The organism is Pseudoalteromonas amylolytica, from assembly GCF_001854605.1.
Lineage (GTDB): Bacteria > Pseudomonadota > Gammaproteobacteria > Enterobacterales > Alteromonadaceae > Pseudoalteromonas > Pseudoalteromonas amylolytica.
The window spans coordinates 692,057-922,742 of the sequence record NZ_MKJU01000025.1 but is presented as its reverse complement, the minus strand read 5'-3'; the positions used below and the strand labels follow the sequence as shown (position 1 = coordinate 922,742).

Here is a 230,686-nt window from a genome sequence, read left to right as displayed (position 1 = left end):
GGTCATAGCCATAACCCACGATGACGCATACTTCCATTTGGCAGATGTACATTTAAAAATGGTAGAAGGACAACTAATGGAACACCATACCGTTGAAAATGAGGGGGCGCCCTCATGAACATAATTATTCCACCGGATATAGGCTTATTGGTACTGGGCGGAGTTTGCCTAGTAATCGTTATTTCAAACCTGTTCATGCGGGTATTAAAGCGGTACTCCCCCAAGTTACGCAAGCGCATTTTATCTTGGCGTTTTAGAGCGGGCGTTACCTTATTGATCATGCTGTTTTTGATTATTGCGTTGGTGCCTGTTGTATTTATCAAGGTCGACTCGGGTGAAGTAGGGGTGCTATGGAAACGACTTGGCGGTGGTACATACTTGGACAAAACCTTCACCGAGGGTACCGTGCTGGTGATGCCGTGGGATAAGCTGACCATATACTCCAGCCGCTTTCAAACAGCAGACAGGCAAATACATGCAATCACTAATCAAGGTTTGAAGATCACTTTAGATGTGACGGTACGGTATCGACCGGTGGTTGATCACATGCCTTATCTTCATCAACTTGTCGGCCCTGATTATGTCAACGAGATGGTGGTCCCTGAGATAAGCTCAGCTGTTCGTGTCATTGTATCTAACTACACTGCGGAAGAAGTGTATGGTGAACAGCGAATGGATGTACAAGGCCAGTTACTTGGTAAGGTACTCGAAGAGTTAAAGCTACAGGAACAAACCATACTTAAAGACGCCGCTAGTAATATGAAAGGCCATGCTTTGGTTAACTTAGATGATGTATTGATCCGCAGAGTCAATGTACCTGAAAAGGTACATAATGCGATTATCTCCAAAGTTAATCAACATTATTTACAGCAAGAATATGACATGCGATTAGAAGTGGCTCAAAAAGAGGCTAAACGTAAAGAGACTGAAGCACAGGGTATTGCTGCATTTCAAAAAACAGTGGCAGGCGGCATTTCAGAAACATATTTGAGATGGCGTGGTATTGAGGCGACCATTGAACTTGCCAAGTCTAATAACAGTAAAGTAGTGGTAATTGGCGGCGGCAAAGACGGTTTGCCACTTATCTTAAATACCGAAAATAGCTTGGGCCCTACAGCTGTGCCAACAAGCGCACATGCTACTACTCAAGCACATTCTAAAGAGGCGGAACCAAACAAAGCAAATGACGCCAGTGGACATGCCAAGACGAACTCGAAAGACAGTTTATATCGCAGTCCAACCGCCAGCGCGCATATTCCACTTGAAGAGGTGGGTGAACCGCGCTAATACGTTAATGCCACCGAGCATCATACCTCGGTGGCATCTTGCTAGGCTCACAAAGTATTTCTATATTTTTTCCTTTTTAAATCAGTGTTTTTTATATTAATTTAAAATTACAGTGAATCTTTTACTTGTTTGTGTAAGCGCTTACATGTTGCTTTTTTGTAAGTTGTCTGGCTTGTTTGTTTACAACTTTCCGTATCCGGTATGTGGTCTTAGAGAAGTGGTAAAGCTGGGCTTATGAATATAACAACAATCTGTGCTGGCAGTATGGTGAGGTTTGCTTAAGCACAAAATTACAACATGTTAAGGAACCAAAGAATGAGTAAGTATATTTCACGGAACACCCATCTAGTCGCTGTCTCTGCAGTTGCGCTCACGCTGAGTGCCGTTGCGCCTGCGTCGGCATCGGTAGGGAAGCTACTATGGGAAGATAACTTTGATTCATTTAATAACGAAATATGGAATGTTGATATTGGGGATGGTTGCGATCAAGGAATATGTGGCTGGGGTAATCAGGAGTTACAATGGTATCACTCCGATAATGTGTCAATTACTGACATTAGCGGTGAACCTGGTAATCGAGGCTTATTGATTGAAGCACGTAAAGAAAACATTGGCTCTAAGGCGTTTTCGTCGGGCAAGATCCACAGTAAAAGTAAGTTATCAGTTCAATATGGTATGGTTGAAACGCGTATGAAAGTATCAAGCGTTGATACGGGTCTGTGGCCAGCAATTTGGATGTTGGGTACCAGCACTGCATCGTGGCCTGCAAAGGGTGAGATAGATATTATGGAAATGGGGCAGTCAGAGCAGGCAAGAATTGATGCCGGCTTCCCAAATGCCGATATCGACAGCTACACAGGTTCTAACCTGATTTTCTACAGTGATGCTGCCTGTAACAGCGCTAACCCCACGTGTGCTGCAAGCGTAGCGTGGCAAACCGACAACGCACACTTGTCGACGATGCCGCTCACTGACCGCTTTGTTACTTATCGCTTGTATTGGACCGATACTACTATCCGTTTTACGGTTGAAGATCAGGGGATTGAATACGCGATGTTTGATCAGCCCTTTACCATCAGCGAAGAATCAGACGAATTTCAAGCCCCGTTCTACTTGCTCATGAACCTCGCGGTAGGGGGTAACTTTACCGATGCAAAAATGAACCATCAAGTCACAGCGCCACTGCCAGGTAAAATGGTGGTCGACTATGTACGAGTGTACGAGTACAACGGTATGGGTGAGGTTAAAGTGGGTAATAGCAGTGATTCTGAGCAGGGGACATTTGGCGTATTTACCGACTTAACGCAAACAGACAATAAGCTGACAGCAGGTGTTGACTCGGATATTTATGTTTGGAATCAAAATTCAATTTCTCAAGGCAACATTGCTCCATTTGAAGGTGAGCAGGTAATAGCGTGGGACTATAGACCCAATCAATGGTTTGGCGGTGGTATTCAAGCACGTCAGCCAAGTAACATGAGTGCCTTTGCCGAGGGTGAACTGCGTTTTAGAATTAAGATCCCGGCAAATGTCGCTTTCAAAGTCGGTATTAGTGATACCTATACCAATGAAAACTGGCTAACTTTTCCCGCTAATGAAACGAAGTACGGATTGGTTAGAAACGGTGAGTGGGCACAAGCTGTGATCCCGGTGAGTGAGCTGGCTGGGCCTTTAATCGCGCTCCAGTCACTAAAAAGTCACTTTAGTATCCTATCTGTAGATGGACAAATTCCCAAATCGCCGTTTTCTATGGCCATTGACGACATCATTTGGACTGGAGGTGGAACGAGTACAACGCTAGATAGTGACAATGATGGCGTAAGCGATGAGCTAGATCAGTGTCCAAATACAGCGCCCGATACTCAAGTAGATGCTAATGGCTGCGCTGTTGTGAGCGCCGAATATGGTATTACACAACTGAGCACCCAAAGCGTTCAGTTTTATGTTAATACCAGTGACTGGGCCGATGTGCATTATCAAATTAATGATGGTGTACAACAAAACGTACGCATGATTCAAAATTCCGGTCGTAACGAGCTGGTTATTGATGGTTTAAAGGTGGGTGATGAAGTGAGTTATTGGTTCACCTACTTAAAATCGGGCGGTGCGGTCGATACAGCGCAGCAAAGTTTTATGATTTCCCCAGCAACTTGGATGTAGTCCTTTTGTAGGCATCCTCAGGGCAGCTATCAGCGCTGCCTTTTTAACTGCTAATCACACCCTAAAATTTCAGCAACAATGTGGTTATACTTTTGTGCCTATTTACTAGTCAGGTATGTTCAGTCTATGATTAAAACTGGCACACCCCATTTATTGGCCAAAAAGTAGGAGCGCTTTGATTTAGATATGAAATATGGTTTGATATTTATACTACTTTTTGTCTGCCACTATTCGTTCTCAGAAGAAGCCTCAGTAGGGCAAACATTCGTGATAAGTTACGTAGAACATGAAGGCATTATTAAATACTATGTGCCATTGTTGGCAAGTGCCTACAAAAAGATTGGCATTGAGCCCGAATTCGAATTAATCAATGATAAAAGAGCGTTGAAATTGCTCGACCAAGGAGCAATCGACGCGGACACCGCTAAATCTTTAGAGTTTGTCGACCATTATCAAAATATCATTGTTGTCCCCACCCCAATCAGTCAAATTGACGTCGTGTTACTATGTCAAAGCAAGCTGCCTTGTGACTTATCTGTGTTAAAAGACGCTAACCGCTCATTAGGGATCATTGCAGCGGATGAGTTTTATGCCCAATTGTTAGAAGGAAGTGAGATTAGCATTTTGGAATTGACCAGCTTTGAAACACTTTTGAAAATATTTGATCAAAATAAGATTGATTATGCCATCGTTGTTTTTGATGATTACACCAAAAACACGATGCTGAAATACCATAACCGATTCTTAATTCAGCAGAAAATTGGCTATCATTTGCTTAGCAAGAAGCATCAGGGGTTAGTTGAAAAGTTAGACAAAGCAATCATACAGACCCGCGCAGAAGGTGGTTTTTTAACGGTGCAGTAATGTAGTTAGAAAATACTATGAAAACTGCTACAATGTGGCGCTTTATTGTCAGGGTAATGGTTTATGGAATGTCGTTTACATTGCGGTGCTTGTTGTATCGCGCCAAGTATTAGTTCAAGTTTTCCAAATCACCCCGATGGTAAACCTGCAGGTGAGCGTTGTAAAAACCTCACCGACGATAATCTTTGTAAATTATTTGGCAAACCAGAAAGACCCAAGGTCTGCCATGACTTTAAAGCAACCGAGTGGGTGTGTGGTAACAACTCACAAGAAGCGCTTAGCATACTTAATGAACTAGAAAGTCTTACCAACTAGAGATGTAGCCACACATCGAATTGCCACCATAATGTTAACTCACTAGTTTACCATTACGTAAGAATCCAAGCCGTTATGAAAGTTGTTACGTTTACGTAAAAGTAAATTATTTGTTTCTACCACGACGGATAAACCAGATAAATATGAACGCAATAACCAACAAGCTGAACAATAAAATAGTGGTGGTAAAGGAGATGCCTTGCTGAGGCTGTGCTGGCACTCGGTATTCAGGTTTAAAGTCAAATAATAGAGCAGGTCCGAGTGAAAACTCCTTAAGTTGACCTGTTTTTGTGCCAAATTGTGCAGAAGCAATAGTAAAATGCGCTAGACCAGATTGGTAGGTTGACTTTAATTTCACTCGGGCAATACGGCCACTGCCTTCGACCTCATTAGCCGGCGCTACTAGGCTCACAACATAAGCGGCAGTGCCTGTTCCTGCATCAGCCGAGTTATGGAGGATAAATAAGTTGTCGTTGTCAAAAAAGTTGCCATGTTCGATTTGAACGCCTTCTTTGCGTGGGTTTTGATCAATAAGCTCAAACTTGTGGGCGTCGAACTCAAGCTTTAAATCTACGCCATATAATGCTGGTAGATTATCAACCTGTATATCGATATAAAACTCGCTACCTAGCTTGACTTGCTCACTCGGTGTCACAAGATATACTTTGCCCTTTTCAGTCGCCCACGCATTCATGGCTGTTATCATTGATAGAATAAATACGATGCTTTTCATTAGAATCTCGTTATAGAAATAGAGGGCTTTTGCGCTGATGCACAGCAGCCCAAATCCAAGTTTGAAGTTATAACCCTTGAGGGCCAGATTTACCGTAGTTGCTACCCAAAATGGTTAAGTCCTGAATATTTATCTGCTCGTCGCGGTTATAATCAGCTGTTGAGACATAATTAGGGCCGTCGGCTTTTGTGCTACGGTACGCAGCTAACAGCAAGGTTAGATCTGAAATATTTATCTGTTCGTCGTTATTCGCATCTCCGCCAACCAGAGTTATTGCACCTAACTCTGTTGATAAGTCACTTTCAGCCAGTTGTAGCGTTTTTTCAGCAGGTAAAAAGCCATTAATCTCAATGCGAATAATTGCTTCGCCCGGTTTAGTGTGTGCCTCAAAACTGCCATCGGCGTTTATGTGTACAAGTACACCGTTAATATAAACACGCACACCATCATAATTGCCGTTAGTAACTAAGTGCGCGACATTTCCTGTCACTCGCAACGCTTCTTTAACCGTTATCGCATGTGTGGATGTTTTATCTAGCAATAGGGTACCTTGCTGATCAACTAACTGTGTTCTTAATGTTAGGTTGGCAGTACCTGCTTGGTCGGTGCTTAGTACAACGGTAGCAAAAGTGCCTTGATCTGTTTTAGGACTGTCAGGTGCCTTCAAGCTCCGTGCACCTAGCCACTGCCCATTGGTAAACTGGCTTGGTGGGCCAATGCTGTCATTTTCATCAATAAAGTCAGCATAGCTAGCATCGGTGATTTTTAGTGTATTGGTGTTATCCAAGGTTAGGACTGCATCGACGCCATAGAGATTTTCACCACTAACATCTATGTTCATGGTAATGCTGTCTCCTTGATACAGTTGATTGGGTAAGTTACTAAAGTCGGAGTTTAGGTCAACTGGTAGCGCATCGCCTATAAACTTTCGGATACGATAAGCGGTGTCTCTATTACCTGAACTATTGAATACTCGCCAGCTTGTTACGAAGCCATTGTTGCGGGTTTTTACTACGGATGGAGCGTGAAATACACCAGAGGTACTTTGATTCATTCTGAACTCTTCACCATCTCGAGAACCATCTAAATGAAACTTTTGAGCAAAAACACCATCACCGGACCAAGCGATCACAAACCCACTATCTGAGGTGCTGGCAACATTTGGATAGATTTGCATTCCATCAACATCTATATTGACGCGAAACTTATCAATGTTTGTCGTGCCATCACTGTTATACACCTTGGCGTATATATCAGAGGCTTCATTCCAAGTGACAACGTAATTACCATTAGCCAATGTCGCGTTATCATATAAGACTCTATCATCAGGGGTAGTTATCGAATCTAGTGGTCCTTCTTTTGACCCACCCGCGGATAAACGCTGGGTATTAACTATGTAGCCGCCGTTGCCTGCACGCCACGAGACAATAAAGCTGTCATTAGCAAACTTACGTATAATAGGATCGGTTCCCTGAAAATTTCCAGCATCTACATCTACCTGAAAAACATTGCCATCAGGTGAACCATCGGCGTTAAAATATCGTGCATATATGTGCTGAGTATCATTACTGGTTGGTTGACCTGCCCAAGCGATCATAAATCTTCCGTCGCTAAATGTTTCAACATAAGGATCATTGGCGCTGTGTTCAGAAGGCTGGCTCACTAAAAACTTGCTGCCAATACTGCTACCAGTCGCGCTAAAACGCTGTGCATAAACCCGCTCTAGACCTGATTCCTTAGAACTCCATGTGAATATGAGTGTACCATCAGCTTGTTCGACAACAGAGTACAAAGGATTAGCGGTCGATACTCTGGTCCATTGATCAATTGTTAGGACAATAGAGGTACCAGTAGCACTGCCATCTTGCTGAACCCGTTTTGCATAGATACGCAGTTCTCCGCCACCTGAATCTCCTAGGTATTCCATCCATGAAACCAATATATGTCCGTTGTTTAACGCAGTGGAAATAGGTATTGATGAAGTGTAAACCGAAAAAGTTCTATATACCGTAGCCTCATCGCCATCTGGGGTTGGGGTTGCTGCGTGTGCCATCAATGACAAAGTAACTGCTGACGTAGCTAGGATAGGGGTTAATACTGAGCACAAAATGCGTGGTAAAGTGATCATAAATAAAACATTCCTTATATTTTTTATGATTTAATTATATTGATACAAAAAGAACCGAGAATATAAGCTGTTAGCCTTGAACGTAGGGTTCATTTTGTGAATGAAAATATACCATAGAACGCCCCTTTGTCTCCATAATAAATACAGGTGGTTGAAATTAACCTGTGTTGCTTCACTACCGTAGTGGCACTGTTTTTTAATAAATATTTTGAATTACGCTGCCTTTTCGCTGTTTAAGAGGCTTAAACGCAAGTACATTGTTTAGGCAATTTTTTCGTGCCACACTGCTTGGCAGAATAAAAAACAAATAGGAAGTCGTTATGCATCAGTTAAAGGCATTGCTTTGGTGTTGCGCAGTATTGCTATGCGTGGGTGAAGCGATTGGTAGTAGGGCGTTTGCCGATGAGTCACCGATTTACAGCTCCATGGCAACAGCACAGCCGGTATGGGCTGAACATGGTATGGTGTCGAGTCAAGAAGCACTGGCCAGTCAGGTCGGTGTTGAAATACTCAAACGAGGTGGTAATGCTGTAGATGCTGCGGTTGCTGTAGGGTTTAGCTTGGCCGTAACGTTACCTAGAGCTGGCAATATCGGCGGTGGCGGATTTATGTTGGTTCATTTAGCCAAAGAGAACAAAACCATTGCTATTGATTACCGGGAGATGGCGCCAAGCTCCGCTCACAAAGACATTTTCGTAGACAAAGAAGGCAACGTTGACCCCAAACTTAGCCTTGCTCACGGTCTTGCAGTAGGCGTTCCCGGAACAGTGATGGGTATGGAGTTAGCACTCAAAAAATATGGCACCATGAAGCTCAGTCAGGTTATTCAACCAGCGATACAGCAAGCCAAAAAAGGTATCAAGGTCACGTCCAGTCTAGCCAATTCTCTTTCTCATCCATTTATAAAAGAACGTATGTTAGAGGTTCCCGCTTCAAAGGCGGTATTTTACAAGCAAGATGGTTCTAACTATCAACCAAATGAGTGGCTGGTGCAAGGTGACTTAGCGCGCTCATTGGAGCTGATTGCCAAACATGGTAGCAAAGGCTTCTACGAGGGTGAAACCGCAGAGAAAATTGTTGCAGCGGTCACAGCTGCTGGCGGTATTATGACCTTAGAAGATATGCAAAATTATAAAGCTGTGGAGCGGCAACCTGTGTCGGGTACTTATCGCGGCTATGAGGTTATTTCTATGCCTCCCCCATCATCAGGTGGGGTGCATATCATTGAGATGCTCAATATGCTTGAACTATATCCAGTGGGAGAACTTGGCCATAACAGTGCGGCCAATATCCATCTACTGGCTGAGGTTATGAAACGTGCCTATGCGGATAGAAGTGAATACTTGGGCGACCCAGATTTTGTTGACGTCCCCCTCAAAGCACTGACAGATAAAAACTACGCCAAGCATCTGAGCAAACAAATTCATGCGGACAAAGCAACGCCCAGCGCACAGATCAAGCCCGGCAAACTACTTCCCTATGAGAGTGACCAAACCACTCACTATTCGGTAGTTGATAAATGGGGGAATGCGGTCAGCAACACCTATACGCTCAATTTCAGTTATGGTTCTGGCATCGTTGCCGCTGGTACGGGGATTTTGTTGAACAACGAAATGGATGATTTTTCTGCAATGCCAGGTGTGCCCAATGGCTTTGGTTTGGTAGGGGGGGATGCCAATGCTGTGCAAGGCAACAAGCGCCCGCTAAGTTCAATGACCCCGACCATCGTAATGAAAAATGGCAAGCCTTTTATTGTCACAGGCAGCCCTGGTGGCTCTCGCATTATCACCACGACCTTACAAGTTATTAGCAATGTTATTGACCATGGGTTAAATATTGCAGAAGCGACGGCTGCACCGCGCATTCACCATCAATGGCTACCTGATGAAATTCGCATAGAAAAAAGCTTAAATGTTGATACGCGTAGGTTGTTGGAGGCTAAAGGCCATCAACTGTCAGAAAAAAGCGCCATGGGGTCAACACAAACTATCATGGTAACCGACAAGGGGTTGTTTGGAGCATCCGACCCGCGCCGAGCTGATAGCGCTGCTTTAGGATATTAAACCGTTTGGTCAGAGGGATTCGTTCTGACCCAGACTTCAATTACTTACTTTGGGGTTGGGTCAGTTAAATATGTAACTATAATGACTGCGGTGTATTGACAAAAAATGTAAGCATGTTGAATAGAACCCTTAAACTAACAACACAGCGTCTAAATATTTCCGTTTTAGAACCGCAAAGTTATGAGATGTTAGTCGCTTTTCATCTGAGCATGTGCCAGAAGTAGCGCCTGCTTGAGTTTGTTTACGGTGCTGGTTGGTGTGCTTAAGCTTGCAACCACATAAAGCTCTTGGTTGCGTACTACTTCATTGTGGCGAAAATAACTGATCTTGACTGCGGTGTGTCGATGATTTGGAATGTGAGAAGCATAGATGGTTTTTACACGCCCTTTGTCCAACATTTGCCACGCACTGTCCATATCGGTGACGAGCACTAGATTAATGCCAACAACAAATCCCATGGACTGCAATATTGTTTCTTCGTAGCTGCCTCTAATGGCAACTGTGCTATAGGCAAGTGCGTCTTTTACCGAGTTGATTTCAACATCAGTATCACGATTGGAATAAAAACTATATTCAAGGGTTGTGAACTTGTACAGCCAATTGAACAAAGGCGCTCGCTGCTGCGTTTTAGCCATTGAAAAAAGCACCACATTGGGTTGTGTGAGTGTGAGTTCATAGGCTCGTGCCCATGGAACTACCTCAATTGAGCTATCAATTTTCGCAATGTCTAACGCATTTTTAACTAACTCATAGGCAATGCCTGAGTGGGCCTGTCCATCGGTAACGATTGTGTAAGGAGGGAAATGCTCAGTGAACACACTCAGTTGCGAATTAGCGCAATAAGAAGGTGAAGAGAAACAGCACACTAAAGCAACACCGAGATACCTAAACATAACAAACTCATAGAAGAAAACATCATCAAGTGTAGTCTGATGTATTCAAGTAAGCTAATGTAAATGTGTGGCGCGAGAAAATGTAGAATAAACCAGACAAGCTGCCTGGTTTATTCTGTTGTGGTATTAGTACTGAGGTTTTGGTGGAAAGTTTTCTAATATTTCAGTAACCGTTTTATTAATTGAAGCATCTCGCTGTTCAGGCGTTTGCTTGGTACGTAATCGACCTTCTTTAGCACCGCGCCAAACGAGCTGTTTTGAAGCGTTATCGATTACGTCAATAACCAATGTACCAACATCATACTCTCTGGTTGTGGTATGCGTTTGTACACCCCAGCCCCAGTAATTCCAGCGCACGCCATAGCTGGTGCTCAGTGTGTCTGCTTCTATTTTGCGCTCAACAGATGCATGGTAATTAACTAACATATCAGCCTTATCAGCGGCAACTAAGGTAATGCCTTGGGTTGATAAGTTTTGTGTGATGGCGTTGCGCACACGCTTTTCCATCAAGTCATTGATTTGATAGTCATTAGTTGAGGATTTTAAATTAGCATCAGGTGCCCATGCAAAGGTTTTATAGTTGGCAAATTCGACCGATTTATCATAGTCCCAATCAGGTAAACTTGTACAGGCACTCAGTAGCAACAATGCCGATGTCATAAATAACTTTTTAAACATAATGATATCTCCTTGGGCCAGCCTATATTTTTGTAACTGGCCTAAACAATCTTGTCTTGTAAGATCAGACTGCTTGAGTTGTGCTATGTTCCACTTCAATCCAGTCTTTTTCATCAACCCAGTTTTGACTGCCATTTTTAACGCTACGAATAGGAACGATATAATCGCAACTAATCTGCGGTTTAACCGACGCAAAAATTGGCACAAAGCCAAAGCTTAACGCGGTTTCAATAATCGCTTTTTGGTTTTGTGGATCAATGTCGGCTGCTTCATCGATATATATGGGTATACGATAAAGCGCCTGCTCTTGATCTGACAGCAAGTAACGTATAAACAACATACCACATAACAACTTGATTGTAATACGTGTTCCGTTAGAACCCGCGGAGTCAATCTTGTCAAAATGCTCTGTTTCGCCAGCGCGATTAACCACCTCAAAGCGAATATCAAATAAATCCGTTAACGTTAGACCAGCTTTGTCACTGGCGAGCTTAATCAAATGATCTTTAGCCTCATTAAGCGCTTTTTCATCACTTGGTTGCGAAGACAAGAGATCAAAATTATCGCCTTGCTCGTAATTATCTGAAGTGCTGATGATGGTATCTATACTGTCTACAAGCATTTTACGAGGAATAATATTAATCTTGAATGACTGTAAATTTGAGATACGATGCTGGCTTATGCCACGGTTGAAGCTGTTCATTTCGCGGCGCAATCTGTCCAAATCTTCACGCAGACCTTTGATGGTTGCTGCAACCTCAGTTAAAGCCACTCGCGCTTGACGGTCTACAGCATCACGTTCATTGTCCAGGTTATGATACGCACTGATTAGTTTGGCATATTTACTGTTTTCGTCTGTTTCATTGTCAAACTTGGTAATGCCAGCGTTATAAATGTGCAAATAGGTATTACGCACGTTTACTGCAAGGTTTCTTAGCTCATTGCATTCTTTGTTGAATTGGTGAACCACCTCAGCCAAATTATCAAAATCGAGCTTCACATCGACAGGATAGGGCGCTTGTTTGCCGCTGAAGATATCCAATGTGTGATCAATACGTTCTGACTTAACCTGTCGTAAACGATCGCTTTGACGTGATAGTAAGTCTTGCTTACTTTTAATGATTGAACGTCTATCTGAAATTGACCCTGCATTACGCTGAACGTCTTGTAAATACTCATCTACTTGCTCTCGCTCCGCCGTCAGCTGTTCACGCAATAGCTCTTGTGCTTCAACCGATTGCAACATGGTTTGATATTGTTCAAAGCGTTTCAAAGCGCTTTCTAATCCCATCAACTCGTCATACAAGGCATCACGCTCTTGTTGCTTTTGCGCGACGTTTGCAGCCACTTCTCGCTGTTGTTTAAACTCAACAAGCGACTGTTGTAGAGCATCTAACTGTGCTTTGAGTTGCTCTTTATTTTCACCACTTTGCATCTGTACTGGACTGAGCTTTTTGAGCTTGATAGTCGCGCCTGGCACATTTAACTCACCACCTTTAACGTTTGCAGAGAGTTTCTCTAAAAACTCACTAAACGCCTCGTCATCGGTAATGGTGATATCCCCTTGATTTGTTGTGGCAAAAGACAGCAAATCAGGATTGAGAATACGAGAGATCTCTTCTACTTCTTTCAAAGACAGATCTTCACGCATTCGCGTAAACAGATTGAACTCGAGGTTTTTGAGTTGTAGTTTCAAGCTCTTGATCTGTTTTTGCGTTTCATTGATGCGATAGTCTAGGGTGTGAAGGCTTTGGCCTTGCGCACTGTTGATTGAAAACGACAACTGCTCATATTCTTTTTTCAACAGTTGTAAATTGGTTTTCAATGTAGCGTGATTAGTCAGCTCAAACTCTGACTTGAGGGCATGGTAATCAAGAAACCATTGCTCTATTTGCGTTTGACGGCGTTCAATGTCTCTAGATTGTTGCAAGTAAAGCTGTTGTTTTTGCTCAAAGTCATGCTTTTCTTGCTCTATATCTTCTAATTTAGCATTAAGTTCAGCCATATGTTCTTGTTGATATTGATCATACTCAACCAAGGCCACGTCAATCTTTGGCGCATACGCTGCAAGTTTACCTTTGATTGTGGCTTCGCTTTCAAGCATGGTTTCAAGTGCTGAAATAGGCTCTTGCATGGACTCAAGCGCGGCTAACTCTCTACGTGATCGATTTACTTTATCGAATGCACGTCGCCACACTTCATAAAAGTCTACCCGAGAATTTGACATATGACGTTCAAAAACTCTCAACATAAAGCGTTTTACATCGCTTGCGCCTAGCTTGTGCAGGTTTAAAATGCGGCGGAATATCTCTTTATAAATTGCTGCATCCTGAACATTGTTAAGTGGGATCATCTTAAGGTTCACGTCGCCGTCAAATGGAGTCGCACCACCTGTTAACAGCGCATTGAGCTCTTGGGCTTTAAGTTCGATTGGCTTCTTGCCTTGTGATTCAAGATGCTTGAAAAGCTTTGTATACTTTATGATGCTTTTGCCTTCGGTAAAGTTATCTAATGACAATTTGCCTGAGTAACAAAAGAACTGGTGCGCAAATCCCGCTATTTTACCAAGGCCGGCTACGCCTATCACCACATCACCATGGGGCAGGTTGGCTTCTAATAAAATATAGGATTGATCGGTTGAGAAGTAGAACTTTCTGGTTTCTTCTAAATCGTGGCCATCCCATTCGGTTAAACGTAAATCATTGATAAGCGGAAACTGCAAGGCATTGATAACGGAGCTTTTACCCGTGTTGTTTGGCGCGCAAATCGAGGCGCTTTTATCAAGCGGAATAACGCATTTTGCATAGCCTGCTGTGTTCAATAACGCTAATTTACTTAGCCCGTATAATTTACTCATACTTCATCCTCAAGGGCATCAAAACCATCTTCGTTCACTTCCATCAACGCGTCGATATAGCGATAAATGGGTGCCAAATGCATGAAACCTTGTTCAACCTCTTTGGCAAGGCCTAACCTGACCATTCTTAAATACACATCTTTACGCAAGTCTGAACCAGAGAAAATCTCTAATTGATCAAATAAATGTTTGTTCAATTGCACCAGAGTTTGCATCAATTCAAGATCTGCCACTTCGTCAAATAGCGCGCGTAATGGGTCTTTGCCCTGATTCGCGTAATGTTCGATAAGAATAAACACCGTCAGCGCGATAGCGCGCGATATCTTCCCCATATTAGGTGTGCTTTCATCACTTGCGAGATAGTAAAAACCGCGCCTATCGTGCTGTAAATCATGTCCTAAGGCGCTAAAAAGTGCTTGATAGGCTTCAATATTTTGATCAAGCTGTTGCCACAGCGTGGTGTCTTGTTCACTGATGTGATAACCGCCCACTAGCTTTTTATTGATAGCGTGCAGTTCTGTCAGTTCTGATAAATTAATCTGTGTCATGGTGTGTTTCTTGTACTGTACTGGCGTTGAACGGGTAAAGTGCAAAGGTGTGTTCATTAATAGTCACCTTGGCGCGTTCATTATCTTGTTGTAATTCAAAATCTTGGTCACTGACTAGCTTTTGATACAAAAACAGCATTTCGTCAGCGTCGAGGCTTGGGTATTGGGATGTTAAAAAGCCCAGTAAAGCTTGGCGTTTATTGCCATTGTCTGCAAATGTACGGGCGAATGCGGTGTGCACATCTTGATAATCTGGAATGTTCGGACTGTGATAGGCTGGCACATCTGTTTGGTCTGGTAACTGGTAATCGTCGTGCTCAAATTGGGCCAAGCTTGCCATATAAGCAACCATATGACGTTTTTGTCCAAGTGAAAAGCGTTGTATATCAGAGACAAATTCAGGTTGAACTGATGTCAGCATTCGATCAACGCCATTTTTGCGGATAAGCCCCAATACTTTAGCTGCTTGCCTTGTTATTAACGTGTTACGACGCAATTCTTCACGCAACGGCATCAACATATCAGCACTTTTACGCAAGCTTTCACGGCCGATTAGATGCATATCTAAAATGCGTGTGCGTAACTGTTCTAACATGCGCTTGTCGTGAGCGCCTCGTCCAAACAGCTCAATGCTGTCTATTTGGTGACTAATCTGCGATTCGATAACAGCGAAGCAGGCATGAAACTGTCCGCGAATGTCGACCATTTCTAGCATGGGTTCGATGTACTCATCAAACGCTTCAATCACAGCACGGTAACGTTTTTGCAAAGACAGGTTGCTGTTATCTGACTTTGCTTGTTCAACAATATTAAAAATAGCGCTTTCATTATGTTGAAATAATTTCACGATCTTACGAACTCGTTCATCCATAATGCGGCTAAAACGGCGTAATTCGCTAAAATCACCTTCGTCTCCGGCTTGCTGTAAGCGTGTTCCTAGGCGCTCTAAATCCTTAACTAAAACGGTAATTTCTTCGGCTAAACCTAAGTCTTCTTCTTGTAACAAAAAGCTGGCAAAATCAGCCACAGCTCGGTTGATCTCCAGTTGTGAAGACTTCGCCAATGGAATTATTATTTCTTGATTTAACAAGCGGTTAGTTTCTCTGAATATTCGCTCGCTGGTCCACTGAGGGTTTTTATTCTTTATGATGTTTTGAACATCTTTCAGGCTGAAATCGGTCATTTTAAACCGTTTAAAAAGCAGCTCTAACACACCCCAGTGTTCATTGAGGGTATTCAATACTTTTTTTGCTGGGATCATAACTTTCCAGTTTGTATCAATTTTGTGACATGCAGGGTAAATTAATTACTTCTAGCCGTAGCGCATAAATGTAGCAAATGCTATTCTTCGCGCCGACTTACACGTTACCTTCAAATTTATTTACTTTTACTTACAGGTTGTTTACGCAATATGGTTACGCCCATTATCCTTACCCTGATAGCGATTGCGTTCTTGCTTATCGTTATAGAGGATATCATCCATGTAAACAAGGCCAAAACTACCCTTTTTTTTGGTACTTTATGTTGGATTATCGCTTTTATCTCCCCAATTCATGGTCAAAGCCCAGAAACTGTACAACATCAGCTAGATCATAACATTCTTGAAATCGCCACACTATGGCTTTTCTTGATGGCTGCGATGACATTTGTGGCCTATTTAAACTCCAAAGGATTTATCCAGAACATCGTACATCGTGTCATGCCCGCACAGATAAGCGAAAGAAAGCTGATGTTTTTGGTGGGGATCTCAGCTTTTGTGTTTTCGTCGATTTCTGACAATATTACCGCCACTTTGATTTCGCTGGCAGTTGTTATGTCTTTGAAATTAGACCCTAAAAAACTTATTAAGTATGCCACTTTGATTATTTTTAGTGTCAACAGTGGCGGGGTATCACTGATCACAGGGGACGTAACCACGCTGATGATATTTTTAGCGGATAAAGTAACTATTCCTGATTTGTTGTTATTGATAGCGCCAGCCCTTGTGAGCGTAATAGCACTGGCTGCTATGCTGTCGATTGGTATGAACAATACCTTAGAGTTTCAAAAAGCGGAGCTGCGTCGCATAGAAAAAACCGACATTACAATCGCGGTTATTTTTATGACGACCATTTTTGCCACTTTATTTCTGAGCGTTCAATATCAAGTGCCACCGTTACTAACATTTTTGTTTGGTCTGTCATTGATGTTCTTGGTAGCGCAGTTCCTAATGCGAAAAAAAGATGTAAACAAAAAAATTATCGATTACATTCGAGAGATTGAATATGACACCTTGCTGTTCTTTGTTGGTGTATTGCTATTAGTTGGGGCATTAAAAGAGGTGGGTGTGCTTGCAATGTTCACAGATTTGTATGTTTACATGAGCCCTGAGTATGCCAACTATCTAATGGGACTACTCTCTGCAGCGGTTGATAACGTACCACTTACAGCCGCTTTGTTAAAAGCTGATATTACCATGACCGCGCAGCAATGGTTGATGTTTACCTATGCAACGGGTGTGGGTGGTTCAATGTTGGTGATTGGCTCTGCGGCGGGTATTATCGCGATGAGCAAAGTTAAGGCGCTAACATTTATGAGCTATTTGCGCATGTCACTGTACCTGCTGATTGCTTACAGCATTGGTTATGTTGGTGCATATCTGTCTGGCCAGTTTATTTAACGTTTTTTAGGTGTCTCGATAATAAAAACTTGACACCTAGACGGCTAAAAGATATTTTTTACAAGCCCGCTCTGTGAGTGGGCTTTTATTTTGCTGTTATTCAGGTTTAATAACGCAAAATAAACAGAAGAGGTGCGATGCTTAGGTATTTAGCGGTAGGTGACGAAAGCCTGTGACTGCTTTAGAGGGAAGTACTCGCCGAGGAAAGTTGTAGTACGTCGCTGTGACTTTTCGGTTTACGAGGCTGAATCCTCGGAACTGTCACCGTTTTAATGGTGGAGAGCTTCTGGCAAAGGTCATTTCACATACTTTTTGTACCTTCAATTGCCAAGTTCTCCTTTTTGAATTGACCCATCGAAATGCGGTCACAAGGAGATATAATGAACTCGCAGTACACAGTCGCAAAGTTTGGCGGAACCAGTGTAGCCGATTATCCAGCCATGCAACGCTGTGCAAAAATCATTAAAGATGATACACAAGTACGTGTTGTGGCAGTCAGTGCCAGTGCTGGTGTAACCAATCATCTTGTTACACTTACGCAGCAAAAAGCCGATGAGCAACAGCGTTTAGAGCTCGTGCAAGCCGTACTTGATATTCAAGATGCGATTTTAGCAGAGCTGTCGCTAGATGCTGATCTTGCACAAGGGTTTGAGCAAACCATCACGGAATTTAAAACGTTGGCGGCATTACCAGCACTCAGCGCACAACAGTGTGACGAAATGCTGAGTTTTGGAGAGCGTTTATCTTCATATCTGTTCACACAGGTGTTGAGAAATTTAGGTGTTTCAGCGCAGCGTTTTGACGTGCGAAAAGTACTTAAAACAGACAATCGCTTTGGTAAAGCAACGCCTGATATTGCTGCTACTGCGGTTGCTGCGCATAAACACTTAATGCCATTGCTTGGTGAGCATGTTTCCGTCACGCAAGGTTTTATCGGTAGTGACCAATATGGGCAAACAACAACGCTTGGCAGAGGGGGATCGGATTATAGTGCAGCCTTACTCGCAGAAGCTATAAAAGCCAAAAGTGTGCACATATGGACCGATGTAGTGGGGATATTTAGTACCGATCCGAGACTATGTAACAAGGCAACACCGATCGCCCGATTAAGCTTTGATGAAGCCGCTGAAATGGCAACGTTCGGTGCGAAAGTATTGCACCCAGCTACGATATTGCCCGCAAGTCGAAGTGGTATTTCGGTGTTTGTGGGTTCTAGTCGAGACCCTCAAGCGGGCGGTACATGGATTGAAAAAGAAAAGTCTAGTACGCCGGGCATTCGCGCTGTAACTCAGCGAAAAAACCAAATACTGTTGACCTTAAAGAGCCCTGAAATGCTACTCGCGAGCGGCTTTTTAGCGCGTATATTTACAATTTTAAGTGCATATAACATCTCTGTTGACTTAGTTACAACGTCAGAGATCAGTGTTGCGATTACGCTTGATAATGCCCAAAACGCATCGCGCCCTGAGCTGGACCAGGCGTGTTTGGAAGAACTCAGTGAGTTTTGCCAAGTAACGGTTGAAAATAATCTGACGCTTGTCGCGCTGATTGGGTCTGAAATTCAGCTAAAGCAGCATGAAATAAACCTAATGCAAGTGTTATCCGATTTCAATATACGTTTGATCTGTCACGGTGCAAGTAAACACAACTTGTGTTTTCTAGTTGAGCAACCCCATTCAGATCATGTCGTGCAATCTATTCACGCAAGGTTATTAGAGACGGCGTAAATAACTCACACTATGGCAATCATATGGTTGCCATAGCTGGTATTTGTTATTTGTCACATTGAGTAAGTATCAACGCTTTATTAATCAGACCATTAACTACTTTGACAGGGCATAATTAAAGTGCTGATCTGGACCTATTATATTCGCATTTTTTAACAACTTGAGTATAATCGGCCCCCTAAAACAATAACTAAATTAGACTTTCTATGGCTCAATTGCGAGATGGTTTTCAAAGCCGAATTGGCTTTGTACTCGCTGCGGCAGGTGCTGCGGTAGGACTAGGTAATATATGGGGATTTCCCACACAAGCGGCGAACCACGGCGGTGGGGCGTTCTTACTTGTTTACTTTATTGTTATTTTTTTGTTAGCGCTTCCCGCGCTTTACACTGAACTCTATCTTGGCCATCAGGCACAATCCAACCCTGTTAATGCACTGCGTCAAGCTTGGCAAGAAAAGGCCCCTAAAGTAGGCGCTGCGGCCGGCTATCTTGGTCTGAGTGGTGCGATTGTGATGCTTAGCTTTTACTCAATTGTTGCAGGCTGGATGCTAGCCTATTCACTAGAGCCTATTAGCAGAGCAATGGGCTTTGAACAAATAAATGCATTTTTGCAGGGCGATTCGACGGCACGCAATTTAATTTTTACACCACTGATGCTACTACTAACTGCCAGCATTATTCTCAAAGGTGTTAAATCTGGTATTGAAGCTTGGTCACGGCGCTTGATGCCAATGCTGCTGTTGTTGTTGGTTGCCTTAATTGCTTACATCGCCACTCTAGATGGGGCAGCCGAAGGGTTTAGTGCTTACCTAAAACCTGATTTTGCAAAAATTACAGACCCTGATCTGATCATTGCCGCGATGGGACAAGCGTTTTTCTCATTGTCGCTCGGGGTTGGCTGTATGATGATCTATGGTTCATACCTCAAGCCGAATGAGAACTTGCCTAAATTGACCTTTAGCGTTGCAGCGTTAGATACTGGCGTTGCATTCTTAGCTGGGTTATTAATCATTCCGGCGGTATTTGTAGCGCAACATAACGGTGTTCAAGTGTTCCAAGATGGTAAGCTAATAGGTGAGGGGCGTTTAATTTTTGCCGTGTTACCAGAGCTATTTTCAAGTATGGGGGCAATTGGTTTATGGGTGGGCCTGACGTTTTTTGTCCTGATGTCGATTGCATCACTCACATCTACCATTTCTTCAACAGAAATACCGGTTTCATTCCTTGTTGAAAATCATGGTTTGCAGCGCAAAACTGCAACTTGGTGGGTGACGGTGGTAATAATGGTGGTGGCTACAACCATAATCTTTAACTTTGACTGGCTATTTGGGTTGGTAATTACCTTGTTTACGCAGTATCAGTTACCGCTGATGGGGTTGTTTTATTTTATTACTGTAGGTTGGATGTGGAAGCGTGGTAATCAGTTACGTTCAGAAAGTAAAGGCAAGCATTATTGGTTTGCACAATATGTACGTTTTGTGTGTCCAGTCTTGATGAGTGCTGTTTTTCTTAATGTTGCGGTAAAATAAATACACATGAAAAGGCGCTAATAGCGCCTTTTTACGTTCCATAGGCCTAATCAAATTACCAGCGATTGATGTAATTAACCTTAATGGTTTTTTCATCAAAATAGCTTTGTCGCTGATGCCAACCATCTTCCAAGTCGTAGCCCTTATTGATACTTACTTGGTATAATTCATCAGGCGCACTTTGGTAGCGTAGTCGACTAAAAATCGATAGGTTGTCAGAGCGTGTATTGTGCTGAATCATGGTATTCCAAGACCACTCCTCATTAAATGAAATATTTGCCTTTAACCGTGTACTGTACATATTTTCACTTAGTACACTTTGTGCGTAGTAGTGATGGTTTCTACTGAGCTGTAGCATGACATGTTTATTAGGTTTGTAGTTTAGCTCAGCAAGCACTTCTTGCCTGTCACTGTCATAAAATTCACCTGTCGTCAGTTTAATGTTACCAAATACACTTTGGTTAGTTGAAGTTTGGTAAAATACTGACCATTGGTCGAAGTGATAATCCTTTGCTGCAAAGCCTATGCGTCGGCCCATAGCATAGCGATTTTTTAACCGCTCTGTGCGAGCGTCATACTGTATTTGAAATACCGAGGAATCCTTCATCTGTATGCGCATTGGTCGAATGGTGTACATCTTGCTGAGCCAGTTGTTGTCTACATCGTTGCGCTGAAAATAGTTGTAGTTAACTTGATAGTAGTTAATGTAGTTGCTAAGAAAGCCAGTTTTGGGGCGGTGTCTAAGGTGGGAGACCCATTCGTAATAGTTAATACCATTGCGGTTAACAAAGCCCAATGCGGGGTTAAAGTCTTCGCCTAAATAGCGATATATTGCGCTGGCATAAATTTTGTCATTCGGTAATGTAATTTGTGCGCCATAGGCTATCGTATCGTCGTCATGGTGTTGTTTTTCAGTTTCCTGATACCACGCGTAGGCTCGAATTTGTTGATCGCCAAAAATGCTATTTTCATAACGATAATCAACTCCAAATAGCCCAGAATTATCACCGCCATCTGCGCTGCCATCGGTGATAATGGCACCTACTTGATGGTGTTGGCCTAGCTGTTGTTTAACTCGCGCTACACTCAGTTGGGTCGTATCATCAACTGAGCCATCTTTTTCTTGGTTAACGCTTAATACGCCAAAGCTGGTACCGTCTACTTTGCCTGTAAACTTGGTTCCCCAATCTATATCTAATACACCACTTTGTGGTCCTTGACCGATGCGACGAGAATAAAATGGCATGCCGTTATAGTCATAGTTACTAAAATCACCAAAACTAAACACTTGGCTGTCTTGTAAAAAAAAGTCGCGTTTTTCCTCAAAAAACTGACTAAATCGCGTCATATTGATATCTACTTCATCCACATCCGTTCCCGAGAAATCGGTGTTCAACGTCAGCACGCCGGTGATATTCGGAGAGAATTTATAAAATGCATCGAGCGAAGGCGTCCACTTACTTGATTCTTGGTTGTCTTTAAAGCTTAGCCCCGTTTTGATTTCAACTCCTTTACCTTGTGTTAGGCCATGAATGTTAGTGATTTTACCAACTTGTGGTGCTGTCCAGCCCCAGTTCGAGGGGTCATTCACGTTCCAATAGATTTGTTTATAGGGTTTTGACAGTTTGTGCCTAAGTTGAAGTCCCCAGTCTGATTTACTCGGGTCAAATGAGAGTGATTGCATAGGAATGGCCATTTCAACGCTCCATCCATTTTGTGTGCGTTGGTTTTTGGCATACCAAATCGTACTCCATTGTCCAATGTACTGGGTACCATCGATAAGTCCGTCTTCTCTCACACCTGAAGGAGAAACATGAAACAGGTATGCATCACGTTTATCAAAGTTTGTATCGAGTGTAATACCGAAATAGTCTTCGTTCCAAATGTTATCGCCTTGCGTTAAGACTCGGTCTGTAATGCTCTGTTGAGGTTGTGATATTTCGGCTGCGACATAAAAGTAAGACTCATCATACGCGACCCACGCTTTGATTGGGTATAGAGGGGTGTCACCTAGATTAGGACGAAATTCAACAAACTGTTCAATGACAGCTGCGTCCCTCCATTCGCTTGCGGTGATATTGCCATTTATGATCGGTGCTTGGGTAAGTTTGGCAATCTCGATGGGAGCGCGTTGATATGTTTGGTCGGCATTTACCGATAGGCTTGATAATGCTATTGCCAAGCAAACGTAGTTTGCATATTTCATATGGTTATCCTGCAAAAAAACTTGCTGACTATGTTCTTGGCAAAAGCAGATAAAGGCATGAAAAAGCAAGGAAATCTGGTGACAAAGATGTGATGATGCACGATATTTTTCGATAACTAGTTGAAAAGTAGGGTTTGTTTTTTGTTTTGGAACAAATAAAAAATCTTAGTTGTGAACTTTAATTAACAGTAATTCGTAGTGAACACACAGAAGGTAATAATTAGATATCAGAGGGAGCACAATTATCTATGAGTAGGGCGCTTTATTGGTTTACGCAAGATCTTCGACTTACCTGTAATCAAGGTGTTGATTGGGCTACAAAGGCTCACGATGAAGTCGTGTTTGTTTATGTGATTAACCCATCATGGTTTGCGCAAAACAACTACAATCACATGGCTGTGGGAACACATCGATGGCGCTTTGTATGTGATGCCCTGAAAGATTTGAGCGAACAACTGAGAAAGTTTGGTCATCATCTGCATTTGCTAGTGGGTGAGCCGAGCGAAAAGCTCACTGAGTTTATTGAAAGTTACAATATTGAGGCCTTGGTGCTTTCGCAGCAATTCGGTATTTACGAGCAGCGCATTTTAGAGCGCATATGCCAGCGTAATGAATCGGTTACGGTAAAGCAATTTAGCCAAACCACATTGTTCAACAATGACCAAGTTGAAGAGTTAGAGATACCAATGCGGTCATTTTCTACATTTAGAAACTTCGTCGAAAAACGGCCTTTAGAAATTTTTACAAAAAATGTGTTCCAACATCCTGCGGGGTTGCAAGGGACTGCTTTTCTTTGCCCAGAACACGCCGGGCACTGTAGTGAAGTCTTATCAAAAATGAACGATAGTATTGTACCATTTGATACTAATGGTGCTGGCTTTATAACTGGCGGAGAGCACAGAGCACAGCACCATCTAAAGACGTATTTTGAATCCTATGCCCCGTCTACCTATAAAGAAACCAGAAACGAACTAGATGGCTTTAGTAAATCCACAAAATTCAGTGCGTATTTAGCCATTGGCAACCTTTCACCTAAACAGATTTGGCTCGCGATAGAGGAATATGAGCGTAATCGACATAAAAATGACTCAACTTACTGGCTTAAGTTTGAACTATTATGGCGCGAGTATTTTCAATGGTTAATCAAGGTAAAAGGCAAGTCCTTCTTTTTGTTTAACGGTGGCGGAAACAGCAAGCCGTTGACTAGCTTCTATTCTCGCAGGTTTGCAGCTTGGTGTGCAGGGCAAACGTCATTTCCTTTGGTGAATGCCTGTATGAGGCAATTAAATGAAACAGGATATATGTCAAATAGAGGGCGGCAAATAGTTGCCAGTTGTTTGGTGAATGAACTGAGCGTTGACTGGCGCTATGGGGCCGCTTACTTTCAACAGCAATTGATTGACTATGATGTTGCATCCAATTGGGGGAATTGGCAGTACATCGCGGGCGTTGGCGTAGACCCTCGTGGTGGTCGCCATTTCAACATTCCAAAACAGGCGCAGTTATATGACCCTGATGGTGAGTTTGTAAAGAAATGGCGCGGTCATGCACAAAAGGAAATAGCATATGACGGTGTAGATGAATCCGACTGGCCATTACCGAAATGAACAAGAGTCAACTGAGCGTCAAACTCTGCCCTTGTTGCAAGCGGCCATTCACTTGGCGAAAAAAGTGGCAAAAGGATTGGCCGCATGTCAAATATTGCTCTAAGCGATGTGCCAATAATAAGCGTTTAATTGATAGAGATAGCAGTAATGAATAATAACTCATACAGGTGCATAAGGCTTATTCTTGGAGATCAGCTAAACCCACAGCACAGTTGGTTTAAAGATAAAAATGAACACACGCTATATGTTATAGCAGAGCTTCATCAAGAAACAGCTTATGTACAGCACCACATTCAAAAAGTGTGTGCATTTTTCTGTGCCATGCAACATTTTGCACAAGCGCTCAGTCAAGCTGGGCATCATGTCCTTCACTTGACGCTCGACGACACGCAAGCTTATTCATCTTTACCTGAATTGCTTACTTATTTGATAGACCAATACGGGGCAAGTCAATTCGAATATCAGTTACCTGACGAATATCGATTGAGGCGACAGTTGCAAGCGTTTACAACTGAGCTCAATGTCACCAGCATGTATTATGAGACGGAACACTTTTATCTTAATGAAAGTGCAATAAAACAAGAGTTTACAGCCGGTAAGCATCATCGGATGGAAGCTTTCTATCGTCGCATAAGAAAGAAATTTAACATTCTCATGAATGGTAATGAACCGCAAGGGGCACGCTGGAACTTTGATGCTAACAATCGAAACAAATTAAAACCACAAGACTTCAACGCCGTGCCATCGCCTTTGTTATTTGAAAATGATGTTCGCGAAATACTGGCACGGCTAAAAAGGCATTCCGTTAAAACGATAGGTAAGAGTCAAGATTTTATAGGCTGGCCTGTAACGAGGGCGCAAGCAAAGCAATTGGTGACTTTCTTTTGCAAGCAATGTCTACCGAGATTTGGAGAATATCAGGATGCAATGAGTTGCCAAATAGATAACGCCTTTGATAAGCGACAATGGAGCTTGTTTCACTCCCGTTTGTCATTTGCTATGAACGCTAAAATGATTAGCCCTGCCTATGTCGTTAATGCAGCATTGGCTTACTATGAACAACACAAGGCAAAAATATCCTTATCTCAGATTGAAGGGTTTGTTAGACAAATAATTGGTTGGCGAGAGTTTGTCAGGGGGATTTACTGGGCCAATATGCCACACTACTCACAGTTAAATAGTTTGTCTGCCACTCGTAAGCTGCCTGATTTCTTTTGGACTGGTGAAACACAAATGAACTGTCTGAAACACGTTATCGGTCAGTCTTTAGACGAAGCTTATGCGCATCATATACAGCGTTTGATGGTAACAGGTAACTTTTGCTTACTCGCAGGAGTAGACCCAGACATGGTGGAACAATGGTACTTAGGTATTTACATTGATGCGATAGAGTGGGTAGAAATGCCAAACACTCGTGGTATGAGCCAGTTTGCTGATGGCGGTATTGTGGGTTCTAAAGCCTACGCAGCAAGTGGTAATTATGTAAAAAATATGTCTGATTACTGCTCACAATGCTACTATAAAGTGAACCAAGCCTCTGGGCTAAATGCGTGTCCATTGAATTCGCTTTACTGGCGGTTTATGGATAAAAACCAGCAGGATTTTGCAAAAAATCCTAGAAATAGAGTGATATATGCTAATTGGCTAAAAAAATCAGGTGAACAACGCAAGGAAATTCTTGCGCAAGCCGAAGACTACATATTGAATATTGAGAACTTATAATTATTTAGCTCTATCGCCCACTATAGAAGCTGTAAAGGGGCTTGACAGTTTAGTTTAGCTCGGTGAACAGTGTTAATTATTTAGTTAGCGCAAAAAGCTGATTTCCAATTTTAGATGGCTTACCATACGGTTTTTTGCGAAAAGGATTACTATGGAACTGTCAACTTGGTTGAGTTTGGCCACCATCTGTATTCTGGGTGCTATGTCACCTGGTCCAAGTTTAGCTGTGGTACTTAGGCATTCACTATATAACAGTGCTTTACATGGTATTGTTGCAAGTGTATCTCATGGCATGGGAGTCGGGCTCTATGCGGTTTTGTCGCTCCTTGGCCTAGCTGGGCTTATCACTCATTATCCATTACTATTTCAGGGGTTAGTTATAGGCGGCGCTATTTACTTAGCATATATGGGCATTAAAATTCTTACCAGCACCTCTAGTGGTATTAATGTTCAACAGTCTGTTAGCCAAGTTAATTTCAAACAAGCTGCGCAAGATGGATTTGCGATTGCATTTTTGAACCCTAAGCTGGCGATATTCTTTTTGGCCCTATTTTCTCAATTTATTGATCCAGACAAAATGACCGTTTACACCGCAGCCATAATGTGTGCAACGGTGCTGGTGATAGATACCTTATGGTACTTTTTCGTATCGGTATTAACAGCAAGGGCCAAACAAAGGTTCGATTTGGCTTCTAAACAGCAAATAATCGATAAAGCCTTGGGGGTTGTATTCTTGTTGTTAGCGTTAAGGGTAGTCGTGACGCAACTCTCTTAAACAACAGAATTGGTTAAGCTAAATTTTTACTATATAACTCAAAGATAACCTGTTTTAACTCCTCTAGTCCTTCGTGAATGTCCATGATTTCTAACGACACTGTGGTGTCGTTAACTATTTTTGAGATGTCTACTTCAAACTGAGCGCTTCGGTTATTGGGTAGGTGAAGAGTGACTTTTCCTTGCGTCAGGGCATCATATAGGGATATGGCCATGAAGGGGTGTGTACGGATCACAAGACCTGAAAGTGACAATGATAAAACATTAAAGGGCGTACTGACTGTGTCGCTCTTAAGTACAATGCCGGTGAGTCTCTTAGTTATCCAGTGGCGATTACTCGACTGCGCGGCAAAAATATTTGGTAGATCACATGAAAAGGTCGGCAGTCCAGCCTCGGATGTGTGCAAATGGGCGGGAAAATAAACAACCTCTGAGTTTACCTTAGCAACCACTTGAATATCAGTGGCTTGACGAAGTGTATGTAACCATAGTTTTAGCTGTGAAGCATGCTTTTCTTCGAGGCAAACATCAAAATGAGGCTTACTTTCTTCTTGTAACACTTGATAGATAAATTTTGTTTCTTCCTTTGAAAGCTTCATAGTGTTATTCCGCTAAAAGTGTTGTAGGTAAAAATATGCATACTTTGTACCGCTTATAGCACTTAAAATGAGTGTACGACCATTCACAATAATTGGCGATTACAGCCTATTACAGACAGCTAAATATAAAAATTACTCATTAAGTCTTATGCGTTTATAATCTTATCGGCAGAATTAAGCCGAGATTTAGCTTAGAATTAGACTGAAAATAGCAACAATATAAAGCAACGTTACATGAGAGTTTGCGATATGGGCAATAAACGAGCCATGAACAGGCTTAGAAAGTGGGCGTATGGTTGGCTTTTAGTTTGAAAACCTGTTGTTCAGCTCGTTCAATAAGTTTGTCCAGTTCGCCACTTTGTTGCAGCTCCTTGAGCTTACAGTCTACCTTGTTTATGAGTTCAACATGTTCGTTGCGAATATAGTGATAGAGGGTCTGTCGGTTTAGACTTTTTGGGTGGGCTACTACACCAGACATGCCAAGACTTCTTAGCGTAACTAAACCATCCATTTTATTGGTCAAAGCCACGTCTGCAAGACCTGTGTTGACCAATCTTAGCATCTGTGCGGTGTTATCAGTGTCGGTAACATTCTCCATACCCCGAGTAATATTTTGTGTGTGTTTAACGCCTCGTACTTTGACTACCTGATACCGGCTGAGATCATTTGCTGTATTTATGACAATACCACTGTCTTTTCGGGTAAATACCATGGTTTCTAAATAGTAGTAGGGTGTGGGTACGCGTGTCACGCTGGGTGTTTCTTCGCCATAGCTGTAAATACGCATGATCTCGCCATCATATGCGCCAATCGAAGCTTTATGGTGGGCGCGCTTTCCTGGCAGAGGAGTTATTGTTATTTGAATGCCAAGTTGTTGGTAAACTTCAGTTAAAACAATTCTACCAACTTCTTGTTCAATAAGGTGATTTATAGCAGCAAAATGATACTGCTGGGCAAAGCAAGTAAAGGATAAATGTAATAGAAACAAAATAATGTATTTCATGAAGCTGTGAAGGTTTAAAATGCACCTCCAAGAATTATAGCGCAATTGAGCTTAGAGCCTGAGCGCAAATCAAGAATCCATGGGCTTTGTCTTGGCCAATTCATTGTCATTTAATAAGCAGCACAATTCATGTAAACACAAGAGCATAACTGCCGATATAGACCTGTTGTGTACAAATTGGGCAATGTTTTATGTGAGATCCTGCATAAATATGGTGCAATTCACAATTTAATACATATTTACGTTTGCATTAATTTTTTAAAAACCTAGTATGCTAAAGCGCGCAAAATAAGAAGTATAAGAAAGATAAATGTCAGTCATAGAATTTGGTGAGTTTCAGTTTAATTTAGCTTTATCCCAATTAACGAAAAACCAGCAAGAAGTTGTGCTTGATCCAAGGCAACTAGCTTTACTGGTTTTTTTAATAGAAAATCCTCAACGCGTAGTCAACCGTGACGAGCTACAAGAGCATATTTGGCAAGGTGTAATAGTCACCGACAACGCCATAAACAAGCTAGTAGCAAATTTGCGAAAAGCTTTGGGCGATGACGCAAAAGAGCCCAAGTACATCCAAACTGTTACCAAATCAGGGTATCGATTTGTAGCCCCCGTTAAGGTTGTTGAGCATGCAAGCAGTACAGCGAGTGTCGTTACTTCTGGAAAGCGAAACACGACGTCGTTAGTCTGGCTGTTTATCGGTACATTGTTAGTATTCATTTTGGCAATGTTTGCAATATATACAAATACGTCCAATAAAACCTTTGGTGATACCGCCACACTTTCAAGGTTCCACGGCTCAAAGTTGACACCGATATTTGTTGACGGTTCAGATAGTTTACTATTTATAAATTCGACACTACGTGGCAAAGAGCTATGGATAAGTGAAGGTCTTGCCAATACGGGAACTTTGCCAATTGAAATAGACACACAAGGAAAGTTCTTAGAGCAGCTTGTTGGTTATGAAAATGGCAAACTCATATATTATGGCTATGAATCGGAACAGTGCGGCTGGCATAGTGCTGAGCTTGATGTTCAGGCTAAACGCTTTACGGGAGATGTCACGACGTTAGGCTTATGTGGTGACTTGACTGTTCATCAAAGTATTATGGCTAAAGATATTGATAGTTTGTACATTTTAGCACATCCCAAAATGCACGAGCATAATAACCAGTTGTATATGGTTGATGCACAGGGAAAGCTTGAACGGGTCAATATTGAACTGGATAGGCAATGGCGCATTATCTCAATTGATTTGCATCCACATAATGAGCAAATATTACTAAATGCCCATTCTTTTGATGGTCGAACGGCCGCATTTGTGTACGACCCAAGCAGTCAACTGGTTAGTAAGGCCAAAGAATTCAATACTGTATTGGATCGAGTGATATGGGACCACAGTGGTGAAGGGCTGGTTTTTGTGAGCCCAGCTCCAAATAGCCGCCTATTATACCAAGCACTTGATGGCGGGGAAGTCACATTGCTTGGCAACGTTAATGAAAGATTATGCTGTGCTATCGTACGACACCCCAATGCGCAAGACTATGTGTTTACAAGTAGTGACAAGAATATAGATTTGAAATGGCTCACGCCTAATTATGCGCTTGATAACAGTAGTGTGATAGACCGCTCGCCACAGTTTGCCCATACTAAAGAGGGCCACTACTTTTTGTCTAATCGCGCAGGGCTTAGCCAAATATATTTTCAGGCTCCGGGGCAAACATCGCAGTTAGTGTCTGAGCTTGAACACAATGTTCAAATAGAATCCATGAGTTTGTCTAGTGATGATACGTTTTTGTTGCTAAGAGAAAAACATCGACTGTGGATTGTACCAACAAGTGAGCAAAGTGAAGCGAAAGACATTTTTATTGACGGTTATGTGTATAAGCAGCACTGGCTGAGCAATACGTTGTTTTCCGTTACACTAAAATCTAAAACTGCTAAACAAGTCAATATTTACAATAGTGATCTGCAAAAAGTAGCGGAGTTGGGCGATGGGATTGTAATAGTTTTGGCAGATCAAAAGAATCCATCTAATCACTACTACATAGACAAGCACAACAAACTATATAAAACATCACCCGATACATTATTCTCATCACCTGCGTTAGCGGACTTGAATGCCGTAGGGGAGGTTCCTGATTTTTCACAAATATTGATAGAAAATGATGTGCTGTACGTGGTGAGTAAATATGGTGAGACGCTGACAACTTATAAGATTTCGGACTCACTACAATTGCTGTCAAAGCAGCCTCTTAATACTTATTTGGGCTTTGATGTTGCTGACGGAGTCGTACTTTTCGCTGGCAAAACCCATTACCGAAGTGAAGTATATCGAACCATAGCAAAGTAAAAAAGCGGGAGAGAGTCATGAGCAAGGTGCTCATAATTGGCGCAAGCGGAGCAACAGGCAAACACGCTGTGTCGCAGATGCTAAGCGATAATGTCGAAGTCATAGCGATTGTTCGACCACAAAGCTCATTACAAGGTGTATATGGTCATCATGAAAAATACTCAGAGGTAAAAGCCGAGATTTCGCAAATTAGCGTAGCACAGCTTGCAGATTACATTAGCCAATGCCACACGGTTATTTCTTGTCTTGGGCACAATCTGAGTCTTCAGGGCATATACGGCTCACCACGCAAGTTGGTAGCCGATGCAATCAAGAAAGTAACAGCTGCCATTTGCTCGTTAAACAGGCGAACAAAAACTAAGGTTATCCTTATGAGTACTACAGGGGTGAGCAACCTCGATATTCAAGAATATGTACCTTTATCACAAAGAGTTGTTGTTGCTGTGTTAAGGCTAGTGTTACCTCCTCAAGTAGATAATGAGCTGGCCGCGGCTCATCTGAGAGTTCACGTAGGTAAAGAGCATCCACATGTACAGTGGGTATGTGTTAGACCTGATTCGCTTTTTGATGAGCAAGAGGTGACTACCTACTATTTAGAGCACTCACCGACGAGTAATGTGGTATTTGATGCGCTCAGAACGAGTCGCATTAATGTTGCAAATTTCATGAAGAGATTGGTCACGGAAGATGAACTGTGGCGTCAGTGGCAGGGTAAAATGCCTGTAATCTACAATAGTGGACCCTAAAAAGTTTACTTGAATTCCATTGTGTAATTATTTGTAATTTTGGAATAGCTCCATTATTGGTGTATTTAGGTTAAACTAATATCATATTTGCCTTTATTGTGTTTTTGGTTCTGTTTTGTGTAAATTTATTTGTTTATGTAAAAAAATTGTATTGGTTTCTTTGTTGTTTAGTATGAGCTTGTCAGCTGAGGAGGCTTGGCAGTCGCTAGAGCAACAGTTGAAAAAGCAACTCAATCAAGACCCAAATACTTCTTTGACCCATGCACAGGCTTTGCTCAAAGATCCCCAATATAGCCTTGAAAACAACAGAACAGCGTGGTTTACGTTTAATCTTTACCTGACTTATTCGCAAATCAACTTGGGCCTATTCGATGAAGCCATAGAAAATGCGCAAATGTTGTATGCGCTCAATAGCGCTGAAGAGTACCCAGTGCAAAGAGCAGAGTCGGCTTTGCTGGTTGCTATGGTTGCAGATAGAACAAGTGACATCAAACTTAGTAGGGCGAAGGCCGATGAAGGCTTACGACTAATCGGTGAAAATAAATCCCAGCACGCAATGCTGAGCGCTGATCTATATTCCTTGTTAAGTGGCAGCTATCGAAGAAACGCTGATTATGGACAGGCGTTAGTGTATGCAAAACTTGCGTTGGAATATAGCTGGGAAGATAAGGCCAAACGCGCGACGATGCATAACCAAATCGGGGTATTGTATGATTATATGGGTAACCTTGAGCTGGCCCTCAAACATCATGAATCTTCTCTTATCATTCGCAGGGAAAATTCAAATCAACAAGGTATTTCGGACTCACTATACAACATCGGTGAAATCTACCGAGATATGAAGCAATATTCCGCCGCACTATCGCATTTCAAACAGGCATTACAAGTAGACCAATCTTTGGGTAATCCGTACCACATAGCCAATAGTCACGGTAAACTTGGGCAAGTTTATCTGGCTCTAAATCAACTCGAACTTGCCAAAGAGCACATTCAAAAAGGGCTAGAGTTAACACGTAAGATGGAGGCGAAAAGCGATACCAGTTGGCAGCTCAGTAATATGGCACAAATCTATGTAGCAGAACAAAATCTAGCGCAAGCCAAACGTTTGTCTGAAGAGGCTTTACAATTGGCATTAGAAACGAGCGCGAAGCGTACCGAGCATACCGTTCGTATGACATTACTGGATATTGCTGTTAAACAACAACAAGTTGACGAAGCACAAAAACAAATCTCAACTTTATTGGCGATGAAAAACTTAGGTTTACAGTATGAGCAACAACTTCACAAAATTAGAGCACAATTATATGAAGATTCTGGAGATATCAGTGCAGCTCATCAAGCAACTAAAGATTTTCTCGTAACTCAACAAAAGTTATATGATTATTTGGAAAAACAGCAGACCGAAAAGCTAAAACAAAATGTTGAAGTTATTCGACAAGAGCAAGCACTGAGCTTGCTACAAAAAGAAAAAGCACTGCAACAAGCCCAGCTAGATAATTTAAAATTGCAAAGAGGCGTGGTGATGCTGGTGATGTTGTTGGTCGTTGGCATCTTGCTGATGATCTATTTTAGACAGATGGCCAAACAGCGTATGGCTAATTTAAAAGCGCAAATGCTGACAAACAGCCTAGAAGAAAAAAACCAACTTCTTTCTGACGTTGCCCACGAACTTCGAACGCCTTTAACAGCATTAAAGCTTTCTATTGAGCTGTTAGAGCATAATATTGAACCAGATATAAATAAGGCTTACGCAAAGGTACATGGTAAAATCTCGCAGTTGGATAATCTGATTCGCGATATTTATCACTCCGCTCAGTACGAAAATAACGTTATGCAATTGTCCAAGAAAACATGTGATCTGGGCGAGTTGCTCGATGATGTTATAGGTGATTTTGACGCGCAGTTTAAAGAGAAAAATCAAGCGCTGTTGATACATAAACCAATAACGTCTGTGATGTGCAACGTAGATCCTGAGCGGTTCAAGCAAATCGTTATAAATCTACTCAATAACAGCTTGGCGTATACCTATGAAAACGGACAAACACAGGTTTCACTGCAAACAGTAACCGATGCTGGCAATCAATCAGTGCAACTCGTTGTATCTGACTCTGAGCCTGGACTTGAAGAGCCAGAGCTCGACAAAGTGTTTGATAGGCTATATCGCGTTGAGTCATCTAGGGCTCGGGATTTAGGAGGATCAGGACTGGGTTTGGCTATTTGTAAGCAAATAGTACTTGCACATGGCGGAAGTATTGCTGCTAAACAAAGCGAGCTCGGTGGAGTCGAGTTTACAGTAACTTTTGAAGGCATGTAGTGAGAACAAAAAACGTGGTTTTAAGCCATGAGTCTATTCAAAAATAGAAACTGCCATTTTTGGGTACATGTACTATAATGGCGACTAACAACTCTGACACTAGAATAAGAAGGAATAAAAATGCAATTAAAAAAGAAAGCGATAGCAACGGCCTTTATGGCACTGTCATTATCTTTAGTGGCGCTTGTCGGCGTTTCTAAACAATCAGAAACAGTGAATATGACTAAGCTGAGCGATGCTAAACCTTACGCGCTGTTGTCTGGTCGCTCACAAAAAGGCGGCCTAGAAGAAAATAACTTGACCATCGAAAGTATATTTAACTTCTTCTTTTCTTAATATCAGCAATATCCATGGATTTTGTTGTTCGTTTTATTAATAACCTATTAATTGAACTGAGCGAGGCCACTATGCAGTGGCCTTTTTTGCTGGGTGCGTTTTCAATGGCACTTTGTTTTGTGTATGTATACAAAGATAAGTCGTTAATTGATTCAATTAGGTGCATATTTAATAGGAAAGTTTGGCTTCATAAATCGGCATTGGTTGATTATAAAATAGGACTTATAAACAGTTGCATATATGCGGCAATCATTCCAACGTCTATTTTTTCATCGATAGAAATCGCCACGTTGGTAACTGAGTCCTTAGCGAGTACCTTTGGTGGTAAGACACTCGAAGAACAAACGGATGCAGCGCTTTGGGCTACGTTATTGTTCTCTCTTGTTGTGATACTTATCGTAGACTTTATTAGTTACTTTGTGCACTTTTTATATCACAAGGTGCCTTTTTTGTGGGAGTTTCACAAGGTTCACCATTCAGCCCGTGTATTGACGCCGTTTAGTTCATTTAGAACTCATCCTGTTTCAAATTGGGTGGGTTTGGTTATCAACGCTGTGCTGATAGGTGTTGTATTTGGGCTACTTAAGTACTTTGTGACGTTTCCAGTCTCAGAGCTTTCCTTATTTGGGCTTAATGTCTTTTCCTTTTTTATAAACCTATTTGGTGGATTATTAACCCACTCACATATACGTATTCAATGGCCAGGGAATCTATCTAAGATCATTATTAGCCCTCTCAATCATCAAATACATCATAGTAATAATCCAATTCACTTTGATAAAAACTTTGGCTTTTGGTTTTCTATCTGGGATGTAATGTTTGGCACATATTACAAAGGAACAGATCAAGATAAGTTTACCTTTGGCATAGGTAAAGAAACGAAAGATTTTTACTCTTTAAAAACTGTATACGGTCGACCTGTGAAAAATGCGTTAGCTATCATACATCGTTTTTTTCGCTCAGGGAAAGCATACCAATTGTTAGCGAGACGAAGATTTAAGTGACGTTGTAACACCAAATTTACCGGATTATATTCTGCTGACTTTTCCTCCATGATGCAGGTGTAACGCCGTATGCTTTTTTAAATTGGCGGATGAAATGGGTCGTGTCATTCCACCCCAACTCATAAACAACCGTGTTTACAGGTTTATCTGTGTGTAAAAGCCTTGCACACGCTTGAGCTAAGCGGTTTTTAATAATCCACTCACCAACCGAGTAACCCGTTTGTGCTTTAACCTTGGTTGCAAGGTAAGACGGGCTACTATGTACCGCTTTTGCAACATCCTTGAGTGAAATGCTTTTAGCATAATGCTGATGTATGTATTCAAGTGCAGCAGTGACCTTATCTGAGCGAGTATGATTTGACGCGAACACTTTGCTGGCGTTGTTTACTTCAATCAGAATTAGGTTCAACAGGCTAGAAACGTGAGTGATTTGGTTGTTGCCAAGATTATTCGCTACAAGTTGCAACTCATGAAACAGCGATATAACCCATTTAGCACGGTCTTTGCTTAGTTTGAAAGCTGGAAGTGCGCCTGCCCTTATCTGTGCAAATGGTTGCATCAATGGGTCATTTTCTGTCATGCCCATACAAGTCGGACAAAAACTCATCCACCATACTGCCACTTTTTCACCGCTAATTAATCCATGAGGCATCCCTGCGGGAACCAAGGTAAACATGTTAGAGCTCAACTTTACAGGCTCCTTATAATGCATTGTTAAATTGCCTGAAGTAATAAAGCTAAGAATATACTGTGTTTGTGAACCATGTGATTCGTTACCGAGTGTTTCAAAAAACTCATGCCCCACACTAATGATGTGATCTGAATGCATAGCGCTTACCTAAAAACAAACAATAAGCCGATTATATAGTAATACGTGCGCTACTAAAGCAGTTATAGCTAAAAGATAATATCCATATCGAAGAATAGGCCGATGTTTGGCTTTTTGAAGCTAATATTTAGGAGTAAGCATGAATATATCTTTAGCGCTGATAGGCTTGTCATTGCATATCTTGATTTGGGAGAAACTCCCTGACTGGGGAAATTGGTTCAATTGGATTGTTGAGCATTTACCTAGGCCTTTTAGGTATCTTTACGATTCATGGAGCTGTCCATACTGCTTTGGATTTTGGGTAGCGTTGTTATTGCACGCGTTAACATCTACGTACACGCTTGAAAGTCTGCAGCATATGCCAAATTACTTAGGTGTGATGTCACAGCCTGTGGCGTGGGTGTTAGACTCTTTGGCAACTGCACTGTTAATTATGGTTGGCAGTTTGGGCCTTAAAGCCTTAGCGGTGCCCGCAATCAAAGGGCATGAGATGACCCAAGCGTTTCGTTCCGTAAGAAAAGAAAAATAGCTTAGGAGTATTTAGTATGGACAAAGAATATATATCTTCAAGACTGGTACTTGCGCTTGCAAAGCCTCAATACGATGAAGAGCCGGATAAGTTTGCACAAAAGATTCTACAGGTATTGGAGCCCACAACATGCGGTGCGCTGCCGCAAAGCTGGCAAAACATAAAAACGCTCTCTGATGCGCATCATTGGGTACGTACTCAACTAAATGATGCACAACTATTCACCGTTACACATTGTCATAATGGAGCGTTACTAGGGTTGGCGGTGGTCCATGAGCAAGGTGATGAAGCGTACGTAGGTTACGTTATTGCCAAACAATACTGGGGTTGGGGCTTTGGCAGCGAAGCATTAAAAGCCTTAGTCGCCCAGTACAAAGAACAAAATAGCATAACAACGCTATGGGCTGGGGTAGAGAAGGACAATATCAGTTCAATTAAGGTGTTAAGAAAGTCTGGGTTTTCGCTCGCGGATAGTGGGCATTACGACTCCAACACACTACATTACAGGCTATTACTTTCAAACTAGTACGAGATGAGCTTATTGCTACTTTGTAGCAATAGCTTCTACATGTGATGCAAAATTTGAAAAACACAAAGAAATAATTCTAAATAATATTGAGCGACAAACACTATTAATTTCACTATATCATTTTTTCTACGTACAAAAACTGTATATTTTTCAATCCACTAGATGCCTCCTAGGTCACTCTCTTAATTTCACGCGAAGTTGTCTTAATGTTATTAATAAAAAAATAATAAATATATTGTATACAATATATTGAATTTAGCTCCTATGAGGCGTTACTATAGCGGTGAGTTTTAATAACAATAAAAGTTCAAGGGGAATCCAAATGAACAAAAACACCAACAGAATGTGGCAACGAAGTTTGATTGCCGCAGCGGTAGCAGCCTGTTTAAGCTCACCAGTTGCAATTGCTCAAGGCAAAACTACGGGAAGTATTGAAGGGAGTGTGTTACTACAAAGTGGTCAAACACTGGCAAATGTACAGCTGACGCTCAAGCACAATACAAAAGGCTTTGTAAAAACAACAAAAACCAATGAGCGTGGTGAATTTGACTTGAAAGGCTTACCAATTGGGTCGTACACCGTTACCTTTACTAAAGATGGTTATCACAACGTTTCAGAGTCTCAACTAGAAATTGTTGCAGGCAGTACAGCATCGTTTGATGTCTCAATGTTTAGCAGTGATATAGAGACTATTCAGGTAAGCGGTACGGCTATTCGTAATATCGATATGCAAAGCTCAACTGCACAAATGACATTCACAGCAGCTGAGTTAGACAGATTGCCAGTGGCACAAGATTTGTCATCAGTCGCGTTATTATCACCAGCAGCCTCTTTGGCGGCAGATCCCGAGCAGGACTACGGTCGTGGCGTTTCGTTTAGCGGCGCATCTGTAGCTGAAAATGGCTACTTCCTCAATGGTTTGAACATTACCGATATCCGTAAAGGACTGGCGTATCTTGAGTTCCCGTGGGAAGCTATTGCTCAAACTAACGTGGTAACAGGTGGTGTACCGGCAGAATATGGTAACTTTATTGGCGGCGTTACTGATGTTGTTACAAAATCGGGTGATAACGAGTTTAAATTCGGTGCCAAGTTTGATTATCAACCAGGTAACTTTTTACGTAGTCAAAGTCCCGATATTTGGGGGTATGATACCGGGCATCCTGAGACGGATGACGAAGGTAATGTAACAGGTTACCCCCACACCATTAAAACCTACAATGGTGCCGACTCAAAAAAAGATACGCGTTATAACATCTGGGCAAGTGGTCCAATTATCGAAGATACTTTGTTCTTCTATGCGCTTTATAATCCACAAGAAGTTACTACTCGATATGCAGACACTACCACTTTAACGCAGCGTGTTGATGAAGCTGACTTTTGGCTTGCTAATGTAGATTGGTACATTACCGAAGATCATAGCGTTTCATTTACGGCCATGAACAATGAATGGGAACGCAATGAATACCATGCAGATTACCATTTCAGCCCTATTGGAACGCAAAAGTCCTATCAAACAGGTGAGTTTGGTGAACCTACAACGAGCGAGTGGGGTGGCTCTGTCATTACAGCTAACTACAACGGTTATATTACGGACGATTTGAGTGTTTCTGCGATATACGGTGTGACTAAGCAAGACACTCTAGAGGCGAATCCCGTAGCGCACTTAAGCCGAGTTTGGGACAGCCGTAGCGGAAGCTGGCAACGCAGAGGTGATTGGCAAGGTTGGTCAAAAGGCGCTATTAGTGAAGATAAACGTACTCAAGCAAGAATTGACTTTGATTGGGTGATGGGTGATCACACTATTTCATTTGGTTACAGCCATGAAAAAGTAGAAACATCAGACTTGTCGGAGTACTCGGGTGATGGCTGGCGTTACGACATTTATGTTGCGACGGAGTCTCGCATAGAGAATATTAACCAAATCATTCAGCGCCAAGCCAATCGTCAAGGGGTCGCTTATCAACCGTCGCCGTTAGAAGTCGGTGATGCATATTTTTGGACCAAGCAATACAAAAAGAGTGGTACAACTGAGCAAAACTACCGCTCAATCTATCTCGAAGATACATGGGAGGTGACTGATCAACTTACCCTTAATCTAGGCGTTCGTAACAGTGCGTTCGACGCTTTTACTGGCACCAATGAAGAATATGTTTCAATGGAAAACCAGTGGGCACCAAGATTAGGTATTAACTATGACCTATTCGCAGATGGTGCGACTAAGTTGTTTGCCAACTACGGTCGCTACTATATGCCTATTTCACCTAACACCAGTGCTCGTATGACGTTACCTGAGGTGAACATTACCGGCTATGGTTTGTTCGATGGGACCTTCAACGAGGAAAATAACACGCCTAATCGAGTGGGTGATCTGTTTGCCGTAGAAGTGAACAGTGACGGTGAGCTGGCTCAACCAGTGTCTACTTACGTAGATAAAGATCTCGAGCCTATGTACAGTGATGAGTTTGTTTTGGGTGTTCAACATGAGCTAAACGATGATTGGGTGCTTGGTGTGCGCTATATTCATCGCGATCTTAAATCCTCGATTGAGGATACCAATTTACGTTTTGCCTTGGTTGAAAAGTGGGGTCGAGAAAACCCAGAGCAGTTGGCGGTATTACAAAACCTAGGCCTCAATACCAACGTAAGTTGGCTGGCTTTGGTTATCAACCCGGGCAATCCCGTAAAACTTGCATACGATAAAAACCAAGATGGCGTCGTTGCTGATGATGAATATGTGCAGTGGGATGCTGATTACCTCGGCCTACCAAAAGCTGAGCGAAAGTACCATGCTTTGGAGTTCACAGCAAAAGGGCAAGTCTGGGATGGCTTTACGATAAATGCCTCTTACACTTGGTCTAAAAACGAAGGTTCAACGGAAGGTTTAGTCAGTGGTGCGCATTCACAAGCAGACCCAGGTTGGTCTGGCTCTTACGATGCACCTGAGCTTACCGATCATAGCTATGGTCGTACATCCAATGACATTCCACATAAAATCAAAGTGTTCGGTTCATACGAAATTAACGATGAATTCGCCATTGGCTTTAATGCACAAGCGCAACAGGGCCGACCTATCAATAAGTTTGGCTACCATCCACAAGGTGTAGGTTCGTGTTCTGAGCCTATGTGGCTAGATGATGAACAAACGCAGTTCAACCCGAATGCAGTCACTGACTGTACAGACATACGTGGTACGGATTTTTACTATAATGGAGAACCCTCACCACGTGGCTCGCATGGTCATAGTAAGTGGATTTACAACCTTGACCTAAGTGCAAGCTACAACACGCAGCTTGCAGGCGGAGATTTACTGATTTCAGCAACCATATTCAATGTGTTTAACTTGGCAACGCCTACATCCTACTATGATGAAGCTGAGCTAGAGCAGGGGATAGATAATCCAAATTACCGTCTGGTTGAAGAGTATCAAGCACCTAGAAGTGCCCAGTTGACAGTACGTTACGAGTTCTAACTCATAACAATAATCATCTGACATTAAAGCCCTGATCTAGTATCAGGGCTTTTTTTGAGGTCTAAAACTTGGCTTGGCTACTGAAAGGTTTATTTACTGGATGAAATTGTGAGTTAGTATGCAACTTTGAGCATTATGTTAAATATCGCAGAATTGAGGAGTAAACGCATAGCAAACCCAGTTGAACCAACTTCTGTTGGTTCAACCTAATAGCGTAGTTAAAGCACGATAGACTTTTGCAATTTTATAGGCTCACCGTCCACTTCCATCACAGCACTTATCATTAACAGCCCCTGTTTTAGAGTAGTGAGATGCTCAATATTTGGCTGCCACAACTTTGTTTCATAGGGCGCTATTTCTATGTTCTCAGACCATAGTTGCTGACTTTGAGCGACTCGTTGAAATGAATAGAACGAAACATCAAGCGTGCCTTGTGTGCTGCCAGAATACGGACCTGATATATTAATCGTTAACGTATCTTCATGGCTCACTTTGAGATAAACCCCATCAAAACTTTTAGTCGCAATCGATACATTAGAATCAGTGGGAGTCGAGGTGTAGCTTGGCAGTTGGCTATTCCAGTGTGTAAGTAAACGCTGTATATCCTTTTTTAACTGAGGATGTTGTTGCTGGTCTGACACTTTGGGCACTGTATCTGCCAAGGTCTGCTCGCAATCTTTGATAACAGCTTTGAATTGCGCACACCGCTCAACTAGCGCAAGCAAGTCATCAGCGTCACTGAAATACCAAGGATTAGCGTTATTCGCTGCCAACTTAGGTAATTCAAAGGTATGTGCTTTGATATAAGGTGTTACTTTGTGGTTCATACCTTTGCCAAGCAAACTCATCTTGTTGGAATTCACGATAAACCCTTCAGGGAGCGCAAAAATCATGTTTTGAGTTTGTGTCTGTGTACTGAGCTTGACGATAAGCTCTCCTGCTTGTTGCTGAACGCTCAGCGCTAAATGTGAACCTGTTTTGATGTCTTCATGTAGCGCTGGAGTCATTGCAAGTTGTTGAACTTGTTTAGAACCTTCTAAATCTAGCTTAAAGCGAACACCATCAATGAGGGTTAGCACAGCAACACGCTCTCCACCGTATATAGATAAACCGACTTCGCCACGTTTAAGCTGAGCTGGCTCAAAATCAATTTTAGCTGCTAAATCCCAGTCATTGTCTCGTAACGCTCTCGGTAATTCTGGTTTGGGAAAGTCCATCATTGGGTGTTGTGCCTGAGCAGCTGGGAAGATATTCAGTTGGTGCATAACTTGGGCATTGTCGCTGCGAAGCCAATAAGCATTACCATTTTGCTCCCAAGGCCCAGACACGATATCGAAAGTAGGTTTAATACTTGCGACAAACTGGGCAAACTCATGTTCAAGCTGTTGCCAGTCACTAAACACGGTTTTAAGTAGCTTATTCGCTACGGGGAGCGTTTGATCTGAATGTGGGTTGAGCTGCATTAGCTCTTTTAGATAACGTTTAAACTGCAGCTGACGCATTGGGTCGTTCATTAAAAAGTGAATAATAAAGAAGTTCAGACCGCGCTTTAAAGCCGGATCATCGTTAATCTGTTCTATCGTTGGCGAGTCTCCTTGTGCGTATTGCTCAAGCCCAGTGGTAATATAGTTCATTGGCGCTCGGTCAAATACCATCACAGTTAGCTGTTTTTTCTCTGGGTCGTAAACATGGCTGGCGATAGAGTCGGCAAGCCCCTCAGTTATCCAGTTGGGTGCCCAAGTAGAGTGACCATTTAAAGCCATGTGAAACGCGTGCATGGTTTCATGTATCACGATATATCTTTGGTGGTGCTGTCTGTGGCTTGGAAAATTATATCCAGCCCGATTGTAAAACATGGTTTCGCCACCTGCATTGTCGTGTACTCCGCGTAAAAAGCCATCGTCTAGCATGGCCTCTTGCACACGTGTGCGTGAGCTACCATAAACAACCGCTATACGTTGTTTGTCAATATTGTCAGGTGCCATTGAAAACAGTTCCACGTAGTGTGGATACGACATTTCCAGTAACTCTAAATAAAGCCTTACTTTGTCCTCTGGTAAGTCGCTTTTTAAAGCAAAGTGCTTGCTCGCCCACCAGTTATAACCACGACTATTTGTTATTTTTCCGTTGCTATAAGTGTTGGGGATGGTTTTACCCAAAAATGCAATATCAATGTGGTTGAGTGTACTGGTTCGGCCAACTACGGTGATATCGACATCTAAACTATCGAGATTGACAGTGTTGTGTTTAGGCTCTGAAGGAGAGTGGGTCTGTGCGCATCCATTTAGGATTAACGCGCAAAATAACAATATCGTTCGCATTTTATCTTCTCATTATTGTGGTTAAAGTATATTGTATAAAATATACTTTAACTTTTTGAGGCGCGATAATCAAAATGAAAAATAACAATACAGGGCAGCACAAAGGGTTTGGCTCCCTTTTTTATGTTGCAAATTTAATGGAGATATTTGAACGCTTAGCCTGGTATGGTTTTTTTGCGGTATCGTCTATTTATATGACAACCCCAATCAGCCAAGGTGGTGCGGGCTTTTCAGATACTGAGCGTGGTGCGATTCAAGGTATTATTCCGTTCTTCTTATATCTATTGCCGGTTCTTACTGGCGCGCTGGGTGATAAGTTTGGCTATCGGCGTATGTTTATTTTGTCGTTTTGTATTATGACGCCAAGTTATTTTTTGTTAGGGCAAGTGACATCGTTCAGCTTGTTTTTTATCGTTATGGGCTTTGTCGCATTCGGAGCGGCCTGTTTTAAGCCTATAGTGGTGGGCACCATAGCCCACAGTACCAACGATCAAAATAGAGGGCTCGGCTTTGGTATCTTTTATACCATGGTCAATATTGGCGGCTTCCTTGGGCCTTTGATCGCAGGAGCGATGCGTGCCATTAGCTGGGATGCAGTGTTTATGATGTCTGCGTTTTGGATAGCCATTAATTTTATTCCAGTGCTACTGTTTTACCGCGACCCAGTTACATTAAATAATTCTTCCAGTAATTTGAAGCAGGTACTTAAAGAGGCCCAAACAGTGCTTGGCAACAGCCGTTTTGCGCTATTAATGTTTGTTGCCATCTCACTGTTAATGGCCGCAGGTGTTGGCTGGCTGAGTTATACGCAAAGCTTTGTTGGTATAGCTGTTTGGATGGTATTTAATTTCGTCTGGCACATGGCTGCAAAGCAAAATGCCTCTCGTTGGTGGCAACAAAAAATAGTTGTTAGTAACGGTAAATTCACCGTCTATTTGCTGATCTTATCGCTATTTTGGACGGTGTATAATCAGCTATTTTACACCTTGCCGTTATTTATTCGCGATTTTGTAGACACCCGCGATTTAGTGGCGTTTATTGGTATCTTTGGCAGTGGCGCCGTGGAGTTTTTTGCATATGTCGATCAGCCAGCATTAAAAGACGCGCTTAATGAGTTGTTTAATAGCCTATCAGCAGTAGAAAATGTAGATATTGCCGCGCTACGTCTCGAATGGGTTCACTTGAAGGTCAATGTTCCGATAGAGCAACTGAGTGATATAGTCAGACAGTTACAAACCTTGGCTGCAACACAAAGTAATTTAACGAGCGCTCAGTTAAACGAGTTAACCGAAACCCTTTTAACGTTTAGACAAATAAACCCTGAATATCTTATCAATTTAGACTTTGCTGCCATTGTGATACTACAAATCGCGGTTAGTTACTTCTGCCAACGCTTTAAACCAGTCTCAATTCTGGCGGTGGGCCTTGTGATCATTGCCTGTGCATTTTTGTTATTAGGCCAAGGCGGAACGATGATAAGTGGGCTGGTTGTTACTATTGTTATTCTGCTAATAGCAATGGGGGAGATGTTTACCTCTCCTAAGAGTCAAGAATACGTAGCCTTTATCGCACCAAAAGAGCAAAGCGCTCTGTACATGGGGTATTATTTTGTGTCTATGGCGCTGGGCTTTTTGTTCGCTGGGTTTTTATCTGGTTGGAGTTATAGCGAACTGGCCCTGAAAGCACAAAAACCCGAATTGATGTGGGGAATGTTTGCGCTGATTGCACTGCTGGCGTGTGTATTGATGCTGCTCTTTAGAGCCTACACAACTAAACATGGCTACGCATTGGCGCAGCAACCCCGTTAAAAAAGTGCAAAATATCACCAATTAAATATTGATTGTATACAATATACAGTGTACTGTAGTGATTCGTTTCAAGGTTAGCAATAGTCGCTAAAATGAAATGGTTTGAATAACCAAAATATAATGCTGATTGTTGTTAACCAAATGAAGCGAATAGCTTTGTGAAAGCAAAGTGTTTAGTTATTATTTTCCCTGAGTTGTGAAGCCCAGCCTAGCTGGGCTTTTTTCTAAATACTACTCTTGGCTTAGCGCTGAAATTGATAGACGCTACCAAGGGCAAGAATTTTGGTCAGTTCATCTAACGCAGCATGGCTTTCTTGTAAAAGCTGAGGGTCCGCTAAATCAGCATCGCTTAGCCTATCTCGATAGTGTCTATCCACCCAAGTGATAAGCGCAGCAAATTTTTCATCGCTCATTATTACCTGTGGATTAACAGCGTTTAGCTCATCCTGTGTTAAAGCAACACGTAAACGCAAACAAGCAGGGCCGCCACCATTTTGCATGCTTTGTCTTAAGTCAAAAAACTTTACGGTATTTACAGGGTTACTCTCGCTGAGCATACGTTCTATGTAGCGGCTAACACTGGTATTGTTTTTACATTCTTCAGGTGCAACCAGCATCATTGAACCATCGGGTAGCGTAACTAATTGGCTGTTAAATAGATAGCTGCCTACGGCGTCTTGAACGCTGACCTCATTTGTTGGCACTTCGATTATGTGTAGTGGTTTTTCGCCGAGGTAAGCGTGTTTAATTTGCTTGATTGATTGCACTTGATTAATAAAGGCTTGCTCATGGCAAAGCAATACGTTTTCATTACCCACAGCAATCACATCATTATGAAATACACCTTGGTCAATAACATCGGGGTTTTGTTGTATAAACAATGCGTGACTGTCTTTTATACCGTGCAAGCGTGCAATAGCCTCACTGGCTTCGAGCGTTTGACGAGCTGGATATTTTACTGGCCCTTTCACACTATTATTTAAGCTGCTTGCGCCATAAACAAAAACCTCCAAACCCTTATCGCTATGGTTATCACATAACCTAGTGTGGTTTGCAGCACCTTCGTCACCAAAAAATGGTTGTTCTGGTAAATGGCTATGATGGGTAAAAAAAGCATTACTTGTAAACATCGCTTTTAGTAGATTGGTGGTGGTCGTTGGCTCTAAAGAGCGGTGAAATTTATTATTCAAATTCGCACTCGTAAAATGCACTTTACCATCTACAGTATCTTTTGAAGGCGAAACGGTAGCCGCATTGGCTGTCCACATAGAAGAGGCTGAATATACGCTTCTAAGTAGAATAGGGGATTCTTTAGCGGCTTTATTGAGTACCTGCTTATCATTTCCGCTGAATCCAAGTCTTCTCAGTGCATCTATGTCGGGCCTAGCATGAGGGGCAAAAATACCTTGCTTTAAGCCCATGTCATGCATCGCTTTCATTTTCGCAAGGCCTTGCAGCGCCGCCTGTTTAGGATTGGAAATGGCATCAGCATTATTAAGCGATGCGACATTGCCGTATGACAGTCCGGCGTAGTTATGCGTAGGTCCAACTAGACCATCAAAATTCACCTCAACGCTGGGCTCATTGTTATTCATGTTATTTCCTGTTTGTTTTGATGATGTAAACGTTAGTATGACAACTGTAGGGCTAATGGCAATGACATTCGATTTCATAACTAAATATTGAATATATGGAATATCGAATATATGATTTACCATATATTCGATGGGGGCCTGAATGGATCTATTAACATTTTACAAAGCGCTTGCTGATAGCACACGATTGCAAAGCCTGCTGCTAATTGAACAGGAGCAAGAGCTATGTGTATGCGAATTAATGGCCGCACTTGAGCTGAGCCAACCAAAAATCTCTCGCCACCTTGCACAGTTAAAAAAGGTAGGGATTTTAACTGACCGTAAACACAAACAATGGGTTTACTATCGCATTAATGAACACCTCGAAGATTGGGTTAAAAACATCATCACCCAAACTTACGAGCATAACCAAACATTTTTACAAACAGCGACAGACAAGCTTAACGGTATGGGTTCGCGCCCTGAACGCGTGGCCTCATGTTGTAACAATTAAAAAAGGAACACTGCAATGACTATCAAAGTTGGAATAAATGGGTTCGGTCGTATGGGCCGCCTTACCATGCGCGCGTTGTACGCAAGTAACAACATCGAGATTGTGCACATCAATGACCCTGCAGGCGATGCACCCACGTTGGCGCATTTAATGAATTTTGACTCTGTTCATGGCCGTTGGAATTTTGAGGTAAATGCTGATGACAAGTGTATGATTATCGATGGTCACAAGATTAGTGTGTCTCATAACAAAGACATTGCTCAAACCGACTGGTCAACATGCGATTTGGTGATAGAAGCATCTGGTAAAATGAAAACCAAAGCAGTGCTTCAGGCATACTTAGAGCAAGGCGTAAAACAGGTTGTTGTGACCGCTCCGGTAAAAGAAGACGGTGTGCTCAACGTAGTTTATGGCGTTAACCATCAAGATTATAATAAAGCTGAGCATGATATAGTAACGGCTGCATCTTGCACCACCAATTGCTTAGCACCCGTTGTTAAGGTGCTACAAGACAAAATCGGTATAGAACATGGCTCTATGACGACCATTCATGATATTACCAATACTCAAACCATCTTGGATGCACCACACAAAGACTTACGTCGAGCACGCGCATGTGGCATGAGCCTAATTCCAACAACCACAGGTTCTGCAACCGCTATCACACATATTTTTCCAGAGTTAAAAGGTAAACTAAATGGTCACGCAATCCGCGTACCTTTGGCTAATGCGTCCATTACAGATTGTGTGTTCGAACTAAGCCGCGCGACTACCATTGAAGAAATCAACGGTTGGATGAAAGAAGCCGCTGAAGGTGATTTGCAAGGCATTTTAGGCTTTGAAACCCGCCCATTGGTGTCAATTGACTATCGCACTGACCCGCGAAGCGTTATTGTTGATGCGCCATCCACTATGGTGGTAAACGGAACACAAGTAAAAATGTACCTGTGGTATGACAATGAGTGGGGCTATGCAAACCGTACTGCCGATTTAGTGCGATATGTCGTCGCGGAGCGCTTTGCGTAACGGCTATGTTGCTGAATAAACTTTCAAGCGAAATTAAACAGTATCTAGTTATCACGGGTAACTATTGGGCCTTTACCCTCACTGATGGTGCACTTAGAATGCTGGTTGTGCTGTACTTTCATCAGTTGGGGTATAGCCCGTTAAGCATTGCCATGTTGTTTTTGTTCTACGAACTGTTTGGTGTGGTAACTAACCTAGTTGGTGGTTGGTTGGGTGCTCGACTTGGGCTCAACAAAACCATGAATCTTGGTCTATCGCTGCAAATTTTAGCGCTGATTATGTTAGCGGTGAATCCACAATGGCTCAGCGTCGCTTATGTCATGGCGGCACAAGCGCTATCGGGTATTGCTAAAGATCTCAATAAAATGAGTGCCAAGAGCGCGATCAAATTACTGGTGCCAGAAGATGCTGATAGTACCTTGTATAAATGGGTCGCTCGTCTGACCGGTTCAAAGAATGCGCTAAAGGGGGTTGGCTTTTTTATGGGCGGTGTGCTGCTTGGTGCATTTGGCTTTGCTGGTGCGCTTTGGGCGATGGCATCGTTACTCCTTGTTGCTTGGATTAGCTCTCTTGTATTGCTGAAACAAGACTTGGGAAAGAAAAAGTTCAAGCCTAAATTTAGTGAATTGTTTTCAAAGAGCCGACAGATCAACATTCTCTCAGCGGCACGTTTATGCTTATTTGCCTCTAGAGACGTTTGGTTTGTTGTAGCACTACCTGTGTTTTTAAGCTCAACGCTTGGGTGGGATCACACACAGGTTGGCAGCTTTATGGCGCTTTGGATTATTTTTTACGGGATAGTTCAGGCCAATGCGCCAAAAATTACCCGTAACCTGCAAGCACCTGCTAGACAACTCACTTTTTGGGCTGCGCTGTTAACAGTCATACCTGTATTGATCGCTATTGCGCTTTATCAACAATTTGCTGCAACTTGGGTGATTGTACTTGGCCTGCTGTGTTTTGGCGGCGTATTTGCGATTAACTCTTCGCTTCACAGCTATCTAATCGTTAAGTTTGCTGACAGCGACGGCGTATCATTGGACGTTGGCTTTTATTATATGGCCAATGCGATGGGGAGATTGCTCGGCACTGTGCTCTCTGGCGCAATTTATCAAGTATATGGCCTTGAAGCCTGCCTGTGGTTTTCAAGCTTGCTATTACTATTTACGGTTATTATTAGTAAACGTTTAACCACTGTTGAACAGATATACTCCGGTGTGTAGATATTAGAAAAGCTGACCTTGGTCAGCTTTTTTTTAACCAAATCCAGCAAAACGGATAACTGGCGGCATTACACAGAATTACAACCAATGAACTTTATAAAATAATTTACAAACCGATTCTAGCAACAAAGGGTGATTGCTGCTGCCTATTATTCACTGATAAATGGCTACTTTTTCTTTGGAGCCTATAAATATAGGGCCTATTGTGCTGGTTGGCATTGTTGCTATATGCAAGATTGTCGTAATTTACATGTCCACATTGCTTGCACTTTTGACTCCTACATTTTCCTCAGGTTGCTGGTACTGAATAATACATTCAGCTTAAGGACCAACATCAAACCGTAAAAGGAGAGGAATTTCATCATGAATCACATTAGTAAAGTACGTAAACTAGCGCTGATATTGGCAGGGGGATTAATTGTTTCCGCTGTTATACCCGTTGTACACGCAGCAATAGATACCGACGATGACAAAGTCACACGCTTAGATTTACAAGGGCAAATTGACAACTTTGCGCCTTTTTCAAAAACTCTCTGGGCGGGTGCGCATAACGCATATGCTTCCTATTCTTGGAGCAAGGGCACCTACACTGATGTAAATCAATACTATTCACCCAAGAGTCTGCTTAAACGCGGCATTCGCGTGATGGAGTTTGATATTTACCCAGAAGGGACTTTTGATTCAACACCTATGTTGTGTCATAACTCGTTGGAAAACAAAGCGCTGTGTTCAAGCTTTCACGCAAAGCTGTCTGAAGGGCTAGACGATATAAAAGACTTTTTGCAAGATAACCCCGACGAAGTGGTGCTCCTTAAAATTGAGGCGTACAAACACAATGACCACAATAACTGGCACAACAAGATTGGTGAGCGACTCCAAAATGATGTGGGAGACTACTTATTACTGCCAGAAGATTGGGGCTATGCCGATAAAAGCTGTGCTTCATTGCCAGTATCGCATTTGACTAAGCGCGACATTCTAGCTGCGGGTAAGCAATTAGTGGCGGTTGTTCAAACACCACGGGATAAAAGTGATCTCTGCGCTTATCACAGTTCAGGTAACTACTCAAAATTTTGGAACACGGTCTTTATCGGGGTCGATGCCTTTGACGCAAATGGCAATTTGCAAAGCAACCAGCCATTTTGCCAAAACGGTAACGATGAGTGTGTGAGTAATGATCAAACGGCTCACTACAACGCTAAAAACATGACCGTGGTCATCGATGATGCCACTCAGCTCAATACAGACGGCCCAAGTTCAAGCAAAACTGGCAGTAACGTGCTAAACAAGTGGGGTAAAAAGGGCTCGCAAATACTTGAGCTTGCATTGGTTGAAGCAAATAACACCAGCGCGGCGAGTGGCTATGGCGCTAATGAAGTGCAAATTGAGGATTACATTTGGTCCTGGAAATCAAATCGTCCAAATGGTACGGGCGATTGTGCCAGCTTAGAAGATGACCAGACTATTGCCGACAAAGCCTGTACAACATTCCAATATCACGCCTGTGTAGACAAAGACAGAAACTGGCAGATTTCAGCTACCAAGGGCACATGGCATATGGGTTTTGAATACTGCAAGAGCCTAGGGGGAAGTTATACCTTCGGCATGCCGTTTAATGCGTATGAACAGGTGCAGTTGTTGGCTGAAATTGGAACTAGCAGCAATGATCATTGGGTGAATTACTACAACGCCTTTGACGATTTTTGGCTGTCTAATTCAAAAGAATATATAGATTGGAAATTTGTAGAAAGGAGCGCGGTTGGCTCTGTGAGTAAAGGGGATTCATTTGACGATATAGGTCTACTTAAGCGCAAAGCGTTAGTTGGCGGTTCGTTTAACTTAAGCTCTGTGCAGATCCGCTCTGGCAGTCGTATTGATGGCTTTAAGGCGTGTTACGAAACCACGCAAAGTGTGAGTCACGCAAGCGTCGGTACCTCTGAATTATGCGTCACCTATGGTGGTAGCGGTGGCAGTTGGGGCAACGCGCTGACATTCGATGCAAGCAGTGGTCAGTATCTAAAGGACATCAAAATCTGTAAAGAAGATGCAAAATATGGCTATGATACAGTTTATTTCTTGAAGTTTACCTCAAGTACTGGGAGCGCAATCTCTGGCGGTGCGACAACGGGTAGTTGTACTACCTATTCTTCAACGTCATCGCAGCAAATATTTGCATTCCACGGTTCTGAGGGGAGTGAACTTAACTCAATTGGCATTTATAAAATCGAAAACGCATTAGTTAATGGCGGGTTATATGCCACAGATTGGTTAGACAGAGATGACCCTCAAAGTGGCGATAACGAGCTATTCAATGGTCATAAATCATCAGGCAACATTTCGGCAAGTTGTGAGTCGTCGGATATCGCTGCAATTGTCGCCCGTGTCGTTGATACCAAACTAGACTCAAGCCTAACAGGGCAAAACTTAGTCAACAATGGATCTGGTTTTGCCTGCTGGAACTCAAGCAATGGCGGCAGTAGCAGCAACACCACCTGTGAAGACTATGAAGTGCGGTACTTCTTTACCAAAGCGAGTTGTTTACCTTAAATCATGATGTTTGAGTCAATAAAAAAGCGCCCCGAGGGGCGCTTTGCTGGGCTAGTAATAAGTTATCTTATCTCAACGCTTGAATACGCTGCTCAAGCGGTGGGTGAGAAGCAAAGAAGTCGGCAATGCTTTTGCCAGAGGCGATACCGAATGCCATCATCGACCCCTCAAGTTGTGACTCATGATTGTGCTTTAAGCGCTCAAGCGCTGCACGCATTTTATGTGCGCCAACTAAATCAGCTGCGCCCTTATCCGCTGCAAACTCGCGTTTACGGCTAAAGTAGGCGACGACGATAGAGGCAAGAATACCAAATAGCATTTGGAAAATTAGGTCAAACACAAAGTATGCCCAGCCTGTGCCTTCTTCATCTTCACCACGGAAGAAGTTATCAACGATACCTGCAAGTACCTTGGCCAAGAAAATAACAAAGGTATTGACCACACCTTGGATAAGGGTAAGCGTTACCATGTCGCCATTGGCTACGTGTGATACCTCGTGAGCAAGTACCGCTTCGGCTTCGTCTTGGCTCATGTTGTGAAGCAACCCCGTACTGACGGCTACTAAGCTATTGTTCTTACTTGGGCCAGTGGCAAATGCGTTCATTTCAGGGCTGTCATAAATGGCCACTTCCGGCATTTTGATATTAGCTTGCTGTGCTTGACGAGCAACGGTTTGCAATAACCAATGTTCCGTTTCGTTACGAGCCTGTTCAATAACCATGGCACCGGTTGATTTTTTGGCAATCCACTTTGACATAAACAACGAAATGAATGAACCACCAAAACCAAATACCAGTGCAATGAGCATGATACCGCTATAACTTCTGCTGGAGATCCCAAGTACAGACATTAATACAGATAAAACCACACCTAACACTAGCATTACAGCTAGGTTAGTTAGTAGAAATAACACAACGCGTTTCATAGTCACCTCAGTGAAAAAATATAAATTCTGCAAACGATGCAGCATCGAAATCCTAATACGTAAAATGGGGGAGTTTGCGTCACTAATCAATAGTAAGAAGGGTAACAAAGTGTGAAAATATGCGTTTTTGTGAGCAATAATTTTTGTCAAGAGCCAAACAATGTGTTTGGCTCTGATTATTTCTTATGGTTGCAAAGAAAATACCGATTCTTTGAGTTGTTGTTTAAGTGTTTCATCAGTCAGTTCGCCTTTTTCTGAGTCAAACACATCATAAAAACTGGGTACTGACATACTCGCTTTTACGTCCATCGCGAAAAATGGTGCAGACCCTGTTGCGCTTCCTAGCACGCTTTTTGCGCCACCGGGACCTGGTGATGTTGCCAGTAGTACCATTGGCGTATCTTGGTATACCTTTTGGCTGATCCTCGATGTCCAATCGAACAGATTTTTATATGCGGCGGTATAAGACCCGTTGTGTTCAGCAAACGACACGATGATTGCATCAGCTTCAGCGATTTTTTTGTAAAACGTTTGTGCCTGAGCTGGAATACCCTGTTCGTTCTCACGATCTGAGCTGTAGATTGGCATTTCAAAATCGTTTAAGTCCAACACTTCTACCTGTGCGCCCTCTACCAATGAGGCGGCGTACGTTGCCAGTTGTTTGTTAATTGACTGACGGCTGCTGCTTGCTGCAAATGCTAAAACTTTCATAACTCTCTCCTAAATCATTACAATGTGTACGAGTTGAAGCATCAAACACCACATCTACATCAACTCGCCGTATTTATTTGTTGATAACAAGTATATATTAGGCTTCAATAATCATTAATAACGTAAAAGTAAAATTACTATTTCCATATGACCAATAATATATTTGATGGTGTGTTGATATTTACCCAGGTGGTTAAAAGCGGTGGCTTTGGTGCCGCTGCGCAGGTCTTGGGCCATTCAAACTCTCATATCAGCAAAGAGATCAATAAACTTGAAGAGCGGCTTGGCGTAAGACTGCTTAACAGAACCACACGCTCAATTGCGTTAACACCCGAAGGGCAATTGTATTTCACGCACTGCGAACAATTGGTCAATGACGCACAAGATGCTTTTACTTTGCTGACTCAACATGATGAAAACCCAAAAGGGGAGTTGAAGATAAGTTGTCCTGTGGGGATAAGTCAAAGTTATATCCAGCCTGTTATTGAACAATATCTGAGTCGCTATCCTAATGTTAAGCTCAACTTAGATCTCAGCGATAAGCGAATCGATTTAGTCTCAGATGGCTTCGACTTGGTAGTACGTGCCGCGCCCGTGTTAGATGAGTCCAGTTTGATTTGTAAAAGGCTGTTTTCTTGCCCAACCTATGTGGTGGCATCACCGAGCTATATCCAATGTCATGGTCAGCCATATCATCCTAAAGAATTACAAAATCATGACTGTATTTGCTATAGCAATCACAAAGTGCCAGAACGTTGGGACTTCACCCATAAAAATGGTGAACACTTTGTCGTTAATGTTCGGCAAAAGATTAAGTCTAACAACGGTAACATGCAAGCCAGCATGGCATTGGCGGGCTTTGGTGTTTGTCGTTTACCAGAGTTTTATATTAAAGAAGCGCTTGAAACGGGGCAGTTGGCATCTTTGTTTGAAGAGTTTCCACAGCCTATGGTCAATGTTTATGCGATATATCCGAGCAAAAAACATTTATCTCCCAAAGTACGATGTTTTATCGACTTACTTGATGAACAGGCGATGCTTATAAGATAAACAAGTCGATATTTTTGTACGCAAAGGCGATGCTTTTAATCGCGTGTGGTAATGAAATACGCTAATATAGCGCATTACTTTCCTAAAACTCGATCATCATCAGTTGATGATATCCTGACATTGAGAACATCATGAGAAAAACCTTTGCGTTAACGCATCCTAAACTTAAACCTGCACGCTTGGTAGATGCCATAAAATATGAAGTGAAAAAATATCTTCGCAGAGAGCGTAATAAAAATCTGCCAGCGGATGCAGATTTTTGGGATTTTGATTGTCGCTTTGGTGCGACTGAGTCGCAAGCCGATGTCATTAAAGTTACGCAGATCAACAAGCATATTGATCACGCAGTAGATGCTCAATTGCCTTCATTTTATTTAGAAATCTTGGCAAAGCCGGGTTACAGAGCACCTTTGCAAGACGAAGAATAAAGTGCAAGTGATGTATCGGCGTTGCTTAGTCGCCGATACATGATATTGAAGTTAAGATGACGGCGTTCTTTTTAACTGCTCACGCAATAAAGTGACTGATAAAACTAGCCCACCAATTGCGCCGATAAGGTGAGCGTCAATCGCCACTGTAGAATCAATGAGTGCACCCACCTCAGGACTTGGCCCTTGTATTTGTTCCCATATTAATTTGGTCCAAATCCCAACAAACAGCAAAATTCCTGTTTTCATGCCAACTTGAATGTCTTTTAAAGCGCCCCAGACTATCACGCCATGAAGCAGGCCACTCAAACCGGTATAAATTCTTATATCAGGACAAAATAGCCAAATGCCGATTCCAGTCCAAAGCGCTAAAAAAATAATATGCCAACAGTAGGTAGATACAGAGCGATGTTCAGCATGTAAAATCCAGATAAAAACAACGCCTAGTACGTTAAGCGCAAGGTGTGTCCAATTGGTATGCATAAACTGGCCTGTGAAGATTCTCCACCACTGTTGTTCAACCTGACTACGGTCAAATACCAGCAAGGAGTGTGCGTCTATCAACATCAACAAGGCGCAAATTACAATGAGTAGCAAAGGTGGCAGTATGTATTGTTTTTGTATTGGTAAATCAATCATGTTGTTTATGCTTTATTTTTTGCATATTGTGCCTCTTTACTTTTATCATGCCAACGATGAGAACCGATAAAAGTGAATATTATGAAATATGCCTATCCGTTGATTGGAGTTTTGTTACTCAGTGGCTGTGCCTCTGATAGCAACTTGGCGGCAAAACCAGAACAACGAGAAACGAGGGAACCTGAAGCCGCAACAGGGTTTCAACTCAAGCAGCAGGCTATTGGTGAAAAATACATGATTGCAGCTGCCAACCCTTATGCCTCAAAAGCAGGTCAGCAGATGTTAGCCAAAGGCGGCAGCGCTATCGATGCTGCGATTGCCACGCAACTCGTTCTGACTTTGGTTGAACCACAATCGTCAGGCATTGGTGGCGGCGGATTCGTCTTATACTACGACAAGAAAAACAATCAGCTAGTCACATTTGATGGCAGAGAAACTGCACCAAGTAATGCTGATCATACGTTGTTTTTAGACCAACAAGGTAAGCCTGTTCCATGGATCAAAGCCGTAGTGGGTGGACGCTCGGTAGGTGTGCCGGGTATTTTATATGCGTTTAAGCAAGCGCATGATAAATACGGTAAGCTGCCTTGGAATGAATTATTTAAACCAGCCATCGCGTTAGCTGATGAAGGCTTTGTTGTTTCACCTCGTCTAAGCATGTTACTAGAAAAGCGTTATAACCCTGGGCTTGAGCAGCTATCTGGGGCAAAAGAGTACTTCTACCCAAATGGAAAGCCTTTAAAGGCAGGTATAGTTAAGAAAAACCCTGAACTTGCCGCACTTTACAAACAGGTCGCACTACAGGGCATAACTGCGTTTTACCAAGGTGATAACGCTAAAAAGTTAGTTGATGCAGTACAAACATCCGCTATTGCACCAGGCAAACTGAGTGAGTCAGATCTCGCGCAATACCAGAGTAAAATGCGTGATCCAATATGTGTTGACTACCATCAACATAAAGTGTGTTCGATGGCCCCGCCAAGCAGTGGTGGTGTAGCTGTGCTGCAAATTCTAAAATTACTAGAAGGCAAAAAGCTTAGCCAGTATCAGCCTAACGACCCAACAAGTTTGCATTTATTTACTCAGGCATCTCGCTTGGCGTTTGCTGATAGAAATCACTATGTGGCAGATCCTGATTTTGTCTCGGTGCCAACTCAAGCTCTGCTACAAAGCGACTACCTTGAACAACGTGCCAAGTTAATCACTGACCATGATAACCACAATGTAGTAGTTGGAGACCCAACTAAAGGCAAACTTGCTTACGCGAAAAGTGATGGCTATGAGCTACCATCAACCACACATGTGTCGATTGTTGACCAAGATGGTAATGCGGTATCCATGACAAGTTCAATCGAAATGGCGTTTGGCTCAACAGTTATGGTGAACGGTTATCTTTTAAACAATCAGCTTACGGACTTCTCATTGAGCCCCAAAAAAGACGGACATTGGGTAGCTAATCGAGTTGAAGCAAACAAACGTCCACGCAGTTCCATGGCACCTGTGATGGTATTTAACCCAGATGGCAGCCTGCGATTAGTTGTCGGCTCTCCTGGTGGCAGTCGTATTATCAATTATGTAGCACAAACCATCATTGGTGTACTTGATTGGCAATTGACACCACAACAGGCGGTTAACCTGCCAAATATTACCAACCGTAACAAATATACCACCTTGGAAAAGGGCACTGAACTTGAGCAGTATGTCACTTTCTTCGAAGAAAAGGGGCATAAAGTGCAGCTAAGAGACTTGAACTCCGGCTTACATGTTATTGAGGTAAAAAATGGCAAATTATATGGTGGTGCAGATCCTCGCCGAGAAGGCGTTGCATTGAGCGAAATCACACAATAACCATAGGATTGAACCTTACATTAAGATATAATGTACGGCCCTGTTTACGCTCGAATAGATGTGTTGCGGGGCCTTTTACATTGGTCTGATGTGCGCGAATTTCGTTGAAATTTAATCACCTTAGGCAATAATGAACTCTCAGCCTATATAAATGTGTCAAAACTTGTAAATATGACTAAACAAACTGATCCAAATTATTTATACATTCCTTACTCTGGTCCAAATCTTCTAGAAACGCCTTTATTGAACAAGGGCAGTGCATTTAGCCAACGTGAACGCGAGAGCTTTAACCTCGCTGGTTTACTTCCGCCACGTTATGAGACCATTGAAGAGCAGGTAGAGCGTTGCTATCAGCAATATTCAAGCTTTAGTGACAACTTGAACAAGCACATTTATCTGCGCGCGATTCAGGATAACAATGAAACGCTGTATTACCGCTTAGTGCGTGACCACTTGGAAGAAATGATGCCTATCATTTACACGCCAACTGTGGGTGATGCGTGTGAGAAGTTTTCAGATATCTACCGCAGCTCTCGTGGCTTGTTCATCTCATATGAAGAACGCCATCAAATCGATGATATTTTACGTAATGCCACAAAAGGCAAAGTAAAAGTTATCGTTGTAACCGATGGTGAGCGTATCTTAGGCCTTGGAGATCAGGGTATTGGTGGAATGGGGATTCCAATTGGTAAGCTCTCTTTGTACACGGCATGTGGTGGCATAAGCCCCGCTTACACTTTACCTGTAATGCTTGATGTTGGTACGAACAATGAGAAGCTATTAGCCGACCCTATGTATATGGGCGCGCGTCATAAGCGTATCGCTCAGGAAGAATACGATGAGTTTCTTGAGCTATTTATCAATGCAGTCAAACGCCGCTGGCCTAATGTGTTGTTACAATTTGAAGACTTTGCTCAGCCAAATGCCATGCCGTTACTAAAGCGTTACCGCGATGAAATTTGTAGCTTTAATGATGATATTCAAGGCACAGCTTCTGTCACTGTAGGTTCGTTGTTGGCCGCTTGTCGTGTTAAGGGGGCAAAGCTCTGTGAACAAAAAGTGGTATTTGTAGGGGCAGGATCCGCAGGGTGTGGTATCGCCGAGCAAATTATTAGTCAAATGGTTGCAGAGGGTATCTCTGATGCCCAAGCTCGCTCTCAGGTGTATATGGTCGACCGTTTTGGCTTGTTAACCGAAGGCATGGCTGATTTACGTGACTTCCAAGCTGCGTTAGTACAAAGCAAAGACGCGTTAAGTGAATGGTCTTACAGCGGTGACTATGCATCATTACTTGATGTTATGCACTGTGCAAAGCCAGATATTTTAATTGGTGTATCAGGTCAGCCTGGTTTGTTTACCGAACAAGTTATCCGCGCTATGCACAACGGCTGTGCGCGTCCAATTATCTTTCCGCTGAGCAATCCATCTCGCCAAGTTGAAGCACATCCAAAAGATGTGATTGAGTGGACTAATGGTGAGGCCATTGTTGCAACGGGAAGCCCGTTTGAGCCAGTACAGTTCGATGGCAAAACGTATCCAATTCCGCAATGTAACAACAGCTATATTTTCCCTGGTATTGGTTTAGGTGTGATTGCTGCAAAAGCCACACGTATCACTGATGCGATGCTGATGGTTTCAAGTGAAACACTCGCGGAGTCTTCACCATGGGCGAACACAGGCAAAGGTAGCCTGTTACCTGCGTTGATAGAAATTGAGGCACTCAGTAAACGTATCGCGTTTGCCGTTGCTAAAAAGGCGATGGAAGAGGGCGTTGCACTAGAAATGCCTGACGATGCAATTTGGGCTGCTATTGAGAAAAACTATTGGCTCCCTGAGTATCGAAACTATAAACGCCGTAGTATTTAACTTTAAAAGCCAGCATAAGCTGGCTTTTTGATACTTAAAAGTATCAAGGCTTGTGTTTTTTCGATAAAAGCGCTCTTATAGTTAAACTAACCATTAGCACAATCGCTCATTCAGTGATGATTAAGGGCAATATGCTTCAATACTCGCAATAATCTATAAAAGGAACACCGTTATGCGTATGATCTCCTCATTACTTGCTACCTTTTTCTGTGCAAGCTCATTTGCAGCAGCACTTCCTGAGCAGCCTCATTTATATGTTGAAGGCTCTGCTAAAATGCAAGTACAGCCTGACAGAGCAACTATTCGTGTTGCAATCAGTGAGACCAATAAACAGTTAGTTGCGGCCAAAAACAAGGTTGATAGTGTGATGGCAAAAGCGATTAAACTATCAGAACGTTTCGGTATCAAAAAAGATGATATTCATGCCGTTCAGCTTAATGTGCATCGCCAGACACGATATAACCGTAATACCAACGAAGAAGAGTTTGAGGGCTTTAGAGTTGTTCGCAGCTTAACTCTTACTCTGGAAAAGATTGAAAGCTACCCAGAGCTTTTACAAGAGCTTGTTAATGCCGGTATTACCCAGTTCAACAATACCGAGTTTAGCGTGAGTAATCGTGATGAACTTACAGATAAACTGAAAAAAGAAGCGATCAAAGACGCAAAACTGGCGGCCAGCGAGTTAGCCGATGAGTTTGATGTTGATTTAGATAAGCTCTATTCAGTGTCATTTGCACCAATGAATGGTCCGTCAGTACCGTATCTGAGACAGGCTTCATCAATGAGAATGATGGACTCGGAATCGGGCAGCTACAAAGAGGCATATAACACCGGTGCCATCACCATCAATGCGCAGGTTTACGCTGTCTATCTAATTAAATAATATCCGCTAGCGTAGGCGTCTTTTCTGACGCCTACCGTATTCAAAGCAAGTCACGTATAATCCTGTTTTTGTATGTAGTTGAGGTGTAAAGGCGGGATGAGTAAAGTATTTGTTGTAGGTTTACCAAGAACCGGAACCACAAGCTTGTGTATTGCCTGCTTAGAACTTGGCTTTAAAACCGCGCACACAGCGTATACTAAGAAAACCTTTCAAGACGCCGATGTCATTGCTGACACCCCCATATTTAATGACTATCAACGCCTCGCCGGTGTATATCCAAATAGCCGTTTTATCTATCTAGAGCGCGATATAAACAGTTGGTTACCGTCGATATCCCAGTTGCTGAACCGTATGGCTGGCAATCTTTTGCGAACAGATGGCGGCTTTAATGACACGATCAAGCGTTGTTTTTTAAACACGTTTTCAGGGTTGAGTGAGGAGTCAATAAACGACGACGCCTTTTTGAGAAACTGTTATACACAGCATAGACACCAAGCAATTACATTTTTTGAGTCAAACCAATTACCTTATTTGCTGCTCAAAGTTGCAGATACTCACGCGATGGATAAGCTGAAATGCTTTCTAAGTGCCCAGGGCACAGATAGTAATACGACGATGCCCTATACCAACAAAGCGGGAAAGGTGACAGCGTGGAATGACATACGCCACCCATTAAAAGTATCTTCAACTAGAAACGGCAAAGTAGATAAAGATACGGCGTTATACTAATCCTACGCGTCCAATCGGTGCTTTGCGCCAACGTCACAATAAGATAGAATGCCCGCAATTTTTTCAGTGAACTCAATAAGTATTTCGCAATGTTTGAACTTAAATACCACACGCCTTTTGAATGGACACATAAAGTACTCGAAGATTTCGACACCTTTTTACAAGATCATGCTGCGGCAGAGAAAAAAGCATCGGGAATGGCGGTATCTATGTTAAGCCACTATCCAGATAGAATTAAGCTGGTCAAAGCCATGGCCGACTTGGCGATTGAAGAAATGATACATTTCAAGCAGGTACTAAAGCTTTTGACCGAACGCGGTGTCACTTTGGGCAATGACCAAAAAGACCCATACGTTAAAAAAATTCGCGCTGTCTTTAGAAATGGCCGAGATGAATTTCTAATTGATAGATTACTGGTTGCGGCGGTGATTGAAGCACGTGGTCATGAACGTTTTTCTTTGGTTGCGCAAGCTTTACCTGAAGGCAAAGAGAAAGATTTTTATGTCACGATTGCAAAATCAGAAGAAAAGCATAAAAACCTTTTTGTAGAGCTCGCTTATGAATATTTCGATAAACAGATAATTGATGAGCGTTTAGAAGAGATCTTGATTGCAGAAGCGCAAATTTGTCAGGAAATTCCTTTCACAGCAGCTTTACACTAAACGGTTTTTTGGTCAGGCGAATTTGTAATCATATAGGTTCGTCTGATTGGTTAAAAAATAACAGTGCTTAGATATTAAACAAAAAATTTATGTTGACTTGCTTCATAATATCTATATAGTGAAGCACAGCTTAAAAGTAAGTCTTTTTACACTCCATTTCGAAGCGTTAACGTTAGTACCTCCGTCCTGTAGTTTTAAATATCATTTATTTTTTGTGCTATTCCGTCTGACTTTGATGATAGTCAGCAATTTAATTTTTTATTTACAGGATAGATATTATGTCTAACACAGTTACTGGTACCGTTAAGTGGTTCAACGAGTCTAAAGGTTTTGGTTTTATCGCTCAAGAAAATGGCGCTGACGTATTCGCTCATTTCAGCGCAATCAAAGGTGACGGCTTCAAAACTCTAGCTGAAGGCCAACGCGTAGAATTCACTCTAGCTCAAGGCCAAAAAGGTCCTCAAGCTGAGAACATCGTTGCACTTTAATTTTTAATAATTAAGTGAAACAAAAAAAGGTAGCCAGTGGCTACCTTTTTTAATGCCTATAATTCAAGTTACAGTTTAAATTTTGAAGTTGAATCCAGAAGATTATCTGATAATTTATGAAGATTCTGTGCAACATCACGCACCTGTTCAAGTGCTCTCATTGTTTCTTCAAAAGAACTGTGCATATTCGAAACGTTATCTACCACCATAGCGGCTACCGATGTTTGCTGCTCTGTGGCTGTAGCGATTTGAGAGTTCATACCGTTAATCGCTAAAATCTGCTCCGAAATTTCTTGAATAGAGTTACCTGTTGCTTCTGCCGCTTGAGCGTTGTTGGTCGCCATGTCTCTAGCTGTGTTCATAGCGTTAACTGAGTCTGATGCAGCAACGGTGAGTATGTTGATAAGCTCACGGATCTCATTAGTTGATTTTGCCGTACGTGATGCCAGCTCTCTTACTTCATCAGCTACCACCGCAAAGCCGCGGCCTTGCTCTCCAGCTCGAGCCGCCTCAATTGCCGCATTCAAAGCGAGTAGGTTGGTTTGCTCTGCAATTGACGTAATTACATTTAGGATCTGCGTTACATTTTGGGTATCATCAGCAAGTTTGTTAATTGTGACGGCAGCCTTATTAATTTCTTCACTTAAATCTTGAGACTGGGCAACCGATACATTAATTTGCTTTAAGCTTTCGTCGACAGCGTTCTCAGCAAGCTCCGCGGCCTGAAAAGCCGACGCTGCTGATTGGGAAATATCTCCTACACTTTGTTTCATTTCTTCCATTGAGTTACGTACTACCTCGGCATCACTGGATTGTTGCTGAGTTGCACGCTCTGCTGATTCCATGCCTTGCACTAAGCGGGTAGAGTTTTCCATCAATGGTTCAACCACAGCGATAACATCTTCTACCGTGCCTCTGAGCAGGTTAATGAATGCATTGAAGTTTTTAGACACTTGCCCAATTTCATCGGCGGATGAAACAGTCAATTGTGAACTCAATGAGCCTTTTCCTTCGGCCAGTAAATGTAGGTTACTTGCTGCTTCACCAGCTGATGAGCTGATACCTCTTGCGATCATGACCGCTAAGACGATAACCAGGGCCAGCGAGATAACAGCTACGATAAACATCATCGTCAAAGCATCGTCGGCGTTAGATTTGGTGTTGTTAATTAATTCTGAAAAACGCTCGTTAGCACGTTTTTTATCATCGTTTAAATCAGCAAGGAGCCCTTCAAACAAATCGCTTTTTTGTTTGGCTATTTGCGGTAACTTAGCAAAGTCGGCTGTGCCATCAATCATGCTGGTCGCAATTTGCTTTGCGATTTTACCGTACTCTTGTAGGTCACGTACGGTATCAGTGGTTGGGAAATTAGAGTTCAACGTAGGAACTTGCCTTAAATTTTCAATGAGCTTTTTCTGTGTACCTGCGGCTTTACTTATCAACTCAGCGTCGCCAAAGGTGACTGATTGGGTGTAGGTTTCGTCGAGGTTTTGCATCGCAGTGACGTTTTCTGACGTCAAAATCAAGAGCTTATAGGTTTGGTTTTCTAATTCATCTAGTGAACGCTGGTTCTCCAATAAAGATTTATAGTTAATCATTACCAAGACAATAAATGCTGCTACTGCAACTATGGTTATCGCATGGATTTTTTTTGAAATACTCATATTCTTAAAATGCAATAAATTCGACATATAACACCTTGTAATATAACAATGTGACAACCTTTCGTTGTGTTAATCCCTGCTTTTTGCCACTTTAACGGCATAGCGCTAGCTGATTGGCACTTTCCCCTGAATCTAAGCTTAGCCATATTCCAATTTTTATCAATAAAACTTTCTTTTTCGGAGGTTTAACTATACTTAGCCTGCCAATAACTTATAAATTAGGCGGAGCTATCTATGAAACTTAAAACAACTCTCTTGATCGCTGCTCTCACTTCAATGACAGCTCATGCAGAGATAAATATTTCAGGGTTTGCAAGCGTGAATGGCGGTAAAGTGCTCAGTGGTACGGGTGCCCCCCAATACGGCATAGAACCTTCATTTCTTGCTGACTATCCAATTGTAAGTACTTATACAGAGGATTTTTCCTTTTCACCAGAGTCACTTATAGGTCTACAGGTAACAGGGGATCTTGGTAACGGGCTCAGCGTAACAGGGCAAATCGTAGCGCGGGGGGCGAATGATTTCGATGCCGAATTTGAATGGGCCTACATCTCCTATGAACTCAATGACAGCTGGACATTACAAGCAGGTAAGAAGCGTTTACCGCTGTTTTATTACTCTGACTTTTATGATGTTGGCTATGCCTATGTATGGATGAGGCCACCAGCTGATAACTATACATGGCAGATTTTCAACTACGAGGGGGTGAACTTACTCTACAATGGTTCGATAGGAGATTGGGGACTGTCCGCTAATATTTACACCGGTAAAGAGGATGACACAGAAAATAAACTCTTGTCTGACTTCTTTTTCCGTGCGCCAACACGAGAGATCTGGGAAGATATTCTCGGTGGAGTAGTAAACTTAAGTCATGACTGGCTAGAAATTCGTTTAACCCACATGCGCTACACCAATAAGCGCTTTATCGATGGTGAACCATCAATGTGGAACGGAAAAGACGAGCGAGACGGCAAGTTCTATGGTCTAGCAGTCAACGCAGACTTTGGCAATTTCTTCATATTATCCGAGCTCAACCGTTTAGAGCTAGACAGTGACTTTGATACTTACATGATAAGCGTTGGTTATCGGTTTGATGAGATAACGCCATATATTATGTACTCAGACTATGAGCAAAGTGGTGATGGCGATGTTGAAAAGCATGATACGACCGCTGTCGGTGTTCGCTGGAACTTCCATCCTTCAGCTGCATTTAAAGTGCAATATGACCGCGTTAAAGATGATTCGTTTGACTTCGCCGTAGCGGGTGACAGTAAAGCGATTACGTTTGGCGTTGATGTAGTATTTTAAGGAGCTTAAGTGATGAAAAATTTAATTTATATGGCATTTTTGCTGCTTTGCGCTCAGTCATATGCTGGTGTGGCGGTTATTGTGCACCCAAGTAACAGCAGTGCATTTGACGATTCGACGATTAATCGAATTTTTACCGGTAAAGAAAAATCTTTTAGCAATGGCAATAAAGTGATCCCTATTGGCCAAGACGCAGGCAATCCTGTGACAGAAGAGTTCAATAGCAAAGTACTGAACAAATCTTCTGCCCAGTTAAAGGCTTATTGGTCAAAACTGATATTCACAGGAAAAGGTACGCCACCAAAAGAGGCTGCTAATGACGCCGAGGTGATCCAAAGTGTATCGTCAAACCCAGATACAATTGGCTTTGTGTCATCAGGTGCTGTAACTGGCGATGTTAAGGTAGTCAAAGAGTTTTAGCCACAAACAGACAGATTTAATAAAAACTCGCTCATATGGGCGAGTTTTTTATTTTTGGTTATCATAGTGCAGCGTTGTGAATATCGCACATTACCAGCGCTGTAACTAAAAACTAAATCCTCAGTTATAAAATCAATCCTTTTGACCTATTTATTTTAACTTTGATCATCATTAAAGTTTAGTTTTTTGAAGCGAAAGAGAACGGGTTAAATGTTTGAACAACATAAATGGCCTTATCTGGCCATGATGGTAGGTATTGCAATGAGTGCCTTTTTGCTATCAAAGGTTTTATTTAAAACACAGCAACATGAAGTAAAACTCACGTCCATATATGATGATGTTTATATTTTTAGTCTGGTTCAGCCCAACAAAACTAACCTGTACGCCAAAGAGTCATGTGCTATGACAGGTAAAGCTGATTGGAGATTTCTAAATGCTCACAAAGACACAATATACAAAGCCAACGTAAGGTTTCGATTAGGTGATAAAGCGTGGAACTACTGTGCGCTTACACAAGAGTCAGAAAAAAGTTTTAAAAGGGCGCTAGACTCGTTCTTTCGAGCGGGATAAGGTGTTTGTCTATACGTTAATATAAAAGCCACTCTGTGGCTTTTATATGTTTGAAACTCAATTGCTATTTATGCTCTGTAACTGACTAGGGTCCAGGTTGTAATACCGTGCAGAACTGATCAGGGCTTGGTGAACAAGAACCACGCGCTGTAAACCTATGACTAAAGAAAAATACATCTCTTTCATCGCGTGAACGCTTAACTTTTAAAAAGCCACTGACGTTGGCATTCATATCAAACTGATTACCAAAATTAATTTCTAACTTTGGTGCGTTCTGATTGCCCCAAGTATGGGTGGTTGACCAATCATATTGAAGATAGTTTTTGTTTAAAATACTTGGGTTCCATGTATAGGTTACGTCTGGAAATACACTCTCATAGCGACTAATTGATGTAATAACAGGCGCGTTAATGCCACGTCGGTTATATGCGTATGAGGTCAATGAATTATTAAACGTACTGCCTTGAATACCTTGCCCTGGTACGTAGCGGCTAAGCATTTCATATCGCTCATAAGCGGTAGGAGGACGACTAACAATTGCTTTAAATTTACTATTAATATGGCTTAATAAAGCATCATCGATATAACCTTGATGTTCAGGAGTGGCTACGCACTGGTCGGCAGCCATTTTGCTATTCACACCTTTAACATGTTGAAGCATTTCATTTTGTCTTGCCAAGTACAGCTCTTTACCGCTACTACGAACAAACGCCATAGCTAACTCAACAACGGGTAAACAGGCTCCCATAGTAAACGGGTTGTCTAAGCAGTCTTTACGTAGGTCACGTTGCAGACGTCTGTCAGCTGCACCTCTATCTGCGCCCAATGTGTTATAGGCTCTATCGTGTTTGTTGCAACTGCTGTGCATGTCGCCGATAAATTTATTGATTTTTCTATTTAAAGAAGCATCGTTTTTAAATATTGTGCACTTGTCTGTAACAACTTGCTTTGAACTACAAACACTTGCGTAGGCAGACGTACTCATTGCTGCGCCTATAGCTAGCGTAACGCATGAAGATAATATTGTTTTTATCATTAGTTTGGCATTCCTTTTGTACCTCAAATAGGTATTTGATAATATTTTGTTTCTTAAATGTGGTCAACATTTTATTTATAAAGTTAACAATAAGATAAATGTCCGTGACATGGTTCGACAAGCTAAGTTGAAAGGCGAACAATAATAGCTTCGCAAGTACGAGAGAATTTTATTTGCAGCGTGTGTAGCTTACACAAATGGGGGTCTACGTTTGTATTGAAGGATTATTCACTAGACATTGATTCGCGCGCGGATTCTTCGCCATTGATATTACCAAAGCCAGGCCAAGACAACTCCATTGAATCATGCATTGTTCTGGCTTTTTTGCTGATGCTCGCTACGGACTCGTTTTCAAACTCTAATGAATAAATCAAGTTTTCAAGTCTTCTCGCTTTTTTATAATGCCATTGAGAATGCTCTTTAAAACGAAAAGCCGAGGTACATAAAATCGCTGTACCGGGCAATGCTGTTATGGCCGCTAGTACTAATTTGGGTAGGGCATCAGAGGCGACGAGAACGGCAGCGGCAAGACTCGAAGCTATGCTAATCACGTACATGGTGGTCATCAATGACGTGTGAGCACGCGCAACAAAACGGTATTTTCTCGACTCCTGCAGTAGTAATGCCTTTAAATTGTCTTTAGCGATTTGCGTATCCATCTTCACCAAAATCAATACAATTTGAAATGAGGTTAAAAAGCTAGCACTTATTCATAATGTATTCAATCATTTGATTCAATTGAGATCTTTATTCAATATATCGCTAGTAACAGCTTAGTTGTTTGATAGGATACACCTATAAGCGGCCATGAATTAGGTAAATTTAAGTAGGGACTATATGAATATCGTGCTGACAGATTTGCAAGTTATTGACCTGTTTTTCAGGTTTGCCGCTGTAGGATTACTGATTTTACTGATGGCATTCTTAATCAATAGGGCGTCAAAGCAAAGTGCACCACACATACTGTTATGCAGCTGTATCATCGGCTATGTGTTACTCACCGCACCAATTGAAAACAGCCACTATGGTGGATTAAGAAATGTGTTGCTATTTTTTACCGATTTAACGCCTTACGCTATTTTATGGGTGACATTGGTACAACTTAACCACCAATTTAAACTCGCTCAATCACCAAAGTGGATAGTTTACCCAGCCGTGTTGTGGCTTGTGATACTGGCGTACTTCTTTTTGGTTAAGGGTGGCACGGGCCTGCTGCACGATATCAATCACGGTATTGCACTTGTTATATTGTTAATCTGCGTATATTTGAGTGCTTATCAGCTTTATGACGATTTAGATAATCAAAGACGCAACGCTCGACAGTATCTCATTCTGCTCTGCGCGTTGTATATGACGGTGTTAGTGGTGTTTGAATTTGCATCATCAGCGATAAGAAACTCATGGCAGTTTAGTCTTACAAATGCTGTTGCTATCTTTGCTATAACCTTGTTTATAGCAAAGCGCACGTTATTGACCGCTGATGAGATAAGCCCCACTGAGGCTTCCACACAACACGCAGAACAAATAGACAACCCGCAATTAACAGCACTTAACAATTTGATGGAGCAGGGCGCGTTTTTACAACCTGAACTCACAATCGGAAAGCTTGCCGAGCAGCTTGGTATACCCGCGCACCAACTAAGGCAGCTGATCAATCAAGCTCTGGGATTTAGTAACTTTTCTCATTACCTAAACAGTTATCGCATCCCTTGGGTATGTGAGAGGCTAAACAACCCCACTAACAAGAAAACCCCCATTTTAACACTTGCCTTTGAGGCAGGATACGGTTCGATTGCGCCATTCAACCGTGCCTTTAAACAGCAAATGGGGCTAACTCCCACACAATATCGTGATCAATTTTAAAAATGATCTCATTTTTTCTAAATCGATAAGAGAATTTGAGCAAATAAGGGCTTAATAACGCTTTGTTTTAATTAGGAAGTTTATAATGAAAAAAGCGTTATTAGTGTTACTTGTCATCGTACTGTCGGCTGCATATGCCCTAGTGCCTGTTTATCAGGGGCTCGCCTATAGAGGCATATTTCCTTTAATCGGCTTTAACTATATAACTTGGCCAAGTGAACAGCCTTTGCTGAGTCAGGTTCATGATAGGCGCTTTGAAGGTGCCACAAACAAAGCAATGGAGGCGCTTAAACAACAACAAGCTAAAATCTTTGCACCCGGCTACAGCGCTGCTGTTGCTATAGATGGTCAACTAATTTGGTCAGCAAGTGTAGGCTGGGCCGACATAGCGAAGCGCCGCCCCATGAACACCGATACACAATTTCGTATCGGCAGTACCTCTAAAGCACTTACCGCCACGGGGTTAGCAAGATTGGTCGCCAATAAACAGTTTGAATTGGACGAAAAGCTTGCCAACTATTTTGATGTGCTACCCAATCCTCGTTGGGCAAACATAACAGGCCGCCAATTGATGTCGCATATGGCAGGCATTCCTCATTATAAAGAAAACACTGAGTTGTTGGGGCTGCTGGCTACTATCGGTGGGCAAACTTACTATCCCAATGTGTTAGACGCCATCACACTATTTGATGAAAGTGATGTATTATTTGCGCCAGGTGACGCGTTTAGCTATTCAAGTCTAGGTACTGTGTTGTTAAGCGCGGCTATGCAAAAGAAAACAAACATTAAGTATCAGAATATTATGTTCGATATGGTGTTTGAGCCACTAAAAATGAACGCCACGTTTGCACCAACACTTCAGAGCGAAACGAAAAACTTAGCGACCTTTTATTGGCAAAACCCGCTTCATCGTGAAGAGCTAAAACCTTGGTATGACGTTGACCTAAGCCACCGCTTAGCGGGTGGAGGTTGGGTTTCAACGCCCAAAGATTTAGCAAAACTCGGGCAGGGGTTTATGAGTGATAAGTTTATACCGCCTGCTGTTAGACAAACATTTTGGACACCGCAAGTGCTCAACAATGGCCAAGTTAACCCGCAAAAATATGGCCTAGGCTGGCGTATTCATCCCTTAGATTTAGGCCCAGGGTTTACACCGACCGAATACATGCACCATGGTGGCGTATCCGCCGGAGCACAGAGTTTTTTAATGGTAATTCCCAAATACAAACTCTCTATTGCCGTTAACGCAAACGTAAGAACCAAGGTATTTTGGCACTTTGGTGAAGTAGCCCATGAGCTGGCAAGGGTATTTATCACAGAGCTTGAGCAAAGATAGCGTTTTCTTTACACTCAAGCTAAAGGACTACAATGCGATTGGTATTCTCTGAATACCAATCGTTGAACAAGCAGTATGTAAAAGGAGTGAGTCATATGTTCAAACTTTTTAAAAAGCAGCCAAAAAAGCAGTATACACTCTCAGAGTTTGGCTTTCGTCGTGTTCACGAAGACCGAGTTCAGGTTTACCACAAGCAAAGTAATGAATGGATAAACTGGCATCAAATTGTAGACGATGTATTTGATGAGTTTGGCGAGCCGGTCTCTGAAATTGAATTACACCACGTTTTGGCTGACAGAACCAAAAAGCGGGGCGTAGGTAGCGCCCACGTAATGGTAGATAACACACAACATTTTGACTCAGACGACCCATTCAACCAAGTTATAGAGTCCTTTGTTACGGAGCACCTAAATAGCAGCTCAAATTCATCAAGTGACTTAGACTCAAGTTCATCCAGTGCCAGTAGCTCGGATAGCGCCAGTTTTGATTGATGTTTTTTGGTCCGTGAGATCACCGACTATCTCTGGCCAATAGCGTTTGCTTTAAGCCCGCTTGGAATGAGGTTACCGCAAACTCAGGAAAGCGCTGCTTAAACTTATCAGATACAAATATGTTGTCGACTTGATACCTTGGCAATAATTCTAGGGTTTCTTTGACTTGTGAGTTAGCCAACGCAAACACCTTTAACTGCCAGCCTTTAAGTACACGGTAGTTACACGGGCGGCCTAAAATATCGCTCACAGTGGCAATCATTTGTTGGTAAGTCAGACGATTGTCATCACATGGTAAGTGCCAAGTTTGACCATAGGCATCAGGTGTATTGCCAAGCAGTGCCATTGAATTTATTAAATTTGATAGCTTGTCAGAAGAAGAATTAAACAATTACGAACAAGCGGTCGCATTTATTAAAGGGGTCGAAAATCCATTCAGATTGAAGCCTTCTAGAGTCGTTGAGTTAGTTTCCAAGAAGCTTCCTAATTTTAATATGCCATTACACACGAAGTGCTGGAAATATTACGAAGCTCGTCCGCGTGAAATAGATATCAACTACAAAGGTGATTACGCAAGTTATATGGAAGGTTTTGACGGTTACTTATACTCAATGAGTTGGGTCAAGTTTCTGATAGAAGAACTACGAGATGTTACAAAGCTCGAAGAAGTTAAGATGCAAGCAATTTAATTTGTGAAACAAGACTTTTAATTTAAGAAACGGCAACATTAAGGTTAATGCTAGTAGGTTGGATAAGCAGCGTCGCTGCGCCATCCAACATGTTATCGACAATATTTAACGTCGGATGGCGCTTCGCTTATCCGACCTACAATGTTGTGGCCGTTGTCGAACACCAAGCAATGATAGTCCAAAATGTAAAAACGGATATTTCGACACTTTATAAACGAAGGTGAGTTTGATTACTGCAAAATATCTAAAAGAAACAAGCACATCTGATAGGCTATCGAGCTTAAACACCTCATTTAACATAATATAAATTATAGGTGGTAGATACGTATTCATATGTGTCTGCCTTTTACTTATCTCCTAAGTGCTGCGAAATGTCCAATACTAGACGGTATCGGACATTTTATTCATTTGCGATTAATCTTGTGAATATGAACCCAAAGTTATTGAGCTTGCTGTGCTGATGACTTAGTATGTTTTCAGACAAACAATATGAAGTATCGTTATATGGAATTTGTAAAACCGCTGGAGCCGATATTGATTATCGATGACTCCAAAGAGATCCGCGATTATCTCAGCAACATACTGGTTGAGTTAGGTTTCGAAGAAATTTTTGAGTCTGAGAATTTTGAATCCGCTAAAGCCTTACTAATCGACAACCCACCTAATGTTATCTTTTTAGATATCGAATTGCCCGACACCGACGGCACCCAAATACTAGAATTTATCAACGACCATTATCCAAGTACACACGTAATCATGTGTTCAGGTCACAACAGCCTCGAAAATGTACAAAACACTTGGGAGCTTGGCGCTAAAGGATTTATAGCAAAACCCTTCAATGCCAAAAAAGTTGATACGGTACTAAAGCGTATAGAAATGATTGCATGAGTCATCCGATAAAAGAAATCACACAACAGCTCTCACATATAATTTTTGGTAAAGAACAACAGATAAAGTTGGCTGTGTGTTGCTTGCTTTGTCGTGGTCATTTATTAATTGAAGACTTACCTGGCATGGGCAAAACCACCTTGTCTCATGGCTTGGCCGATGTGTTGGGACTCAGTTATCAACGTGTGCAATTCACCAGTGACTTGTTACCCGCGGATGTGATCGGCTCAGCAATATTTGATAGTGATAAGCATAAGTTTACCTTTCATGCTGGGCCAATCTTTAGCCAAGTATTGCTTGGAGATGAGATAAACCGTGCCAGCCCTAAAACACAAAGCGCGTTATTAGAAGCCATGGAAGAACGCCAAGTAACAGTTGATGGCGTTAGCCACCCATTACCAGAGCCATTTTTTGTGATTGCCACGCAAAACCCCATACATCAAGCAGGCACGCACCCCCTACCCGAGTCTCAATTAGATCGCTTCTTTATGCGTATCAGCTTGGGTTATCCAAGCGAAGACGCCGAGCGTAAACTAATCTTAGGCATCAAACAAAACATCTCATCGCAAGTTAATAAAGTGATTGATATTGAAGAACTATTTAGCCTTCAAGCACAAGCCGGACAAGTCAAATTAGCACAAAGTGTGCTCGACTATATTCTTGCTTTGGTCAAATACACACGCGAGTCAGGACTATTTACCGACCCGCTTTCACCACGGGCCAGTATTGCACTGGGCCATGGGGCTCGCACTTGGGCGTTGATGGATGGCCGAGACTACGCAACGCATGATGATGTTCAAGCGGTGTTTGGCAGTATTGCGGCGCATAGGCTCAATATTCCATGTCATTTACAAGAGCAAGCAATATCGGATATTTTGCACGAAGTGGTGATCCCGCTTTGAGCGAAGGATATGTAAGTGGTTTTTTCTCGCGCGTGATCCGCAACAAACACGAAGGCGAGTGCATTACATTCAAACACAACACAATCTACGTATTACCATCATTCACCGGTTTTGGTTTTATCGCCGTGAGTGCGTTAAACTTTGTGCTTGGCATTAACTATCAAAATAACCTGCTACTCGGTGTTGCTTACTTGATGATCATGTTGTTAGTCGTATCGATTATTTATGGTTATCTAAATATGAACGGTACACATGTAAAGCTTGTTGCCATTAAATCGGCACATTGCTCTGTGCCTCCTACGGTAATTTTTGAACTCAGTACCAAGGCAAGTCTACAACAACTCTCAATTGAACATAATCTTTTAAAGCAACAAATTAGCGTACCATCTGTACAAACTCGCGAACATATAAATGTGCCCTTTGAGCTACCCAGAGGTAAGCATGTTCTTGGCCGTTTTAAGTTTGTAAGCCACTTCCCTTTTGGTTTGGTCAGTGTTTGGAGCTATCTATACTGTCGTAAATCAATTTACGCGTATCCTGATCCATTAGTGGATTCCGCCCAAAGGCAAATGTTCGAAAGTCATAAAAAAGATGACCAGTTCACTCATTCTTCAACGCACCTCAGTGATGAATTAAAGCAACTAACTCCTTATCAGTCTGGCATGAATATGCATCGTATATCTTGGCGGCACTTTGCCAAGACGCAACAACTATTGATAAAGGACTATGAGGGAGAAACGGGAGCGCAAACCTTAGGGTTTGATTTTGACCATCTACAAGGTAATGTTGAGGAGCGCCTTGCAAAGCTTTGCTATCTTGTACTTCAAGCTGATCAACATAACCTCAGTTACGCCCTTAAATTAGGCCCTCGTTTGATCGCCGCAGCGCAAGGTGAACAGCACAAAGTAAAGTGCTTGGAGGCGCTAAGTGATTTCTAATCAGTTTGTCATCACCCTTAGTTACTTGCTGATAACTTTAGTGCCCGTTACATCTTTTGGTGTAGCATTTAATGTTTTAATGCTGCTGCTGGCTATCTGGCATGGCATATTGGTTATTAAAAAAAATAACGGTGTTAGAAACTCGTTGATAAATCTGATTGCTATCACGGGTATGGTAATCACTGGGCTTTCAGTCGGTATACAAAACACCGTTGAGCTTTTCGTCGCATTAATGCTACTTGCTTGCCAACTAAAAGTACTACAAGCAACAACAACTAAGCAATGGCAGCAGATTTATGTTCTAAACTTTTTTACCCTATCTAGCGTGTTTTTGTTTTCGCAAAGTTTATATATTGCGCTCATGGTGCTGATGTTACTGGGGGTTAACCTAGTTGCCATGTTACAAGTACAACCTAAAACATCCTTGGCATTTGCGAGTAAATTTACGCTCACAAAAGTGCTGATAAGCATGGCACTGAGTATACTGCTGCTGATATTTATGCCAAAAATCCCCTCATTTTGGCAGATGCCAGGGCCGACACTCGCCAAAACTGGTTTGTCAGAGAATGTTGATCCATTTGATATTGTAAACTTGGCAAAGTCTGACGAACTGGCCTTTAGAGCGATTTTAAACGACAGAACCCAAGCGCCAATGGGTAATAAGCCCCTTTATTGGCGAGCCATCATTCATGATAAGTTTGATGGTACGCAGTGGCGTATGTCAAACCTACAAAATGTTTCGAGTAATTTAACCGCGAACTTGCAGTTAGCCCCTTATAAAATTATCGCCGAAGCGAGTAACCTTCCCTGGTTATATGCGCTTGAGCACGCAGTAAGTCCAACAAAGCTGGTTAATAATAATTACTTTGGCACGCTTTATAGAACCGACAAGATCACCTCAACATTTGAATATCAAGTGCAAGCGGCAAACATTCGCCAGCAAACCAGTATGCCAGCTCGGCAATATCGCTTTAATACGACGTTGCCCGAGCAATTAAACCCAAAAGCGCAAGCACTGGCAAAGCAGTGGGATTTAGACTCAGCCAACACCAATGAATTTATCGAGCTAATGCGACGTTATTTTAGTTCGCAAGGGTTCAGGTATACACTCACCCCAAATACAAGTGAATCAAAGCATAAGATCGATGAGTTTTTGTTCGATTATAAAAATGGCTTTTGCGGGCACTATGCTTCCAGCGCCGCTATTTTACTTAGAAGTGCGGGGATCCCTGCCCGTCTGGTTTCAGGGTATTTAGGCGCTGAGTACAATAAGCAGCAAGGATATTTTAGCGTTTACCAATACGATGCTCACGCATGGGTTGAGTACTTTGTACCAAATGAGGGGTGGAAAACGCTCGACCCTACAGCATGGATTTCTCCGCAGCGTTTATTAGGCTCGTTGTCAGAACATCAAACATTGGCTGATGAATTTCAGGACAATTTAGGTTTGAGTCTCGTTGCTTGGTCTAATTTCACCGCAATTAATTGGCTGAGATTGCACTTAGAGCAACTCGATTATCAATGGACGAGGTGGGTTCTGAACTTTGACCAAGAAAAGCAAACCTCTCTGCTGCAATCGTTACTTGGTACAAAGGGCAAACAATGGGCAGGTGCATTGGTGATTTTTGTTATATCAGCAATACTACTGTTGCTGTTCTTTTACTTACAACGGCATCAGCAAGTCAAGGAGCCGTTAGTAGTAAAACGCTATCGTCAGCTGATTGAACTATCTGATAAGGACCTTTCAGCGGCTCCTCCCAAACGTGCGATAGATGAATTAACTCAACAATTTTCAAGTCACCACGAGATGTTGCTGCAATTTTATGCGGATTTCGCGGCAGATAGATATCAGGGCAAATCTTTTGGCAAAAACCAGAACAAACACGCCAAAAATTTGATAAATTCAATAAAAACAAAAGCAAAGAGATAGATATGAATGCAGTAATTATAGGCGTTTTATTAATGCTCGTTTTGGCGCTGGTTCGCGTCAACGTCATAGTAGCTATGACCGTCAGTGCAATGGTGGCGGGCTTGAGCGCGGGGCTTGGTCTAAACGATACCATGAATGCCTTTAACAGCGGCCTCTCCGGCGGGGCTGAAATTGCGCTTAGTTATGCCATGTTAGGCGGGTTCGCGGTTGCCATTTCAAAATCAGGGTTGACTCATATTCTGGCGCAAAAGCTCCTAAGCTTGGTGGATAACTCAGACGAAGCTCATACCAAAGTACTTAGCTTTACCATTATGAGTATTATCTTGCTATGTGCTGTGGCATCACAAAACCTGATCCCCGTGCATATCGCGTTTATTCCCATTTTAATCCCCCCGCTTTTGACTATTTTAAACAAGCTCTCATTGGATAGACGTGCGATTGCCTGTATTTTGACTTTTGGTCTAGCTACCTCGTATATGGTTCTTCCGTACGGTTTCGGAGGTATCTATTTATACTCTATTTTGCATAAAAACCTCGCAGATAACGGCTTAGAAATCGTTAATACGCATGTACCATTGGCGATGATAATCCCCGCAGTGGGCATGCTTGTAGGGTTAGCTATTGCCGTATTGGTGAGCTATCGCAAAGGCCGTGAATATAAACATAATGAAGCAAGCGAAGTTGCTGCAGCCCGAGAAATTGACAACCCTAAAAAGGTTATGATCATCGGCACAGTTGCAGTTATCAGCTCGCTACTTGCGCAAAATATCAGTGGTTCCATGATCTTAGGTGGCTTGGTTGGGGTTATGATGTTTAGTGTTTTCGGCATCGTTAAATGGGAACAAAGTTCTGACGTGTTCAGTCGTGGCGTTGCCATGATGGCCATGATTGGCTTTATCATGATTTCGGCGCAAGGGTTTGCCTCAGTAATGAAAGCAACGGGAGATGTTGCCAGCTTAGTCGCCGCTTGTGCTGACTTTATCGGTGACAACAAACCTTTGGCTGCGGCTATGATTTTATTGGTCGGTTTGCTCATTACCATGGGGATCGGTAGCTCATTTTCAACGGTTCCAATCATCGCCACCCTATTTGTACCTCTGTGTATGGAAGTGGGTTTTTCGATGATGGCCACTGCCGCGCTTGTTGGTACAGCTGGCGCACTCGGTGATGCAGGCTCCCCAGCTTCTGACTCAACACTTGGACCAACGTCTGGATTAAACGCGGATGGTCAACACGACCATATTTGGGACTCCGTGGTGCCCACCTTTATTCACTTTAATATTCCGCTACTTATCTTTGGTTGGATAGCGGCAATGGTACTGTAAGCTACCCAATATTAAACGTAACATTTACTAGGCTTATCAGTTAATTGGTAAGCCTTTTTTGTTTGAGCACTATGAATATATTCTTAAACCTTGCCATCATCTGTTTAAAATTTAGGCTCAAGTGGGTATCATCCCTGTTCCATTAACTTTGATTTAACTAATTTGCAAGGAAATGCTAATGAAGAAAATCATCTTATCGTTATTGTGTATCGCACCCGCTGCATATGCTATAACCGACGATCCAAAGTCCGATATCTTTAATGTTTATAAATACTTAAGAGATTCTCAAGGAAACTGCGTAACGCAGGAACCGCTTTCTAAAAACCGTTGTGAGTCGAAAACCACCGCCGTGACAAAAAATACAGAAGCGTTTGGTTACCTAGGCCATGTGTGGGGAACAAAAGCACGTTATGGTTATAATTCACGAGTCAACGCTGATTTTGGTGGCAGCCAAGATTTGGACTTGGATGGGGTCAATGATTCAATTACCAAATACAGTGGCCCTGTGTCGACTTACACGGCAAAACATTATCCCGTAGCGGTAAAGTCTGGCAACTACACATATTTTGTCTATTCAGGACCATTTACAACAGATATTAACGGAGGTCGCCCAAGCGAATCAGAAATCGCAATGGCGACCGTACATACACCCTATTCAATGGGAGATATTAACGGCAGTGTAAATTCAGCGGCAGGTTTCGGTAAAGGAGACTCCCCTTTCGGTCACGCGTATTATTCAAGCACTGGTACCTATACATTAAATAAAGCGCGCTGTTATTTTTCAACAACAAACTACCTAGGTAGCTTTTATGACCCGAATACACCAGAGAATTATTACGAGAGGGAGTATAGAAATCACCTTTCTAATTTGTTTGACCCAGATGGCGACATACAATGTAACCGCTCTAACGCACTAGGCATTTATGTTGGTAAGTACAACCATGTAACTAAGAAAGTATCACGACCTGTGCTTGTTCATGCTAAATATACCGATGACCCGCATGATAACGCCGTGATTAACGTTGATGAAGATAACAATATCCTAATCGTCGTAGCGGCAAGAGGCCCTCGCAGAGGTGCCATAATGTATCGCACCCAAATTGCAGGCGACATAAAATCATTTGCAGATGTAACACCTAATAACTTTGATTACGCAAGTGTGCTAAACCAGACGGCTGGTAAAACACTATTTGAAAAAAATAGTAAACAGTACAGAGGCATGGCCTACCCTAAGCTGTTTGCACTGCCTAATAGTGGCAACAAATATCGCATTATTTACAACGTATATTGCAAAGGGCGATATGGTGATCAAGCACCTGTGATAAATCACATTTCTTGCAACCGTCCAACGGGAGGCTATCAAGCGCGACAACTCCATACCGCGGTTTTAAAGTACGACGCAGTTAGTAGAAAAATGGTAGTGTCGAACCATCAAACAATTGCCGCATATGGTGGGCATTACGCCATTGCTAAAGCCAAAGGAAATGTTATTTCACTGGCATTTAACTTACATAAAAACGCGCATGGAGATGACCGTATAAACCTTTATCATATTTTCTCTGAGGATGGCGGCTACAACTGGAAGTACATTGACAGATTTGGCAATAGAAAAGCGCTAGCATTACCGCTTACTACTATTAGCGACTTTACAAAAGCTGAAGTATTTAAAGATCATGATATTGATTATAGTAACTCCGAAACAGTGATAACTCGTACATATATGAAAGATATAGACGTGTACGTTGAAGGTAACAGTTTGAAAAAAGTCTACATCTTGACGGTTAAATCATGTGACTCAAGCACGCTAACAGCGTGTACCAATGGTCAAGGTTACTTACCAACAACGCAGCTAATTCATAGCATGCATAGAAGCTTTTTCAACGGCGTATCGTGGAGCACAACAAAGCTTACAGACAATGTTGACCACAACTACTCAACAGGGATGGTTTCTCGCTCATTAGATGGCAAGCGCTACGATGTGTTTTATCCAAGAACCATCGACTCGAGAAACAATGCGCTGGCTGGCGGCTATGTATCTCGCGTAACCGAATATATAACTGCCACGTCTTCATCTAAATCATTCTTAGAAGTAAATATTGCCTCGCGCTCCCCTTATAAAAAAGACTACTACAAGAACCTGTGTGAGTTTAACTATATGAGAAGTGTGTTACACGGTAGCGATGACATTATCGGCATTTTTTCTGGTGCTAACCCTTATCGCTTTGAACCATCAACGGTAAATAACAATATGGCTGCTTCCCCGTTATTCTTTTTATCAAGAAGTGGTGAAATAAAACGACTGCCTACCTATATTCCAAGCAGCGCTCTTGAAGCAAACTTGGAACTTGTGGATGGCGATCACTATATCTCCTGTAAAGTTGACTTGTAATGTATCAGGATACTAAGGGGCTATATGCCCTTTAGTATCTATAAATCCCCACCTCACTGGTTAACTTTAGTTTTAAAGCAACACAGCTATTGATGAGGTTAGATGAATAGAAATTTTTAGTATGATGTGTTCTTTATGGGTTAATAGATAGGGCGATAAATAATCGCCCGTATTTTTGTTTATCTATCGCTTCAATTATTTAAAGCCTGCTAGCATTTTCTCACAAACAACTGGTGTTGGTCTGTGGTTGTCATCTACAGCTACAAAGGTGAAACTGCCAGATATAGCTAGGTGCTTATCATCTTTATGCATGCGTTCAAGATAGATTTCTACCTCTACCTTTAGACTGGTGTTACCTACGTGCACTACGCGAGACACAAGCTCCGCAAATGTTCCTGCAGGGATAGCTTCTTTGAAGTCTACTCTATCTGATGAAATGGTAACTAAAGGCTTGCGGCAAAATCGCGTCGCTGCGATAAAAGCCACTTCATCCATCCAGGCTAATGCATCGCCACCAAATAAGGTGTTGTGATGATTTGTTCTACCCGGAAAAACAGTTTTTGTTACCGAAGTTACTGAATCTTGAATGCGTTTTGCAATAATTGCATCTTTGTCTATCTGTGTCATTTACTACTTTTGCTCGCCAATGTGTCTTGCATTAATAACTGTGGATCGAGTCGCTCATTAAACCAATTAAAGCGCCAATCCAAATGTGGGCCGGTTACCCTGCCCGTTGCACCAATATCAGCAAAGTGGTCGCCAGTATCTAACTTATCTCCCACTTTGACATGAAGTTTGCTTAAATGAATATACGTAGAGCTGATACCATAACCATGGTCAACAATCACTGTGCCACCGCTGTAATACAAATCAGGGTCAGCGAATGTAACCACACCAGGCAATGGGGCAAGCACTGGCGTACCAGTTTTATTTGCTATATCCAGCCCGTAATGTGGGTTGCGAGGCTTACCGTTAAAGTACCTTTGACTACCATATACCCCCGAAATCCTACCGGGAGCGGGTCTAAATACGGGGTCTTTAAAATATTCAAGTGTAGACTCGGTAGCTCTGGCCTCACGAACCGCTTTGGCTTCTTCACGAATACGTTTTAGTACCGAATTAGGCGGAGACACATATTTTTTCTCAACGCCCGTTATGCGGTCAATTTTGAATTCACGCTCGGTTATCACAAGTTCTTTTGTATGTTGCTCGTTGTTGTTATCAACCCAGCTTAGCGTATGTGTGGCTTGGGCATCGCGTCCAAACCCAAATACAAACTCACCTTCGCCCGTTAGTTTTAATGGTTTATCGTTGAAGGTTACCTGTTTGGCATCGGCTATCTTACCCACAACCATACCACCTTGGGTCAGGTTGCCTTTTAGTTCAAGTGCGCTGACATTAAGCGCAGTCAAAAACGATAAGGCAATCACTATCCCTTTTTTAAGCATATGCAATCGCTCCTTTACCCACACCTTCGTAGGCTTTTACCATAATTTCTCTGTTTGCAGACTCTAATTTGATTTGTTGTGCTAAATATTCAGCGATACATTCAACGGTTGTGTCACAAGGTAAAATATCGCAACGCTTGGCGCTGATAGCCAACTCAAAATAACCTTGTGTGGCATCATAAGCAAAGCACACATCGCCTTCATGAGCTTGAACATTACGAAGTTGTTGAGGCGTAATGATGTCTTCTTCGGTGCCTAAATAGATATCTTGCCATTTACTGGCCCATTGTTTTTGCAACCGAGGATGTTTCATCCCATCTACAAATACACCAATTTGTGAGCGGTGACCATGAATGATGCGCTGACAGTTACCATCGTGCTTCTTCAAGCCGTGGCTGTAATGATAATAGAAGCTCTCAGCTTGCTCTGGGCGTAATTCGATGCCTATGTCTTTAACATTTTCAGGCATTTGCGCCATGATCACAGATTTTAGAAACTCTATAACTGACTGTTCATCGACTTTATCGCCATCAAGCAAACAAACCGCTTGCTCTGGCGCGCTCATCGCTAAGTGATGACTTTGGTCGCCTTGACCAAACTGGCAGTCCAGTTCAACTCTGCCGTCTTTCATGGCAACGGTTCCGTTGAGCCCTTTTGCAATTGCAAGCTTGTGATCTATGGTGTCGTCAATGATGCGTTTGATCTGTTTTTTAACCAATGCGAAATCTAAAACCATGGATTCATCATTTAGTTGACCGTGCAAAGTCAAATCAACTATCCAGCTTTCACCCACTGCGCCACGCTGATTACAAAGGTAAGAAAAATCAATCACTGTCAGTGAATCTACAAAAAGGATCATAAACTTCCGATAATCTAGTCAAATACTGGTCGTTATTATAAAGTTTTTTACGACAAATATCGCGTCAAACTGTAAGAGAATTGCATTTTAATGAGAATTATTCTTACGTAAGACACAAATTTAACTGTTCAGAGTTGTTTAGCGTACAACTGTACGCTAAAGTAACTCGGAAATTTTCAGCAAAGATTGTGAACTATGGAACCAAAAAATAGCTATACAAAAGAAGAATTAATCCTATGTGGTCGCGGTGAAATGTTTGGCGAAGGCAATTGCCGTTTACCTAGTGACAACATGTTAATGATGGATCGCATTGTCGAGATCAATGATGATGGCGGTGAGTTTGGAAAAGGTCACATTATTGCTGAGCTTGATATAAATCCTGAACTTTGGTTCTTTGATTGCCACTTTAAAGGCGATCCGGTTATGCCTGGTTGTTTAGGCCTTGACGCAATGTGGCAGCTTGTCGGCTTTTTCTTGGGCTGGTCAGGTGGCCCAGGTCTTGGCCGTGCACTTGGTGTAGGTGAAGTTAAATTTACTGGCCAAATTCTGCCTACATCAAAAAAGGTCACTTACCGAATCGACATGAAGCGCGTAATTAAGCGTAAATTGTTCATGGGTATGGCCGATGGTACAGTCGAAGTTGATGGTCGCGTAATATACGAAGCAAAAGACTTAAAAGTAGGCCTTTTCCAAGATACCAGCGCATTCTAAAAATTATATAACTGGTTAACACAACAAAGCCCCTAATTAGGGGCTTTGTTGTATGTAATCTGGTTGTTTGATTTAGGTTTTGAAGGTATTACGATTTTCAATCGCTTCGCGCCATCCACCCAGCCACTCTGATCTGGGCTCTACTTGTTGATACGGACATAAATCTTTTGATCTGCCGGCTAATCCAGCTTTAAATCCTTGTGAATGTGCTCTTTCTAAGCGATCTCTTTTCTGTCTCTTCATAGGTAAAATCCTCACCTTTTCTTTTCAATGATGCGGCACCAAAATAGTCACCGACATTTAATAATTAGTTAATAAAACCGTCGTTATCAACTCGCAGCTTATTTAAATTTTGCTGTTTTAAGTGCATTTCATATCACCTCGTTGATAACACAGAAATTGTTTTTTAACTGATGTGTATTATGCGCACATCACGCGCTATTGAATTATTGAGAACAACCAACTTATCGCCTCACTTGCTACGCCAAACGCGCAACCAAGTCACAGACTAACAAGTTAGTACAGAGCAGGAACGGCCAAACCTTGATCTTCAATAAATCATATTCGCACTTAGCTTGCAATGATTAATATCAAGCTTTTTTAAGAAGGCTGTTAACACTTGAATTGACAGCAAAGGAAAACTCAGTAATGTTGGATATATTATCCATAATTTTAATAAATATTGAATTACATATCACTTTTAGAATTTAAAAAAACATTCATAATTTTGAAATATAAAATCTTGTTGATTTTCAATGAGCAATATATTGCACACATTGAAGTTAGGCTTTTTATACTTGAAAAGAGGTATTTCGGTTCATATATAGGCGCACTATCTTGAGCGTTTAGGCATGTTTTTTATTTTCTTGCTTGCAACAAAGTAAATACACACCTAAACCTGCGCCTCTACAACCTAGTTGCTGCGATGAACAAAGTTAAAGCTGTTCTCATATACTAACTGTGCACTGCCATCACTTGGTGTGCTATAAAAATTTACCGTTAATGTATCGCTTTGGTTGTTTAGCTCTAGGTGTGCAAACCCCCAAGTAAAGCTCTTTGACCAAACTAAATCATATTCTGGGTACTGAGCCTCTTGGTACATAGCAAATGGTGTATGTGTACCGCGCATTTTTGAAGCTGCACCACTGATAATAAGTGGTAGTTTTGCTTTGGAGTGACCTTTTGGCAACACCCTTGAGCAATCATCGCTCAATAGCTCCAGATCATGCTCATGACCTGCAATGTAAGCATCAGCATATTCGCACAGCTCTGGCAAAATTAAACGCCTTAACACATGGCCTTCATCATACTTTGTACCGCCTATAGACCACAAAACATGATGACCATATACAATTTTCCACTTCGCCGTTGATTGTTTCAGACCGTTGGCAAGCCAGATCAATTGTTTATGATCCTCACCATTTAAAGGAATTTCGTGTTGTTCTATATCTTCAAGTTGTGCTTGCCCCTTAGCTAATGCGGTTGCTAAGCCTTGCTCTTGCCCTTTTTCATTTAACGGGATCTCGTAGTAGTGTTGACCTGATAGCAGCATATTTGTGTCTATGACAAAAAACTCCACATCACTGCCAGGCTCACCTTTTTTAAAGCTGTAATACCCTCGCTTATCCATATGAAAATTTGGCTGCTTTGCCATCCAGTCGCTCTGCAATGCAACCCCCTTTCTTGAGGTTTTCCAGTCATGGTTGCCAAGCGCCGAATAGACCACCAGCGACTCATCTAAGTCAAACAATGGCTTTAATGGGCCGAGGATCAGATCTTCCATGCGTTTTTGATCATCTTTACCATCATTCGCACCTGCGCCGTCTGGGTAGATGTTGTCTCCCAACTGAATGGCGAATTCACACGGTTTTTGCTGACACAGTTTAGCCATGGCTTGACCAACTGGTACGGCTCCACTTTGTTCAACAGCAATATTCGAATTGGGATAAACATACAAAGGCGCATGATTAAACTCTGACAAAGGTCGATGCTCTGCGAGCCAATCCTGTTTCTCCGCTGCTACAAACTGTTGTTTGCTTTTTGGCTGCTTAATATGCTTCGTTTTTGGGTAGTCTACACTGTAACCACCATCGCCAAACGCTAAAAAGCTAATTATATTTTGTTCACTCGCCGCTGTTGCGGCATTAACAGCGCAAGTGTAAAGAGCGCTCGATAATAAAAAATATTTTAGATGCTTTTTCATGATGTTTTGCAGCCAATATGCTTGGCTGCCCTATAAGTTTGTTATAAAGAATTAAAACTCACACCCAGTTCAAATGAGCGGCCATATGTTTCATATTGATAGTTGTAGTCACGTGAACCGTGATACAGGTAATAAGGTTCATCGGTTAGGTTTGTGGCATTAAAATAGACTTGTGTTTGCTCTGAGAGCTGATATTTGGCGCTGAAGTCTAACTGTAGGTGGGCGTCTTGGTAGACTCGCTCATCTCCCTCATTAAACACAAAGCTCTTACTTTTGTAGCTAGCACTGAGTCTTGCACTATAAGTGTTAGCGTCATAACCGACCATCAAATTGGCTACGGTATCTGACTGGCTTGGCAACTTTTCATCCGCATCAATAAACGTCCCGTTGGCACTAAGCACAATGCCATTGCTATAGTTTCCGATGTACGCCAATTCAACGCCTGTCATCTGGGCTGAGCCGCCATTAACAACTTGGACGACCTCTTCATACCCTGACCAATTTCCGTTGTTTTGAACTTGCTCAGTAGTATTAAAATTGCTGATGTCTTTATAGAATACACCCGCAGATATTACCCCTATCCCACTGGGATAGTATTCAATTGAAAAGTCGACATTATCTGATTCATAAGGGTCCAAATATGGGTTGCCTACCTCTGCTTTACGTTCAAGCTGCACATTACCATCAGACTCACTGCGCTCTGTTTCAATCAACTGGTATGCTGCTGAATCGGAAAATTTTGGTCTGGCAAGCGTATTGGTATAGGCAAACCGAGTGACGAGTTGGTCTTGCAGCTCGTATCGTACTGTAAGGTTAGGCATTAAGTGATCATACTGTTTTTGCACAGACCAAACGTTTATATCAACACGTTCAATGTCACTTATCTGATCTTCAACGAGTTCCACCTTATTGCCTGTGGTGTCAAAATCTGTTGATTCGTAGCGTAGTCCACTCAATATCTGCCAACGGTCAATATCTATTGTAAACATGAAATAAGCCGCGCTTATTGCTTCGTTCGATTGATATGTTCCTGTTAGGCTCTCTACGTCGGTTTCCAATACATTAATGTCAAAATGCCTAGTGTTATTGGCTACATAATCTCTTAGAGCGTCACGACTCAAACCTGGTCCAAAGTCCCCTAATGAATATTGAGGCGGGTGCTGCTCAAAAGCAGATGCTGATATATCGTCAAAACCACCGTCATAGATAAGCGCCGTTAACTGATTATATTTCTCACGCTTAGAATACTTTGCACCAAACTTAATCTGAGTGTTGTAATTGGCCACAACCAAATCCTTACTCACATCGAATTTAAAACTTGTGGCCTTATCTTCACTAAAGTTGTTTTCTGTTACCACTTCATCAAGCTCAAAACCTTCAAGTTGATGCGAAGAGATGCTTCGAGTCAGGATTGGGGTTTGGCCTAAACTTGCGTAACCCAAAAGCATATCTTCCCCAGCAAAGCTTACGTCCAGCCTATTCGGTTCATCTTCGTTAGATTTTGAGTGGTCGAAGCTCGCTTCAACAAACCATTCATCTAACTGTTGCTCGGTGCCTAAAACAAAAGACGTGATTTTCTGCGTTTCGTATCTGTCTTTGGTATCTCTATCCATTTCGGCTTGACCAAATAGCGCAGATGAATGTGTCAGTGAACCGGCAACTAGTTCGCCTTTATCAAGCTTATATTCATTCCTTTGCCGATATTCATCGTCTGAAAACTCACTAAACAAACTTCGAAGATAATAAGAGTTTGCATTTTTGTCTCGTAAATCTAGATTCAGGGCAGCTCCGGTACGTTCTCTGATAATTTTATAATGCCTTTGCTCGATTTCTTCTGCTGAATAAACGCCTTTTTTTACTTGCTGCCAGCCACCATCAGTTTCCATGTTATAAGAACCAAACTTTCGCTCAGACCAAGAAAATGCCGTTGCCAAACCAAGCTCTAAAGCGCTGTCGATTTTAAAGGTGTCGCTAAAGCTTCCTGAGAGTTTTGGGCTGTGCTTTTCAACTTTGTTATTATAGGTAGTTTGTATATTCGCACTGTAGCTTTGTCCCGCTCTATCAAACGCACTTAAACTTTTTACTTCTATACTGCCTCCAATCGCTGAGGCGTCCATATCAGGTGTTACCGTCTTACTGACTTCTAAACTTTGAATAAGCTCACTTGGGATCACATCCATCGCCACACTACGTACTCCAGCCTCAGGAGAAGGTACATTTGCACCGTTAATCGTGACATTATTCAGGTTTGGGTCGATGCCTCTGATACCGACAAAGCGCCCTTCCCCTTGGTCTCGTTGGATGTACAAACCTGGCAGTCGCTGTAGTGCTTGTGCGGCGTTTTGGTCGGGTAATTGCCCAATTGCATCGCTACTTGCGATTGAAGTAATGCCTAGGGCATTTTTTTGCCTGTTGAGTGCGCCTGCCTGTCCCGCCCTGTGGCCAACAACAATTACATCCTCTAACACTTGCTGCTGTGAGCTAAGCGCCACCTCCAAGGTGGTGATATTTCCTTGTGAAACACGCACGGTTTGTGCGAATGTCTGCGCGCCCAAATAGTCAACCACCAAGGTGTAATCACCTTGAGGAAGGTTAGTTAGCTTAAAGACTCCATCGCGATTACTTACAGTGCTGCGTTTTAATTCTTTGATGGTTATTTTCGCCCCTTGAAAATACACATCATGTGCTTCGCTTGTGACTCTACCTTGGATGGTATTGGCGCACACATTCGATATAAATAATGCGCTTGCCATTGCCAAAGCGACTTTGGATTTTGAAAAGTTTGACGGTTTCATTGTAACTCTCTAATTGCACAGGTAATGAATACAGGCACGCTGCCTGTACCTAACGGCTGGCACCTTAGAGAACCTACATGAAAGTATTATTTCAGCTCACCTAACACACACAGATATAAGACTTTTTTAATCACAATTTTGGTCATTTTGAGCCATATTGACCCCCGTATTACGGCTTCGACCTGATGTTTTATTCATAAAACCTAATGATTATCCGCATGTTGTCATAAATATGCACACTCTGGTGAGCTATTCTAACCCTGTCGCCGAGAAGGCGTTTTAGTAATACTGTGGCTTTGTGTAGCCCAAACTATTGTTGAACTATATGCAAACGAATTTTCTCAGACTCCATACTTATCTAGTCGCCTTTTTAGTCATCGCGCTACTGGTGACATTTTCATGTGTTATCACCTTTGGCACCGTAAAGGCCGATTCACAAATCGGCTGGTTAGACTGTTTTGCTGAAGGTGGCATTGCGATGGTCACGCTAACTTGGTTGCTCACCACTTTACTTGCACGACCAAAAGGTAAAGTGACCAATTTACTGTTTTTTGGTCTGACCGCCATGCTCATTTCTATGCTATTGGATTTCTTAGATGAGTTTTTCCGCTTCAACGGAGATAACGGTTGGGTAAGCCACTTGGAGGCATTTCCTGCATTTATGGGAATGATTCTGATGAGCTTTGCTATGTATCACTGGTACAAGGAACAGCAAATACTCAATAATATGCTTTCAAAAAAGGAACGCTTTTACCGTGAGCATGGATTAACTGATTTTATCAGTGGTTTGTATCGTGCTGAGTATATGAAACAACACATTGATAATGAACTGCTCAGTTTAAAGCTCCATCAGCGCGCTTTAAGCGTAGCACTCATTGATATCAAAGACTTCTCCCAATTCAATGGTCGTCATGGCACGGCTCGCGGCAACAGCTTGCTTGCAGATATTGGGCAAATCATTTTACTCAATTTACGTGATACTGACTTGGCTTGCCGCTATGCAGGGGATCGCTTTATCGTGTTAATGCCAAATACCAATCTAAATGCTGCTCAAGAGATTATAAAGCAGGTTGCCAAAATGGTGGCCCAACATAAACAATATACGTCTGAGAATAATTATTCGACGTTTAGCCAAGTGCACTGGCGATGTGTTGAAGCTTACAATGGTGAATCAAAAGCGGCACTACTCAAACGCCTCAATGACGAATTGAATGTGCAAAAGGCGCAGATGGTGTGAATCGATATTTTGAAGCCCATGAGCGCGTTTTCAAAGCGCATACATTGATTTTGCCTTTGGTTGAGATGGCGATGCAAAGAGGTGTGAGTGCGGACCTATTATTAAAAGGCAGTAAGCTGTTTTTCGAGGATTTTAAAACACACTCACAATTGATCAGTTGCGCGCAGTTAGATGTCGTGTTCAGTAATGCAAGTAAGCTGTTAGCCAAAGATGGCGTGAGTTTTTTACTCGGCGAGCGATTGTCGCACACCGCATCAGGCAATGGGCTCCAAGCCCTATTACATGCAAAAAGTTTACATCATATGTATAGAATTAGTCAGTTGCGTCAATTCGAACTTTTCCCATATATGTATACGAAGAACTTTCGTACTCAAACCCATACTCACTTTATCTTAAATTTTGCAGTGCATAAGCCAAGTACACAGGTAACAACATTCTTTTATGAGCTGGTTGCAAGTTTGATTGAACGGGTCCTAAAACAACGATTAGGCATGTTAGCGACACAGCGACTAGATGCTTTTGACTACTGTATTCAGTTCCCTTTTCCAGAGCCAAGCTATATCGAACAATTTCACAGCAACCTTTGCGGCAGCTATAGTTTTTCCCACCAGAGCTTTGTGATAGCAATCAGTAATAAGCTTTTAAATCAGCCGCTCGCCGACGCTATGCCGACACTTGCAAAGTACTATTTGTGTCAAAACGACCATATCGCGCATCGCGTAGGGTTTCTTCAATTCGTAACGACCCTAATTAGCAAGTTTCCAAGAGCAACGAGTGACCAACTTGCACACAAAATGGGTTACAGCTGCGCTACGTTTAAGCGTAAACTTAAGCAGCATCAGACCAGCTTCAAAGAGCTAAAAGATGAGTTACAAAAACAGCAATCTCTGTTTAACATCACCGAACTGGGTTACTCTAACGAACAAGCCGCCGCTGCGCTGTCATTTAGCGATACCACCAATTTTAGACGTGCATTTAAACGCTGGACGGGTAAAACACCGAGCGAATACCGACATATTTGGAGCCGCTAATTACCATTGAGCTGCTGTAAGAGCTGCCAACGTATTTTCCGCGTCAAGGCTTCATCAACCTCTCCCAGAGCGCCCAAGGCTTCTGGCTTGATATGTGAGTGGCTGTTATCTGTGAATACATAGTGGTCAAAAATTGATTTCCACGCTCGCTTTTGCGCATCTGGCAAATTTCCAATTGATAAAATAGCATGGGTTAATGCATCGGTCGGCAGACCGAGATAGCTTGGCGTTTCTCGCCACCAATAGTTAATCAACGCATTAATGGAGGATGTACTTCTAACATGATGCCACCACATGCTAGGTATATAAATCGCATCTCCAGGCTCCAGCTCAGCGAAAAAACTGCGCTCCAATGCCTTTTCAAACTTTGGAAACTGCACTTTATCAGGGGCATTAAAATCAACCATGCTGACAATTTGACCCGCTGGGGTAAAATCAATCGGTCCAGGGTATAATGCATCAATGAGACTTGGTTCAAATAAGGTGAAGCGCCTCGTGCCTGCTACCACACAGGCGATATTTTGTGGAATATCATAATGGGCTGCCACCTCGCTGCGGTTTCCTAGCCACAAGCTTACCAACGGCGAGGCGTCGAGCATAGGTAACGAATTCTCTTGCTGGAAGTTCGGCAAGCAATATCCAAGCGTGGTAGAACCCATATAAATACTCGGCTGAGCGCTTGATTGCGGCTCTTGAAGTTGTGCGAGGATATCGCTCAGTTGAGTTTTGATCTGGCTAAAGTTTTTTTGCGTGTGAGACTCATCATAAAAAAAACGCCCCCCGTATTTTGCTTCACAAGTATACGCATATACACTGGCGTTAACATCAAAACGCCTAAGGTATTCACAAAAAGCGTTATCAGAGCGAGAAGCAGCGTCAACAACGGGCCAGTGCGATACAACATTCTTAAACACCATAGGTTGTGGGTTATCAGCGTGTGATTGCATGCGCACGCACTTGATCATTTCTTCGCTTGTTAGGTGGTTATACTGTTCGATTTGTGTGGCCAAGTTGCAAAGCTCCCTAACGCGTGCCTTTATTAACCAGTGCTCTTAGCTGACCTAATGACGCTAGCACCATGTAGATGTGTTGCAAATAACCTTTACGGTTTAGGCTGAGCACTGCATCGTCATTCAAGCGCTTGAGCGCATCTTCATTAATCGTGTAGAGGCCTTTTAACTGCTGTGCACCGAGGTTTATTAACGCACTTTCTAATAGGTTGTGGGCAACTAAATCATTTAAAAGGGCTTGATTCTCATCGTGACCTTGGTGGATTGTTAGCAAAATACGATTTATTTTTTCTAGGTACTCTGTCATGCCGCCGCTTGGCGTAAACAATGGCTCTCCGTGCGTTGTATTTACTCTGGGGTGTTTCATGTCAATATGAACCGCAGGTTCGTTCACTGGCATGCCATTTTGTTGTTTCTCGACAAAGCCAATCAGAAATGGCTGGCGTTGAATACTCAGCGGTATGTAATCAGCGTCCCAGCAATCCCCCTGTAGGTATAAGTTTTCTTTGTCATTAAAGCCTAGTAAAACGACCGATTGAAACTGACCTGTTGTAGCATCCTTTTTGAAAAAAATGGCGTACTCGCTTTGTAGCTGTGCGTATTCGCAAGGAAATACTCTGGCAATACTGACATTATCACCAAGTTGCTCGCCGCGGTTTGTGATCACTTTGATATCTTTATGGGTTACGTTGTCCAGCAACTGTTCTTGGGACATAAAGGTTCCTTAATTAAATCTTTGCAATGCCGTACTTTGCGATATTGTCGAGCAATATTCGGTTGCTTGGCTGTGTGTCTATGCCTTGCTGAGCGATTTGAGTAACGTGCTTAAACAAACTGTTTATCTGCTCAGAGATACCAAAACTGTCTGCCTGCGTAGTAAAACCCATACCATAAAGCACATACTGGTAACTCGCAGGGGAGAACACTTCATCAATATGGTCCAAGTCTCCATGCTTGGGTGGCCTATAGCGCCAAAGCGTCAATAGACTCTCTAAACTCTCTGGAATGTCATCGCGCTTCATACTTTGCCAATAGGCCGTATCATCACGCTCACTGAGTACATAATGTAGCTTTAAAAAGTCGATAATACGCGACCAGTGATAATTGAACTTAGCGTTAAAGCGTGTTGCCACCACATCCATCATATGCTCGCTTTGGGGGAAATTGTCACATAAATACTGCGCGCTTAGCTCTATCATTACCAGTGCCGATGCCTCTAGCGGCTCTATAAATCCAGCAGACATACCGATGGCTACACAGTTTTTATGCCAAAACTTTTCACGATGACCAGGATTGAACTTTATCTCTTTAACTTGGGCGTCTTGAGCGACCGATAACCCTTGTGAGCGAATATAGTCACGTAACTGTGTTGAGGCTTGTACAAAGTCACAGTATTCGCTGGCAAAGGTATACCCGATACCTCGACGGCTTTGCAGTGCGATGTCCCATATCCAGCCATATGATTGCGCAGTTGACTTAGTACAAGAGGCGACATCGCAAGATGGGGTGTTGTGTGACACTTGTAAAGCAACTGCGCGGTCGTTTTTCAAAATGTGTTTTTTAGATTGCCACTGAACTTTATAGTGTTCGCCCAACAATAAAGCTCGGCTACCAGTACAATCTATAAATAAATCAGCGAGTAACTCGCCATGCTCTTGCGTGCTGACAGAGTTAATATGAGCATCGACTTCACCATTGACTTTCGTCACATCATCCAAAATCAGTGTTACACCAAGCTTGGTTGTACAGTGTTGTTTTAATAACTGTGCAAATTTATCCGCATTTAGGTGATAACCGTAGTTGGCTCGTCCTTGATACTGCGGATCGCTGGCTGTTTTAGGCGCAAGCGCTCTGTCACACCAATAACTTTGCGCACTGGTTGCATGAGCAAAGTCAACCCTATCTTTTATCCCAAGCCACGGGGTCACGATATCGATTTGTTCGCTATAACCTACAGGCAAAGAAAATGGATGGTAATAACTATGACCCTCGCTGCGCGTCCAGTTGATAAACTCAGAGCCCTGCTTGAATGATGCTTCGCACTGGTGCATAAACACATCTTCATCGATGCCAATTTTTTGTAATGTGGTACGCATTGTTGGCCAAGTCCCCTCACCAACCCCTATGGTGGCGATATTTTTCGACTCAACAAGCGTTACTTGCCAGCCTCGACACTGAGATGCCAAAAGGCCCGCGGTTAACCAACCGGCACTGCCACCACCAACGATTAAAATGCGTTTTGTTTGCTTATTATTATGACTCATAGGCTTCTCTTACCAAGCAGCTAAGATAAAGCCGCTGAAAAGCGGCTTTATCTTTATACTAGTCTTAGAAAGTATAACGTGCACCTAAGTTGTAACGTGCACCATATTGCGCACCATTTAGGAACTGCTCAGGGTAACGAACATACACTCTTTGTGTTTCTTCTGTGATGTTCAAGCCTTCAAAGAAGATAGTGAGCTGCTCATTAACCTGGTAGTTTACGTTAAGGTCAATCTGTGAATAAGCTTCCGTGAATACCGGCGATGAGTGCTGGTCAAACCCAGACAAAAATTCATCACGCCAATTGTAAGAAACACGTACAGATAAACCATCTTTATCATAAATTGCTGATAAGTTAGCAGAATCACTCATACCGATTAGTGCAAACTGAGGTGTTGTGATATCGCGATTTACGCTTACGTCACCGTTAACTAACGTGGCATTTGCCCCAATACCAAAGCCACTTTCCCCAAACATGTGCTGAACAGCAAGCTCCCAGCCATATAAACGTGATGCACGCAGGTTAACATCGCGAGACACCGCAAACGTAGCAAGCGGATCGTTTTCATTGGCACCAATTCGAGTACCCGCTTCAACGCCCATATTTTCATTAATACGGTCATGAATGGCCTGATCTGACGGTTGAATGCCCTCTGCAATAAGTTGTTCACGTGCTTCATCGGCGCGAGGCCCAATAAACACATCACGTAGGCCGTCGATTGTTTCGTCAGTGGTAACGTTTACGAGGAAGTTGTCTACCTTTTTGTTGAAATAACCAACCGAAGCATAACTGCCTTCATCATAGTAATACTCAAACGACACATCATAGTTATCAGCAACATATGGCTGTAACTGCGGATTGCCCACTGATACCTTACGCTGACCAACCTTTGGGTTGCCAAGGAAGTTCTTGGTTGAACCTAAGGCGTCAATGGGTGGACGTGTCAGTGAGCGTGAATAAGACGCTCTGGCAATAACATCGTCCATTATCTCGTAGTCGATATCTATGCTTGGTAAAAATTCCTCTGTTTCACCAGTGCCAGATGAGAAACTTTGCTCGCTGGCGTATACATATTCCCACTCATTACCATTAACCCATTCCATAGCCACGGCCGGACGTTCAAGTCCTGCCGATTCAACGTCTGTCTCTTCATAACGTACACCAACAACCACGTTTAGTGGTCTATCCGCTACTTCGAATGCCATGTTTACCTGCGTATAAAGTGCAGTTGTGGTTTCTTTTACGCGACTGTCGTTATCGATTGGACCCGCTTGAAATTTACCATTTACCTCTTCTGGCCAACCTTCGTTGTATATGCCAGGTGCAATGGTATCTTCAATGGTCTCAAATAAATGTAATACCTGATCGAAATCTGCCGTCATATAATAGTCAACAGGCTTATCTGACGCATTTGAAAACCCATCCAGTACGCCATCAATTCCCACACGAGTAAACATGTCATCTGGGAAGTGCACCGCCGACCAAGTCCACCAACCTGCTGGTAGATTTTGCGAGTACGCTTTTGTTTGTCTAAATTCCATTTGTGTACGTGACGCACCAAACGATACTTTACTAACAAATCCGGTATCGTTGTTAACCCATTCCCCTTTAAGTTGGAATTGAGTCATGTCGTTTTCGCTCATATCCTGAGTGACGGCACCAAACAGTGATCCCATATCAGCACCAGTCAGTTCATCTTGAGGGTTACCTTGCCCATCAATCAGATCAAAGCCCCAAAGCGGAATACCGTTGGCATCAACCATATTAGTTTTAACGTTAATATTGGCAGTGTTCGGACCAAACGCTTCACCAGAGTCTTCACAGAAGCCACATGACGTGTTACCAATGATCAAAAATGCATCATTACCCAGTCCAGCCCCTTCGTTAAGCGCTGAGGAATCATGGGCATCTAACTCAAAGCTCAAAGAATCCGATGCTTGCCATTGCAAGTTAAAACCAAGTGATTTGTTCTCGTTCTCATATTGCGCTCGGCTCAAGTTGGTAGCGTAGTCACCACCAATCTCAGCGACATCTGTATAGGTACCATTTTCGTTGATTGTGGCACTTTGGACATTACCGCCATTGTTAAACCAAACCCCAAAAGCGTTGCGGTTAGATTCAAACTCAAGTTTAGAGTAGGTGTAATCAACCGTTGCAGTTACATCATCATTGATGGCGTATTGCAACACCAACTGACCGTTAACACGTGTACGTTCGTTGTCGTTAATTGAGTAGCCTGAGTTTTGTGGATACCAAGTTGCACCATCTTCGCGGGTATTTTTATCTATCAACGAAAGATTTGGCGAAGCGCTAATGTCGACATTGGGGATCCAGTTGTCGATAGCCGCCTTTTCTTCTCGGTTATTTCTGTCTTGATAAGAACCAGACAACAAAACACCAAACTTGTCATCATTAAAGGTATTGCTGTAGATACCTGAAACTTCGGGTGTGATATCATCGCCAGCTTCGTTTGAAGTCTCCAGTACACCTTTAACACCCAACGAGGCTTTCAGGCCCGGTGATGTTAATGGTTTTGCCGTAAGCATGTTGACGGTTGCACCGATACCACCACTTGGTAAGTCGGCTTTCGTGGTTTTATAAATTTCTACTGCGCTGACACCTTCGGTTGCGATATTGGCAAAATCAAACGAACGTCCACCAACGGTTGGTAATTGGCGACCATTGAGCGTAACGAGATTAAATTCAGGTCCCATGCCACGTACGGTAACTTTGCTACCTTCGTTGTTGCTGCGGTCAATAGACACACCAGTTATACGCTGTAGTGATTCTGCCAAATTCGAGTCAGGAAATTTACCGATGTCTTCTGCGGTGATTGCATCAACCACCCCTGTTGAGCTGCGCTTGACATCCATTGACTTGATCAAGCTGCCCTTGATACCCGTAATTTCAATTACTTCTATATTTTCTTGTTGTTCTTGTGCCACTGCGTACGGTACCAAGTTACCCGCTAAAATAAGCGATAAACTCGTTGCCAGCATGGATTTGTTAAATTGTTTTGTTGTCATATTGATCCCCGGACCACACGATTGTTTATTGCTCCTCAAAAACATAGAGTAGTTTTTTGAGTCACACACAATGTAAGCGCTTACATTTAAAATTACAAATATGAAAGCGCTTACATTTAAGTTAGAGTATATCGCATTTGTAGTCAAATAAAATGTTATATACTCTAAATTCTGCTTTTAATATTGTTTTAAATTAATGAGATAGTGTTTCAAACAGACTCTACACTAGAGTCTCTTACTTTAAGTTTTGGTACAAATACCGATTTAATATCGAGATTTTTTTTCTCGTAGACCTGTTTAAGAATATATTTCGCCGCCATTCGACCCATTTCATATATGGGATAATCTATGGTGGTGAGTGTTGGATAAAGGTAGCTTGCGTAAATAATGTTATCAAATCCAACTACCGACAGCTCGCTCGGGACATCTAAGTTTAATTGCCTTGCACGAGTCATTACGCCTGAAGCCATTTCATCGTTGGCACATATCACCCCGCTAAACTCAGGTGCATGTGCCCTTAGCCAGTCTAACCCTTTTGAACCGGAACTTTGCCTATAATCCCCTTCAAAACACAGTACCTCATCAAAACTTATACCAGCATCAGCCAAGGCTTGTTTGTGTCCTTGCAAACGTTCTTGCGCATCTTGCTTCCATTTCGGACCGCTGATATAGGCAAGATTTCGATGCCCCAGATTGATTAAATGTTGCGTTGCAAGATACCCGCCTTGCTTATTGTCCAATCGAATACAGCGATTTTTAATTTGCTCTATATATCGATTGATCAGTACAAACTCTATCCCTCTCGATTCAAGGCTCAACAGATACTCATCACTTACCGCCTCGGCATGAAGAATGAGTGCATCGCATTTGCGACCTAGCAAAAATTCAATACTGGCACATTCGCGTTCTTCATCGGAATGACCTGATGTAATGATGGTATGTTTCCCTTCGAGCCTTAAGGTATCTTCAATCGCACTCATCATGTCACCAAAAAATGGACCGTGTAATTCTGACACTAAGACACCGACACTATTTGAACGATTTGATGCCAGAGACTGAGCAATAGAGTTGGGCTGGTAGCCAAGCTCTGCCATGGCTTTTAGCACCTTCTGCTTGGTTTTATCACTGACTCTTGTATTATTGTTCATCACCCTTGATACGGTCGCAAGTGATACTCCCGCAAGCTCTGACACTTGATAAATAGTGGCCATACCCTTCCTTTAAACTGGTTAACCTTATTGGCGCTTAAGTTCACTCAACTGCGTTTGGACTGAGATCATATAGGGACCATCAAGCAAATAATTACGCATTAGATAAGCTACCATAATGGAACCAAATGCTGGCAAAACGCTAAAACTAAGTGAAATACCATACTGAGTTTGTTCAGATTGTGCCACATCTGCCTGATAACCAAAATAGCTAAGCAACCACCCCGCTATGGCGCCGCCAAGGGCAATTCCCAGTTTTATAAAAAATACCACGGAAGAATAAACCATACCGGTAACGCGGCGCTTGGTAGTTAAGTGACCATAATCTATGGTGTCTGCCATCATGGCCCACAGCAATGGTGTGGCCATTTGTAAAAAAAAGCTCCACAGAGCAAACAGTGCAAAAGCCCATTGCCATTGCTGCTGGCCCACAAAAAATGCCAATGCGCAAAGCAGCGCGGCTGTAACTTGTAAACTGATATATGCTTTGACTTTACAGATTCTACTTGCAAGCCAGCTTGAACACGCACAGCCCAATATACTCGCGACCATCCCCAAAGTGACAAATGGCGTTACCATCTCAGGCATTTGCAGATAGTATTTTACGTAATAGACGGCTAAAGACGCCTTTAACACTTGCCCGGTGAGTAGAAAAACTCCAACCAGAGACAAAATACGCCATTGAGAATTTTTAAAAAGTAGTTTGAAATCACTGCTGATGGCGGGTGCAGCTAAACTTGCATTTGGCTTTACTCGCTCTTTTGTGCCAGCAAAACAGAATAGGAACAATACCATACCGAGTACACCCATGAGTGCCATGGTAAGTTGATAACCCTTTTGTACATCACCCTTACCCAATAGCTCCACCAGCGGTATGGTCCCCGCGGCAATTATCAAACCGCCCAGCATGCCAAAGACAAAACGGTACGACTGCAAAGACACTCGTTGTAGCGGGTCTTTAGTCATTACCCCGCCAAGCGCAGAGTATGGAATGTTAATCGCTGTATAAACCAGCATCAGTAACGCGTAGGTCACAAATGCATAGGTGGCTTTCATGGCGTACGGCCACTGTGGCGTGGTAAAGGCCAATACACTTATCAAGGCAAATGGCACGCAAAGCCACAAAAGATAAGGTCGATACTGACCAAACTTGGTATGTGTTCTGTCAGCAATCGCTCCCATTAAAGGGTCTGTCACCGCATCAAAAATACGCACCACAAGAAACAAAGTTCCCACCAGTGCAGGCTCCAACCCCATTACATCGGTATAAAACAGCAGCAAAAACATCATCACTGTCTGAAAAATAAGGTTACTGGCTGTATCCCCTAGTCCGTATGCTATTTTTTCTTTTATTGTCAGCATCGTTATCTCTATTTATGTAACCGCCCAAGCAACATACCCCGATATGCTTTTGCGCTTTGCTTCAATGTACGTTTTTGACTCTTATAATCAACATAAACAATCCCAAAACGCTTTTTATATCCTTCAGCCCATTCAAAGTTGTCCATTAGGCTCCATGCAAAATAGCCGCTTACATCAACGCCTGCGCCTATCGCTTTCTCAATCGCGGCTAAGTGTGTTTGTAAGTAAGCAATTCTGTCCTGATCGTCAATAACCCCCGCCACTAATTCGTCTTTCATCGCCGCACCATTTTCAGTGATAATTACCTCAGGTAACTGATAGCGGCGATTTAAGTCAGTGAGTAGCTTGTATAAGCCCTCTGGGTAAATTTCCCACCCCATGTCTGTTAAACACATTGTCTCTGGTGCTTTAACCTTAAATCCGTCCTCGTCACAATGCTGATAAATGGCACGGCTGTAGTAATTAACGCCAATATAATCAATTGGCTGACAAATTACACTCATATCCCGTGACTCAATAATGGGTTTGTTGATATCGCTCATGTCATTAATCGCATCTGGGTAGCGACCTTCAAGCAACGGCCTGATATACCACTGGTTGAAGTGCTCGTCCGCTAAGCGCGCAGCCGCGACATCCTGCTCAGAGGAACTGGCCGCGTAACACGGGCTAAAGTTAAGCACGATACCATTTTTACTACTCGGGCTATTTTTTGCTAACACTTTCATAGCAAGGCCGTGAGCAAGTAGTAAATGGTGCGCGGCCTGCTTACCAAATTGCTTGCTCTTTAAACCTGGTGCATGAATGCCCGCTTCATAACCCAAATATGCACTACACCAAGGCTCATTGAGCGTTGCATATGAATATACTCTATTCCCAAATTCGCGGGACACCACATCCACATAGTTGGCAAATGCAAACGCTGTGTCTCTATTTAGCCAGCCACCAGTATCTTCAAGATACTGTGGTAAATCCCAGTGGTAGAGCGTTACATACGCCTTTATCCCTAATTCTTTTAGCTTATCTAGCAAAGACACATAAAATTTAAGTCCTCGCTCATTGATACTGCCATCTCGATTTAAGATACGCCCCCAAGCCACTGAGAATCTATACGCATCAACGCCAAGCCCCGCTATCATCTGAACATCTTGCTGCCAATGCTTGATATGTTCACAAGCTACATCTCCGTTTGAACCATCCGCTATATTACCCTTGCCTTCACAAAACTTATCCCAAATTGTTTCAAGCCTAGCGGCGCGGTCCCCTTCGATTTGATAAGAAGATGTTGCGACACCGAAGGTAAATTGTTCGTTATTTAACGGTGAATCGCTCTTAAGTCTCAGTGATGTCATTAGCTATGCTCTTTGCTTGTTATGGTTATGCCTGCGCTATTTGTCGTACCAACAACATGATAAAAAATACTTGCGTGTTGCTTTACGAGGTGATTATGCTATAAATGAAAGCGCTTACATTTTTAAATAAACGGTAATTGCAAACCTGCAATAGGTCAAGTTGTTTCACTATTTAATAATGTAACTTACTAAAATAAAAACATATTAATTTAACCGAGGTAATAACATGGCAGGTTCACCCACGGCATTGCCACCATCTGGTCAAGCCGAACACGCACCCAACACAAATCATATGTTTGCATTAAGTGCCCTTACAACATTGTTTTTTATGTGGGGTTTCATTACCTGCTTGAACGACATTTTGATCCCCTACCTAAAGGCGATGTTTTCACTCACCTACACACAAGCAATGCTTATCCAGTTCTGCTTTTTCGGTGCTTATTTTGTGGTCTCTCTTCCTGCGGGGAAACTAGTCGGTAAGCTTGGTTTTCAACGAGGAATTGTTTTTGGCTTAGTCATAGCCGCGCTCGGCTGTGCGTTGTTTTATCCCGCAGCGGCGCTTAGACAATACAGCCTATTTTTAGCAGCACTATTTGTGCTCGCCAGCGGCATCACCATACTACAGGTATCAGCCAACCCATTTGTGAGCATTCTTGGCGACGCCAAAACAGCATCATCACGCTTGACCATGACTCAGGCATTCAATTCTCTTGGAACAACCGTTGCGCCAGCATTTGGCAGCATGCTTATCTTATCCGCAGGCGTTGTGTCGCAAGGCAGTGAAACCGATGCCAGCGGCGTGCAGTTTTCTTACCTGCTACTTTGTGCAATGTTGCTGGTATTAGCGGTGCTATTCACGTTTTTAAAACTGCCTGCGATTGGTAACAAAAACCATGAACAAGGCGCCGATACCGTCACGCCAAATACCCTCCTGTCCGTTCTTCACCATAAGCACCTGACTTTAGGCGCCATTGGTTTATTTTTATATGTGGGCGGTGAAGTCGCCATCGGTAGCTTTTTGATTAATTACATAGGGCTTGAAAATATTGCCGGTCTTGAAGAGGCACATGCCGCTCACCTCATCACTTACTACTGGGGCGGCGCCATGGTCGGTCGCTTTATCGGTGCTGCTGTCATGCAAAAAGTCAACGCAGCCCATGTGCTGGTGTTTAATGCACTTGCAGGTACGCTACTTGTCAGTTTTGCGATTATCGGTAATGGTCAATTCGCAATGTGGTCACTGCTGCTGGTTGGCTTGTGTAACTCCATTATGTTTCCCACTATTTTTAGCTTGGCTATCCAATCACTAAAATCACAAACGGCCCAAGCGTCAGGCTTGCTATGCCTTGCTATCGTAGGTGGCGCTATTGTGCCATTACTGCAAGGGATGCTAGCTGATAGCATCGGGCTACAGATGTCATTTGTTTTACCAGCACTATGCTTCATTTACATCGCCTTTTACGGCATGTTTGGAACTACACCAAAGAAATTCAAACGATTTGAGAGTCAACCGGAAAAACTATGAAAAATACAGCTTCATTTATCACCTTAAGCATTGCATTGCTTGGTGTTGCAGGATGTTTACAAAACACCGATAACCAAGCAAATGCCAGCAACCAAATTTGGCCAAAACTTCCAAGCGTCGTGCCCAAAGATCCGGCCATAGAAGAAAAGGTAGCGGCGCTCGTAGGCTCGATGACGCTAGAACAAAAAGTCGCACAAATGATACAACCAGAGATCCGCGATGTCAGTGTAGAAGATATGCGACGCTATGGATTTGGCTCTTACCTAAATGGTGGTGGTGCATTTCCAAACAACGATAAACACGCAACCCCTGCCGATTGGATAACACTTGCCGAGCAAATGTATCAAGCATCTATGGATGACAGCTTAGATGGTATCAGCATTCCAACCATGTGGGGGACCGATGCGGTTCACGGCCACAACAATGTAATTGGCGCGACACTGTTTCCACACAACATCGGCCTTGGCGCTGCAAATAATCCAAAACTGATTGAGCAAATAGCTGCCATCACTGCCCGAGAAGTCATGGTAACGGGCATTGATTGGGTATTTGCACCAACCGTTGCTGTGGTGCGTGATGATCGCTGGGGCAGAAGCTATGAGGGTTATTCCGAAGACCCTGAAATTGTTGGCAAGTACGCTGCGGCTATCGTTTCTGGTCTACAAGGTCGCCCCGGCGATGAGTTTTTGGCTGACAACCGTGTGATCAGTACCGTTAAGCATTTTGTTGGTGACGGCGGCACGGTAGATGGCGATGACCAAGGTAACAATATCGATTCAGAACAAGACCTATTTAAGATTCACGCACAAGGCTATGTACAAGGGTTGGGCGCGGGTGCGCAATCCGTTATGGCTTCATTTAATAGTTGGCATGGTGAAAAAATTCATGGCAATAAGTATCTTCTTACTGATGTGTTAAAGCAACAAATGGGGTTTGACGGCTTTGTGGTTGGCGACTGGAATGGGCATGGTCAAGTTGCAGGGTGCTCAAACGAAAGTTGCAGCCAAAGTATTAACGCCGGCCTCGACATCTTTATGGTCCCAACTAAAGCTTGGAAGCCGTTACTAGAAAACACCATAGCACAAGTGAAAAGTGGAGAAATCAGCGAAGCGCGTATCAATGATGCTGTATCTCGTATCTTACGGGTCAAATTCCGCGCAGGGTTATTTAATAAACCAAGCCCCGCTAACCGTTCACTTTCAGGTAAAACTGAGCTGATTGGCCATCCTGAACATAGAGCGGTTGCTCGTCAAGCCGTTCGAGAGTCACTGGTGCTACTTAAAAACAATCGACAGCTGTTACCGTTATCACCCAACCTTAATGTACTGGTTGCAGGCGACGGCGCCGACAACATAGGCAAACAATCTGGCGGTTGGACCATTACTTGGCAAGGTACTGGCAATCAAAATGAGGATTTCCCTGGAGGTAGCTCCATTTATGACGGCATTAAGCAGGTGGTTTCACAAAATGGCGGGAACGTTCAGCTAAGCGTCGATGGCTCATACCAAGCGAAACCAGATGTCGCTATCGTTGTATTTGGCGAAGACCCTTACGCTGAAGGTAATGGCGATTTGGATAACTTAGATTACCAAAGAGGCGATGCCAAAGACCTTGCCCTACTACAAAAGTTACGCGCCCAAGGCATTTCCGTTGTATCAGTATTCATTACTGGACGCCCTCTTTGGGTTAACCCAGAACTGAACGCGTCCGATGCTTTTGTGGTTGCGTGGTTGTTGGGCTCTGAAGGTAACGGTGTTGCCGATGTGCTGTTTCGTAAAGCCAATGGAGATATCAATCATGACTTCAAAGGTAAGCTATCATTTTCTTGGCCCGCTTCACCCGATGATGCACAACTCAATGTCAATGATTCTGACTATGCCCCCCTATTTGCTTATGGTTACGGCCTGACTTATCAAGATGATGTACAACTGGACACGCTAAGTGAAAATGCTTCTTTACAATCTACAAAACAGCAGTCACTGGCTATTATGCATGGTAGTGTAAAAAGTCCATGGTCATTGAGCCTATATGTCGATGGTAAAACGCTTGCAATGGACAGCAATACCGCATCGCTCAATAGCCTGAATGTGCGTACAACTGACCGCTATATTCAAGAAGATTCTCGTGAAATCACTTTTAAAAATCGTAATGTTGCAAAGGTGCAAATCGGTCACGCATTTCCTAATGATATGCGTCAATATAGTGAGCTAGGTAGTACGCTTACTTTTGATATTAAGCTAAATAGTAAATTACAAGCGAGTACCAAAGTAGGTGTAAATTGCGATGCTTCCTGCTCACAAGGTATCGCGTTAACTAACCTGCTGAGCGAAGAGGATTTGGGAGTTTGGAAAACCGTCAGCATTGCCACCAACTGTTTTACACAAGACACAGATAATATGGCAAAAGTATACAGCCCATTTGCAATAGCAAGTCGAGGTCCGTTGAGTATTACACTTTCAAACATCCTATTTAATAACAATAGCGATGAAACCGAGCCTTATACTTGTGATAAATAATAGTCCATTTATTACCATCTCAAGGGCCTAACGGCCCTTTATCATATTAGCAATTTCATCCACCAACGTTATAGAATATCATAAAATATTCACTTAATATTTACCATGAAAATTACACGCTATTACATTCACACCACATACTGCAATGCCTCCTCTCGTCTACGCTAACAAAAAAGCGGCAACACCTTGATTTAAACTAAATATGTAAACAAATCAGGAAGTGTCAGATAACTCAGCGATAAATCCATCCCAAAATTCACAATAGTTAATTTCAAAATAAACATCCCGGTTATGTATAATCATTTTTATTTCAGTGCCTTATATGGGTTATTTTTCTGGTCGGACCTCCATTTTGGAAAACATTAGTTAATAATATGTTCCGAAATGTATATTTCATGTTTTAACAAAACTCTAACTAGGAAACCTTATGACTTATAATTTAAAAGGATGTGCATTAGCCTTAGGATTGGTATGTTCAGCAGTATTGCCACTTCAATCAAATGCCGCCTCAGTCCCACTGACCGCCAATGAACTTAACGAGTTTCGCAGTGACTTAAATGATTACTTTGAAGACTCAATTCGCGCTGTCGCTCAGCTTAATAACAGTCAACAAATTGTAAACCAGTTTGAGCAAGCCCAAAATATGGTCTCTAACATGTCTCAACAACAGCTGATAGAGACATATCAAGCTATGGAAGCAAACCCAAACTTCTGGGAGCTACCGGAGCATTTATACCAAGTAGCTAACTTTCAGAAGTCTGTTGGCGAATATAAGTCATCGCCAAAATTCCTGCAGTACAACATAATGACTTCTGACGTTTCTACTAGCCAAGAAAAAACATACGCTTCATATAATGAAGAGCAATGTGACTTCGTTGAAGATTTGTTGGAAGAGTTTCCATTTCAAGCTTTCCTATTACCAGACGAAGTGGCAATCGCTATATTGAGCATAGCCGCAGATGGTGTTGCTAATGCTCTAAGCCCTAGTGTTGTTACTGTAGCCGCGGGCAACGGTGGCGGCGTGCCAAACCCTCTTAAAATTGGTGCAGTAGCAGCTGCCCAAGTTCTAAAACTACACTGGCAATCAATTAAATGGTATCGCCAAGCCATTGCTGAGTGTAAGGGCAAAATCCACAGAGACTACTTATACGAAGTTGTGGGCTTGCAGCAGGCCGATTTTACCCCTAAAAAAGAAATTCAACTAAGTACAGACTTCGTTGATAGAAGATTAAGAGGACGTGTACATGATTACTACTTCATGCTACATGCGAAACTAGATGGCGAGCCTGTAGATGTTGAATTTGTATCAGCAAAAGTTACAGATGAATCTCTACCAATTGAGTTTAAAGAACTCGCTGAAAAGCGCACTGTTTCTATGCGTAAATTAGGCCCTGGTATGTATGAACTTAAATTAACTTATGATAACCCTGGTTTCTTCCACCCACGGAAAATGCAACTTGTGGTTAAGCACTCTCGCCCATCAGCCAAAGCTGACGAGACAGTGACACATAAAGGTGTATCTTTCACTAACGTGATGAACTAATCGGGCTGTATCCGTCTTCAGTAGTGGTATTGGCATGCGCTAATATCACTGCTACTGTACAAAAACTTCGTTATTTCCGCTGTTTTATATATGGTTTAGTTTAGGACGAATTCTAAACACCTTCTTTCTTTATTGCTCTATGAAATTTTTAATACCAAGATAATAAAAACTTAAAAAATAAGGCCTCAATAAAAAGAAGCCTTAATAATAAAATACTAGTATCTTTTTATTACAATAATTATAACCTTACCACTTATACAACCTACATTTTTGCTTGGTTTTTAATGCATAGCTAGAAACAGTATATGCGCCTACATTATTTTCTCGTACAGGGTCAAAAGTAAAACTCTCCATTGAAACATCCATAGTGCCATTTGAGTCCAGCGTATAGGTAGTTTGAATTTTTGTGCTGCCAACTTCAAATAGGCTCATAAACTCATTACCAATCAGATATTGATCAATCACGATGCCGTTGTTCTCATCAACCGCGTAATGGCCAAGGTCGCTATCAACCTCAAGTAAAGTATAGTTTCTGATTTGCTGCGTCTGGCCTTCCCCATAGGTGATAATCCAGTCCGCTTTCTTCTTGGTTACATCATCAATTTCAAGTGACATGGGGAAGGTGTAAAACACCCCTCTTTTAGGTGAGCTCAGTTCACATTGACCTTTAAAATAGCCATTCCAGTCTTGTGAAGCTCCTGCGGATGTTCCAGCCAATGCATTTACACTCGTTAACATGATGGGCGCAACAATTAATAGCGACAACTTATTTTTCATCTCTTAATCCTTCTTATAATTATTAAAAAATATCTAATACACAACCAAATACAGTTGATACATATAATAAATACATAATTATTACCCAATTTGCAAACATTAAAATCACACATTATTATATCGCCCACTCAAAATGAGCGTTTACTCAATAACAGTTATTTTCATGCTGATTTTTAATGACACTATTAGGAAATCCGACTTGCGCAAATCTAACCCAATTAGTCAGTCTCTAAAATTACGTTGCTTGGACGCTGTATTGACACATCTGACCTATATTTCGGTGATTTATACGCTCATCAGGTGAAAACTATGACAATATTGACGATCCATGTCGCGTCAAATATCTCAATGAGAACACAATAACGTGAAGAATAAACGTACCACTAATTGATCAGTTATAGGGGCATATGCAGGGCTTTGAAACCGCATAGGATGAACCTTGTAGAACAGTATGCAGGGGCTGGTACAGAGCTGGTTTGCCAAGGTAGGCTTGATGTAAACTTCAGCTTGGAAAGTTACTTCGCTTCATAGACATGTCGCTACCATGAAGAACAAACAACAAAAGAGTTGGTGAATACCCCCTATCCCATCTAGTTTCTGGGCATACTCAATATGTATAGGCACTATCGGGACAAGTGAAGGCGCTAGGAGTATGCCCTGACTTCATACCCATTCTAAGCTGGTTACAAAATCAGAGCTGGTCGTGAATTACGAGCCTGTGTTAATCAAGCTGAATTTATAACTCCTAGGTTGTTGGCCTATCATGCAATGTGTACTTTAGATACTTACCAAATACTACCAATGGTATTAACGTCAGCAAAGTACTGATGCTCCACATTCCAAAAGACGCTGAGCTTATTATTAAGGCGATGATCAAGGTGCCAGCCGAGGAGCCTTTTAAAACTCGCTCTATCGTTTTTATGATATCTTTATTTTCAGATTCTATTTCAGTTATGTAATCAGCAACGGTAAAGCTAATACGCCATATAGCAACACAAAGTGCAAATATAAGCCATACTGTTTGGGATGCTTTTATCATACTTATAAATGACCATGATCTGGCTTTTTCTACAGCTTGATTATATGCATCTAACACAGGTAACACGGTAGTATGAAAATTAGTTCTATCCTTTGCATAATTTAATACCTGGCTCAGTGCATCACCTTTTGAGATTGCATCGTTATTTAGACTCTCAGAGATAGCTTTCGATGGTTTATAAGTGAGCTCTATAGGCTCTTGCGCACTCACTTTTATCTTTGCATCTATTACAAATTTGTTGGTAAAATCCAGCAATATGGATGCGCAGTAAGGATCGCTGTTAAAGTCTTTACAGCTACTCGCTTTTGGGTACATGTATTTTAACAAAGTCTCTGGGCTTGCGAGCAGGCTATGAACCTCAAATTTTTTCACTTGTAGATCAAACTTTTCATCGTCCCCCAGCAAAGACAAAACCGCAAGTGCAGTTGATAAGCCGCCGATAAAATACCAATTAAAATCCACTCTAAGTTTAATTCGGCTTTTACTTTTTGCATTTGGCGCTCGTATTGTTTGCAAGTGGTTTTTCAAACAGAAAAGCCCCAACAGCAAACCTGAGCCAATTATCAAAAAGAACGACCAAAAAGCGCTATAAGTTGCATTGTCACTTTCAACAAAGTCCAAGTAGATTTGAATCCCCATAATTGAAGAGCCTAAAATAATCAGCAATACGGCTTTGATAAAAAGCTTGGCCAGTTTGTACATAATACAAATCCTTTTTACACGTTACTTTTTATAACTTGGTGTTGGGATAATGAGTCTTTTTACTTATGAGCGTTCATGGTCGTTCACAACACATAATTAGGTTAAGTCAAACTACAATCCCCCTAAACTTCCAAGCATATTTGCAATTTCGAATAAAACAGGCAGTACCGACAAGACCAACAACAATGCCATTGTATAGTTAAACCACTGGCGGTAACTGCGTTTAGCTAGATACTTTTTCAATACAGTGCCAAACACCAACCAAGTACCAACACATGGAAATGATACAAGTAAAAAGACAACTGATATTTGCATATTCTGTTCTAAGTCCGCCGTTCCGACCGTTGTGAATGCGGCGATAGCGCCGGATGCTACCATCCAAGCTTTTGCATTAACCCACTGATATAAAGCACCATTTAAAAAGGTCAATGGAGAGCCTTGCTGTTCAGTATTATAAGATGTGGCTGATTTGGCTATTAGCACGGCCAAATATAGCAAATAGGCTACGCCAACTATCTTGATCCCTAGGTTAAGTTGAGGGTATAACGCAAACACTTGCATAAAACCAACACCAACTAAAAACAGCATAATTGTGAATCCAATACATATGCCAAATAGCAAAGGGATACTTTTTCTAAGCCCAAAGTTTACACCTGATGTCATTACCAAAACATTGTTTGGGCCAGGCGTTATTGAAGAAGATATTGCAAATAGCATCACTGCGAACAAATATTCCATGTAATTGAATCTCCGTAAAACTGATTTATTGACTCACTGACCCGCTATTGATTGGTAGTTGCTGAGCCTTTTGATGCAGGTTAATTCAATCACACGAGGCAGGTGAATCACTAAGCTTTGTGAGCTGATATAAAGCACCCAGTTTAGCTCTCTGGCCAATGGATAAAACCCTTGGCCATCATTGCCAAATATCCACATTGTACCTATAACACAATCAGCCACTGTAGCCAAAACTAACCCAATCGAACAGAGCCATATGCCTAATGGCGCAGATATTCCATACATATACCACAGTAATATACCGCTGGCGCCAATGAGTGTTATCAGTAAGCTGTAAAAATATGTTACTACAATTATGTACAGCTCAGCTTCTACATTAACCATATTAACGTAGCTTAAGGTCGCCACAGCAAACGATAATAACGTTACCTTCGCTAAGTATTGTGCACTGTAGTAGTGCTTAAAAATGTAGCCCATTACGAGCAATAACATCATATAACCTGGTGCAAAAAATATTACCGAGTCAATCAAATAATCATGTTTAACAACATCGCTACTGTCAAAAAAACGATTGCTCAAATTAAAGTTAACAACATCGCCACAGATACATAATATCAATGATGCTAAACACCCCTGTGCCAACACGTTGCGCCAAGGTACACCTTCAACAGAAGCCTTAATCAACAGGCTATTTAGCAACATCAGGCCAAGCGTGGCAAATTCAAACGCTAGGATATAGTAGCGCGTATCGCTTCTAGTAATTGACCAAAATCCAAGCATAGCGCCAACAGAATCGAATAAGGCCAACAACACAGCCAGTGAAGAAAGCATTACGTACTTGTCTAATTTCAAAATGATCCTTTTAAGCCCTGTGCGCTATCGATAGCGATTTCTAATTTGGCTTAATTGCTGAGTACTTAGCGCATGTAATTGTTTTTCCAGTAACAGCGCCTTATCAGCACTATGTTGTGCATTATAACCTATGTATTGAGGCTCAATGTGAAGCGGTTCGTCAAATACATATACCGGAAGTTTAAACCTACTGACAATCTGTTTTGCCCAATACCTATCGACCAACAACGCCTCAACATGTGACGTTTTCAAAATGCTGAACAAAGCCTTTGCATCTTCGTCCGACGCCTCGTAATAAGAGCGTCTAACAATATCTGCATTGAGCTGTGTTAGTTTCTCATAAACGTCATTGGGGTAGTCATACTCCTGCGCCAATATAACTCTAAATTCCTGCAAGTTTTGCGTGTCTTTAATAGATTTTAATTGCTGATTTTGGGCGACAGCAAACGCCAACTGCCATGAAGAGATCGAATAATTAATCATGTTTAAGTTGTCAGACTCATCTATGTCTAAGACAAAATCATACTTACCTAATTTTACGTAGTCTTTGCAGCGTTTAAAGGGTAATTCCGTGAAGGTTAAAGCTACATCTGTGTTTTTGAACGCGCTCTTCAGAATATCGACCTGCATTCCTTTGACTTCACCTGCTTCGGTGAAATTATAGGGCCACCATCTTGAAAAACATATGCGCAACTGTGTGATTTCGCTTTGTGCTGCAAATGCCGCTTGCGTAATAGATAAGACGATGAGCACGATGAGGATTTTCATAATATGGGTTTTGCTGAAAATAAATTATATGCTTACCTCTTAGCGTAACCCAAAGTGGACGTAGCGCAACTCTAACCAACATTATAAATAGCTAAGAGCACTACAAATGATCACCAGTAGAGTCGAAATCCCCCACAACTTAACATAACGCGATTTCTCAAATGTATTGTCTAAACATTGTGACGGATTCTCAGGATCGATAAAAATATAGGTGGCCTTGTTAGCACAAAACGAGTCATAAAGTGACTGTTTAAACGCTGTCTGACAACTATATTTTTTGTTATCAAAGGTAAACTCTACTAACAGGCTTGAAGCGCTAAGCATCTCTATTGGCCCTGCTGTGTGTTGCTTCACTTTGGTCAGTCTCTCAACCTGCACTTGGCGCCATAGCCTTTTCTTTTTACTTTGAGCAAGCGCCGTAAATATAACAACGATGCTCAAAGCCACTAATATCAATAACACCACCATTAGCTGTTTAGCCTGTATACCAAAGATGCTGTTATTAAGTCACTCAAGGCCATGCCCACAGATTTAAATACCGTGATTTCTTCATTTTGACGCTGCCACGTCATATCATGCATCTCGCTAAGCTGTGCTATCACGTCACTTTTTGTGAATAACCCTTCTTCCATGGGAATAATCAGTTCACCGGCTTCTTTGAGTACATTCACTTTACTGTCAACAAACACAGATCCGCGCGTTATCGTGGTGATATCGCATTCAGAGCAATCAGCATGATGGTTGCCAATTAGATCCACATGCGCCCCTTCTTTTAGCCAACTACCTTCAAACAATGGCGTGTGAGAACCTGTTGCACAACTGACGATATCCGCATCGGCAATGGTACTTTGATTTGACGTACCAATCGCAAACTTAACATTAGGGTACAGCGGGCGAAGTTCATCTATAAGCTGTGCCGCTTTATTTGTATTTCTTGCGATAACAGTCACCTGATTTAGATCTCTTACAGCAAGGTGCGCCTTGATCATATACGGCGCTAAATTGCCGGTGCCAAAAAATACTAGGTGCTTGGCGTTTGTTCGTGACAGGTACTTGCTTGCTAGAGCCGAAACCGACGCCGTGCGCCAAAGCGTAACACTGGTACCATCAACTAACGCAAGCGGTACTCCATGGGCGCGTTCAAACAGTATTATCTTTGAATATAAACTCTCATATCCATTGCTAGCGTTGTTAGGAAAGTATGTAAATGCCTTAACCCCGATATATTCGTCATTCCACGCAGGTAAAACCGCAAAGGCATCAGCTGATGACTCGGTTAGTGAATATACGTTACGTGGGGGCGTACCTGCTGGTTTTGCAAAACCTTTTTGTAGTTCATCGATCACACTTTCAAAGCTAAGCGTTTGATGTACTTGTTCTGGTGAAATAACTAGCATATTAGACTTCCTTATTAACTAGGTAAAACAAATGATTTCGGTGCATGAGTGAGATACTCAAAGCCTGATTCGGTTACAAGAATATCGTCTTCAATACGCACGCCACCAAGATCTGGTAAATACACGCCGGGTTCAATGGTAATGATGTTCCCAGCACGCAATGTATAGTCAGTTTTGCTGTTAATAAACGGTACTTCGTGAAGAAATAGACCTAGACCATGACCCAAGCCCTTACCTGCATAATCTTGATAGCCTTCAGCAAACAATACTTCTTCTGAGCAGTGATTTAAGTGGTGGCAGCTAACCCCTTGTTTCACATTTGCAAGCGCAGCCTGCTGAGCACATAAGACGGTATCGTACATATGTTGTTGCTGCTTAGTTGGCTCGCCAAACACAAAGGTTCTTGTCATATCACTGCGGTAGCCATTTACTACCGCGCCAAAGTCTATCAACACTAAATCTTGATGATTGAGCTTGGTATCTCCTGGTTTACCATGTGGTAAAGCACTGCGCTTTGCGAACAACAATATTGTGTCGAAGCTGACTCCGTCTGAGCCGAGCTTTTTCATTTTATAATCAAGCTCAGTTGCCAGTTCCTTTTCAGTCACGCCCAGAGATACCAGTTTTAGCATATCCGCTAATGCGATATCCGCTATTGCCGCTGCTTTTTTGATACTGTTTATTTCCCATTCGTCTTTAATTGCGCGCTGCGCTTCTATAAGCCCTTGAATAGGAGTTATTTGCACATGTTGTAACTGAGAGTGGATTTCCTGCCAAACGGGCACAGTTATATAGGCTGCATCAAACCCTGTTAAACCCGAAGGCAATAGCCCTTTGATACACTCACCAAGCGTTTGTGTGTCTCTATCTCGACAAATCACTTCACAGTGGTGCGCCTCACTTTTAGCGCGTTCATAGTATCGATAATCCGTGATCAGGTAATTACTCGTCGAGGTGATTAATAGGTACGCGGCATTGCCACTGAAGCCGCTGAGGTAGCGAATATTCTCAAAGCCGAAAACCAAAAGATTATCAATCTGTTGTAATTTAAGCTGTTGCTTGATTTGATGTTGTCGGTGAAGGTAGATAGCGTTCATAGCATTAATTGTTATTGCTCTAATAATTGAGCAATAACATAACGTAAAACAAAATTGCATACAATATTAAATATTCACATTTAGGTGCTATTTGTGGTTCTGTTCCATTTTTATTAATAGCTGTTTGATGTCGTCTTTGGCACCCGTGATGTGCTTTTTCAAAAATCCACACGCTTGTTCTACGTCTTTATTTTTACAAAGCTCTAGCAATGTTCGGTGCTCTTCTGGTGCGGTATTTATGCCACCAGCTAACAAAATATGCATACGTACATAGCGCTCGGAGTTTTTACTGTATACATCAACTAGCTCAGCAGTTTGCGGGCGCTGCGCTTTGCTGTAGAGCTTAGAGTGAAACTGTGCGTTGAGCTTACCGGTCGCAGATTCGGTATCACCAGCGGCTGTGGCCTCTTCGAGATCAAACAGTATCGCCTCGGCCTCGAGCAAATCTCTTGGTGTTAGGTTTGCTATTGAGTGGCTCAGTAGCTCAGCTTCTAATAACGCACGAAGGTCGAATATTTCATCGATTTGCTCCGCACTTAATTGCGTTGCTGTAGCACCTTTATGCGCTTCGAAGTTTACCAGCCCTTCTGATTCTAATTGCAAAAGCGCTTCTCGTACCGGAATACGGCTAACATTGAGTTCATCGGCTAGTGCGGCTTGACGCAACGGTTCACCCGCTTTGATTTCGCCAGATAAAATCTTTTCTCTAATTGCTTCAGCAACCAATTGCGTACGTGTTTTATGCTCGATGCCCATAACATTCTCTCAAATTGCATTTAGCATACATTATACATACATTATTGATTATCGCCATATTTACAACGACACCTTCGCTACCACCTTACCTAAGTTCTCATTTTTGTGCAAAATTGCATGTGCCAATTCAATTTCGCTCAATGCAACCGTTTTATAGATCGGAATGGCCATATTTTTTGAAAAGATGCTGCTAGCGAATTGTTTTTTAAACGCATTCACAAGTTCCCGCTTATACTCTTGGTTTCTGTTACGCAGCGTAGAGCCATGCAAATTAAAGCGCTTCGCTAGAATTTGCGCCATATCAAGCTCTACGTGACGTCCACCTAGCATCGCCAAATTAATACAATGGCAATCCATAGCCGCCACTTTTACATTCTTACTTGTATAGTCTCCTGCAACAGGATCAATGATCACATTGGCCGTTAACCCTTGCGCTTTCATCACCTGTACAAAGTCATCCTGAGTGTAGTTGATTGCCAAATCAGCCCCTAACTGGCGGGCGTACTGACATTTTTGCTCAGTGCTTTGCGTCGTCACAACTTTTGCCCCCACGGCCTTAGCTATTCTGATAGCGGCGCTGCCAACGCCCGATGCACCACCGTGGATAAGCAGCGTCTGCGCTTTTTGTAAGCCGCCTAATCTAATCGCTGCGTCAAATGCCGTTAAATAGACCTCAGCAAGGCTGGCAGCAGTCTCAAAACTAACTTCATCTGGTATTTCAAACAACTGCAGTGCATCAATACACACATATTCCGCGTATGCACCACCGGCTGTAAGCGCAAACACCCGTTTGTTAAGCACCCCTTGAAATTGAGGGTCTCCACAGCCCACAACAGTGCCCGCCGCTTCCAACCCCAAAATAGCGCTATCTCCATCCGGCGCTGGATATTTACCTTGCTTTTGCAGTAAATCGGCACGGTTGATGCCAAAAGCAGCGACTTTAATTAACACCTCATGTTTTTGAGGTGTCGGAATGTCCGTTTGCGCAATGCTCAACTGTCCAGATTTATCGTAAGTGATGTAGTTCATTGTTGCTTGATGTTGCTGATTTACCATTTATCCTGTTCCTAAGGTTACAGATGTAATGCATTTATGATGCTACAACATACCTAGAGCCTAGCGCTAGGTATGTTGTTTGTCTTGATGTTTTATCTTTGTTGAGCAATAGAGGCTTTCCACTTCGGTTATTATCGTGAGCTAGAGGCCCCACTATGCTCAAAATCTATCAAACTTATGAACAAAACTAGATCTGCTTAATGTCGCTTTTATGTAATGGTTTTTTATTTTAACGGTCTACTATTGCATAACGACACAGGAATCATCGCTTATGCGCACACCTACTTTATCTAAATCTCTGCTTGGCTTGGCTTTGTTGCTTGCAAATTCAACGCAAGCTGTTGAGGTTCAATACACAAACCTGTCAAGCCTAAGTGAGTCCCATCAGAAAAAAGTACAGAGCTGGCTAGACAATGGCCTCAAAAGTACCTTCAAAACACTCGGGACGTTAAAACAGCCTGTGCTGCCAGTCTTTCTGCAGCCACGATATTTTGCCATTGAGCCTGTTCCTTGGGCGAGTGTGAAACGAGGCAGGCTTGATGGTATCGAACTTCACTTTCATCGCTATGCAAGCGAGTCTGCGTTGATTAAAGATTGGACACTTTATCATGAGCTATCACACCTTTATCACCCGCTATTTGATTATGAGTATTTTTGGCTCAGTGAAGGGCTGGCTACTTATTTGCAGAATATTATTATGTTGGACAACGGAATTATTAATTATAGTGAATTCAAGCAACGCTTGAGAGCTGGGCTTAAAAGAGGCCGCCTACAGAGTTACTCAATTAAGGGGCCACTTAGTGAAGTGGCCAATGACATGTGGCAGCTTGGCGCACAGCAAAGAGTCTATTGGAGCGGTACTGCATTTTTTATTGAAGCAGAGCTTGCTTTGAAGCAGCAAACGGGTCCTTACACGTCGATTGCACAACTTATCAAGCAATATCAACAATGCTGCAAACAAGCTAATCACACCGCCAAGCAATTTCTAACGACCCTAGATAAACTGTCAAAAAGCGCTATTTTTTCTAGTCTTTTTAACACCTATGCGATGCGCCAAGACTTTCCTGTGATCACGCAAGCGCAACTTAACAGGTTGAGGTTTTAAACTGCTTGATTGCAAAAAATAACAGTCACTGTACGCCCATGACCATTGTCTTCACTTTGGTAGTGCCACTGATACTGGGAGGTCAGTCTTTGTGTTAACTCAAGTCCAAGACCAAACCCTAGCTCATTGCTATTCAGTTGCGGTGCCTTATCTTCATTGCTTATCGTCACTTGCATAGCATTTTGTACAATATTAACTTGTCCTTCATTGGTATGAACAAACGCATTTCTGATAATGTTACTCAATATTATCCTGCATACCGTCTCTGGTAAGGAAAATACTCCCTCACCCGTTTTAGTCACAACGGTAACGGGCTTATCATTGAGCAAATATTTGAGCTCAGCTGTGAGTTCTTGTAATAACCGCGACAAAGATACCTCGGTAGTTGGCACTTTGCTCATAGCATCACGGTTTAGCCACAGCAATGTATCCATTAGCGAAGACATAGTGAGCGTGGCACGTTGCATTCTATTTACACATACGAGTAGCTTTTCTTTTGACAAGTCACAGGTTAGCATTTTCTCTAATAACTCTGCGTTACTTCGTGACACGGCTATGGGGGTGCGCAATTCGTGGCTGGCATAGGCCAAAAAGCGCTTTTCTCGCTCAACACTTTTTTTTACAGTGCACATACTCTCAACTATCAGCTTCGCTAGAGTGTTCAGCTCACTAAAGTTAAATTCAGGCACAGGTTGTTCTAACTTTGACTCATCTAATTGCCCTGCCCAGCTTTTTAAGCGCTCGACCGGTCGAGTAACTTTTCTTAGCACTAAAAACAGCACAATCACAAACACGGTGATAGCAGCAATGGCTGTGGCGATAATTATCACAAAGTGCGGAGTTTTAGGGGGTTCTAATAAAGTTTTATCTTGAGAACTAAATATGGTGGCTACATAAAGAGTCTGAGTTTTATTTTGCACCTTGATTGCGAAATACCCTTCAACGGGCGGTGAAAACCAACCTCCCCCAACCATATGTTTGTTCAATTCGTTAAGTTCCATGTCAGCCTCATTTATATGTTCACGTATCGGCTTTGGCATATCCTCCCATCGCTGCTTGATAATAAATTGCTGACTTAGCAGCGCCTCTTCACTCCATGGTTTTGTAACGCCACTAAGCGATTCTTCCCCACTGACCTTCAGCTGTTTTGCCTGTGAATACATAATGCCCCGCATTGCCACATCCATCCCCGTCGAAAAATAGTACATACTCAGTGTCGACAACAGCACGATACAGCTCACTCCACTGAGCAGCATGGCTACCAAAACGTAAATTCGTAAACTGATCCTGATCTTCATCAAACGCCCATTTTCTTTATGGCAAAGCCTTTTCCACCAACCGTATGGACAAGCTTAACTTTATGATTCGCATCAACTTGCTTTCTTATATAAAACATATGCACCTTGAGGCTATTGCTATCGGGGGGATCATCGGCCCATATCGCCTCTATCAGCCTTCGTCGTGAAACTACGTTAGGACTCTCACGCATTAAAAACTCCAGTATCTTGGTAGCAATAGGAGACAAACTGAGTAGTTCATCCCCTCTGTGTACTTCCTGGCATTTTACATCCAAATGTAAGTCTTCTACCGTTAAGCGCTTAGCCTGACCACTTTTACGTTTGGCCAAAACTTGGGTTCTTACTACTAGCTCTGCCATGGCAAATGGTTTGATTAAGTAATCATCTGCGCCTTTTTCAAACCCCGCTAGCTTATCTTCTAACGTATCCCTTGCAGTGAGCATAAGCACCGGCGTATCAACCCCTTTATGGCGTATTTGCTCGCACACTGCCAAGCCGTTAACGCGCGGCAGGTTCAAATCCAAGATGATGACATCATAGTGATGCCTTTCAATTAAGTTGATAGCCAGTGCGCCGTCGCTGGCATGATCGCAATAAAGCTGCTCTAACGCGAAGTAATCCACAATCGCTGCGCCAAGATCTCTGTCATCTTCAACGAGTAAAACACTTAGCTGTGTATTATTCATGGTGTATACCTTTTGCTTGGCCTGTGCTCTCCAAAGTTACATGTTTTAGCTTTTTTAAAACTACGCCACTTCGCTTTTGATTTCTAAGTGCATTTTTCGTTTGTTCCAGTATTAATAATAGAGTTGGCGTCAGAAATAATGTAATTAATGATGCGAATAAAATACCGTAACCCAATGCCGCTGCTGCGGGGATCAAAAACTGCGCCTGCAAAGATGTTTCACTTAAAAGTGGCAATAGGCCTGCAAAAGTCGTGATTGAGGTCAGCAATATGGCACGAAGCCTGGAGTGTGCGGCCACACTAACAGCTTCCTTAATTGATAACGCCCCCTCTTTTTTCAACTGATTATAGCGATTCACTAACAGTAGGCTGTCGTTTACAACCACGCCACTTAGCGCCAAGATACCGTTAAGTGACAGTATGCTAAGAGTCAGACCGTTGATCCAATGCCCTAAGATAGCGCCGACCACACCAAATGGAATTGCACTCATGATAACCAAGGGCTGCAAGTATGATTTCAACGGAATCGCCAGTAGTGCAAATATCGCCACCAGTGCAAGAACAAACATATGTACCATCGAACTGCCCGTTTCTTGCTGCTGTTGCGCCTCACCTGCAAACTCAAAGTTCACACCTGGGTAGCGTGATGCCAACTGAACTAATGACGTGTCGCGCAGTTGCTTGATCAATTCATGGGGTGCGATCGTGGATTTATCGAGTACCGCACTGATGAACACCGACCTTTGTCCATTGGTTCGCTTTATTTCGGCACTTTGATACTGACTTGTCACCTTAGCAACATCACTGAGCGGCATCCGCACGCCACTGGGTGTTGTGATATAAGCTTTGAGGACATCAGCGAGTGTTTGTCTTTGTGCTTTTGGGTAGCGCACTCGCACTTTGATCTCATCTTCACCACGTTGGAAGCGCTGCACGATATCGCCACCAAAGTTCTGTAATACTTGCTTGGATAGCTCTGCACTATCAAGGCCCAGCGCTCTACCATAGTCGGTTAGTTCAAAGTAATACTGAGGTTCTCCTAAGTCTAGATTATGGTCAACACCACTGACGCCTTGATGACTTTTCACCTCTTCTAACAACGCATTACCCGCATTCTTCAGCGCTTCACTATTGGATGACTTTAAAAGCACCTTGAAGTTATCAATCATTCCTCTTTTAGCGAGTACTTTGGTCTTTTTAACCCCCTCAAGCGTACCTGCTGACTGACGCCACATATCTGCAAATTCGTACGCGCTGTAAGGACTATTTTTGTCCAGTTCAATGGTCACAGTGCCTTGCGTATCACTCTCAGCCAATACTTGTATGCTTGAGATAAAACTGCGCTCGGTTTCGTTGCCTTGGTCATATTTATTGCGCAGCATATTATCGCTATAAATCGCTAACTCTTCTAAAATCAGTAAGTTTTTATGAGTTTGACCAAAACTTGCGTCATTATATAAAGTGATATCCGCACTGACCGTATCTCCCGGCACTTCGGGGAAAAATGCCACACGTACTTGCCCAGTAAATGGTAATGAAATTACACCTATCATGAGCGTGATAAATACCACGATTACTTTCGCTTTGTGATTTAACGCATAAGCTAAGCCTTTTTGATAGAGGTGCTCGTTAAAATAGTTAAGACTATTATCTGCACATGCACTGATCTTTGCCCACCAACCCTGTGATAGGGCTTGTTTACGCGTATTAATATGCGTCAGGTGTGAAGGGAGTATCAGCTTTGACTCAACAAGTGATAGCAGTAAGGCAATCGCTACAACCGTACCAAACTGCGCATACACCTGCCCTAAGCGACCTTGGACATTACTCAACGCAACAAATGCTACCACTGTGGTTAACACGCCAAAGATGGTGGCCGCAGCGACTTTTTGTGTGCCCAAAATGGTATTGTCATGGCTATCGCCGTATTGCGCTCGGGTGTGATAGATGCTTTCACCAACGACTACCGCATCATCTACCACAATACCCAACGCCATAATAAAACCAAATGTGGTCATTTCGTTGAGTGTGAGGCCAGCGAAGCTTTCGGTCATAAAGAATAGCGTACCGCAAAACACAAATGGCAGGCCCATAGCAACCCAAAGTGCCACTCTCACGTTCAAAAAAAGCGCTAGTACAATGAATACCAGTGCTATTCCCGTAAGCGCATTTTTAATCAGTAAAGACAGGCGCTCGGTGATCAGGGTACTTTTGTCTAGCCAGCTTTCAATATGCATGTTTTCAGGCAGTATGGCCGAATTTTGCCAATCGCTGACAACCTCTTTTGCCTGCTCAACCATAGTGACCACATCACCAAAGTCATCCATAACGATTTCTAGCGCTACTGCGGTTTTACCGTTGTAGCGAGATACAGCAAAACTGTCATCTTCAATAATGCGCGTAACGGTTGCAATGTCTTTTAATACAATAGCACCACCTGAGGCAAAGCTCTTAATAACGATTGACTCAAAATCGCTCACCTTAAACGCTTGATCAAGTACCTTAAGGCGAACCGATTTATCTTCGTGTCTTAGGCTTGTGCCAATCGCGTATGAAGATTCTTTGTTGATAGCCTCAGCAACTTGCTTGAGCGTTAGGCCGTAGGCTTGTAGCGTTTGCTCTTGGACTTCTACAGATATCATAGCTTGCATCTTGGCTTTGATCTGTACGTCTTTAATATCGCTTTTTGCAAGCAATTGTGCTTTTAACTTAATAGCCCAGTCGTTTAAGCTTCGCCTGTCTGCATCACCATATAGTTGCACCCATAACACGTGATCCTGACGTTTAGCTTTGGTAATTACGGCAGGTTCTGCTCGCTGTGGCAAATTATTGATAGCGTCAACCTGCGCTTTAACGTCTTGGTAAAGCGTGTCAATATCATAGCCACTTTGCATTTCTATGCTGACATGCGCACCATTGGCATTTGAGGTAGAGGTGATATTTTTTATCCCCCCAACCGACTGCAGCGCATTTTCAATTTTAATGGCAACGCCCTGCTCAGCCTGAACTGGCTCACCACTGTCATAAACAACAGACACAGATACTGTGTCAGGTTCAAGGCTCGGGAACGCCTCTTTGCGTAAGTTGTTAACCGATAAAAGACCAACGAGGATCACAGCAATAAACAGCAAATTGGCGGCGACTGAGTTGTGTGCGAACCAAGCGATGATGCCCGATTGTTTATTTAAATTGCTCATAAGCGCGCCTCATCAACGGCTTTGACCATCATGCCTTCAACAAAATGACTTAAAGGTCTTTTCACGATTTTTAACGGCTGTGTTGCCAGTGGCTTTACATACACCGATGAATCTTGTGAAAATACTGTGTCGGCACTTTGTTTATGCAGTTGCCCTTGTTCGTCAACAAACCAAACATCGCCTGATTGCGATATGGCAGACGCTGGAAGCTTAACGAGTTCGTCTTGTACACCTTGCAACGTGACTTTGACAAAGCTGCCCGCAAAAAGCGGCTCGTTGTGCGCAAGGGGTTGTTCAACAACGACGATAACTGAACGTTGACGCGTATGAGTATCAATGTGACTTTCGATGCGTGAAACATAACCATGCCATTGTGCTAAGTTATTGTTAGCCAATTCAACGCCAACGGGCCAAAGATCTTTTTCTAACTCGCCATTAATTTTAACGTTTAGCTCTTGCCATTGACGCTCTGATAGCGGGATTGAAATTTCTACCTGTTCGATATCGTATAGCACTCCAATGCGGGTATTGGCGCTTAAATAGCTGCCAAGGTGGATGTCACGCGCTACAACAAGCGCATCAAAAGGTGCTGTAATGATCGTGTTATCAAGCGCTACTTGTGCCTTTTTGAGAGTTTGTTGTGCATAAGCAAGATTTGCTTTTGCAGCGGCTAGCTGAGGTTTTCTAAGTACAAGTGGCGTTGCTTTTTGGCCGCCTTCTTTGCCCAGTAACCACTCTTGATAGGCGACTTCCCCTTGCCTTTGCTCTTGTGCTAATTCAAGCTCTGCCTGAGCTACTTGTGCCTTTGCTTGAGCCAGTTGCATTTGATAAGTGCTATCTTCAATCCTTGCTAATATGTCGCCTTTTTTGAGTATTTGCCCAGATGCGAATTTATCACTCAAAGAAACCACTTTGCCACTGACGTCACTGGTGAGGCTTAACTTATAGCGCGGTGTTACTTCACCAAGCCCTGTTACGCTCGCCCGATAAGTATCGACGTTAACATTAATAACCCCAACTTGCGGTAAGTTTGCTTGCTTAAGTACGGGTTGCTGTACTATTTGCTGCGTCGCTTCTGGCTTGTCTGTCACACAGTGCGCTTTGTTGTAAATGAACACACAAGCAAACGCCGTCACACTCATCATGACACTTAATAATTTAAACTTCATAATAACGCCCTAAACCCAAGTCAACATTGAATGATTGCTGTGAAAACATGCTGATTTAACCCCTATTTCGCTAATGCGAATGAAATCTAAGAAATGACAACTATTTGATTCGTTGCACATAATGCGCTTCTTTAAAACTGAATGCGGGCAGTTTAAACTTTAAGCGGTTAAGAGGGGGTTAAAACGAATTCAAAAGGGTTAATACTGGAACAACAATAGTTTTAAGTCTAAGCCAAAGTTTATATTACAAACACACGTGACGGCTTAAACCTAGACAACCCATTGACGATAAAAGAAAAGATGTACTGTGATTAAATTAGCACTAAAGAAATTATTTCCAAAAGACTATACATAAGGTAGCGACCGTACCGTTTGAGCCTAAGTGTGAAGATATTGTGTTATCGTTCGGTGCTTTCTATTGTAACATGCCATGAGGAAACTGTACTAACCAAGTTATTAGCATAAAATAAAACCGTCCCAACGCTTATTAACACCCTTTGATCCGTCAGCCATACACAATACTTTGCTTCTAGTTTACCTCCGTCTACCCAATATATTGCTTATCAACTACTTACTCACAGGCTTAATGTAAATAAAAAAGGAACAAAATGTTTTATTTTAATAACTGATATGTTAACTTTTTAGCGCTCTTGGTTTGAAGAGCTTTTCTCAAAAATATATGTGTATAAGGAATAATATACAATGAAAGCATTAAACAAAATTCTAGGCATCGCCGCTTTAGCGCTAGGTGTATCAGCAAACGCAGCTTCAGCGGCTGAAGTAACGATATCAGAAGTTAATTATGGTAATGGTGTCATCGTCGAAACTGCTGATGTTATTTTAAACTACAGTCAAGCAGGCACTTTTACCATGAACGTAAGCGAAAACCATTTAACTGTAAATGCTGTAGACTCAAATGGACGTAGATTTAGTTGTGTTATGAATGGTGTGGTGACATATGATAAGCCAAATATACTAGAAAAGGTAACTAACATTGCAGCTACTATAAGAGAAGGCGATAGAGTCCAATTCCAAAAACAAAAAAATGTTTTACCTCAAGTTTGCCATGTCAAAAAAATGTTAAAATTCTAAACATCATATTTAGCAATGGAAAGTTGAGACACTTTCCATTTTTGCGTATTCGCCTGATTAAACTTTAACGCTAAAACCAATGTAAAGTTAACTGTTAGAACTACCTAACAAAGCTACAGGAATATGCTATTGCACAGCTAGAAAAGAGTGATGGCTACCTGATCAGAGTAGCCTGTAGAAAACACTTGTTGAATTTTTAAATTCTCTAACCAATTGATTTATTGATCTCTTTTAGTGTTTCAAGCGGATTATCTGCCTGTGTAATTGGGCGGCCAATTACCAAGTAATCACTGCCAGCTTCAACGGCTTTTTGTGGGGTCATGATACGTTTTTGATCTCCCGCTTCACTGCCTGCTGGGCGAATACCTGGTGTTACCAGCTTAAACTCTTCACCTAATTGTGACTTTAACAATTGCGCTTCTTGTGCTGAACACACTACCCCATCAAGGCCCGCTTCTTTTGCCAATTTTGCTAAGTAAACCACTTGCTCTTGCGGTGTTTTCTCAATACCTAAACGTAGCAATTGGCCTTGGTCCATGCTGGTAAGCACTGTTACGGCTATCAATAGTGGTGCTTTATCACCATACTTTGCTAGGGCTCCTTTGGCTTTTTGCATCATTTCTAACCCGCCGCTTGCATGAACATTCACCATCCAAACGCCTAATTCTGCAGCTGCGGTAACAGCCTTAGCTACTGTATTTGGGATATCGTGAAATTTTAAGTCCAAAAACACATCAAACCCTAACTCTACCAGCTCTTTTACAAATTCTGGACCAAAGTAAGTAAACATCTCTTTACCTACTTTCAAACGACACAGAGATGGAGAAAGCTGTTTAACAAACGTTAATGCTGCTTGCTTGTCGTCATAATCTAAAGCAATAAGTACTTTTTTTGAATCTGTTTGAGACATAGTATTCCTACGTTTACCTGAAGTTTGAAAATTAGAGGATATAGCTGCGGATATTATACCAAAAGTTTGTCAGTTGACCTGAGCTTTTATTACATTTCAATTAATAACCGTCTAAGCCTTTACTCGGGCCAATTGTTTCCCAGTGCTTACACGACGGACATAACCAATAAAGTTTGTGACTACTAAAACCACATTGCTTACACTGATATTCAGGCTTAGTTGCAATGTAAGATGTTACGAGTTTGTCTATTTCAATCAGAGCCGACTTTATCTTCGCGTTGTTATTACCCAGTAATTGCAATAAAAAGCTAAAGCCGCGTATGGTAGGTTCTCGTTTTAAACTATCGGTTAAAAACTCTACCGCTTGCTGATGATTTCCCTTTTCGAGCAGCGCTTGGCAGTGCTTAATTCTGATCAGCACACCACCTTTGCAAAGCAATTCTTCGATTAACTCATCAAACTGATCTTTAAGATTTAGCTGTATATAACTTTGTTCTAATTCTTTGATATACAGAGGTGCAGTATTGGTCTTACTGACTACCAGTTTGCGCCAATAATAAATCGCTTTAACATGGTCTTGCTTCTCGAAAGCCTCTTTCCCTAATTCATAATAAGGCCGGATAGTCATATGATCTAAAGCACATGCTTTTTCCATAAGCTTAGGAGTGTTGTCAACTAACGCTGCCTCACAATAAAAATTAGCGACCGCCGCACAATGTTGAGCTTTTGTGAAAAGCTCACTATGGGCTTCAAACATACTTATTCCCTTGTGCCATTCGCGCATCTGAGAATAAAGGTTTATGATAGGATCCAGCGCTTCAACATAGCTGTCTTTAACCAAAATAACGAGGTGTTCTTCAGCACTGTCTAGCAAGCCTGCTAACACATAGTCCTGAGCCAACTCTAGACGACACGAGGCCATATTGCTGCTGCTCAGACTAGGCTGATTTAACAATAACTCGTGAATTTTTATCGCTCGGTCAAGTTCACCCCGTTTACGAAACAAGGTTGCAAGCGTTAGGTAGTGTTCAACAGAATCTGCTGATACTTCAAGAAGCTGGATTAGATGTTCAAGGCCCTGATCTTCTTCTCGATCAAGTAGAAATTTCAGACCTTTACTGTATTGTGAGGTGATTTGGCGATTGAGTTCAAGAGCTTGGTTTTTAGCACTGTTTTTCCCCATAACATAGCCATACGCGGCAGCTACAGGAAGCAATAAGAACAACAGCTCAGTCATGGTCAGCGTTCAGTATCAGGTGTCATTTGACGATTACTTTTCTTAAGCCGATAGTTTTGCCACTTCAACTTCGAAAATACCGAAACGCTTACCACACACCCAACGAATACACCGACAATAAAGCAAACACTCATTAAGGTTGATAACGGTAAAGTACTGCTGGCTATAATGTAATTTACGTCGACAAGGTTAGGGTTTTGAGTCCCTACTACAAATGCCAACAATATAAAAACAAGCGCCAATCCTTTTTTAGCTACCCTGATCAAGTGTTACTCCATGTGTTCGGTATTATTTAATGCTGTCGTTTACACGATCACGCAACTCTTTACCTGGTTTAAAGTGTGGAACGTATTTGCCATCCAACTCAACTGTTTCGCCAGTTTTTGGGTTACGGCCAGTGCGAGGTGAACGATAATGTAATGAGAAACTACCAAAACCACGGATTTCGATACGATCAGAGCTTGATAATGAGCCTGCCATTTGTTCAAGAATTTCTTTAACTGAGTTTTCTACATCCTTTACAGGAATATGTGCATGTTGCTCTGCTAGTTGTTCTATCAATTCTGACTTTGTCATAATGTTTCCTTAGATATAAAAAGGAAGGGCTAAAGTGCCCTTCCAGTTAAGACTCTGTATTAGTCTTTTTGAGCGTTTTTGAAAGCCGCTGCCATTGCGTTTTCGAACGCAGGCTCTTCTTTCTTCAACTTCTCAAGAACTTCTTTCTCTTCAGCTTCGAACATAGCTTTAACTGATAGGCTGATAGTACGGTTCTTACGATCAACACCTACAAATTTAGCTTCGATTTCGTCGCCAGCAGAAACAACAGTTGTTGCATCTTCGATACGCTCTTGAGCGATGTCAGCTACACGGATGTAACCTTCAACACCTTCGATAAGCTCAACAGTTGCGCCTTTTGCGTCAACTTCAGTCACTTTACCTTTAACAATAGCACCTTTTTTGTTTGCGTCTAGGTAGTTATTGAAAGGATCAGCTTCGATTTGCTTAACGCCAAGTGAGATACGCTCACGCTCTGGGTCAACTTGAAGAACGATAGCTGTGATTTCGTCGCCTTTCTTGTACTCGCGTACAGCTTCTTCACCTGGAGTGTTCCAAGAGATGTCAGAAAGGTGAACAAGACCGTCGATACCACCGTCAAGACCGATGAAGATACCAAAGTCAGTGATTGACTTGATCTTACCAGTAACTTGGTCGCCTTTGTTTTGAAGACGAGCAAATTCTTGCCAAGGGTTAGCGATACATTGCTTAAGACCTAGAGAAATACGACGACGTTCTTCGTCGATTTCAAGAACCATAACTTCAACAGTGTCGCCTAGGCTAACAACTTTTGAAGGGTGGATGTTCTTGTTAGTCCAATCCATTTCAGAAACGTGTACTAGACCTTCAACGCCTTCTTCGATTTCAACGAAACAACCGTAGTCAGTAAGGTTAGTTACACGACCAGAAAGCTTAGCACCTTCTGGGTAACGGCCAGCGATAGCTGCCCATGGATCTTCACCAAGCTGCTTAAGACCTAGAGAAACACGAGTCTTCTCTTTGTCGAACTTAAGTACTTTAACTGCGATTTCGTCGCCAACATTAACGATTTCTGAAGGGTGCTTAACACGCTTCCACGCCATGTCAGTGATGTGTAGTAGACCATCAACACCACCTAGGTCAACGAACGCACCGTAATCTGTAAGGTTCTTAACGATACCTTTAACTTCTTGACCTTCAACAAGGTTAGCAAGAAGTTCTTCACGCTCTTGTGAGTTTTCAGACTCGATAACTGCACGACGTGAAACAACTACGTTGTTACGCTTTTGGTCAAGCTTGATAACTTTAAACTCAAGCTCTTTACCTTCAAGGTGTGCTGTGTCACGTACTGGACGAACATCAACAAGTGAACCAGGTAGGAAGGCACGGATTGAATCAACTTCAACAGTGAAACCACCTTTAACTTTACCGTTGATGATACCCATAACGGTTTCTTGCTCTTCGCAAGCTTTTTCAAGGCGGATCCAAGCTTCGTGACGCTTAGCTTTCTCACGAGAAAGAATTGTCTCACCGAAGCCATCTTCGATTGCATCTAGTGCTACATCTACTTCGTCGCCAACAGCAACTTCTAGTTCACCAGCAGCATTTTTGAATTGCTCTGCAGGGATGGCACTTTCTGATTTTAAACCAGCATCAACAAGAACGATGTTGTTCTCGATTGAGATAACAGTACCTTTAACGATAGAGCCTTGCTCTGCTTCAAAACCCTTTAGGCTTTCTTCAAATAACTGCGCAAAATTTTCTGACATACTAAATACGTCTCATAAATTGATATTCCAATTAGCAACCATGCTGCATGGGGTAGTTAAAAAAACACCGGCGTCCTGCCAGCGCATTAAAAATATTAGGCTAAGCGCGATTTTTCGAGCTTACCTGAAACCACTGCGTCATTAAGTATTGCCATTACATTTGCAAATACTTGTTGCGCATCCAGTTCGGTCGTATCAATCACGATTGCATCATCTGCTGGAACAAGCGGCGCCACTTCGCGATTCATATCGCGATCATCACGGGCCATAATATCCTGGAGCAGACCACTTAGTGTAACATCTAGCCCTTTAGCATTCAACTCTAAGTATCGTCTGTTAGCACGTTCTTCTGCACTGGCAGTGAGATACAATTTTATTTCCGCATCAGGAAATACGACGGTGCCCATGTCTCTACCATCAGCGATTAAACCTTGTTCACTTCTAAATGCACGCTGGCGGCGCAACAGAGCTTCACGAACGCGCGGTAACGCTGCTACTTTCGATGCTGCAGAACCTACTTTTTCGTCACGAATTGTGCTACTCACATCCTCCCCCTCTAAGATGACTTTACTCTTCTTAGTAGTCGGATCGATGAGAAACTGTACGTCTAAATTGGCTGCAAGTGGCACCAAAGCTTCTTCATTGTCCAAAGCGATTTGATGGTGAAGTGCAGCGAGGGACAATACACGGTATATAGCGCCGCTGTCCAAAACATCCCAATTTAGCTTTTCGGCTAACAAGCGACAAACGGTTCCTTTGCCTGATCCACTTGGGCCGTCTACGGTGATAACTGGCATAGATGCCGGCATTTAAACCTCCTGAAATGCTCACCTGAAATAAATCGCGAGTATTATACGCAAGTTAAATGAATTTATCCTTAGTTACATGTAACTTTTTGTTAGATAGGCACTAAAACATGATGTTTAGAGCTGTTTTAGAAACAGCTCTAAACAAAATAAATCGGCGATTAAACGCTGATAGACGCGAGCACGTCAAAGTAGGTAGGAAAGGTCTTCGCAGTACAACCTGGGTCGTTGATTATCACTTCATGTCCACCTACCGCTACCATCGAAAAGCACATCGCTATACGGTGATCATTGTAAGTATCGATATCAGTAAGATGGATTGTGCTAGGTGGCGTGATCTCGATAAAGTCATGCCCTTCAACAACCTCTGCGCCAATTTTTCTAAGCTCAGTCGCCATTGCTGCTAAACGGTCGGTTTCTTTCACACGCCAGTTATAGATATTTCTAATTGCTGTAGGTCCGTCAGCAAAAAGCGCAACGGTTGCTAACGTCATCGCCGCGTCGGGGATAGCGTTCGCATCAATATCTACGCCTCTTAATGCACCTTTACGTACAACTAGTTTTTCGTCATGCCAGTCAATCTTAGCACCTACTTGCTCCATAACTTTGGCAAAATCGATATCACCTTGTACGCTTTGCTTGCCTACACCATTGATTTCAACTTCACCGCCAGCAATCGCCGCTGCTGCAATGAAATAAGACGCTGACGACGCATCTCCCTCAACCATAATACGCTTAGGGGATTGATAAGTTTGGCCGCCCTTTACGCTGAACGTTTGATAATTATCATTGATCACGTTCACACCAAAGTGCGCCATTACGCCAACCGTTATATCGATATAGGGTTTGGAAACCAGTTCGCCTTTTATGCGAATACAGGTATCACCGGCAAACAATGGTGAAGCCATCAGCAAAGCAGTTAAAAACTGACTGGATATACTACCGTCTATTTCCACTTCACCACCACTTAGGCTTTTGCCATTAATACGCAGTGGCGGGTAGTCTGGATTTTTTAGGTACTGAATATCTGCGCCCAACGCTTGCATCGCGTCAACTAAGTGACCAATTGGACGCTCTTCCATGCGAGGTTCACCAATGAGTTCATACACACCTTGTGTTGCTGCAAGTACAGCTGTTAGAGGTCGGTATGCAGTGCCAGCGTTACCTAAAAACAAAGGCTGTTGCGGCGTTTGCAGCTTACCTGCACACCCTTTTACGGTCGCTACCGTTTTATCCTGATTTAATGTGACATCAACCCCCATTTGCTCAAGCGCACCTAACATGTGGCGGATATCATCACTATCAAGCAGGTTATGTACCTCGGTAGTCCCCTCTGCGAGCGCTGCGAGCAGCAAAATACGGTTAGATAAACTTTTAGAGCCAGGCAAAGTAACGCTACCTGACACTTTGGAAATAGGCTTAAGTGTTAACTGTTCCATTAACTATGCTCCTTGGCAAATTTATCCATAAACTCTACCAACGCTTGTACACCTTCAATTGGCATTGCGTTATATATGCTTGCTCGCATCCCGCCCACTAAGCGGTGCCCTTCTAGAGCAACAAGCCCAGCTTGTTCCGCCTGTGCCAAGAACAGCTCATTCAAGCTATCACTTTTTAGCCAAAATGGTACATTCATCAAAGAGCGACAATGTTTCGCAACCTTATTGCTATAGAACTCGGAGCTGTCGATATAATCGTACAAAATAGCCGCTTTTTTCTTGTTATGCGCTTCCATTGCTGATACGCCACCCATCGCTTCTAGATGCTTGAAAACTTCAGCGGCCAGATACCAAGCAAACGTTGGTGGAGTGTTGTACATGCTGCCTTGTTTGGCTTCAATGGTATAATCAAGAATTGAAGGGCGAGGCAGTCCTTCACGCGCTAATAAAGTCTTTCTCACGATGACGATACACAAACCTGAAGGGCCGATGTTTTTCTGCGCTCCAGCATAGATAATATCAAAGTCGTCCACGTTAATATCACGAGACAAAATGACCGATGACATATCCGCCACAATAGGTGCACTATCATGCTTTGGTACGTCAAAAATCTCAATACCATCAATTGTTTCGTTAGGGCAATAGTGAATATAAGCTGCTTTTTCTGGTAAATGCCACTGTGCGACAGGTTGAATATCAAATACCCCGTCCTTATCTGTGCGAATATTTATACTCTCTACAGCAGTAAACTTAGCACCTTCTTGGCTTGCGCCACTTGACCAAATACCATTTTCTACGTAGATGCCAGGCAACCCGTCAAGATGCAAATTAAGCGGCACCGCTGCAAATTGCCCTCTTCCACCGCCATGCATAAACAATACTTCAAACTCATCTGAGATATTCATCAAACGACGAAGGCTTGCTTCACACTCTTCTACCATTGCCAAAAATGGTGCAGAGCGATGACTTATTTCCATGACCGACACACCCAGATTCTGCCAATCTAAAAACTCTTGTTGTGCTTTTTTCATTACCTCTGGTGGTAACATCGCAGGACCCGCACAAAAGTTATATACCGTCATTTTCCTCATTCCTAAACAACATAAAATTCATCAATAAAAAAAGCGGCCGAAGCCGCTTTAGTTAACTTTATTCACTCGGTGAGTCATCTGTACTCACTGGTGTGCCCTCAGTATCTGGTAGCTCAGTACCTTCACCGTCGGGAAGCTCTTCAACTGCTATTTCCTCGATACGTTGTAAACCAACTACTTGCTCGTCGTCAATAGTTCTGATCAAAATAACACCTTGCGTGTTACGACCTACCGTTGAAACTTCACTGACTCGGGTACGCACTAATGTACCACGGTTAGAGATCAGCATTATTTCGTTACTGTCATCAACTTGAACAGCGCCAACAACAGCGCCATTGCGTTCGCTAACTTTTATTGAGACAACACCTTGTGTCGCACGGCTCTTAGCTGGATAGTCTTCCAATGGTGTACGTTTACCGTATCCATTTTCTGTTACCGTGAGAATGGCACCGTCTGTTTTAGGGACAATCAGTGAAACCACCTTCACGTCATCTGGCATCTTAATACCGCGTACACCCGTAGCTGTACGGCCCATAGGACGTAAAGCTAACATTTCTTCCCCAGTTTCTGGGTCTATTTTCACTTCGCCAGTTTCTGAGTCACGTAACTTCTCGTTAAAGCGCACGACTTTACCGTGATCAGTAAATAACATGATGTCATTACTTCCATCTGTAATATCAGCACCTATTAAGCAATCACCTTCATTTAGATTAATTGCAATAATACCGCTGGCGCGTTGACGGCTGTAAGCTGTCAAAGGTGTTTTCTTAACAGTACCGTTTGCGGTTGCCATTAATACATATTTATCTTCTTCGTACTCACGTACAGGCAAGATTGTCGTAATGCGTTCGTCGGCTTCAAGTGGTAACAAGTTAACGATTGGCTTACCACGCGCTGCACGTGATGCCAATGGTAGCTGATAAACTTTCAGCCAATACATGCGACCAGCGGTAGAGAAACACAGAATCGTATCGTGCGTATTAGCAACCAACAACCGCTCTATGAAGTCTTCATCTTTCATTCGCGTCGCGGCTTTACCCTTACCACCACGACGTTGCGCTTCGTAGTCTGTAAGCGGCTGATACTTCACATACCCCTCATGAGATAAGGTAACAACCACATCTTCTTCGTTGATCAAGTCTTCAAGGCTGATATCGTGTGCTGCTGCACTGATCTCAGTGCGACGCTCATCACCGTAGGTTTCTTTGATGATCACAAGCTCATCACGGATAACTTCCATCAAACGCTCTGGCGAAGAAAGAATGTAAAGTAGCTCTGCGATAAGGTCTAATAGCTCTTGATATTCAGCAAGGATCTTCTCGTGCTCAAGGCCAGTCAACTTATGTAAGCGTAAGTCCAAAATAGCCTGTGCTTGTTGCTCTGATAGATAATATTGACCATCTCTTATACCAAGCTCTGCATCTAACCAGTCTGGGCGAGCCACATTGTCTTCACCTGCTTTTTCAAGCATAGTTTTAACTGTGCCTAGCTCCCAAGGACGTGCAATCAAAGCTTGTTTCGCTTCAGCTGGGCTTGGAGATTTGCGGATCAGTTCAATGATAGGGTCTATGTTTGCAAGCGCAATCGCTAAACCTTCTAGGGTATGCGCTCTATCACGGGCCTTGCGTAGATCGAACACGGTACGACGTGTAACCACTTCACGACGGTGAACAATGAAGGCTTCAAGCATTTCTTTTAGATTGAAGCACTTAGGCTGATTGTTATCAAGCGCAACCATGTTCATACCAAACACAGTTTGTAGCTGTGTTTGAGCATATAGGTTGTTAAGGATCACTTCCCCAACTTCACCGCGCTTAATTTCAATCACAATACGCATACCGTCTTTGTCTGACTCATCGCGTAATGCACTAATACCTTCTACTTTTTTCTCTTTTACAAGCTCTGCAATCTTTTCAATCAAGCGAGCTTTATTCACTTGATAAGGGATCTCGTGAACAATGATGGTCTCGCGACCCGTTTTCTCGTCTACTTCGATTTCCGCTCGGGCGCGAATATAGATCTTACCACGACCCGTTTTGTAAGCTTGCTCAATGCCTTTTTTACCATTGATAATCGCCGCTGTCGGGAAATCTGGGCCTGGGATATATTCGATTAGCTCTTCAATGCTCAAATCTGGGTTTTGAATCAACGCCAGACAGCCATTGACTACCTCGGTTAAATTATGAGGTGGAATGTTGGTAGCCATACCAACCGCAATACCCGACGAACCGTTTACTAATAGGTTTGGAACTTTGGTTGGAAGTACGTCAGGTATTTGCTCTGTGCCATCGTAGTTTGGTACGTAGTCTACCGTTTCTTTCTCAAGATCGGCCAGTAGCTCATGTGACATTTTCGCCATACGAACTTCGGTATAACGCATTGCCGCCGCAGAGTCACCGTCAACGGAGCCGAAGTTACCCTGACCATCTACCAGCATGTAACGTAAAGAAAAGGGTTGTGCCATACGTACTATGGTATCGTAAACTGCACTGTCACCATGTGGGTGATATTTACCGATTACGTCACCGACAACACGCGCCGACTTCTTATAAGGCTTATTCCAGTCATTCTTTAATTCGTTCATGGCGAACAATACGCGGCGGTGTACTGGTTTTAAACCATCACGAACGTCGGGTAATGCACGGCCAACGATAACACTCATCGCATAATCTAAATACGAGTTTTTGAGTTCATCTTCGATATTGACTGGGAGGATTTCATTGGCGAGATCAGTCATTTGATTCCACTTTCCTTCAGTGTCTACCTCTTTTATGTCACACTATCGCATGGCGAAGAGGTTGAGTTATTATTAATTCTGAATCGCCATGCTAACACACTTTTAAACAATTTACAGGCGCAAAGTTTTAGTGATTTTAATCTGACCCCTCTTATAATGCGCTCAGATTAACGAGGAAGTTTTTTATGACCGAACATCAAAATGTAGACCCACAGGAAATAGCAAAGTTTGAAGAAATAGCAGAACGTTGGTGGGATCAAGAGGGCGAATTTAAACCATTACACGATATCAACCCACTGCGCTTGGACTTTATTAATGATAAGTGTCACGGCTTATTTGATAAAAAAGTGCTCGATGTAGGTTGTGGCGGCGGTATTTTGACAGAAAGTATGGCAAAGCTTGGCTCACATGCCCATGGTATAGATATGGGGCAAGAGCCACTTAACGTCGCCAAGCTTCATAGTTTAGAATCCGGAGTTAAAGTAGAGTATCAACGCGTTCCCGCCGAGGAGTTTGCAAAGCAGCATCCGGAATCTTTTGACGTTGTTACTTGTATGGAAATGCTTGAACACGTCCCCGACCCTGCCTCAATCATCGCAGCCGTTGCCAAACTGGCTAAACCCGGTGCCAGCGTATTTTTTTCAACATTAAATAAAACCACTAAAGCCTATTTGATGGCTATTGTTGGCGCAGAGAAATTACTTAAGCTTGTTCCAGAAGGCACACACGACCACGGCAAGTTTATTCGTCCATCCACACTTATCAACTGGGCAGAACAAGTTGGCTTAAAAGTGCGAGGCAGCGCCGGAATAAGCTACAACCCAATCAGTAAAACGTTTACGCTCAGCAACGATGTGAGTGTTAATTATCTGCTTCATTTTGAGAAACTCGCATGATCCAAGCTGTAATTTTTGATTTAGACGGGACCTTGCTTAACACCTGCGATGATTTAGGTGCAGCATTAAACCACACTCTTGAATCCCACGGCCTCCCCCCTGTCAGTAAAGAGGTATACAGCCCTGCAATATCTAACGGTGTAAAAGCACTACTTGAGGTTGGCTTCAAAGACACACTCGTCCAACATGACGAGCAACGCCTTCGCCAAAGTGTGCTTGACTACTACGCGCAAAATATTGCCGTACATAGTCATTGCTTTGCTGGCATCGCTCAATTACTTAATGCGTTGAATAGTAGAGGAATTAAAGTCGGCATAATGACTAACAAACCGACCTTTTTAACCATGCCACTGCTTGAGTGTATAGATGAATTAAAACAGATTGAAGTTGTGGTGTGTGGAGACACATTAGACGAGGCCAAACCTTCACCAAAACCGTTATTGCATGCAGCTCAACAATTGGCCGTCGATCCACAACATTGCTTTTATGTTGGGGATGCGGCAAGAGATATTGAAGCCGCAAAAGCAGCTAACATGCGCTCTGTCACTGCTCTATGGGGGTACGTACCGAGTCAGGAAGTGGCACTGAGTTGGAATGCGGATCTGAATTTAACTAACCCAGAATCGCTAATTGCACATATATAGTGCAAAACTATGTTGCGAGGCACTATATCTTGTGCCTTGTAACTAAAACCTACACAAGTTGAATATAAAAAAATCAGTTAGAATTTTTTTTGAAATTGATAAAAAAACAAAACATCTTGGTTGATTTTTTTATGGTGTGTTTAGCTGTAAAACCTCAAAGGTTAATAGCCACTAACAGGAGGCGATTATCCCTAAGTTATCCACAATTGTGGCCAAGTTGTTCTATTGCAAATTTAGCTCATCCACACTATCTTGTGATCCACGGTAAGCCTATCACCATATATAGTGGTGAATAGATAAACAAAAGTGTGAACCGTGCGTTTACCATAAAAATACAATTCCGAAGGAATACAGGCGCAACTATGAACCAACAGTTATCTGTCAGCAAAAGAAACGGCCGCAAAGAGCCGCTTGATCTAGATAAAATCCATCGCGTGATCACTTGGGCCGCCGAAGGCCTCAGCAATGTTTCAGTATCACAAGTTGAGTTAAAGTCCCATATTCAGTTTTATGACGGTATTCGCACCGAAGACATTCATGAAACGATTATTAAAGCTGCTGCTGACTTGATAGATAAGGATTCTCCTGATTATCAGTATCTAGCTGCGCGCCTTGCTATTTTCCATTTGCGTAAAAAGGCATATGGCCAATTTGAGCCTCCACGTCTGTATGATCACGTAACCAAGTTAGTAGAAGACAAGCGTTACGATCCTCATCTACTGATTGATTACACAGAACAAGAATTAGATGAGTTAGACAGGTATATTGATCATAGTCGTGATATGAATTTCAGCTATGCCGCGGTTAAGCAGCTTGAAGGTAAGTATCTGGTTCAAAACCGTGTCACTGGCGAGATTTATGAAAGCGCGCAGTTTTTATACATCTTGGTTGCCGCAAGCCTATTCTCTGATTATCCAAAAGAGACACGCCTTGACTACATCAAGCGTTTTTACGATGCGATTTCTTTATTTAAGATTTCATTACCTACGCCAATTATGGCGGGCGTACGTACACCAACGCGTCAATTCAGCTCATGTGTATTAATTGAATGTGGTGATAGTCTAGATTCAATCAATGCGACCTCGTCTGCAATTGTAAAATACGTCAGTCAACGTGCTGGTATTGGTATCAACGCGGGTAGAATCCGCGCGTTAGGTAGCCCAATCCGCAATGGTGAAGCGTACCACACCGGCTGTATTCCTTTTTATAAGCATTTTCAAACGGCAGTTAAAAGCTGTTCACAAGGTGGTGTACGCGGTGGAGCTGCTACTTTGTTCTATCCACTTTGGCACCTTGAAGTAGAAAATCTACTGGTACTAAAAAACAACCGAGGTGTAGAAGAGAACCGCGTTCGTCATCTTGACTATGGCGTGCAGTTTAACAAGACCATGTATTCTCGTTTAATCAAAGATGAGTACATTACTTTGTTTAGCCCGTCGGACGTTCCAGGCTTATACGATGCATTTTTTGAAGATCAGGATAAGTTCGAGTCTTTATATGTTCAATACGAACAAGACGAGTCAATTCGTAAGAAACGCATAAAAGCCATTGAGTTGTTCTCAATGTTTGCTCAAGAGCGTGCGAGCACAGGACGTATTTACCTACAAAACGTAGACCACTGTAATACTCACAGCCCGTTTGACTCAAAGGTAGCCCCTATTCGTCAGTCTAACCTGTGCTTAGAAATCGCGTTGCCAACTAAGCCGCTAAATAATGTCAATGATCCAGATGGCGAAATTGCATTGTGTACCCTATCAGCCTTCAACTTAGGCGCGCTTGAGTCACTTGATGAGCTTGAAGAACTGGCAGAACTTGCTGTACGCGCTTTAGATAACTTATTAGATTTCCAAGATTACCCAGTTCCTGCAGCCGAAAGCGCAACGATGGGCCGCCGTACCTTAGGGATTGGTGTTATCAACTACGCTTACTACCTCGCCAAGAATGGTGTTAAATATTCTGACGGTAGCGCAAATGGCCTGACGCACCGTACATTTGAAGCCATTCAATACTACTTGATGAAAGCATCAAATGAACTGGCAAAAGAGCGTGGTGCTTGTCCATTGTTTAATGAGACCACTTATTCTCAAGGCATTATGCCAATTGATACCTACAAGCGTGACCTTGACAAGATTTGTGAAGAGCCGTTGCACTTAGATTGGGATGCACTACGTGAAAATATCAAAGCACATGGCATGCGTAATTCAACGTTATCAGCATTAATGCCTTCGGAGACATCGTCGCAAATCTCCAATGCAACCAATGGCATTGAGCCTCCAAGAGGCCACATTAGTGTTAAGGCCAGTAAGGATGGTATATTAAAGCAGGTTGTGCCTGAGTACGAGCGTTTGAAAGACAACTATGAGCTACTTTGGGATATTCCATCGAATGATGGCTATCTTGGCTTAGTTGGTATCATGCAAAAATTTGTTGATCAAACTATCTCAGCTAATACAAACTACGACCCAAATAAATTTGAAGGCGGCAAAGTACCAATGAAGCTGCTACTTAAAGATTTACTTACAGCGTACAAGTTGGGTGTTAAAACGCTTTATTATCACAACACTCGTGATGGCGCATCAGACGCACAAGATGAGCTAAAAGCTCAGGCAGAAGATGACGATTGTGCAGGCGGCGCTTGTAAAATATAAGTTTTTAGCGGGTCATTTGGCCCGCTGTTTTTGGTATTGAGTATAAAATCTATGTCTTATTCTACTTTTAGCAGAAATCATAATGATCAGTTAAAAGAACCCATGTTCTTTGGCCAAACCGTCAATGTTTCTCGTTATGATCAACAAAAATACCCTATTTTCGAAAAGCTAATTGAGAAACAGCTTTCTTTCTTCTGGCGTCCAGAGGAAGTCGACGTCAGTAAAGACCGACTTGATTTTCAGGGCCTACCTGAGCATGAAAAGCACATTTTTTTGAGCAACCTAAAATATCAAACACTACTTGATAGTGTTCAAGGCCGCTCGCCAAATGTTGCCCTGCTGCCAATTGTTTCGTTACCTGAGCTTGAAACTTGGATTGAAACTTGGGCATTTAGTGAAACAATTCACAGCCGCTCTTACACGCATATTATCCGCAACGTTACTCAGTCACCTGAGGTTATTTTCGATGACATCGTTACCAATGATAGAATTAATCAACGTGCAGATGCTGTAACTCGTTACTATGATGAGTTAATCGAGAAGGTCTCTCTATACAATCTGTATGGTGAAGGTAAGCACGAAATCAACGGTCAAACCGTTCTTATCAACCTGTTTGAGCTGAAAAAACTGCTGTATCTATGCATTATGTCAGTGAATATCCTTGAAGCTATTCGCTTTTATGTCAGCTTTGCTTGTTCATTTGCCTTTGCAGAACGCGAGCTAATGGAAGGTAACGCCAAAATCATTAAGCTTATCGCTCGTGACGAAGCACTGCATTTATCTGGCACACAGCACATTTTAAACATTATGCAAGATGGTAAAGACGACCCTGAAATGGCCATCGTCGCGGCGCAGTGCCAAGAACAAGCCATCCAAATGTTTGTTGAAGCTGCGGAACAAGAGAAAGAATGGGCTGAGTATTTGTTTAAAGACGGCTCAATGATAGGCCTTAACAAGGATATCTTGTGTCAGTACGTCGAGTACATCACTAACGTTCGTATGTCAGCCGTTGGCTTGCCCGCACAGTTTGCAAATAAATCTAATCCTATTCCTTGGATCAATGCATGGTTGGTTTCTGATAATGTGCAAGTTGCGCCACAAGAGGCTGAGATCAGCTCATATCTAGTTGGCCAAATTGACTCAGAAGTTGACGCCTCTGATTTTGGTGATTTTGACTTGTAATGGGTGATACACCAAGTCGAAAAATTACTGTAAGTAACCATACTGAGCCGCTTGAATTTGCGGCTCAGTCATCTTCACTACTCGAAACGCTTGAACAAGCAAATATTGAAGTTCCCTATCAATGTCGAGAGGGTTTTTGTGGCGCTTGTCGAGCAAAATTAGAATCGGGTGAAGTCGTTTACAATCAAGAACCTCTAGCCTTTGTCAGAGATGGTGAAGTATTGCTTTGTTGCACCAAGCCTTTGACCGACATAAAGCTCACTCTTATTTGAATGGACCTATCAATTTGCTATGGTGCTACCAGTACAGTTTAGCTGGCCGCCAACGATCTTCACTGCTAATATCATTTTCAGGAACAATTGGTACCAAAGCGTGTCACATATCGCCCTGTGCATGTTGATGCTCCTTAATCAACGCTAACGTGGCGACTTTTCTAAAAATGCACAGCAAGGAGCCCCGCAATGCAACAACGCACCATTAAAAGTACCCATGCATCTATCCAACAAGGTGTCGCTAAAGCTGACGGAACATTATCAATCTCAGCGCAAACGTTAACGTTTGAACCGTTTAATCATGAGCGAGGGTTAGGCCCCTACACGATTGAGCGTGCTAAAATTGTAAAAGTAGAAAAGTGTACCGGAACAGGTGGCGGTATCCTACCAATAACACACAGTGCTATCAGAGTCATACTTGATGATAATCACAGCTATGAATTCATTCTAGCCAATTCTGAGCTGTGGCTTGAAACACTATCCAACTAAATAGATTACCAACGTTTTTAGCTTTAAGCGGTTCAAAGTCCAACAAAGGTGAGCAATATGATAGAACAAGTCTTAGCATTTTGGTTTGAAGAAATTGAGCCTAAGCAGTGGTGGCAGAAGGATGCTGAGTTTGACGCTTTGATCAAGCGCCGTTTTGGAGACTTGCATATTCAAGCGAGTCGCTCTGAGCTTTTTAGCTGGCGCACAACAGCACAAGGAAGCCTTGCAGAAATCATTGTTCTGGACCAATTCTCAAGAAACATTTATCGTGACACACCTTTGGCTTTTGCTTGCGATCCGCTCGCTCTAGCGCTTGCACAAACAGCTATCGAAAAAGGCTTTGATAAAGAGCTTCCTGATCAGCAACGCAGTTTCGTCTACCTGCCTTTTATGCATAGTGAATCACCAAGCATACACATTCAAGCCGTTAAGCTATACCAGGCGCTTGGCAATGAGCAAAACCTAGAGTTTGAACTAAAACACCAAGCGATTATTGAAAGGTTTGGTCGATATCCTCATCGTAATGCTATTTTAGGTCGCTCTTCTAGCAAAGAAGAACGAGTATTTTTGCAACAGCCAAACTCCAGTTTTTAACTGTGCGTTAAGTCGTATAGCTATCAATTAAGCATGTTAAACAATCACCTAACTGTATGGAAAACAAACAGAAAGATTCTAGTGTGAATACTTTTAGAGCAATCAGACAATATTTATACAAAATATATTTGATGTTTCCGATAGCGGTATTACAATGCGCGCTCTTCATTATTTACAAGGATTCAAAAGTGAAAAAATCTGTATTGCCTGTTATTTTCTTATCTACGCTATCGCTCGCATCTACAGCTCAAGCAGAACAAGCTGATAATCAGTGGTTCTGGGGAGCAAATATTAGCTCTGATAGTATCGATTCTGATATCGAAAACATTGGTTCTGAGAAAGCAACGGGCTTTGGGTTGTTTGTTGGTAAGCAATTCAACGAACACTGGTCGGTTATGGGCGGTTATAAAAAGTTTGGTAGCCCTACCTACAACATTCACAATGTATGTGTAACTGGTTTTGGTCCATCTGAAACAATCTGTAGAGCAATTAATATCGATTTAGATCTAAACTCACTCTACGTAAAGTCTAGACTTAAAAATACATTCGACAACGGCTTTATGGTATTCGCTGATATAGCAATCAACTCATGGAACGCTGATGCAACGGCATCGTACGCAGGTTACGCGGGCTCTGGCGATGTTTCAGGCAACGATTTTAGCTTTGGCGCGGGTGTTGGTTATCAAAATGACCGTCATGAATACACCTTAGGCTTTGAAAGCTACGACTTTGATGGCACAGATATCACTTCTATCAGTGTTAGCTATTCATATAGCTTCTAAGCTGCTTAATATTTAGGGTGGTTGTGAGCTGCCCTAAACACATCTTAATTAGATCAGCTTCGATGCATGAGTTTCATAATACTCAAATTTGTCACTGACGCTGATCTGGTTTTGTTCAATCACAATATCCCAATGCAAACTTCGGCTTAGCGCAGAACTCAAAGAGTTAACAAAATCGGATTCGAGTTCAAAAATACTAAGATTCTCTACATAGCTCAAACGTTCTTTTACCGCCTCAAACCATTCAGGATCCTCCTTAATCAATAGTACTAATTTTTGGAATTGTTTTGAAAAGCGAACGATTTCTTCTAGTTCCAACGGACACGCGTATAGCGCTACGGTAATATACCCTTGCTCATCTTCGAGCCACACGTCTGGCTTTTGTTTTTCTGCCATATTATTCATATGCGCACTTTGCTCATACGAAAGTGCACAGTAGCCGAGCAGTTTGAGTACAAAGTGCTCTAATGTTTCTGCTTTTTGCAATGCGGTTGTAAACACTTCCTGATGATTCGCATGATGATATAAATCAGCTACATTCAAGCGAGCCTTGAACACAAATGGTTTAGCCATAATCGGTACCCTAGTCCTTCATTCACTCTAACTATAGGAGTTATGATCACAATCGCAATAAATTTGAAAGCTATAATATAACATTATTGAATCTAAATAATTGCGGTGTTATATTATAACAACGCTAAACATTCACATTCTAATACAAGTCGAAGATCATGATTAAGCAGTCCCTAATAAGTAGTGCCATTGTTTCCGCTTTGTTTTCAACCTATGCAATTGCAGGTGATGTAAAAGGTAAAGTTGTAGATCACAACAACCAACCTGTCAGTGGTGCTAAAGTTCATTTACATGGTAAAACTCAATCTGTAACCAGCGACAAAAACGGCCAATTTACAATTGCCGTTGATGCTGATTCTCAGCTACATGTAACCAAAAATAACTATATTGATGAACGTATAAACATCACTGAAGACAACGGCTTTGTTACCGTGCAGCTTAAGCCAAGTGCGGTAGAAAGCATCGTAGTGTTTGCGTCTGCCCTGCACAAAAATAACGTAGAAATGGCCTCACCGGTATCGGTCCTTGGGGGCGATGAGCTAAAAAATGCTGCTAAACCAACACTAGGTGAAACGTTAAAAGGTATTCCCGGCATCAATGCTAGTTATTTTGGCCCTGTATCTTCAAGCCCAATCATTCGTGGCCTAGATGGCCCTCGTGTGAAAATCACCCAAAATGGCTTAGATAGTAGTGATGCATCGCGTGTCGGACCCGATCACGCCAATACCAATGACAGCTTATCAGCGCAACAAATCGAAGTATTACGTGGACCTGCAACCTTGCTTTATGGTTCTGGTGCCATTGGTGGCGTAGTAAACGTAGTTGATAATCGCATCCCCAGTGATGTGATTGAATCACTTAATGGCGCTGCAGAGTACAGTCATGATAGCGTTTCTAACACGAATACCTATGCTGCGTTATTAGAGACCGGTAAAGATGGCTTTAATTTCCATTTTGATGGTGTAAAACGTAAAGGAGGCGACTATGAAACACCTTCTTTTGAGCTACCTTCAGAGGAGCATGAAGAACACGGCGAGCACGACGAACATGAAGATCACGCCGACCATGCACAAGAGTCTCACGATGAACACGCTGAACTTGCAAACCGTGTAGAAAACACCTTTATTGACTCTCAACAAGTTAATTTTGGCACCAGCTATATCAATGAACATGTCACTGTCGGCCTTTCTTTCGGTCGCATCGATACAGATTATGGGATCCCTGGGCACAGCCATGCTCATCATGAAGAACATGACCACGAAGAAGCACATGCAGAAGATGACCACGACATGAACGTCGACGAGGGTCATGATGAACATGACGATGAGAATGTATTTGCTCGTGTAAAACAAGATAGATGGCAGGCACTTTTTAACTACGCACTGCACGACCAATGGATTGAAGCTATCAGTGTTCGAGCTGGTTATACCGATTATACGCACAGTGAAATTGAAGGTGGTGAAGTTGGTACAACCTTCAGCAATAAGTCCAGCGAATTACGCGCAAATGTAGAGCACAAGTTTGGACAATGGCACGGCATTCTAGGCTATCACTACAGTGACAGCGACTACGCCGCACAAGGTGAAGAAGCATTTACGCCTGCAACAACTACAAAATCTCACGCCGTCTATTTGCTTGAAGAGCGCACCTTTGGGGATTTCACACTAGAGCTAGGCGCGCGTATAGAAGACTACCAATTATCTAGCCATATCATTGAAGCTGAACACCACGAACATGATAGCCATGATGAAGAGCATCACGATGATCATGATGAAGATGTTCACGCCATGACCGAAATTGACTATCAGCTTGATATCACAAATATCAGTGCCTCTGTGGGTGGCGTTTATCACTTTCAGGACGGCCACAATGTAGCTGTTAATGTTTCACGCTCTGAACGCGCGCCTTTAACCGCAGAGCTACTAGCGAATGGTATTCATATTGCCACTGGCACCTATGAGTTAGGACTTGGCTATCATATCGAAGATGGCGAGGTTCACTTTGAACCTGAAGATATCAAGCAAGAGACTGCGACCAATATTGACTTAAGCTTACGCCGCTTTATTGGCGATTTTGGTTATACCATTAATGTATTTTACAACGACATTGATAACTACTATTACCAACAAAGCACTGGCCTTATTTTTAGCGAGGCACACGGTATTGAAGTTGCAGATCACGAACATGAAAACGCTTTACCCGTATTCCAGTTTAGAAGTAATGATGCCGAGCTTTATGGCATAGAATTAGATGCTCATTACAACATCAATGACAAAAACCGCGTTAAGGTATTTGCTGACAAGCTCAGCGCCAAGCTTAAAAATGGTAACCCGCTACCACGTATCCCAAGTGACAAACTAGGCGTGAAATACGAGTTTGATTATGATGGCTTCAAAACCAACATGACAGTAACACGTTATGCCAAGCAAGATGACATCACCGCATACGAAACGACAACTTCTGGTTACACTATTGTCGACGCCAGTGTGCAATATGATTTCAGTCACAGTGGCATCGACTTTGTAGGCTATTTGAACCTGGACAACCTCACAGATGAACTTGGTTTTGTACACAGTTCATTTATCAAAGAACAAGCTCCATTACCTGGTAGAAACGTAAAATTAGGTATTCGCGCTTACTTCTAACGCTCCATGTAATGTTGACTGTCACGCTGTATGTGCCAGTCAACATTACATTTTTTTTGCTTGTAATTCTGTGTAATAGCAACTGTAACAAAATATAACTATTATTTTACAATCCACTGTTGCAAGGAAAATATAATGAGCAAGTTGCATTTCGCCGCGGCACTGAGTGTCGTGGGACTTTTAACCACCATCGGCTGTACAACTAACCGTCACACTGCCCCACCCGATCCAATCCAGGTCACCCCAGAGCAAGGGCAAGTCCCTGACCGCACCTGGCTAGATCAAGGTTGGAGTCAGGAAATAAGTGAAAACTTCTGGTTTACCAACCAAGGCTCACAGATCATCCCATATACTTGGTTTGTTTGGCTTGAACAAGCTGACAGCACACAGTTATTCCGACACTCAGAACATATGGAATCCTTGCGTTACTTACCAAGTAAAGCCAGTGAAAAAAACCCTGGAGGTCTTCCTATTGGTTTTGCACGGCACAGTAATCAAACCACTGGTGAAAATTGGGTTGGCATGACCTGTGCGGCGTGTCACACCAATCAGATTGACTATAAAGGCACCAAAATTTTAGTTGATGGTGCCCCTACTTTGGCAAACTTCGTGTTGTTTTTCGACAGACTCGTAGCAGCTTTAAACAAAACACTAAATGAAGAAGCCAAGTTCGAACGCTTTGCACGTAATGTATTGGGCTCAGGTTACAATGCAACAACCAAAAACGACCTCAAGCAACGGTTGCAAGAAATTGCTTTGCAAACGGCACAGCGCCAAGCAGTCAATGCGCTACCCAAAGACTACCCACAAGATTTTACCAGCTATGCCCGACTAGACGCATTTGGTAATATTCAAAATGCTGGAACAGCATTTGCGTTAAACGATTTAACGAACAAAAACGCGCCAACGGGCCCGGTTTCATATCCATTTTTATGGGGTACACACCAGTCAGACGTTGTACAGTGGAACGCCTCAGCGCCAAACACACCTATTGTTGGTCCGTTAGTGAGAAATATTGGTGAAGTGGTTGGCGTATTTGGAGAGCTTGAAATTAAAGAAGCCCCATTTATACAAAGAGTATTTGGAAAACACGCCCGCTATAGCTCAACTGTCGACATGATAGGTTTGGGTAATCTAGAATCTTGGGTTAAAACACTGCGCTCTCCTCAGTGGCCACTTGAATACTTCCCCGCCATTGATACGGAAAAAGCCGCTAAGGGCGCAATTCTTTACAAACAAGAATGTGCTAGCTGCCACCAAGTTATTCCTCGCGATAAAGAGCACTTGGATTATATCGCAAACCAAACCTTAATTAGTGAGCTAAGAACCGACCCTGTCACCGCCAACAATGCATCGTGCCATATGGCGAAAACGCTATTTTTAGAAGGTACAAAAGAGCGCATTCTCATTGGTTCTAAATTCCAAGCGGTAGATAACGCAATTGACATTCCAGTTAATGGCGTTGTGGGCTTGGTACTCAAAGACCTCCCGCTTGCACTAAAAGCGGGTAATATTCCTGAACGCACCGATGCTAATGGCAACAAAATAAGTGTGGTTAAAGAGTTAGAAAATTTATTGGTTCAACACCTGAAAAAACGCGGCGAAAAAGCAGATGAGGTAGAAGCAGATTGCGTCGACGGCGTTTATGACGGTGGCGTGTACAAAGGCCGTCCACTGAATGGGATTTGGGCAACGGCACCGTACCTGCATAACGGCTCAGTACCTAATCTGTACGAGCTTATGAAAAAGCCTGAGCAGCGAGTAACAGAGTTCTGGGTGGGTAGTCGTGAGTTTGACCCTGTCAACGTTGGCTTTGACACAACCGCTGGACTGAATAAATTTAAAGTAAATGGAAGTGGCGGAAAGATCATGCCAGGAAATTCAAACCGTGGTCACAGTTATGGTACTGACCTAAACGATGAACAAAAATGGCAAGTTATTGAATATATGAAAACTCTTTAAACATTTCATGGCAGGACACCAACTCAATGGTGTCCTGTTGTTTAAATTCAATACCATCTTTTTGTCACTAGCTAACCAGTAAAGACTCTTCCCACTTCTGCCACATCTCAAACACACTTGGGCATTCAAGTACCGTCATATTGTTCATTTCGCTCACATGTTTCACTTGCAATACTCCACTTTGTATCATCAAGGTAACGGATTGAGTATACTGATGCGCAACTTCCATATTTATAATTGGTGTTTTATACAATTGAGCTTTTAGCTCGTCCCATAATGGCGGTTTTTCAGAACACAACAATGCGCGGTCCACCTGCAGCTCACACTGGCGCAATATTTCCTTAATCTGTTTTTGTTTTTCTACTAACCATTCAAACGCGTCTTCCCAATAAGCAAGCCAAGGCTCAAGCTCGTCTCTTTGGTAAGCATTATGAGCATGAATATAGTTCGCTGCAGAGTTTGCTAGTCGAAAGAATAATGGGTGTAACCAGTATCCCTGTCGTAGGTGATTCAAAGCCGATTCCATGAATACTCTTGAAACCCGACCATTGCCGTCGGAAAATGGGTGAACGACCAAAAACTGATCATACGCCAATAATATGTTTTCTAGCCCTATTTGAGCCTTCTCATTAACAAACGACAACCAATCTTCCATTAATGACTCTAAGCGCTGTGGTGACGCTGCTACAAACCGTGCCTTGGTGGGACATTTTCCGCCGATCCAGCAAGTTGTCATTCTTAACTGACCGCTGTTGGGGGCTTCTGGCGCTAAGCAACAATGCAATTCCAGCAATGTGGGGATTTGCCACATTCCGTTTCCTTCAAAAAGCTTGGTTGCATAGTCACAACCCAACTGAAACTTGTACATTTGCGACCATAACTGGCGAACGATAGAATCTTTTGTGGGTATACCTGCCGAACATAATGCGAGTTGCTTGTGTGTTACGCCTGTACCTTCACGAAGGCTAACATTACCGGATAAATATCTATTAAAGAACGCTTTATGGTCCGAGCTGATTGCAAAGCGGTTTAACTGTTCCAGCGCATCTCTAAGCCTCTGTGAAGTCCGAATTGGTTTTTCTAGCATCATATCTGGAACATATGATTGATAAGGTTGTTGATTTGTGTGCCACGTTAGAGTTTCAAAGCTAGCCATATAATCCTCCATAGTGTGCAGACAAAGATTTCACTTCGTCTGCACGTTTACTCTATAAACAACTATTGATAAGGGGTGTTTGGATAAACATCGAATCCGTAGATGGTCAGTTCACCTTTGTAACGTGAGGTATTTTTACGGTAGCCTTTAGAGACAAGTCTTGCGTCTAAAGTCGCGCACGCTTGTCTACCACGCCATTTTAAAGCCGTGTTAAGCGAACTGACATACCAAAGGTCTGTTTCTATCACTTTGACGCCCGGTGCGACTCGGTCATAGACATCGGTTGGAGACACATCATAGTTCACGCGATAGTCCAAAACCTGATCTGGTGTAGCTAAACAAGCAGATGTGCTTGCGATTTTAACGCATTCACCAGACAACTGATGACAATCACCTTGATACTCTTCAAGTAAACTGCTGTATTCAACTGGAATGGTGTAATAGATGTCTGTGGCATAATCTAGACAAGCTTCACCACTGATATAACATTGACTGTCTCTTGGCCCAGCTAAGCATGACTTCCACTCACCTTGTGCTAGGCAATTTGCATATTCAGCAGAAACCGCTTCTCGCACATTATCACAAATCATGTTTTGAAAGCGATTAAGCCCACTGTTGAATATCTTTCCAATATGCCCAGCGATTTTTGTGCCTGATATGGTGGCAACTTCAGCTTGGGGTCCATAGATCCCACACCGTTCTTCTACTTGATTGTGGAACAATGCCCATTTGCTGATATTATCCAGCGGCGTGTAGTAATCTAAGAACACTTCTCTAAGTGGTAGATGAGTAATGGCGGAAGGTGTAGGATAGTGTGTAGCTGTCATGCCTATCACAGTATAATGAGGAGAGCCGCTTTGTGAAAAGCTCTCAAGGTAATCCAAGAAACCACCCAATGACATGTGATTTGTAATGTTCCCTTCAAAACTAGCACCCGCTGCTGTAGATTTAATCTCAAACACGTAATTACTGTATTTTTCGAGCAAAGCTTGCTTCTCAAGGTAACTGAAACCGCCCTCCATCAAGGACTCAACTTCTATCTTGAATTCCTCTTTATTCTCAGTGAGCTTATAATTAGAGCTCTTTTCTTTGAGCATGCGTATCGAGAAGTAAATCTCTTTCCCTATCTCAATCGAGTCAACGTATTGGTCACCGCATTCAGTTCTGAAGCTTTCCTTATAGCCCTGCTTATCGCTGGGTTCCACCGCGTTGGCAGCATTGATCAACATAGCTTGATATTGTGGTGATACGTGAAGCTCTGATGAACTACGCGCGACAAGTTTGTTAGCTGAATAGACAAATTTACCAAGATAAGTTGCTTGGTGTGATGCGCTGGTTGCATAGTTAAACAGCTTATATTTGTATAGGTTATCTTTTGATTCGATACCACTAAACGTTGCAGAGCCTTTCAAAGTATTCTTTATGTCTAAAAACGATGCCGCTGCCCGCCTTGTATCAACGAGTATAATTTCCTGCTCGACACCATTGCCAGGAACAGTTTTCGCGTTTTCCCCAACATCTTGTGCAAAACAGGTTTTGTTTGGCGCGACGCCTTCACGAACCGCATCATATGCTTTTCCTAGATAAGTCGTTAACTCTGTAACGCGGCCATTGGGTCCAAAGTTTGGCGCCATCGTTTCAATAATACCTGACCACCCCATGGTTCCTGAAGCTGGCACCCTAAAAGACATGCCTGCAGGCACTTTTTCACCACACTCTGTAGTAGAGTCAGTTTGTACACATGGCTGAACAGCCACATCTAAACTTTTCTCCACTGACACGGAAATGTCTATATCGTGATCATAAGTAGTACCTTTTTGCCTCCACCCTCTGCCATCTTCATTGGCAAATACGCGATAAACATGTGCACCAGTTGTTTCCGTCGAATCAACATCCCAATATACATCAATGCTAGACATTGGGCCCCTAAAAAATCTAGAGCCTTGATGTGCTTGAGTGACCTGTGGCAGGTTCACTTGAGCTGGCGGTGATGTTTGTGTACCGCCATCGGTGGTACTATTTACGGTCATTAGCGAGTTAGAATTCTTTAATTTTTGTACATCCGCTGAGGCATTTTGATTCCATCCCCAGCCGTTCAGATGCTTACTTTCACTGTAGTTTTCATCCTTTTCAATGGCTTTGATTGGCTGTGCTGCGACCAATTTATCCAATGCACTGGTGCTGGTACTGGAAAGACTCAGAGCGACCCCGAGTAAGGCAACGCCACTAACTTGTTGCAGTTTCATAAACTATTCCCGAAAAAATTAATAACTGGCTTTGATAAAGCCCATATATTCACGCCCCAAAACTGGACGTTCGGTTTCAATTTTGTGTATCAATGTTGGTAAATAACAGTGAAATTGGGTGAAAATAAGGTGATTTAAAAATTAAATTAGTTATAACTATGGAAAAAATGGTTAAATAATGCGTAAAATAAATTTACCTAAAATGGAAAAACAATATGAGTGGTAAATGATGATTGCCAGCAGTACACAATTGCAATTTCAAACAATTACAGCAAGATACACTGGCGTCTGGCTATACGACATATTTGTATGCTTTGATACGCAAAAGGTCTATAAGCAAGCACAAGAAATACACCTTCCTGTTCTATCCTTTAGCTTGTTATGTGTGCTGCTCGAACATTCACCGAAATCACTTACCAGTGCACAATTACAGACGTTAGTGTGGAAAAATGTGGTAACGGGTGATGAAAATGTTAAACAACGTATCCGAATGCTTCGTTTAGCACTTGGGCAAACACCTGAGAATGAGTACATTAAAAATTTGCGGGGTAAAGGTTACTATGTTGATGGTCCACTGCGCTGGAAGTATCGGAAAAATAAAAAAATAAGCTTTAAGAACAGTTTGCTAGGCACGGCTAGTACTATTTCAATTGCGTTTGTAGGAACCGCTTTTTGGACATTATCTACTGCTAACCTTCCCATAGCAAACAGCCCTAAAATCACTCTTAACCAAGAAAATGCAATTCGTCTTGCAAGATCACAACAGGACCTCGCATTTTGCCTCGATGGTTTCGATGACTTTATAGAGCTGCCTGATAACGATGATTTTGATATCACATTTGGCGACTTTTCTGTGACAGCATGGATAAAAACCGACTCATATGATCAGCGAGTAATAATTGATAAGCGATATGAAAACCAGATGGATACCGTTCAAGGCTATGTAATGTTTGTTGACGACGGGAAGTTAGGCTTTCAACTGGCAGATGGTATTGGTAGTTGGTATTGCGAACAAGATAATGGTGCTTGCACTACATATATTTCAAATTCATCCGTTTCAGATGGAAAGTGGCATCATGTCGCAGTTTCAGTAGATAGGGATGACCCCGACGGACTTCGTTTTTATATAGATGGACAGCCCAGCTGTATTCATGATCCGACCAAGCGAAGCGGTTCTCTTGCCAATGATATGCCTTTGAGAATTGGCAGTAGATCATCCTACCATACAGGTCTTTTTAAAGGAGCAATTGGTGAGGTCGCACTACATCATCGCGCACTCGATCAACAAGAGGTACATTTAGACTATCAAAAAGGCAATCAAAGAAGCTGTTTTAGTATTGCAAGTAAAGGTGGCACAATGTCACACGACCGACACGACATAGCCGGCTTATAACATCATATTTAACGAAACTTTGCGCACCGATAGTGAAGCTTTAATAAATAGCGATGTAAGTTATATGCCTGTATTTTTGAGTGGTTTTTCTTCCATCAAACCGATAAGGTTGCCGTCAGGGTCTTTCAAAAAACCTATCCACAATTCGTGATCTGGCATATTTGCACTTAATTGAGGAAAACGCTCAAGCTCTGCCCCCTTGTCCACCATTTTCCCAAATGTTGTTTCTATATCCTTTACTGAAAAATACATTATGGAGTTTATCCCTATCTCACCGTAACCTTGGGGAGTAGTCAACATAACTCGCGTATCTCCACAGCTTAAAACGCGAGATTATCAGAAGGTGAAAAGAGCAAGTTTAAACCAAGAATATCTCGATAAAAGCTCAGCGCTACACTGACATTACTCACAGTTATCGCTATCTGAGCCAACTTTGATATGGCGTTCATATCTTACCTATACCTGTGTTACTAGAAGGCTATTATTTTATTCTAAACACGCCGATAGCAACACAAATCGCGCCACCTACCATACCTGCCCATGCTTCAAGAGGGGTTTCTCCACTCAATGCTCTTCCAAGTTGTGATTCTGCTGAATCATAAATGTTGTAACCCCACGCCACCAAAGCAACTCCCCCAATAATGAAGATAATGCCAATAAGTTTATTATTCATCGATTTACATCCTTCTTTACGCAACTGTTAACTACTGAGTAAAGCGGATTTTTTCAATTGTGCAAATCTCCACCTTCTGCAATACAGCCACTAACAAGAAGTCTACGTGGAATATTTTTGAGTATATTGTATACATTATTCATATTGTGCTATACATTAATTCAACAATCTGGCCGGATTAATAACAAAAAAACAATAACCGGAGGAACATCCCTAATGAAATACTCAATAATTATCAGCGCATTACTAGCAGCTTCAGCAACATCAGCAGTCGCAAAAGGTAAGCCAACTCCAGATAATATTTTGCCATTGCGCCATACCTGTAGTGACACCTTGAGATTTCAAGCTCAAGATATGACAGCCACACAGTTTGATGACTCATGCTATATCGTTGGTACTGAAGAAACTTACTTTCACCAACGCCTAGAAACTGCGTGGCAGCCTGTTAGCAATGATCTTAACGATGACTTATTAATGGTAATTTTTGATGATTACCAGCAATACAATCGCTATGGTTCACGCTTTTTTGGCATCAACACCAATAACGGCGGCATGTATATTGAAGGCAATGCGACCGATCCTAGCAATCAGGCGACCTTTTATGCTCATGAAGCTGACTGGCTCAGACCTGAATTTGCAATTTGGAATTTAGAGCATGAGTACGTGCACTATTTGGATGGTCGTTTTAACCTCAAAGGTAACTTTTCAGACTACCCACAAAATACCGTTTGGTGGAGCGAAGGACTTGCTGAGTACATCTCTTTAAAAGATAACAATGCCGATGCGGTTGCGCTCATCAACCAATCAGGACAGAACTTATCTCTCGCTACGGTGTTAAATACAGACTACAGCAACAGCACAGATCAAATCTATCGCTGGGGTTATTTAGCCGCGCGCTTCATGATGGAACGTCATATGGAGGATGTACGCGTACTTCGTAGCAATACCAGAGAAGCTGATTGGTCAGCCTATCAACAGCAGCTTTCGCAGTGGAGCAGCGCCTATGAAAGTGAATGGCAAACTTGGCTGGTGTCTTTATAACAGTTAGCCAACTCTAAATATAAATGGGCCAAGCTATGCGTGGCCCATTATTCACAGATTTGATTCTTTGCTTTTCTATAGGAATACCGCATGTGCAAACCACTGTTGTTACTTACATTATTATTTAGTTTTAAAGCCTTATCGCTACCGAAACATAGTGAACTTGTTCAACTGTCTAATTTACTAAACAATAAATTGACTCAAAGTATTCAAGATTCTCGAGTAAAACTTGATGATATTCATACACTTTATGCCCCCGCCCAAGGCGTTCACATCGCGTTTGAATTTAAAATTGATGACGATGAAACACCTGCACCGCACATCGCTCATAGCTTTAGTCAAAATGACGAGTTTGTGGCACTCAAACAGCAGCTTCGAGTTTTGTCTCACCAGATTTTTAGTCTTGAAAAGCAACAAGCCATGATTTCGGATAAAGCCTCAGCAGATCAAATAACCAAACTTAAACAAGAATTGGCTCAGGCAAACCAACAAAAAACTGAGTTAGCTGAGCAATATAACGCACTGACCAACAAACTCTCTCGTCAGTATCAACGGGCTCAATTAATTACAACCGTAGAACAAATTGCAGCGAATGTTTTATGTAGTGAAACTAAGTTTGATTTGATGGCGTCGCTAGATAAGCCATTCGACGAATCAGTGGCCGTTACTCTCAATAGCTGGCCTGACAGCAAAGATGAGCAACCGCAGAGTTTGGTATGGGTGTTTTCAACTAAGGCTATCGAACAGTGTCAATCTAGCAGCTTAAGCTCTGAACAATTCCTACAGCAAAAAGTCCAAGTACAGCTTTAGCATGTTCAAGTACATTTGTAAGCTAAGTTGCCGTGACGCAACGAATAACCATAAATTGGCTATTCGTTGCCCCTAACCTACTGTGCGTGCTTTATGGATATGGCTCTTAGAAGGCAAGCATATGTAATAAGTTCTCCTACTTCGATCTCAACAAAATCAGGCGTTTCAACTTTAGTTGGCACAAATATGGTAAGAGGAAGGAGTTATTAGGCAAAAAAATTGAAGTTCTAACGCGATAAAGTAATATCGCATACATAAAAAAAGCCGCGGCCATACGGCACAACGGCTTTAACAACCAGAATTGTTATTATTCTTTTATAAAGCTGCTTCGAGTTCAGGTAGCACGTCAAACAAGTCAGCCACTAAACCATAGTCTGCGACTTGGAAAATTGGGGCATCTGGATCTTTGTTAATGGCAACAATCACTTTTGAGTCTTTCATACCCGCCAAGTGTTGAATAGCACCGCTGATGCCCACTGCGATATACAGATCAGGTGCAACAATCTTACCCGTTTGACCCACTTGCATATCGTTAGGAACAAACCCTGCGTCTACAGCCGCTCTTGAAGCACCAATAGCCGCGCCGAGTTTATCTGCAATACCATTAAGTAATGCGAAATTTTCACCGTTTTGCATGCCTCGGCCACCAGAAATAACAACAGGCGCAGCATTGAGCTCAGGACGCTCAGATTCTGTTTGTTCAACACCCACAAACGCACTGAGTTTGTTATCAATGTCCATTGATAGAGTTTCAATGTCACATGCGCCCTGTTCGCCTTGCGCATCAAATGCACTTGCACGAACCGTGATCATTTTTTGTGATTCATTAGACTTAACTGTGGCAATCGCATTACCCGCATAAATTGGACGTTTGAAGGTATCTGCATCTATTACGGCAATAATTTCAGAAATCTGTGATTTATCTAACAACGCCGCTGCGCGTGGAAGAATGTTCTTTCCTGTTGTTGATGCACTGGCAAGAATATGGCTGTAGCTGCTTGCAAGCTCAACAACTAAGTCTGCTGTGTTTTCAGCCAACTGATGTTCAAATGACGCGCTATCAGCAACACGCACTTTGCTTACACCGGCTATCTGAGCAGCACTGTTGGCAACGTCAGCAACATTAGACCCTGCTACTAGAATTTCTACACTCTCGCCAATCGCCGCTGCTGCATTTACAACTTTTGCAGTCTCTGGCTTTAATTGGCCATTTTCATGTTCTGCAATGACTAATACGCTCATGAGATCACCTTTGCTTCAGTTCTTAGTTTTGTTACCAACTCTTCTACACTTTCAACGATAATACCCGCCTCACGTTTTGCTGGCTCTTCAACTTTCAGCAGCTCTACGCGTGGGGCAAGATCAACACCGAAAGTATCGGCAGCGATTATATCAAGTGGCTTACGCTTTGCTTTCATGATGTTAGGTAAAGATGCATAACGTGGTTCATTCAAACGAAGGTCAGTGGTTACGATAGCTGGTAAAGACAACGACACGGTTTGCAAGCCACCGTCAACTTCACGGGTTACTTGCGCCTTACCCTCTTCAATTACCACTTTTGAGGCAAAGGTACCTTGGCTACGATTAGTTAAAGCTGCGAGCATTTGCCCAGTTTGGTTATTGTCTGAATCGATTGATTGCTTCCCAAGAATAACTAACTCTGGACTTTCCTGCTCAACTAACTTAGCAAGTAGTTTAGCCACATGTAATGACTCTAATTTAGCGTCTGTTTCAATATGAATAGCTTTATCAGCACCAAGCGCTAAAGCTGTACGTAACTGCTCTTGACATGCTTTATCACCAATCGACACAGCAACAACTTCACTGGCTGTACCAGCTTCTTTTAGACGAATTGCTTCTTCAACAGCAATTTCACAAAATGGGTTCATGGCCATTTTTACATTGCTCAAATCAACATCACTGTTGTCTGGCTTTACTCTAGCCTTGACGTTGTAGTCAATCACTCGCTTGATTGGCACAAGTACTTTCATGGTAACTCCATCATCTGGTTATTCTTAAAGCTGACGTATACGTCAACATAATTATTTTATGGAATCAGACTACTTCCTGTTGACGTAAACGTCAACCTAAAATAACCTTACTTTAACGTAATCAAAACTAAAGCCTCTTTTTAGTTAATACACCGTCAAAACATAGTGAGGTTAAAATGGTTGAACGCGAAACCATGGAATTCGATGTAGTTGTGGTTGGCGCAGGGCCTGCTGGCTTATCTTGCGCAATCCGACTCGCACAACAGGCACAACAACAAGAAAAAGAACTGATGATCTGTGTCGTTGAGAAAGGCTCTGAGGTGGGTGCACATATTTTGTCAGGTGCCGTATTTGAGACTAAAGCACTCGATGAACTACTACCAGATTGGAAAGATAAAGGTGCCCCCGTAACCACCGAAGTCACGACTGATGAGATTTACTTGTTTAAAGATCAGGCAAATGCCACCAGCATCCCACATATCGCCGTACCAAAAACATTCAAAAACCATGGTAACTACATTGTTTCTATGGGCAACGTATGTCGTTGGTTAGCTGAGCAGGCTGAGCAGCTCGGCGTAGAGATATTCCCGGGTTTCAGCGCGCACTCTTTAATCATCGAAGATGATGAAGTAAAGGGTATTGTTACTGGCGATATGGGCGTAGATAAAGACGGTCAACCTAAAGACAGCTATATGCCAGGAATGGAACTACGCGCTAAATACACTGTATTTGCCGAAGGGTGTCGTGGTCATTTAGGTAAACAACTGATCAAGCAATTTGAACTAGATAAGGATGCAACGCCACAACACTATGGTATTGGTTTTAAAGAAATCTGGCAGATTGACCCAAGTAAGCATAAAGAAGGTACTGTAGTACACGGTACTGGTTGGCCACTTGAAAAAGACACCCACGGCGGCTCTTTCATGTATCACGCCGAAAACAATCAGGTTGTTGTCGGCTTAATCATCGATCTTAACTACAGTAATCCATACCTAAGCCCATTTGATGAATTCCAACGCATGAAACACCACCCTCTTTTTGCACAAGTGCTAGAAGGGAGTGAACGCGTGTCTTACGGTGCGCGTGCTATCGCGAAAGGCGGATTCCACTCACTGCCTAAAATGCACTTCCCAGGAGGTTTACTTGTGGGGTGTGATGCCGGCACTTTGAACTTTGCCAAAATAAAGGGCAATCACACCGCGATGAAATCAGGCATGTTGGCAGCTGATTGCATTATCGAAGCCCTTGCTGATGAGCAGCCAAAAGCTGACTTAGCTAGTTTCGCTGAAAAGTTCAAGGCTAGCTGGCTATACGAAGAACTATATCAGTCGCGTAACTTTGGCCCTGCTATCCACAAACTAGGTAGAATTCTAGGGGGCGCTTATAACACACTAGATCAGAATATATTTTCAGGCGCTTTACCGTTTACATTTAAAGACACGCACCACGACCATGCGATGCTAAAACCAGCTTCTGAATGTGACAAAATAGATTATCCTAAGCCGGATGGTAAGCTGAGCTTTGACAAGCTTTCGTCGGTATTCTTATCGAATACCAACCATGAGGAATCGCAGCCATGTCACCTTAAATTGGCCGATGCCAGTATTCCAATTTCAGTCAATCTCGAAAAATATGCAGAGCCAGCACAAAGATATTGCCCAGCAGGCGTGTATGAAATCAATGAGAATGACGCTGGCGAGAAACAGTTTGTGATCAACGCGCAAAACTGCGTGCACTGTAAAACCTGTGATATTAAAGACCCTAGTCAGAATATTACATGGGTTACACCTGAAGGCGCTGGTGGACCAAACTACCCTAATATGTGATCTGACAGCTTTACAATTCTAACCCAAATTGCTGGGGGCCAAATAGGCCCCTTTTTTCTTACATCCCTCCTAGTTCAGCAAAACCTCAGATATTGCATATACTTAATCAAAAGACACAACCGTGAGTACAGGAAATGAGTGGACACTCCGAAGTAGTATTTAGATTTTTGGCCGAACCCACCGACGTTAATTTTGGTGGCAAAGTCCATGGCGGCATTGTTATGAAGTGGATAGACCAGGCAGGTTATGCTTGTGCCGCTGGCTGGAGCGGAAGTTACTGTGTAACGGTTTCGGTTGCAGGTGTACGCTTTAAGCGTCCTATTCTTGTTGGCCAGATAGTCGAGGTTTCAGCACAAATCGCCCATACAGGCAAAACCAGTATGCAAATATTCATTCGTGTTCGCTGCGGTGACCCACAAAAACAATCCCTAGTTGAAAGTAATCACTGCATCATTAGTTTTATCGCGATGGACAAAGCAGGCTACCCCCTACCAGTTCCGCAATTCAAAGCGAAAACGCAAGAGCAGAAAAAGCTAGAATTATACGCAATCAAGATGAAAGAAATTGCAATAGAAACTGAATCTTTACTACAACGTACAATTGACGACTAGTTTGTTAAGTCCTCACAATATCAAGTATTCGCTCAGGATGCTGGTAATGGATTAACATCCATGAACGCGCTACAATCTTGCCCGCCCTAAACAACCGAAGCAAGAGACACAGTGCAGAACTATCAGATCCAGCCAGTTGGTTTTATTCAATCCCCTTACAAGCAAAAATTTGCCATACCTCGTCAACCTAGGTTGGTGCCTCAAGCAAAAGCAAAACTGGTGTTCTGCGGCGACTTTAATCGTGAAGAGTTTGTCCGCGGTATCGAAGAGTTCACTCACTTGTGGTTGCTTTTTAGATTTCATGAAACGGCCGATAAAGGTTATTCAGCACTGGTTCGCCCTCCTCGCCTTGGTGGCAATGAGCGTAAAGGTGTATTTGCAACACGGGCAACCTTTAGACCTAACGGTATTGGCATGAGCGCAGTAAAACTTGAGGGTGTTGAGTATAAAAACGCTCAGCTCGCCCTATTGCTCTCTGGCATAGACCTACTAGATGGCACGCCCATAGTAGATATTAAACCCTATCTACCCTATTCAGACGCTATGATAGATGCCAGCGCTGGATTTGCGGATACCCGCCCAGAAACTTTAATGACCGTAAGCTTTAGTGAGCAAGCCGAACAATTTATAGCTAAACAAACCCGCTATCCAGAATTAAAAGAATTCATTATAAACGTACTCAAGCAAGACCCTCGTCCCGCCTATAAAAAGCAAAAGCAGCAAACGCAATTTTACGGCATGAGCCTGTACGAATTTAATATTCGCTGGCAAGTAGACGGTGAACACAATCAAGTGATTGAGATAACCCGAGAATAAACGCTTTGTTAAGCGCGCTGGCGCTGATAAACTACGCGCTATTATTACCAAAAACAATTACATTACGAACGGAACCATCATGCGTACCAGTCAATATATCTTGGCGACTTTAAAAGAAACGCCATCAGATGCTGAAATTATCAGCCACCAGTTAATGTTACGTGCGGGTATGATCCGCAAACTGGCCTCAGGTTTATACACTTGGCTGCCATCTGGATTAAAAGTGCTACGCAAAGTCGAGCAAGTTGTGCGCGAAGAAATGAACAAAGCGGGCGCAATCGAAATGTTAATGCCTGTTATTCAGCCTGCTGATCTTTGGCAAGAATCTGGCCGTTGGGAACAATTTGGCCCTGAGCTTCTGCGTATTAACGACAGACACAACCGCCCTTTCGCGTTAGGTCCAACACACGAAGAAGTGATCACTGATTTTGTTCGTAAAGAGATCAGCAGTTACAAACAATTACCTTTGACTTTATACCAAGTACAAACCAAGGTGCGTGATGAAGTTCGCCCTCGTTTTGGTGTAATGCGTGCACGCGAATTTACCATGAAGGACGCTTACTCTTTCCATTTGACCGAAGAGTGTTTGGCACAAACTTATCAGCGTATGCACCAAGCTTACTGTAACATTTTTGAGCGTTTAGGCCTTGATTATCGCCCTGTAATCGCTGACACCGGTTCAATTGGCGGGAGTGTATCGCACGAATTCCACGTTTTAGCTGAGTCTGGCGAAGATGCTATCGCTTTCAGTACAGAGAGTGATTACGCTGCAAACATCGAAAAGGCTGAAGCGCTGGCGCCTACTGAAGCGCGTCCAGAGCCTAGCAAAGAGCTTAATACTTTTGCCACGCCAGAAGCTAAAACGATTGCAGATCTAAAAGCACAGCACGGTGTTAAACCACATCGCGGCGTTAAAACCCTGATTGTGTATGGTGCGCCTGATGAAAATGAACAGCGTGGCTTAGTTGCATTAATTTTACGTGGCGACCACGAGCTAAACGAGCTCAAAGCTGAAAAACACCCATTGGTTGACTCACCACTTGAAATGGCCAAAGAAGAAGACATCTTCGCTGCAATTGGCGCGCGTCCTGGTTCTCTTGGTCCTGTTGGCTTAAAAATGCCAATCATTGTTGACCGTAGCGCTGCTGTTATGGCTGACTTTGTAGCAGGCGCAAATAAAGACGGTGAGCATTACAGCGGAATTAACTGGGATAGAGACGTTGCTGAATATGACGTGTTCGATTTACGTAATGTGGTTGAAGGCGACCCAAGTCCTTGTGGTAAAGGTACTTTGCAAATCAAACGTGGTATCGAAGTGGGTCATATTTTCCAGTTAGGCACAAAGTACTCAGAAGCAATGAATGCAGGTGTGCTGGGTGAAAACGGTAAAAACCAGATCATGACCATGGGCTGTTATGGTGTTGGTGTTTCACGTATCGTTGCCGCTGCAATTGAGCAAAACAACGACGATTATGGTATCAAGTGGCCAACAGCCCTTGCGCCATTCGAGTTGGCAATTGTGCCTATGAATATGCACAAGTCTCACCGCATTCCGGACATCGCAGAACGTTTATACAGCGAATTTACGGCCGCTGGTATTGATGTGCTGTTTGATGATAGAAAAGAGCGCCCAGGGGTCATGTTCAACGATATGGAATTACTTGGTGTGCCATTTACCTTAGTAATTGGTGAGCGTAACTTGGATAACAATCAGGTTGAGCTTAAAAACCGCCGCACAGGTGAAAAGCTGATGCTAGATATTGACCAAGCTGTTGCTGCAATTACAGCGCAAATTCGTGGCTAATTTACCTTAGCTAAAGTAAAAGGCAACATTTTACAATGTTGCCTTTTACCTTTTATTCACTTAACCCCGCTATTTTGCACTTCATCCTCAATTTCTAGTTAATGCTTTAGTGCATTAAACTCGTCATCTGAAATTACTTTCTTATCATGTAACCAACGAAATTTTTCTAATTCATTCTGCGGATCATTGTCATAGTTTATTGAGCCATATCAAAGCTACAATTGCTTATTCCGCGTTCAAAACGCTTTTTTCATGATTGATGAAAGTCGAGCATCATTAGGAACAAATAAGCGTACTTTTTCAGAATATATGAATACGCTATAGCTCACCGTGCAACAGTCGTTTTTTAAGTGATCTTTTATAGATCGATAACACTTATGGCAAAAAGTACACTTTAAAGGTCATTTTCAGTGTGTTTTTCTAGCTTATTTACAGGCTCGTACTGCACTCACAAATGAAGCGCGCAAATTTTGCAATGCCGCTTTCTTCTCACTATGAAACCAATAGCCGCTGAGTTGCTCTCTTTTATTAACCCACTTCCCACTAGAGTTTTGTTTTTTTGCAAACGCCTCGAAACCTTGATCATTACGTAAGTTGATAGAGAACTGAAACATATCAAAGTGATTACGATCAAAACGACTACCTGAGATGGTTAACCCATTGACTTCTAAATCCCTTAAATTGAATCTACTCGTCATATTTTCTTTTGGCCAGACTGCAACTTTACCGTCTCTAAGGGCTTTATTTGTACTTATTTCTGATAACACAATCTCGCAGCTGTCTTTAATGTTATCTTGGTATGCTTGGAAACTGCTTTGGCTGATCATTCTCTTTGTTTCCCCCGCAAATAAATAAACGGTAGAGCTAAAATTATTCACACTATTAATAAATTCAGATATGTGCTCTTTATTTGTTTTTTTATTCGCTTTTTTGTCCGCTGAATGTACGCCGGCGTCGAATAGTCCTGAATATGCTTCAAAGTATCCTTTCATCACAACATCACGTTTCGAGCCATCAATACGGGCATTTCCACACACTTTTGCATGCCCCGTTACTCTTGCTTTACTTCCAGTTACTACCGCATCACCACAAACAATCGCTCTACCAGTAATTCTCGCTCTGTTGCTTACCGTTGCAAACCCGCATATCGCCGCATTTTTACCTAGCCAGATATTGTCAGATATATCTGCATCGTGAGAAACAAATCCCCCTTGTGATGGATTTCTCGTGTCTCTATCATTGGTGTAAAAATAGCCTTCTTCATTTGGACAACTAGAGCTTGTCGCTGCATTTACAACGGTACTTAAAAATGCTGCCAATAAAATCGCTAGATACTTCATGTTAAATCTTTTTAAATTCATTTGATTGAAAACTCCACATTAGACCTCGTGGAGTACACATGTATACGTTCTCAATGACACGCTGGATAGCCTTTTAAGGGGGGGCTGAGCAACTACGCTCACCATTTGCTCAGGTGAGATTAAATACCTGAGAAAATATGACTCGGTGGATTTAAGGTTTACGACCAGAATAATTACCAAAAACGCAATTATTGTAACATACATAATAAAACTACTACAACAGACAAAACAGGCGCAAAACGTGAGCGCTTTTAGCTTCTTCACTCTCCTTATTTACATAGTTTTTAAACCATTTTTTAGCTCAATAATAGATGTGCTATGGACGGAAACTTTTGCACTTAGCTCTATATTATTAGGTGTTTAGCTAGACCGCTTCAGATATGACCCATACATAAAAGGAAATTAATCATTGCTTTTCCCTATTGCTATTCATACAAACATCGCACATATCGGATTTTTATTTAGGTTTATCGTATCTGGGGTGACATTCGCGTCGAACTGAATAACTATGTTATATCTATTTGAATAACTGTTTATATGGGAACTTAATATGTCTTTCAGGTTAAAAACAGCCTTACAGTGCACATTCTTTGCGTGTACTGTGTTGCCAGTATTTGCACAAGCCAGCGAAGGCTTACAAGCAAAGGATATTTTTGAACTAGAGTATGCAAGTGATCCTCAGATCTCACCGAATGGCCAGCAAATTATATATGTTCGAAATTCCAACGACATCATGAAAGACACCAAAAGACAGAACTTATGGCTGGTTGATAGCAGTTCAGGCGTACAATCTCCCCTATTTTCTGACAAAAATAGTTACAGTCAGCCGAGGTGGTCGCCAGATGGTAGCAAAATTGCCTTTGTCAGTAATGTCTCAGGTAGCAATCAAATTCACGTACATTATCTAGCACAAAACCGCACAGCTTTGCTCACTCAGCAAGGTTCCGGAGTGAGCGATTTAACTTGGTCACCAGATGGTAAATGGCTCGCCTTCAGCCAAAAAGTAGAAGAAAAACCAAGTGTTATCGCCAAAATGCCTGCCCCACCTAAAGGTGCTTCTTGGTCGGAGCCTGCGGTAGTGATTGACCGAGCTTACTATCAAGCCGATGGACGTGGTTTAGTAAAACCCGGCTACCGTCAAATATTTGTATTACTCAGCGAGGGCGGAACCCCGCGCCAACTTACATCGGGAGAATATCATCACGGTGGCAAGCTCGCTTGGCGTTCAGACTCTAAAGCCATTGTTTTTTCCGCAAACCGTATCTCAGATTGGGAGTACAAAGCGCTTGAAGGTGACTTATTTGAGGTGAATTTTGAAGGTAAGATCACGCAATTAACCTCAGCACCGGGTCGAGAGCACTCACCGAGTTTCTCCAAAGATGGTAAGCAATTGGCCTATCTAAGTGCGTCGGGTGAGCTTAACCCTTATCGCAACCACAAGCTCAACATCATGCATTGGCAAACTAAAAAAAGCCAACTCGTTGCCAAAGACTTTGACCGTTCAGTACAAAATCCAAGTTGGATAGGCAACGCGAAATTGGCTATTTCATACGATGATCACGGTATGAAGAAGCTTGCAACAATTACCACAAAGGGAAAAATTACCGACCTAACTGATAGCCTCTCTGGTACCACATTAGGTCGCCCTTATTTGAGTGGCCAGTTTAGTGCCAACTATGATGGCGATATCGCATTTACCACTGGCAGTAGCCAGCGCCCTGCTGATGTTGCACTGACCAACAGTAAGGGCAAAGTAAAACAGCTGACAAAGTTAAATGAAGATCTTCTGGCTCACAAACAATTGGGTAAAGTACACGAAATTAACTATACCTCATCTTTCGATGGCGAAAAAATTCAGGGCTGGTACATCACGCCGCCTAATTTTGACCCTGCCAAGAAGTACCCTTTATTACTAGAAATACATGGCGGACCTCATCTTGCGTATGGCCCACACTTCTCTGCTGAATTGCAGCGTTATGCATCTCAAGGCTACGTGGTTTTTTATGATAACCACAGAGGTAGTAGCTCCTATGGTGAGCGTTTTGCTATGTTGTTGAAATATAAATACAGCTCTAAAGAAGACTTCGCCGATCACAACTCTGGCGTAGACGCAATGTTGAAAACAGGCTTTATCGACGAAAACAACTTATTTATTGCCGGTGGTTCAGCCGGAGGAATCGCCACTGCGTATGCAATTGGCTTAACAAACCGCTTTAACGCGGCGGTTGTCGTTAAACCCGTTATCAACTGGCTGAGTAAAGTACTGACCGCCGACAGTGGTCTAGTGCAGATCCCAACGCAATTTCCTGGTATGCCGTGGGAGCATGTCGATCATTACTGGCAGCGCTCACCGCTGTCCCTCGTTGGCAATGTTACCACCCCAACCATGCTGATGACCGGTGAAGAAGACTTACGCACGCCCATGGCTGAGACTGAACAATTTTATCAAGCGCTAAAGCATCGTAAAATTGACTCCGTACTCGTCAAAATCCCAGGGGCGCCACATGGCATTGCAGGTAAGCCGTCAAGGATGATCAGCAAAATCGAACACACACTGGCATGGTTCGAAAAATATAAAAAATAACCTTAATCGCCTATAAAAAAGCCGCGCGATGCGGCTTTCTAATCACCCTTTATGCAACTCTTGAAAAATCATAGCACCTACTCAAAAATTACAGTGCTCAAACATGTCCTCAACGTCTTGAGGCAAAACACAACCTTGCTGCGCATAACTAAACTCAAGTAATGTGGGGCAACTCTCTTCATGAGCCACTCCGTCAATACATTCCCAGAAATTTTCACGCTCATCGCTCATAGTGAGGGAGCAACTCATCTCTAGTACATTCAGGATCATGAAGACTTGTAAAAGGACATTCCCCTGACGTTTCTAGCTCTGCTTTTTGTTTTACAAATTGTTGTATATGCGTTGTTGCTGACCCATTTTTTAGTTCAATATAAGTGCTTTGAGAGGTCACTTGCGAGCTTAGGGTCGTATTTTCGGATGTTTGAGCATAACCGCTGCTGATGTAACCAACGCATAGCAGTAATGTGGCAGACTTGATGCTGCCATAAAGAAAATTAATCATCGTTTATCCTTGTAATTATTTACACGACAAAAATTAACACTAAAACCACATTAAGCAGTGTTAAATTTACATTACCGAATTACACTTTATAAAGTTTCACCTTGATTTTTGTGCTAAGTATTTGCAAAGCCACACTGAGTATCTGCCTCATTTTTGTTTTTTGAGCCTTGAATCATAAAATCCATCTGGATGGTCGTTAAAACTGGCAGTTTTTCAACGTTATTAGCCGCAGCTTTCCATCGCCACTTTGAAAGCGCTGCAAATGTGGGTTTGTCAAACACCCCTTGCGGGTAGGACTTTTTCACCTTATGTAGATGCCATGTACCATCACTATTAATGCCAACCACAAGGTCAACACAACCAGACAGCCGACTTTTGGCAGCATCAATTGGATACAGCGGCTCGACTCTTTTTTTGGACACCCAATACTGCGCAAGCAGCTGGTTTTTGCTATCTGACGTTAAATCAATATATTTTGCTTGTTCAAGAGAGGCTGTTTGAGACGTGTCTGTTGATGTGCAAGCACCCAAATGAATACACAAAACCGATAGTATTACTGTTTTATTCATGCTAAATCCTTATAGCTAGTTTGTTTTATAACTGATTCACCAAGATAGAAGGTTATGCCAACTTGGTCAGTCATGATCATCGCCACTTTAAAATAGCTTTTACGAGACTACAAGCTTTTGAGTACTCAATACAATAACAACTGCCCCAGCCCATTTTAGACTCCGTATACAACCTAACTCTCAACCCTTCTCTAATCTGTCGCATTAATGTCATGGCTTGTTCATGTAAGCGCATTAATTTAACTATTATTACGCTTGAGGCTACGGACCATGACTACAACGTATTACCCGAGTATCTGGATCTCGGATGTTCATCTCGGCTACAAGGATTGCAAAGCCGACTATTTGTTAGATTTTTTAAACAGTACGCGCTGTGATGTACTCTATCTGGTAGGCGACATCGTTGACTTATGGTCAATGAAGCGTCAATTTTATTGGCAGCCCTCTCATTACAAAGTGCTTGAGTGCATTCAAGCCAAAGCGGAGTCTGGTACTCGGGTGGTCTATATTCCTGGCAACCACGATGAAACTTTTCGCAACTATGCAGGCAAAAGCCTGTTCAATGTCGAAGTGCACAAAACCTTTATCCACACCACCTCACTCGGTAAAAAATTCTTGCTGCTACATGGCGACGACTTTGATTCTGCCACACGTTATAACAAGCTAATCAGCATTGCAGGCGATGCAGCGTATGACTTTTTATTATTTTTAAATCGCTGGACCAACCGTATACGCCGTTTGTATGGCGGCCATTACTGGTCACTGGCTTCATGGCTAAAAAATCGTGTTCATAAGGCGCGTGCTGCTATTAATGCGTTCGAATCCGCAGCAATTCACGAAGCTAAAAAGCAAGGCGTGGATGGTATTATTTGCGGCCATATCCACCAGCCTGCAATCAAAGTTCAAGATGGTATTGTGTACTGTAACGACGGTGATTGGATTGAGAACTGCACTGCGCTGGTTGAGAATAAAAATGGTCGAATTGAACTATTACATTGGTCTGACATTCAGCACGTCGTCAATGTGGTGGAGTTAAGCGAAGTCAAAAGCGCTGGTGTCAAGGCGGCCTAAAATTGCTATGTAACAAGCGCAAACTCTAAATTCGCGCTTGTTACATACTGTGATGATTAGCGGAATAATACCTCTTCTTTAGAAAACCAACGTACGCAAAATGCTAGCAGTAACGCAGCAAGTGCCACTGAGGCGATGACGATCATGCTCAGCAAACCATAATCCACCGTACCTTTGATAATTTCTTTTATCGCCAGTGCAACATTGGTTACTGGAATTAACGCGGTTTTTGCACTGAGTTCCATATTAGGCATCACAGATATAAGGATGGGTAAAAACACCCCCATGCTCAGTGGCGCCATATAATTTTGCGCTTCTTTAAACGTTCGAGCATAGATTGATATCGCCAACACTAAGGATGAAAATATCGCGGCAATTGGCACCAGTAGCGCAAAAATTAATAAAAAATCAGCGCCTGTGACACTAGAAAACGCTGACTTTACCGTGTCTAACTCTACAAAACCTATCGCCACAGATACCCAAACAGCCATACTGAGTACAGTGACTGTCGCGCACGCAAGCGAGCTCAGTAGTACGGTTAAAAATTTTCCTAATACCAGCTGAGTGCGCGTAACTGGGGTCAGTAACAACGTCTCTAATGTGCCACGCTCTTTTTCACCTGCGCCTAGGTCGATGGCTGGATAGCTTGCGCCCATTAGCACAAGAGGGATCAGTAAATAAGGAATAAAGGCCCCCAACTTTTCACCTAGATTCTCTCGCTTATCGGCGGTATCAACTTTGCTGATTTGAATCGGTTGCAAAATAGCCTGCTGCTTGGTTTTTTCAATCCCCAATGAAACTAAAGTTTGCTCACGAAGACTGTCTGAAAATTCATTTGCTAAAGAGCGCAGTCTATCGTAAATAAAGTTAATACTTTGCGCATCATTAAACACCACTTGCCAATTAGCTTGTTTGCCTTGGGCTAACGTTTTTTCAGGGTCGTTCTCTAAATAGATACCCACATCAATAACGCCCTCACGAACAGCTTGTTTTAACTGCTCTATGGATGTGAACTGCTCATCTCCTGCATACTTTTTAAAGCTCTTATGATAAAACACCCTTTCAGCATAGGCTTGTCCGTATTGCTCATTAACCAAGTAATAGGTGTGTACCTTCTGCTCAGCCTTTAGCGCGGCTTGAGAGCCTAAAAAGCCAACCAACGCCATGATCACCGGAAAAATCAGCATGGGGAGCGCCAATACAAAGAACAAGGTTTTTATATCTCTGATAAGCTCAAGAAGCTCTTTTTTAAATACCTCAAACATATGTGTCTCCCTGTAATAGATTCATAAATGCTTGATTGAGCTCTTGGCTTTGGCCTTTTACTTTAAAGTTCTCAACACTGTCATCAAAGCAACTTACCCCTCTGTCTATCACGCATATTCTGTCACACAATAAAGCCACTTCATCGAGGTGATGCGTTGAAAAAATAACTGGCGTACCTTGGTTTTTCAGATCGCGAATAAAGTTAATTACCGTCTGAGTGGTCATGATATCCAAACCTGTCGTGGGCTCATCTAACACCACCACATCTGGTTGATGCACAACCGCTCTGGCAATATTGGCTTTTTGTTTCATGCCGGTTGATAAATGTTCTGCACGCTTGTCTAAAAATGAGCCCATATCCAGCACTTCAAATAGCTCATCACAACGCGCCTTGAGTGCTCGTCCCTTTAAACCATGAAGTTTGGCAAAGTACTCAACATTTTCTTTGGCACTTAGACGCCCGTATAACCCAGTAGAGCCTGATAAAAAGCCGATTGCTTTTCTGCCAATCAAAGGCTTGGCTACCACATCTTGCCCATTGATGTGAATTTCACCGTTGTCAGGTTTAAGCGCTGTCGAGAGCATTCGCAATGTAGTGGTCTTACCTGCACCATTTGGGCCTAGTAAGCCTAGTACTTCTCCGCGGTTGCAGGTAAAACTGACATCTTGCACAGAGTGAAAATATCCGTCCCGTTCTCTTACATCCGTTGACTTACCCTTTTGTTGATGTGCTTTGGTCAGTTTGAAGCGTTTTTGCAACGCCTTGACTTCTATCATGTGTGTTCCTTCGCTTAGCTCTGAAATAGTCGGTATTGTGGTAGAATTCTATAGATTGATTGGCGTCCCACCAATTTGGTACACCCAGTAAAGGCAGAGGTGATAATTGGGTGTTATCGTTAAGCACACCTCCTTGGTCAATCATGTCCACTAACCGTGTATCTAAATATTCATATTGTGCCCGCAAGTCTAGCTTAAAAAATGCCTCCTCAACCTCAATACATAACGCTTTTCCCGTTAGGCCAATAAAAGGTTGAGTCAACATCTCATAATTAGCATGGCCGAATATGAAAGCCTTAATTTCTTTGTCCCAGCTTGCTCTTTGTGTAACAAACGCGTCAACCCAGCAATGATTTTTAAGCTGCTCAGCAAAGCGGTTGTCAGTCATTGCTAACACCACTCCACACTCATCAAATAGGGTCAATGCGTTTCTGTGTTTGCTGCGCTGCTTGAGGCCATGTTTATCGATTTCAATGATATGCTGCTTATTTAATAAAGCTTTCGTTTTTGGAAACAAGCACCAAATCATTGCGCCAAACAAGTCGTGCCAATTTTGTTCTCTGGTAGGTACAGCCCCTGTTTCGAATATAATTTGCTCGTAATAACGAGTTTCGTCTTGTAACTGGGCGTCAGGCACAAACTCTAGAGTGTTTCCGTTACAGTTCGCAATACTGGCGAGCGCATTTAACCAGTCAAAGGTTGGCCAGTTTTCGTGCTCGTTTAGGTTGAATATACGGTTTAAGTGCTCAAACGCACCGCCGCTCAATAATTTTGCATCAAAGGTTTCGGGTGGTGTGAACTTTTTCATTAATAACTACATAGAAATTCTTTGCGCCAGTTTACCCCATGTTGCTCCAAGCGCCAACGCCAGATCATGGTAACTATCGCAGCTGCTCGAAAGTTATGGATTTTTATGTTTATACTTACGCGTCTTAACTTAATAACAAAAGAACAGCTATGAAATTAAAAATGACTCTCAGCGCTTTGGCTGTTGCTGTACTTGCAGGATGTGCGAGTACAACTTCTAACACCAATGCGGATGTACAAGCAGCTTATGATAGCATCAATGCTCAGCAACTGGCTCAGCACATCAAAACTCTAGCATCAGACGAATTTGGTGGCCGTGCGCCCTCATCAAAGGGTGAAGAATTAACACTCGCCTATCTAAGCGAGCAATTTAAAGCACTTGGTTATCAACCTGGTAACGGCGACAGCTTCTTTCAAGAAGTGCCACTTGTTTCAATTGAAGCCGACGCCAACATGACCTTAGATATTGGTGGTAAGGCATATCAATATAAGAAAGACATGGTCATGGGCACCAGTCGAATCAGTCCATTAGAGTCAATTCAAGATTCTGAGTTAGTATTTGTAGGCTATGGTGTTAACGCGCCTGAATACAATTGGAATGACTACGAAGGTCTTGACGTTAAAGGCAAAACAGTTGTTATGCTAGTTAACGACCCAGGTTTTGCAACCAAAGACCCAAGTATGTTTACTGGTGAAGCAATGACCTATTATGGCCGTTGGACTTACAAATTTGAAGAAGCGAGCCGTCAAGGAGCTGCAGGCGCTATCATTGTTCATGAAACAGCACCTGCATCTTACCCGTGGAGCGTGGTTGAAAACTCTTGGAGCGGCGAGCAATTTGGTTTCCAAAAAGCCAACAACAACATGGATAGAGTGGCTGTTGAAGGTTGGGTCACGGTAGATGTAGCTAAAGAGTTGTTTAGCAAAGCCGGTCTTGATTTTGAAACTGCCAAAGCGAGCGCAGCAAAAGGCGCGTATCATGTTGATATGGGAGATTTAACCGCCTCTGTCACCGTTAAGAGTAAGATTAAAACTTCAACGTCATACAACTTTATTGCCACGCTACCTGGCAGTAAAACACCTGACGAACATGTGATTTATTCAGCTCACTGGGATCACCTAGGCACAGATAAGAATCGTAAAGGTGACCAAATTTACAATGGTGCCCACGATAATGCGACTGGCACAGGGGGCATGATTGAAGTGGCCGAAGCATTCGCTAAGTTACCAACTCGCCCAGACCGCTCTATTACCTTTTTAGCGGTAACCGCAGAAGAACAAGGCCTACTAGGCTCTAAGTTTTACGCTGCTAACCCCGTGATCCCAGCGGATAAAACCGTTGCCAACATTAACATGGATAGCTTAAACCTACTGGGTAAAGTAAAAGACATCAGTGTGGTTGGTATTGGTAAATCTTCGTTAGACACCACGCTTGCAGATGCTGCAAAGCAGCAAGGGCGAGTTGTTTCAGGCGATCCTAAACCTGCCTCAGGTGGATACTATCGCTCTGATCACTTTGCATTTGCTAACATGGGTGTCCCTGCCATGTATGCAGGCGGCGGTACTGAAGCCCTTGATGAGCAAACCGCTGATTACCGTAAGCGAATGAGCCTTGTTCTACGTGGTTGTTATCACCAACCATGTGACCGTTATCGCGACGAGTGGGACTTAAGTGGTGCGGTGCAAGACTTGCAGTTGTTTTATAAAGTAGGCTATGAGGTTTCTCAACAACCACAATGGCCAACTTGGAACGCAAGTTCTGAGTTTCAACGCAAATAGTTCTAAGTGACATTGATTATCATTTAGATCTAAAATATAGTGTAACCCTATTGTTTTACTGGGTTACACTATATGCTTTCATCTTCTATAAAGTATCGCTTTTACTTCAACACCCTAGCTCGCCAGTATGTTTATAATAAACGCTTGATATTGCCGCTGCTACTAGTGTGTGCAATTGTCTATTCGCCAACACGCGCTACAACCATTACAACACTTGCAGACGCGTTCTTTCAGGTTGCTGTATTTGTGGCTGGTACTTTATATATTTATCACCGAGTAGTAGGTCGCCTTCCCCAGCTTGAATTACGCTATCTGAGTAGTAAGTCGCCCGCGCTTGAAGTCGCATTCGCTTCTGTTCTAGGCGCGTTACCTGGTTGTGGTGGTGCAATTATAGTGGTCACTCAATATACTCAACGTCAGGCCAGCTTTGGCTCTCTAGTGGCTGTATTAACATCGACCATGGGGGATGCCGCTTTTCTCCTACTGGCAAAAAAGCCGCTAGATGGACTGCTGATGATCGCGCTCGGGATAGCAGTTGGCTTTGTGAGTGGGATACTTGTTAACACCCTGCCCGAGCCAGAATTGGAAGTTGCGCACCGCAGCCATACCCCAACTACACATAACAGTGATGTTGTGAGTCGTATTGCCAGTAGATTGTGGCAATGTCTACTAATACCTTGCCTGTTGATTTCTCTATTACTGGCTGCAAATATACAACTGGGTGCAATGTCTTACTTAGTACAACTATTTGGCTGTTCAATGGCAATTTTTGCTACGCTTTGCTGGGCACTAGATGGCAACCTGCAATCGTCTTCAACACAAAACCTCGAGACCACTGACGATTTCACTTTAGCTGTCAAAGATACCCATTTTGTGAGTGTTTGGGTGATTGCCAGTTTTATGCTTTACGAAATCATAGTACTAGGAACGGGATTTGATATTGCAACTTGGTTTAGTTCTGTTGCCGCATTAACACCGATGCTAGGCATAATAATTGGTTTATTGCCAGGTTGTGGGCCACAAATCATTGTAGCCACACTTTATATACAGGGCGTGATTCCGTTCAGTGCATTGGCAGGGAATGCAATCTCCAACGATGGCGATGCGCTGTTTCCAGCCATAGCTCTCGCGCCTAAGGCTGCGCTTTTAGCTACCTGCTACTCTGTGCTGCCCGCTTTGTTAGTCGCTTATACGATTTACTGGTTCTAAAGATTACCACTCAAAGATATACGCCATTTTGCTGATGGTTTTAAGGGCAACACCATGAGTGTTGCGTTTTGCATAAAGATGCTGCATTGACTTGTCTTTAACTTCACCCACTATCACTTCTTTGACTTGATAACCCATCGCTGTGGCCGCTGCGCTGTAGGCGATAAATTCCCACTTTTTGATGTTAGTGTTATCTACAATTATCAGTGGGATCCCCTCGCTTAAGCCATTTATAAAACGTGCTAAATTGAGATTGTGGTACTGCGGCAGCTTGTACTTCTCAAAATGATATTCTCCGGCATCATTATAAAAGTAGTCATCGGTTGAGCAGATCAAATATTGGCTTTCATCGCCTGCTACCAGTTCATCAGCAAGCGTTTGCGCATAATGTGTCTTACCGCATCCGGGTAAGCCCCTCAAAATAAAAACTTGTTTCATCGACGATTAACGTTACCTAAGTCGTGAGCAATCCATAAATAAACGCGTATCATGCCACACTTTTTAAATTTAATCATGAATTACATGAACAAAGTATGCGCAGTGAGTAGTTTGACTCACTACAGCCGCTTAAAGCCACTCACAATTTGTTCATAAAAAGTACAAAAAGGCGCTTTAAATGAACTAATACCAATTTACTTGTAAAAGAGTTGCAATTGAGTGTTTTTTTATTGCTTTATCAAAGGTAAGATACGGTTCACGTGCCTGTAATAATATTTACAGGTACAATCGAATAATTATTAGGTAACTTATATCATTGGAGTGAAGATGAGCCACATAGCGATAACGGAGCTACTCAAGGGCACCGTTGCGGTTGACAGCCAGGTAACAGTCAAAGGCTGGATCCGTACACGCCGCGATTCAAAAGCAGGTATTTCTTTCTTAGCCGTTCATGACGGTTCTTGTTTTGATCCTATCCAAGCAGTTGTTCCTAATTCGCTCAATAATTATGATGAAGTTACCCGCTTAACGGCTGGTTGCTCTGTGAAAGTAACAGGCGTGTTAGTTCAATCTGAAGGTCAAGGTCAGGCATTCGAAATTCAAGCCAACTCAGTAGAGGTATTAGGCTGGGTTGAGAACCCAGACACCTACCCTATGGCCGCTAAGCGCCATAGTATTGAATACTTACGTGAACACGCCCACTTACGCCCTCGTACTAACGTGATTGGTGCTGTAACACGTGTACGTAACTGCTTAAGTCAGGCGATTCATCGCTTCTTCCACGAGCAAGGCTACATGTGGATCAGCACGCCTATCATCACAGCGAGTGACTGTGAAGGCGCAGGTGAAATGTTCCGAGTGTCAACGCTTGATATGAACAACCTGCCTCGTACAGACAAAGGCGATGTTGACTACAGCGAAGACTTCTTTGGTAAAGAAGCATTCCTTACTGTATCTGGCCAGCTAAACGGCGAAACATACGCAAGCGCTATGTCAAAAATTTATACCTTTGGCCCAACATTCCGCGCTGAAAACTCAAACACATCTCGCCACTTGGCTGAGTTTTGGATGGTTGAGCCGGAAGTCGCGTTTGCGGATCTGGAAGATATCGCTCAGCTTGCGGAGAGCATGTTGAAGTATGTATTCAAAGCCGTGTTAGCAGAGCGTCGTGATGATATGGAATTCTTTGCTCAGCGTATCGAGAAAACCGCTATCTCGCGTTTGGAAGAGTTTGTTGAAAAAGACTTCGCACAAGTTGACTACACCGATGCTATCGAAATTCTTAAAGATTGTGGTAAGAAGTTTGAATTCCCTGTTGAATGGGGTGTTGATTTGCAATCAGAGCATGAACGCTACTTAGCAGAAGAACATTTCAAAGCACCCGTTGTGATAAAGAACTACCCTCGCGACATCAAAGCCTTCTACATGCGTCAAAACGAAGATGGCAAAACGGTTGCCGCAATGGATGTGGTAGCGCCAGGTATAGGTGAAATCATCGGTGGCTCACAGCGTGAAGAACGTTTAGACGTTTTGGATGCACGTTTAGAAGAAATGGGCTTAGATAAAGAAGACTACAGCTGGTATCGTGATTTGCGTCGTTACGGCACTGTACCTCACTCTGGTTTTGGTCTAGGTTTTGAGCGTTTAGTTGCATATGTAACCGGTATGGGTAACGTGCGTGATGTAATTGCCTTCCCCCGTACAAAAGGCAGTGCGACATACTAAGCGTATATCAGCTTTATATTATAAAAATACCCAGCATTTGCTGGGTATTTTTTTGCCTGTTCTAATTGAGCGGTCAATCGATATGACCGCTTTGTACACGTCAAGCCTTAGAAGCGTGCTATCCACTCTAATGAGAAGCTACGACCCATAATTGCAGTAGTTACAGGGTATCTTGCACGGTTAAACCAAGGATCGCCACCGATGTAACTCTCATCACTGCGTGCTTTAGAATCACGTAGGTTATTCACACCAAACTTCACGTTGTGGTTGTCGTTGACCACGTATGTGATACCTAGGTTATACACCAACCAAGGCGCCATACGCGCAGCTAACGCACGACGATCATCAGCTGGGTTGCGGTCTGGATCAGGATCTTCATAGTTCCAGCTTGAGCCTAAACGGGTTTGTTGCAGTTGAACAATCCAGTCATCTTTACGCCAACCAAATTTATTGTCCCAGCGTGAGCGAAAGTCATTGTTTAACCAGCTATCACGATATTCCTTGTCAATCTCATCTCCTGGGAATTCTTGGTTAACCACTTCAAGTACATGGGTATATTTTAAATCAATATCCAGCTGGCCGTAATCACCTAAATCAAAGCCTGCCTTAAGATTCATATCAAAACCGGTTTGTTCACTCAATGACTGGTTAATATAGGTGGTATGCGCTGTATTCACCGTTAAACCCACATTGGGCGCATCTGCATCAAAACGCTTGATACGATTGAGTACATCGTCACATAACGCTTGGTTGTCAGATTGACCGTTGCGACAAGCGGCTTCTGTTCTAAAGAAGTGATCCGTATCCCAGCTTTCTACTTTATCTTCAATACGGATACGGTATACATCGGCGATGAAATCGACCTCATCGGTGATACTCCATACAAAGCCAAGTGTGGCTGAGTAGCCTGTCTCTTCTTTAAGACCTTTGTTACCTGTTCGCGTACCTTGGTAGCGCTGTCCTTCTTTGAGTTTACCAGCACTGTCCATATCACACTGATAGGCAATCGCATCATTTTCTGCTTGCGACAGCCCAGTGTCTTGACCTGTTACTATCTGAACACACTTACTCTCTAACCAATAGTCGGTAAAACCCTGATAGAAACCAGAAGGTCCCGCAAATACCTGATGGATATCGGGCGCTCTAAAGGTTGTGCCGTAATTTGCGCGAATTAGTAGCTCATCAAGTGGCCGGTATTCTAAACCCAGTTGGTAGGTGAATGCCCCATCCACTTCGGTTTCATCATCATAGTAATCATAACGACCCGCAATGTTTGCTTGCAGTTGTTCAGTAATTGGGACCCTAAATTCCAGTGCCATACCGTAACGGTCACGCTCACCCTCACCTTCGGTGCCCGTCAAGCCATTACCCCAACCTCGGCTTTTATCCAATGTACGTGGATCAAGCTTAATTTGGTAATCTTCAGAGGACCATTCTAAGGCAACCGCAAAATCAACCTCGCCTGACGGTAATTCAAATGCAGTACCAGTCAAAGACGCATTAATAGTAGTGACGGAGGCATCCGCTTTCGAGTCATTCACTTCAACAATAGCATTACGTCCCTGTGCATCCAAAGGACGCCAGAACAGGTCAAAGTCAGGATTGAATTCATTGGTCGTGCCTGCAACTGGTTGCCCTAAGAAATAATCCATCGCTTTATCTGATGCAATTAAGTTCTCATATTCAAAGTTGTCTGACGCACTATGAGAAAGAGACACTTCATAGCTCCAATCCTCTAATATCGTGCCTCTGAACCCTGTTGCTGCATAAAGCATTTCATCTTCAAAGTGACCGTTTACATCACCCACCTCTTCTTCAGAGAAGGTACGTTGCATAAATAGGTAGCGGTCATTGGTGGCATCCCACACCCATTGATCTGCGATTGCTATGCCCTCAGGTAGTCTGTCAGTTCCCCAGCTTATACCGTAACCACCGCGATTCTCCGCTTCACTATCCCAATAGAGCGCTTCTGCAAAAAACTCATGTTCAGCGTTTAGCTGCCAAGTTAAATTGGTGTATAAAGACAAATGCTCACGGTCATTAATGTATGAGCCATCACCGGTGCTATCACGGCCACAGTAAAAGCCCCTAGAAGGTCTTTCAGATAACTCATAGCCACTCCATTGGTCACACAGATTGTTACCAAACTCATCAGGGTGTAAATAAGTGAACCCACCATCATAGGTTGCCGCCATTATAGAACGTGAATTAACCCTTTGATATTCTGGCTCTTCTTCTGTGGCAGGACCATCGTTAAAATCGTCCAACCAGTCGCGCTCATAGCCGCGCAACATATCTTGTTGGCTATATTCAAGTGCATAAGTCAGGCTAAGATCACCCTCACTAAACCCACCCGTAATTGAGAACTTGTTACTATCACCACCACCTTGATCTGTGGTGCTATGGCGCAAGCGTACCGTGGTATCCTCAACATTGGTTTTTGTGATGATATTCACAACCCCAGCGATGGCATCAGACCCATAAACCGCCGAGCTGCCACCTGTGAGGATCTCAATTCTTGAAATTGCAGCTGCACTGATAGTAGACAAGTTAAATACGTTATTCTCACCGTTAAATGCGCGTGGATAGTTGGCAACACGGCGGCCATTAAGTAACACAAGCGTTCGGTTTGCGCCCATACCACGTAAGTTCGCAGTTTCAGCATTCGGTGTGAAACTATTGGTGTAACCTTGGCCCTGTGTGTCTCCGGTTGCAGATGAAAGCGACTGAATCGCCTCAAATACGTTGCTAAACCCCTTCGCTTCAATATCTTCCGCGGTCATCACCACAACTGGCGATGGCCCTTCTATTTCGGCACGGCCAATACGAGAGCCCGTAGTAACAATACGTTCGATTTCTTTTTCGTTTTTTGCTTGACCACCCTCGTTTTCGGCTGCCATTGCAGTTTGACCAGATAATGCCAGACCGCCCATTAAAGCCAGTCTAATAGCATTACATAGCGTTGAGTTGAGCATAGATTTCCCCTAATTTATGAAACTCTATCGAAATGTTGATTTCGTTATGAATTATTGTTTTTATGGCGCGCATATAGAAACACACCATTAACAATATGTAAACATTAATACGATGGGATATGAGAACTTTCATCTCAAAAATACGTAAATTAGTCGCTTATGCAACATAGGTTGCGTAAGTTTATGCGCAGATGATCATAAATACTTTATTCATATAAATTAGCTGCGCAGAAAATTACATGCATTAAAAAAACTGCGGAAAAGCTTAGTAAATCCCGTATAAAATTAGAAACAAAACGAGAAACAAAGGTTACAAAACATTTACACTGGTTATTCCCGAGCAGACAGCAGACAGCAGACAGCAGACAGCAGACAGCAGACAGCAGACAGCAGACAGGGTGATAGATATATACTGTTATAAAAGTGTAGTTTTGTAGCACCTTTATGCATATATGGCGCAAATTAGCAGTGAGTATTGCTAGCGAGAAGACAAACTTACTTTAGATCTATGAACGGGCAATAAAAAAGCCCAGCAAATAAGCTGGGCCCAAAAATTGAGAGTTTATTACTTGGTGTACGCGCGCGGTAACTCAGAATCCGTCGTATAACGTTCACGTAACTTATCATGGCGGGAGTCGGTCTTCACTTCTTCGCCGTTAATCCACATTTTTTCTACCTTTGTGCTTAATTCGAATGGGTCTGCACTCCAAAGCACTAAGTCCGCAGGCTGACCAACTGCAATCTTACCGCCTTTAATATCAAACGCATCGGCAACGTTACTTGTTACTGCTTTAATTGCACTATCGTAACTCATGCCATTAGACACAGCGATACCAGCATCAAAACGCAGCTGATATAAGTTATGGCTACTATCACCTGCAATCGCCAATAACACCTTAACACCCGCCTTTTCAAGCTTGCCGGCATTTTCTAAAGTTGCATGCATGGCATCAAAGTCAGAAGGTAAATTAGCGACGGCACTGACGATTACTGGGATCTCAGCTTTAGCTAATTCGTCAGCCAACAGTACCGCATCTGCAGCACCATTAATGATGATATCAAGGCCGTACTCTGATTTAAGCTTGATGATTTGCGCAATATCAGCTGCGCGACTTGCATGAATTACAACTGGCATTTCGCCGTTTAATAATTGGCTAAGTACACGCTCTTCACCGCTTGGCTTGTCACCTTCTTTTTTGTCGTCCTTTTTAGCTAGCTTAGCTTTTTGCCCTTCTAACTTTTCAATAAATTGCTGGAAAGCTAGCGCGCGCGAGCCTTTGCTCTTTGCACCAAGATAAATAACAAAAGCGGTATGTTTATCAGCAACGCTGTCAAACTCGCCGCTTAGGTTTGCTGTGAATGCAAGACCTTGGAACGAGCCATCGTAATTTATAGGGGATACCACACTTTGTGTGATCCCACCCTTTCTTGCGTAAGGGATCAAGCTTGAACGTGGGTTAAAAGCATAGCTTGGATCAAAATCTAAACCAGCCTTTTCATCCGAGGCATCGCGTGAGTTGGCTACAGCTCCCACTTCAACCAAGCCGAGCTGGTTCATTGAGCCAATGAATCCAGGTGTAAGTACTAAGCCATTTGCTCTGACTATTTCACTCGCGGTGACATTTTCAGGGTTGATTGCTTTGATTTTCCCGTCTTCGATCAGCACAGTTGCATTGTTTAAAGTCCCCTGCTCTGTCGCAGTATGAACCGTCGCTCCTGTAATAGCGGTAACTTGTGCAAATGCTGCCGAGCTGGCCAGTAATGCACCCGTGATCATAGATAAGTTAAATTTTGTCATGGTGTACGTTCCTTATCGTTGGCCTAACATGAAATCACTAACAGCTTGATATTTTTCATCTTTGCGGTCATATACTTTCGCGCCGTCGATGTAAACATGCTCAGCTTTTGCGTACACGCTAAACGGGTTTTTATCCCAAATAACGACGTCAGCTTGCTTACCTTGTTCAATAGAGCCTGTCTTGTCTGAAACGCCAAGCGACTTAGCAGCGTTATAAGTTATCCACTTGATAGCGTCTTGCTCTTTAAGATTGAAGCCTTTTTGATTAGCGGTATACATTACTTTACCCGCTTCTTGATTTAGGCGTTGGATAGTTGTATCTGAATCAGAGTGAACTACAGCACATGAATTCTTAACTGCATCTACAATTGCTACGTTCTCTTGCACCATGTCATAGGCTTCCATTTTAAAGCCCCACCAATCTGGCCAAAGTGCAGCACAGTTACCATTTTGGGCAAGTAAATCCGCTACTTTGTATGCTTCGATGCCGTGATGGAAAGTACCAGAGTGATAATTAAACTCTTTACCTAAGTCAATCATCATCGCCATTTCTTCTGCTTTATAACAATGGTTATGAATTAAGATTTCACCATCTAATACACCTCTAAGTGTATCGAGTCTAATATCACGCTTTGGTGCGTCAGGGTTCATTCCTGCAGCGTATTCTTGCTCATAACGTTCCCAAGCAAGTTTGTACTCAGTCGCTTCAATCCAAGCTTGACGATAACCGGCCATGTTCCCCATACGTGTGTAAGGTGCTACGCCCTTGCCACCGTATACACGTTTTGGATTTTCACCACATGCCATTTTCAAACCATATGGCGCATCAGGAAACTTCATCCCTTGCATTGTGTGTGCAGGAACATTTTTTAACGTTACGCTGCGGCCACCAAATAAATTTGCAGACCCAGGTAAGATTTGTAGCGTAGTGATACCACCTTCGCGAGCTCTATTGAAACCAGGGTCTTGAGGCCACACTGAGTGCTCAACCCATACCTGTGCAGTATTTGGGCTGATCATTTCATTGCCATCCTGATGCGACTCAACCGCTGGGCTTGGGTATGCGCCTAAGTGAGAATGCACATCAATAATACCCGGTGTCACCCACTTACCTTGCGCGTCAACTGTTGTATCGGCTTGTACATTCAGATCAACACCAACCTGGCTGATTTTACCGTCAACAATATAAACATCAGCGTTATCTAAACGCTCACCCGTACCAGTTAGTACCGTAGCATTGGTGATCAAAGTAGCGCTTGAAGGCATTGCTTTGTATGTGCTTGGGTAAGGGTTTTTATCGATATTTACTTTTTCTTTTTGCGGGCCTTTGTCTTGGCAGCCCGCCAGTGCAGCACTCAATGCCAGCACCAATATAGAAGGGGCAAATTTTTGCATTGTTTTATCTCTATTGTTTTTATTTCTATGGAACTGTACCTAAACACAACGAAAAATGCGAAGTAAAAACCTCTAATTGCATTTATACGCGATGAATGTTTGGTTTTCACACTAACGTGCAACGTAATCTCGATAAAGCTTAGCAAGTGCAGCGTCAATGTCTAACTTTGTATCTTGCTGCATCAGGCGTTCAGTCGCACGCGCTACAAAATCTGAGTTTTGTTTATGTTGTTTAGCAAAAACCTTAATTTTCTCCTTTGCAACATCAAGCACCCTAGGCGTGCCAAACCTGTGATGATATTGACTCAAGGCTTTATCAAAGTCACCCGCACACTCTTTCACTAACAAATCATAGAACTTACTTTTTTGTATGTTCAATACATCAAAACAGTAGTTCAATGCTTCATCAAACGTCGTGAACTCTCGATCATCTACAGTGAATTTTTCTCTTGGGGGCGGCATTATTTCGTTCGCATCATCACTTGATAAGACAAACGGTAAAAACGCTAGGCGTTGCGCTGCTTCACTACCTAAAGACATACCTGCACTGATGCTTTGTTGGAACTCAGGGCTCATCTCATGAAGTTCCGCCTCGTGCCACATATGATAAACCTTCAAGGCTTTAGCATATTTTAATGCGAGTTTAGTTTTAAGCTTTTCAACTCTCTCTACCAGCGTCAACACTCGCTCGTTGTGAAGCAATGCATAACATTCATAACATGCAGGAACGCTTATAAAGTCTGCATTTTCAGAAAACTCCAGCACCAACTCAGCGTGAACTAAAGGGGGACAATAGTCAGTGTCGGTTGCTTCACATCCGCAATAATAACAGCGATTTGCATGCTGTACTTGTTTTGCAAACCCGCGCTTATAGTAGCTTTTGAGTGTTTTATGACTGACAGCCATTAGATTTTCGCCCCCTTTACATTCTAAACTACAATGAAAAACATTGTAAAAACCACCTTACACTTATAATAAGTTTTTATATATTTTTCAGTATATTACAAAGAAATTGTAACACAATAATACTTACTTACATTATTGCGAGTTTCCTTAACAACTACTCACAAATCTTTGGTCAATACTAAATGGGCACTTAACTTTAATTGAACGGAGAAATACAATGAACAAATTAGCCCCTTTATGTACCATCACTTTGCTAAGTGGCTTACTCGTTACAACTGCACATGCAAAACAATTCGTCGCCGCTGACGACTCATTGGCAACAGAGTTGTGCATGGCCATTGCCAGTAATCACTCATTATCCCTAAGAAAAACGATGGCGGAGCACCATGTGAGTACAAACGTCATGCAAAACAGACTGGCCTGTAACGGTCAATCTACGACCAAGTTTGCATCCATACACAGGCTGAACAACACCGCTAAATTGCTTCGCTTGGATTTGACAACCCACACTGAGATCCGAGATTTGTCCGCAAGCACTACACAAGCCGATACTTTTGTCGTTTCTGGGTCTAAATAATGATTACAAAGACGCTGTAAACACTGTGCTAAGTTCAACATAGCACAGTGTTTCTATTAAGCTATTAGTGCAGCAACAAGTCCGAATAACCCACCAAACACACCACCCCAAACTACCAGCCAACCTAAATGCGTACGTATCATGTTTTGTACTATTTCTTTGACCATGTCAGGGGTTAATTCCTCCAAGCGCTGCTCTACTGCATTTTCTATTGTTGAAAACACCATTTCGGCACTGTGACCGCTGCTAAGCTCTTCGCGCATTAGCTTTTTGAACTTTTCTTCCTCGGTAATATCAATCAACGCATCTTGCATTTTTTCTACAAATGATGGTTTCATTGGCTGTAGTGCTTCATTGCCACCAAACATTGCAAGCATGTTGCCAAATTGAGACGCTTCAATTACCTGTACGAGCTTGTCAAAAGCAGGACTCAAGTCGACCTTTTTTATCACCGGACTTAAATCTATTGATTTTTGCTGCTTATCAAGCAGCGCTGCAACTTTTTCCTGACTAAAAAACTCTTGCAAAATGAGTACGCTAATTGACTCTTTAAAATGTTGAAACTTGAGCTTGATAACGCCAGAGCCATACAAGAAAGGTACTTTTTCGAACAGCATATGAATTGCCAGTAGGTTTGTCATGGCACCGGACAGAGCAAATATACCAATTGAAAAAATAATGGGGAGCGATAAAAAGTGGCCAACAATAACGCAAAGTAACGCAAGTGAATTAGTAATATAACTTTTGTTCACTACTACCTCCTGATTAACGAACCGCAGCATTTTATACTTTGCGACCAATAAAATATAGCGTTCAGCGCTTTCTTTAATAATGTCAGACAGTAAATAACACAATATTCGCTGTTTACAGTTGAGATCCACCATATTTCAACCATAGTTTGATTAAGGTATGTTTTTCTGATCAGGATGTCTGCGATGTGGAACGCCGTTAATCAACAAATATCTGAAGCTTTGCACCAACCCTTTACCCTGAGTTACAAAGAGCAACTTCGTGGTTGTGGTAATGAAAAGCGATTTTACATTGCCAACGACGAGCATAGGTATATTGTCAAAGTTGATTTACTTAGTGCGCTTGAGCGATTTGAGTCTGAGTCAAAAGTTCGCGACCTGCTGATTAGAGACAGCGATTTTTTAGTGGCAGATACTGTGACGATAGGCACGACACTAGAGTTTTGCTTTATGGTGCTTGAAGTCATTCCCAAGCAAAATGAACAAGAAAACTGGCATGAATGCGGTGTGTTATTGGCAAAAATGCATAACCGATTTGAGCAAAAAATGTTTGGCTTAGAGCAAGACAGCTACATTCATCACCTTATTCAACCCAATCAATGGCACAAGAAGTGGGAAACGTTCTTTGCAGAAGAACGAATCGGTTGGCAACTGCAGCTTCTCAAAGAGAAAGGTATTGAATTTGTCGATATTGACGATTTTGTCATTACCATCAAGTCACTATTACCACATCATAGTAAACCTTCATTATTACACGGCAATTTTTGGAAAGGTAATATTTACTTTAGTGGTGGTAAACCTTGTGTTGATAACCCCGCTTGTTACTATGGTGATCGCGAAGTTGACCTAGCAATGAGTGAATTATTCGCCCCATTACCAGAGTCCTTTTCTGAAGCCTATCAAGGCGTTTTTGAGCTACCGTCTGGTTATGAGTTAAGACGTCCAATCTATCAACTTTACCCCTTACTACTACATGCAAACTTATATGCAGGCGACTATTTAAATCAGGTTCAAAAACGCGTAAACGAAATATTAAAATAGCTGTAATAAAGCTTTCATAGTTGCATTAGGTGCTATAATTAAGCCAGTGCAATGGAGATAGGTATCTGCCTTCAGGAGAGCTATATGAAAGCGCTATATGAACAACGTATTACGTGTCCACATTGTGGCCACCATGTTTATGTGAGCCTTGATGCCAGTGAGGGCGATCAGGACTTTTATGAAGACTGCGCGGCTTGCTGCAACGCCATTCATTTTAACATGCATATCGATCAATCGAGAAATAAACTAGAGTTGCACATAGATAGTGATGATGAACAAATTTTCTAATTTACATTCTTTGTGACCTCACCGGCCCTATTCAGCTATCGGTAAAGTTATTTGCTGCTTTGCTTACGTAAATAACTTTCTACCGTCGTGACTATCGTATAAGTCTGCTGATCAACTTCAATATTGACCTTATTCCCTTCACGTAGACGCCCTAGATTTGTGATGTTTAATGTTTCAGGAATTAAATGCAGCCAAAACCCTTGTTCGTCAATTTCACCCACCGTTAGGCTTGCGCCGTTAACGCAAATAAAACCTTTGTATAGAATAAATTTCAACCATTGCTCAGGCAGTGTTAGATAGATCTTACAATTGTCTTCATCATTGATAATGTGTTGTGCAGAAGCTGTGCAATGCACGTGGCCAGACACAATGTGACCACCAATTTCAGTACCAAATGTAACCGACCGTTCGTAGTTTACTCGGGCACCTCGCCTCAATAAACCGAGGTTGCTTAATTTTAACGTTTCATCAATGACGTCAAAATAAACTTGGCCAACGATGTCTTGCCGATGTATTTCATATTTCACAACAGTAAGGCAGCAGCCGTTAATCGCAATGCTCGCGCCTATATCTAAATGTGCTAAGTACTCAGTCCCTACAGATATTCCCAATCGCAGCACACCGTCTCTATACGCAGTACTAACTACTGTTGCTTGTGTTTGTACAATACCTGTAAACATAACCGACCTTCACATTTAAAACGCGCTTATCATACAGGAATAATTAAGCACTCAGAAGCACCCTAACCATACAAAAAGAAGGTTTTTAATTTAATTCATCTCGTTCACTCGCTAATAGTCAACTCTATTGGTTACAATAATATTTTTATCGGTGATAAGTATGAAGTTTAGTCACTGGGAAAGTAAGCGTCTCTTGCAACTTGCCACCCCCGTATTTTTTGCACAAATTACCCTGATTTTGATGTCGGTGGTTGATACTATGATGGCAGGTCAGGTAAGCGCCAATGACTTGGCTGCACTATCTATTGCAACGGGTGTATGGAACCCCTTAACTTTTTCCCTGCAAGGGCTAATACTCGCGCTAACTGGTATCGTGGCACACTGTCACGGAGCGAATGACCGAAGTGGTATTAAGTACTATTTTCAACAAAGCATCTATTTGGCATTGTTACTTACCCTTGCAGGCTTTGCTCTAGCTGAGTTCACCCCTCTTATCTTCGAACGTCTAGGCACTACCGAGTCAATCACGTCACTCTCTCAACAATATATCGACTTTGTAAAATGGGGGGTAATGGGGTTCTTGCTTTTTTCGATTTATCGAAATGTAACAGAAGGCGTTGGCTTAACAAAACCAGCTTTCTATATCAGTATTGTAGGGCTTATCGTAAATGTATTTGCAAACTATGTATTTATTTATGGCAAATTTGGCATGCCAGCATATGGCAGTGCAGGATGTGGCCTTGCCACTGCACTCGTATTTTGGGCTATGGCTATATCGCAATGGATATATTGTAATCGCAGCAAAACTATGTGCGCGTTGTCTTTGCTTAGTGACTTTGCCAACCCCCAGCCGTCAGGTATAAGTTATATTGCTAGACTCGGTATTCCCATTTGCTTAGCAACATTTTTTGAAGTGACGCTATTTGCGTGTATTCCGCTGTTTATCGCCGATCTAGGCGCAATTGCCGTGTCCGGACATCAAATTGCAGCAAATGTGACTGCAATACTATTTATGATGCCGTTAAGCCTTTCAATGGCTATTGCCATAAGGATCGGAAATTTGGCCGGACAGCAGGCCTATGAGCAACTCAGAACCGCTATCTTCACCAGTTTTTGTTTAGCCGCGATTATTTCAGTTTTTGTGGCACTTATCACACTCATAGGTAGAGATAGTATCGCTTGGCTATATACAAATAATGATGAAGTTGCCCTGCTTGCTTCGAGTATCATTGTACTGGCATGTGTTTATCAACTACCAGATGCACTACAAGTTGCAGCACATGGCGTATTACGAGGCCTAAAATACACCAAACCAATTACTTATATCACATTTGTGTCATATTGGCTGATTGGCTTTTCACTTGGGTATATACTTGCTAAAACAAACCTCATAGTGCCAGCTATGGGCGCTATCGGGTTTTGGATTGGTATTATCGTAGGTTTAACTGTTGCAGCGGTGTTTTTATTACTCAGTGTGAGGGCTCGTCTTGCGTATATTTTGGCTGATAATCAGTAGCTTGATATGGGGGGTGGGTTGCACACCCGCCCCTACTGAAATCTATAACGAATACCAAAGCCGGTTGGCTAACGTCGTTGATAAAGCACCAGCGACCCAAGACGTGACATTACAAGTGCTTGAAACACCATCTTTGGATAAACCTGTTTCTAAAACAACCATTTCGTTTTTAGAACTTGCCAGCCTAGACCACTGTAAGCTCATGAACACCATTGCCAAAAACAATAATCAGCTTGGCAAGGTCAGACAGCCCAGTGAACAATTAAAGTACGCCTTACGGTTTATCAAACAAACTCAGAGTTGCTTGGCTGACTCAGAGCAATTAGATCCCGAATTAAAGGCCAAGCTCAATTCAGCATTAGACGAGAAGCGGTTACAACTGCCACAGTATGTTGAGCGCATGATCTTTCATGAACGAGAGCTGGCGAAAATGTCGTTACTCAGTGGGCAAGAGATTGAGCTTGAGGATCATAAAGATGCCATGAATCAGTCATTAGAAGCTCTTGCTCAACTTGCAAATGCCTATAAGCAAATACGCTCTAGTGAGTTTGATATCAGTCAACTTGATGAGCCTGAAGAGTTCACTCGCTCATTGGCTAAACTCAATAACAATCACTTTGTTTCACGACTAATCAACTCCGCACGCAAACAAACCGCGTTAAACAATATCACCACACGCTGGCTCGGCACTATAGATATCAGCAACGATCTATGTAAGCCAGGCAGAAACCATGAACAAGCTAACATTCTGAGTAACGTATTTAATCGCTTCTACTTATCTCAGTTGCAAGCATATCAATCGAAGCTAGCCAATATGTTACACAGCACCTCAATTCACCTGTATGTACTTTGGCAAAGCAGTCATGAACTGAGTACATTGTTTAATGTAGAACAGCAACAATCATATTATCAACAACTCAAAGCGAGTACGGTTGAGCACGTAAAATGGTGGCAGGTCTTTTATAAAACGTGCAAAATACAGCCTTGATGCACAAAAAAACTGCAAACAAACAAAAATTTAGCGAACGCGCTTGATCCAATAAGCGAGTCGCTATATATTAGCCGCCGTTGCCTTGCAATACTGTACGACCGTAGCTCAGTTGGTTAGAGCACCACCTTGACATGGTGGGGGTCGGTGGTTCGAATCCACTCGGTCGTACCAAATCTTCAATACAACCGTAGCTCAGTTGGTTAGAGCACTACCTTGACATGGTAGGGGTCGGTGGTTCGAATCCACTCGGTTGTACCATCTATTCAGTTTATTCTCTTTATATTCCATAAATACCCGTTATCTTATTAGAGATTGTTCGACGTCTTGATATATCGCTAAACCCAGAGTAAGCGCCCCTTTTTCCCCTATGTAACCGCACCTAAACTAGTTGCACTTTTTTTGCCCTCTAATTTCATTGTTCATTTTATCCATTTCATTAAGATGATTAGTGCGCGCCCTGAGCGGGTCAACTTTCAGCCGTTAACAATGAGGTTCTTATGTTAAAAGAAATCTACAACAAGATAGTTAATGCATATTTGGTTCATTATTCAAAAGGTATACATCGCAAGTATGCGTATGACAATGCGCCACAGATAAAAGAACGCTACCCAAATGTTCCATTTTTCTTAAATGGCTGGCAGGCTGTTTGCATGGAAAGTGAACTCAAAAATGGCCAGATAATAAGTAAGAATCTAATGGGAGAAAATATTGTTATCTGGAAAAGTACCAAAGGAGAAGTAGCCGTAACAAGCGCCTATTGCTCGCACTTTGGCATACATTTGGGTGCTGGTGGGAAAGTTGTTGGTGATCACCTCCGCTGCGCATTTCATCATAGATGCTTTGACAAAAATGGCGTTGCAAAAGGTAAAAAAGAAAAGCCCATCAAACCTTATGTCATTGATATCAATGCAGGGATCGTGTTTGTCTGGTTTCATTCAGAAAATGAATCACCTACTTGGAATTTGCCCAGATTAGATACAGACTATATGGGAAATAAATGGGAAATTGAACACCAATGTTTAAAAGGCGTGAACGTCAAAGCGCATCCGATTGACTTTATTGAGAATGGTGTGGACTTTAACCATGCCATTAAATTACACGGCTTGTGTCACCAGCATACAAAGTTATTCGAACAAGATGAAAAACTTTCAGTTCGTTTAAAAAGAGGTAACGAAGACAAGGGTAATATTAACATCAATGCCTATGGTCCATTTGTGATTGATTACAATATAGATTTTTATTGGAGGTGGCATGTTTACCATAGGTTTTTGGTCCTATTACAACTCGAGGCCGATGGTAGTTTTACCGCGCATCGAATCAAAATGAAGCGGCATGCTTTTAAAGCGAACTTGCAAGAAAAGCTGTTCAACAAAGGCGTCTATATTTTTAACGAAATCAAAGTATTTAAAACGTTTATGCAAGAGGATCACATGATCATGATGAACCGTAAACATTTGGAATTTCCTGACTTAGAAAAGGACGACTTATACACTCGGAAATTCAGGCTATGGTATAAGCAATTTTACCCTTCACAAAAAAATATCTACAGCGCCCATGTGATTGCAAGAAAAAAGGTTGCTTAGTATCAGGCGCTAACACGAAACAAGGATAGAGTTACACGATATCAATTATGTTGTGGTCCACAATGTAATCCATAAAATACTCGTGTGTCGCGTTGTCATATGATTGTTTGAGTACTGACGATAGCGCGACATTAAGCGCCCAAATAAAATGCGGATCATAATGACGAATACCATTGTCAATTACTTTACGCGCCAAGGCGTTAAACTGTTTTTCCACAGCCTCACTGTGACAAAAGTAACCTAGCGACTCCATACAGTATATGGCAGCCAGCACGTCGCCTTCTTCCAACAACATATCTACTTCATAAAACAATTGCTCCGCTATTTTTTGCGAGAGCCCACTAGGCTTTTTTAACACTTTATCAAAAGCGCGGTAGGCACCATAAATAAGAGATTGGCTATCAAGCGTTGTCGCATTTTTTCGTAGTTTATTCAACACAACCAAAGAGTTCACACTGGGTTTTCTTTTGAGCAAGGTGAGTGCTAAGTCAACTTGCCCGATACTGGTTAGCTGCTCAATGACATCAACTGTGAGCGTTGATTTAAACGCAGCACAATACCCACCCCAAGGAGAATTGAGCAATAGCGCTGCAGAACCGTTGTCAAACTCAAAAGTGATGCTCATGGCCGCGATGTCCTCGGCAGTGGAATTGCAGCCACCCACACTCATGACTAATCCGGTACTACTTTTAATAGAGATAGCGCGTATGTAGCGATCAAATGTATATGACACTAGAATACCTTCAAACAAGCACTCTAGACCGTTTTTCAGTCGTCCATTTATTCTTACGTTAGCAAATTTTTCGATATCGAGTTTTGTGATGTAGTCGCAGAATAAAACAATGCAATGTGTATCACTCCCACAGAACTCAAACCTGTTGGAGGCACCTATGTTAGGTTTTAAGTTAGAAACATACGCACATTGAACCTCAGAGATAAATTCACTTTCAAAAAATATCGACGGTGATAACAAAAACCAGTGAACGTCAATCCCCAGCCCTTTGGCACATTTGTTTGCCTTGTATAAATCAAAACCTTTGCCGGAAAACCAATTGATCAGTGTTCTACGAGAAATTTGAAAACACTCAAGCGCGATTATTTCATAGTTAGTCCCTATCGATTCGACCGCTAATTTTAATCTAGCGCCCGCTATCTCAGGAACAAATGTATAGGGTTTATCTACATTCATCAGAATCACACAACTCACAGTTCACCCTGATTAATATATGATGGGTGATTGATAAAAAATATTGGTACAAATTGAGAAAGCTCCGCCGCCTATGAATGGCCAAACTGACTCAGCTAAAAATGACATGTACATGAGCAAGGGCTATTCGTTTTAACCATCATTCAAGTGCTTTCAGTATGAATAGTGTGATAAAAGACGTATGAAAGTAAAGGAAAAGCACAATGTAATACATTGTGCTTTCTAAATTTATTTACTCAAAGTCAAGCTGTAATTACCCGCACCTGAATATGAATATACGGTAATTCTATAGTATCCACTTGATGCAGGGTAAGTGATAGACTCGTTAGATGTAGGTGACTCCGATATCGCGGCCTGTACCCAACGTCCACCCTGCCACACCTCTAATTTTAAATCAAAATCAGCGTTACTCGGCCCCTCTAAGGTCATATCCAAAGTGCCGCCCTCATAGTAAAACCAAGTACCATTGGGTACAATTGCTTGCTGTCCACTAGATAGGTAGCCCGTATATACATCTCCTTTGGGTGGGGTTGTCTGACCGATATCAAATGACATGGTTTGTGCTACATCACTTATATTGCTGATAGATAGACCAGAGTCACTGCCATTCCACCAAAGTGAATTAGTACCACGGCTACTTAGGCTGTTAGGAAACGTTGCAGAGAACTCCCCTGCTACGTCATACAAATCACCGTTGTCGCCTCGGTTTACTTTGTTTTCAGGATCTCGATTCCCATCAGCATGCTCCATTTGTACGTACGGATGCCATTCATCTGAATTATTACCAGCGCTATCCACATGCCAAATAGCTAACCCTTCATCTAATTGCTCCGAGTTTTGGCCTGAGCGATGAATTGCCTCAATATAAAACGCTTCATTGCGATTACTTGGATTGGTCCATTTATAAGATGTATGACTGCCTGAGGTATGCGTCAACGTACCTGTAGGCGCATTGGGGTTAATAGCTGGATTAAGTTCTGTGACTGTATCCCAACCTGCAAGATTTCTAAAATGAGCAACAGGTGGGGTCGGCTTAAACTTATTAGTTTCTCCAATCGCTCCAAAGCCCATAACACCGAAACTAGCAACGGAGCCTTGAGAGCTGCCATCATAATCATAGAGATCCGGCCAGTTTGTGATCAAATGCCCTGATTCATGCACAAATGTACCAATCGCTAAACTGTTTCTCATATCTGTAATTTGATAGCGGTTGGTGCATACACCATCTGCACAAAATCTTGGGCTAAGGGTTGCCATGTGTGGCCAAAGCCCTTTAGACCAGCTGCTATCTGAATTGCCCGCATAAAAAATATTCAGGCCTTTAATCTGGTTATTGCTATTTACTGACAGAGTAGAAAAGTCAAAACCTTGCGTATACTCAAGCCAATTTAATGCCTCTTTGATAAGTTCTTGTGAGCGTACCGTTGAGCTATATCTATCGTCGGTATAGTAAGACTTGTTATTTTTAGCAGTATAATAAGTCGTCACTGTGTTGGTGTAATCCAACTTACCACCAGAGACACTTCTGAAATATCCCCTGACAGACTGAGCATTACCAAAATCCTGATAGTTTAAATCATTTAAAAATGACTCAACTTGCTGTTTACTGATTGTGCCTGCATGATCAGGAAAATCAATGATGATGGTCAACCCTTTGATATTTCCACTAGATTGGCTGGTAAAACCTTCTTGAGTTGCTATTTCACTTTGAGTGTGAATTTGGCCAATTGACGTCTGTACAGTGTCACCAAGCATTCTACGTTTCGCTGACTCTACTTTTCTCGCTATCGCTTCGGCATTCAAACTACGCTTAGCAGAACGCACGGATACCATTTTACTTAACTTGTTGCTAACAAGTACACCTGTAGATATCAGCTCTTCTCCATCATCAGAAACGTTGGCGTAGGCTAAACCATTGAGATTTTCGTCAAATACAACCAAACGACCATCGGATGAGCGCTGCATAGCAAAATAGTCATTACCATCAAGGCTAATGTTAACAACCTCGCCATTTGGTTGAGTATAGCTGTAGTGGTGATCTTTATAAGGTATTGCACCATAGCTTAAAGACGTCATTAAAGCCAAAGGCGCAATCGCGAGTTTTGTTAATCGATACATGTTGTGTTCCTATTACGGTTTAAAGGAAACACATTTTTAACATCAAAAATACAATATATCAACAATTGGAGGGCCATGTTCGAGGTTACTTATAGAACAATTTGTTCCTATATATGCAACCTCTAGATCTAAACATAAAATACGCAATAGTCAACAAACCTATATTTAAAAACACCTAAGCGCATCAACAATCCATCGAGCAGCACCACTCTTTTATAAATAATAAAAAAGGTCGCACAAGGCGACCTTTGTTAAGGTTAATTAAATAATTACTTCGGTGTTGCAGTTACAGTCAGCGTTACACCACTTGCCGCTGAGTAACCGTATAGGTCGATGTACCATGTACCAGACTGTGGGTTCTGGAAGTCACATGACTCATTGTTACCACTCTCATAAGGACGACAATCATAGTTTGAAGTCGTAGATTGAGCACCGTGAGTTACATATAGGTCAGCATCACCGCTACCGCCTGAGATTGCTACGTTAAGGTCAGCATAGCCATCTACTAGGTCTAGCGTATAACGTGTCCAGCTTCTACGTGCAACGCTGATGTTGCTTTCCACTAGGTTGATTGGCTCAGCACCTGGTGTAGTTGTGTCACCGTCTGTGTAGCTCGCTACCAGTGATACACCAGAGAATGCACTATAACCTTTAACCATTACATGGTACGTACCGCCAGATTGCGTCAATGAACAGTTTTCATTGTTGCCACCAGCATATGGACGACACTCATAGTTTGAATCGCTAGGCTTAGAACCGAACTGTACGTATAGGTCCGCGTCACCTGTGCCACCGCTCATGTTCACTGTTACATCCGTCGCACCAGCTGGTACTTCGAAGGTGTAAAGTAGTTCGTCGCCTTTAGCACCTGCAAGACCTGTTTTAGCAACGCCATTTTCTAGCTCATTACCAGTTACAGGACCGCCATCGCCAGCACAACCTTTCTCAGTGATATAGTCAATAGCCGCTTTTGTTTGTACAAGACCGTAACCAAATTTAACGTCACGACCAGCTGCACCTAAATCTTCAGCTGTGGCAGTTAATACAGTACGGATCTGCTGTGCTGTACAACTTGGGTGGTGGCTCCATACCAACGCTGCTACACCAGCAACATGAGGTGATGCCATTGACGTACCGCTCATTAGACCATAGTTACTAGGGTCAAGGTTTACTGAAGCAGTCATGCCAATGTTGTTAAGCATTTGTGCACCATCAGTATCGCTCACAGTTACTGCTGGGATTGTTGTTTGGTTAGTATCACCAAGCGTACCACCGAATGAACCAGCTGCGTTGTTATAGATGATTGCGCCAACACCGCCACTGTCCTCACAGTTTTTAACTTTGTCGTGGAAAGAAATGTTACCACGTTGAATCAAACAGACTTTACCGCTTGCGCCACCGTCAACAGACTCACCTGTTGCAAAGTCATAAAGAGGTGCATTTGCATTACCTTGGTTCTCCATACCGTTTGAGTCATAAGATTGACCCGCAACGCTAAGGGATACAATCGTACCTAAACCTTCTGGGTAAGCTGAGTTTACGTCAACACCTGGTGCTGCGATCTCTACTTGGCTATTCTTTTGAGAGAAATCAGCCAATGCTTTGTTGCTATCGATAGCCGCTACAGACATTACTGAATCATATGATGCAGGGTAGCTTTCTACGTCAGTTGTGTTTGTTGGAACACCATCATTACCTGCCGCTGCAATAAGTAACATACCAGCATCTGCAGCTGCTTGAATACCATTGCGTTCAGTAGTGCTTGAACCTTCGCCACCTAAACTCATGTTTACAACGTCAGAACCTGCTGCCTGACATTTGTTGATTGCATCGACTAATTCTGAAGAGTAACCCCAACCATCAGCGTTAAATACTTTGATGATGTGCATTGAAGGGTCTGTGCCGATAACACCACGAACACCAATACCATTGTTTAGTGCTGCGATTGTACCCGCTACGTGAGTACCGTGAGGACCACCATGATCGTACCAATTTCCAGTACCAGAATCACTCGTACCAGAGATAGTGTCACCACGTGCACCCATGTCTTCATGAGGTAGGTCTAAACCTGAGTCAATAACACAGATTTTCTTACCACCGTTTGCAGCTGAAGCTACTGAATCGTCAACCAAATCAGCTTGAACCATCGCGATACCGTATGGCTGTGATTGTGACATTAGACGACGAGGTAAATCTTCTTCTACATATTCAACCTGACTATCAGCACTCAAAGCAGCAATTTGTGCTTCGCTTAGTTGAGCAACTACTGCATTCAAACTTGCCTTAAACTGTGCATTTTGAATACCTAACGTCGCCATACGATTTGCTGCTGTTTGTGGCATATGCTCACTAGCCATTGTTTCCATACCTGACGCAACAGAAACATCATTATTTTTGTATTTGATAATGTAGCGCTTTGGTAATGGAGACTCTGCTTTTTCAGCAGCTAGCTTAAGTGGAGACGCCTGTAATGATGCAGATACCGCTAGGGATAACATCGTAGTAGCAAATAGTGCTTTATTCGTGGTTACTTTCTTCATAGGAATAATCCAGCTTGTTATTATTTTCGTAATGAAATGTATCAAAAAATAAAATAATTAACATAGCCAACAACAACGCTTTGTAAAGAATTGTTAATGATTCCTTCATAAAAATGAAAAAACAACATTAATTACAATGATTTAAAATTTTCACGTTGCAACATTTTAAACTAGAACAAATACTCGACATATTAGATAAACCGAAATTACGTCCCCTTTTGGTTAACAAAAAATACCTATAAAAGGAAATTATGCAGCAAGAAAATATAATTTTTCGTTATGGGTAACAATAACGTTAAAAGTAAATTTTTCATGTTATTGATGGTTCAAACTGATGATGCCAACGACGTAAAAAGTTTTTACCTTGTCGCAACCCTAACAAGTAATCATGCTGTAAGACCGCAGCAGACGATCCCAGTACCATACTTCGTAACGGCCCATTTGGTGCAATTTGAATAATTTCCAAATCACTTGGAGGATTGTTAATAAATTCCAGTGCTTGTGAGTATCTAGTTTGGTGATAATGATATAGGTCAAGCATACGCTTTGACTGTTTGAGGCGGCTGATAACGGGCTTCAATCTATCGAGTATTGGCATAGCGCCATTATGATGTGATTCAAATGTCCGGATCACTAGGATCTTTCTCGCTCCCTGTTTATAGGCCCACTCAACAGGTAGTGGATCTGCGACACCGCCATCCATGTAATTACGCCCTGCTATGTTTACACCACCTTGATACAAAAATGGAATCGCACTTGACGCTTTCAAGTGTTCAAGCATATTGTCATGCCATGTGTGCAGGTACGTAGGTTCCAGCGTTTGCGCGTCAGTGGCAACAGCATAAAAGTGATTATCCTTTGCTAAATAACCTGGATTGGTGATCACCTGTAACTTAGGCCGATGGTTTACCTGGGTAAAATACCAATCTAAATCAATCACTTTACCACCTGTGAAAAATTTACTTGGTTTGAAAAATGTTTCTGACGTTGTCAGCTCTTGGATAGCACTTCTAGCACACTGTCGCGCACGTGCCGAATAGGCTGCTAAGTTCTGTGCCCCAGCAGATACCCCTACCTTTAGATGGAATGGCCAAAAATCTCCCTCTAAAAATGCATCTAATACCCCTGCGGTGAAGATACCTTTTTGTCCTCCTCCCTCGGCAACTAAAGCGAATTTGTGTTGCTGGGGAAGCGATGCTTGACTTGTATTTAAAGAGAGTTCTGCTTGCATGTTTGACCCTATACATTTCGTATTATATTCGTTCAAACGTCACACAAAAAAGTAACTTATTGAATATATTGGCTATTGCTACACGTAGTAATGCTATTCAAATGGGCGCCTTGTACTGTTTGTGCAGCTTCTATTAATTTTTTTACATATTTCTTTGGCGCATTTTTATTCGCGGCTAAATACAGCTGTGCGCTCAGCTTAGGAACTTCTAACACGAGCTCCCAAGACTGCTCCGTTCCCATTACATGGGCCATTTGCTCGACAAAGCTTTGTGCACCAAACAGAAAGTCTATTCTGCCTTTTTCCAACAGGCCTCCTGCTTGATTTAAGCTACTTAATGACACCAAATTTGATTTTTTAAACCCTTCATTTTTTAAATATTCCTCTGACGGCTGACCGGCTCCCACACCAACAATATAATGCTTAAGGTTGTTCAATGAATAATGAGGCTTAGGCGTTACACTACCCGCGCGCTGATAAAAGCCTACTTTCAATTCGCACAACGGCATTATCCACTGATAATGCTGCTCTCTTTCGCTGGAACGAGCCAAAGAATACAGAAGTGCAGTGTTAGACTCATGAGTTTGTTGAACTGCTCTGAACCAAGGCAAAACATGAATTTGATAGTCAATCTGGGCCTGAGCCATCAAAAGCCGCACCATGGTTGTCGCTCCACCAGCGACTTCACCGCGTTCAGTTAAAAACTGATATGGTGGGAAATGTTCCGTGTAAATATCTATTTTTTCCTGCGAAAACGCACTATAACATGCCGAAATCATCCCTAATACAGCCCAACTAAGAGATTTCATCGTCTGGAATTACCACTGTACTTTCTTTTAAGTATAACTCAGCGTTGCGATCTTGTTAGGTTGTAAGGCGTTTTTGCCACGCTAATGTGTTACGTGTTTGCAAGCGCATAGAATCAATGCTGTATAAAAGGTCGGTTAATCTGGCGGTTTTCACATAAAAAAGCCCAACGTGATTAACATTGGCCTTTTTAGTCAAGTGACACATTAACCTTTGGCTTTTGCCGCGCGTGATTGGTGTAACTTCTTATAACTGTCAATCAGTCTTTGATGCTTCTCAAGACCGTCCAAATTCATATTTGTTGGTGTTAGACCGAAGAAGCGAACCTCACCCTTTACTGAGCCTACCACATTATCCATGACTTCTTTGCTGAACATACGCTCAAAATTGACAATAAAATCTTCAAGCTCAAGCTCTTCATCAAGTACAATTTCCAGCACAGCATGAACCGCTTGATAAAACAGCCCTCGTTCTAAAGTATTATCGTTGTATTGTAAGAACGACTCGACCAAATCAATGGCCTCTTCGAGATCACCTAGTGCCAGATAAATCAGAATCTTTAGCTCAAGAATGGTTAACTGGCCCCAGACGGTATTTTCATCAAATTCAACCCCAATCAGCGTAATAATATCAATGTAGTTATCAAGCTGGCTTTCTTCTAAGCGTTCAACCAGATCGGCTAACTGTTCATCATTCAAGGTGTGAAGATTTAAGATATCGCTACGATATTGCAAGGCTTTGTTGGTATTGTCCCAAATCAAATCTTCTACTGGGTAAACTTCTGAATAATCTGGTACTAAAATTCGACAAGCGGTGCCGATATCTGAAAATTCTGCGACATAACACTCTTTACCCAGGTCTTTTAGGATACCAAACAGCGTTTCGCATTCTTGCTCATTGGTACCTGAAAAATCCCACTCACAGAATTCATAGTCATGTTTAGCACTGAAAAAACGCCATGAGATCACGCCTGTTGAATCAATAAAGTGTTCAACAAAGTTTTCTGGCTCTGATACCGCCATACTATTAAAGGTCGGTTTAGGTACATCATTTAGCCCTTCAAAGCTTCTGCCTTGTAACAGTTCGGTTAAGCTACGTTCAAGCGCCACTTCAAAACTGGGATGAGCACCGAAAGAAGCGAATACTCCACCTGTTTTCGGGTTCATTAAGGTGACACACATCACAGGAAATTGCCCACCTAAAGAGGCGTCTTTTACCACCACAGGAAAGCCTTGAGCTTCAAGTCCTTCAATCCCAGCAACGATACCAGGGTATTTGTCTAGCACTGACTTAGGCACATCAGGAAGTACGATTTCTTGCTCAATGATCTGACGTTTAACTGCACGTTCAAATATCTCAGACAAACACTGTACTTTAGCTTCATTGAGGTTATTGCCCGCACTCATACCATTACTGAGGAATAAGTTTTCAATGAGGTTTGACGGAAAGTAAACTGTTTGGCCATCCGAGTGACGTGTATAAGGAATCGAACAAATGCCACGCTCCATGTTACCTGAGTTAGTATCGATTAGATGAAAGCCTCTTAACTCGCCCTCAGGGTCATAAACCTCACGGCAATACTCGTCCAAAATACCTTGTGGTAGTGCATCGTCTTCACTGAGTTTAAACCACTTTTCATTTGGGTAGTGTACAAATTCAGCATTAGCGATTTCTTGCCCTAAAAACTGATCATTGTAAAAGAAGTTACAGTTAAGACGCTCGATAAACTCGCCCAAAGCCGAACAAAGTGCACTCTCTTTAGTTGCGCCTTTACCATTGGTAAAACACATTGGCGACGCCGCGTCACGAATATGTAACGACCATACGTTTGGCACGATGTTACGCCATGACGAAATTTCAATCTTCATACCTAAGTCTGCCAAGATTTCCGTCATGTTTGCGATTGTTTGTTCAAGTGGTAAATCTTTACCTTCAATGAAGGTGCTAGACTCTCCGTCAGGCTTAACCATCAACATGGCCTGAGCGTCTTGGTCTAGGCTTTCAACCGTTTCAATTTTGAATTCAGGACCCGTTTGAACCACCTTTTTAACCGTACAACGGTCAATTGAGCGTAAAATCCCTTCACGGTCTTTATCGGAAATATTCTCTGGTAACTCTACTTGGATCTGGAAGATTTGGTTATAGCGATTCTCTGGATCAACAATATTATTTTGCGATAGCCTAATCCCTTCTGTAGGGATATCACGCGCATTACAGTATACCTTTACAAAATAAGCGGCACACAATGCTGATGACGCTAGAAAGTAATCAAATGGACTCGGCGCGGAACCATCTCCTTTATAGCGAATAGGCTGGTCGGCAATAACTGAAAAGTCGTCAAACTTTGCTTCTAATCTCAGGTTGTCGAGAAAATCAACTTTAATTTCCATTACAGGATCCCATGTTTTCGTGCTGACGTGAGAAGGCATTTATCTAAGCTACGTCAGTCATTAAAATCTAATGGCGCTAATTATCTGCTTTTTCGCGCCAATAGTCTTGGGTAATTTGAAAAAAGCTGCACTTTATCGCCCTCAAAAGGCCAAAACCAGTTGTTTTGGCGCATTTCATAGGTGTTAATATTTATATATGCGTATTTTTTGGCTGCTGCTTGTGGCTCGTTTAGTCATCGAACTATTTCACAACAGAGCGATTTAAGGGGGGAGCCAATATAAACACAGCTCTTTTATCCCTGTAGTTTGCTGGACGTTTTACCCTTACCCCTTCAGTGTGTGATAATATGCTTAGGTCGCTTTTTGTTTACAGGGTAACGTTTTGTATTCGACATTGTCTTGGTTTCAGCCATACACACATTTATCACGCTTGTTGAACATGATTACAATGTTTATCATTCGCCAACAACAACCTCAATTCAGCTCAAAGGCCCTTTAATTACAATGAATAACCACAATCAAGGGACGCAAAATAATGACGCAAACATGCCTACTATTTTTTGGCATGATTACGAAACCTGGGGTGCGTCGCCGCAAAAAGACCGTCCAAGCCAATTTGCAGGCATCCGTACCGACTTGGATTTAAACATCATTGGTGAGCCACTGATTGAGTACTGTAAACCTGCGCCGGACTACTTACCACATCCAGAGGCTTGTTTAATCACAGGTATTACACCCCAACATGCGTTGAAGCATGGCCTCATAGAGGCCGAGTTTATAGCAAAAATTCATGCTGAATTTAGCCGTCCTAACACCTGTGTTGCAGGATACAATAGCATTCGATTCGACGACGAAGTCACGCGTTACAGCCTATATCGTAACTTCTACGACCCTTATGAACGCGAGTGGCAAAATGGCAATAGCCGTTGGGACATCATAGATTTGGTACGCGCCTGTTACGCATTGCGTCCAGAGGGCATCGAATGGCCATGCAAAGAAGATGGCTCACCAAGTTTTAAACTTGAACACCTGACCATCGCCAATGGCATCGAACATGGCGCAGCACACGACGCATTGAGTGACGTTACAGCTACCATTGCCTTGGCTAAACTCATTAAAGAAAAACAACCAAAATTATTTAAGTTTTTCTTTAGCCTCAGACATAAAAAAGCATTGCTTGATATGATTGATGTGTTCAACATGCAACCTTTGGTACACACCTCTTCTCGTATCCCTGCAACGCAAGGCTGCACCACTTGGGTTGCGCCTATGAGTTTTCACCCAGTGAATAAAAACGCGGTGGTCTGTTTTAACTTAACTCACAACCCGCAAGTTTTATTAGACCTGTCAGTTGAGCAACTTCGTGAACGTCTTTACACCAAGCACAGTGATTTGGCAGACGGGGAGTTGCCCGCTGGCTTAAAGCTGGTACATGTTAACAAGTGCCCTATTTTGGCCCCAGCTAAAACTTTGCTACCCGAAAATGCTGCGCGTTTGGGCATAGATAGAGAACAATGCCTTGAGCACCTAAAAGTTCTAAAAGCACACCCTGAACTTAGAGACAAAGTCGCACAGGTGTTTGCCGAGCAAGGTGACTTTAGTAGCACCACCAACCCCGACTACCAGCTATACAATGGCTTTACCAGTAAAGCTGATAAGGCAAAATTTGCCATTATTCGTGAGGCTCAACCACAAGCACTTGGATCTTTAGATTTAAGCTTTGATGATGCCAAATTTGTACCGATGTTGTTTCGCTATCGCGCCCGTAACTGGCCTGAAACACTCACCCCTCAAGAATTGGATAATTGGCGTAAGTATTGTCAAAACAAATTGATGCACGCAGAAGACAGCCCATCAATCAATGCAGAAGACTTTATGCTGACGCTAGAGAATTTGGTGCATGAGAATGAGGGCAATGAGCGTAACCTGAGCATTCTTAAAGCGCTTTATCACTACGCACAAAGCCTATAATCAAAAAACGCCGAACTGGAGAGTTCGGCGCGATAAGCTATTATTTTTTATCGTGTATGGCATCAAGCCTTGCTAGTAAGCTAGACGTGTCATACCGTCCACCACCTAGCGCCTGAACATCTGCATAGTATTGATCGACCATCGCCGTAAGCGACAAAGAAGCACCATTGTTACGCGCTTCATCTAGGGCTATGCCTAAATCTTTTCGCATCCAATCAACTGCAAAACCAAATTCGTACTCACCCGCCAACATTGTTTTATAGCGATTTTCCATTTGCCATGAGCCAGCCGCCCCTTTTGAGATAGTCTCAATCACTTTTTCACCATCTAGACCCGCTTGTTTAGCAAAATGTAACCCCTCAGCCAACCCTTGCACAACCCCAGCAATACAAATTTGGTTCACCATTTTACATGTTTGGCCGCTGCCAACTTTTCCAAGCAATTGAGAAAATCGGCTATACGCAGACATAACTGGTTGTACACGGTCAAAAATGGCTTGTTCTCCGCCAACCATGACAGTCAGAACGCCATTTTCAGCACCCGCTTGACCTCCAGATACAGGCGCGTCTAAAAACGCCACGCTCTGCTCAGCTGCTTTGTGTGCAACTTCAATTGCAACTTTGGCTGATGTGGTTGTGTGATCTACTAACACTGTACCTGCATTCATGCCTGCTAGTACACCAGATTCTGAGTAAACAACAGAACGTAAATCGTCGTCATTCCCTACACATAAAAATACAATATCTGCACCTTTAGCTGCTTGTGCGGGCGTCTCTGCATAGTCACCAGCATATTGCTGTGCCCAATCCTTGGCTTTGGCTGTAGTGCGGTTGTACACACACACTTGATGACCGGCATTGGCTAAATGACCGGCCATTGGGTAGCCCATTACACCTAGTCCGATGAATGCTAATTTCATTGACATAATTCTGTCCTATTTGACTGCTATGGTATCGATAATGGAGTTTTTATACCTAAGTAAAACAGGTATAGCAAATGAAAAGCATGAATTATCAATGAAAGATATGAACATTAGAACTAGCGAGCAAGGAGTCTAAACGCTATGGAAACCATACATCGTTACAGCGTTCAGCTTATTAATGGCGAAACGCTCGCGTTAAAACAGCTGCAAGGCAAAACTATATTAGTCGTCAATATCGCCAGCAAATGTAGCTTTGCAGGTCAACTTAGTGCGCTGGAAAAACTATATCGGCAGTACAAAACATATGGCTTTGAAATATTGGCATTTCCTTGCAACCAATTTGGCCGCAATGAACCACTTGAAGGCGCCATGTTAAATGAGTTTTATAAGAGTCATTTTGGACTAACATTTAAAGTCTGCGATAAAGTTCAAGTAAATGGTCCTGATGCGCATCCTCTATTCAACTACCTGAAATCTAACACAAGAGGAATAGCACAAAACCGCGCAATAAAATGGAACTTTACCAAGTTTTTAGTAAACTCTCAGGGAGAGTTGGTTTCTCGATATGCACCGAGAACCAAACCTGACACCCTGAAACCCGTGATTGAGAGCCAATTAAATGATGAAAGTAGTCCTATTCAGTTCGCAAAACTATGAAAAACCTTTCTTCTCGCAGGCATTAGATGAACACCCAAACATAGACCTTCATTATGTTACTGAATCGCTGAACGAACAGACTGTTGCTTTATGTCAGGGCTTTGATGCCATTTGTGTTTTTGTTAACGACACCTTAAATGAAGCCGTACTGTCGAAACTGGCTGAGTTTGGTATTCAAGTTGTCGCGCTGCGCTGCGCTGGATTTAATAACGTAGATATAAAAATGGCTAATAAGCTTGGAATTAAAGTAGTCAGAGTTCCTGCATATAGCCCAGAGGCTGTCGCAGAACATTGTATTGCACTGATGCTCACCCTAAGTCGCAAGACTCATAAAGCCTATAATCGAGTGCGCGAAGACAATTTTGATTTAAATGGCTTATTGGGTTTTAACTTACACAATAAAACCGTTGGCGTCATCGGTGCGGGCAAAATTGGCCAAGCATTAATATCCATCCTTAATGGCTTTGGTGCCAACGTATTGGTATATGACCCAAATGTTGGAGAAGGCTCTTATACTCTAGCTTCACTGGATATGCTCCTAAAGCAAAGTGACATTGTCACCTTACACTGCCCACTGACCGACAGTACTCACCATATGATTGATGACAATGCTTTTGCCAAAATGAAAAAAGGCGTTATGTTGATCAACACCAGTCGCGGTGCACTTATCGACAGCGCAGCCTGTATCCGAGCATTAAAAAGCCGAACACTCGGTTATTTAGGCCTTGACGTCTATGAACAAGAGTCTGAGCTGTTCTTTAAAAACCGTAGTGAAGAGATCATCCAAGACGATATCTTTTCACGCTTAATTAGCTTTCCGAATGTGCTTGTCACAGGTCACCAAGGTTTTTTCACGCAAGAAGCACTAGAGCAGATTGCCGCCATTACACTATTTAATTTAAATGAAGTAGCACAAGGTAATACACAACTCACAAATCAAGTGCTTTAAACAGTCATGTTCAATGAGCAAGACATTGCTCATTGAACATTGTATTTGTAAGGAAGCAGAAACCTTTCATTACCCAAGTAACAATACCGCTACACCAACTAATGCCAAACACCCACCGAGCACCATATTGAATGTAATAGGTTCACGCTTTGCAAAGCCTATTGTCATGACCATCAAAGGGGCTGTCGCAAAAATGGTTTGTGCAATAGCGGGGTCTGTATACTTGACCGATACAAGTTGTAACCACAAGCCGATGAAAGTACCAAAAAAGATAGCGACAAATAACCATCTTTTTCCTTCAACGCCACGCACTCGAATTGCTCTTCCCAGATTGTGTTCTCTCATCCAGGCGATAACCAAAGCCACGGCAAAAGTGCCGCTTAATAGGCGAATAAGCGCAGCCCAAAGGCTACTAACACCCTCCTCCTGCATTGCACCTTTTGACATCACCATGCCTGCAGCTTGGCATAGCGCAGCTAACAACGCAAAACTCAGCCCTTTGTAATATATTTGCTTTTCAACGGTCGGTAACAGCTGCTTTGGCTTGACCGCGATAAGCACGCCCACGGTTGTGATAACTATCCCTAGCCAAGCTTGGAGTGATAAATATACGCCTAGCATCAGAATATTCAGCAATCCGGCAATAGCTGGCGCAAAAGACTCAACGATTAAGGTTCTTGCTGCACCCACATTGCGTAGCGCCGCGAAATAAGCGCTATCACCTATCGCAATCCCCAAAATACCACTGGCTATTAGCCAGTACCAACTACTGATTTGTTGAGGAGATTGCCAGTCCTGCAAAGCTAGCATGGCAACCAGCATCATAAACCCAGCAATCAGGCCTTTACACAAGTTTAACTCTAGCGGTGACAAATGATGGCTAAAGCGTTTATATAAAATTGTGGAACTTGCCCACACACCAGCGGCCAAAATTGCCGCACTTTCTCCAATCCCCATGAACAAAATCTATATTAACTTTTTGCGCAATTATGAAGCGGCCAGCTTGGATTACAAGTAAATCCGCCGAGCTGATCATAGCGATTAGCTATGCGTACATGAAATAAAACTAAACTTATGATTTTTATGAGATTATAAACTAGACTTAATTTACCATGTTAGACGAATGAGTCCTTTGTAGTGTCTGTATATAAATATTTCGGTATCTTTTTAGCGCTAACGGTTGGCGCCACAGTGCAGGCACAGCAATGTCGCTTGGACCTTAAACTCGGCATGGTGGATGATTGGCCCCCTCAGACCTATTTTGACAACGGAAAAGCTGCAGGACTAGATATAGAAATTGCAAAAAAGGTACTCGGTAGTATCAATGTATGTTTAACCTACGTGAAACTCCCTTCTAGTGCACGCGCGCTGGAACAAATGGATAGTGGCCAAATCGATATGGCTGTGATGGTCAGCTACACACCACAAAGAGAAAAGTATGGGTATTTTTCTATTCCATACCGCCATGAAAAGATGCGGCTTTTTAGCCTTTTACCTGCCCAGCCCATAGAAAATATTGCACAATTACTTGATGAGGCAAAAACCATAGGTTTAAGTATTGGCTCATTCTACGGCGAAGAACTTGCTTCTTTAGCGCGTTCGCCCAAATATCAGGAACAATTAGTGGGAATATCCAGCGCAAGTCGACGTTCCGATATGCTCGCTAAGAAACGTGTTGATTTTATTATCGACGACCAAATAACCGGTTTATACATTACAAAAACCCAAGGTCATGACCAAATCAAACTTTGGCCGTATGTGGTTCATGACAACGAAGTGCATATTTTACTAAGGCGAACACAACAAAATCAGGCGCTGATGAATGAGATTAATCTCGCCATTACCAAGCTAAAACCCGAGATAGATGAGTTAGTTGCTAAGTACACACATAATTAATATAGCTCTTTAGATAACTACCTTATTGAAGTCGGAGGTATCAATCGCTCTATCCATTGCTAGAATCAACTCGCTCACCTGTTGCTCAAGCGCATCATCGTCAAAGTGCTCTTTGAGCATTTTATCGATTTGCGAGGCTATATTTTGGATCTCTGTACATTCAAACATTCCCGCTGTACCCTTAACAGCGTGTACAGAGCGGCATAAACCATCAATATCATGGTATTTCATCTGATTCTGGATCTGTACTTTTTGCTCATACAGGCCTGATATGTACTTACTTTTCAGCTGCTTAAATTCATCATTTGGAATATCAATATCATCAGATACTGAAATATTTAAATAGTGGCTAATCTTCTTACTAAACTCACCTCTATCAATCGGTTTAGCTAAATGATCCGTGAAACCAAGTTTGAGGTATCTGTCAACTTCGTGCTGCATAGTGTTGGCAGTTAAGGCAAGAATAGGTGCTGTACAACCTGTCGCTTGTATAAAATTCAACGCCTGTTCTCCATCCATGACTGGCATTTGTATATCCATTAGAATCAAATCATAATCTTTGTCTAAAGCAGCTTGCACGGCCAACTGGCCGTTTTCCACAGCGGTCACGTTTAGTCCCATTCTTTCAAGGATACGCTGTATAAGTCGACTATTATCCCCATGGTCTTCAGCAAGTAATACATCGCCTTTAAGTTCGCGACCCTTTTCATTGCTATGAATGTCGCTGATGGAAGGTTTACTCTGAACCACCTCTTCAAGGCTATTCACCCAGCGTGTATTTTCAGTTGTAAATAGTCCCAGCGTTAAGGTAAATGTTGTGCCTGATCCAACTTCACTTTCAACGGTGATATCGCCATTGAGTTTATTTGCCAAGTTTTTAGAAATGTTGAGCCCCAATCCCGTCCCCCCATATTTACGTGAGGTAGATGAATCCGCTTGATAAAAAGCACTAAACAGTTCTTTTTGTTCCGTCGATGTCATACCGATCCCAGTGTCTTTCACGGACACTTTCAACACATCTTCTGAGCACGAAACATCGAGCGTGATTTTTCCAACCGAAGTAAATTTCAATGCATTTGAAGTCAAATTTAACAAAATCTGCCGCAACCTAGTTGGGTCAATCACAATAAAGTCTGGTAGCGGGAAGGTATAATGTAGTTCAAACTCAAGTCCCTTATCCCTGATTTGTTTGCCTAATAAAGACTCAACATGGGCGATTGATTTAAATAAGTTAGCTTCAATAAGCTCAATCTCCAACCTATTCGCTTCTATCTTAGACATATCCAAAATATCATTTATCAAGCCCAGAACGTGTCGTGAGTTTTGCAAAATTACATTAATTGCGTGATTTCTCTCATGAGGTTTAATGTCGCCCAGAATAATGCCATCGGCATAACCAATGATTGACGTCATTGGGGTCCTGATCTCATGACTCATGTTTGCTAAGAAGCGGCTTTTAGATTCACTTGCATCCCTTAGCTGAGATGCTAGTTGTTCTAGTTCATAAGTACGTTTTAGTACCTTGGTTTCGAGATTCTTGTTCAGTTCAATGTTTTCTTCATTTGTGAGCCTGAACTTATCGGCCACAGCAAATGCAAGTAACATTGCATCTAATGCCGTACCAACTAACCCCAACAAATATAGGTTAAGCGTTGATTGCGGTAAAATACCCAAATTGGTTAGATTACCAATCATGTTAGGCACCATCATTGCTATGTATGCTAGGACAAAATAGCGTGCAGGTTTAAACCCTTCTAATAGGCGCAGTACCCCAACATACATACCTAAACACAGCGCACTCCCTGTCATCACTGTGGCCCACAAAAAACCAAACCCCGGAAATAGGATGCTAAACGGCAGTCCCAAAGCGGAGATAATCCCTAACCAGATTGACGCAACCGACAGGTTTGGATGTTTTTCTTTTAATTTCAATAAACTATTGTAAAAAAGGATATTTGTGATCGGCGCTAAGGTAAACCCTAGCCAATGCAAGTGCGCTGAGTACAAACCAAATAATTGGTCAGAAATATGAAAAAAATGGCTCCAGCTATATACCCAAACCGCGGCAAATAACGCAAAGTAGAGATGAGTTAAATCCTTTGAACCTATATAAATCAGTAAATTATATAAGCCTAGAATAATACCAACACTGAAGCACAGCGTCATTAATAGGTTTTCTCTAATAACTAACTGGTTGAAATCTTTTGTAGGCTTGATGACTAACTTAGTCGGTGTGTAAAAAAAATCACTTTCGAATACAGTAACTAAGTAATAGTTTGTGTTGGGTTTTAGGTGAATGGTGTTGCCATAGTGAAAGGCAAATTCATTTTGGTTCTTCCCCCCCGAGAAGTAACGCTGGATTTCGCCAGACTCACTGTAAATTCTCGTTTCAATATTAGCCAAAACCGTATTGTATGGATAAAGTACTAAATCGTTTAGGTTTGATTTATTCGATATCTGTGTCACTAACCAATAACGACCAGAAAACAAGGCCCGAGATGGCAATGGTTTTAGGCTACTAGTCCACTCCTCAACAGCATAAAAGTCGGAAGGAAAGCGAGTGCTTTCCTCAGAGACTAACAACTGTGCGTGGTCATGCAAGTTAACATCTTGTTTATCTATCGAATACTCAAACACATCAGCGGCACTATAGTTCGCAAAAACAGCGCCAATGATGACAATGAGTATTCTTATAAATGAACGCATAAGATGCCTTAGCTTTTTAAGTGCTTTATCCAAAAAGCACAGTTAAGCCTTAATAAACTTAACCTTTATCTTAAAATCGATAGCTCACATCAAGCCCGACCCGACGACCTTCGCCTTTAAAGTCTTCAAGCATACCTAAAAAATTGCGTAAATCGAACTTTAAATGGCTGTATTGTTCATCGAACAAGTTTTTAGCCCATAAATTTGCCTGCCATTTTTCTACTTCGTATTGGGCATTGAACCTCCACAAAACATAACCATCTTGCTTTGCATAGTCTGTTTGCTGTTGGTCAAAGTAGTACTCCGATTGGTAGTCAAAGCCGACACTTGTCTTTAATGTACCCGACGCAATATTGTGCGAATAGGACAATGCGCCACTAATATTCCACTTTGAAGTAAACGGAAGTCTGTTATCCGTTAGCGAGACGCCCAAAGGATCAACAAATTGTTCAAACTCAGCATGCGGAATATAGCCAATACCAAGTTGTACTTCTAGCTGCTCCATTGGCTCATAGTACAAGTCTGCTTCTGCACCATAGATCTTTGAGTCAGCAACATTTTCAAGCAGCTGTAACGGCACAGCACCTGGTACTACCGAAGGCTGATTCATAAATACCTGCTGATCTTTGTAATCATAGTAAAACAAAGCCGCATTAAATCTCATTGCTTGCTCGTCAAACTGCAACTTAGTTCCTATTTCATGCGCATTAAGCTTTTCAGCGCCATAGTCAGCTTGCAGGGCCTGTTCAGGACTCGACAGGAATCCGCCGTTGTAGCCACCACTTTTGACCCCATTTGCAAAGCTGTAATAAAGCATTTTATTTGGCTCAAGTGTGTAGTTAATAGCAAACTTACCCGATAAGTTATCGTCGTCGTTGCGCCCTATCACATGATAAAATGGCAGCACCACATCAGTCATACTATTTGGGTCAACAATATTGATGTGCGACAGTGAATCATACTCTATCGCTTCGTCACTATACCTGAGCCCGAATGTCAACGTAGTGTCTGAACGCCATTGCCACTCATATTGCGCAAATGCAGCCAATACCTTAGTGCGGATTGCATTGTCATACATGAAAGTAGCTGAGTTTTGGCCGTTCTCGGTGCCTCTGAGAATACGAAGGATATCATTATAGTTATCTTGGTAGATACGTTCATCTAAGTGAAATAAGCCGGATATTAAATAACCTTGTTCATATTCCCTGTGATAACGCAATTCATTGTTGAGCAACTCAGTTTTTAATCCAAGGTTTCCTTCGCATGCCTGTAATGGTGAACCATCACAGTTGAAAGCATGCTCCCTGTCTAGGCGGCTAAAGGCATTTATCCACACCAAGTGAGACTGCTCACTGAGCTGATACTCTACTTCCGCAGTCCACCCTTTACCTATGCTATGATGGGGAGAGTCGTTATTTACGTTAACGGCCCAAAAATCATCACTACCGTCATTAAAACCAAATACATCCGTGCATTGCCCTGATGCAGCCTCTTGTGCCGAACAGGACTCACCAGTCACAGGATTTTTTATAGTTCCAATGCTGCCCACTGGCTGCACTATCCCACTCCAGTGGCTGTAATTTGTTTTTAAATAAACACTTAACTTATCCCACTGGCCAAAGTAACTGAGCCTAAGATCTGACTGCTCCATATTGGCTTCAGGTGCAGTTGGGTGCAAGTTATATGTGGTGTAATCATACTTAACATGACTAAGCGCAGCTCTAACTGCTGACTCGTCATTAACAGCGGCGTTAAACATCCCCTGTACCTTACGCCATTGGTCACTGCCATAACCAAGTGATACCTCACCATAAGTGCCTGCATCTGGACGCTTACTGCGGATCAAGACCGCACCGCCAGTGCTATTACGACCAAATAGTGTTCCTTGTGGACCCTTTAACACTTCTACTTGCTCGATGTCGAAAAAATTAACCAGTTGATTATTCGCTGACCCAACAGATGCCCCATCCACATACATCGCTACAGGTGATGTATTCGCTGTGTTGTAATCTAGCAGGCCAACGCCGCGTATGTTGATTGCAGGAGGCGTTCCCTCTGCGGCGTTTTGACTCACCTTCATGTTTGTAACAAAACTGCCTAATTCTGTTGAATCTTTTACACCAGATAGGGCTAACTCGTCACCTTTGACTGGCGTTATAGAGACACTCACATCGTTTAGGGATTGCGCTCGTTTTTGAGCGTAAACTTCTATTACTTCAATTTGTTGATCATCAACGGCAAATACAGGTAAGTTAATTACGCCTAAGACTGCAGAACATACAAGGCTCAATGGGAGAGTCTGTTTCATATCCTTACTCTTTTATACAATTCATTAAGTTAGTGCAAAAAAGTATAGTCTATTTACAGATCCCCCACCAAGAATATATGGGATACATCTTCACTTTCTATGCCCCGTCGGGTTCAAAACCATTTTCTCCCGATATTTCATTGGGTAATCCACATATTGCACGAGAAGTTTGCATACCAGCCATGACTGCTGCTTCAACGCACCCCGCATTCACTCCGGTTTTGATCCAATCCCCAGTCAGGTATAGATTAGCAAATATACTACCGTCCGTTGGTAGGCGATATTGGCTACTTCCCGTCACCGATAACACATAACGCTCACTGGGGTCCACATTGACACGCCAATACTGGTAGTTAAACCGAGCAGTGTTCAATTCTCCTACAGGAGCATACAAAACAGACCAATCAAATTGATTATTGTCGTTATATGCATTAGGCCAAAGTGGCTTCATTTCACTCTGAAGTTTCTCTATCGCGTTTGCTTTAACTTTGGCTGTTTGTTCATGAATAAAGTTGTGTTCATTACGTGCTGGATAATCTGAGCATGTAAATGCACTGCAAAAATAAGCGATGTTATCTGGCCCATCACCGGGCCAATCTTCCACACTCAGCAAATTCGACATTGCCGCCCAAGTATCAAATGGCTGCGAAAACCCGCTTAAGATCGCCCTTTCCTCGCTAGGTGGTGAGTAATTGAAGCCTAATTGCTCATCAGTTTTATTCAACCATAGTTGGAATGCCTGTGTTGCTACAGTCTTTACTTTTGTCGCTTGGTCTTTCAGCTTACCATCTAGTTGTAGTAACTCAGGACATATATGCTCCAATGCTGCGACTGAAATACCGAATATCACTTTGTCAAAATCAACACCACGTTGCAGTGTTTTAGTCGGTAGCGGTTGCCCAAACTCCATTTGGTATACACTCGGCCAATCTGACCAGTAAGACTCCAGATTAATATCATGATCACGAATTAACTGAGCTTGCTCTGGTAGCACCTGATCTAACAAAGGTTTACTAGGCCAACACGGCAAGCCTTTTACGAATACAAAGGGCTGGTATGATTCGTCCACCAGAGTCACTTGCTCTGTAATGTGGATTTGCTCTACCACATCTTTTCCCTGCTCATTAAGACCCGGACGCAGTGCACTAACTTCATTAAAGAACTCAAACTTGACGCCGCGACTTTTCAGTAACTCATAAATGGGAGCAAAAATCACATCCCCCATTCCAGCTTGCATCTTCCACATGACTCCACCGTGGTAGCACAGCATTAACCGCAACATCGCGAGTGTAGCCACACCGGCTTCAACATCGCCTTTGGAAAAATCACCGTCAACATACCCAAATACTAGATCGTAAAACCCTCTGACTGGCGCAGACTCAACAGTATACTGCTCATTCGCGCCATTTTTTGCTAGCCACGCTTTGAAGTCGATGTCATTAATACTGCCAAAGCCGTTCTCAAAAACTCGGTCTTTTAAAAGGCCAATCACGACCGCAATACCAAGATCGGCACAAATATAAGCTCTGCGAATATTGGGGTTTTCATCCAGCAACTCTAGCGCTTCACTATTAAGCCAACGTTTTAGTTTTCTAACCACATACCAAACCACTAGTCTATCTTTGCTGTTACTCAAGTCTTTGTCTGTGGCACGCAATGTAACTAACCGCTGTAGCTGTTGGCTCAAAAGGCCGGGTGTTGACCAAATCTCACTTAACTCATCGTGTGCGCTTTGGAAAAAATCATGAACATCATCTTCAATATCATCAAAGGCGTGACTAACTTGAGAAGCAAGATGTTGCAGCAAACTGCGATCTCGGCGTTTTCGGGTTTGCAAGCGGGTTTGTTTATGATGCTTTGATATTTCTGACTCCAACGTCCCTATAAATTTTCTTAACCAAGCAACTGCAAGTTCGATAAACTGCCAAAAATGCAGATCTAACGTGCCTTCGGCTGGATTGCCGTTGATCACGGGAAAATCAATTGGCCAGGTTTCCCATTCGTTATCTATGTATTCTTCAAGCACAACAAAGCTGTGGGGTTTAAATGCATCTTGCCAAGTGCTCAATGGCATATCACTTGGCCTGTTCAAACTGTTGTAAACATTTTCAATTGCACGAAACGAATTGACATATGCCCCAAACCACACGTGTAAACCATGCTCTTCAATACGCTCACCAAAGTCGGAGTTACGACCACTGGCACCTTTGCCACCTAAACGCCACCCCAGTTGGTAAACAGTGATATCATACTTTTGTTGCCAGTCAGGTTGCTCTGTTAAATAGACTGCAGCGGTCATTGCCGATACTCCGCCGCCGAGTATCGCGATTTTTTCTTGACTCATGATTCTTATCCTTGCTCAACAATTACGCACCACTGACGATTTCATAGGCACCGTCTTGATCAAAGTCCATAGACACATAGTAAGGAAGCTTTGCCATTTGCTCGCCGATATTGATACCAAACATATCGTTAAGCGGAAAAGCGTCCAATCGGTTAATGGTCACTTTAAACTCGTCCTTCAAAAATCCCATTTTATGAATACGCTTTATTTCTGAAGGAGAATGTACGACGGCTTTATACACGGCGTTTTCAGCAAAGCCATCTGGAAATTGTTTAAACAGAATTTGGTCCATTTGAGGATGTGTAAAGCCAGAGAGGAACTGTTTTAGTAAATCTGCGCTAATGTTAATTTCATCACAGCTTGAATGTAATAAATCCGCTACTTCATGCCCGATTTCAAACAACTCTTCAAACCAACTATCGTCATCCGAGTGTCTGGTGATGTTTAGCAACTCATGCCAAGCCATTTTAGTATCTGGGCTAAACGGATTAAAAGTTTCCATGCTCAATGAAAAATAGTCCGCCTTTTTGTGCGAATCTGGCATCTCATAGCGGCATTGGTACTTATTGTAGCCCCATGTTTCTCTACCATTTACGAGTGCGTTTATGTTATTTACTGTGATAAATGCGGGATACCAATAAAGGTGGGTCATTTTGTTAGTTGCGCTATCTATTTGTGCAACTGGCAACCACACGATAATGTCTGTTTCTTGCATCCAGCCGTAGCTTCTAAATGGCTCCACTTTGGACGCAATGTTTTCAATATCGGTAAATGTGAGTAAGCAATACGAGGACAAAGCCTTAAAATGAAACTCGCTATTACTTATGCTATTTAGCGTGTTATCAATGTAACTTTGTATAGAAACATATGTACCTTTAATGAAAAAGCCATACATCATGGCGTTAATCATTCTACAAGGCGGTTTGGCGATTGGGTTTCCGTAAAAATGCTGATAGGTGCCGTATTGCTCTTCGCTCATAGTTTATTCCTTCATTTTGTACCTGTTATTACACTTCAAGCTTCTCCTGTTCATGTGAGTGCTGAAGCATGACAATTTGTTGTTCACACAGGTGAGTATAGTGAAGGTATGCATATTTGTTGAACTGATTGGATAATGCGTTCATAAAACCATGGTTGTAGCGCGTCCGAGTACAGCTGACATTATTCATTTTTTTTAAAACTTGTATCACAGGGGTGAGCTCAAAATGCGCCTCTTGTTGTGGAAATAGCAAATCTACCTGACATTTTGGCTGAACATCAATGTAGTTTCTAATTTGCCCAGGATAAAACCCTATAAGCTTAGCTGGCAGATTAGTTTGTATATTTGCTATGGCTCGCCATGCCGCAGAAGCACCTGCACTGAAAGCAATAACGAGCTGTGGGCGGTGTGATACGATGGCCCTTTCGACTTTGCTCATATAATTGTCATGACCAACCGAATTGACGAACTGTGCGTATACATCCTCTTCGTTACGTTGACGTATAGACTGTTTTGTTTCATATGGGGAGCAAATGACGATATCACCGACTAGTTCATTTGCGAAGGCGTCTAAATTGGCTGTATGGCCATATATATCACTGACGATTAGCGTTACCATATCGATCTATCCTTTTAGTAAGTAGGTATGGCTGATGAAATGTTACGCCAACTCTTCATTTTACCTGATAGAGATATCATTGTATAACAAACTAAACGCCCATTATTACTTGCATGTCCATTGTCAACGGGCTCAAAATATCTTATCAATTATTATAGTTGGCTATTTAAATCTAGCAGCATGATTACTTTTGTAAACACTTTCAAAACGAATATTTTACATGCAGATTGCTGGCTGAAATATGGCGGTTTTAAGACTCTTTTAGTGACGTAAACATACGTCACTAAAAGTACTGTTGAAAGAGGCTAGCAAGCACACAAGCTAAAGTGTGCTGTTTTATTTATTCACTGTAAAAGTAACTTTGTTTTTCAAGATAAATAGTACTATCTTCAAGCGCACTGACGATAAAAGTAACTTTATGAACACGATGCTTTAAATCGTTCTGATCCGCGCTAATAGTCACAGGCACCAATACCATTTGACCAGCTGCAACTTTTATATTGCTCGGTGCCACTAAACTGGCCCCATCAAAACCGTCCAACGCGATATTGTAACTCAAGGTTTGCTGGGTTTTATTAATAACACTCAAGGTATATGGATTCTCCACTATCCCCTGATAATCTAAACGATAAAGGGCGTTGCGGTCTCTTATCACTGACACTTCTAACGGCGTTCTCAGCAATAGCCATACTATCATCGAGGCGATGACAGCCACGGTTAAAATGGCATAGCCGAAGAGTTTCAATCTCATCGGTTTTGCTTGTTTCCCTGCCATTTGTTGCTCGCTTTTGAAGCTTATTAGACCTTTTTTGTAGCCAAACTTATCCATGGTTTGATCACAAGCGTCTATACACAAGCCACAGTTAATGCACTCATATTGCAAGCCGTTTCGAATATCAATGCCTGCTGGGCAGACTTCTACACACAAGTTACAGTCAACACAATCACCCAGGCCAAGTGATTCAGGATTATCCTTTCTCTTACGACGTCCACGGCGCTCTCCGCGCGCGAAATCATAGCTTACCACCAGTGTATCTTTATCAAACATCACTGATTGAAAACGCGAGTATGGACAAGCCACGGTACACATTTTCTCTCGTAAAAAGCCAGCATTACCATACGTACACAAGGTAAACAAAAACACCCAAAAACAAACTAACCCTGACCACTGCAAGTTAAACATCTCGGTATAAAGTGTTGATGCGGGTATAAAATAGGCCATAAAAGATGTGGCGGTGAATAGCGACATAAATAACCAAATACTGTGCTTAGTGAGCTTCTTTTGTATCTTAGTTAAATTCCACTGGCCTTGATCTAGCTTGATACGCTGATTTCGGGTGCCTTCAACCTTGTGTTCCACCCATGTAAACATCAGCATCCAAACTGTTTGTGGGCACACAAAGCCGCACCAAACGCGGCCCAGCCAGTTGGTAACAAAAAACAGCGCAAAGGCTCCCGCCATAAATACGCCTGCCAGCAACATAAAATCTTGCGGTAAGAAGGTCGCACCAAAAATCTTAAACTTTTGATGTGCAACGTCAAATAAGATTGCTTGCTGTCCTTGATAAGTGATCCAGGGAAGACCAATAAAGACCAACATAAGAAACCAGCTTAGGTAGCGCCTGATGCGTTGAAAGTATCCCTTTTGTTCTCGAATATAAATTGGCCCAGCGTGTTTATAGGGCTTGATGATGAGATCTTCTTCTTTAATGTCAAACTTCATAATACTTCTGCTTGTATTGGTTAATATCGAACACAAGCAGAATTGCAACTTTCAGACCAAGCTGAAAATAAGTTTATCTTATTGATTTTAAATGATTTTATTGAGATAAACAAATTACAATACGTGATATATCACGACAATATGCTAAATATCGCGATTTCGCTTAATACCCAGTTTTTTCATTTTTGACCTTAAAGTGCTTTCGTTCAATCCCAGTATATTTGCCGCACCATCGCCGCCAGCGACTTTCCATCTACAACTTTCCAACACATACAGAATATGCGCTCGCTGAGCGTGCTCTAAAGATAAGTCAGTCTTAGCTTGGTTCGGTGTTACACTTGTTTGCGCTGATAGCGGTTGTGATAGCTGTAAGAGAGTGGACGTACTTAAAATTGCTTCTCGCTCTAATACATTCTGCAATTCGCGAATATTACCAGGCCAATCATAGCGCTTTAGTTTATTCAAAGCATTTTTTGACACCCCCTTAAAATGCTTCCCTAGTCGCTTATTTAACTGCTTAATGATATTGGCACATAGCACAGGAATGTCTTCTTTGCGCTCTCTCAGCGCAGGCACTTGGATAGGAAAGACATTTAGCCTGTAGTACAAATCCATACGAAAATTGCCCTGTTCAACCATCTGCCACAACGCTCTGTTCGTTGCTGCTATAATGCGTATATCTACTGAGATCGTTTGGCTGCCGCCTACGCGTTCAAACTCTTGCTCTTGAAGCACACGTAATAGCTTGCTTTGCGCTTCTTGTGACAGCTCACCCACTTCATCTAAAAATAACGTCCCTTTATTTGCCAGTTCAAAACGGCCTTTACGGCGTTCATTGGCCCCAGTAAAAGCCCCTTTTTCATGACCAAATAGTTCAGACTCAAGCAAGCTAGGCGTAAATGCCGCACAATTAACGCGAACAAAGGGTAGTTTAGAGCGCGCACTTAGGCGGTGTAAATTTCTGGCCACTAGCTCTTTACCTGTACCATTCTCACCTTGGATCAGTACTGTACTGTTGGTTTGGCTTACAAGCTCTATTTGTGCCAGCATGGTTTTAAATATGTGGCTGCTACCGACCAAGCCTGAATCTTGCCAATCTTGATTCAACTCGGCGAGTAGATAGGCGTTTTCATCTTGAAGTTGCTCACTTAATTGTTGCACTTTGTCGAGCGCCCTACGCAATGCTTGCTCGGTTTCATGCTGTTTTGACACATCACGAAATATTGCCACAGCACCGATTAACTTACCTTCTCTATAGATAGGTGTAGATGTGTACTCAACCGGAAAGCTTGAGCCATCTTTGCGCCAGAATACTTCATCTTTGACGTGTCGACGTATGCCATCAAACATGGTGCAATAGATTTGGCACTGATCGGCTGGGTAAGGTGTGCCATCAGCGTGGCTATGGTGATGATACTGATGAATTTTCTTCCCCAGTAATTCCTGTGCTCTCCACCCAGTCATGCGCTCAGCCGCAGGGTTAACAAACACCGCATTACCAGACAGATCAAAGCCATAAATCCCTTCGCCAACCGCGTTTAATAACAGTTCAGAATCACCTAGAAAATGATTAACTACACTAGCCATAAATTACCTCGTGAAATATCGCGAAATACTATAACACGACCAACCTGACAAAGCTCTGGCAAAATATCTGATCCCTTAGCTAAATTGCGCCCTGTATTCGTTAAGCGTTTTACCGTATTGGTCCTTAAATATACGATTAAACGAACCAATATCCTGATAGCCAACTTGCTCCGCTACATCACCGGTATTTATTCGCGTTGTACGCAGCAACTGCTTTGCTTTTTCCAACCTAGCCAGCCTAACGTAATTTGACGGTGTAAGGCCTATTTGTTTTTGAAATCGTCGGATCAAAGTTCGCTCGCTAACACTCAAATACTTAGCCATTTGCTCCACGGTTAATGGTGCTGAAAGATTGCTTTTTATGTAGTTTTGTAGCGCGAGTAAACGTTCGTCCTGATGCAGTTCAAAGGCGCCTATTTGCATATAAGGTTGTTGCGATGTGGTCAGCTCAGGAATAGCAAGCCACGATGACAACTTATCCGCCAGCTCAATGCCACAAGTTTGGCGAATAAAGTGGAGCATCATCGTAAAATAACATTGCGCCGCACCTGAAGTGATCACCTTACCATCTTGCAAATACACTTTCTCTTGAGAGACTTTCAACTGTGGAAAATGTCTCTGGTAGAAAGCCTTAAGCCACCAACTGCTGGTAACATGATACGGGTCTAAAAATCCACTGCTTGCTAAGTAGCAAACGGACGTGCAGGTTGCAATCGTATACTCACTGCTTCGGGCTAATTCATTAATATGCTCGCGGTAAGGGGTGAATGCCCTACATGCTCGCCATAACTTTTGAGGCCCCTCGAATTGACTGCCAATCCACAGCATAACATCCGTACTGTGCAGGTCGGCTAGTTTAAGGTCGCAAGCGATTGTCAGCCCTTGACTCGTTTTGACGCTTTGTGTTTCGACCCCGACCAACTGCCAGCTAAACATTGGTTTTTTCGCCAAAATGTTAGCAACATTCAAGATATCTATTACTCCCGTGATACCTGTCGCTAAGGCACCCTCAGGACAAATAATAGCGACGTTATACACTTGTCAGTTTTACCCTTAATAATGTCATTAATGACACATTAACGTGAATGATAACTCAGGTAAAGTGATGTTAGTATTTCAACAGGAGGCCAATAGCATGTGGGTTCACTATCCAATTATGTTTTTAATTTTACTAATGTGTTCTTTATGGTTACTGACGACTGCGTTACGGATTTCAGCGTTCAAACGTAAGCGTGTTTCCGCATCTGATATTCAGTTTGTTCATAAAAATAACTTCGAAAAAACAACGACTCTAGCGGGTAATAGTTATGACAATCAGTTTCAACAATCAACATTGTTCATTGTATTGCTGTGTTTGTTACACCAACAGCATATTGAGGGACATTTTTGGTTTTTAGTGAGTACCTTCTTTGTTGTTGCGCGTTACTGGCATTGCTTTGAACACATTGTGTGTCGAAATCTGTTAATGCGGACCATCGCTTTTGCGCTTGCTAGTAGCTGTTTATTTATCGCTTGGTTTGCATACTTATATATCAATATCATGGGCAAGGTTTAGTTTCAGCCTCCACTCGAATCATTAAGCGCAGGGCTTTAAAAGAACTTTTAGCCCTGCCCCAAACAGTGATAAAATAATGCTTTGCTGTGAATTCATCGCCTAGGTTATATTTTTGAATACTTCTACTTATATTCCAGAGTCCTTTTTAGCAGACGTAAAGAGCTATATTCCTGATCACCTTAACATCGAAGATTTTGTGGCGGCCTGTCAGAGCCCTTTGCGCCGTAGCGTACGCGTCAACACCTTGAAAATGTCAGTAGCAGCGTTTGAACAATATTGCCAACTCAATGATTGGCAGATTGAGCCTGTACCTTGGTGCGAGAATGGATTTTGGTTAACGCGCCCTGAAGACGAAGAAGAAAATTTACCTATAGGTAATACCGAATTACATCTAAGTGGTTGTATTTATGTACAAGAAGCAAGCTCTATGTTGCCACCTATGGCTTTGGCTGACGCGCTTGAACACAGCCTGTGTGTATTAGATATGGCAGCGGCCCCTGGTTCTAAAACGTCACAGTTGGCTGCTATGATGAACAATCAAGGGGTTTTAATTGCCAATGAGCTATCATCATCTCGTGTTAAAGTGCTAGCAGCCAATATGAAACGCATGGGTGTTGCCAATTGTGCGCTATCTCATTTCAATGGCACGATTTTCGGCGACTATATGTTTGAGTGTTTTGACAGCATTTTGCTCGATGCGCCCTGCTCTGGTGAAGGTACGGTGAGAAAAGATGCTGATGCATTAAAAAACTGGTCCCTGCAATCAAATATCGATATCAGCGATGTTCAAAAGCAGCTGATCCGCAGCGCTTTTTTAGCACTCAAGCCCGGTGGTACGCTGGTGTATTCTACTTGTACGCTTACACCTATCGAAAACCAAGCGGTGTGTGCTTATTTACTGGAACAATTTGCAGGACACATAGAAGTAGAGCCTCTAGATGAACTGTTTGATGGCGCCCAAAGAGCAACCACTGAACAAGGGTATTTGCATGTTTGGCCACAGATTTTCGACAGTGAAGGTTTTTTTATCGCGAAGTTTAAAAAGGTAGGCTCTGTCGAGAACCCCGAACAAAAGATTAAAAAAGGCGCATTCCCGTTTATTGCCATCGACGCTAAGCTACAAACCTCATTTCTTGGGTATATCAAAAAGCACTTTGGCATCAAGTCATTAAACGGCACGTTAATGACCCGAGATAAGGAGCTATGGCTGTTTCCTGATGCTTTAGAGCAACTGCAAAATAAGATTAAGTACGCCAGATTGGGCATACAAATTGGTACAACCCACAAAAATGGGGTACGTCTTGAGCATGAGCTTGCAACCGCCCTTGGTCACCTTGCCGCAGACAATACTCTGGCGATGGACCAGCAACAGGCGTGTGATTATTTTCAAGGAAAAGACATCCGTCTTGCACATCCCACAACAAAAACAGGGGAAGTTATTCTAACCCTTTGTGGTGCGCCTGTTGGTTTAGGCAAATGGCAAAAGAATAAAGTCAAAAATAGTTTACCACGGGATCTGGTTAGCAACGCCCAGTTGATAACTTGGGTATAACTTGAAGATATCTTTTGATTATTTTTAGACTAAATAGGAATATAAACAATAACACACTGTTTTTTAACGGCTTTAAAAATATTTCATATGTTTGTAAGTTTTGTGAATTGTTAACTACACTTAAATTACTTTCTACTTCTCCCTAATGTATAGAAGGTGTTTTCAAGTAACGCATTGGCTCATATGAGCCATCCCCTAAACCCAGAGCATCCCTTTGCTCTGGGTCTTTTTTTTGCTTAACATTTATCAACAATCAGTTTGCTCTTTGACGGCATAAAGGCCTTAAAAAGCGCTGCATCGCATTGAGGCCAACCGATGTACTCCTTACATCCGTGCTTGATGGAAATGGGCCGCCATGATTCATCGACGGGCACACCTCAACTCCTGTTGGCATTTGATTTTCAATCAATCTTCCAACTTTATACTGTAGTGATTCGATCACTTGATGATGGTTTGTGAAGTCTCCTTCTGTACCATGTATAGACGCCGTTAATTGCCCTTGTAAGTTATCCACAAGCTCAGAGAGTTGTGTTTCGTTTTCATACGTCACCAACATTGCACACGGCCCAAATACTTCCTCATGTAATTCACTATTTGCCAGATAGGTGTCGGCATCAGTCGCAAATAGATGCGCATTGGCGTGAAACGACTCCAGCAAATGCCCTTGTGCCAACAATGAAACACCCGAAGTTGCTTTGAGGCGCTCAATACTTTGCTTATAGCTGTTAACAATATTCGGGGATAAAAGCGTATCTGACTGACTGCCGTTGAGCTGCTGCTTAACAGTTTCAATAAATGTTTCGCTGCCTGTTGGCACGACCCACAACCCTGGACTTGTACAAAATTGACCATTGCCCATCAATAAAGACTGACATAATTGCTGCGCCAGCGGTTCGCTCTGTTGTACTAAACGCTCGTCGAAAATCAACTGTGGATTTATACTGCCCAGTTCACCGTAAAATGGGATACGCTCTGCGCGCTTTGCGATAGTATCCATTAGCTTTTGAGCAACGTTAAACGAGCCTGTAAAGCCAACCGCCTTGACTGACGGTGCAGCCACCAACTGGTGTGCGATATCGTAGCTTTTCGCTTGGATCATTGAAAACACCCCAGCAGGCATGTTGGTCTTACTAATTGCTCGGTCAATGGCTTTGGTCATAAGCTCACTGGTTGCAGGATGTGCCGTATGACTTTTCATGATAACCGGACAACCCGCTGCAAGCGCTGACGCTGTATCGCCACCTAGTGTTGAAAACGCATAGGGGAAGTTTGATGCGCCAAACACCGCCACTACACCCACAGGTAAATAATTCAACTGTGTATAAGGCTTTGGCAAAGGTGAGCGGCTGGGATCTGCCAAGTCTTCCTGAGCTAAGTCTAAAACGCCATTACGACTTTGCTCCAAAGCTTGGGCAAAAGCGCGCAGTTGATTGAGCGTACGCCCTCTTTCTCCTTGCAATCGAGCTATGGGCAAGTTTGTTTCTTCATGCGTCACATGGATGAGGGCCTCGCCAAGCGCTTCTATTTCATCTGCAATTGCAAATAAAAATGTGGCACGTTGTGCAAAGCTTGTTTGTCTGTAGCTTACAAATGCTTTTGCCGATGCATCAATCGCCTCTTGCAGCATTTGTGATGTCGCTTCATAGATAGGGGTTGTTAATGGCTGGTTGTGCTTTGGTGAAAAGCCAAAAAATGCCTGTGCATTTTCGGCTATTTGCCATTGTCCAGCGATATAACTTGCACCACTTATCTCCATGGTTTGCTCCTGTTGTTTCATTTGGTTTAAATCACTTGGAAGCCAAAAGCATAAGGATCACTGTCATCCACGCTAATGTTGCTAGTACCTGTTACTTTTGACCATCCTCGGATACTCGGTAAAATTGCTGGCTTTGTAGCCACTTCCGTTACGCCTTCTATACAACCTACAAACTGGCTGCCGATATAACTCTCATGAACAAATTCTTGTCCAATGCTGAGTCTGCCTTTTGCAAATAGCTGCGCCATTCTCGCACTGGTGCCTGTGCCACAAGGTGAACGGTCAATCGCCTTATCACCATAAAACACCGCATTGGCAGCACTAGAATTGGCATGTTTTGGCTGTCCAGTCCAAAGTACGTGCGATGCTCCGTTGACCGTTGCATCCAATGGGTGAACGCACTGTAGTGTCTGGTTAATTACTTCACGTACTTTAGAGCTGTGTTTTAATATTTGGGCGGCACTCCATTGCTCGATTCCTGGAAAGTTTGGCTGAGGTTCAACGATGATGTAAAAATTGCCGCCATAGGAAATATCAACTTTTAGGCTGCCTAATTCAGGTACCTCTATCATGACATTTTCATACGCAAGATATGCTGGCACATTAAATAGTTTGACCCATTGTACAAATCCATCTTCCATTGAATATTCAACATTTACTCTGCCGGCTGGCGTATCGAGCTTGAGTTGACTATTGTGTGTTGGTTGAATAAGGCCGTGTTCTAAAGCGAATGTCACCGTACCTATCGTGCCATGACCACACATAGGTAGGCAGCCTGATGTTTCAACAAACAAGATACTTGCATCGCCATCATCGGTTGTGGGCGGATAAATAAATGAACCAGACATCATATCGTGACCTCTGGGTTCAAACATTAACGCCTGACGTACCCAGTCAAACTCGGCCATAAAGTGCTGACGCTTTTCACTCATTGTGTCACCCCGCAAATTGGGGTGACCACTGGTGATCAGGCGCACAGGGTTGCCACAAGTGTGGCCGTCAATACATGAGAATGTCCCTTTGCGCATACATATTAATCCAGTTTAAATTTACTAAGATCAATACGCGTTGTCATCGCTTCGTCGTATAAACGATTGATCATCGCTTTTTCATCTTCAGGCAGACTTAATCGCGGTGCACGGGTTACTTCTGATCCCCTCCCCGCCAATTGCTCTGCGTATTTAATACATTGTACAAGTGTTGGGATAGTATCTAGACGAAGCAAAGGTAAGAACCAACGCCAGATCTCTTTGGCTTCTTCATAGCGTCCTTGACGCGCCAGCTCGTAGATAGCCACAGACTCTCTTGGGAACACGTTGGTAAGACCAGAGATCCAACCTGTGGCACCCAACATCAAACTCTCAAGCGCGATATCATCCACACCACCGAAGATGATAAACCTGTCAGCAAAAGCGTTTTGTAGCTCCGTGATGCGGCGTGTGTCTGTCGTCGCTTCTTTAATTGCTACAATATTTTCCTCATTCGCCAGTACCTTCATGCCTTCAATTGAAACATCAACACCGTACGTTACCGGGTTGTTGTAAATCATCACAGGCAAAGACATGCTGCGCGCTATTTGTTGATAATGGTAAATGGCTTCTCGCTCTGTTGAGCGGTACACCATCCCTGGAAGTACCATGAGGCCATCAACGCCTATTTCTTCTGCATCTTGGCAAAACTCAATAGCAAACTGAGTCGTCGTTTCAGCAACGCCAGTAAGTAGAGGAACGCGGCCTGCGACTACTTCTTTTGCAGCTTTTAAAACTTCGCGCTTTTCTTGTGCTCGTAGCGAACAGTTTTCTCCGACAGTGCCCAATACGATGATGCCATGTACACCTTCATTGATCAGTGCATCTATCATGCTCTTTGTTGTATCAAAGTTAATACTACCGTCGTCATAGAATTGAGTGGTAACTGCTGGGTAAACCCCTTGCCATTCGATCATTTTATTTGTTCCTCATTGGTTTTTGTGTTTACCATCTTAGGTATATTGTATACAATAATCAATATTCAAATATAAAAATTATTTTTGTTAACCTAAGAAAGAACAAAATAAAACATTTAACCAACTGATTATTATAGAATTAAATGAACTTGGTGAAGCACAAAAAATTCTTTCCTAAGGTTAAAATACACTGATACAATTTGAGAATTTTGTATACCTGACTTCCAAATTGTGTCCTGCAGAGGAAAAATGCATGGCCCAAAAAAAACAACATATTGCAGTTATTGGTGCTGGAATCATCGGCTTATGTACCGCCAAGAGGCTTCAGGATTTAGGCTTTTCAGTCGCGTTATTTGACCCAGAAGGCATTGCACAACGCTGCTCAAAAGGCAATGCAGGGCATTTTGCAACCGAACAAGTGTTTCCACTTGCCAACGTAAAGTTGCTCCCCAAATTGCCGAACATGCTCTTCAACCCACTTGGCCCACTAAGAATTGACTGGCGCTACGCATTGAAAATGTGGCCTTGGTTTTTACGCTTTCTTTTAAATATGCGCTCCGCCTCATTTAAAAAACACACGCTAGCACTGAGAGCGCTCAATGAATCAGCATTAGCGGCTTACCAAGAGCTATTACCTGATGGCGACTATGATTCGCTCATTACTAAAAATGGCTCATTACTTACGTTTGAAACAAGCCCAACACAACAGGTCGAGCAGGTGTATCTGGCGTTTAAAGCGCAAGGTGTCTCGGTGAAGTGGTTAAAAGGGAGCGAAATCCAAGCTCTTGAGCCCTCTCTAAATGACAATGTAAAACATGCCTTGCTGTTTTGCGATGTGGGCCACAGTGTTGACCCTCATGCTTTGTGTATGCATATTTATCAACGCTTTGTCGAAAACGGTGGTGTTTTTGCCCGCACAGGGATTACTGAGATCTTACCCAGCTCTGATCAAGTCAGGCTATTGACCGAACAGGGAGAAAGCCTAGCGTTTGAGCAAATCGTATTGTGTACCGGTGCTTGGAGCAACCCCCTCTCAAAGCAACTAGGTTTTAAAGTTCCCCTAGACACTGAACGTGGTTACCATGCCATGTTGAATGAACAAGGTACTTTGTCTCGTCCAGTTGCATCTGCCGAAAGACAGTTTATCATCACCCCTATGCAATCGGGGTTACGATTAGCAGGTACTGTTGAGTTTGCAGGGCTAGATGCACCAGAGCGCCAAGAGCGAGCAACCATGTTACTTACCCATGCTCAGCAACTTATTCAGGGCATTAAACAAAGTAAAGTGCATCAAACTTGGATGGGTTGCCGCCCTTCATTACCGGATTCTCTGCCCGTTATCAGCCAGTCTCCAAAGCACAACAATGTGATATTTGCGTTTGGCCACCAGCACTTAGGCCTAACTCAAGCTGCTATCACCGCAAAACTCGTTGGCCAATTATGCATGGGTGAACAACCCATGCTTGATCTAACCCCCTACCGAATCGATCGATTTTAGGAGTAAACATGACAACAATAGGTATAGGTACACATTCACAGCAACAAGCGCTCGATACATTAAAAGATATGACTCAGGGTGTGCAAGCCATTCAATATAATGAGTATTTAGCACGTATTGAGAAAGCGCAAAGTTACATGCAGCAACATGGTATCGATGCTATCTATCTCAATGCGGGTACTAACTTGAAATACTTCACAGGAATGCAGTGGTATGCCAGTGAACGGATGGTTGGTGCCATTTTACCCGCCTCTGGTGCCGTTGAGTTCATCGCCCCGACGTTTGAAATTGGCTCGCTACTTGATTATCAAGTTGTGGAGGGGCCAATTAACGATTGGCAAGAGCATCAAAGCCCTTATGCGCTATTTGCCCAAGTGTTAGAAAAAATGGGGATTAGCGCCAACGCCACCATTGGTATTGATGAAAGTACCGCATTTTTTGTTGCCGATGGTATTCAAAAAGCCGCCCCCGAACTTAGTTTAGTCAATGCCCAACCAGTGACTGCACATTGTCGTATGCATAAATCAGACAACGAGCTGGCACTTATTCAACGCGCTATGGATATGACTTTAGCGGTTCATAAAGCAACTGCGAGCATGTTACATGAAGGGATCACCACAACCGAGGTAGAAGCTTTCATCAATCAAGCTCATAAAAAAGTAGGCGCATCAGGAAGTTACTTCTGTATTGTATTGTTTGGTAAAGCCAGTTCATTCCCACACGGTGTGAAAGAGCCACAGGTGCTTAAAAAAGGCGACATCGTATTAGTTGATACCGGCTGTAAGCTGGAAGGTTACCTCTCGGATATTACCCGTACTTATGTTTTTGGTGAAGCAACTGAGCGTCAACGCACCATGTGGCAACATGAGAAAAATGCCCAAATCGCCGCTTTTGAAGCTGCTCAAATCGGCAAATCATGTGGTGATGTTGACCACGCAGCCCGCAGTTACCTAGCCTCTGTTGGTCTTGGCCCTGAGTACGATTTACCAGGCTGCCCGCATCGCACAGGACATGGCATTGGTATGGATATTCACGAATGGCCATATTTGGTTAAAGACAACCCACAACCACTGGCCAAAGGTATGTGTTTTAGTAATGAACCTATGCTCGTGATACCCGATGAATTTGGTGTGCGTCTTGAAGATCACTTCTACATGACAAGTCAGGGAGCAAAGTGGTTTACACAACCAAGTCATAGTATTGATGATCCGTTTGGATTGGCTCAGTCAGATAACTAATTTGTGTAAAGGGGCCAATGTGCCCCTTTTCTTTCTTCCACCATAAATATATACTTTATATATAAAACATATATAAGGCGTATATTTTGGGTATTGTTAAAATTTCCGAAGAACTTCATGAAGAGCTGCGCACTGCATCGCATGTGATGTCTCGTTCAATCAACTCTCAAGCTGAGTTTTGGATTAAAATGGGTCGTTTAGCCGAGCTCAACCCAGACAAAACATTTTCTCAACTTATTCAAGATGAGCTGACACAACACCTAAAACAGCAAGGTGTGGTCAATGAATGATGTAACCATCAAAAGTGATGAGCAAATTGCCTTGATGCGTGAGTCGGGCAAGCTATTAGCACAGGTGTTTGTCATGCTTGATGAGGTTGTAAAGCCCGGTATCTCTACCATGGAAGTAAACAACCTCGTTGATCAATTTATCACGCAAGAATTGAATGCACGTCCCGCTTCAAAAGGTCAATACGGCTACCAGTTTGCGCTTAATAGCTCTGTCAATAATGTGGTTTGTCATGGTGTACCAAGCGACGCTCAAGTGCTATCAGATACCGATATTGTTAACTTTGACATTACCCTTGAAAAGCATGGCTTTATTACAGACTCCAGTAAAATGTATGTCATGCCCAATGCCAGCGAGGCTGCTAAGCAACTGGTCGCCGTGACACAACAGGCAATGTGGCAAGCAATCAAGCTGGTTAAACCCGGTGCCAGATTAGGCGATATTGGTCATATTATTTCGAAACTGGCACACCAAAATGGTTATAGCGTGGTGCGTGAATATTGCGGTCATGGTATCGGTGAGCAAATGCATGAAGCACCCAATGTTTTGCATTACGGTAAACCCAATACCGGCATGAAACTACAACCAGGTATGACATTTACCATTGAACCTATGATCAATCAGGGCAGCGCAAAAATCAAAACAAAATCAGATGGCTGGACGGTAGTTACCAAAGATAAAGGCCTGTCTGCACAAACTGAGCATACTATTTTGGTCACTGATACAGGCTTTGAAGTGCTTACCCTGCGTCCTGAAGAAGCGGCATTGATAACAAACGAATAACGATAGTCAGTAAAGCGAAACGTTTGTCAACACACAAAAAAGCCCGGCTAAACCGGGCTTGTTACTTTTTCGTTATTCAACAATTAGAACTTGTAGTCAAACTTGAAGTAAGCCTGACGACCAAGGGTGCTGTGCGTTTTAGCATCGATGCCCATCGCATCCGAAGGCACAAATGGCGCTTCTTCGTTAAACAAGTTAGCCGCACCCAGTGTCAAAGTTAAGTCTTTGAAGCCAATGTAGCTTACCGTCGCATCAAACGTTGTCCACGAGTCAATCTTAAACTTGTTACCGTCGCTGTCCGCCAAGTCATTGTATGAATCAATGTAGTTGGCGTTCAAGGTTGCTAACCAATCATTGTTTGCCCAGTCGACACCCGCCGTCCAACGATATTGTGGATGCTCATGTTCGCCATTTAAGTCTTCTACCACAATGCTGGTGTTACCTGCATCATCACTTTCAAAAGACTGCTCTTCAAAGTTCAGTGCATATGTCAGGTTATAGGTAAACTTGAATTCACCCATGCTTTGCGTGGTTAGCGCATAAGCTAGGTTTAGGTCAAAGCCGTCTGTGTCTCGGCCACCGATGTTTACGAAGGTATCATTAATTCTTAAGATACGGCCTAAAGTGCTGCCCTGCATTGGCGCACGAACCACTAAGTTAGGATCGGTACCACAACAATCTACTAGTTTTTGTGCGCCGATTTTCTTGATCAAATCGTCTTGATCGTAGTTCCAGTAATCAACACCAATACTGAAATCATCCGTCGCCTGCCAAACTACACCTAAGTTGTAGTTTTCAGATGTCTCTGGCTGTAACTCTTTGTTACCTGCAACCACAGCTGTGTACTCTGTTGGTTCACAGTCTGCTTCTGCGCCAGTTTGGCGACAACGTTCTTTATCTATAACCGAAGGTGATTCGTCTGTACGGCCTAAATGAAGCTGTACAAGTGATGGTGCTCTAAATGCTGTACCCCATGAACCACGTACCACTAATGAATCAACTGGTGCCCAGCGGAATGCCACTTTAGGGTCTGTTGTTGTACCAAAGTCACTGTAGTCTTCATGACGAACAGCTAATTGCAGCTCTAAAGTGTCCAGTACTGGTACACTGAATTCAGCAAACACCGCGGTGTTATCTCTATCACCGTTCGCTTGCGTTGCTTCAGTACCAAAAATTTCACCTCTTAGGTATTGTGAATCTGGATTATCTTCAATTTTTTCACGGCGAGACTCAAAACCAAATGCCGCTGAAACATAACCTGCGCCCAGCTCAAATAACTCACCAGAAATCGTACCATCAACTGATTGCATAGTAGATGAGCCATAACGCGTTGTGGTTGTTTCAAAATAAGCTAGCCCTTCGGCGGTATTTGTGCTTGGTTCAAACGGGTTCCATAAACCCATATCGATTGCTTCTTGCGCTAGGCGCTTGTTAGGGAAGCCATCAAAACCTTTTTCAACTGCGCTAGAACGAATAGTTGAATACGCAACTTCCCAATCCCAGTCTTTAAAGTTACCACGTGCACCGATTACAGCCCGGTAGTATTCTGAATCCACATCTTTTTTACGGTTACCAATATCAACTGTACGACGGCGCATTGAAATATCTACACCATGTAAGAAGTGTGATGGGTCACTCGCCAGCGGATGATTTGGGTTATCACCCATCATAGTCAATTCAGTAAAGC

At 42.5% G+C, this 230,686-nt stretch carries 191 protein-coding genes, 2 tRNA genes and 1 riboswitch (2 of these 194 cut by a window edge); of the genes, 95 read left to right on the top strand and 98 right to left on the bottom strand.

From position 1 onward, the window contains the following. The 5 genes from BET10_RS10575 to BET10_RS10555 form a co-directional block, all read left to right on the top strand. A protein-coding gene (locus tag BET10_RS10575; protein ID WP_070985511.1) for a cyclic peptide export ABC transporter crosses the window boundary here: on the top strand, positions 1–118 show its 3' end. It extends 1,541 nt beyond the left edge of the window; only the last 118 of its 1,659 coding nucleotides appear in the window; the start codon falls outside the window, past its left edge; the stop codon is at positions 116–118. Then, positions 115–1,287: a prohibitin family protein gene (locus BET10_RS10570; RefSeq protein WP_083330502.1), complete on the top strand. Its 1,173-nt coding sequence runs from the start codon at positions 115–117 to the stop codon at positions 1,285–1,287. The genes BET10_RS10575 and BET10_RS10570 overlap by 4 nt, the downstream gene beginning before the upstream one ends. A gap of 315 nt (positions 1,288–1,602) precedes the next feature. Further along, a complete protein-coding gene (locus BET10_RS21980) occupies positions 1,603–3,447 on the top strand; it encodes a glycoside hydrolase family 16 protein (protein ID WP_070985510.1) in 1,845 nt (614 codons plus the stop codon). A 267-nt stretch (positions 3,448–3,714) separates the two neighbouring features. Continuing rightward, positions 3,715–4,311: a type 2 periplasmic-binding domain-containing protein gene (locus tag BET10_RS10560; protein ID WP_170829131.1), complete on the top strand. Its 597-nt coding sequence runs from the start codon at positions 3,715–3,717 to the stop codon at positions 4,309–4,311. 63 nt (positions 4,312–4,374) lie between these two features. Then, positions 4,375–4,626, top strand: coding sequence for a hypothetical protein (locus BET10_RS10555; protein ID WP_070985508.1), 252 nt, complete (start codon positions 4,375–4,377; stop codon positions 4,624–4,626). A gap of 106 nt (positions 4,627–4,732) precedes the next feature. Here the strand turns inward: BET10_RS10555 and BET10_RS10550 are convergent, their stop codons facing one another. Both BET10_RS10550 and BET10_RS10545 read right to left on the bottom strand, forming a co-directional pair. After that, positions 4,733–5,359, bottom strand: a complete 627-nt coding sequence (locus BET10_RS10550) for a cohesin domain-containing protein (RefSeq protein WP_139158555.1) — start codon at positions 5,357–5,359, stop codon at positions 4,733–4,735. A 67-nt stretch (positions 5,360–5,426) separates the two neighbouring features. Next, complete coding sequence (locus tag BET10_RS10545) at positions 5,427–7,487, bottom strand: dockerin type I domain-containing protein (RefSeq protein ID WP_070985506.1); 2,061 nt, start codon at positions 7,485–7,487, stop codon at positions 5,427–5,429. A 320-nt stretch (positions 7,488–7,807) separates the two neighbouring features. Here BET10_RS10545 and ggt (BET10_RS10540) point away from each other — a divergent pair, with 320 nt between their 5' ends. Then, positions 7,808–9,550: a gamma-glutamyltransferase gene (gene ggt, locus BET10_RS10540; protein WP_070985505.1), complete on the top strand. Its 1,743-nt coding sequence runs from the start codon at positions 7,808–7,810 to the stop codon at positions 9,548–9,550. A gap of 188 nt (positions 9,551–9,738) precedes the next feature. Here ggt (BET10_RS10540) and BET10_RS10535 read toward each other — a convergent pair whose 3' ends face one another. The 5 genes from BET10_RS10535 to BET10_RS10515 all read right to left on the bottom strand — a co-directional run bounded on the left by BET10_RS10535 (position 9,739) and on the right by BET10_RS10515 (position 15,787). Then, positions 9,739–10,443 carry a substrate-binding periplasmic protein gene (locus tag BET10_RS10535; protein ID WP_070985504.1) on the bottom strand — a complete coding sequence of 235 codons (705 nt, stop codon included), beginning with the start codon at positions 10,441–10,443 and terminating at the stop codon, positions 9,739–9,741. 126 nt (positions 10,444–10,569) lie between these two features. After that, positions 10,570–11,121, bottom strand: coding sequence for a DUF4136 domain-containing protein (locus BET10_RS10530; RefSeq protein ID WP_070985503.1), 552 nt, complete (start codon positions 11,119–11,121; stop codon positions 10,570–10,572). Positions 11,122–11,185: 64 nt separating this feature from the next. Beyond that, positions 11,186–13,978, bottom strand: coding sequence for an ATPase (locus BET10_RS10525; RefSeq protein ID WP_070985502.1), 2,793 nt, complete (start codon positions 13,976–13,978; stop codon positions 11,186–11,188). Then, on the bottom strand, positions 13,975–14,526 hold the full coding sequence (locus tag BET10_RS10520) for a condensin complex protein MksE (protein ID WP_070985501.1): 552 nt from the start codon (positions 14,524–14,526) through the stop codon (positions 13,975–13,977). Before BET10_RS10520 ends, BET10_RS10525 begins: the two co-directional genes overlap by 4 nt. Beyond that, entirely contained in the window at positions 14,513–15,787 is a 1,275-nt protein-coding gene (locus BET10_RS10515) for a hypothetical protein (protein ID WP_070985500.1), read from the bottom strand. Before BET10_RS10515 ends, BET10_RS10520 begins: the two co-directional genes overlap by 14 nt. A gap of 150 nt (positions 15,788–15,937) precedes the next feature. Between BET10_RS10515 and nhaD the strand changes: the two genes are divergently transcribed. The 3 genes from nhaD to BET10_RS10500 all read left to right on the top strand — a co-directional run bounded on the left by nhaD (position 15,938) and on the right by BET10_RS10500 (position 20,441). Next, positions 15,938–17,185, top strand: coding sequence for a sodium:proton antiporter NhaD (gene nhaD, locus BET10_RS10510; RefSeq protein WP_070985499.1), 1,248 nt, complete (start codon positions 15,938–15,940; stop codon positions 17,183–17,185). Positions 17,186–17,304: 119 nt separating this feature from the next. Next, positions 17,305–17,479, top strand: a riboswitch (Lysine riboswitch). A gap of 86 nt (positions 17,480–17,565) precedes the next feature. After that, a complete protein-coding gene (gene lysC, locus BET10_RS10505) occupies positions 17,566–18,912 on the top strand; it encodes a lysine-sensitive aspartokinase 3 (RefSeq protein WP_070985498.1) in 1,347 nt (448 codons plus the stop codon). Positions 18,913–19,118: 206 nt separating this feature from the next. Beyond that, the gene (locus BET10_RS10500) at positions 19,119–20,441 is read left to right on the top strand and encodes a sodium-dependent transporter (protein ID WP_070985497.1); all 1,323 of its coding nucleotides are present in this window, start codon (positions 19,119–19,121) and stop codon (positions 20,439–20,441) included. Between the two features lie 55 nt (positions 20,442–20,496). Here the strand turns inward: BET10_RS10500 and BET10_RS10495 are convergent, their stop codons facing one another. Continuing rightward, on the bottom strand, positions 20,497–22,647 hold the full coding sequence (locus tag BET10_RS10495; protein ID WP_070985496.1) for a carbohydrate binding family 9 domain-containing protein: 2,151 nt from the start codon (positions 22,645–22,647) through the stop codon (positions 20,497–20,499). A 248-nt stretch (positions 22,648–22,895) separates the two neighbouring features. On the opposite strand from BET10_RS10495, the gene BET10_RS10490 reads away from it, so the two are divergent. The 4 genes from BET10_RS10490 (at position 22,896) to BET10_RS10480 (ending at position 26,751) form a co-directional block, all read left to right on the top strand. Further along, positions 22,896–24,254 (top strand): DASH family cryptochrome, encoded by a 1,359-nt coding sequence (locus BET10_RS10490; protein WP_070985495.1) that lies wholly within the window; start codon positions 22,896–22,898, stop codon positions 24,252–24,254. Next, a complete protein-coding gene (locus BET10_RS21145; RefSeq protein WP_083330501.1) occupies positions 24,251–24,409 on the top strand; it encodes a DUF2256 domain-containing protein in 159 nt (52 codons plus the stop codon). Before BET10_RS10490 ends, BET10_RS21145 begins: the two co-directional genes overlap by 4 nt. Continuing rightward, on the top strand, positions 24,402–25,976 hold the full coding sequence (locus BET10_RS10485) for a cryptochrome/photolyase family protein (protein ID WP_070985494.1): 1,575 nt from the start codon (positions 24,402–24,404) through the stop codon (positions 25,974–25,976). The genes BET10_RS21145 and BET10_RS10485 overlap by 8 nt, the downstream gene beginning before the upstream one ends. Positions 25,977–26,127: 151 nt before the next feature. Beyond that, on the top strand, positions 26,128–26,751 hold the full coding sequence (locus tag BET10_RS10480; RefSeq protein WP_070985493.1) for a LysE family translocator: 624 nt from the start codon (positions 26,128–26,130) through the stop codon (positions 26,749–26,751). A gap of 13 nt (positions 26,752–26,764) precedes the next feature. Here the strand turns inward: BET10_RS10480 and BET10_RS10475 are convergent, their stop codons facing one another. Both BET10_RS10475 and BET10_RS10470 read right to left on the bottom strand, forming a co-directional pair. After that, positions 26,765–27,349 (bottom strand): hypothetical protein, encoded by a 585-nt coding sequence (locus BET10_RS10475; RefSeq protein WP_070985492.1) that lies wholly within the window; start codon positions 27,347–27,349, stop codon positions 26,765–26,767. A 277-nt stretch (positions 27,350–27,626) separates the two neighbouring features. Next, entirely contained in the window at positions 27,627–28,352 is a 726-nt protein-coding gene (locus BET10_RS10470) for a substrate-binding periplasmic protein (protein WP_070985491.1), read from the bottom strand. Positions 28,353–28,662: 310 nt separating this feature from the next. Here BET10_RS10470 and BET10_RS10465 point away from each other — a divergent pair, with 310 nt between their 5' ends. The 5 genes from BET10_RS10465 to BET10_RS10445 all read left to right on the top strand — a co-directional run bounded on the left by BET10_RS10465 (position 28,663) and on the right by BET10_RS10445 (position 35,102). Then, on the top strand, positions 28,663–30,702 hold the full coding sequence (locus BET10_RS10465) for a winged helix-turn-helix domain-containing protein (protein ID WP_070985490.1): 2,040 nt from the start codon (positions 28,663–28,665) through the stop codon (positions 30,700–30,702). Positions 30,703–30,719: 17 nt separating this feature from the next. Beyond that, positions 30,720–31,448: an NAD(P)H-binding protein gene (locus BET10_RS10460; protein ID WP_070985489.1), complete on the top strand. Its 729-nt coding sequence runs from the start codon at positions 30,720–30,722 to the stop codon at positions 31,446–31,448. Between the two features lie 172 nt (positions 31,449–31,620). Further along, positions 31,621–33,762, top strand: a complete 2,142-nt coding sequence (locus tag BET10_RS10455) for an ATP-binding protein (RefSeq protein WP_070985488.1) — start codon at positions 31,621–31,623, stop codon at positions 33,760–33,762. A 120-nt stretch (positions 33,763–33,882) separates the two neighbouring features. Further along, positions 33,883–34,098, top strand: coding sequence for a hypothetical protein (locus BET10_RS10450; protein ID WP_070985487.1), 216 nt, complete (start codon positions 33,883–33,885; stop codon positions 34,096–34,098). Positions 34,099–34,112: 14 nt separating this feature from the next. After that, positions 34,113–35,102, top strand: coding sequence for a sterol desaturase family protein (locus tag BET10_RS10445; RefSeq protein WP_070985486.1), 990 nt, complete (start codon positions 34,113–34,115; stop codon positions 35,100–35,102). Positions 35,103–35,118: 16 nt separating this feature from the next. Here BET10_RS10445 and BET10_RS10440 read toward each other — a convergent pair whose 3' ends face one another. Then, positions 35,119–35,931, bottom strand: coding sequence for an AraC family transcriptional regulator (locus tag BET10_RS10440; RefSeq protein ID WP_070985485.1), 813 nt, complete (start codon positions 35,929–35,931; stop codon positions 35,119–35,121). 139 nt (positions 35,932–36,070) lie between these two features. Between BET10_RS10440 and BET10_RS10435 the strand changes: the two genes are divergently transcribed. The 3 genes from BET10_RS10435 to BET10_RS10425 all read left to right on the top strand — a co-directional run bounded on the left by BET10_RS10435 (position 36,071) and on the right by BET10_RS10425 (position 40,461). Next, entirely contained in the window at positions 36,071–36,460 is a 390-nt protein-coding gene (locus tag BET10_RS10435) for a hypothetical protein (protein WP_070985484.1), read from the top strand. Positions 36,461–36,476: 16 nt separating this feature from the next. Continuing rightward, positions 36,477–36,986: a GNAT family N-acetyltransferase gene (locus tag BET10_RS10430; protein ID WP_070985483.1), complete on the top strand. Its 510-nt coding sequence runs from the start codon at positions 36,477–36,479 to the stop codon at positions 36,984–36,986. Positions 36,987–37,311: 325 nt separating this feature from the next. Further along, the gene (locus tag BET10_RS10425; RefSeq protein ID WP_070985482.1) at positions 37,312–40,461 is read left to right on the top strand and encodes a TonB-dependent receptor; all 3,150 of its coding nucleotides are present in this window, start codon (positions 37,312–37,314) and stop codon (positions 40,459–40,461) included. A 218-nt stretch (positions 40,462–40,679) separates the two neighbouring features. Here BET10_RS10425 and BET10_RS10420 read toward each other — a convergent pair whose 3' ends face one another. Further along, complete coding sequence (locus BET10_RS10420) at positions 40,680–42,782, bottom strand: hypothetical protein (protein WP_070985481.1); 2,103 nt, start codon at positions 42,780–42,782, stop codon at positions 40,680–40,682. 74 nt (positions 42,783–42,856) lie between these two features. Between BET10_RS10420 and BET10_RS10415 the strand changes: the two genes are divergently transcribed. Then, positions 42,857–44,590, top strand: a complete 1,734-nt coding sequence (locus BET10_RS10415) for an MFS transporter (RefSeq protein ID WP_070985480.1) — start codon at positions 42,857–42,859, stop codon at positions 44,588–44,590. A gap of 242 nt (positions 44,591–44,832) precedes the next feature. Here the strand turns inward: BET10_RS10415 and astB are convergent, their stop codons facing one another. Beyond that, positions 44,833–46,185: an N-succinylarginine dihydrolase gene (astB, locus tag BET10_RS10410; protein WP_070985479.1), complete on the bottom strand. Its 1,353-nt coding sequence runs from the start codon at positions 46,183–46,185 to the stop codon at positions 44,833–44,835. Positions 46,186–46,327: 142 nt separating this feature from the next. Here astB and BET10_RS10405 point away from each other — a divergent pair, with 142 nt between their 5' ends. From BET10_RS10405 to BET10_RS10390, 4 genes are all read left to right on the top strand, one after another. After that, positions 46,328–46,678: a metalloregulator ArsR/SmtB family transcription factor gene (locus BET10_RS10405; protein ID WP_070985478.1), complete on the top strand. Its 351-nt coding sequence runs from the start codon at positions 46,328–46,330 to the stop codon at positions 46,676–46,678. Positions 46,679–46,693: 15 nt separating this feature from the next. Further along, complete coding sequence (locus BET10_RS10400) at positions 46,694–47,704, top strand: ArsJ-associated glyceraldehyde-3-phosphate dehydrogenase (protein ID WP_070985477.1); 1,011 nt, start codon at positions 46,694–46,696, stop codon at positions 47,702–47,704. A 5-nt stretch (positions 47,705–47,709) separates the two neighbouring features. Further along, entirely contained in the window at positions 47,710–48,927 is a 1,218-nt protein-coding gene (gene arsJ, locus BET10_RS10395) for an organoarsenical effux MFS transporter ArsJ (RefSeq protein WP_070985476.1), read from the top strand. Positions 48,928–49,290: 363 nt separating this feature from the next. Next, positions 49,291–51,474, top strand: a complete 2,184-nt coding sequence (locus BET10_RS10390; protein ID WP_070985475.1) for a phosphatidylinositol-specific phospholipase C domain-containing protein — start codon at positions 49,291–49,293, stop codon at positions 51,472–51,474. A 67-nt stretch (positions 51,475–51,541) separates the two neighbouring features. On the opposite strand, the gene htpX is transcribed toward BET10_RS10390, so the two are convergent. Beyond that, entirely contained in the window at positions 51,542–52,399 is an 858-nt protein-coding gene (gene htpX, locus BET10_RS10385) for a protease HtpX (protein WP_070985614.1), read from the bottom strand. A 183-nt stretch (positions 52,400–52,582) separates the two neighbouring features. Continuing rightward, a complete protein-coding gene (locus BET10_RS10380; RefSeq protein ID WP_070985474.1) occupies positions 52,583–53,110 on the bottom strand; it encodes an NADPH-dependent FMN reductase in 528 nt (175 codons plus the stop codon). A 147-nt stretch (positions 53,111–53,257) separates the two neighbouring features. On the opposite strand from BET10_RS10380, the gene BET10_RS10375 reads away from it, so the two are divergent. After that, positions 53,258–54,160 carry a LysR family transcriptional regulator gene (locus tag BET10_RS10375; RefSeq protein ID WP_070985473.1) on the top strand — a complete coding sequence of 301 codons (903 nt, stop codon included), beginning with the start codon at positions 53,258–53,260 and terminating at the stop codon, positions 54,158–54,160. A 131-nt stretch (positions 54,161–54,291) separates the two neighbouring features. Further along, positions 54,292–54,588, top strand: a complete 297-nt coding sequence (locus tag BET10_RS10370) for a DUF6172 family protein (RefSeq protein ID WP_070985472.1) — start codon at positions 54,292–54,294, stop codon at positions 54,586–54,588. A 51-nt stretch (positions 54,589–54,639) separates the two neighbouring features. Here BET10_RS10370 and rrtA read toward each other — a convergent pair whose 3' ends face one another. After that, positions 54,640–55,227 (bottom strand): rhombosortase, encoded by a 588-nt coding sequence (rrtA, locus tag BET10_RS10365; RefSeq protein ID WP_070985471.1) that lies wholly within the window; start codon positions 55,225–55,227, stop codon positions 54,640–54,642. Positions 55,228–55,308: 81 nt separating this feature from the next. Between rrtA and ggt (BET10_RS10360) the strand changes: the two genes are divergently transcribed. The 6 genes from ggt (BET10_RS10360) to cspE all read left to right on the top strand — a co-directional run bounded on the left by ggt (BET10_RS10360) (position 55,309) and on the right by cspE (position 61,703). Then, on the top strand, positions 55,309–57,075 hold the full coding sequence (gene ggt, locus BET10_RS10360; RefSeq protein WP_070985470.1) for a gamma-glutamyltransferase: 1,767 nt from the start codon (positions 55,309–55,311) through the stop codon (positions 57,073–57,075). Positions 57,076–57,246: 171 nt separating this feature from the next. Next, complete coding sequence (locus BET10_RS10355; protein WP_070985613.1) at positions 57,247–58,941, top strand: NAD-dependent malic enzyme; 1,695 nt, start codon at positions 57,247–57,249, stop codon at positions 58,939–58,941. A 172-nt stretch (positions 58,942–59,113) separates the two neighbouring features. After that, positions 59,114–59,824, top strand: coding sequence for an SIMPL domain-containing protein (locus BET10_RS10350; RefSeq protein ID WP_070985469.1), 711 nt, complete (start codon positions 59,114–59,116; stop codon positions 59,822–59,824). Between the two features lie 96 nt (positions 59,825–59,920). Next, a complete protein-coding gene (locus BET10_RS10345; protein WP_070985468.1) occupies positions 59,921–60,553 on the top strand; it encodes a sulfotransferase in 633 nt (210 codons plus the stop codon). A gap of 89 nt (positions 60,554–60,642) precedes the next feature. Further along, positions 60,643–61,215, top strand: a complete 573-nt coding sequence (locus BET10_RS10340; RefSeq protein WP_070985467.1) for a MiaE family protein — start codon at positions 60,643–60,645, stop codon at positions 61,213–61,215. A gap of 278 nt (positions 61,216–61,493) precedes the next feature. Continuing rightward, a complete protein-coding gene (gene cspE, locus BET10_RS10335) occupies positions 61,494–61,703 on the top strand; it encodes a transcription antiterminator/RNA stability regulator CspE (protein WP_070985466.1) in 210 nt (69 codons plus the stop codon). 68 nt (positions 61,704–61,771) lie between these two features. Here the strand turns inward: cspE and BET10_RS10330 are convergent, their stop codons facing one another. Further along, positions 61,772–63,394, bottom strand: coding sequence for a methyl-accepting chemotaxis protein (locus BET10_RS10330; RefSeq protein WP_070985465.1), 1,623 nt, complete (start codon positions 63,392–63,394; stop codon positions 61,772–61,774). A 207-nt stretch (positions 63,395–63,601) separates the two neighbouring features. Between BET10_RS10330 and BET10_RS10325 the strand changes: the two genes are divergently transcribed. The 3 genes from BET10_RS10325 to BET10_RS10315 all read left to right on the top strand — a co-directional run bounded on the left by BET10_RS10325 (position 63,602) and on the right by BET10_RS10315 (position 65,665). Then, positions 63,602–64,675: a porin gene (locus BET10_RS10325; RefSeq protein ID WP_070985464.1), complete on the top strand. Its 1,074-nt coding sequence runs from the start codon at positions 63,602–63,604 to the stop codon at positions 64,673–64,675. Between the two features lie 12 nt (positions 64,676–64,687). Further along, complete coding sequence (locus BET10_RS10320) at positions 64,688–65,095, top strand: type 2 periplasmic-binding domain-containing protein (protein WP_070985463.1); 408 nt, start codon at positions 64,688–64,690, stop codon at positions 65,093–65,095. 210 nt (positions 65,096–65,305) lie between these two features. Continuing rightward, a complete protein-coding gene (locus tag BET10_RS10315; RefSeq protein WP_070985462.1) occupies positions 65,306–65,665 on the top strand; it encodes a hypothetical protein in 360 nt (119 codons plus the stop codon). 85 nt (positions 65,666–65,750) lie between these two features. On the opposite strand, the gene BET10_RS10310 is transcribed toward BET10_RS10315, so the two are convergent. Beyond that, a complete protein-coding gene (locus tag BET10_RS10310; protein ID WP_070985461.1) occupies positions 65,751–66,650 on the bottom strand; it encodes a hypothetical protein in 900 nt (299 codons plus the stop codon). A 275-nt stretch (positions 66,651–66,925) separates the two neighbouring features. Then, complete coding sequence (locus BET10_RS10305) at positions 66,926–67,360, bottom strand: hypothetical protein (protein WP_070985460.1); 435 nt, start codon at positions 67,358–67,360, stop codon at positions 66,926–66,928. Positions 67,361–67,538: 178 nt separating this feature from the next. Between BET10_RS10305 and BET10_RS10300 the strand changes: the two genes are divergently transcribed. The 3 genes from BET10_RS10300 (at position 67,539) to BET10_RS10290 (ending at position 70,391) form a co-directional block, all read left to right on the top strand. Then, complete coding sequence (locus tag BET10_RS10300; RefSeq protein WP_070985459.1) at positions 67,539–68,564, top strand: helix-turn-helix domain-containing protein; 1,026 nt, start codon at positions 67,539–67,541, stop codon at positions 68,562–68,564. An 85-nt stretch (positions 68,565–68,649) separates the two neighbouring features. Beyond that, positions 68,650–69,900: a serine hydrolase domain-containing protein gene (locus tag BET10_RS10295; RefSeq protein ID WP_070985458.1), complete on the top strand. Its 1,251-nt coding sequence runs from the start codon at positions 68,650–68,652 to the stop codon at positions 69,898–69,900. 95 nt (positions 69,901–69,995) lie between these two features. Next, positions 69,996–70,391 (top strand): hypothetical protein, encoded by a 396-nt coding sequence (locus BET10_RS10290; protein WP_070985457.1) that lies wholly within the window; start codon positions 69,996–69,998, stop codon positions 70,389–70,391. 19 nt (positions 70,392–70,410) lie between these two features. Here the strand turns inward: BET10_RS10290 and BET10_RS10285 are convergent, their stop codons facing one another. Further along, complete coding sequence (locus tag BET10_RS10285; RefSeq protein WP_070985456.1) at positions 70,411–70,737, bottom strand: Rossmann-fold NAD(P)-binding domain-containing protein; 327 nt, start codon at positions 70,735–70,737, stop codon at positions 70,411–70,413. Between BET10_RS10285 and BET10_RS10280 the strand changes: the two genes are divergently transcribed. The 7 genes from BET10_RS10280 (at position 70,721) to BET10_RS10250 (ending at position 79,452) form a co-directional block, all read left to right on the top strand. Next, on the top strand, positions 70,721–71,080 hold the full coding sequence (locus tag BET10_RS10280; RefSeq protein ID WP_070985455.1) for a hypothetical protein: 360 nt from the start codon (positions 70,721–70,723) through the stop codon (positions 71,078–71,080). The two genes, BET10_RS10285 and BET10_RS10280, sit on opposite strands and share 17 nt — an antisense overlap. 504 nt (positions 71,081–71,584) lie before the next feature. Next, complete coding sequence (locus BET10_RS10275; protein WP_070985454.1) at positions 71,585–71,968, top strand: response regulator; 384 nt, start codon at positions 71,585–71,587, stop codon at positions 71,966–71,968. After that, a complete protein-coding gene (locus BET10_RS10270; RefSeq protein ID WP_070985453.1) occupies positions 71,965–72,870 on the top strand; it encodes an AAA family ATPase in 906 nt (301 codons plus the stop codon). The genes BET10_RS10275 and BET10_RS10270 overlap by 4 nt, the downstream gene beginning before the upstream one ends. After that, positions 72,810–73,808: a DUF58 domain-containing protein gene (locus BET10_RS10265; RefSeq protein ID WP_083330500.1), complete on the top strand. Its 999-nt coding sequence runs from the start codon at positions 72,810–72,812 to the stop codon at positions 73,806–73,808. The genes BET10_RS10270 and BET10_RS10265 overlap by 61 nt, the downstream gene beginning before the upstream one ends. Continuing rightward, the gene (locus tag BET10_RS10260) at positions 73,798–75,738 is read left to right on the top strand and encodes a transglutaminase TgpA family protein (protein WP_070985452.1); all 1,941 of its coding nucleotides are present in this window, start codon (positions 73,798–73,800) and stop codon (positions 75,736–75,738) included. Before BET10_RS10265 ends, BET10_RS10260 begins: the two co-directional genes overlap by 11 nt. Before the next feature lie 2 nt (positions 75,739–75,740). Then, a complete protein-coding gene (locus BET10_RS10255; RefSeq protein ID WP_070985451.1) occupies positions 75,741–77,063 on the top strand; it encodes a Na+/H+ antiporter family protein in 1,323 nt (440 codons plus the stop codon). Between the two features lie 178 nt (positions 77,064–77,241). Continuing rightward, positions 77,242–79,452 carry a hypothetical protein gene (locus BET10_RS10250; RefSeq protein ID WP_070985450.1) on the top strand — a complete coding sequence of 737 codons (2,211 nt, stop codon included), beginning with the start codon at positions 77,242–77,244 and terminating at the stop codon, positions 79,450–79,452. 195 nt (positions 79,453–79,647) lie between these two features. On the opposite strand, the gene BET10_RS10245 is transcribed toward BET10_RS10250, so the two are convergent. The 3 genes from BET10_RS10245 to BET10_RS10235 are packed head-to-tail and all read right to left on the bottom strand — an operon-like array spanning position 79,648 to position 81,759. Next, positions 79,648–80,079: an acyl-CoA thioesterase gene (locus BET10_RS10245; RefSeq protein ID WP_070985449.1), complete on the bottom strand. Its 432-nt coding sequence runs from the start codon at positions 80,077–80,079 to the stop codon at positions 79,648–79,650. Beyond that, positions 80,076–80,900, bottom strand: a complete 825-nt coding sequence (locus BET10_RS10240) for a M23 family metallopeptidase (protein WP_070985448.1) — start codon at positions 80,898–80,900, stop codon at positions 80,076–80,078. Before BET10_RS10240 ends, BET10_RS10245 begins: the two co-directional genes overlap by 4 nt. Continuing rightward, positions 80,893–81,759 (bottom strand): 6-carboxytetrahydropterin synthase, encoded by an 867-nt coding sequence (locus BET10_RS10235; RefSeq protein ID WP_070985447.1) that lies wholly within the window; start codon positions 81,757–81,759, stop codon positions 80,893–80,895. Before BET10_RS10235 ends, BET10_RS10240 begins: the two co-directional genes overlap by 8 nt. A gap of 195 nt (positions 81,760–81,954) precedes the next feature. On the opposite strand from BET10_RS10235, the gene fabA reads away from it, so the two are divergent. Then, positions 81,955–82,470: a 3-hydroxyacyl-[acyl-carrier-protein] dehydratase FabA gene (fabA, locus tag BET10_RS10230; RefSeq protein WP_070985446.1), complete on the top strand. Its 516-nt coding sequence runs from the start codon at positions 81,955–81,957 to the stop codon at positions 82,468–82,470. A gap of 72 nt (positions 82,471–82,542) precedes the next feature. On the opposite strand, the gene rmf is transcribed toward fabA, so the two are convergent. From rmf to BET10_RS10215, 3 genes are all read right to left on the bottom strand, one after another. Then, positions 82,543–82,713 carry a ribosome modulation factor gene (gene rmf, locus BET10_RS10225; protein WP_070985445.1) on the bottom strand — a complete coding sequence of 57 codons (171 nt, stop codon included), beginning with the start codon at positions 82,711–82,713 and terminating at the stop codon, positions 82,543–82,545. A 670-nt stretch (positions 82,714–83,383) separates the two neighbouring features. Next, complete coding sequence (locus BET10_RS10220) at positions 83,384–84,673, bottom strand: metallophosphoesterase (protein WP_070985444.1); 1,290 nt, start codon at positions 84,671–84,673, stop codon at positions 83,384–83,386. Positions 84,674–84,714: 41 nt separating this feature from the next. Then, on the bottom strand, positions 84,715–87,468 hold the full coding sequence (locus tag BET10_RS10215; protein ID WP_070985443.1) for a TonB-dependent receptor: 2,754 nt from the start codon (positions 87,466–87,468) through the stop codon (positions 84,715–84,717). Between the two features lie 325 nt (positions 87,469–87,793). Here BET10_RS10215 and BET10_RS10210 point away from each other — a divergent pair, with 325 nt between their 5' ends. Next, a complete protein-coding gene (locus tag BET10_RS10210) occupies positions 87,794–88,705 on the top strand; it encodes a GGDEF domain-containing protein (protein WP_070985442.1) in 912 nt (303 codons plus the stop codon). Continuing rightward, positions 88,702–89,736 (top strand): helix-turn-helix transcriptional regulator, encoded by a 1,035-nt coding sequence (locus BET10_RS10205; protein ID WP_070985441.1) that lies wholly within the window; start codon positions 88,702–88,704, stop codon positions 89,734–89,736. The genes BET10_RS10210 and BET10_RS10205 overlap by 4 nt, the downstream gene beginning before the upstream one ends. On the opposite strand, the gene BET10_RS10200 is transcribed toward BET10_RS10205, so the two are convergent. The 7 genes from BET10_RS10200 to BET10_RS10170 all read right to left on the bottom strand — a co-directional run bounded on the left by BET10_RS10200 (position 89,733) and on the right by BET10_RS10170 (position 99,954). After that, on the bottom strand, positions 89,733–90,746 hold the full coding sequence (locus BET10_RS10200; RefSeq protein ID WP_083330499.1) for a cupin-like domain-containing protein: 1,014 nt from the start codon (positions 90,744–90,746) through the stop codon (positions 89,733–89,735). The genes BET10_RS10205 and BET10_RS10200 overlap by 4 nt on opposite strands. Before the next feature lie 13 nt (positions 90,747–90,759). Further along, complete coding sequence (locus BET10_RS10195) at positions 90,760–91,461, bottom strand: SapC family protein (protein ID WP_070985439.1); 702 nt, start codon at positions 91,459–91,461, stop codon at positions 90,760–90,762. A 13-nt stretch (positions 91,462–91,474) separates the two neighbouring features. Beyond that, the gene (locus BET10_RS10190) at positions 91,475–93,010 is read right to left on the bottom strand and encodes a tryptophan halogenase family protein (RefSeq protein WP_070985438.1); all 1,536 of its coding nucleotides are present in this window, start codon (positions 93,008–93,010) and stop codon (positions 91,475–91,477) included. 64 nt (positions 93,011–93,074) lie between these two features. After that, positions 93,075–96,035: a TonB-dependent receptor gene (locus BET10_RS10185; protein WP_070985437.1), complete on the bottom strand. Its 2,961-nt coding sequence runs from the start codon at positions 96,033–96,035 to the stop codon at positions 93,075–93,077. 209 nt (positions 96,036–96,244) lie between these two features. Further along, positions 96,245–97,246 (bottom strand): LacI family DNA-binding transcriptional regulator, encoded by a 1,002-nt coding sequence (locus BET10_RS10180; protein WP_070985436.1) that lies wholly within the window; start codon positions 97,244–97,246, stop codon positions 96,245–96,247. A 24-nt stretch (positions 97,247–97,270) separates the two neighbouring features. Next, positions 97,271–98,605, bottom strand: a complete 1,335-nt coding sequence (locus BET10_RS10175; protein ID WP_070985435.1) for a glycoside-pentoside-hexuronide (GPH):cation symporter — start codon at positions 98,603–98,605, stop codon at positions 97,271–97,273. Between the two features lie 8 nt (positions 98,606–98,613). Beyond that, complete coding sequence (locus BET10_RS10170; RefSeq protein ID WP_070985434.1) at positions 98,614–99,954, bottom strand: GH1 family beta-glucosidase; 1,341 nt, start codon at positions 99,952–99,954, stop codon at positions 98,614–98,616. Positions 99,955–100,180: 226 nt separating this feature from the next. Here BET10_RS10170 and BET10_RS10165 point away from each other — a divergent pair, with 226 nt between their 5' ends. The 3 genes from BET10_RS10165 to BET10_RS10155 all read left to right on the top strand — a co-directional run bounded on the left by BET10_RS10165 (position 100,181) and on the right by BET10_RS10155 (position 105,538). Next, positions 100,181–101,479 (top strand): sugar MFS transporter, encoded by a 1,299-nt coding sequence (locus BET10_RS10165; RefSeq protein ID WP_070985433.1) that lies wholly within the window; start codon positions 100,181–100,183, stop codon positions 101,477–101,479. Further along, positions 101,476–103,995, top strand: a complete 2,520-nt coding sequence (locus BET10_RS10160; protein WP_070985432.1) for a glycoside hydrolase family 3 protein — start codon at positions 101,476–101,478, stop codon at positions 103,993–103,995. Before BET10_RS10165 ends, BET10_RS10160 begins: the two co-directional genes overlap by 4 nt. A 427-nt stretch (positions 103,996–104,422) precedes the next feature. Further along, positions 104,423–105,538: a hypothetical protein gene (locus BET10_RS10155; protein WP_070985431.1), complete on the top strand. Its 1,116-nt coding sequence runs from the start codon at positions 104,423–104,425 to the stop codon at positions 105,536–105,538. 246 nt (positions 105,539–105,784) lie between these two features. Here BET10_RS10155 and BET10_RS10150 read toward each other — a convergent pair whose 3' ends face one another. The 10 genes from BET10_RS10150 to BET10_RS10105 all read right to left on the bottom strand — a co-directional run bounded on the left by BET10_RS10150 (position 105,785) and on the right by BET10_RS10105 (position 114,693). After that, positions 105,785–106,315 (bottom strand): hypothetical protein, encoded by a 531-nt coding sequence (locus BET10_RS10150; RefSeq protein ID WP_237124068.1) that lies wholly within the window; start codon positions 106,313–106,315, stop codon positions 105,785–105,787. Between the two features lie 745 nt (positions 106,316–107,060). Continuing rightward, the gene (locus tag BET10_RS10145; protein ID WP_070985430.1) at positions 107,061–108,056 is read right to left on the bottom strand and encodes a hypothetical protein; all 996 of its coding nucleotides are present in this window, start codon (positions 108,054–108,056) and stop codon (positions 107,061–107,063) included. 111 nt (positions 108,057–108,167) lie between these two features. Further along, a complete protein-coding gene (locus BET10_RS10140) occupies positions 108,168–108,794 on the bottom strand; it encodes a LysE family translocator (protein WP_070985429.1) in 627 nt (208 codons plus the stop codon). A gap of 33 nt (positions 108,795–108,827) precedes the next feature. Then, positions 108,828–109,646 carry a hypothetical protein gene (locus BET10_RS10135; protein WP_139158554.1) on the bottom strand — a complete coding sequence of 273 codons (819 nt, stop codon included), beginning with the start codon at positions 109,644–109,646 and terminating at the stop codon, positions 108,828–108,830. A 24-nt stretch (positions 109,647–109,670) separates the two neighbouring features. Then, a complete protein-coding gene (locus BET10_RS10130; protein ID WP_070985428.1) occupies positions 109,671–110,414 on the bottom strand; it encodes a transporter substrate-binding domain-containing protein in 744 nt (247 codons plus the stop codon). An 81-nt stretch (positions 110,415–110,495) separates the two neighbouring features. Next, positions 110,496–110,882: a hypothetical protein gene (locus tag BET10_RS10125; protein ID WP_070985427.1), complete on the bottom strand. Its 387-nt coding sequence runs from the start codon at positions 110,880–110,882 to the stop codon at positions 110,496–110,498. Further along, entirely contained in the window at positions 110,882–111,811 is a 930-nt protein-coding gene (lhpI, locus tag BET10_RS10120; RefSeq protein WP_070985426.1) for a bifunctional Delta(1)-pyrroline-2-carboxylate/Delta(1)-piperideine-2-carboxylate reductase, read from the bottom strand. Before lhpI ends, BET10_RS10125 begins: the two co-directional genes overlap by 1 nt. A gap of 14 nt (positions 111,812–111,825) precedes the next feature. Then, a complete protein-coding gene (locus BET10_RS10115) occupies positions 111,826–112,908 on the bottom strand; it encodes a M24 family metallopeptidase (RefSeq protein ID WP_070985425.1) in 1,083 nt (360 codons plus the stop codon). 87 nt (positions 112,909–112,995) lie between these two features. Further along, positions 112,996–113,664: a GntR family transcriptional regulator gene (locus BET10_RS10110; RefSeq protein ID WP_070985424.1), complete on the bottom strand. Its 669-nt coding sequence runs from the start codon at positions 113,662–113,664 to the stop codon at positions 112,996–112,998. Positions 113,665–113,724: 60 nt separating this feature from the next. Then, the gene (locus tag BET10_RS10105; RefSeq protein WP_070985609.1) at positions 113,725–114,693 is read right to left on the bottom strand and encodes an NAD(P)H-quinone oxidoreductase; all 969 of its coding nucleotides are present in this window, start codon (positions 114,691–114,693) and stop codon (positions 113,725–113,727) included. Between the two features lie 298 nt (positions 114,694–114,991). Between BET10_RS10105 and BET10_RS10100 the strand changes: the two genes are divergently transcribed. Beyond that, positions 114,992–115,825 (top strand): hypothetical protein, encoded by an 834-nt coding sequence (locus tag BET10_RS10100; protein WP_070985423.1) that lies wholly within the window; start codon positions 114,992–114,994, stop codon positions 115,823–115,825. Here BET10_RS10100 and BET10_RS10095 read toward each other — a convergent pair. From BET10_RS10095 to BET10_RS10080, 4 genes are read right to left on the bottom strand one after another with little or no spacing between them, the layout of a single operon-like run. Further along, complete coding sequence (locus BET10_RS10095) at positions 115,822–117,123, bottom strand: sensor histidine kinase (RefSeq protein WP_070985422.1); 1,302 nt, start codon at positions 117,121–117,123, stop codon at positions 115,822–115,824. The two genes, BET10_RS10100 and BET10_RS10095, sit on opposite strands and share 4 nt — an antisense overlap. Further along, on the bottom strand, positions 117,123–117,809 hold the full coding sequence (locus BET10_RS10090; RefSeq protein ID WP_070985421.1) for a response regulator transcription factor: 687 nt from the start codon (positions 117,807–117,809) through the stop codon (positions 117,123–117,125). The genes BET10_RS10095 and BET10_RS10090 overlap by 1 nt, the downstream gene beginning before the upstream one ends. Next, entirely contained in the window at positions 117,802–121,005 is a 3,204-nt protein-coding gene (locus BET10_RS10085; RefSeq protein ID WP_070985420.1) for an efflux RND transporter permease subunit, read from the bottom strand. The genes BET10_RS10090 and BET10_RS10085 overlap by 8 nt, the downstream gene beginning before the upstream one ends. After that, positions 121,002–122,174 (bottom strand): efflux RND transporter periplasmic adaptor subunit, encoded by a 1,173-nt coding sequence (locus BET10_RS10080; RefSeq protein ID WP_070985419.1) that lies wholly within the window; start codon positions 122,172–122,174, stop codon positions 121,002–121,004. The genes BET10_RS10085 and BET10_RS10080 overlap by 4 nt, the downstream gene beginning before the upstream one ends. Positions 122,175–122,876: 702 nt before the next feature. On the opposite strand from BET10_RS10080, the gene BET10_RS10075 reads away from it, so the two are divergent. Then, a complete protein-coding gene (locus tag BET10_RS10075; protein ID WP_070985418.1) occupies positions 122,877–123,266 on the top strand; it encodes a hypothetical protein in 390 nt (129 codons plus the stop codon). Between the two features lie 205 nt (positions 123,267–123,471). Here the strand turns inward: BET10_RS10075 and pyrF are convergent, their stop codons facing one another. The 9 genes from pyrF to gyrA form a co-directional block, all read right to left on the bottom strand. Continuing rightward, positions 123,472–124,176 carry an orotidine-5'-phosphate decarboxylase gene (gene pyrF / locus BET10_RS10070; RefSeq protein ID WP_070985417.1) on the bottom strand — a complete coding sequence of 235 codons (705 nt, stop codon included), beginning with the start codon at positions 124,174–124,176 and terminating at the stop codon, positions 123,472–123,474. A 100-nt stretch (positions 124,177–124,276) separates the two neighbouring features. After that, positions 124,277–125,413, bottom strand: coding sequence for a lipopolysaccharide assembly protein LapB (locus BET10_RS10065; RefSeq protein ID WP_070985416.1), 1,137 nt, complete (start codon positions 125,411–125,413; stop codon positions 124,277–124,279). Between the two features lie 2 nt (positions 125,414–125,415). Further along, positions 125,416–125,679, bottom strand: coding sequence for a lipopolysaccharide assembly protein LapA domain-containing protein (locus BET10_RS10060; RefSeq protein ID WP_070985415.1), 264 nt, complete (start codon positions 125,677–125,679; stop codon positions 125,416–125,418). Positions 125,680–125,701: 22 nt separating this feature from the next. Continuing rightward, positions 125,702–125,989 carry an integration host factor subunit beta gene (gene ihfB / locus BET10_RS10055; protein ID WP_070985414.1) on the bottom strand — a complete coding sequence of 96 codons (288 nt, stop codon included), beginning with the start codon at positions 125,987–125,989 and terminating at the stop codon, positions 125,702–125,704. A gap of 59 nt (positions 125,990–126,048) precedes the next feature. Next, positions 126,049–127,716: a 30S ribosomal protein S1 gene (gene rpsA / locus BET10_RS10050; protein ID WP_070985413.1), complete on the bottom strand. Its 1,668-nt coding sequence runs from the start codon at positions 127,714–127,716 to the stop codon at positions 126,049–126,051. A gap of 95 nt (positions 127,717–127,811) precedes the next feature. Continuing rightward, entirely contained in the window at positions 127,812–128,525 is a 714-nt protein-coding gene (gene cmk, locus BET10_RS10045) for a (d)CMP kinase (protein WP_070985412.1), read from the bottom strand. Positions 128,526–128,683: 158 nt separating this feature from the next. Then, positions 128,684–129,961: a 3-phosphoshikimate 1-carboxyvinyltransferase gene (gene aroA, locus BET10_RS10040; protein ID WP_070985411.1), complete on the bottom strand. Its 1,278-nt coding sequence runs from the start codon at positions 129,959–129,961 to the stop codon at positions 128,684–128,686. Continuing rightward, entirely contained in the window at positions 129,961–131,043 is a 1,083-nt protein-coding gene (serC, locus tag BET10_RS10035) for a 3-phosphoserine/phosphohydroxythreonine transaminase (RefSeq protein ID WP_070985410.1), read from the bottom strand. Before serC ends, aroA begins: the two co-directional genes overlap by 1 nt. A gap of 67 nt (positions 131,044–131,110) precedes the next feature. Beyond that, positions 131,111–133,789, bottom strand: coding sequence for a DNA gyrase subunit A (gene gyrA / locus BET10_RS10030; RefSeq protein WP_070985409.1), 2,679 nt, complete (start codon positions 133,787–133,789; stop codon positions 131,111–131,113). A gap of 185 nt (positions 133,790–133,974) precedes the next feature. On the opposite strand from gyrA, the gene ubiG reads away from it, so the two are divergent. The 8 genes from ubiG to BET10_RS09990 all read left to right on the top strand — a co-directional run bounded on the left by ubiG (position 133,975) and on the right by BET10_RS09990 (position 141,296). Continuing rightward, on the top strand, positions 133,975–134,685 hold the full coding sequence (gene ubiG, locus BET10_RS10025) for a bifunctional 2-polyprenyl-6-hydroxyphenol methylase/3-demethylubiquinol 3-O-methyltransferase UbiG (protein ID WP_070985408.1): 711 nt from the start codon (positions 133,975–133,977) through the stop codon (positions 134,683–134,685). Continuing rightward, the gene (locus tag BET10_RS10020; RefSeq protein WP_070985407.1) at positions 134,682–135,329 is read left to right on the top strand and encodes an HAD family hydrolase; all 648 of its coding nucleotides are present in this window, start codon (positions 134,682–134,684) and stop codon (positions 135,327–135,329) included. The genes ubiG and BET10_RS10020 overlap by 4 nt, the downstream gene beginning before the upstream one ends. Positions 135,330–135,691: 362 nt before the next feature. Then, positions 135,692–137,977 carry a class 1a ribonucleoside-diphosphate reductase subunit alpha gene (nrdA, locus tag BET10_RS10015; RefSeq protein ID WP_070985406.1) on the top strand — a complete coding sequence of 762 codons (2,286 nt, stop codon included), beginning with the start codon at positions 135,692–135,694 and terminating at the stop codon, positions 137,975–137,977. A 51-nt stretch (positions 137,978–138,028) separates the two neighbouring features. Continuing rightward, a complete protein-coding gene (gene nrdB / locus BET10_RS10010; protein WP_070985405.1) occupies positions 138,029–139,159 on the top strand; it encodes a class Ia ribonucleoside-diphosphate reductase subunit beta in 1,131 nt (376 codons plus the stop codon). Beyond that, positions 139,159–139,431 (top strand): class I ribonucleotide reductase maintenance protein YfaE, encoded by a 273-nt coding sequence (yfaE, locus tag BET10_RS10005; protein ID WP_070985404.1) that lies wholly within the window; start codon positions 139,159–139,161, stop codon positions 139,429–139,431. The genes nrdB and yfaE overlap by 1 nt, the downstream gene beginning before the upstream one ends. 189 nt (positions 139,432–139,620) lie before the next feature. Next, positions 139,621–139,920: a hypothetical protein gene (locus BET10_RS10000; RefSeq protein WP_070985403.1), complete on the top strand. Its 300-nt coding sequence runs from the start codon at positions 139,621–139,623 to the stop codon at positions 139,918–139,920. Positions 139,921–139,977: 57 nt separating this feature from the next. Then, positions 139,978–140,514, top strand: a complete 537-nt coding sequence (locus tag BET10_RS09995) for a DUF924 family protein (RefSeq protein WP_070985402.1) — start codon at positions 139,978–139,980, stop codon at positions 140,512–140,514. A gap of 188 nt (positions 140,515–140,702) precedes the next feature. Next, positions 140,703–141,296: an outer membrane beta-barrel protein gene (locus tag BET10_RS09990; RefSeq protein ID WP_070985401.1), complete on the top strand. Its 594-nt coding sequence runs from the start codon at positions 140,703–140,705 to the stop codon at positions 141,294–141,296. A 48-nt stretch (positions 141,297–141,344) separates the two neighbouring features. Here the strand turns inward: BET10_RS09990 and BET10_RS09985 are convergent, their stop codons facing one another. Then, a complete protein-coding gene (locus BET10_RS09985) occupies positions 141,345–141,869 on the bottom strand; it encodes a YaeQ family protein (protein WP_070985400.1) in 525 nt (174 codons plus the stop codon). Positions 141,870–142,027: 158 nt separating this feature from the next. On the opposite strand from BET10_RS09985, the gene BET10_RS09980 reads away from it, so the two are divergent. Together BET10_RS09980 and BET10_RS09975 are read left to right on the top strand one after the other, a co-directional pair. Then, entirely contained in the window at positions 142,028–144,514 is a 2,487-nt protein-coding gene (locus BET10_RS09980) for a TonB-dependent receptor (protein WP_070985399.1), read from the top strand. Positions 144,515–144,649: 135 nt separating this feature from the next. Next, on the top strand, positions 144,650–146,476 hold the full coding sequence (locus BET10_RS09975; protein WP_070985398.1) for a di-heme-cytochrome C peroxidase: 1,827 nt from the start codon (positions 144,650–144,652) through the stop codon (positions 146,474–146,476). Between the two features lie 67 nt (positions 146,477–146,543). On the opposite strand, the gene BET10_RS09970 is transcribed toward BET10_RS09975, so the two are convergent. Continuing rightward, positions 146,544–147,632, bottom strand: a complete 1,089-nt coding sequence (locus tag BET10_RS09970) for a Fic family protein (RefSeq protein ID WP_070985397.1) — start codon at positions 147,630–147,632, stop codon at positions 146,544–146,546. A gap of 62 nt (positions 147,633–147,694) precedes the next feature. Then, positions 147,695–149,878, bottom strand: coding sequence for a hypothetical protein (locus BET10_RS09965; RefSeq protein ID WP_070985396.1), 2,184 nt, complete (start codon positions 149,876–149,878; stop codon positions 147,695–147,697). A 226-nt stretch (positions 149,879–150,104) separates the two neighbouring features. Between BET10_RS09965 and BET10_RS09960 the strand changes: the two genes are divergently transcribed. Then, complete coding sequence (locus BET10_RS09960; RefSeq protein WP_070985395.1) at positions 150,105–151,271, top strand: LamG-like jellyroll fold domain-containing protein; 1,167 nt, start codon at positions 150,105–150,107, stop codon at positions 151,269–151,271. Positions 151,272–151,331: 60 nt separating this feature from the next. Here BET10_RS09960 and BET10_RS21800 read toward each other — a convergent pair whose 3' ends face one another. From BET10_RS21800 to BET10_RS09950, 3 genes are read right to left on the bottom strand one after another with little or no spacing between them, the layout of a single operon-like run. Next, positions 151,332–151,571, bottom strand: coding sequence for a VOC family protein (locus tag BET10_RS21800; protein ID WP_240503668.1), 240 nt, complete (start codon positions 151,569–151,571; stop codon positions 151,332–151,334). 20 nt (positions 151,572–151,591) lie between these two features. Further along, on the bottom strand, positions 151,592–151,720 hold the full coding sequence (locus BET10_RS21795; RefSeq protein ID WP_240503667.1) for a VOC family protein: 129 nt from the start codon (positions 151,718–151,720) through the stop codon (positions 151,592–151,594). Positions 151,721–151,752: 32 nt separating this feature from the next. After that, positions 151,753–151,944, bottom strand: coding sequence for a DUF3185 family protein (locus tag BET10_RS09950; RefSeq protein ID WP_070985394.1), 192 nt, complete (start codon positions 151,942–151,944; stop codon positions 151,753–151,755). A 216-nt stretch (positions 151,945–152,160) separates the two neighbouring features. Between BET10_RS09950 and BET10_RS09945 the strand changes: the two genes are divergently transcribed. Beyond that, positions 152,161–152,985 carry a collagenase gene (locus BET10_RS09945; RefSeq protein WP_070985393.1) on the top strand — a complete coding sequence of 275 codons (825 nt, stop codon included), beginning with the start codon at positions 152,161–152,163 and terminating at the stop codon, positions 152,983–152,985. Positions 152,986–153,075: 90 nt separating this feature from the next. After that, entirely contained in the window at positions 153,076–153,795 is a 720-nt protein-coding gene (locus BET10_RS09940) for a hypothetical protein (RefSeq protein WP_070985392.1), read from the top strand. A gap of 315 nt (positions 153,796–154,110) precedes the next feature. On the opposite strand, the gene BET10_RS09935 is transcribed toward BET10_RS09940, so the two are convergent. Together BET10_RS09935 and BET10_RS09930 are read right to left on the bottom strand one after the other, a co-directional pair. Then, a complete protein-coding gene (locus BET10_RS09935) occupies positions 154,111–155,037 on the bottom strand; it encodes an electron transfer flavoprotein subunit alpha/FixB family protein (RefSeq protein ID WP_070985391.1) in 927 nt (308 codons plus the stop codon). After that, entirely contained in the window at positions 155,034–155,786 is a 753-nt protein-coding gene (locus BET10_RS09930; protein WP_070985390.1) for an electron transfer flavoprotein subunit beta/FixA family protein, read from the bottom strand. Before BET10_RS09930 ends, BET10_RS09935 begins: the two co-directional genes overlap by 4 nt. A 176-nt stretch (positions 155,787–155,962) precedes the next feature. Between BET10_RS09930 and BET10_RS09925 the strand changes: the two genes are divergently transcribed. From BET10_RS09925 to BET10_RS09910, 4 genes are all read left to right on the top strand, one after another. After that, positions 155,963–157,612 carry an electron transfer flavoprotein-ubiquinone oxidoreductase gene (locus tag BET10_RS09925; RefSeq protein WP_070985389.1) on the top strand — a complete coding sequence of 550 codons (1,650 nt, stop codon included), beginning with the start codon at positions 155,963–155,965 and terminating at the stop codon, positions 157,610–157,612. A 134-nt stretch (positions 157,613–157,746) separates the two neighbouring features. Next, a complete protein-coding gene (locus BET10_RS09920; RefSeq protein ID WP_070985388.1) occupies positions 157,747–158,223 on the top strand; it encodes an acyl-CoA thioesterase in 477 nt (158 codons plus the stop codon). A gap of 111 nt (positions 158,224–158,334) precedes the next feature. After that, positions 158,335–159,039 (top strand): tRNA (N6-threonylcarbamoyladenosine(37)-N6)-methyltransferase TrmO, encoded by a 705-nt coding sequence (gene tsaA / locus BET10_RS09915; protein ID WP_070985387.1) that lies wholly within the window; start codon positions 158,335–158,337, stop codon positions 159,037–159,039. A 79-nt stretch (positions 159,040–159,118) separates the two neighbouring features. Then, positions 159,119–160,843, top strand: coding sequence for a proline--tRNA ligase (locus tag BET10_RS09910; RefSeq protein WP_070985386.1), 1,725 nt, complete (start codon positions 159,119–159,121; stop codon positions 160,841–160,843). Positions 160,844–161,268: 425 nt separating this feature from the next. Here the strand turns inward: BET10_RS09910 and BET10_RS09905 are convergent, their stop codons facing one another. Next, the gene (locus tag BET10_RS09905; RefSeq protein WP_139158553.1) at positions 161,269–162,204 is read right to left on the bottom strand and encodes an LbetaH domain-containing protein; all 936 of its coding nucleotides are present in this window, start codon (positions 162,202–162,204) and stop codon (positions 161,269–161,271) included. Positions 162,205–162,754: 550 nt separating this feature from the next. Here BET10_RS09905 and BET10_RS09900 point away from each other — a divergent pair. After that, positions 162,755–164,788, top strand: a complete 2,034-nt coding sequence (locus BET10_RS09900) for a S9 family peptidase (protein ID WP_070985384.1) — start codon at positions 162,755–162,757, stop codon at positions 164,786–164,788. An 81-nt stretch (positions 164,789–164,869) separates the two neighbouring features. Here the strand turns inward: BET10_RS09900 and BET10_RS22075 are convergent, their stop codons facing one another. The 3 genes from BET10_RS22075 to BET10_RS09890 all read right to left on the bottom strand — a co-directional run bounded on the left by BET10_RS22075 (position 164,870) and on the right by BET10_RS09890 (position 165,859). After that, positions 164,870–165,019, bottom strand: coding sequence for a chitin binding peritrophin-A domain-containing protein (locus BET10_RS22075; RefSeq protein WP_170829130.1), 150 nt, complete (start codon positions 165,017–165,019; stop codon positions 164,870–164,872). Beyond that, the gene (locus BET10_RS21470; RefSeq protein WP_070985383.1) at positions 165,009–165,290 is read right to left on the bottom strand and encodes a hypothetical protein; all 282 of its coding nucleotides are present in this window, start codon (positions 165,288–165,290) and stop codon (positions 165,009–165,011) included. The genes BET10_RS22075 and BET10_RS21470 overlap by 11 nt, the downstream gene beginning before the upstream one ends. Positions 165,291–165,403: 113 nt before the next feature. Continuing rightward, positions 165,404–165,859 carry an energy transducer TonB gene (locus BET10_RS09890; protein ID WP_070985382.1) on the bottom strand — a complete coding sequence of 152 codons (456 nt, stop codon included), beginning with the start codon at positions 165,857–165,859 and terminating at the stop codon, positions 165,404–165,406. Between the two features lie 270 nt (positions 165,860–166,129). Between BET10_RS09890 and BET10_RS09885 the strand changes: the two genes are divergently transcribed. Further along, positions 166,130–166,930 (top strand): UDP-2,3-diacylglucosamine diphosphatase, encoded by an 801-nt coding sequence (locus tag BET10_RS09885; RefSeq protein ID WP_070985381.1) that lies wholly within the window; start codon positions 166,130–166,132, stop codon positions 166,928–166,930. Between the two features lie 56 nt (positions 166,931–166,986). On the opposite strand, the gene BET10_RS09880 is transcribed toward BET10_RS09885, so the two are convergent. Genes BET10_RS09880 through BET10_RS09870 form a run of 3 tightly spaced genes read right to left on the bottom strand, consistent with a single transcriptional unit; the run spans position 166,987 to position 169,781 of the window. After that, on the bottom strand, positions 166,987–168,195 hold the full coding sequence (locus BET10_RS09880) for an ABC transporter permease (protein WP_070985380.1): 1,209 nt from the start codon (positions 168,193–168,195) through the stop codon (positions 166,987–166,989). Continuing rightward, a complete protein-coding gene (locus BET10_RS09875) occupies positions 168,188–168,973 on the bottom strand; it encodes an ABC transporter ATP-binding protein (RefSeq protein WP_070985379.1) in 786 nt (261 codons plus the stop codon). The genes BET10_RS09880 and BET10_RS09875 overlap by 8 nt, the downstream gene beginning before the upstream one ends. Beyond that, positions 168,909–169,781, bottom strand: coding sequence for a DUF3025 domain-containing protein (locus BET10_RS09870; RefSeq protein ID WP_070985378.1), 873 nt, complete (start codon positions 169,779–169,781; stop codon positions 168,909–168,911). The genes BET10_RS09875 and BET10_RS09870 overlap by 65 nt, the downstream gene beginning before the upstream one ends. A 149-nt stretch (positions 169,782–169,930) precedes the next feature. Here BET10_RS09870 and BET10_RS09865 point away from each other — a divergent pair, with 149 nt between their 5' ends. Continuing rightward, on the top strand, positions 169,931–171,559 hold the full coding sequence (locus BET10_RS09865) for a M28 family metallopeptidase (protein ID WP_070985377.1): 1,629 nt from the start codon (positions 169,931–169,933) through the stop codon (positions 171,557–171,559). A 72-nt stretch (positions 171,560–171,631) separates the two neighbouring features. Then, positions 171,632–172,768, top strand: coding sequence for a putative manganese transporter (locus tag BET10_RS09860; RefSeq protein WP_070985376.1), 1,137 nt, complete (start codon positions 171,632–171,634; stop codon positions 172,766–172,768). Positions 172,769–172,771: 3 nt separating this feature from the next. Here the strand turns inward: BET10_RS09860 and BET10_RS09855 are convergent, their stop codons facing one another. Continuing rightward, a complete protein-coding gene (locus BET10_RS09855; protein ID WP_070985375.1) occupies positions 172,772–173,206 on the bottom strand; it encodes an AAA family ATPase in 435 nt (144 codons plus the stop codon). Positions 173,207–173,533: 327 nt separating this feature from the next. On the opposite strand from BET10_RS09855, the gene asnS reads away from it, so the two are divergent. Next, positions 173,534–174,931 (top strand): asparagine--tRNA ligase, encoded by a 1,398-nt coding sequence (gene asnS, locus BET10_RS09850; RefSeq protein WP_070985374.1) that lies wholly within the window; start codon positions 173,534–173,536, stop codon positions 174,929–174,931. A 107-nt stretch (positions 174,932–175,038) separates the two neighbouring features. Here the strand turns inward: asnS and BET10_RS09845 are convergent, their stop codons facing one another. The 4 genes from BET10_RS09845 to BET10_RS09830 all read right to left on the bottom strand — a co-directional run bounded on the left by BET10_RS09845 (position 175,039) and on the right by BET10_RS09830 (position 182,005). Beyond that, entirely contained in the window at positions 175,039–177,906 is a 2,868-nt protein-coding gene (locus tag BET10_RS09845) for a TonB-dependent receptor plug domain-containing protein (RefSeq protein ID WP_070985373.1), read from the bottom strand. A 565-nt stretch (positions 177,907–178,471) separates the two neighbouring features. Then, on the bottom strand, positions 178,472–179,704 hold the full coding sequence (locus BET10_RS09840) for an amidohydrolase family protein (protein ID WP_070985372.1): 1,233 nt from the start codon (positions 179,702–179,704) through the stop codon (positions 178,472–178,474). Between the two features lie 12 nt (positions 179,705–179,716). Then, positions 179,717–181,099 carry an amidohydrolase gene (locus BET10_RS09835; RefSeq protein WP_070985371.1) on the bottom strand — a complete coding sequence of 461 codons (1,383 nt, stop codon included), beginning with the start codon at positions 181,097–181,099 and terminating at the stop codon, positions 179,717–179,719. Positions 181,100–181,210: 111 nt separating this feature from the next. Then, positions 181,211–182,005 carry a hypothetical protein gene (locus BET10_RS09830; protein ID WP_070985370.1) on the bottom strand — a complete coding sequence of 265 codons (795 nt, stop codon included), beginning with the start codon at positions 182,003–182,005 and terminating at the stop codon, positions 181,211–181,213. A gap of 217 nt (positions 182,006–182,222) precedes the next feature. Here BET10_RS09830 and BET10_RS09825 point away from each other — a divergent pair, with 217 nt between their 5' ends. Next, positions 182,223–182,582: a DUF3718 domain-containing protein gene (locus BET10_RS09825; protein ID WP_070985369.1), complete on the top strand. Its 360-nt coding sequence runs from the start codon at positions 182,223–182,225 to the stop codon at positions 182,580–182,582. Positions 182,583–182,638: 56 nt separating this feature from the next. On the opposite strand, the gene BET10_RS09820 is transcribed toward BET10_RS09825, so the two are convergent. Beyond that, positions 182,639–183,334, bottom strand: a complete 696-nt coding sequence (locus BET10_RS09820; protein ID WP_070985608.1) for a DUF445 domain-containing protein — start codon at positions 183,332–183,334, stop codon at positions 182,639–182,641. 183 nt (positions 183,335–183,517) lie between these two features. Here BET10_RS09820 and BET10_RS09815 point away from each other — a divergent pair, with 183 nt between their 5' ends. Together BET10_RS09815 and BET10_RS09810 are read left to right on the top strand one after the other, a co-directional pair. Then, entirely contained in the window at positions 183,518–184,372 is an 855-nt protein-coding gene (locus BET10_RS09815; RefSeq protein WP_070985368.1) for a fructosamine kinase family protein, read from the top strand. 84 nt (positions 184,373–184,456) lie between these two features. Beyond that, positions 184,457–184,660, top strand: a complete 204-nt coding sequence (locus tag BET10_RS09810) for a CPXCG motif-containing cysteine-rich protein (RefSeq protein WP_070985367.1) — start codon at positions 184,457–184,459, stop codon at positions 184,658–184,660. 47 nt (positions 184,661–184,707) lie between these two features. Here the strand turns inward: BET10_RS09810 and BET10_RS09805 are convergent, their stop codons facing one another. Then, positions 184,708–185,340: a riboflavin synthase gene (locus BET10_RS09805; RefSeq protein WP_070985366.1), complete on the bottom strand. Its 633-nt coding sequence runs from the start codon at positions 185,338–185,340 to the stop codon at positions 184,708–184,710. 160 nt (positions 185,341–185,500) lie between these two features. Between BET10_RS09805 and BET10_RS09800 the strand changes: the two genes are divergently transcribed. The 5 genes from BET10_RS09800 to BET10_RS09780 all read left to right on the top strand — a co-directional run bounded on the left by BET10_RS09800 (position 185,501) and on the right by BET10_RS09780 (position 189,430). Continuing rightward, positions 185,501–186,856, top strand: a complete 1,356-nt coding sequence (locus BET10_RS09800; RefSeq protein WP_070985365.1) for an MATE family efflux transporter — start codon at positions 185,501–185,503, stop codon at positions 186,854–186,856. Beyond that, entirely contained in the window at positions 186,828–187,844 is a 1,017-nt protein-coding gene (locus BET10_RS09795; protein ID WP_070985364.1) for a DUF3080 family protein, read from the top strand. The genes BET10_RS09800 and BET10_RS09795 overlap by 29 nt, the downstream gene beginning before the upstream one ends. A gap of 97 nt (positions 187,845–187,941) precedes the next feature. Beyond that, positions 187,942–188,018 (top strand) — tRNA-Val (locus BET10_RS09790). Positions 188,019–188,028: 10 nt separating this feature from the next. Further along, positions 188,029–188,105, top strand: a tRNA-Val gene (locus BET10_RS09785). Between the two features lie 239 nt (positions 188,106–188,344). Then, positions 188,345–189,430 carry a Rieske 2Fe-2S domain-containing protein gene (locus BET10_RS09780; RefSeq protein WP_070985363.1) on the top strand — a complete coding sequence of 362 codons (1,086 nt, stop codon included), beginning with the start codon at positions 188,345–188,347 and terminating at the stop codon, positions 189,428–189,430. A gap of 31 nt (positions 189,431–189,461) precedes the next feature. Here the strand turns inward: BET10_RS09780 and BET10_RS09775 are convergent, their stop codons facing one another. The 6 genes from BET10_RS09775 to BET10_RS09750 all read right to left on the bottom strand — a co-directional run bounded on the left by BET10_RS09775 (position 189,462) and on the right by BET10_RS09750 (position 199,723). Beyond that, positions 189,462–190,637, bottom strand: a complete 1,176-nt coding sequence (locus BET10_RS09775; RefSeq protein ID WP_139158551.1) for a hypothetical protein — start codon at positions 190,635–190,637, stop codon at positions 189,462–189,464. A 228-nt stretch (positions 190,638–190,865) separates the two neighbouring features. Then, entirely contained in the window at positions 190,866–192,755 is a 1,890-nt protein-coding gene (locus BET10_RS09770) for a M6 family metalloprotease domain-containing protein (protein WP_083330495.1), read from the bottom strand. A 269-nt stretch (positions 192,756–193,024) separates the two neighbouring features. Beyond that, entirely contained in the window at positions 193,025–195,295 is a 2,271-nt protein-coding gene (locus BET10_RS09765; protein ID WP_070985361.1) for a S8 family serine peptidase, read from the bottom strand. A 310-nt stretch (positions 195,296–195,605) separates the two neighbouring features. Next, a complete protein-coding gene (locus BET10_RS09760; RefSeq protein ID WP_070985360.1) occupies positions 195,606–196,526 on the bottom strand; it encodes a patatin-like phospholipase family protein in 921 nt (306 codons plus the stop codon). 56 nt (positions 196,527–196,582) lie between these two features. Next, positions 196,583–197,335: a substrate-binding periplasmic protein gene (locus BET10_RS09755; protein ID WP_070985359.1), complete on the bottom strand. Its 753-nt coding sequence runs from the start codon at positions 197,333–197,335 to the stop codon at positions 196,583–196,585. A gap of 204 nt (positions 197,336–197,539) precedes the next feature. Beyond that, positions 197,540–199,723 carry an OsmC domain/YcaO domain-containing protein gene (locus BET10_RS09750; protein ID WP_070985358.1) on the bottom strand — a complete coding sequence of 728 codons (2,184 nt, stop codon included), beginning with the start codon at positions 199,721–199,723 and terminating at the stop codon, positions 197,540–197,542. 504 nt (positions 199,724–200,227) lie between these two features. On the opposite strand from BET10_RS09750, the gene sbcB reads away from it, so the two are divergent. Next, complete coding sequence (sbcB, locus tag BET10_RS09745) at positions 200,228–201,694, top strand: exodeoxyribonuclease I (RefSeq protein ID WP_070985606.1); 1,467 nt, start codon at positions 200,228–200,230, stop codon at positions 201,692–201,694. Between the two features lie 40 nt (positions 201,695–201,734). Here sbcB and BET10_RS09740 read toward each other — a convergent pair whose 3' ends face one another. Continuing rightward, the gene (locus tag BET10_RS09740; protein ID WP_070985357.1) at positions 201,735–202,619 is read right to left on the bottom strand and encodes an NAD(P)-dependent oxidoreductase; all 885 of its coding nucleotides are present in this window, start codon (positions 202,617–202,619) and stop codon (positions 201,735–201,737) included. A 138-nt stretch (positions 202,620–202,757) separates the two neighbouring features. Here BET10_RS09740 and BET10_RS09735 point away from each other — a divergent pair, with 138 nt between their 5' ends. Both BET10_RS09735 and BET10_RS09730 read left to right on the top strand, forming a co-directional pair. Beyond that, positions 202,758–203,273 carry a glutathione peroxidase gene (locus tag BET10_RS09735; RefSeq protein ID WP_070985356.1) on the top strand — a complete coding sequence of 172 codons (516 nt, stop codon included), beginning with the start codon at positions 202,758–202,760 and terminating at the stop codon, positions 203,271–203,273. Beyond that, positions 203,239–204,222 (top strand): 2-hydroxyacid dehydrogenase, encoded by a 984-nt coding sequence (locus BET10_RS09730; RefSeq protein WP_070985605.1) that lies wholly within the window; start codon positions 203,239–203,241, stop codon positions 204,220–204,222. The genes BET10_RS09735 and BET10_RS09730 overlap by 35 nt, the downstream gene beginning before the upstream one ends. A gap of 69 nt (positions 204,223–204,291) precedes the next feature. Here BET10_RS09730 and BET10_RS09725 read toward each other — a convergent pair whose 3' ends face one another. Continuing rightward, entirely contained in the window at positions 204,292–205,179 is an 888-nt protein-coding gene (locus BET10_RS09725; protein WP_070985355.1) for a DMT family transporter, read from the bottom strand. A gap of 180 nt (positions 205,180–205,359) precedes the next feature. On the opposite strand from BET10_RS09725, the gene BET10_RS09720 reads away from it, so the two are divergent. Further along, the gene (locus tag BET10_RS09720) at positions 205,360–206,118 is read left to right on the top strand and encodes a substrate-binding periplasmic protein (protein ID WP_083330494.1); all 759 of its coding nucleotides are present in this window, start codon (positions 205,360–205,362) and stop codon (positions 206,116–206,118) included. 9 nt (positions 206,119–206,127) lie between these two features. Here the strand turns inward: BET10_RS09720 and BET10_RS09715 are convergent, their stop codons facing one another. The 8 genes from BET10_RS09715 to BET10_RS09680 form a co-directional block, all read right to left on the bottom strand. Next, a complete protein-coding gene (locus tag BET10_RS09715) occupies positions 206,128–208,824 on the bottom strand; it encodes an ATP-binding protein (protein WP_070985354.1) in 2,697 nt (898 codons plus the stop codon). A 70-nt stretch (positions 208,825–208,894) separates the two neighbouring features. Further along, complete coding sequence (locus BET10_RS09710) at positions 208,895–211,132, bottom strand: TonB-dependent receptor (protein ID WP_070985353.1); 2,238 nt, start codon at positions 211,130–211,132, stop codon at positions 208,895–208,897. Between the two features lie 97 nt (positions 211,133–211,229). Then, a complete protein-coding gene (locus BET10_RS09705) occupies positions 211,230–213,476 on the bottom strand; it encodes an NAD(P)-binding protein (RefSeq protein WP_070985352.1) in 2,247 nt (748 codons plus the stop codon). A 22-nt stretch (positions 213,477–213,498) separates the two neighbouring features. Beyond that, on the bottom strand, positions 213,499–214,455 hold the full coding sequence (locus BET10_RS09700; RefSeq protein ID WP_070985351.1) for an acetoacetate decarboxylase: 957 nt from the start codon (positions 214,453–214,455) through the stop codon (positions 213,499–213,501). A gap of 28 nt (positions 214,456–214,483) precedes the next feature. Then, complete coding sequence (locus tag BET10_RS09695; protein ID WP_070985350.1) at positions 214,484–215,074, bottom strand: hypothetical protein; 591 nt, start codon at positions 215,072–215,074, stop codon at positions 214,484–214,486. A 340-nt stretch (positions 215,075–215,414) separates the two neighbouring features. Beyond that, entirely contained in the window at positions 215,415–216,797 is a 1,383-nt protein-coding gene (ccoG, locus tag BET10_RS09690; protein WP_070985349.1) for a cytochrome c oxidase accessory protein CcoG, read from the bottom strand. Between the two features lie 144 nt (positions 216,798–216,941). Then, complete coding sequence (locus BET10_RS09685; RefSeq protein ID WP_070985348.1) at positions 216,942–218,384, bottom strand: sigma-54 interaction domain-containing protein; 1,443 nt, start codon at positions 218,382–218,384, stop codon at positions 216,942–216,944. A 75-nt stretch (positions 218,385–218,459) separates the two neighbouring features. Continuing rightward, positions 218,460–219,422 carry a GlxA family transcriptional regulator gene (locus BET10_RS09680; protein WP_070985347.1) on the bottom strand — a complete coding sequence of 321 codons (963 nt, stop codon included), beginning with the start codon at positions 219,420–219,422 and terminating at the stop codon, positions 218,460–218,462. 67 nt (positions 219,423–219,489) lie between these two features. On the opposite strand from BET10_RS09680, the gene BET10_RS09675 reads away from it, so the two are divergent. Continuing rightward, positions 219,490–219,939, top strand: coding sequence for an MAPEG family protein (locus BET10_RS09675; RefSeq protein WP_240503666.1), 450 nt, complete (start codon positions 219,490–219,492; stop codon positions 219,937–219,939). A gap of 112 nt (positions 219,940–220,051) precedes the next feature. Then, positions 220,052–221,491 (top strand): 16S rRNA (cytosine(1407)-C(5))-methyltransferase RsmF, encoded by a 1,440-nt coding sequence (gene rsmF, locus BET10_RS09670; protein ID WP_070985346.1) that lies wholly within the window; start codon positions 220,052–220,054, stop codon positions 221,489–221,491. Between the two features lie 253 nt (positions 221,492–221,744). On the opposite strand, the gene BET10_RS09665 is transcribed toward rsmF, so the two are convergent. From BET10_RS09665 to BET10_RS09655, 3 genes are read right to left on the bottom strand one after another with little or no spacing between them, the layout of a single operon-like run. Further along, positions 221,745–223,247, bottom strand: coding sequence for an aldehyde dehydrogenase (NADP(+)) (locus BET10_RS09665; RefSeq protein ID WP_070985345.1), 1,503 nt, complete (start codon positions 223,245–223,247; stop codon positions 221,745–221,747). Between the two features lie 26 nt (positions 223,248–223,273). Further along, positions 223,274–224,275: a 4-hydroxyproline epimerase gene (locus tag BET10_RS09660; RefSeq protein ID WP_070985344.1), complete on the bottom strand. Its 1,002-nt coding sequence runs from the start codon at positions 224,273–224,275 to the stop codon at positions 223,274–223,276. Between the two features lie 5 nt (positions 224,276–224,280). Continuing rightward, positions 224,281–225,192: a dihydrodipicolinate synthase family protein gene (locus tag BET10_RS09655; RefSeq protein ID WP_070985343.1), complete on the bottom strand. Its 912-nt coding sequence runs from the start codon at positions 225,190–225,192 to the stop codon at positions 224,281–224,283. Between the two features lie 253 nt (positions 225,193–225,445). On the opposite strand from BET10_RS09655, the gene BET10_RS09650 reads away from it, so the two are divergent. From BET10_RS09650 to map, 4 genes are all read left to right on the top strand, one after another. Beyond that, complete coding sequence (locus BET10_RS09650) at positions 225,446–226,690, top strand: NAD(P)/FAD-dependent oxidoreductase (protein WP_070985342.1); 1,245 nt, start codon at positions 225,446–225,448, stop codon at positions 226,688–226,690. 8 nt (positions 226,691–226,698) lie between these two features. After that, positions 226,699–227,928 (top strand): M24 family metallopeptidase, encoded by a 1,230-nt coding sequence (locus BET10_RS09645; RefSeq protein WP_070985341.1) that lies wholly within the window; start codon positions 226,699–226,701, stop codon positions 227,926–227,928. Positions 227,929–228,014: 86 nt separating this feature from the next. After that, on the top strand, positions 228,015–228,218 hold the full coding sequence (locus BET10_RS09640) for a ParD-like family protein (RefSeq protein WP_070985339.1): 204 nt from the start codon (positions 228,015–228,017) through the stop codon (positions 228,216–228,218). Continuing rightward, entirely contained in the window at positions 228,211–228,999 is a 789-nt protein-coding gene (map, locus tag BET10_RS09635) for a type I methionyl aminopeptidase (RefSeq protein ID WP_070985337.1), read from the top strand. Before BET10_RS09640 ends, map begins: the two co-directional genes overlap by 8 nt. An 83-nt stretch (positions 229,000–229,082) precedes the next feature. Here map and BET10_RS09630 read toward each other — a convergent pair whose 3' ends face one another. Further along, positions 229,083–230,686, bottom strand: partial view of a TonB-dependent receptor plug domain-containing protein gene (locus BET10_RS09630; protein WP_070985335.1) — the 3' portion only. It continues 1,060 nt past the right edge of the window; 1,604 of the gene's 2,664 nt are visible here — the last part of the coding sequence; the start codon falls outside the window, past its right edge; it ends in the stop codon at positions 229,083–229,085.

What these genes read in the sequence shown, in the direction of transcription:
- BET10_RS10570 (WP_083330502.1), top strand. Translation starts at nt 115, where the DNA reads ATGAACATAATTATTCCACCGGATATAGGCTTATTGGTACTGGGCGGA.
- BET10_RS21980 (WP_070985510.1), top strand. Translation starts at nt 1,603, where the DNA reads ATGAGTAAGTATATTTCACGGAACACCCATCTAGTCGCTGTCTCTGCA.
- BET10_RS10555 (WP_070985508.1), top strand. Translation starts at nt 4,375, where the DNA reads ATGGAATGTCGTTTACATTGCGGTGCTTGTTGTATCGCGCCAAGTATT.
- BET10_RS10550 (WP_139158555.1), bottom strand. Translation starts at nt 5,359, where the DNA reads ATGAAAAGCATCGTATTTATTCTATCAATGATAACAGCCATGAATGCG.
- BET10_RS10545 (WP_070985506.1), bottom strand. Translation starts at nt 7,487, where the DNA reads ATGATCACTTTACCACGCATTTTGTGCTCAGTATTAACCCCTATCCTA.
- ggt (WP_070985505.1), top strand. Translation starts at nt 7,808, where the DNA reads ATGCATCAGTTAAAGGCATTGCTTTGGTGTTGCGCAGTATTGCTATGC.
- BET10_RS10535 (WP_070985504.1), bottom strand. Translation starts at nt 10,443, where the DNA reads ATGTTTAGGTATCTCGGTGTTGCTTTAGTGTGCTGTTTCTCTTCACCT.
- BET10_RS10530 (WP_070985503.1), bottom strand. Translation starts at nt 11,121, where the DNA reads ATGTTTAAAAAGTTATTTATGACATCGGCATTGTTGCTACTGAGTGCC.
- BET10_RS10525 (WP_070985502.1), bottom strand. Translation starts at nt 13,978, where the DNA reads ATGAGTAAATTATACGGGCTAAGTAAATTAGCGTTATTGAACACAGCA.
- BET10_RS10520 (WP_070985501.1), bottom strand. Translation starts at nt 14,526, where the DNA reads ATGACACAGATTAATTTATCAGAACTGACAGAACTGCACGCTATCAAT.
- BET10_RS10515 (WP_070985500.1), bottom strand. Translation starts at nt 15,787, where the DNA reads ATGATCCCAGCAAAAAAAGTATTGAATACCCTCAATGAACACTGGGGT.
- nhaD (WP_070985499.1), top strand. Translation starts at nt 15,938, where the DNA reads ATGGTTACGCCCATTATCCTTACCCTGATAGCGATTGCGTTCTTGCTT.
- lysC (WP_070985498.1), top strand. Translation starts at nt 17,566, where the DNA reads ATGAACTCGCAGTACACAGTCGCAAAGTTTGGCGGAACCAGTGTAGCC.
- BET10_RS10500 (WP_070985497.1), top strand. Translation starts at nt 19,119, where the DNA reads ATGGCTCAATTGCGAGATGGTTTTCAAAGCCGAATTGGCTTTGTACTC.
- BET10_RS10495 (WP_070985496.1), bottom strand. Translation starts at nt 22,647, where the DNA reads ATGAAATATGCAAACTACGTTTGCTTGGCAATAGCATTATCAAGCCTA.
- BET10_RS10490 (WP_070985495.1), top strand. Translation starts at nt 22,896, where the DNA reads ATGAGTAGGGCGCTTTATTGGTTTACGCAAGATCTTCGACTTACCTGT.
- BET10_RS21145 (WP_083330501.1), top strand. Translation starts at nt 24,251, where the DNA reads ATGAACAAGAGTCAACTGAGCGTCAAACTCTGCCCTTGTTGCAAGCGG.
- BET10_RS10485 (WP_070985494.1), top strand. Translation starts at nt 24,402, where the DNA reads ATGAATAATAACTCATACAGGTGCATAAGGCTTATTCTTGGAGATCAG.
- BET10_RS10480 (WP_070985493.1), top strand. Translation starts at nt 26,128, where the DNA reads ATGGAACTGTCAACTTGGTTGAGTTTGGCCACCATCTGTATTCTGGGT.
- BET10_RS10475 (WP_070985492.1), bottom strand. Translation starts at nt 27,349, where the DNA reads ATGAAGCTTTCAAAGGAAGAAACAAAATTTATCTATCAAGTGTTACAA.
- BET10_RS10470 (WP_070985491.1), bottom strand. Translation starts at nt 28,352, where the DNA reads ATGAAATACATTATTTTGTTTCTATTACATTTATCCTTTACTTGCTTT.
- BET10_RS10465 (WP_070985490.1), top strand. Translation starts at nt 28,663, where the DNA reads ATGTCAGTCATAGAATTTGGTGAGTTTCAGTTTAATTTAGCTTTATCC.
- BET10_RS10460 (WP_070985489.1), top strand. Translation starts at nt 30,720, where the DNA reads ATGAGCAAGGTGCTCATAATTGGCGCAAGCGGAGCAACAGGCAAACAC.
- BET10_RS10455 (WP_070985488.1), top strand. Translation starts at nt 31,621, where the DNA reads ATGAGCTTGTCAGCTGAGGAGGCTTGGCAGTCGCTAGAGCAACAGTTG.
- BET10_RS10450 (WP_070985487.1), top strand. Translation starts at nt 33,883, where the DNA reads ATGCAATTAAAAAAGAAAGCGATAGCAACGGCCTTTATGGCACTGTCA.
- BET10_RS10445 (WP_070985486.1), top strand. Translation starts at nt 34,113, where the DNA reads ATGGATTTTGTTGTTCGTTTTATTAATAACCTATTAATTGAACTGAGC.
- BET10_RS10440 (WP_070985485.1), bottom strand. Translation starts at nt 35,931, where the DNA reads ATGCATTCAGATCACATCATTAGTGTGGGGCATGAGTTTTTTGAAACA.
- BET10_RS10435 (WP_070985484.1), top strand. Translation starts at nt 36,071, where the DNA reads ATGAATATATCTTTAGCGCTGATAGGCTTGTCATTGCATATCTTGATT.
- BET10_RS10430 (WP_070985483.1), top strand. Translation starts at nt 36,477, where the DNA reads ATGGACAAAGAATATATATCTTCAAGACTGGTACTTGCGCTTGCAAAG.
- BET10_RS10425 (WP_070985482.1), top strand. Translation starts at nt 37,312, where the DNA reads ATGAACAAAAACACCAACAGAATGTGGCAACGAAGTTTGATTGCCGCA.
- BET10_RS10420 (WP_070985481.1), bottom strand. Translation starts at nt 42,782, where the DNA reads ATGCGAACGATATTGTTATTTTGCGCGTTAATCCTAAATGGATGCGCA.
- BET10_RS10415 (WP_070985480.1), top strand. Translation starts at nt 42,857, where the DNA reads ATGAAAAATAACAATACAGGGCAGCACAAAGGGTTTGGCTCCCTTTTT.
- astB (WP_070985479.1), bottom strand. Translation starts at nt 46,185, where the DNA reads ATGAATAACAATGAGCCCAGCGTTGAGGTGAATTTTGATGGTCTAGTT.
- BET10_RS10405 (WP_070985478.1), top strand. Translation starts at nt 46,328, where the DNA reads ATGGATCTATTAACATTTTACAAAGCGCTTGCTGATAGCACACGATTG.
- BET10_RS10400 (WP_070985477.1), top strand. Translation starts at nt 46,694, where the DNA reads ATGACTATCAAAGTTGGAATAAATGGGTTCGGTCGTATGGGCCGCCTT.
- arsJ (WP_070985476.1), top strand. Translation starts at nt 47,710, where the DNA reads ATGTTGCTGAATAAACTTTCAAGCGAAATTAAACAGTATCTAGTTATC.
- BET10_RS10390 (WP_070985475.1), top strand. Translation starts at nt 49,291, where the DNA reads ATGAATCACATTAGTAAAGTACGTAAACTAGCGCTGATATTGGCAGGG.
- htpX (WP_070985614.1), bottom strand. Translation starts at nt 52,399, where the DNA reads ATGAAACGCGTTGTGTTATTTCTACTAACTAACCTAGCTGTAATGCTA.
- BET10_RS10380 (WP_070985474.1), bottom strand. Translation starts at nt 53,110, where the DNA reads ATGAAAGTTTTAGCATTTGCAGCAAGCAGCAGCCGTCAGTCAATTAAC.
- BET10_RS10375 (WP_070985473.1), top strand. Translation starts at nt 53,258, where the DNA reads ATGACCAATAATATATTTGATGGTGTGTTGATATTTACCCAGGTGGTT.
- BET10_RS10370 (WP_070985472.1), top strand. Translation starts at nt 54,292, where the DNA reads ATGAGAAAAACCTTTGCGTTAACGCATCCTAAACTTAAACCTGCACGC.
- rrtA (WP_070985471.1), bottom strand. Translation starts at nt 55,227, where the DNA reads ATGATTGATTTACCAATACAAAAACAATACATACTGCCACCTTTGCTA.
- ggt (WP_070985470.1), top strand. Translation starts at nt 55,309, where the DNA reads ATGAAATATGCCTATCCGTTGATTGGAGTTTTGTTACTCAGTGGCTGT.
- BET10_RS10355 (WP_070985613.1), top strand. Translation starts at nt 57,247, where the DNA reads ATGACTAAACAAACTGATCCAAATTATTTATACATTCCTTACTCTGGT.
- BET10_RS10350 (WP_070985469.1), top strand. Translation starts at nt 59,114, where the DNA reads ATGCGTATGATCTCCTCATTACTTGCTACCTTTTTCTGTGCAAGCTCA.
- BET10_RS10345 (WP_070985468.1), top strand. Translation starts at nt 59,921, where the DNA reads ATGAGTAAAGTATTTGTTGTAGGTTTACCAAGAACCGGAACCACAAGC.
- BET10_RS10340 (WP_070985467.1), top strand. Translation starts at nt 60,643, where the DNA reads ATGTTTGAACTTAAATACCACACGCCTTTTGAATGGACACATAAAGTA.
- cspE (WP_070985466.1), top strand. Translation starts at nt 61,494, where the DNA reads ATGTCTAACACAGTTACTGGTACCGTTAAGTGGTTCAACGAGTCTAAA.
- BET10_RS10330 (WP_070985465.1), bottom strand. Translation starts at nt 63,394, where the DNA reads ATGTCGAATTTATTGCATTTTAAGAATATGAGTATTTCAAAAAAAATC.
- BET10_RS10325 (WP_070985464.1), top strand. Translation starts at nt 63,602, where the DNA reads ATGAAACTTAAAACAACTCTCTTGATCGCTGCTCTCACTTCAATGACA.
- BET10_RS10320 (WP_070985463.1), top strand. Translation starts at nt 64,688, where the DNA reads ATGAAAAATTTAATTTATATGGCATTTTTGCTGCTTTGCGCTCAGTCA.
- BET10_RS10315 (WP_070985462.1), top strand. Translation starts at nt 65,306, where the DNA reads ATGTTTGAACAACATAAATGGCCTTATCTGGCCATGATGGTAGGTATT.
- BET10_RS10310 (WP_070985461.1), bottom strand. Translation starts at nt 66,650, where the DNA reads ATGAGTACGTCTGCCTACGCAAGTGTTTGTAGTTCAAAGCAAGTTGTT.
- BET10_RS10305 (WP_070985460.1), bottom strand. Translation starts at nt 67,360, where the DNA reads ATGGATACGCAAATCGCTAAAGACAATTTAAAGGCATTACTACTGCAG.
- BET10_RS10300 (WP_070985459.1), top strand. Translation starts at nt 67,539, where the DNA reads ATGAATATCGTGCTGACAGATTTGCAAGTTATTGACCTGTTTTTCAGG.
- BET10_RS10295 (WP_070985458.1), top strand. Translation starts at nt 68,650, where the DNA reads ATGAAAAAAGCGTTATTAGTGTTACTTGTCATCGTACTGTCGGCTGCA.
- BET10_RS10290 (WP_070985457.1), top strand. Translation starts at nt 69,996, where the DNA reads ATGTTCAAACTTTTTAAAAAGCAGCCAAAAAAGCAGTATACACTCTCA.
- BET10_RS10285 (WP_070985456.1), bottom strand. Translation starts at nt 70,737, where the DNA reads ATGGCACTGCTTGGCAATACACCTGATGCCTATGGTCAAACTTGGCAC.
- BET10_RS10275 (WP_070985454.1), top strand. Translation starts at nt 71,585, where the DNA reads ATGGAATTTGTAAAACCGCTGGAGCCGATATTGATTATCGATGACTCC.
- BET10_RS10270 (WP_070985453.1), top strand. Translation starts at nt 71,965, where the DNA reads ATGAGTCATCCGATAAAAGAAATCACACAACAGCTCTCACATATAATT.
- BET10_RS10265 (WP_083330500.1), top strand. Translation starts at nt 72,810, where the DNA reads ATGTCATTTACAAGAGCAAGCAATATCGGATATTTTGCACGAAGTGGT.
- BET10_RS10255 (WP_070985451.1), top strand. Translation starts at nt 75,741, where the DNA reads ATGAATGCAGTAATTATAGGCGTTTTATTAATGCTCGTTTTGGCGCTG.
- BET10_RS10250 (WP_070985450.1), top strand. Translation starts at nt 77,242, where the DNA reads ATGAAGAAAATCATCTTATCGTTATTGTGTATCGCACCCGCTGCATAT.
- BET10_RS10245 (WP_070985449.1), bottom strand. Translation starts at nt 80,079, where the DNA reads ATGACACAGATAGACAAAGATGCAATTATTGCAAAACGCATTCAAGAT.
- BET10_RS10240 (WP_070985448.1), bottom strand. Translation starts at nt 80,900, where the DNA reads ATGCTTAAAAAAGGGATAGTGATTGCCTTATCGTTTTTGACTGCGCTT.
- BET10_RS10235 (WP_070985447.1), bottom strand. Translation starts at nt 81,759, where the DNA reads ATGATCCTTTTTGTAGATTCACTGACAGTGATTGATTTTTCTTACCTT.
- fabA (WP_070985446.1), top strand. Translation starts at nt 81,955, where the DNA reads ATGGAACCAAAAAATAGCTATACAAAAGAAGAATTAATCCTATGTGGT.
- rmf (WP_070985445.1), bottom strand. Translation starts at nt 82,713, where the DNA reads ATGAAGAGACAGAAAAGAGATCGCTTAGAAAGAGCACATTCACAAGGA.
- BET10_RS10220 (WP_070985444.1), bottom strand. Translation starts at nt 84,673, where the DNA reads ATGAAAAAGCATCTAAAATATTTTTTATTATCGAGCGCTCTTTACACT.
- BET10_RS10215 (WP_070985443.1), bottom strand. Translation starts at nt 87,468, where the DNA reads ATGAAACCGTCAAACTTTTCAAAATCCAAAGTCGCTTTGGCAATGGCA.
- BET10_RS10210 (WP_070985442.1), top strand. Translation starts at nt 87,794, where the DNA reads ATGCAAACGAATTTTCTCAGACTCCATACTTATCTAGTCGCCTTTTTA.
- BET10_RS10195 (WP_070985439.1), bottom strand. Translation starts at nt 91,461, where the DNA reads ATGTCCCAAGAACAGTTGCTGGACAACGTAACCCATAAAGATATCAAA.
- BET10_RS10190 (WP_070985438.1), bottom strand. Translation starts at nt 93,010, where the DNA reads ATGAGTCATAATAATAAGCAAACAAAACGCATTTTAATCGTTGGTGGT.
- BET10_RS10185 (WP_070985437.1), bottom strand. Translation starts at nt 96,035, where the DNA reads ATGACAACAAAACAATTTAACAAATCCATGCTGGCAACGAGTTTATCG.
- BET10_RS10180 (WP_070985436.1), bottom strand. Translation starts at nt 97,246, where the DNA reads ATGGCCACTATTTATCAAGTGTCAGAGCTTGCGGGAGTATCACTTGCG.
- BET10_RS10175 (WP_070985435.1), bottom strand. Translation starts at nt 98,605, where the DNA reads ATGCTGACAATAAAAGAAAAAATAGCATACGGACTAGGGGATACAGCC.
- BET10_RS10170 (WP_070985434.1), bottom strand. Translation starts at nt 99,954, where the DNA reads ATGACATCACTGAGACTTAAGAGCGATTCACCGTTAAATAACGAACAA.
- BET10_RS10165 (WP_070985433.1), top strand. Translation starts at nt 100,181, where the DNA reads ATGGCAGGTTCACCCACGGCATTGCCACCATCTGGTCAAGCCGAACAC.
- BET10_RS10160 (WP_070985432.1), top strand. Translation starts at nt 101,476, where the DNA reads ATGAAAAATACAGCTTCATTTATCACCTTAAGCATTGCATTGCTTGGT.
- BET10_RS10155 (WP_070985431.1), top strand. Translation starts at nt 104,423, where the DNA reads ATGACTTATAATTTAAAAGGATGTGCATTAGCCTTAGGATTGGTATGT.
- BET10_RS10150 (WP_237124068.1), bottom strand. Translation starts at nt 106,315, where the DNA reads ATGAAAAATAAGTTGTCGCTATTAATTGTTGCGCCCATCATGTTAACG.
- BET10_RS10145 (WP_070985430.1), bottom strand. Translation starts at nt 108,056, where the DNA reads ATGTACAAACTGGCCAAGCTTTTTATCAAAGCCGTATTGCTGATTATT.
- BET10_RS10140 (WP_070985429.1), bottom strand. Translation starts at nt 108,794, where the DNA reads ATGGAATATTTGTTCGCAGTGATGCTATTTGCAATATCTTCTTCAATA.
- BET10_RS10130 (WP_070985428.1), bottom strand. Translation starts at nt 110,414, where the DNA reads ATGAAAATCCTCATCGTGCTCATCGTCTTATCTATTACGCAAGCGGCA.
- BET10_RS10125 (WP_070985427.1), bottom strand. Translation starts at nt 110,882, where the DNA reads ATGGTGGTGTTATTGATATTAGTGGCTTTGAGCATCGTTGTTATATTT.
- lhpI (WP_070985426.1), bottom strand. Translation starts at nt 111,811, where the DNA reads ATGCTAGTTATTTCACCAGAACAAGTACATCAAACGCTTAGCTTTGAA.
- BET10_RS10115 (WP_070985425.1), bottom strand. Translation starts at nt 112,908, where the DNA reads ATGAACGCTATCTACCTTCACCGACAACATCAAATCAAGCAACAGCTT.
- BET10_RS10110 (WP_070985424.1), bottom strand. Translation starts at nt 113,664, where the DNA reads ATGGGCATCGAGCATAAAACACGTACGCAATTGGTTGCTGAAGCAATT.
- BET10_RS10105 (WP_070985609.1), bottom strand. Translation starts at nt 114,693, where the DNA reads ATGAACTACATCACTTACGATAAATCTGGACAGTTGAGCATTGCGCAA.
- BET10_RS10100 (WP_070985423.1), top strand. Translation starts at nt 114,992, where the DNA reads ATGCGCACACCTACTTTATCTAAATCTCTGCTTGGCTTGGCTTTGTTG.
- BET10_RS10095 (WP_070985422.1), bottom strand. Translation starts at nt 117,123, where the DNA reads ATGAAGATCAGGATCAGTTTACGAATTTACGTTTTGGTAGCCATGCTG.
- BET10_RS10090 (WP_070985421.1), bottom strand. Translation starts at nt 117,809, where the DNA reads ATGAATAATACACAGCTAAGTGTTTTACTCGTTGAAGATGACAGAGAT.
- BET10_RS10085 (WP_070985420.1), bottom strand. Translation starts at nt 121,005, where the DNA reads ATGAGCAATTTAAATAAACAATCGGGCATCATCGCTTGGTTCGCACAC.
- BET10_RS10080 (WP_070985419.1), bottom strand. Translation starts at nt 122,174, where the DNA reads ATGAAGTTTAAATTATTAAGTGTCATGATGAGTGTGACGGCGTTTGCT.
- BET10_RS10075 (WP_070985418.1), top strand. Translation starts at nt 122,877, where the DNA reads ATGAAAGCATTAAACAAAATTCTAGGCATCGCCGCTTTAGCGCTAGGT.
- pyrF (WP_070985417.1), bottom strand. Translation starts at nt 124,176, where the DNA reads ATGTCTCAAACAGATTCAAAAAAAGTACTTATTGCTTTAGATTATGAC.
- BET10_RS10065 (WP_070985416.1), bottom strand. Translation starts at nt 125,413, where the DNA reads ATGACTGAGCTGTTGTTCTTATTGCTTCCTGTAGCTGCCGCGTATGGC.
- ihfB (WP_070985414.1), bottom strand. Translation starts at nt 125,989, where the DNA reads ATGACAAAGTCAGAATTGATAGAACAACTAGCAGAGCAACATGCACAT.
- rpsA (WP_070985413.1), bottom strand. Translation starts at nt 127,716, where the DNA reads ATGTCAGAAAATTTTGCGCAGTTATTTGAAGAAAGCCTAAAGGGTTTT.
- cmk (WP_070985412.1), bottom strand. Translation starts at nt 128,525, where the DNA reads ATGCCGGCATCTATGCCAGTTATCACCGTAGACGGCCCAAGTGGATCA.
- aroA (WP_070985411.1), bottom strand. Translation starts at nt 129,961, where the DNA reads ATGGAACAGTTAACACTTAAGCCTATTTCCAAAGTGTCAGGTAGCGTT.
- serC (WP_070985410.1), bottom strand. Translation starts at nt 131,043, where the DNA reads ATGACGGTATATAACTTTTGTGCGGGTCCTGCGATGTTACCACCAGAG.
- gyrA (WP_070985409.1), bottom strand. Translation starts at nt 133,789, where the DNA reads ATGACTGATCTCGCCAATGAAATCCTCCCAGTCAATATCGAAGATGAA.
- ubiG (WP_070985408.1), top strand. Translation starts at nt 133,975, where the DNA reads ATGACCGAACATCAAAATGTAGACCCACAGGAAATAGCAAAGTTTGAA.
- BET10_RS10020 (WP_070985407.1), top strand. Translation starts at nt 134,682, where the DNA reads ATGATCCAAGCTGTAATTTTTGATTTAGACGGGACCTTGCTTAACACC.
- nrdA (WP_070985406.1), top strand. Translation starts at nt 135,692, where the DNA reads ATGAACCAACAGTTATCTGTCAGCAAAAGAAACGGCCGCAAAGAGCCG.
- nrdB (WP_070985405.1), top strand. Translation starts at nt 138,029, where the DNA reads ATGTCTTATTCTACTTTTAGCAGAAATCATAATGATCAGTTAAAAGAA.
- yfaE (WP_070985404.1), top strand. Translation starts at nt 139,159, where the DNA reads ATGGGTGATACACCAAGTCGAAAAATTACTGTAAGTAACCATACTGAG.
- BET10_RS10000 (WP_070985403.1), top strand. Translation starts at nt 139,621, where the DNA reads ATGCAACAACGCACCATTAAAAGTACCCATGCATCTATCCAACAAGGT.
- BET10_RS09995 (WP_070985402.1), top strand. Translation starts at nt 139,978, where the DNA reads ATGATAGAACAAGTCTTAGCATTTTGGTTTGAAGAAATTGAGCCTAAG.
- BET10_RS09985 (WP_070985400.1), bottom strand. Translation starts at nt 141,869, where the DNA reads ATGGCTAAACCATTTGTGTTCAAGGCTCGCTTGAATGTAGCTGATTTA.
- BET10_RS09980 (WP_070985399.1), top strand. Translation starts at nt 142,028, where the DNA reads ATGATTAAGCAGTCCCTAATAAGTAGTGCCATTGTTTCCGCTTTGTTT.
- BET10_RS09975 (WP_070985398.1), top strand. Translation starts at nt 144,650, where the DNA reads ATGAGCAAGTTGCATTTCGCCGCGGCACTGAGTGTCGTGGGACTTTTA.
- BET10_RS09970 (WP_070985397.1), bottom strand. Translation starts at nt 147,632, where the DNA reads ATGGCTAGCTTTGAAACTCTAACGTGGCACACAAATCAACAACCTTAT.
- BET10_RS09965 (WP_070985396.1), bottom strand. Translation starts at nt 149,878, where the DNA reads ATGAAACTGCAACAAGTTAGTGGCGTTGCCTTACTCGGGGTCGCTCTG.
- BET10_RS09960 (WP_070985395.1), top strand. Translation starts at nt 150,105, where the DNA reads ATGATGATTGCCAGCAGTACACAATTGCAATTTCAAACAATTACAGCA.
- BET10_RS21800 (WP_240503668.1), bottom strand. Translation starts at nt 151,571, where the DNA reads ATGTTGACTACTCCCCAAGGTTACGGTGAGATAGGGATAAACTCCATA.
- BET10_RS21795 (WP_240503667.1), bottom strand. Translation starts at nt 151,720, where the DNA reads ATGAACGCCATATCAAAGTTGGCTCAGATAGCGATAACTGTGAGTAAT.
- BET10_RS09950 (WP_070985394.1), bottom strand. Translation starts at nt 151,944, where the DNA reads ATGAATAATAAACTTATTGGCATTATCTTCATTATTGGGGGAGTTGCT.
- BET10_RS09945 (WP_070985393.1), top strand. Translation starts at nt 152,161, where the DNA reads ATGAAATACTCAATAATTATCAGCGCATTACTAGCAGCTTCAGCAACA.
- BET10_RS09940 (WP_070985392.1), top strand. Translation starts at nt 153,076, where the DNA reads ATGTGCAAACCACTGTTGTTACTTACATTATTATTTAGTTTTAAAGCC.
- BET10_RS09935 (WP_070985391.1), bottom strand. Translation starts at nt 155,037, where the DNA reads ATGAGCGTATTAGTCATTGCAGAACATGAAAATGGCCAATTAAAGCCA.
- BET10_RS09930 (WP_070985390.1), bottom strand. Translation starts at nt 155,786, where the DNA reads ATGAAAGTACTTGTGCCAATCAAGCGAGTGATTGACTACAACGTCAAG.
- BET10_RS09925 (WP_070985389.1), top strand. Translation starts at nt 155,963, where the DNA reads ATGGTTGAACGCGAAACCATGGAATTCGATGTAGTTGTGGTTGGCGCA.
- BET10_RS09920 (WP_070985388.1), top strand. Translation starts at nt 157,747, where the DNA reads ATGAGTGGACACTCCGAAGTAGTATTTAGATTTTTGGCCGAACCCACC.
- BET10_RS09910 (WP_070985386.1), top strand. Translation starts at nt 159,119, where the DNA reads ATGCGTACCAGTCAATATATCTTGGCGACTTTAAAAGAAACGCCATCA.
- BET10_RS09905 (WP_139158553.1), bottom strand. Translation starts at nt 162,204, where the DNA reads ATGAATTTAAAAAGATTTAACATGAAGTATCTAGCGATTTTATTGGCA.
- BET10_RS09900 (WP_070985384.1), top strand. Translation starts at nt 162,755, where the DNA reads ATGTCTTTCAGGTTAAAAACAGCCTTACAGTGCACATTCTTTGCGTGT.
- BET10_RS22075 (WP_170829130.1), bottom strand. Translation starts at nt 165,019, where the DNA reads ATGAGCGATGAGCGTGAAAATTTCTGGGAATGTATTGACGGAGTGGCT.
- BET10_RS21470 (WP_070985383.1), bottom strand. Translation starts at nt 165,290, where the DNA reads ATGATTAATTTTCTTTATGGCAGCATCAAGTCTGCCACATTACTGCTA.
- BET10_RS09890 (WP_070985382.1), bottom strand. Translation starts at nt 165,859, where the DNA reads ATGAATAAAACAGTAATACTATCGGTTTTGTGTATTCATTTGGGTGCT.
- BET10_RS09885 (WP_070985381.1), top strand. Translation starts at nt 166,130, where the DNA reads ATGACTACAACGTATTACCCGAGTATCTGGATCTCGGATGTTCATCTC.
- BET10_RS09880 (WP_070985380.1), bottom strand. Translation starts at nt 168,195, where the DNA reads ATGTTTGAGGTATTTAAAAAAGAGCTTCTTGAGCTTATCAGAGATATA.
- BET10_RS09875 (WP_070985379.1), bottom strand. Translation starts at nt 168,973, where the DNA reads ATGATAGAAGTCAAGGCGTTGCAAAAACGCTTCAAACTGACCAAAGCA.
- BET10_RS09870 (WP_070985378.1), bottom strand. Translation starts at nt 169,781, where the DNA reads ATGAAAAAGTTCACACCACCCGAAACCTTTGATGCAAAATTATTGAGC.
- BET10_RS09865 (WP_070985377.1), top strand. Translation starts at nt 169,931, where the DNA reads ATGAAATTAAAAATGACTCTCAGCGCTTTGGCTGTTGCTGTACTTGCA.
- BET10_RS09860 (WP_070985376.1), top strand. Translation starts at nt 171,632, where the DNA reads ATGCTTTCATCTTCTATAAAGTATCGCTTTTACTTCAACACCCTAGCT.
- BET10_RS09855 (WP_070985375.1), bottom strand. Translation starts at nt 173,206, where the DNA reads ATGAAACAAGTTTTTATTTTGAGGGGCTTACCCGGATGCGGTAAGACA.
- asnS (WP_070985374.1), top strand. Translation starts at nt 173,534, where the DNA reads ATGAGCCACATAGCGATAACGGAGCTACTCAAGGGCACCGTTGCGGTT.
- BET10_RS09845 (WP_070985373.1), bottom strand. Translation starts at nt 177,906, where the DNA reads ATGCTCAACTCAACGCTATGTAATGCTATTAGACTGGCTTTAATGGGC.
- BET10_RS09840 (WP_070985372.1), bottom strand. Translation starts at nt 179,704, where the DNA reads ATGACAAAATTTAACTTATCTATGATCACGGGTGCATTACTGGCCAGC.
- BET10_RS09835 (WP_070985371.1), bottom strand. Translation starts at nt 181,099, where the DNA reads ATGCAAAAATTTGCCCCTTCTATATTGGTGCTGGCATTGAGTGCTGCA.
- BET10_RS09830 (WP_070985370.1), bottom strand. Translation starts at nt 182,005, where the DNA reads ATGGCTGTCAGTCATAAAACACTCAAAAGCTACTATAAGCGCGGGTTT.
- BET10_RS09825 (WP_070985369.1), top strand. Translation starts at nt 182,223, where the DNA reads ATGAACAAATTAGCCCCTTTATGTACCATCACTTTGCTAAGTGGCTTA.
- BET10_RS09815 (WP_070985368.1), top strand. Translation starts at nt 183,518, where the DNA reads ATGTGGAACGCCGTTAATCAACAAATATCTGAAGCTTTGCACCAACCC.
- BET10_RS09810 (WP_070985367.1), top strand. Translation starts at nt 184,457, where the DNA reads ATGAAAGCGCTATATGAACAACGTATTACGTGTCCACATTGTGGCCAC.
- BET10_RS09805 (WP_070985366.1), bottom strand. Translation starts at nt 185,340, where the DNA reads ATGTTTACAGGTATTGTACAAACACAAGCAACAGTAGTTAGTACTGCG.
- BET10_RS09800 (WP_070985365.1), top strand. Translation starts at nt 185,501, where the DNA reads ATGAAGTTTAGTCACTGGGAAAGTAAGCGTCTCTTGCAACTTGCCACC.
- BET10_RS09780 (WP_070985363.1), top strand. Translation starts at nt 188,345, where the DNA reads ATGTTAAAAGAAATCTACAACAAGATAGTTAATGCATATTTGGTTCAT.
- BET10_RS09770 (WP_083330495.1), bottom strand. Translation starts at nt 192,755, where the DNA reads ATGTATCGATTAACAAAACTCGCGATTGCGCCTTTGGCTTTAATGACG.
- BET10_RS09765 (WP_070985361.1), bottom strand. Translation starts at nt 195,295, where the DNA reads ATGAAGAAAGTAACCACGAATAAAGCACTATTTGCTACTACGATGTTA.
- BET10_RS09760 (WP_070985360.1), bottom strand. Translation starts at nt 196,526, where the DNA reads ATGCAAGCAGAACTCTCTTTAAATACAAGTCAAGCATCGCTTCCCCAG.
- BET10_RS09755 (WP_070985359.1), bottom strand. Translation starts at nt 197,335, where the DNA reads ATGAAATCTCTTAGTTGGGCTGTATTAGGGATGATTTCGGCATGTTAT.
- BET10_RS09750 (WP_070985358.1), bottom strand. Translation starts at nt 199,723, where the DNA reads ATGGAAATTAAAGTTGATTTTCTCGACAACCTGAGATTAGAAGCAAAG.
- sbcB (WP_070985606.1), top strand. Translation starts at nt 200,228, where the DNA reads ATGAATAACCACAATCAAGGGACGCAAAATAATGACGCAAACATGCCT.
- BET10_RS09740 (WP_070985357.1), bottom strand. Translation starts at nt 202,619, where the DNA reads ATGTCAATGAAATTAGCATTCATCGGACTAGGTGTAATGGGCTACCCA.
- BET10_RS09735 (WP_070985356.1), top strand. Translation starts at nt 202,758, where the DNA reads ATGGAAACCATACATCGTTACAGCGTTCAGCTTATTAATGGCGAAACG.
- BET10_RS09730 (WP_070985605.1), top strand. Translation starts at nt 203,239, where the DNA reads ATGAAAGTAGTCCTATTCAGTTCGCAAAACTATGAAAAACCTTTCTTC.
- BET10_RS09725 (WP_070985355.1), bottom strand. Translation starts at nt 205,179, where the DNA reads ATGGGGATTGGAGAAAGTGCGGCAATTTTGGCCGCTGGTGTGTGGGCA.
- BET10_RS09715 (WP_070985354.1), bottom strand. Translation starts at nt 208,824, where the DNA reads ATGCGTTCATTTATAAGAATACTCATTGTCATCATTGGCGCTGTTTTT.
- BET10_RS09710 (WP_070985353.1), bottom strand. Translation starts at nt 211,132, where the DNA reads ATGAAACAGACTCTCCCATTGAGCCTTGTATGTTCTGCAGTCTTAGGC.
- BET10_RS09705 (WP_070985352.1), bottom strand. Translation starts at nt 213,476, where the DNA reads ATGAGTCAAGAAAAAATCGCGATACTCGGCGGCGGAGTATCGGCAATG.
- BET10_RS09700 (WP_070985351.1), bottom strand. Translation starts at nt 214,455, where the DNA reads ATGAGCGAAGAGCAATACGGCACCTATCAGCATTTTTACGGAAACCCA.
- BET10_RS09695 (WP_070985350.1), bottom strand. Translation starts at nt 215,074, where the DNA reads ATGGTAACGCTAATCGTCAGTGATATATATGGCCATACAGCCAATTTA.
- ccoG (WP_070985349.1), bottom strand. Translation starts at nt 216,797, where the DNA reads ATGAAGTTTGACATTAAAGAAGAAGATCTCATCATCAAGCCCTATAAA.
- BET10_RS09685 (WP_070985348.1), bottom strand. Translation starts at nt 218,384, where the DNA reads ATGGCTAGTGTAGTTAATCATTTTCTAGGTGATTCTGAACTGTTATTA.
- BET10_RS09675 (WP_240503666.1), top strand. Translation starts at nt 219,490, where the DNA reads ATGTTAGTATTTCAACAGGAGGCCAATAGCATGTGGGTTCACTATCCA.
- BET10_RS09665 (WP_070985345.1), bottom strand. Translation starts at nt 223,247, where the DNA reads ATGGAGATAAGTGGTGCAAGTTATATCGCTGGACAATGGCAAATAGCC.
- BET10_RS09660 (WP_070985344.1), bottom strand. Translation starts at nt 224,275, where the DNA reads ATGCGCAAAGGGACATTCTCATGTATTGACGGCCACACTTGTGGCAAC.
- BET10_RS09655 (WP_070985343.1), bottom strand. Translation starts at nt 225,192, where the DNA reads ATGATCGAATGGCAAGGGGTTTACCCAGCAGTTACCACTCAATTCTAT.
- BET10_RS09650 (WP_070985342.1), top strand. Translation starts at nt 225,446, where the DNA reads ATGGCCCAAAAAAAACAACATATTGCAGTTATTGGTGCTGGAATCATC.
- BET10_RS09645 (WP_070985341.1), top strand. Translation starts at nt 226,699, where the DNA reads ATGACAACAATAGGTATAGGTACACATTCACAGCAACAAGCGCTCGAT.
- map (WP_070985337.1), top strand. Translation starts at nt 228,211, where the DNA reads ATGAATGATGTAACCATCAAAAGTGATGAGCAAATTGCCTTGATGCGT.